This window comes from Shinella sp. (assembly GCF_035998705.1).
Lineage (GTDB): Bacteria > Pseudomonadota > Alphaproteobacteria > Rhizobiales > Rhizobiaceae > Shinella.
In genome coordinates this window covers 387,171-615,258 of record NZ_DASYHH010000022.1, presented here as the reverse complement: position 1 = coordinate 615,258, position 228,088 = coordinate 387,171, and the positions used below count along the sequence as shown (strand labels likewise).

Genomic DNA, 228,088 nt, shown 5'->3' with positions numbered 1-228,088 from the left:
CGCAACGGCGATGCGCTGGTCGACGAGGAGCAGTTCGGCCCGGCGCTACCGATCGTCTGCTATTCCGATGTGGAGGAGGCGATCCGGCTTGCCAATGACAGCCCGAACGGGCTCGGCGGCTCGGTCTGGTCCTCCGATATCGCGGCCGCCAAGAAGGTCGCGAGCCGGCTCGCCTGCGGCTCCGTCTGGATCAACAAACACGGCGCCATCCAGCCGAATGCGCCCTTCGGCGGCGTGAAGGCCTCCGGCATCGGCGTCGAGTTCGCCGAAGAGGGACTTGCCGAATACACCGATATCCAGGTGGTCTTCGCCTGACAGAACCAAGCAAGAAGAGGGAACGATCATGAGACTTTTCAAACACCTGGCCTCGTCGGCGCTGGCGCTCGGCCTTGCCGCCGGTGCGGCTGCGGCCCATCCGCTCGACGGGTTGACGGCCGAGGAATACCAGAAGATCAACCAGATCCTGCGCGAGCAGAAGGTCGCGGACGACAACACACTCTATCCGCTGATCGAGCTGAAGGAGCCCGCGAAGGCCGACGTGCTGGCGTGGAAGGAAGGCGACAGCCTCGACCGCAAGGCGACGGTCTATTTCACCAGCGCCGAGGGCTTTAGCGAGGCGGTCGTCAACATCACCAAGGGCACGGTCGAGAGCAATGCCAAGACCGCCGGCCAGCCGATGGTGCTCTTCACCGAGTTCATGAACGCGCTGGAAGGCGCGCTCGGCCATCCGGACATGGTGGCGGGGCTTGCCAAGCGCGGCCTGAAGCCGGAACAGGCCTTCTGCCTGCCGCTGACCGGCGGCAATTTCTTCACGGAGGAATACCAGAATTCCCGACTGATGAAGGTACCGTGTTACCAGGTGCCGGAAGGCTCCAACTTCTATGCCAAACCGGTCGAAGGCCTCTTCGCCGTCTACGATATCGGCAAGAAGGAAGTGCTCCGCGTCATCGATACCGGCGTCGTCGAAGGGCCGAAGGATGGCTGGGGTTACACGGAGGAGGAGGTCGCCAAGCGCCTGCCGCTGCGTGCCGAAACGAACCCCGTCAAGCTCGTGCAGGAAGGCGGCCCGAACTACAAGATCGATGGCAGCCATATCGAATGGGATATGTGGCGCTTCAACTTCCGCGTCGACAAGCGCCCTGGCCTCGTCGTCTCCAATCTCGATGTCAACGATGCCGGCACCTGGCGCTCGGTCATCTACCAGGCGCATCTCTCCGAAGTCTTCGTGCCCTATATGGACCCGACGGAAGGCTGGTACTGGCGCACCTACATGGACAGCGGGGAATATGGTTTCGGCCTGTTCCTGAGCCCCTTGCGCGCCGGCATCGACTGCCCGTCGCATGCGACCTTCCTGCCGGCGACGATTGCCGACGACAAGGGCGCGCCGCTCGTCATTCCCGATGCGATCTGCGTCTTCGAGCGCAATATCGGCGATCCCGCCTGGCGCCATTTCGAAGTCTTCGCGCAGACGCCGGAAAACCCGGTGCCGGCGGAAGGGCGGCCGGCAACGGAACTCGTGGTGCGCACGGCCTCGGAAGTCGGCAACTATGACTATCTGATCGACTACCGCCTGCAGCAGAACGGCCAGGTCAACATCTATGTCGGCGCCACCGGCCTCGATGCGGTGAAGGGCGTCGCCTCCACCTCGATGAAGGACGCGACGGCGAAGGCGGACACGGCCTATGGCACGCTGATCGCGCCGAACCTGGTCGCCGCCAACCACGACCACTACTTCAACTTCCGCATCGACTTCGATATCGACCAGCCGGTCAACCATTTTTCCACGATGGACATCGTGCCGGCGAAGCTCGATGCGTCGAGCCCGCGCAAGTCGATGTGGACGGTCGAGCACAAGATGCCGATGACGGAGATGGAGGCGCGCTACAAGCTCTCGTCCTCGCAGCCGCGCTACTTCCACATCTCCGACCCGTCGCGTGAGGGTTATCTCGGCCACGAGCCGGGTTACATGATCCACCATGGCGACGTGTCCTACGGCCCCTTCGATTTCGAGAACGACCCGCCGATGAAGCGCAATGCCTATATCGAATATTCGGTGTGGAACACGGTCTATGATCCGGAACAGCGCTATGCCGGCGGCAAGTTCGCCATGCAGAGCGATGGCTCGGATACGCTCGCCGAATGGGTGAAGAAGGACCAGAGCCTGATGGGCAAGGACATCGTCACCTGGTTTTCCGCCGGCTTCCACCACATTCCGCGCATGGAAGACTGGCCGGTGATGTCGACGGAGTGGAAGACCGTGCACATCATGCCGCACAACTTCTTCGCCCATAACCCGGCGCTGACGATCAGGAAGTAGTGAGTGGTTCGCAAAGCCGGGCGGCAGCTTACCCTCCCCTTGAGGGGGAGGGTCGGACCGGAGGTCCGGGGTGGGGTGACGCGACCTCTCCAAACGTGATGCCGGCGCGGATGCGGATCACCCCCACCCGCCGCTTCGCGGCGACCTCCCCCCTCAAGGGGGAGGTAGGTGCCAGACGGCCCGGGAGCGATCCCGGGCCTTGCTCATTCCACAGGCTGCATGTCCCCGAACACCGTCGGGATCAGTTCCGTCACCGTAGGGTGGATATGCACCGCGTGGGTGATGGTCGTGTAGGGCTTGCCCGCATACATTACGTCCAAAATGCTCTGCACCGCCTCGTCGCAGCCGGTGCCGAGGAGGGAGGCGCCGAGGATTTCCTTGGTCTCGGCATCGGCGATCACCTTCATGAAACCGAGCGTTTCGCCCTTTTCCTTGGCGCGGCCGACCCGCGTCATCGGGCGGGTGCCGATGAGCAGCTTGCGGCCGGTCTTGCGGGCTTCCGTCTCGCTCATGCCGGCGCGGCCGAGGGGCGGGTCGATGTAGAGCGCGTAGGTCTGGATACGGTCCGAGACCTTGCGCGGCTCGTTGTCGATGAGGTTGGCGGCGACGATTTCGAAGTCGTTATAGGCGGTGTGGGTGAAGGCGCCGCGGCCGTTGCAGTCGCCCATCGCGTAGATGCCGGGCACGTTGGTTTCCAGTCGCTCGTCGACGGTGATATAGCCGCGCTTGTCCACCGCGACGCCGGCCTTGTCGAGGCCGAGGTCATCGGTGTTCGGCCGCCTTCCGGTGGCGAGCAGGATGTGCGAGCCGACGATCTCCGGCGGGCCGGCCGTGCAATCGACGCCCACCCCGACGTGGGCCTCCTGTCCGAAGAAGCGGATGCATTCCGCCCCGGTGCGGATATGGATGCCCTCGCGCTCCAGGATGTCGCGCACGGCGGCGCTGACGTCCTCGTCCTCGCGGGCGATCAGCCGCGGGCCTTTCTCGACGACCGTCACCTGCGAGCCGAAACGGCGGAACATCTGGGCGAATTCCAGCCCGATGTAACTGCCGCCGATGACGACCAGATGTTCTGGCACCTCGGTCAGCTCCATCATCGAGACATTGTCGAGATAGGGCACATCGCCGACGCCCGGGAAATCCGGCACGACGGCGCGGCCGCCGACATTGAGGAAGATCTGGTCGGCTGATAGCAGTTCGTCGCCGACGCGGATTTCGGTCGGGCTTTCGAAACGCGCATGGCCACGGATGAAGGTGAGGCCCTGCATGCCCGTCAGCCAGTCCTCGTTGCCCTTGCGGGCGTCGAAGCGCACTTTGTCCTTGCGCGCCATGACCTTGGCGAAGTCGATCGAGATATCCCCCGTCACCACGCCATACTCGCCGCCGCGGCGGGCGAGGTGGGCGGCATAGGCGCTGGCGACCATGGCCTTGGTCGGCATGCAGCCTGTGTTGACGCAGGTGCCGCCGACGAGTTTACGCTCGATGAGGGCGACCGTCTTGCCGGCGGCCGTCAGCCGGCCGGCAAGCGACGGGCCGGCCTGCCCCGCGCCGATGATGATGGCGTCGAACGTGCGCATCAGACGACCGACGAGACGACGAAGAGACCGAGCAGCACGGCGACGGCGTCTTCCAGGAGCGCGATGGGCAGGTCCCTGCCGCCGGTGGCCGCGACGAGGCGCTGGCGGGCTTCCGCGCCGCCGAGCGTGCCGATGACCGCGCCGACCACGCCGGCAACGAGGCCGCCGATCAGCGCGCCGCCGGCCGTGCCGATAACCGCGCCGCAGAAGGCGCCGCTGACGAGGCGTGCGCCGAACTGCTGCGGCACCTTGCGGCTCGGCGTGCTCGGCAACTGGTCCGTGACGAATTCGACCAGCGCCAGGAGGCCGAAGATGTAGGGGGTGAAGCGGTAGCCCATGAAGGCCGCCCAGGTGCCGGAAACCGACAGCCAGCCAAGGGCGGCGCCGATGCTGACGGCGGCCGGTGCCGTCATCGCCCGAAGCCCTGCCACCACGCCGATCAGCAATGCAAGAATATAGATGCTCATGTGTCCCCTCATGAAATCTGCGCCGGACATCGGCCCCGGGATGTTTCCCCGGCAAGGTGATGAAATGCGGTATCGGAAATGGGAGCGGGCCTTCGCCGAGAGTGTCGAATGCGACCGGCAATTGCAACGCGTTTCTGTTGCCAAACCGCTTCTCTTCGCACAATCTTGAAAGCGCTTTGAACGCGGCAACAAACGTCGTGTGGAGTCTTGGCGACGCGGTCTATTTTTTGCGATTCACTGCCATATATGAAATGCCTTGCCCGGACGGGCGTTCCCAAACGTGGTCTGAATGCCACTTCGGGTTCCCGCACAGAACGAAAGGTTTTCCCATGCGCCCAGTCGTCAAATTCATCGGAGCAGCTCTGGCCCTCGGCCTTGCAGCCGGCGCCGCCCAGGCTCAGGTCGTCGTCTCGTCGAAGATCGACACCGAAGGCGGCGTGCTCGGCAACATCATCCTCGCCGTGCTGAATGCCAACGGCATAGAGACGACCGACCGCGTGCAGCTTGGCGCGACCCCGGTCGTGCGCCAGGCGATCATCGCGGGCGAGATCGACATCTATCCGGAATATACCGGCAATGCCGCCTTCTTCTTCGAGAAGGCCGACGATCCGGCCTGGAAGGATGCGGCCAAGGCCTACGAACTCGCCAAGACGCTCGATTTCGATGCCAACAAGATCGTCTGGCTGACGCCGTCGCCTGCCAACAACACCTGGGCGATCGCGCTGCGCAAGGATGTCGCCGAGCCGAACAAGCTGGTGACTCTGACCGATTTCGGCAAATATGTTGCCGGCGGTGGACAGGTGGTGCTCGCGGCTTCGTCCGAATTCGTGAATTCGGCTGCGGCCCTGCCGGCCTTCCAGACGACCTATGCCTTCACGTTGAAGCCGGAACAGCTGATCACGCTTTCGGGCGGCGACACGGCTGCGACGATCGCGGCCGCCGCCAACCAGACCAACAATGCCAATGCCGCGATGGTCTACGGCACGGATGGCGGCATCGCACCGTCGGGTCTCGTCGTTCTCGAAGACGACAAGGGCGTGCAGCCGGTCTACCAGCCGTCGCCGGTCATCCGTGAGGAGGTGCTGAAGGCCAATCCGCAGATCGAGGAAATTTTGAAGCCGGTCTTCGAAAAGCTCGATCTCGTGACGCTGCAGGATCTCAACGGCCGCGTCCAGGTCGGCGGCGAGCCGGCGAAGGCCGTCGCCGAGGACTTCCTGAAGAAGAACGGCTTCATCAAGTAAGCTCGCTAGTTGTTTTACCGCATTATCCGACGCCAAAGCGTAGTCGCTTCGGCTGGAAATGCTCCAGTCCTCCGCCCGACCGGGCGGGGGACGTCTCTTCCGGAAAGGTGCGCATGCGGTTCAGGATCGACAAGCTCGGCGTGGTGATCGCCGCATTGCTGGCCTACGGCGCGTTCCTGGCGCCGTTTGCCAATTTTCGGGCAAACCGTATCGTGCCCGGCGAGGCGCGGTCGATCATCGAGGCGCTTCCCGCGGGGCTGGGCGCCGCGTTCCTCGCCTTTGCCGTCGTCGCCATCGTCCTCATCGCGGCGAAGACGCCGACCCTCTTCCGGCTGGTGCTCGGCCTTGTCGCGCTGCTTGCGCTCGCCATCCTCATCGGCCTTGCCGCCGGCCACCTGACGCCGCCGGAAAATACCTATGCCCGCGTTTCGCCGGCCTCGGGCTTCTGGCTCACGAGCTTCGCCTTCGCACTGGTGACCACCGATGCGCTGGCGCGGCTGAAATTGTCGCCGCTTGCCCGGGTCGCGCTGCTCGCCGTCGTTGCTGCCGCTGCTGCGGCGCTGCTGATGTCCGGCGTCTGGGATGGCCTGTCGATCCTCAAGGAATATGGCAGCCGCGCCGAAACCTTCTGGCTGGAGGCGAGCCGGCATGTCATGCTGGCGCTCGGTTCGCTGGCGGCGGCCGTGCTCGTCGGCCTGCCGCTCGGCATTCTCTGCCATCGCGTCGAGGCGCTGCGCGCCGGCGTGCTCAACGTGCTGAACATCATCCAGACGATCCCGTCGATCGCGCTGTTCGGCCTGTTGATCGCGCCGCTCGGCTGGATCGCGCTCAATGTGCCCGGGGCCGCGGCAATCGGCATCCGGGGCATCGGCGCCGCACCCGCCTTCGTGGCGCTCTTCCTCTATTCGCTGCTGCCGGTCGTCGCCAATACGGTGGTCGGCCTTGCCGGCGTGCCGCGGGACGCGAACGATGCGGCGCGCGGCATCGGCATGACGGATCGCCAGCGGCTTTTCGGCGTCGAACTGCCGCTGGCCTTCCCGGTCATCCTCACCGGTATCCGCATCGTGCTGGTGCAGAATATCGGGCTTGCGACGATCGCGGCGCTGATCGGCGGCGGGGGGTTCGGCGTTTTCGTCTTCCAAGGCATCGGCCAGACGGCCATGGATCTCGTGCTGCTCGGCGCGGTGCCGACCGTGGCGCTCGCCTTCGCCGCTGCCATCGTGCTCGATGCGGCAACCGAACTTTCCAGCAACAAACCCGGCAGGGCCGCATGATCGAGATCGACACCATCACCAAGCGCTACGGCGACACGACGGTCGTCGACACCGTCTCGATGACGATTGCGCCGCGCACGATTACCGTCATCGTCGGCACGTCCGGCTCCGGCAAGACGACGCTGATGCGCATGATCAACCGCCTCGTCGAACCGACATCGGGAAAAATCCTGATCGACGGCGAGCCGAACAGCGCGATCCCTGGCTACGAGCTGCGCCGCCGCATCGGCTATGCCATCCAGGGCCATGGGCTCTTCCCGCATCGCACCGTTGCGGAAAACATCGCCACGGTGCCGACGCTGCTCGGCTGGGACAAACCCCGCATCGACGCCAAGGTCAAGGAATTGCTGACGCTCTTCCAGCTCGACCCCACCGCCTTCGGCCCGCGTTATCCGCATGAGCTTTCCGGCGGCCAGCAGCAGCGTGTCGGGGTGGCCCGCGCGCTTGCGGCCGAGCCGAACATCCTGCTGATGGACGAACCTTTTGGCGCGCTCGACCCGGTTATCCGTGCCAAGGCGCAGGAGGATCTGCTGGCGATCCAGAAACATTTCGGCACCACCATCGTGCTCGTCACGCATGACATGGAGGAGGCCTTCCATCTCGCCGACAAGATCGCCGTCATGGACAAGGGCAAGATCGTGCAATACGCGGCGCCGCAGGACATGCTGGTGAACCCGGCGACTGATTTCGTCGAGACGCTGATCGGCGCGGGCGAGCGCCCGTTCCGACTGCTGTCGATCGGCACCGTGGCCGATGCCGCGGAGGCCGGCGAGGCGGAGGGCGAGCCGATCGCGGCGGCGCTCAGCCAGCGGGATGCGCTCTCCGCGCTGCTCTGGTCCGGGCGCGAGGCGCTGCCGGTCGTCACTGCTGATGGTGCGCCGCTCGGTCGCGTCACGCTTGCCGCGCTCACCCGCCGCGCAGCGAGGCCGCAATGAAGCGGTTTCTGCCCAATCTCCTGCGGCTGGCGGCGCTGGTGATCCTGATCGCCTTCCTCGTCCAGCCCATGCTGTTCGAGCCATTGTTGAAGCCGCTCGTGCAGGCCAATGCACCGGCGATCTACAATCAGGGCAGCCTGCTTGCGCTGACGCTGTCGCACCTTGCGACGGTCTTTACCGCGACGCTCGCCGCGACCATCGTCGCCGTCAGCCTTGCCATCCTCGTCACAAGGCCGATTGGCGCGGAATTCCTGCCGCTGTCACGAAGCCTCGTCAATATCGGCCAGACCTTTCCACCCGTCGCGGTGCTGGCGCTTGCCGTTCCCGCCGTCGGCTTCGGCGAGAAACCGACGCTGATCGCGCTGTTCCTCTATGGCCTGCTGCCGATCTTCGAAAATGCCATGACGGGCCTCTCCACCCTGCCGCCGGCCATCGTCGAGGCAGCGCGCGGCACGGGCATGACGGCGTGGCAGCGGCTCACCAAGGTGGAGCTGCCGCTGGCGCTGCCGGTCGTTCTTGCCGGCATCCGGCTTTCGGTGACGATCAGCCTCGCCACCGCCACCATCGGTTCGACGGTTGCGGCCAAGACACTCGGCGAGGTCATCATCGCCGGCCTGCAATCCAACAACCTCGCCTTCGTGCTGCAAGGCGGCCTTGTGGTCGCCGTTCTGGCGGTGCTGATCTACGATGCCTTTTCCGCTCTCGAGCGGGTGTTGTCGCGCCGGGCGGGCCGGGTCTAGAGCATTTCCGCGTTTCTTCGAATCGCGAAAACGCTCTATCTCTGTGTTTTTACGCAATTCCGGACGCAAAACCGCTGCGCACTTTTGCTGGAATTGCTTTAGTCGTCGGTTTCGAGGTCGTAGACAAGGATGCCCGCGATGCCGCCTTCGGCAGCGGCGACAAGCCGGCCGCCGGTCTGCTTGTGCTCCGGGTCTTCCAGATAGGCATCGCGCGCAAAGCTGTCGGCGAAGTCGACGATGAAGCCGTCGGCAAAACCCTTGTCCATGCCCTCTTCCGGGCTTACATTCGTGCCGATATGCACGGCGAGCATGCCTGGAATCCGGGCCTTCAAGGCGTCGATCTCGTTGAAGAGTTCTGCCTTGTAGTGGGCGGAAATGGTCGGCTTGAAGTGGATGAAGACGCAGTGGCGGATCATGGTGTCTCCTATCTGATATTGGCGCGGGCACGGGGCCGCGCGTCGTTGCGTTCATGTTGGAAGACCTGGGCCGGCAGTGCCGGCAGGCCGCGGATGATGTCGGCGCCCTTCTCGCCCACCATGATGGTTGGCGCATTGGTGTTGGCGGAGGGAACGCGCGGCATGACGGAACTGTCGCAGACGCGCAGGCCTTCAAGCCCGTGCACCTTCAGATCGAGACCGACCACGGCGTCCGCGCCGGTGCCCATCTTGCAGGTGCCGACCGGGTGATGGTCGGTCTTGGCATTGGCGCAGCCGTACTCGAACAGGTCCTCGTCGGTGACGACCTTCGGCCCCGGCAGACGCTCGGCCAGCACATAGGATTTCAGCGCGGCCTGCTGCATGATCTCGCGGGCAATCTTCAGCCCCTCGATCGACATTTTCCGGTCATGCGGGTCTTCCCAGTAGTTCGGGTCGATCAGCGGTGCGGCGGAGGGATCCGTGGACGACAGCCGGACCGTGCCGCGCGAGCGCGGATGCAGGTAGGCGGAGTTCAGCGTCACGCCGGCATTTTTCAGTCTTTCGACGCCCGCCTCGATGCCGGAGCCGAGGCCGAGGTGGAACTGGATATCCGGCGAGCGCGCATCCGGATCGGCATACCAGAAGCCGCCGGTCTCGAAGAGCGATGAGGCGACCGGGCCGGAGCGGAACAGCACATATTGCAGGCCGGCCCAGAGCGTGCGGTGTGGTTTGGCGACGCCGTCATAGGTGTGGTCGCCGGTGCATTCGGCAATCACGAACAGGTCGAGGTGGTCCTGCAGGTTGGAGCCGACGCCGGGCAGGTCGTGTTTCACCGCGACGCCGACGGATCTGAGATGGTCGGGCGGGCCGATGCCGGATTGCTGGAGCAGTTTCGGCGAGCCGATGGCGCCGGAGGAGACGAGCACCTCGCGTTCCGCCCGGATCGTCTCCATGCCCTTCGTAGTGACAACCTCGACGCCGACCGCGCGAAAACCTTCGAGCACGATGCGGGCGACGCGGGCGCCGGTGCGGATGGTCAGGTTCTTTCGGTCCTTGATCGGCGAGAGGTAGGCGAGCGAGGCGGAGGAGCGGCGGCGGTTGCGCTGGGTCAACTGGTAGAAGCCGACGCCCGCCTGCTGGCGGCCGTTGAAATCGTGGTTGTAGGGAATGCCGAGTTCCTGGCCGGCGCGGATATAGGCATCGCAGATCGGGAGCGCCGAGACCGGCATGGAAACGCCGAGTGGCCCGCCATAGGAATGGTAATCGTCGGCAAAACGCTGGTTGTCCTCGGCGCGCTTGAAATAGGGCAGGATTTCCCGGTAGCTCCAGCCCTCGCAGCCGTCTTCGCTGGCCCAAAGGTCGTAGTCGGCCGCATTGCCGCGGGCGTAGAGCTGCGCGTTGATCGAGGAGCCGCCGCCGAGAACCTTCGCCTGCGTATAGCGCAGCACGCGACCTTTCATGTGCTTCTGCGGCACGGTTTCCCAGCCCCAGCTCGCGACACCCTTGGTCATCTTGGCGAAACCGGCCGGCATGTGGAACAGCGGGTTCCAGTCCCCGCCGCCGGCTTCGAGCAGCAGCACGCGCACGGTGGGGTCTTCCGAGAGGCGGTTCGCCAAAACGCAACCGGCAGGCCCGGCGCCGGTGATGATGTAGTCGTAGGTCATTCCCGTTTCCTCAAGTGGTTCTCTACCCTCCCCTTGAGGGGGAGGGGTATCGCATATGGCGGGAAACCGTTGCCGTTTTCCCCTTCTCCCCCGGGGGGAGAAGGTGCCGGCAGGCGGATGAGGGGGATGCCGAGGACAAAAAAGCTAAAAATTCCATCCGCGTCACCCCCTCATCCGACCCTTCGGGCCACCTTCTCCCCGCGGGGGGAGAAGGGGAAAACGGCAAAGTCGAATTCCATATGCGATAGCCCTACCCTCAAAGGGGGGAGGTAGGTTGTCAAAGCCGGCCGATCGAGAGCCCGCCGTCGAGATTGATCACCGAACCGGTGGCGAAGGCGAACTGGCCGGTGGCCAAAGCTGCGGCGGCAGAGCCGATGTCGTCCGGTTCGCCCCAGCGTTTCATCGGAACGAGACCGTCTTCGATCAGCGTGTCGTATTTCGTCGAAACGCCAGCCGTCATGTCGGAGCGGATGATGCCGGGGCGGATCTCGAAGACGGAAATGCCGGTGTCCGCGAGCCGCAGCGCCAGCCCCTGGCTGAAGGCGGCGAGCCCGGCCTTCGTCATGCAGTAGTCCAGCCGTTCGGGCGAGGCGAGCGAGGCGGAGACGGAGGTGATGTTGATGACCGAGCGCGGGCCGGCGGCCTGTTTGGAATGCAGCATCGCCTTCAGCACGGCTTGCGTGAAGAACACCGTGCCGCGCAGGTTGGTCGCGACGATCGTGTCGAAGTTCTCCGGCGCCAGATCGAGGAAATCGCCGCGCACTACGGAGGCGATGCCGGCATTGTTGACGAGGCAGCCGATGGCGCCGAGCCGGTCTTCGATCGCCTTGACGGTTGCGGCATGGCCGGAGAGATCGGCGAGGTCGGCCTTGAGGTAGATCGCGCGGCTGTCGAACTCTGCGAGCATGGCGTCGGTCGCGGCATCGCTGTCGCCGATACCGGTGATGGCGATGTCGAAGCCCTGCGCCGCGAGGGCTTTTGCGATGCCGAGGCCGATGCCGCGGCGGCCGCCGGTGACGATGGCGACGGGGCGTGCTGGCGTCGTCATGCGGCGAGATCCCTCGATTTGATGCGGTCCGCCACGCGCAGCGCCTGCGCCGCGACCGACAGCGCCGGGTTCACCGCAGCCGAGGTCGGCAGATACGAGGCGTCGACCACGAAGAGGTTCGGATGGTCATGGGCGCGGCTCCAGATATCGAGCGGCGCCGTTGTCGGATCGTTGCCGATGCGGACCGTGCCGCACTGGTGCGAGGGCGTGCGCTTGTCGAAGGCGCGCGCGAGCACGATGGGGAAGCCGGCCTTCTTCAGCGCGGCTTTCAGCTTGGTCACGAGGTCGAGATGGGCCTGCCAGTTGGTGCGGGTCCACTTCATGACGATGCGGTCGCGATCGACCATGATGCGGCTTTCGGAATGCGGCAGGTCCTCGCTCATGGCGTAGAAGTCGATGGCACGGGAGGCGACGTGTTCCAGCAGCCATTCCGGCACGGAGGGCATGTTGGCCTTCAGGATTTTTCCGGAGACGCGGCCGAGAAGCTGCACATTGCCGAGCGGTGCACCGCCGTTGCCGTCCGAGAGGTAGTAGTCGTTGAAGCCGAAGCTCTTCTGGTAGATGGAGGTGTTTTTATAGAAGGGCGAGAGGCCGATCACGGCGCTCGAATTGTGGTTCATGAAATTGCGGCCGACCTGGTCGGAGCTGTTGGCGAGCCCCTTCGGAAAAGCTTCCGAGGCCGAGCGCAGCAGGAGCACGGCGGATTGCACCGCGCCGGCCGATAGGATCACCAGCTTCGGCGAAAGGCTCTCCGCCTGATCGCCACGCATGTAATGCACGGTGGAGATGGTGCGGCCATGCGGGGCCGTGGCGAGACGGGTCACCCGGCAATTGGTCCGCAGCTCGACATTCGGGTGCCTGAGCGCTTCCGCGAGTGCGGTGCTTTCGGCATCCATCTTGCCGTCGTTGGCGTTCGGATGCGCATCCCAAGGTGTCTTCGCCTTGGCGAGCCAGCGGTCGATATCCACGCCGAGCGGCAGCGAATAGGGATGCAGCCCGTTCGCCTTCATCCTTGCGCGCACCTTGGCGATGGCGGGCTCATCTGGCACGGGCGGGAAGGGGTAGGGCGCGGAATGGTGCGGCTCGGTCGGATCCTCGCCCAGCGTGCCGCGCACATTGTAGAGCTTTTCGGCGGCGGAATACCACGGTTCCAGCTCTTCATAGGGGAAGGGCCAAGCGGGGGAGACGCCGTCGCGGTGCTTCATCTCCTCGAAGTCTTCCTTGCGGTAGCGCACGAGCACTGCGCCGTAGAATTTCGAGTTGCCGCCGACATTGTAATAGTTGCCGGGGTTGAAGGCGGTGCCGTCGGCCTCGTACCACATCTCCTTCGGGCGAAAGTGGCCGCGCTGGAAGATGGCGCGCTGGTCGCGGTTTTCCGGGCGATCTGGCAGGTGGTCGCCCGCCTCCAGAATAACGATCCTGGCGCCCGTCGGGGCAAGGGCGGCGGCCATGGTGGAGCCGCCTATTCCCGATCCTATGATGACGATGTCCGGCTGCGTTGTCATAGCGGTCTCAGGCGATGCGAAGCTGGCTTGCGGGGTCGAAGAACACCGCCTTGTCGAGGTTGAAGGCGAGGCGTGCGGTCTGGCCGGGAGTAATGCCCACATCGGCGCGGAGGCGCGCGACGATCTGCTTGCCACCGAGATGGGTGACGGCGAAGGTGTCGGCGCCGGCGGGCTCCACGACCTCGATCAGGCAATCGCCCTCGGCAAGGGTGCGGGCATTGCGGTCCGCGCCGTCGGGGTCGGTCAGCGCCTCGGGGCGGATGCCGAAGATGACGTCCTTGCCCTTGTAGGCGGAAAGGCTGCCTGGCGCGTTCGGCACGGAGAGCACCAGCGGTTCGGCCTGGGGACGGGCAAGCGAGACGGCCATGCCGGCGCCGTTCTGCTCGATTTTTGCCGAGAGCAGGTTCATCGCGGGCGAGCCCATGAAGTCTGCGACGAAGATGTTGGACGGGTTGTTGTAGATTTCCGACGGCGAACCGAACTGTTGCAGCACCCCGTCCTTCAGCACGGCGATCTTGGTGGCGAGCGTCATCGCCTCGATCTGGTCATGCGTTACGTAGACGATGGTGGTGTTCATGCGCTGGTGCAGGCGCTTGATTTCCGTGCGCATGTCGACGCGCAGCTTGGCGTCGAGGTTCGACAGCGGCTCGTCGAAGAGGAAGAGTTTCGGGTCGCGCACCAGCGCGCGGCCCATGGCGACGCGCTGGCGCTGGCCGCCGGAGAGCTGGCCGGGCTTGCGATCGAGCAGATGGCCGATCTGCAGCATGTCGGCGACCTGCTTGATCGCCTTGTCGCGCTCGTCCTTCGGCACGCCGCGGATTTCCATGCCGAAGGCGATGTTTCCGCCGACGGTCATGTTCGGATAGAGCGCATAGGACTGGAACACCATGGCGATGTCGCGCTTGGAGGGATGCAGGCCCGCGACCGAGCGGCCGTCGATGGCGATGTCGCCGGACGTGATCGGCTCCAGCCCGGCGATCGTGTTAAGCAGCGTGGACTTGCCGCAGCCGGAGGGGCCGACCAGCACGAGGAAGCCGCCCTCTTCGATCTCGAGGTTGATGTCCTTGAGGATTTCGAGCGAGCCGTAGGATTTGCGCAGATTGCTGATTTTCAGGAACGGCATGAGGGTTATCCTTTCACGGCGCCGGACATCAGGCCGCGCACGAAGTACCGTCCGGAGACGATGTAGACGATGAGGGTGGGCAGTGCGGCGAGGATCGCGCCTGCGAAGTGAACGTTGTATTCCTTCACGCCGGTCGAGGACGAGACGAGATTGTTGAGCGCCACCGTCATCGGTGTGGTGTTCGCGCCGGAGAACGAGGCGCCGAACAGGAAGTCGTTCCAGATATTGGTGAACTGCCAGATGACCGAGACGACGATGATCGGCCCCGAGGACGGCAGCAGGATGCGGTAGAAGATCTGGAAGAAGCTCGCGCCGTCGATCTGGGCGGCACGCACCAGCTCGGTCGGGAAGTTTTCGTAATAGTTGCGGAAATAGAGCGTGGTGAAGCCGAGGCCGTAGACGACATGCACCAGGATCAGGCCCCAGAGCGAGCCGGCCAGTCCCAGCATGCCGAGGATGCGGGCCATCGGGATCAGCACGATCTGGAACGGGATGAAGCAGGAGAGCAGCAGCAGGCCGAAGAAGACGTTCGAGCCCCTGAACTGCCACTTGGTCAGAACATAACCGTTCAGCGCGCCGATGATGGTGGAGATGGCGACTGCCGGCACGACCATCAGGATCGAGTTGATGAAGAAGGGGCGAAGGCCCGTCGGCTGCACGCCGATCTGTGCCGTCGACCAGGCTTGCAGCCAAGGCTCGATCGTCCAGACCTGTGGCAGGTTCAGCATGCCGCCCTGGCGAATTTCGTCGAGCGGCTTCAGCGAGTTCACCAGCATGACGTAGAGCGGCAGCATGTAATAGACAGCGAACAGGATGAGCGCGGTATAGATCAGAGCGCGCGTCAGCTTGTTGTGCGAGATGACGTTGTCGGGATTTTGCGCGCTCATCGGCCTTTGCCTCCGCGGATTTCGGAATAGAGGTAGGGGATGATGATCGAGAAGATCATGACCAGCATGATGATGGCCGACGAGGCGCCGATGCCCATCTGGTTGCGGGTGAACGTGTAGGAATACATGAAGGTCGCCGGCAATTCGGTCGCCTGGCCGGGGCCACCGCCGGTCAAGGCGACGACCAGGTCATAGGCCTTGATGGCGAGGTGGGCGAGCACGACGAAGGCCGACAGGAAGACCGGGCGCATCAGCGGAATGATGATGCGGCGATAGATCGTCGAGGTCGAGGCGCCGTCGATCTGGGCGGCCTTGATGATCTCGTTGTCGACGCCGCGAAGGCCGGCGAGGAACATGGCCATGACGAAGCCGGAGGACTGCCAGACGGCGGCGATCACCACGCAGTAGATGGCGTAGTTGCGGTCCTTGATCCAGTTGAAGGAAAAGCTTTCCCAGCCCCAGAGGTGCATGGTGTTCTCGAGACCGATGCCCGGATCGAGGAACCACTTCCAGGCGGTGCCCGTCACGATGAAGGAGAGCGCCATCGGGTAAAGATAGATCGGCCGCAGGATGCCTTCCGCGCGGATCTTCTGGTCGAGCAGGATGGCGAGCGCCAGGCCCAGCACCGAGCAGATGACGATGTAGAGCGAGGCGAAGATCGCCAGATTCGAGATCGCCCGCCACCAGTGCGGCAGCGCCCAGAGCTTGGAATAGTTGCTCAGCCCCACGAAGTTGTAAGAGGGCAGCATCTTGCTGTCCGTCAGCGACAGGAAGCCCGTATAGGCGATGAAGCCGTAGACGAAGACGAGCACGATGAGGAAACTGGGTGCCAGCACGAGCTTCGGCAAAAGCTCCTGCAGCCGGCTGCGGCTATCCATGGTCGATACCACCGTTGAAATTAGGTTTCGAGCGGCGGGGCCTTGCCCCTCATCCGCCTACCGGCACCTTCTCCCCGCGAGCGGGGAGAAGGAACTCTGCCGTGCCCTCTCTGTCCCCTCTCCCCGCGTGCGGGGAGAGGGTTAGGGTGAGGGGCAGCGCCCTCTGTTTACTTCGCAGCCTCGACGGCGGCCTTGAGTTCCGTCACGGCTTCCTCGGAGGAAAGCTCGCCGTTGAACTGGCGGGTCACGACGTCATAGATCGCGTTCTTGACGGAGGCCGGGTTGGCGTGGCCGTGTGCCATGGAGCCGAACAGCGAGCCGTTGGCGTTGGCTTCCGCAAGGTCCTTGATGGCCTTCTTGCCGCAATCGTCGAAGGCCTCGTCCGAGACGTCCGTGCGGGCAGGCGCCGAGCCCTTGACCACGTTGAAGGCCGACTGGAAGGCCGGGCTTTCGATCGCGGTCGCCATTTCGAGCTGCGACGGGATTTTTGCGTCGGCAACCTTGAACATCGCGAACTGGTCGGAGTTGAAGGTGACCGAGCCCTGCGTGCCCGGGAAGCGCATGCAGACGAAGTCCGTGCCCGGCTTCTTGCCGGCCTTGATGAACTCGCCCTTCGCCCAGTCGCCCATGAACTGTACGCCGGCCTTGCCTTCGATGACCATGGCGGATGCGAGGTTCCAGTCGCGGCCCGAGAAGTTGTCGTCCACATAGGAGCGCAGCTTCGTCATGCGGTCGAAGGCTTCCTTCATCTGGGGGCTGCCCAGCGTTTCCGGATCGAGGTCGATGAAGGCCTTCTTGTAGAAGTCGTTGCCGAAGGACAGCACGACCGCGTCGAAGATCGTCGCATCCTGCCATGGCTGGCCGCCGTGTGCGACCGGCGTGATGCCCTGTTCCTTGAACTTGTCGAGCAGGGCGACGAGTTCATCCCAGTTCGCCGGCTCCTTGCCGCCGGCCGCATCGAGGGCCGCCTTGTTGACCCAGACCCAGTTCGTGGAATGCACGTTGACGGGTGCTGCGATCCAGTGGCCGTCATATTTCGAGAACTGCTGGAGCGCGGTCGGAATGACCTTGTCCCAGCCTTCTTTCGCAGCGATCTCGTCGAGATTGCCGAGTGCGCCTTCCTTGGCCCAGTCGAGAATGTCGAAGCCGAGCATCTGCACCGCGGTCGGCGCATTGCCGGCCGTGACGCGGGCGCGCAGAACCGTCATGGCTTCCGTGCCGCCACCGCCGGCAACCGGCATGTCTGTCCAGGAAATGCCCTTGGCTTCCAGGTCCTTCTTCAGGACGTCGAGGGCTGCTGCCTCACCGCCGGAGGTCCACCAGTGCAGAACCTCCACACCTTCGGCTGCCTTGGTAGCGGACATGCCGCCCATGGTCATCATCACCGCGGCGATCGCAGTGGTTGTCAGAAACTTGCGCATCGTATTCCTCCCGTTTGCAAGTTCGAGGGCGAGAGCCTCCTCCCGCCGATTTCCCCGACGCCGTTGAAGGCATCGGAATTCCGTTTGCGGCTCAAAGTGCCACGCCAATTTAAAACGTTGTAAATTTGTGGAGTCAAGTCGCTCCGGTAGAAGGCGCCCTGTGCTTTCGCAAGTGCGGTAAATTCAGGCAGTGTGGGCGATTGCCGCAAATCCGGGCGCTTTTTGCAGTGCACGGAAAACGTTTTAAATTCTGTGCAGCGCAAGATTGCTAGAGGCGGGGTGCGCCGGTATGGTGCCGCCGATCGACGTCCGCCATGCAAAGAAACGCACCCGTGTCCCGCATCGAAAAGCCCGCCGACAGTGAACCCGCCCGCAGCCCGCCCCGAGCCGGCAAGCCGACGCTGAAGACCATTGCCGAACTGACGGGCCTTGCGATCACCACGGTCTCCCGCGCGCTCGGCAATGCGCCGCAGATTTCGGAAAATACCCGCCGGCGCGTGCACGAGGTCGCTGCCGAGATCGGCTACCTGCCGGACCGCGCCGCCCAGCGCCTCAAGACCGGTCGCACCAATGTCATTTCCGTGCTGCTCGATCCGCATGAGGAAATCCTCGGCTTCGGCACGTCCATCATGCATGGCCTGGCGCGCGCGCTCCAGGCGACGCCCTACCATCTCATCGTCACGCCGAATTTTCTCGACGGCAGCAATGTCGATGCGGTCAATTACATCATCCGCAACGGCATGGCCGACGGCCTGATTTTTTCGCGCACCGAGCCGTTCGACCCACGCGTGCGGCTGCTGCTGGAAAACGGCTTTCCCTTCGTCACGCACGGCCGCACGGAATTCTCCACCCCGCACGCCTTCGTCGACTACGACAATTACGCCTTTGCCTACGAGGCCGCCAAGCGGCTGATCGTCAAGGGCCGGCGCAAGGTCACGATCATCCTGCCCCCCAAGCGCCTCACCTTCTACCAGCACATGCGTCACGGCTTCATGACCGCGGTGCGCGAGGCTGGCATCGCCTACGAAATCCCCGAGACGCTCGATCTCGACAGCCCCGCCGACCTGATCCGCGACTATGTGCGCCGCCGCAGCGCCGAGCCCGATCCGCCGGATGGCTTCGCCTGTCCCGGCGAAGTCTCGGCGCTCGCCACCATCACCGGCATGAGCGACCAGGGTTTCACCCTCGGCACGGAATACGACATCGTCGCGAAGCAGACCTCGCTGTTGCTCAGCCAGATCCAGCCCAAGGTCGAGACGATCTACGAGGACCTGAAGGCCGCCGGTGAGGCCATGGGCCAGTTGCTTTTGCAGCGTATCGGCGGCGAGCCGGTCGAGGACCTCACCATCCTGCAGGACCCGCAATTCGGCTTCCCGACGCCCTGAGCGGGCGGCGGAGCCGGTCCCTGCCTTGGTTGTCGGGAAGGGTTTGCTCATCGCGGCATCCACCAGCTGGTGCGTGCACCCATATGCATGTTGAGCGTCTTCGTCTCGGTATAGTCCTCCACGGCATGGCGGCCGAGTTCGCGGCCGAGGCCGGACTGGCGGTAGCCGCCGAAGGGCAGTTCGGAGGCGCCATCCATGAAGGTGTTCATCCAGACCGTGCCGGCGCGCACCTTGCGGCCGATCGTGAGACACGTGTCGAAATCGCGGCTCCACACACCGGCCGACAGGCCATAGTCGATGGCGTTGGCGATGCGGATCGCCTCTTCCGTCGTCTCGAAGGTCAGTACCGAGAGAACCGGCCCAAAAACTTCTTCGCGGGCGACCGTCATTTCGGGCAACACGCCGGAGAGGATCGTCGGGGCCATGAACTGGCCGAGGCCGAGATCGAGTGCTCCGCCGCCAAGCGCCACCGACGCACCGGCCTTCGTCGCGCCGTCCACATAGGAGCCGATCTTTTCGAGATGCTGCGGCGTGATGATCGCGCCGACCTGGGTCGTCGGATCGAGTGGGTCGCCGACCTTCACCTTTTTCGCGAGTTCCGCGATGCGCGCGGTGACGTCCGCGGCGATCGACTTGTGCAGGATCAGCCGCGAGCCGGCATTGCAGCATTCCCCGGCGTTGAAATAGGCGCCGAAGACGGCGGCGTCGATGAACTCGTCGAGGTTCGCGTCGGGGAAGACGATCTGCGGGTTCTTGCCGCCGAGTTCGAGCGAGACCTTCTTCAAGGTCTGTGCGGCATTGGCCATCGTCAGGCGGCCGACGCCGGTCGAGCCGGTGAAGGAGACCATGTCGACATCCGGATGCGTCGTCATCGGCGCGCCGACCTCGGGGCCGGTGCCGGTGACGATGTTGACGACGCCTGCCGGCACGCCGGCTTCGATCAGGATTTCGCCGAGCACCAGCGTCGAGCCGGAGGTCAGCTCCGAGGGTTTGACCACCGTCGTGCAGCCGGCCGCAAGCGCGAAGGGCAGCTTCTGGCTGACGATCAGGAACGGGAAGTTCCAGGGCGTGATGATCGAGACGACGCCGATCGCCTCGCGCAGCACGACGCCGAGCGTGCCTTCGCCAAGCGTGTTGTAGCTTTCGCCGTGCAGGTCGCGGGCGAGTGCTGCGGCATAGCGCCAGATATCGGCCGCACCACCGAGTTCGCCCTTCGCCTGGCTGATCGGCTTGCCGCTCTCGATGCAGTCGAGGAAGGCCAGTTCGTCGGCACGCGCGGCGATGAGGTCGGCGGCTTTGAGCAGGATGTTCGAGCGCTCGGCGCCCGTCATGGTCGGCCATGGGCCCTCGTCGAAGGCCTTGCGGGCGGCCGCGATGGCGCGCTCGGCATCGGCCTTGGTGCCCGCCGGATAACGGCTGACCACGATGCCGTGACCCGGTGCCACGCGTTCGAGCGCGGGGCCGGCGCCTTCCGTCCAGACGCCGTCGATCAGCATGCGGAAATCGCGTGCCTTGAAGTTTTCCAGCGCCTTGGGTTTCACATGCGCGGTCATTACCATTCTCCCTTGAACTCTGCGGGGCGTTTGCCCGTGAAGGCGGCAACGCCTTCCTTCAGGTCCCCGGTCTTGGCGACGAGGATAGAGCCCAGGGCCTCCACCGCCGCACCATTGTCTTCATTGTTCGCCACCGCGATCATCAGCTTCGACACTTCCGTCGCCGCCGGCCCGCGCGCCGCGATGCGCGCCGCATAGGCCTTCGCGGCTTCCACGGCTGTTCCGGTGTCCACCACCTGATCGACAATGCCGAGCGCTGCGGCTTCCGCTGCCGTCAGCACTTCGCCGCCAAGCAGCATGCGCCGCACGGCCTGTGCGCCAAAACGCTTGACGAGGCGCTGCGTGCCGGACCAGCCGGGCACCATGCCAAGACCTGCTTCCGGCAGGCCGATTTTCACTTGGGTTTCCGCGATGCGGATATCGGCGGCCGCCGCCAGTTCCAGCCCGCCGCCGAGTGCGTGGCCATTGACGGCGGCGATCAGCGGCATGCGCAGCGTCGCCAGCCGTTCGAAGACGCGGTGGCCGAAGCGCACCCAGGCGTGGCCGAAGGTATTGGCTTCCATGCCGGCCCAGGCGCGGATATCGCCACCGGCGGAAAAGGCCTTGCCCTCGCCGGTGAGGATCGCGACACGCACGGCGGCGTTGGCCTCGACGTCGTCGCAGGCGGCGGATAATTCCTTCAGCATGTCGATGTCGAAGGCATTCGCCTTTTCCGGCCGCGCGACGGTGATCGTCGCGACGTCACCTTCAACAGTGATTCGGATGCGCGGCTCAGCCATGCTGCGCTCCTGCCAGCCGGCGCGGCGCCTTTTGCGGCAGCGTCAGGCCGATCGGCGCATCGGTGAAGAGTGCGGCATCCATGACCTTCAGGTCCGGCGAAACGATCAGCGCAAACTCCGACTGGTCGAGGATATGCGCCTGGAGATCGACACCCGGCGCGATCTCGCTGAGCACGACCCCCTCGGGCGTCAGCTTCAGCACGCAGCGCTCGGTGACATAGGTGATGTCCTGCCCCTGCGCCACGCCGCGCGGGCCGGAGAAGGTGATGTGCTCGACGGCATTGACCAGCTTCTTCAGCTTGCCTTCCTTTTCGATCACCAGCTTGCCGCCCTCGACGGCGAGCTTGGCGCCGGCATTGAACATGCCGGAGAAGACGATCTTCTTCGCCCGCGCCGTGATGTCGACGAATCCGCCGGCCCCTGCCGTCACATGCGGTCGGAAGGAAAGTTTCGAGACGTTGACCGAACCGTCCCTGCCGATTTCCAGGAAGGAGAGCAGCGATGCATCGAAGCCTGCGCCCTGGAAATAGGTGAACTGGTAGGGCGAGGGCATGAAGGCATCGGCATTGGAGGCGCAGCCGAAGGCGAAATCGAGCAACGGCACGCCGCCGACCGCACCCTGTTCGATCACCCAGGTGACAGCGCCATGCAGGCCTTCTTCGAGCAGGATGCGCGGCACGTTGGCGGAAATGCCGAAGCCGAGATTGACGGCGCTGCCGGCTTCCAGCTCCTGTGCCACGCGGCGGGCGATGACTTTCTGGATGTTGAATTCCGGCACGCGGAATGTGTCGAGCGGCCTGAAAATCTCGCCGGAAATGGCGGGGTCGTAGAGCGTCTGCGTCGTCTGCTTCTGGTCCGGATCGACGATAACATAATCGACCAGCACGCCGGGCACGCGCACGTCATGCGGCTTCAGGGAGCCGTCCTTGACGACGCGCTTGACCTGCGCAATGACGATGCCGCCATTGTTGCGGGCGGCGAGCGCCTGGTCGAGGCCGCCGAGATAGGCGCCCTCGTGTTCGTAGGTCAGGTTGCCGCGTTCGTCGGCGGTGGTGGCGCGGATGATCGCCACCTGCGGTGCGATCGCCTTGAAATAGAGCCATTCCTCGCCGGCGAAGGTGATCTTTTCCACTACCGGTTCGCGCGCCGCCGAAGCGTTCATCGCGCAGCCTTCGCGGCGCGGGTCGACGAAGGTTTCAAGGCCGATCTTGGTGATGACGCCGGGGCGTTTTGCGGCGGCCTCGCGGTGCATGTCGAAGAGGATGCCGGAGGGGACGTTATAGGCGGCGACCTCGTCGCTGCCGATCATCTGCCAGATCAGCGGCGGTTCGGAGGAGGAGGGGCCCGAGGGATAGGAGCCGCCGATGATCTTCTTCAAAAGCCCCTTTTTCGCGATGTAATCCACGCCCTTGATGCCGCTCATGTCGCCGGCGGCGATCGGGTGCAGCGTCGTCAGGTTCTTCGGACTGCCGGTTTCGTCGAAACGTTCGCCGATCGCCTTCAGCATCAGGTCCGGGCAGCCGAGGCCGGAGGAGGACGAGACCGAGACGACGGCACCGTCCGGGATCAGGTCTGCGGCCTGGCGCGGTGTGATATGCTTGTTCATGCGTCTCAGAACCCCGGTTCGATACCGACCGTGCGGCCCGTGCGGGCGGCCTCGGCAACAGCAAGCCCGGTCGCCAGCGACCAGACGCCATCCTCGCCGGTGGCGTTCGGCTTGCCCTTGCCCGCGACGGCGGCGTGGAAGGCGGTAAGCGCCGTTTCGTAGAGATTGCTGTGGTCGAGCGGCAGTTCCTGTTCGCCGCTGGCATCGCGCAGCGTTACGGTGCCGATGGCGCGCTGCGTCATGACATTGCGGCCGATCAGCGAGCCCTCGGTGCCGTGCACTTCAAAGCCGGTTTCGGCAAATTTGGTGGTGAACCCGTCATGGAACTGCGCGATCAGGCCGGATTTGAAACGAAGCACGCCCATCACGGCATCCTCCAGCCCCGCCTTGCCCATGCCGCCGGCCTGCGAGAAGGCGATCGCCTCCACCGGATCCTCGCCCAGCACGAAGCGCAGCGTGTCGGCGTCGTGCACGGTAATGTCGAGGATCACGCCGCCGCCGGCTTCCGGACGGTCGAGGCGCCAGCCCTGCAGGTGCGGCGGCAGGTAGACGGCGTGGAAGACGCGGGCCGAGAGCGGCTTGCCGATGCGCCCGGCCGCAATGGCCTCCTGCATCGCGCGGTGCGTTGCCGCATTGCGCAGGTGGTGGTTGGTCGCCATCACGACGCCAGCGTCCTTCGCAGCCTGCACCATGGCGCGCGCATCGTCGAGCGACATCGCGAGCGGCTTCTCGCAGAGGATGTGCTTGCCCGCCTTGGCGGCGGCCAGGGCCTGCTCGCGGTGCAACTCGTTGGTCGTGGAGATATAGACGGCGTCGACCTCGGGATCGTTTACGATCTCGTCGAGCGTCGTCACCGATTTGGCAATACCGTGCTCGGCCGCATAGGCCTTGCCGCGCTCGGCGTTCGTGCTCATCACGGAGGCGATCTCGCCGCCCGTTGCGCGGATCGCGCCGATGACCCATTCCTTGGCGATCGTGCTCGCCCCGATCAATCCCCACCGTGTCATGCCGAAATCCTCCTCGTCCTGTCCTTCAGTCCGGCGCCGCAGCTCTGGCGCACCACGAGGCGCACGGAACTGACGATCGCCTCGGGCTCTACGCGCCCGGCATTCACTTGTTTCAGAAGCATCTGTGCCGCCCGCCGGCCCATGCCCTGCGGATCGACGGAAACCGTCGTCAGCGCCGGCACGGCGGTCTCGGCCTCGATCACGTCGTCGAAGCCGACCACGCCGAAATCGCGGCCTGGCTCCTTGCCGGCCGTGCGCAAGCCGTCGCAGACACCGAAGGCGGCGGCGTCGTTGAAGCAGAGGGCGGCCGTCGGCGGCTCGGGCAGCGAGAGGGCGCGCTCGATGGCGGCGACGCCGCCGGCACGCGATGCCGTCGAGCCGACGACGCAATTGTCGGGCGCATCGAGACCGGCTTCCGCCAGCGCATCGCGCCAGCCCTGCACACGCTCGGTGAAGACCGTGGTGTTCGCGATGCCGCCCAGGAAGGCGATGCGGCTATGGCCGAGGTCGATCAGGTGGCGGACGGCATCCTTCGCGCCGGCATAATTGTCGGAAAACAGCGTCGAGACCTTGGCGCCGACCACGTTGCGCACCACCGCGACGACCGGAATGCCGCTTGCGGCGAGCGGCTTCAGGTCGGACGCTTCCGTGCCGCGGGCGGGGGAGATGATCAGCCCGGCGATGCCGTGTTCGCGCATCGAGGCGATGACCTCGCGCTGGCGGTCGACGCTTTCGGCGGAATTCGACAGGAACTGCACATAGCCCGCCGACTGCATGACCATGTCCATGCCCACCGCAAGCTCGGCGAAGAAGGAGTTGGTGAGGTCGTTGACGATGATGCCGATGATGCGCGAGGAGGCGGACTGCCGCAGGTTCGCCGCGCCGCGATTGTAGACATAACCGAGTTCACGGATGGTGGCGTTGACCTTGGCGCGGGTCGTCTCGTTGACGAGCGGGCTGGACTGGAGGACGAGCGACACGGTCGATTTCGACACGCCGGCGGCGCGCGCAATATCGACCACGGTCACCCGGCTCTTGTTCACGACCATTCCTCCCAACGCACGGCGTCTTTCGCCTGCTTGTTGATGTCAAATAATTGGATCGTTCCAAATTTGTCAAGAGGTTTTTGTGATGATTAGCGGTAGAAGCCTTTGCGGCCTCTCGACCATGCCTGTGCCCTCTCCACCCGTCATGGTCGGGCTTGACCCGGCCATTCATGCTGCATGCGCAACGCCCGGGCTTGTGGATCCTCGGCTCAAGGCCGAGGATGACGACGGAGGGTTGGGGCGGTGGCTTCCCGCATAACTTCGGTTGCTGCGCACATGCCGGTCGGGGTAGCGTGTTTTCAAAAATCACCTTGAAATTTGGAACGATCTAAATTATTCCCCTGAAAAACCCTTGGGAGGATTCCATGTCGATCAGCTTTACCCTGCCGCAGACGGATGGTGGCCTTGCCCGTTACGACCTCGTCGGCACGCCGCTTGCCCGGCCGTCCGCGGTGCCGCGCTTCAACCGCATCGCCTATGCGGCGGCGCATGTCGTCTCCGATCCGCGCCGCGATACGCGGCCCTGGGAGGCGCCCGCCATCGACTGGGAGCGGACCATGGCTTTCCGGCACCATCTCTGGTCGCTCGGCTTCCGCATCGCCGAGGCGATGGATACGGCGCAGCGCGGCATGGGGCTCGATTGGGCGGGCGCGCAGGAGCTGATCAGCCGCTCGCTTGCCGAGGCGCGCACGGTGCCCGGCGCCGATCTTGCCTGCGGCGCCGGCACGGACCATCTGAACCCGGCCGATGCGCGGTCGCTGGATGATGTCATCAGGGCCTATGAGGAGCAGGTCGGCTTCGTCGAAAAGCACGGCGGCCGGGCGATCATGATGGCGAGCCGGGCGCTCGCCCGTATCGCCAAGTCGCCGGACGATTACCGCAAGGTCTACGGCCATATCCTCGGCCAGGCGAAGGACAAGGTCGTGCTGCACTGGCTCGGCGACATGTTCGATCCGCAGCTTGCCGGCTATTGGGGCTCGGACAGTTTCGAACCGGCGCTCGATGCCGTGCTGTCGATCATCGAGGAGAACCGCGACAAGGTCGAGGGTATCAAGATTTCACTGCTGGAAAACGCCAAGGAAGTGGCGCTGCGCGATCGCCTGCCGGAGGGCGTGTTGTGCTTTACCGGCGATGATTTCAACTATGCCGAACTGATCGAGGGTGATGGCCGAAAGTACAGCCATGCGCTGCTCGGCATCTTCGATGCGGTGGCGCCGCAGGCTTCCAAGGCGCTCTCCTCGCTTGCCGCCGGCCATGTCGAGACGTTCCGCGCCGTCATCGAGCCGACCGTGCCGCTGTCGCGCAAGATTTTCGAGGCGCCGACGCAATATTACAAGGCCGGCGTCGTGTTCCTCGCCTGGCTGAATGGCCATCAGGACCATTTCACCATGCCGGCCGGCATGCAGTCCGCTCGCGGTGTCACGCACTATGCCGACGTCTTCCGCCTCGCCGACCAGGCGAATGTGCTCGACAAGCCGGACCTGGCGGCCGCCCGCATGAAAAGCCTGATGACGGTGCTGGGCGTCACGCAAGATTAGCTGTGGATGACCGGCCCTTTGGCCGGTTCTCCCGGCCATCCGGCGTTAAACTCCGCTTCCTTTCGCACGTGCTGGACAGGAGCGGACGATGACGGATGTGAAGATCGGCGAGAGCTGGAAAGCGCCGCTCGCGGCGGAATTTTCCAACCCCTATATGGCCGAGCTGAAAGCCTTCCTGCTGGAACAGAAGCAGGGGGGAAAACGCATCTTCCCGAAGGGGGCCGAATATTTTCGCGCGCTCGACCTGACGCCGCTCGACGAGGTCCGCGTCGTCATCCTCGGGCAGGATCCTTATCACGGCGAGGGGCAGGCGCATGGCCTGTGCTTTTCCGTGCAGCCGGGCGTGCGCATTCCCCCGTCGCTGGTCAATATCTACAAGGAGATGCAGACGGACCTCGGCATCGCGCCGGTGCGCCATGGCTTTCTGGAGCATTGGGCCAAGCAGGGCGTGCTGCTGCTCAACAGCGTCCTGACCGTGGAGATGGGCCGCGCCGCCTCACATCAGGGTCGCGGCTGGGAGCGGTTTACCGACGCCGTCATCCGCGCCGTCAACGAGCAGGAAAAGCCCGTCGTGTTCATTCTCTGGGGCTCCTATGCCCAGAAGAAGGCGGCCTTCGTCGATCGCAGCCGCCATCTCGTGCTGCGCTCCGCCCACCCATCGCCGCTCTCGGCGCATAATGGGTTCCTGGGTTCCAGGCCGTTTTCCCAGGCGAATGCCTTTCTCGAAGAACACGGCCGCGAGCCGATCGACTGGCAGTTGCCGGCGACGCCGGAATAGAAATCGCCATGCGGGGCTGCTAGACTTCGCCCCATGGCTCCCTCCGGCTCGGTCATCGACTGGCTTCTCGCTTCGGATCGCGCGGTCCGCTGGCAGGTGTTGCGCGACCTCCTCGATGCGCCGAAAGCGGTGTGGCAGGCCGAGCGCGCAAAGGTGGAAACCGAAGGCTGGGGTGCGGAACTTCTCTCCCATCAGGATGCGGACGGGCAATGGGCCGGCGGCGCCTTCATGCCGGCGGATTATACGGAAGAGAGGTGGCGCGAGCTCGGCCAGGCCTGGACCGCCACCTGCTTTTCCCTCCAGCAGCTTTACGACTTCGGCCTCGATCCCGCATCGGAACGCGCGCGGCGCACGGTGGATCTCATCGGCCGGAATTGCCGCTGGGACCATGACGGCCAGCCTTACTGGGACGGCGAGGTGGAGGAATGCATCAACGGGCGCACGGTGATCGCCGGGGCCTATTTCGGCGTCGATGTCTCGCCGATCGTCACGCGCCTGCTCGGCGAACGGCAGGCGGACGGCGGCTGGAACTGCGAGCGCTTCAACGGCTCGCACCGCTCGTCCTTCCATTCCACGATCAATGTGCTGGAAGGCCTTCTCGCCTATGAGCAGGCGGTGGGCGCCACGGCGGAGACGCGCACCGCGCGGGCGACGGGTGAGGAATATCTGCTGGAACGCGGCCTCTTTCGTCGTCTGAGCACCGGCGCCCCGGCCGATGAGCGCTACCTGAAATTCCTGCACCCGAACCGCTGGCGCTACGACGTTTTGCGCGGGCTCGACTATTTCCGTGCCGCGTCTCTTGCGACCGGCGCGGTGCCCGATCACCGCCTCGGTGGGGCCATCGACCACCTGCGCGCCCGCCAATCGGAGAACGGCACCTGGCCGCTCGACTGGCAGCTCAAGGGGCCGGTGTGGTTCGAGATGGAGACAGTGGGAGAGCCTTCGCGCTGGATCACGCTTCGGGCCTTGCGCGTCCTGCGCTGGTGGGATGAACACGCCGGCCTGTGACGGGCACCGGCCGGCGGGCTTAGCAAACGAGCGTCTCGTCGAGCAGCGCCATTACCTTTTCCGCATCGATGCCGATGCAGGCGTGCTGGCTGGGCAAATCGTCCCAGTTGCCGGGCGGGAATTTTCGCGCATCGGGTTTCTGGATCGTCTGGCCATCGGCGATGCCGCCGGCGACGACGCGGATCGCGCCCGAGCGGGTGGTGAAGAGCTCGGGTGCTACGAGATAGACACAGGCGCAACTGTCATGCACCACCATGCCCTCGTCCTTCACATGCTGGCCGTAGAAATCGATGTAGAATTGCGAGATGTCGGAGAGCAGTTTCAGGCGCTTGCCGTTCTGCGCGGTCAGTTCGGCGAGGCGTTTGCGCGTCATCACGGTCTTCATCGTCACGTCGAGGCCGACGACGACCACTTTCCACGGCGCCATCATCACCGCATCGGCGGCTTCCGGGTCGCCATGGATATTCGCTTCGGCGGCAGGCGTGATGTTGCCGGGCACATCGAAGGCGCCGCCCATGATGATGACTTCTTTCACCAGGCCGGCAATCGCCGGGTCTTCCTTCAGCGCATAGGCGAGGTTCGACATGCGGCCGACGGCGATCAGCGTCACCTCGCCGGGGTTTGCCCGCACCGTCTCGATGATGAAGCGGGACGCGGAACGCGGGTCGAGCGGCAGGTCGATCGTTTCCGGCACGTCGATATTGCCGAGCCCGTCATGGCCGTGGATCATCACCGGCCAGTCGATCGGGTTGCGCATCGGGTTGTAGGTCTTGCCGTCGCCCTTTGCGACGGGCGCCGCGATACCCCATTCGCGCTTCAGGAACAGCGCGTTGCGCGTCGTCGTCTCGATGGATGCATTGCCGAAGACCGTGGTGATGCCGATCAGGTCGATCTCCGGATGATTGTGCAGGAACAGCAACGCCATCGCGTCGTCGACACCGGGATCCGTATCGAAAATAACCTTATGCATGGTCGGTCTCTTCATTCTTGTTGTTATGGAGATCGCGCGCTTACTGGAAACGGGCGATAGAGAAGGGGGCAAGCGCCGTGTCGCCTTCGCCGGCGAGCAGGCGCGCGACATGGCGGCCGGTCGTTGCCGACAGCGTCAGGCCGAGATGGCCGTGGCCGAAGGCAAAGGCGATGCGCGGGTCGCTCGGATGCAGGCTGATGACGGGCAGCGTGTCCGGCGTCGAGGGACGGCGGCCCATCCATTCCGTGCCGCCCTCTTCCTGGAGATCCGGCACGTAGCGGCGCATTTTTTTGCGCATGGCGGCCGCACGCTTGTAGTTTGCGGGGGCTTCCGGCGAGGCGAGCTCCACCGCGCCGCCGATGCGCAGCGCATTCTCGAAGGGGGTGGCGACGAAGCCATGCTCGGAGAAGAAGACCGGCATTTCCAGCGTGGTCGAAGGATTCATGAAGGTCGTGTTGTAGCCGCGCTCGGTTTCGAGCAGCACCGTCAGGCCGAGATCGGCGACGAAGCGGCGCGACCAGACGCCAGCGGTGATGGCGAGGCGATCGAAGATGAATTCCCGGCCGCCTTCCGTGCGCACGATGACGCCGTTTTCTGCGCGCGCGACCGAAGAAACCGTGGCGTCGAGCAGCGTTGCCCGTTCGCGCAGCACCGCCTGGAGCCGGCGCAGGAAGGTCAGCGGATAGTCGAAGGTCTTGTAGCCGTCGCTGAAAATTCCGCCCGCGAAGCCGCCCTGCAAGGCGGGCACGCGGCGGCGCGCTTCCTCGGCCGTCAGCGTCTCGACATTGCAGCCGATCAGCCGGGCATTTTCCGCCTCGTGCGCAAAAGCCTTGTCACGGGCAGCCGTGCTGTCGAAGACGGTGAGTGCGCCGGTGTCGCGCAGATGGCCGCTGATGCCGGCCATGGCGCCGAGGCGCACATGATCGGCCTCGGCGGTCTTCATGAGGGAGAGCATGGCGGCGCGGCTGGCGGCGACCTTGTCCGCGCTTGCCGAGAGCAGGAAACGGATGAGCCAGGGGGCGAGCGCCGGCAGGTCCTGCCAGCGCACCGTGAGCGGCCCCTGCGGGTCGAGCAGCCATTTCGGCACGGACAGCAGCATGCCGGGCCGGGCGAGCGGATCGATCTCCGGCACGGCCAGAATGCCCGCATTGCCGACCGAAGCCGGCAGGCCGCCGGCATCCCGCTCGAGGATGGTGACGCTGTGGCCCTGTTCCAGCAGATTGAGCGCTGTGGCACAGCCCATGAGGCCGCTGCCGACGATACCGATATGCGCCATGCCGTCCCGTTGCTTGTTCTGTCTTTCGTTGCGACCGGCCGCGAAGCACCGCCTGTCGATCGCGCGGGACGATAGACGCAAACTGGACGTCTGTCGACAGACCCTCGGCCCGCGCCGGATCAGGCCTCCTGCGCGGGCTTGCGGCTTTGCAGCACGTTCCACAGGAAGGCGAAGACGAAGAGGACGGTCATCAAAAGCACGATGGTGGGGGCCGGCGCACTGTCGATGATGAAGCTCAGCCAGATGCCGAAGAAGGTGGCACTGACCGCGACGCTGACCGCGACCATCAGCATGCTCGGGAAGCGCCGCGTGACGAGGGCGGCGATGGCGCCCGGCGCCACCAGCATGGCGATCGCCAGGATGATGCCGACCGCCTTCAGCGCGCCGACGACGACGAGTGACAGCACCGCGAGCAGGCCGTAATGCAGCAGCTTGACGGGCAGGCCGATGGCGGACGCGTGCTGCCGGTCGAAGGCATGCACCAGCAGGTCCTTGCGGAACAGCAGGATGAAGGCCGTGGATGCGGTGGCGATCGCTGCCGTCTCCACAAGATCGGACACGGCGATGCCGAGCATGTCGCCGAACAGGATATGGTCGAGATGGATATCCGGCTGGATCTTCACATAGAGCACCAGGCCGAGCGCGAACATGCCGGAGAAGACGATACCGAGGATCGTATCCTCCTTCACCCGGCTGTTGTCCTTGAGGTAGCCGGCGGCGAGCGCGCAGAACAGGCCGGCGACGAAGGCGCCGGCCGCAAAGGGCAGGCCGACGACATAGGCGATGACGACGCCCGGCAGCACCGCATGGGAGACCGCGTCGCCCATCAGCGACCAGCCCTTCAGCACGAGGAAGCAGGAGAGCAGCGCCATCGGCACCGCGATCATCAGCGTCACCAGGAAGGCGTTCTGCATGAAGGCGAGCTGGAAGGGCATGATCGCGAGTTCGAGCGTCTCGTTCATGGCTGGGCGCCTTCTGCGGGTTCAAGCGCCAGCCGGCCCTTGCGGCGCGCGGCGAGCAGGCCGTGTTTCGGGGCGAAGAGGAAGGCGGAGAGGAAGATCACAGTCTGTAATACGACGATGATGCCGCCGGTCGCGCCATCGAGGAAGTAGGAAATATAGGCGCCGACGAAGCTGGTGCCGGCACCAAGGGCTGCTGCGATGACGATCAGGCGCTGGAAGCGGTCGGTCAGCAGATAGGCGGTGGCGCCGGGCGTCACCACCATGGCGATGACGAGGAAGGCGCCGACCGTCTGCATGGCAGCGACGGTGGAGGCGCTGAGCAGGGTGAAGAACAGGATCTTCAGGCCCGTCGGGTTGAGGCCGATGGAACGGGCGTGGCTCTCGTCGAAGAAGGTGACCATCAGGTCCTTCCACTTCAAAAGCAGGATGAGCAGCGTGACGGCGCCGATGATGGCGAGCTGGACCGTATCCTCGGGGCTGACGGCAAGGATATTGCCGAGCACGATGGTCTGGATGTTCACCGGCGTCGGCGAGAGCGAGACCATGAAGAGGCCGAGGCCGAAGAAGGAGGAGAAGATCATGCCGATGATCGCATCCTCCTTCAGCTTGGTCTTGCGGTTGAGGAAGAGCATGGCGGCGGCGGCGAGCCCGCCGGACAGGAAGGCGCCGGCCGCGAAGGGCAGGCCCAGCATATAGGCGCCGGCAACGCCGGGCACGATGGAGTGCGAAAGCGCATCGCCGATCAGCGACCAGCCCTTCAGCATCAGATAGGCGGAGAGGAAGCCGCAGATGCAGCCGACCAGCGCGCTGACCCACATGGCATTGACCATGTAGCCGTAGCCGAAGGGTTCGAGCAGGGTATCGATCACGGCGTCTTCTCCGTGTCGCGCTCGCCGTAGATGACGAAGGGGCGCTCGTCGTCGGTGATGACCTTGACCGTGCGCTTGTCCTCGTCGTCGTGTAGGTCGTGCCCGCCGAGGATGAAGTGGCGCAGCACGCCGCCGAAGGCGCGCTCCAGGTTGGCTTCGGTGAAGGTTTCCTTCGTCGGGCCGGAGGCGATGACCGTGCCTTTGACGAAGACGGTGCGGTCGCAGAAATCCGGCACGCTGCCGAGATTGTGGGTGGAGACCAGCATGACGCGGCCTTCGTCGCGCAGCTTGCCGAGCAGTTCGACGATCTGTTCTTCCGTGTTGACGTCGACGCCGGTGAAGGGTTCGTCGAGCAGGATCACCTGCCCCTCCTGCGCCAAGGCCCGGGCGAGGAAGACGCGTTTGCGCTGGCCGCCGGAGAGTTCGCCGATCTGGCGCTTGCGGAAGGCGGCCATGTTGACGCGTGTCAGCGCCTCGTCGACCAGGTCGTGATCGTGTTTGGTGGGGATGCGCAGCCAGTTCATGTGGCCGTAGCGGCCCATCATCACCACGTCCTCGACGAGCACCGGGAAGGTCCAGTCGACTTCTTCCGCCTGCGGCACATAGGCGACGAGGTTCTTCTTCAGCGCTTCCTTCACGGAAAGGCCGAGGATCGTCACCTTGCCGGCGGCGACGGGCACGAAGCCCATGATCGCCTTGAAGAGCGTGGACTTGCCCGCACCGTTGACGCCGACGAGGGCGGTGATCGTGCCCTTCGGCACGGAGAAGCTCGCATGGCGCAGCGCCGTCATGCCGTTGCGATAGGTGACGGTCACGTCTTCCGCGACGATGCCGTCCACCCTCTTCGGCTTGCTGCCCATCATCATTGCGAAAGGCCTTTCACGATGGTCTCGGAGGTGACCCGCAGCAGGTCGAGATAGGTCGGCACCGGGCCGTCCGCCTCGCTCAGCGAGTCGACATAGAGGATGCCGCCATAGGTGGCGCCCGTTTCGGCCGCGACCTGTTTTGCCGGGTCGGCGGACACGGTGCTTTCAGAGAAGACGACGTGAATATTGTGCTCGCGCACCGCGTCGATCACCGCCTTCACCTGTTTCGGCGTGCCCTGCTGGTCGGCATTGATCGGCCAGAGGAAGAGCTCCTTCAGGCCGAAATCACGCGTGAGGTAGCTGAAGGCACCTTCGCTGGTGACGAGCCAGCGCTTGTCTTCCGGCAGAGCATCGATCTTCGCCTTCATCTCCGCGCCCAGCGCCGTGATCTTCTCGCTATAGGCCTTGGCATTGGCGTCGTAGGTCGCGGCATTGGCGGGGTCGAGCGCCACCAGCGCCTTGCGGATATTCTCGACATAGATCAGCGCATTGTTCGGCGACATCCAGGCATGCGGGTTCGGCTTGCCCTCATAGGGGCCTTCCACGATGCTCATCGGCTCGATGCCCTCGCTGACGGTGACGTTCGGCACGTCGCCGAGATTGGCGAGGAATTTCTGGAACCAGAGTTCGAGGTTGAGGCCGTTCCACAGCACCAGCTTGGCGTCCTGCGCCTTCAGGATATCGCGCGGCGTCGGCTGGTAGTTGTGAATCTCCGCGCCCGGCTTGGTGATCGATTCCACCACGGCGGCATCACCCGCCACGTTTGCGGCGATGTCGGCGATGATGGTGAAGGTCGTCACGACCTTCGGCTTTTCCTGGGCTATGGCGGGTGCGGCTGAGAGAAGCGGCAGGCTGAGAAGAAGGGCATGAAACGAACGGCGGAGCATGGGCTTTCCTGATCTGCTTTTGCGAATGAGTTGCATTAAACTATAGGGCGCTTTTGTCGCCTGTCAACGCAATTGCAAATCATTCGCAAAAACGTGCCGAAATCGCACGCATCGCGTTTAAACTTCCGAAACGCCCCATGGGTAGAGTGCACGGAGTTCGCGCGCTCTCGGCGCGTTCGTGTTCTGCGTTCAAAGAGAAGTTTGTCGCCCGTGAAGCTCCTTCCGACCTCGTTCCGCTTGTCGCGGAAGCTTCTGATCATCGTCGCCGGTGTCGTCGTGCTGACGGGCGCGTCGGGCGCTGCCGCGATCTTCGTCGGGCGCGAAACGCTGCTTGGCCCTTCGACGGAACAGGTTTCCGGCGCCGCCTGCACGACGGTCACCACCGTGCGGCTCGACCGCAACGGGCAGCACTGGCTGCGCAAATATGTGCGCTCCGATGCCAAGGACGGGGCTGTGCGCATCAAGACGGCGCTGCGCGTCGCCGGCGCCGTGTCCAATCACGAGGACGCCGATCTCTACCAGATCATCCTGCTCGATGCGAGCGGCCCCGTGAACCGCGCCGACATGCGCGGCCGCGCCATCGGCGCCGAGGTGCTTTTCGCCCGCGACCCGTCTTCAATCCCCGGCATGACGGCGCCGTTCGTCGCGCGCTACACGGACGGCACACCCGCCGGCAACGGCGAATTCTATGGCGAACGCAAGGAACTATCGCTGGACGAGATCAAGACCATCGTCACGGCGATGGACGAGCGGGCCGACTGCGTCGATCCGAATGCGGTGGCGGAAGAAGCCGGCGGCCATGGCGAGGCGAAAGCCGAAGGCGGCCACGAAGCGCCGGCCGAAGGCCATGCTGCGGAAGGCGAGGGCGGTGGCGAGCATGCCGCCGCTGAAGAAGGCTCGCATGAGGTCGCCGCGAGCGAACACTGACGCCCGGGTTCTCGGAGCCCGTAGCGACACCCCCCTCTGCCCTGCCGGGCATCTCCCCCTCAAGGGGGGAGATCGGCAAGAAGCAAGAATTTCACTTATTTCGCAGCGTCAGAGATGGGCAATAGGCTGCTCCATCCAATCTCCCCCCTTGAGGGGGAGATGCCCGGCAGGGCAGAGGGGGGTGCCTCGCCCTCAGGGAATGGCTTCAGTCCGCCTTCGCGCGCCGCGCCGGGAAGAGGATGACGTCGCGGATCGACGGGGCGTTGGTGAGCAGCATGATCAGGCGGTCGACGCCGACGCCGAGGCCGCCGGCAGGGGGCATGCCCTGGTCGATGGCATCCAGGAATTCGTCGTCGAGCTGCTTGGCCTTCTCACCGCGGGCATGCGCCTGCTCGAGCTGCTCGACCATGCGGGCGCGCTGCTCTTCCGGGTCGTTGAGCTCGGAAAAGGCGTTGCCGAGTTCCCAGGTGTTGCAATAGGTCTCGAAACGCTCGACGAGGCGCGGTTCGCCCGGCACTTCCTTGGCGAAAGGAGAAATGTCCTTCGGGAAATGCGTGACATGGCTCGGCTGGATCAGCGTGCCCTCGACCTTTTCCTCGAAGATGAAGGCAAGGCATTCGCCCCAGGTCCAGTCCTTCTCGACTTCGAAGCCGGCCGCCTTGGCGGCGGCGCGGGCTTCCTCGTCGGTCTTGATGGCGAGGAAGTCGATGCCGGTCGCTTCCTTGACGGCATCCGGCATCGGCACGCGCTTGAACGGGCCCTTGAAGGAGATTTCCTTGTCGCCATAGGCGAATTCCGTCGAGCCGTGGATTTTCACCGCCAGCTCGGCGAACATGCGCTCCACGAGGTCCATGATGTCCTCGTAGTCGGCATAGGCCCAGTAGCACTCCATCATGGTGAATTCGGGATTGTGCCGGGTGGACACGCCCTCGTTGCGGAAGTTGCGGTTGATCTCGAACACCTTGTCGGTCAGGCCGGAGACCAGCGTGCGCTTCAGGAACAGTTCGGGCGCGATGCGCAGGAACATGTCGAGCTTCAGTGTGTTGTGGTGCGTCTTGAAGGGCTCGGCCGTCGCGCCGCCATAGACGGAGTGCAGCATCGGCGTCTCGACTTCCATGAAGCCGTCGTTTTCCATGAAGCGGCGGATGCCCGAGACGATCTTCGAACGCTGCTGGAAGCGCAGCTTCGATTCCTCGTTGGTCATGATGTCCAGGTGGCGCTTGCGGTAGCGGATTTCCACGTCGGCCACGCCATGCCACTTTTCCGGCATCGGCAGCAGGGTCTTCGTCAGCATGACGATCTCCTGCGCATTGATCGTCAGCTCGCCGCGCTTGGTGCGGCGCACGACGCCGGTGACGCCGATGATGTCGCCGAGGTCGATCATCGGCAGTAGCGCGCGGGCTTCTTCGGGCGTCGTGTCCTTGTGCGAAAAGATCTGGATCTTTCCCGAGGCGTCATGGATATCCATGAACATGCCGGAATTGCGCGAGGAATAGACGCGGCCGGCAACCGTCACGACGTCGCCGCTCTCGGTGTCGAGTTCCAGCGTCTCGTATTTCTCCGCGAGCTCGGCATTGGTCATCGTGCGATGGAAATGCGCCGGATAGACGTCGCCGATGGTCTGGCGCAGCTGGTCGAGCTTCTGGCGGCGGACTTCCGTCGGGTCGGAGGAAAGGCCGGTTTCTGTCTTCGTGTCGGTCATCGTCTCTAGTCCTTACTTTCCGCTTCCAACCATCGAGGCCACCACCTGCGCCGCCACTTTCAGGCGCTGGCGCACGACGGAGCGGCCGAGGATGGCCATGCTGTCGAACAGCGGCAGCGAGCGCGACGAGCCGGAGACGGCAACGAAGAGCGGGGCCACCACGACCTTCAGCTTCTTGCCCAGCCGGTCGGCGCTCAAGCGCAGTTCCGCCTCGATGCTCTCGACGGTCCATTCCGGCATCTTTTCGAGATCGGGCTGGACCTGGTTCAGCACTTCCAGAATTTCCTCCGGCGTGGACTTCACCTTGGCGAAGGCTTCGGGCGTCAGGCCGAGATCGGACTTCAGCAGGAAGCCGGTGAGGTCGGGCAGTTCGCCGAGCTTGGAGATGCGCGACTGCGAGAGCTTGAGGCCCTGGCGGATGCGGTCGTTTTCCATCGCCCAGGTCAGCACGCGCGCCGTGAATTCCTCTTCCGTCAGCTGCTCGCGCAGCCAGCGGCCGTTCAGCCAGTCGAGCTTCTGGATGTCGAAGATCGCGCCGGCCTTGGAGAGGTTTTCCGGATCGAACTTTTCGGCCAGCTGATCCATGGTCAGCAGCTCTTCACCCTCGGCGATCTGGATGAAGAACAGGCCCAAAAAGTTCATCAGCGCTTCCGGCAGGTAGCCGAGCGCGGAATAATAGGAGATCGAGGTCGGGTTCTTGCGCTTGGACAGCTTCGACTTGTCGTGATTGCGCATCAGCGACAGGTGCATGAAGACCGGCGGTTCGAGGCCGAGATATTGGTAGATGAGGATGTGCTTCGGCACGGAGGCGAGCCACTCCTCGCCGCGCGCCACATGAGTGATCTTCATCAGGTGGTCGTCGACCACATTCGCCATGTGATAGGTTGGCATGCCGTCGGCCTTGAGCAGGACCTGCATGTCGACGGCATCCCACGGGATTTCGACCGGGCCGTAAACGCCGTCGACGAACTTGCAGGAGCCCTCGGTCGGGATCTTCATGCGCACGACATGCGGCTCGCCGGCGTCGACGCGCTTGGTCACTTCTTCCGCGGAGAGGTGCAGGCAGAGGCCGTCATATTTCGGCGGCTTGCCGCTCGCGCGCTGGGCTTCGCGCATCTCGGTCAGCCGTTCGGGCGTGCAGAAACAGTTGAAGCCGTGGCCGTTGGCGACGATCTTGTCGACATAGGGACGGTACATGTCCTTGCGGTCGGACTGGCGGTAGGGGCCGTAGGGGCCGCCGATATCCGGGCCTTCCGACCATTCGAGGCCGCACCATTTCAGCGCGTCCAGCACCTTCTGCTCGAATTCCGGCGTCGAGCGCGTGGCGTCCGTATCCTCGATGCGCAGGATGAAGGTGCCGTTGTGCTTCTTCGCGAAGAGATAGTTGAACAGCGCGATATAGGCAGTGCCGACATGCGGCTCGCCGGTCGGGGAAGGTGCGATGCGTACGCGAACGCCGGAGGCGGTTCCGGAAGTGCTCATGATATGGCCCGTCTTGACTTATGGGAGGGAGAGCCCGGTTTTGTGCCGTTTCACACGGCGGAAAGAGGCTTTCCGTTGGGCTGGGTTGAGACCATATTCAGCCCGGCGCGTCAAGAAAAACTCCGACGGCCCTATTTGAGCGGCCAGACGGCGAGCAGCGTCGGCACGCTGACGATGACGATGAGGACCGAAAGCGGCAGGCCGACGCGCGGATAATCGGCGAACTTGTAGCCGCCCGGCCCCATGACCAGCGTGTTGCACTGGTGACCGACCGGGGTGAGGAAGTCGCAGCCAGCGCCGATAGCGACCGCCATCAGGAAGGCCTCGGGCCGATAGCCGAGCGCTCCGGCGAAACTGGCGGCGATCGGCGCCATGACCAGCACGGTCGCGGCATTGTTGAGGAAGGGCGTCACCGCCATGGCCGTGAGCAGGATCAGCGCCAGGGCGCCGAAGGGCGGCAGGTGTACGGCGACATTGCCGAGCCAGCCGGCGATGAGTTCGCTGGCGCCGGTCGTGCGCAGGCTGTCGGAGACGGGGATGAGGGCGGCGAGCATGACGAGGATCGGCCCGTCGAGCGCGGTATAGGCCTCGCGCAACGGCACGGCCTTGAACAGCACCATGGCGACGGCGGCGGCGAAGAAGCCGGTCGCGACCGGCACGACGCCGAGCGCGGTCGAAGCCATGGCGGCGATCAGGATCAGTACGGGGATGATCGCCCGGCGGGGTGCGCCGAGCAGGATCTCGCGCTGGGCGAGCGGAAGCAGGCCGAGTTCCGGCAGCAACGTCGGCAGCGTGCGGTTGTTGCCCTGGACCACGATCATGTCGCCGGGGCGAAGCCGCACCTCGGAGAGTTTTTCGCGCAGGCGCTGGCCTTGCCGGCTGACCGCGAGCAGGTTGATGCCGTAGGAATGGAACAGCGCGATGCTGCGCGCCGAAATGTCGATGAGGCGGCTGTCATTGCCGACGACGGCCTCGATGGCGCTGATCTCGCCCTCTTCGCCCCGTCCGGCGCGGATCGGCTTGCCGGAAAGCGTCAGGCCCGTGGCCGAGACCACCTTGTCGAGCGCGTCGGCCGTGCCCTCCATCAGGATCGTGTCGTTGACGGCGAGGCGCACATCCGGCAGCGGTGCCAGGTGCACATGGCCGCGGATGATGGCGGTGGCGATGACCTCGCCGTCGCCGTTCTTCAAGATCTCGTTCAGGGACTTGCCGACCGAGGGCGAGCCTTCCTCCGCCGTGGCGTCGGAGGAATAGGCCGCCGCCTCCAGCGATTCCTCGATGCTGGCGCTGCTGTTTTCGCGCTCCGGCACGATGCGGTTGAAGAACAGCATGAAGAGCACACCGCAGACCGTCAACGTCGCGCCGACGGGGGTGAAATCGAACATGGTGAAGCTCTCGCCGGTGATCTCCTGGCGAAGGCGCGAAACGACGATGTTGGGCGAGGTGCCGATCTGGGTCATCAGGCCGCCGAGCAGGGCGGCAAAGGCCATCGGCATCAGGAATTTCGACGCCGGCGTGCGGGATTTCCTGGCGAACTGGAAGGCGAGCGGCATCATGATGGCGAGCGCGCCGATATTCTTGATGAAGGCCGACAGCACCGCGACGGAGACGAGCAGCAGCGCAAGCTGGGCCCGCCGTTCGGTGAGGTTCGGGAAGAAGCGCTTGACCGCGAGATTGACGATGCCGGAGCGCGCCACCGCAGCACTCACCATCAGCGCGCTGCCGACGATGATGACGATATCGTCGCTGAAGCCGGAAAAGGCCTTGTCGAAGGGCACGATGCCCAGCGCCAGCGCAAGGAGCAGCGAACAGCAGGCGACAAGATCGTAGCGAAACCGTCCCCAGATGAACGCCGCCATCATTGCAGCGATGACGACGAAGGCGAAGGTCTGCTCGATTGTCATACTGTTTGTGGCCCATGCGGCAAGACTATGCTCTGCATGAATTCCGTCAGAGCCTTTTCGGTTCCACCGTTAAACGACGAAAACCATTCATCAATTTTAGCGGAACAATCCCGCCGACCAAACGCTTCTCCAGGAGAAGGCGGGTCGTGTCAACCGGACGCGGCGGGGATGGAGAACACGGGAATTTTTCCGGTTTCTTCCCGTGGCCAACGAAACGGCAGGCGAGCTTCCAACCCGTCCGCCTCGTCTTCGGCACCCTTCAAGAAAGAACCGGCGGGATGATGTCCCGCCGGTTTTGTCATTAGTGGGTGGTGGTTCCCTGTTTCTTCTGGCGCGCGCGCCGCGAGATCATGTTCAGGATCTCGACAAGGGCCGAGAAGGTCATGGCGGCGTAGACGTAGCCCTTCGGCACGTGGAAGCCCATGCCTTCGGCAATCAGCGTCGTGCCGATCATCAGGAGGAAGGCGAGCGCCAGCATGACGATCGTCGGGTTCTTCTCGATGAAGTTGGCGAGCGGGTTGGCGGCCAGCAGCATGACCGCGACGGCGACGACGACGGCAACCACCATGATCGGCAGGTGCGGCGTCATGCCGACGGCGGTGATGATGCTGTCGACCGAGAAGACGAGGTCGAGCAGCAGGATCTGGCCGATCGCTGCCGAAAACGACGAGGTCACCGCGCCGCCCACCATGTCTTCCTTGTGGTCGACGGGATCGACATTGTGGTGGATCTCCTTCGTCGCCTTCCAGACGAGGAAGAGACCACCGGCGATCAGGATCATGTCCTTCCACGAGAATCCGTGGCCGAAGGCCTCGAAGACCGGCGTGGTGAGCTGGACGATCCAGGCGATGGTGCCGAGCAGACCGAGGCGCATGATCAGTGCGAGCCCGATGCCGATGCGCCGCGCCTGCACGCGATGTTCGGGTGGCAGCTTGTTCGTCAGGATCGAGATGAAGATAAGGTTGTCGATGCCGAGAACGACTTCCATCACGATCAGCGTGATGAGCGCAATCCAGGCGGCCGGGTCTTGCAGGAGCGCAAGAATACTGTCCATCCGGTCTTCCTCTCCATGAATACGGTTTTTTGAGAATGGCCTCCCGTATTTATGCAGATTTCAACCGCTGGCAAGAAGGCCGGCCGCGCTCGGTGCGGATTTCACGTATTCTTCATCGGATCGGCGAGCGGAAGCCAGATTTCCACCCGTCCGAGCCCGGTTTCCGGGTCGAAATCCTCGCCATAGAATTCGAGCACGTCCGGGAAGGAGCCGACTTTTCGGCCGGAGGCGGGCAGCCACGTGCGGAAAGCGGCGTCGACCGTCGCCGGAATGCCGTTGACATGGCCCTGGTGCAGGAAGATCGCCCAGGTCTGTGCCGGTAGCGTGACCGTCTCGAATTCCGTGGGCAGGTCGTCGTCCGTCGAGACGCGGGCGCCGGCGAGGTAGCGGAAGCCGGCCTTGCCGTCGGAAAGCATGGTGCAGAGGCCATAGGCTGTCTTGTCGATCTGGCCCGGTATATGGCCGAAATAGCCGTTGAACTTCTGCCAGAGTGCCGGAATGCCGGCGGCCTTGCCGGGCTCGAAATCGGCGGCGAGGCCGGTAATGATGAAGGCGTCGAGTTTTTCGATGCGCGGGGCGGGCAGGTCGGTTTTCTCGATGGTGGACATGCGGATGGGCTCCTGAAGCGTGAGGCCGGTGAGATCGCCCCTCGCGCGCAGGGCTTCGGGCGTCAGGCCGAATTCCTCGCGGAAGGCGCGGGTGAATGCCTCATGGGAGCCGTAGCCGGCATCGAGCGCCACCGCCAAAATATCCTCGGCACCCGCGGCAAGCTGCCGGGCCGCCTCGGAAAGGCGGCGGGCGCGCAGATAGCGGTTGAGGTTCTGGCCGGTCATCTCGCCGAAGCGCCGCGACAGGTGGTGGCGCGACATGCCGGCCATCGCGGCGATTTCGGAGAGCGCGATGGCGCGGCCGAAATGGCTTTCGATGAACCAGATGGCTTTGGCAACGGGATGCATGGCTGTGTCGCTCCTCATGGACAGCCATCTTATGGCGTCCCCCGGGGCTCGTCACTTGATCGCGGTTGCGCGTTTAGGCCTTCGCGCCATAGGCGGCCAGGAAGACCCGGATCGCGGAGACGACATTCTTCTCGATCATGGCCCGCGGCGGCACTTCCTCCATGGATCCGAAGATGCGTGGCTTGAAGAGACCGACCGTGGTGAGTTCGATGAACTGCTTGGCGGCATGCGCGGTATCGTCGCAGATGACGATGCCGGCTGTGACCTGGCGGTCGAGATAATCCTGCAGCACCGAGACCGGATTGATCGCCGAGGCCGAGAAGAAGCGGCTGCAGAGTTTCGGCAGACGATGGTTTGCGGCGATCACCATGCGCATGGCGCGGATCGTCTGGTCCGCCGTCATATGGGTGGCGAAGAGCATGCCGAAATCGTGCAGCGCCTTGTCGAGCGGCTGGTCGTTATCGAGCGCATGGCGCACGGTTTCGGTCAGTTTCCGGCGCTCGCGCTCGATCATGTCGCCGAACAGGTCTTCCTTGTTCTCGAAATAGACGTAGATCGTGCCCTTCGAGACGCCGGCCGCGCGCGTGATGTCGTTCATGCTGGCGGCCTCGAAGCCCTGTTCCATGAACACGCGTTTCGCCCCGTCGAGGATCTGCTCGCGCTTGGCGGGATCCTCGCCGGCGACGCGGCGGCCCGTCGGCGGGGCGGCCAGTTTTTCTTCCGTCGTCTGCATCTCCGTTTTCCGTGCTCGCAACCTGGTATAAACTATTTCGAACCGGTCGGTTCGATTTCCTCTTGATATGCGCGAGAAAGAGGTCTATGTCAAATCGAACCGAACGGTTCAGTTCGGAATTTTTATCCCAGAGATGGTGGCACGTCCATGTCGACTACCCATGGCGCCGGCACGGCGAAGGTTCGTCCGGTCAATGATGATTTTCAGGCCGAAACCGCAGAGGCGCGGCCGGTGACGACGGCCGAAGCGGCCCCTGCCGCCGCCGTCGCCGAGCCCGAGAAGAAAAAGGGCAGCCGCCGTTTCGTGCTGCCGGTCCTCGGTCTCGCGCTTCTTGCCGCTGCCGGCTGGTACGGCCACCAGTGGTGGACGAACGGCCGCTTCATGATCTCGACGGACGACGCCTATATCGAGGGCGACATCGCCTCGATTTCTCCGAAGGTTTCCGGTTATGTCGAGGTGGTGAACGTCGTCGCCAACCAGGTCGTCAAGGCCGGCGATCCGCTCGTGACGCTGGACAACGGCGACTACCGCCTTGCCAAGGAGCAGGCCGAAGCCCAGATCGCGACGCAGAAGCTGGCGCTCGACCGTATCGACGCGCAGATCGACGGCGCCAAGGCGAGCCTCGCCCAGGCGGAAGCCCAGAAGACCGCCTATCAGGCGGCGCTCAGCGGCGCCGAAGTCGCGGAAAAGCGCGCCAAAGAGCTGAACGCCAAGGCGGTCGGCACCACCGCCTCGCTCGACAACGCCACCGTCGCGCTCGACCAGGCCAAGGCCAATCTCGTCGGTGCGGATGCCAATATCGTCGCCGCCAAGGCGAGCATCGCCGTGCTGCAAGCGCAGCGCAACGAATCCGAAAGCGAGGTCCGTTCGCTGGAACTCGCCCGCGACAAGGCGCAGCGCGACCTCGTCTTCACCGTGCTCAAGGCGCCCTATGACGGCGTCGTCGGCAATATTGCCGTGCAGGTCGGCGATCTCGTCTCGCCCGGCCAGCGGCTTGCGGCCCTCGTTCCGGTGAAGGACCTCTATATCGAGGCGAACTTCAAGGAAACGCAGATCGCCCATCTCGTGCCGGGCTCCAAGGTGCACCTGCATGTCGACGCCTATGAGGACGACGACATTCTCGGTACGGTGGATTCGATTGCGCCCGCCTCCGGTTCGGTCTTCTCGCTGCTGCCGGCGGAAAACGCCACGGGCAACTTCACCAAGGTCACGCAGCGCGTGCCCGTCCGCATCGCCATCCCCAGGGAGGCGCTGGACACGGGCAAGCTCAGGGCGGGCCTGAGCGTGGTCGTCGACGTCGACAGCCGCACGGCGCCGACTTCGACGGCGGTCGCCGCGAAGGCCGAATAGGCTTCATCCAGCAAAGGAGCGCGGGCCATGGCCGCGACCGCTCAACCGACTGCCGGCGCGATTGCGGCGGCGCCCGCCCAATCCGACAAGGTTCCCGTCCGCCGCGTCATCGCGTTCTTCGCGATGGTCTTCGGCATGTTCATGTCGATCCTCGACATCCAGATCGTTTCCGCCTCGCTTGCCGAGATCCAGGCCGGCCTGAGCGCGGGCTCGGACGAGATCGGCTGGGTGCAGACCTCCTACCTGATCGCGGAGGTCATCATGATCCCGCTGTCGGGAACGCTCGCCCGCATCGTCTCGACCCGCGTGCTGTTTGCCGTGTCTGCCGCAGGCTTCACCGCCGCAAGCGCGCTCGCCGCCACCGCGACGAATATCGACCAGATGATCGTCTACCGCGCCATCCAGGGTTTCATCGGCGGCGGCATGATCCCCTCGGTCTTCGCGGCCGCCTTCACCATCTTCCCGCCCTCCAAGCGCTCCGTCGTCTCGCCGATGATCGGTCTCGTCGCGACGCTGGCGCCGACGATCGGCCCGACGGTCGGCGGTTATCTCAGCCATGCCTTTTCCTGGCACTGGCTGTTCCTCGTCAACATCGTTCCCGGCATCATCGTGACGATCGTGACCTGGAATTTCATCGATTTCGACAAACCCCAGCTCTCGCTGATGAAGAAGTTCGACTGGCTCGGCCTTGCCGCCATGGCCGTCTTCCTCGGCGCGCTGGAATATGTGCTCGAAGAGGGCAATGCCAACGACTGGTTCAACGACGAGCACATCGTGCTCGGCGCGGTCGCCTCGGCCCTTGGCGGGTTGGTCTTCTTCTACCGGGTCTTCTCGGTCGAGTTCCCGGTGGTGGATCTGCGCGCCTTTTCCAACCGGAATTTCGCCTTCGGCTCGCTGTTTTCCTTCGTCATGGGCATCGGCCTTTACGGCCTCACCTATATCTATCCGCTCTATCTCGGCCGCATCCGCGGCTACGATTCGCTGATGATCGGCGAGACCATGTTCGTCAGCGGCCTCACCATGTTCTTCACGGCGCCCATTGCCGGGGCGCTATCGAGCCGCATGGACCCGCGGTTCATGATGATGATCGGTTTCGCGAGCTTCTCCTACGGCACGTGGATCATGAGCAGCCTCACCGTAGACTGGGATTTTTACGAGCTGCTCGTGCCGCAGATCCTGCGCGGTTTCGGCCTGATGATCTGCATGGTGCCGATCAACAACGTCGCCCTCGGCACGCTGACGCCGGACAAGGTTCGCGGCGCCTCCGGCGTGTTCAACCTGACGCGCAACCTCGGCGGTGCCGTGGGTCTCGCCATCATCAACACGATCCTCACCCAGCGCCAGCAGGAGCATTATGCCCGGCTCTCCGAGCATGTGCAGTGGGGCAATCCGGAAGCCATGGACCAGATGCGCAACATGGCGGCGACCTATACGTCTCACGGCCTCGATGGTGCGACCATCGCCATCCAGAAGATGGCCGGCCTCGTGCAGCGGCAGGCGACGATCCTGTCCTTCGCGGACGTCTTCGTGCTGCTGACGGTGCTGTTCGGTTCCCTCGTGCTCTGCGCCTTCGTCATCAAGAAACCCCAGGCCGCCGGCGGCGGTGGCGGCGGGCACTGAGTCTGGAGTATGTCTGGTTCAGACTGAACCAGACATACTCCAGTTTCTTCTGTTTTCGTTTGTCTTTTCGGGAAAACCGGTTCCCACTTTTCCCTGACAAACTCTAAACGCTCAGCGTCCCGCTCATCACCGGCACGCAGGCACCGCCGATGCGGACGGTGTCCCGGTCGACGACCGCGACGGACAGAAGGCTCGGTCGCTGCATGTCGATGCCCTGCGCCACCTGGAAATGCCGCGGCATGCCGCCCGTGAGGCTGGCGATCAGCGCGCAGGCCGCGGCCGTGGCGCTTCCCGTCGCGGGGTCCTCCGGCAGGCCGTCGAAGGGCGCGAACATGCGGGCGGTGAAATCGACCGTGCCGTCGTCTTCCCGCAGCTCACGGCAGTAGAGATAGATCGCATCGGCGCCATCCGCCGGCAGGATGGCGGAAAAGGCCGAGAGGTCCGGCTTGGCGCGCTGCAAGGCCTCGCGCGTGGCGATTTCGGCGATGATGAACGGCAGGCCGACCGAGGCGATGCTGGGCTGGTGCAGGCCGAGCGCGATATCCGCCTCTGACAACGACAGGCAGGCGGCAACGCTTTCGGGCGCGATGCTGCGCCCGACCGAAAGCGGCTGCGGCGCCGTCAGTTGAACCTGATCGACTTCACCCTCCTCGCGCAGGATCTGCGCCCGCACGAGCCCCGCGGCTTCCTCGAAAACGAATTCCTCCACTGGTCCGGCCTCTTCCATCGCCGCCAGTACATAGGCCGTGCCGACATTGGGATGTCCGGCGAAGGGCACCTCGACGGTGGGTGTGAAGATGCGCACATGCGCCGTGTGCCGGTCATCTTTCGGGCGCAGCACGAAGCTCGTCTCGGAATAGTTGAATTCCCGAGCGACCATCTGCATCTCTTCGCTGGTCAGGCCGTCCGCATCGAGCACCACGGCGAGCGGATTGCCGCCGAACCGGGTCCGGGTGAACACATCGACCGTGTGAAAACGCAGCTTCATCATCCGCCTCCCTGAAAACATTGTGGTAACAAGTGTGAAGGCATGGCTCAAGGTCGCGCCGTGCGGGCTCTGTACGATGGCGTGGTTCTGCCGCAAAATGCGAGGGATCAGTTTGCGCCGGAGACCTGCATGCCCTTCCAGCCCACCCGCCGCCATCTCCTGACCGGGGCCGCCGGCCTCGGTCTGTCCTTCGCCTTGCCCCGCATGCCTCTTCTGGCGCAGACCGCGCGGCCGGCGACGGATGCGACCTTCCTGTTCTCCTGCGACGTGCATGCCTGCCTCGTCTCGGCCGACAGCCTCAGCCCCAATTGTGCGGATGAGGGCAAGACGGATGCGGCGCTGCTCCGGCATGTCTCCGCAGTGAACGCCGTCGGCGGCCTCGTCTGGCCGGCGGAGATCGACGGCAAACCGTCCGGTCTTGCGAGCGCCGGCACGCGCATCGCCGCGCCGCTCGGTCTCGTGCTCGGCGGCGACATGACGGATGATGGCGGCGGGCAGGTGAAGGTGCCGGGCGAGGGGCGGCAACTCCAGCAATTCGCCAGCCGCTACCAGCAGGGCACCGGTCCGGACCGCGTGCACTATCCGGTCTATAACGGCCTCGGCAATCACGATCTCGACCAGGACGGCGTGCCGCCGCATCCCGACTGGTATCGCCGCGAACTGCGCGACTATGTCGAGCTGAACCACCGCTCGACCGTGTTCTACAAGGCGCCCGTGCCGGTGACGAACTACGACATCGATTCCGACAACTATTCCTGGGATTGGGGCGGGCTGCATCTTGTGCAGCTCCAGCGTTTCGGCGGGGACGACACGAAGGGCGCGATCAGCGGCCTGCCCTGGCTCCAGCAGGATCTCGCCACCTACGCCGCGGATGGCCGGCCGGTCGTGCTCTTCCAACATTACGGCTGGGACCAGTTTTCCACGGAGCACTGGGACCCGGCGGCAAAGACCTTCGATCCGCATGGCGCGGGGCCGGCGCATTGGTGGACGGACGAGGAGCGCGCCGGCCTCATCGCCACGCTGAAAAACCACAATGTCGTCGGCATCTTCCACGGCCACGAACATCCGACGCCGATGATCTACAACCGCGAGGGCTATGACATCTTCAAGCCGATCGCGACCTTCCTCGGCGGCTTCGCGCTGGTGCGCATCACCGACACGATCATGGATGTGGCACTCGCCCACGCCGGGCAAAACCCGGGCGACGTCGTCTTCACCCACGCGTTCAGCAAGCGCCTCTAAAGCGAAAAATGCGCTCGAATCCTCCGCGTGAAAATTTCTGATTTACGTACATCAAAAATTCCTCTAAGGGTCTCGGCACGGAGGAGAGATGAGACCCACGGTTCACGATATTGCCGATACGGCGGGCGTCAGCCTTGCGACGGTCGACCGCGTTTTGAACGACCGGCCGGGTGTGCGCGGCGTGACGAAGGCCAAGGTCGAGGCGGCGATTGCATCCCTCGGCTATGTGCGCGACGTGGCGGCGGCGAACCTGGCGAAGAGCCGCGTCTATCCGCTCGTCTTCATCCTGCCTGCGGGCGACAATCCCTTCATGCGCGGGCTGGAGGCGGAGGTTCGGCGCGCCGGCTTTCATTCGGCGGCCGAGCGCACGCGGCTTTCCGTGGTTCCGGTTTCGGCCTTCGATGCAACGGCCCTGGTCGCCGCGATCGATGCCGCCATCGCCGAGCAGGTCTCCGGCATTGCGGCCGTCGCGGTCGATGCGCCGGAGGTTGCGGCGGCGATCGGCCGGGCGCACGCGGCCGGCATTCCCTTCGTCACGCTCGTCTCGGATCTCGCAAATTCCGGCCGCGATCATTTCGTCGGCGTCGATAACGTCGCCGCCGGCCGCACTGCGGGTAGCCTGATGGGCCGTTTTCTCGGCAATCGGCCAGGCCCCGTCGCGGTGCTCGCCGGCTCGATGCGCGTACGCGACCATCGCGAACGCCTCGACGGCTTCCTCGCCACGATTGCGGACATGCCGGTCGGCCGCGCTGTGTTGCCGGTGCTGGAAGGGCAGGACGATCCGGGACTGTCGCTGTCGCTGGTTGCCGGCTGCCTGGAATCGACCCCGGATCTCGCCGGCATCTACAGCCTCGGCGCCGGCAACCAGGGCCTCGTCGCGGCGCTCGCCGACAGGACGGATCTCTGCGTCATCGCCCACGAGCTGACGGCCCAGACCCGCGCAGCCCTCGAAACCGGCATCATCGACGCCGTGCTCAACCAGGATGCCGGCCACGAGGTGCGCAGCGCCATCCGCGTGCTGCGCGCCAAGGCGGACGGCCTGCCGGTCATTGCCGCGCAGGAGCGCATCCGCCTCGACATCTTCATCAAGGACAACCTCCCGGCCGGCCCGGACGAGGACGATAACAACTAGGGAGCAAGACCATGTATCTCGGGATCGACCTCGGCACGTCCGGCGTCAAGGCCATGCTGATCGCCGCCGACCAGGCCGTGATCGGCTCCGCCTCCAGCAAGGAGGTCGCGACCACCCGCCCGCATGCCGGCTGGTCGGAACAGGACCCGGCCGACTGGATTCGCGCGACGGAGGAGGCGATCGCCGGCCTGCGCGCCGCCTATCCCACGGAACTGGCGGCGGTGCGCGGCATCGGCCTTTCCGGCCACATGCACGGCGCGACCCTGCTCGATGGCGAGGACAAGGTGCTGCGCCCCTGCATCATGTGGAACGACACGCGCAGCCACCGCGAGGCAGCGGCGCTCGATGCGGACCCGCGCTTTCGCAAGATCACCGGCAACATCGTTTTCCCCGGTTTCACCGCACCCAAACTCGCCTGGGTGAAGGAGAACGAGCCGGATCTCTTCGCCAAGATCCGCTGGGTCCTGCTGCCGAAGGATTTTTTGCGCGTCTGGCTTACCGGCGAACACATGTCGGAAATGTCGGATTCCGCCGGCACCGCCTGGCTCGATACGGGTGCCCGCAAATGGTCCGGTGACTTGCTCGCCGCGACCGGGCTCGAAGAGCGCCAGATGCCGACGCTTGTCGAAGGCACGGACGCCGCCGGCATCCTGCGGCCGGAGCTGGCTGCGAAATGGGGGCTTGGCGAGGGCATCGTCGTTGCCGGCGGGGCAGGGGACAATGCAGCCTCGGCCTGCGGTATGGGCACGGTGCGCGAGGGCGCCGCCTTCGTCTCGCTCGGCACCTCCGGTGTGCTCTTCGCCGCCAATGCGACATACCTGCCGAACCCTGAAAGCGCCGTGCACGCTTTCTGCCACGCGCTGCCGAACACCTGGCACCAGATGGGCGTCATCCTCTCGGCGACCGACGCGCTGAACTGGCATTCGCGCGTCACCGGCGCCTCCGCCGCCGATCTCACCGGGGAACTCGGCGAGGAACTCAAGGCACCGTCCGGCGTCACCTTCCTGCCCTACCTCTCCGGCGAACGCACGCCGCACAACGACGCGGCGATCCGCGCCGCCTTCCTTGGCCTCGGCCATGAGAGCGGCCGCGCGGTGCTGACGCAGGCGGTGCTGGAAGGCGTGTCCTTCGCCATCCGCGACAGCCTGGAAGCGCTGAAATCCGCCGGCACGCAGCTTTCCCGCGTCACCGCCATCGGCGGCGGCTCGCGTTCGCGCTACTGGCTGAAATCCATCGCCACCGCGCTGGATCTGCCCGTCGACCTGCCGGCAGACGGCGATTTCGGTGCCGCTTTCGGCGCCGCCCGCCTCGGCCTCATCGCCGCGACGGGGGCCGACCCGGTCGCGGTGTGCAGCGCGCCTGCGACGGCCGAGACCATCGAACCCGAGACGGCGCTGACTGCCGCCTACGAGGACGCCTACCAGCGCTACCGCCGCCTCTACCCGGCGATCCGCGCCGCTTATTGATCAACAAACACACCAGAGGAGACCACCCATGGCCACCGGCTTCTTCGGCGATACGCCCAAGATCAAATATGAAGGCCCGGAGAGCACCAATCCGCTCGCCTTCCGTCACTACAATCCCGACGAGATCGTCGCGGGCAAGCGCATGGAAGACCATCTGCGCTTCGCCGTCGCCTATTGGCACACCTTCGTCTGGCCGGGCGGCGATCCCTTCGGCGGGCAGACGTTCCAGCGTCCGTGGTTCGAGGATTCGATCCAGGCGGCGAAACTGAAGGCGGACGTCGCCTTCGAATTCTTCCAACTGCTCGGCGTGCCCTTCTACTGCTTCCACGATGCCGACGTGCGGCCAGAAGGCAAGGATTTCGTCGAGAACACCAGGAACCTCAACGAGATCGTCGATTATTTCGAGAGGAAGCAGGCCGAGACCGGCGTCAAGCTGCTCTGGGGCACCGCCAACCTCTTCTCCAACCGCCGCTACATGGGCGGTGCGGCGACGAATCCCGATCCGGACGTCTTCGCTTTTGGAGCCGCGACGGTGAAGACCTGCCTCGATGCCACGCATCGGCTCGGCGGCGAAAACTATGTGCTGTGGGGTGGTCGCGAAGGCTACGAGACCCTGCTCAACACCAATATCGGCCAGGAGCTCGACCAGCTCGGCCGCTTCGTCAACATGGTCGTCGAATACAAGCACAAGATCGGTTTCAACGGCGCGATCCTCATCGAGCCGAAGCCGCAGGAGCCGACCAAGCACCAGTACGACTACGACGTCGCGACGGTCTACGGCTTCCTCAAGAAGTACGGCCTTGAGAACGAGGTGAAGCTCAACATCGAGCAGGGCCACGCCATCCTCGCCGGCCATTCCTTCGAGCATGAGCTGGCGCTTGCCAACGCGCTCGGCGTTTTCGGTTCCATCGACATGAACCGCAACGACTACCAGTCCGGCTGGGATACCGACCAGTTCCCCAACAATGTACCGGAAATGGCGCTGGCCTACTACCAGGTCCTCGCCGGCGGCGGCTTCACGTCGGGTGGCACCAACTTCGACGCCAAACTACGCCGCCAGTCGATCGACCCGGCGGATCTGTTGATCGGCCATATCGGCGGCATGGATTGCTGCGCGCGCGGCCTGCGGGCGGCGGCGAAGATGATCGAGGACAAGGCGCTCTCCGCGCCGCTCGCCGATCGTTATGCCGGCTGGCAGAAGCCCGAGGCGCAAAAGATCCTGTCCGGCGGCTCCTCGCTGGAAGCGCTGGAAGCCTACGTGCTCAAGGACGGCATCAATCCCGAGCCGCGTTCCGGCAAGCAGGAGCTTCTGGAAAACGTGGTCAACCGCTACGTCTGAGCCACCGGCAATGCTGGACGATAACAAGAGGGCGCCCTTGTGGCGCCCTTCTACCGTTTCTGGAACCGTCGCGAAGGCGCTGAAACCGAGTTGCGCACGATCAAATCCGGTCGCAGCAGGATTTCCGTTTCCTGCGGTTCGCTGCCGGACAGCAGCTCCAGCAGCAGCGCCATGGCGCTTTTGCCGATGGCGGTGCGCGGCTGGCGGATCGTGGTGAGCGAAGGGGTCATGAAGGTCGCCTGCGGCACGTCGTCGAAGCCGGTGACGGAAAAGTCACCGGGAATGTCGTAGCCGCGGGCGCCCAGGCCGATCATCACGCCGATCGCCGTCTGGTCGTTGACGCACATGAAGGCGGTGGGCAGCGTGTCGCGCATGAAGAGTTGCTCGAGCGCGAGGCGCCCGCTTTCGATCGTGCCGTCACCCTCGATGATCATGCGGTCGCCGGCCGGGACGCCGGCGGCGTCGAGCCCCGCATCGTAGCCTTCGCGGCGGCGGCTGTAGGCGAGGCGCGTGCGCGAATCGCCGATGAAGGCGATCTTGCGGTGTCCCTCGGCGACCAGCAGATCGACCGCCTTGCGCGCGCCCTCGATATCGTCGACGCCGACATAGGGAATGCCGCCCTTGTAGACGGGCTCGAAGACGCCGACGCTCGGCGGCAGGCGGGCCGTCATGCTCTGGTGGCCGAAGGGGAGGATGCCGGTGAACAGGATCAGCCCGGCCGCCTGGTTGGAATTGAGGAATTTCAGGTATTCGAGCCCACGCTGCGGGTCGTTGTGGGTATGGCCGATCAGGATGCCGTAGCCGTGCGACCGCGCCTCGTTTTCCAGGCCCACTAGGATGTTGGAGAAATTCGGATCGCCGATATCGGGCGCCACGACGAGGATCATGTTCGAGCGGCCGAGGCGCAGGCTGCGCGCCATCGCGTTTGTCGTATAGCCGGTGATGGCGATCGCCTGGTTGACCTTCAGCCGCGTCGAGTTCGCCACCTTTTCCGGCATGTGGATCGCCCGGGAAACGGTCGCGATCGAGACCTGCGCGATCCGCGCAACATCTTCGATCGTGGCGGGGCTGGACGTCGACACTCTGGTTCTCACTCGGCGATGGCAATTCCAGAAAAGTGCGACGCGGTTTTGAGTCGGGAATTGCCTGAATAAAGGAATTGCGGGGACACTACACAGACTTGTCCGGGGGTCAAACGGCGGCTGGTAAAAAATGCTGATATCCCATGATGTAAACCTTTACATAGGTCATGTAAAGGTTTACATCATGGCGCAAGCGGTCGAGGAGCCGCAGGGAGGAAATCATGAATCCGGAGGCTGCCGACGGGGTTCCCGTCGTTCTCGCCGCGCGTCGCGTCAGCAAGTCGTTCAGCGGCGTGCAGGTGCTTTTCAGCGTCAATTTCGAGCTTCGCGCCGGTGAAATCCATGCTCTCATGGGAGAGAATGGTGCCGGAAAGTCGACGCTTGTGAAGATCCTCTCCGGCTTCGAGCAGCCGACATCCGGCGAAATCCTTTTCGACGGCCAGCCGGTAAAGCTGCCGCCGAACGGGCAGGCCGAGCATCTCGGCATCGTCATCATCCACCAGGAATTCAACCTCGCCGAGCACCTGACCGTGACCGAGAGCCTGTTCCTCGGGCGCGAAGTGACGCGCTACGGCATGCTCGACCGCAAGTTCATGCGCGGCGAGACGCGCCGCGTGCTCGACCAGCTCGGCTCGCATGTCGACGAGAATGCGATGATCAGTTCGCTGTCGATCGCCGACAAGCAGATGGTCGAGATCGCCAAGGCGATCAGCCGCGATGCGCGCATCATCTTCATGGACGAGCCGACCGCCGTTCTCTCCCGCGAAGAAACCAATTACCTGTTCCGCCAGGTGCGTAAGCTGCGCGAGAAGGGCACGTCCTTCGTTTTCGTGTCGCACAAGCTCCACGAGGTGATGGAACTCACCGACCGCGTCACGGTGCTGCGCGACGGACAATGGATCAAGACGGCGCCGACCAGCATTCTCGACGGCGAATCGATCGCGCAGCTGATGGTCGGCCGCGAGCTTTCGAGCCTCTATCCGTCCAAGCAGGAGCCGAGCGTCGACGAAGAGGTGACGCTTTCCGTGGCCGGGCTCACGACGCATTACGTCAAGGATGCGAGCTTCGAGGTTCGCAAGGGCGAGATCCTCGGCTTTTCCGGCCTGATCGGCTCCGGCCGTACCGAGCTGATGGAGGCGGTGGCGGGGCTTCGCTCGCGTCTTTCCGGCGAGGTTTTGGTGCGCGGTGAGAGTGTGGCCGGCGGCGATGTGCATGCCGCCAACCGCGTCGGCATCGCCTACATGACCAAGGACCGCAAACACAAGGGCCTGCTGCTCAACTCCCGCATGACGGCGAACCTGACGCTGCAATCGCTCGATCGGCATGGCCGCTATGGCTATCTCAGCCCGAAGAGCGAGGCGGAGGCGCTGGAGCGGGCGCGCCGGCGCTTCGATATCCGCGTGCGCGACGGCCGCGTCGTCGCCGGGCGCATGTCGGGCGGCAACCAGCAGAAGCTGCTGCTCGCCAAGGTCATGGAGACCGAGCCGGAGATCATCATAATCGACGAGCCGACGCGCGGCATCGATGTCGGCACCAAGCAGCAGATCTACCACTTCATTTCCGCGCTCGCCCGCGACGGCAAGTCGATCATCGTCGTCTCTTCGGAGATGCCGGAGATCATCGGGCTGTGCACGCGCGTCGCCGTGATGCGGGAAGGGCGGATCGTCGGCATTCTCGAAGGCGAGGAAATCTCCGAACAGGAGATCATGCGCTATTCGGCAGGGTTGAAGAAGAAGGCCGCCGCCTGAGCCATCGGCCGGGCGGCATCAAAACAACAAATTCACGTCGGGGACGAACATGACGGCAGGCGAAGACGCGGTCGAAACGAAGAACAGGGGCCGCAGCTGGCGGGACATCGATCTGAGGGCCGTCGCGCCCTTTGCGGCGCTGGCGCTGCTGCTGATCGTCGGGGCGCTGGTAAACCCCAACTTCATCGGCATCAACAACCTGGCGAATGTCGCGACGCGCAGCGCCTTCATCGCGATCATCGCGGTGGGTGCCACTTTCGTCATCTCGTCGGGTGACCTCGATCTTTCCGTCGGCGCCATGGTCGCCTTCGTCGCCAGCCTCATGATCCTCTTCATGAATTCCGGCGTGATCGCGGATCCTTCCCTCATGCTGACCGTCGCGATCGTGCTCACGCTCGTCATCGGCGCAGGTTGCGGCCTTCTCAACGGCGCCATCACCACCGTGGGCAAGATCGAGCCGTTCATTGCCACGCTCGGCACGATGGGCATCTATCGCGGCCTGACGACCTGGCTGTCGCAAGGCGGCGCGATCACGCTGCGCGAGCCGGAATTGCAGGCGCTCTATCGCCCGGCCTATTTCGGCTACATCCTCGGCGTGCCCGTGCCGATCGTCGTCATCCTCGCCGTTACGGCGATCGCCGCCTTCATTCTCTACCGCACGCGCTACGGCCGCCATGTCGTGGCGGTCGGCTCGAACAGCGACGTCGCGCGCTATTCCGGCATTCCGGTCAACCGCGTGCGCACCATCGCCTTCGTCATCCAGGGGCTCTGTGTCGCGATCGCCGTGCTGCTTTACGTGCCGCGCCTCGGCTCCACCTCCGCCACCACCGGCATCCTGTGGGAATTGCAGGCGATCACCGCGGTCGTCGTCGGCGGCACGGCGCTGAAGGGCGGGGCGGGGCGCGTCTGGGGCACGATCTGCGGCGCCTTCATTCTCGAACTGGTCGGCAACATCATGCTGCTCTCCAACTTCATCAGCGAATATCTGATCGGGGCCATCCAGGGCGCGATCATCATCATTGCGATGCTCGTCCAGCGCTCGCTGGCTCGGAAGTCGTAAACCTCTAGCCGGGTCTCCAGGTCGCCCGGCCACGAAGTGAAGACCTGCTTTTGGGAGGAAAATCATGCGCAAGAAACTATTGGGCCTGACGGTTGCCGCGATGGCGCTGCTGGCCGGCGTCGTCCACGCACAGGAAGAAAAGAAAGTGACGATCGGCGTTTCGATCCCGGCCGCCGACCATGGCTGGACGTCCGGCGTCGTCTTCCATGCCGAGCGCGTCGCCAAGCTTCTCATGGCACGCAATCCCGGCCTCAACGTCATCGTTAAGACCTCGCCGGATCCGGCAAGCCAGGCCAATGCCGTGCAGGACCTCGAGACGCAGGGCATCGACGCGCTGGTCATCCTGCCGACCGATCCGGATCCGCTGGTCAATGCCATCAAGGAAGTCAAGGGCAAGGGCACGTTCGTCGCCCTCGTCGACCGCGCGCCGAGCACCAACGACAACACCGTGCGTGACCTCTATGTTGCCGGCAACAACTTCGCGCTTGGCCAGACGGCTGGCGACTACATCAAGACCACCACGCCGGAAGCTGAAGTCGTCATCATCCGCGGCATGCCGATCCCGATCGACCAGGAACGCCAGGACGGCTTCGACAAGGGCGTCGAAGGCTCCGGCGTCAAGATTCTCGATCGCCAGTACGGCAACTGGAACCGCGACGATGCCTTCAAGGTCATGCAGGACTACCTGACCAAGTACCAGAAGATCGACGTCGTATGGTGCCAGGACGACGACATGGCTGTCGGCGTTCTCCAGGCCATCGAGCAGGCCGGCCGCAAGGACATCCAGTATGTCATCGCCGGTGCCGGCTCTAAGGAAATGATCAAGAAGGTCATGGACGGCGACAAGATGATCCCGGTCGACGTGCTCTATCCGCCGGCAATGGTGGGCACGGCGCTCGAGATGACCGTCGCCAACTTCTACGGCCAGGTTCCGGTTCGCGGCGTCTACACGATCGATGCGACGCTGGTGACCAAGGACAATGCGGCGGAGTTCTACTTCCCCGATTCTCCGTTCTGATCTCGAGCCGATCGAGCCGCCCGGGAGATGACGACCCGGGCGGTTTTTCTTGCTGGTTTGCAAGCCTACGCTCCATCCTCGACGTCATCCTCGGGCTTGACCCAAGGATCCATTCTCCCGCAGAGCCCTATGGATCCTCGGGTCAAGCCCGAGGATGACGGAGGAGAGGTGGTGTGTTTCAGCCCAATGTCACAAGCGCTTTTTGCCGCGCGACGGTGATTTCAGCATTGCCCGACCCGTCAAAGGCCGATAGCTTTCCACGCGTTGCGGTACGTACCGCAAAACCTGTCCGATACCGAAAAGCAGACTGGCCGCCCGGCGCGGTCAGGTCCATGGGAGGAAGTCACCGATGAAGACGATCAAGGGCCCGGCCCTGTTTCTCGCGCAGTTCGCCGGCGATGCCGCGCCGTTCAATTCCTGGGACTCGATCACCAAATGGGCCGCCGATATCGGCTACAAGGGCGTGCAGGTCCCGACCTGGGATGCGCGCCTCATCGATCTGAAGAAGGCCGCGGAATCCAAGGCCTATTGCGACGAGTTCGCCGGCAAGGCGCGCGAAAACGGCGTCGAGGTCACCGAACTTTCCACCCATCTCCAGGGTCAGCTCGTCGCCGTGCATCCCGCCTATGACGAGGCCTTCGACGGCTTTGCGGCGCCGGAAGTGCGTGGCAATCCGAAGGCACGCCAGGCCTGGGCGGTGGAACAGGTGAAGATGGCGCTGACCGCCTCGAAGCATCTTGGCCTCGATGCCATGGCAAGTTTTTCGGGCGCGCTCGCCTGGCCCTTCGTCTATCCCTGGCCGCAGCGGCCGGCCGGTCTCGTCGAGACCGCCTTCGACGAGCTCGCGAAGCGCTGGAAGCCGATCCTCGACCGTGCGGAGGACAACGGCGTCGACGTGTGCTACGAGATCCATCCGGGCGAGGACCTGCACGACGGCATTACCTATGAGATGTTCCTGGAGCGCACCGGCAACCATGCCCGTGCCTGCATGCTCTACGACCCGTCGCACTATGTGCTGCAGTGCCTCGACTATCTCGACAATATCGACATCTACAAAGACCGCATCCGCATGTTCCATGTGAAGGATGCCGAGTTCAACCCGACCGGCCGGCAGGGCGTCTATGGCGGCTACCAGGGCTGGGTCAACCGCGCCGGCCGCTTCCGCTCGCTCGGAGATGGTCAGGTGGATTTCGGCGCCGTCTTCTCCAAGATGGCCGCCAACGACTTTGCCGGCTGGGCCGTGGTCGAATGGGAATGCGCGTTGAAACATCCGGAAGACGGTGCGCGCGAGGGTGCGGAATTCGTCAAGGCGCATATCATCCGCGTGACGGAAAAGGCCTTTGACGACTTCGCCGACGCCGGCACCGATGAGGCGGCCAACCGCCGCATGCTCGGACTTTAAGGAGGAATACCCCATGGCAATCGAAGGAAGCGCAAGCGAAGCGCGGGAGAGCCGCATTCGGCTCGGCATGGTCGGCGGCGGCTCCGGCGCCTTCATCGGCGCGGTGCACCGCTTTGCCGCCCGGCTCGACGATCACTATGAACTCGTCGCCGGTGCGCTGTCGTCCTCGGCGGAAAAGGCCGTGCAGTCGGCGCGCGAACTCGGGCTCGATCCGTCGCGCAGCTATGGCAGCTTCAAGGAAATGGCGATCCGCGAGGCGAAGCTGAAGAACGGCATCGAGGCGGTGGCGATCGTCACGCCGAACCACGTGCATTACGAGGCGGCGAAGGAGTTTCTGAAGCGCGGCATCCACGTCATCTGCGACAAGCCGCTGACCTCGACGCTGTCGGACGCCCGCAAGCTGAAGAAGCTGGCGGAAGAGAGCGGCGCGCTCTTCGTGCTCACCCACAATTACACCGGCTATCCGATGGTTCGCCAGGCGCGCGAGATGATCGCCAATGGCGAACTCGGCACGATCCGCCTCGTGCAGATGGAATATCCGCAGGACTGGCTGACGGAAGACATCGAGAGTAGCGGCCAGAAACAGGCCGCCTGGCGCACGGACCCGGCGAAATCGGGCGCGGGCGGTTCCACCGGCGATATCGGCACCCATGCCTACAATCTCGGCTGCTTCGTCTCCGGCCTCGACCTCGCCGAGCTTTCCGCCGATCTCGACAGTTTCGTGCCGGGCCGCCGGCTCGATGACAATGCTCATGTCATGATGCGCTTCAAGGAAAAGGACGGTGTCGCCGCCAAGGGCATGCTCTGGTGCAGCCAGGTGGCGCCCGGCCATGAGAACGGCCTGAAGGTGCGCGTCTACGGCACCAAGGGCGGCATCGAATGGGTGCAGGCCGATCCGAACTACCTGTGGTACACGCCGTTCGGCGAGCCGAAGCGCCTGATCACCCGCAACGGTGCCGGCTCCGGTGCCGCTGCCGCGCGCATGAGCCGCGTGCCCTCCGGCCATCCGGAAGGCTATCTCGAAGGCTTCGCCAACATTTATTCGGAAGCCGCGCGCGCCATCCATGCCAAGCGCAAGGGTGCCGCGGTCGATCCCGCGGTCGTCTATCCGACGGTGGATGATGGGCTCAAGGGCATGGTCTTCGTCGATGCCTGCGTGCAGTCCTCGAAGAAGAATGGCGCCTGGGTGAAGGTCTGAGACAAGCCGCCGGCTGCCGCGTCATCGCGGCGGCCGGTCTTCCCGTCAGGGAAAAATGCTGCCGAGGCGCAGCACCAGTTTCTTGTCGAACAGGTGGCCGCGGTCGTACATCCAGTTCAGCGCGTCGCGCGTCGTCCATGGCCGCTTGTAGGGGCGCGTGCTGGTCAGCGCCTCGAAGACGTCGCAGACGGTGGCGAGGCGTATTTCCGGGCTGAGCTGTTCGGCCTTGAGGCCGAGCGGGTAGCCGCTGCCGTCGAGCATCTCGTGGTGATAGCGGCAAATGTCGAGCACCGTTTCGGAGACGTTGCCTTGTTTCGTCAGCAATCGGTAGCCGATCTCCGGATGGCCGCGCACCAGGCGTCTTTCGTCCGTGTCGAGCCCGCCCTTCTTGTTGAGGATGGCGTTCGGCACCATCAGCTTGCCGACATCGTGCAGCAGGCCGGCGACGCCCAGCTCCCGCACCGCGCCGTCCTCGTAATGCATCAGGCGGGCGAGCCGCATCATCAGTGCGCTGACCGCCAGCGAATGCACATAGGTGCCTTCGTCCTTGGTCTTCAGCCGCGTGACCTTCAGAAAGATGTCCGGCGCTGCGTCGATGCGGTCGGAAATATCGTCGGCGACCGGCCCGAGCGCTTCGATTTCGAGCCGGCCGGCTTGGGCGGCGGCAAAACTCTCGCGCAGCGACCGGGCGGACTGCGCCACCGTCTCGGTGGTGAGCTTGCGCTCCTCGGCCTGCTTTTGCGCGGGCGAGAGGGCGGTGGCCGTGTCGATGTCGACGGTGCTCTTCTGCGGATTGACCAGCGCATAGGCGGCGGAGGTGGCGAGGATGGCGCGCACGGTCTCATCGGACTGCACGAGGAACCGCCGGTCCGAAAACTCGGCGTTTGGGCATTCCACCGATTCCACGAACATGCCCTTGCGGACAAGATGCTTTGGAATTCGCCGTACCACGTAAGTGTCTCCGTCCCAAGCCTTGGGCACTTTAAACAGCAGGGTCCTAACCTTCGTTTAAGGAATGGTTGATTTATACGCGCCCGGGTGAGGTGGATTGACGGCGGGCAATCCAGTTGCGCAGGGCATGAAGACCATTGATTTTTGCTTACAACGGCAATACTGCAACGTTGCAGTAGGCTTGCGGGCACTCTTCCCGCCATATTTCAGAGACGATGACGATGGATCCCAAAACCCTTGCCGGACGTTTTCCCGGTGATTTCGTGTTCGGCGTGGCGACGGCCGCCTTCCAGATCGAGGGGGCGACGAAGACCGATGGCCGCAAGCCGTCGATCTGGGATGCCTTTTCCAACATGCCGGGCCGGGTCTTCGGACGGCACAATGGTGATGTCGCCTGCGACCACTACAACAGGCTGGAGGAAGACCTCGACCTCATCCAGTCGCTTGGTGTCGAGGCCTATCGTTTCTCCACCGCCTGGCCGCGCATCATTCCGGAAGGCACCGGGCCGATAAACGAGAAGGGGCTGGATTTCTACGACCGCCTCGTCGACGGTCTGAAGGCGCGCGGCATCAAGGCTTTTGCGACGCTCTACCACTGGGACCTGCCGCTGATGCTGGCCGGCGACGGCGGCTGGACGGCGCGACAGACGGCCTATGCCTTCCAGCGTTACGCAAAGAACGTCATCGCCCGGCTCGGCGACCGGCTGGATGCGGTGGCGACCTTCAACGAGCCCTGGTGCTCCGTCTGGCTCAGCCATCTCTACGGCATCCACGCGCCCGGCGAGCGCAATATGGATGCGGCGCTGCACGCACTCCACTTTACCAACCTGGCGCACGGCCTCGGCGTCGCGGCCATCCGCTCCGAGCGGCCGTCGCTTCCCGTCGGCCTCGTGCTGAATGCCCATTCCATCCATGCCGGCAGCGACGATGCGGCGGATCAGGCCGCCGCCGCCCGCGCCTTCGATTTCCACAACGGCGTCTTCTTCGGCCCGGTCTTCAAGGGCGAATATCCGGCATCCTTCCTCTCCGCGCTCGGCCACCGCATGCCGGCACTCGAGCCGGGCGACATGGAAACGATCAGCCAGAAGCTCGATTGGTGGGGCCTCAATTATTATACGCCGATGCGCGTTTCAAACGATCCGGCCGAGGGCGCGGAGTTCCCGGCGACGGTGCCGGCCCCGCCGGTGGCCGACGTGAAGACCGATATCGGCTGGGAGGTTTTTGCTCCCGCACTCGGCGATCTCATCCGCGAGCTCAATGCGGATTACACGCTGCCGGACTGCTACATCACGGAAAACGGTGCCTGCTACAATATGGGCATCGAGGACGGCGTGATCGACGACCAGCCGCGCCTCGACTACATCGCCGAGCATCTCGCCATCACGGCGGACCTGATCGGCGAGGGCTACCCGATGCGCGGTTATTTCGCCTGGAGCCTGATGGACAATTTCGAGTGGGCGGAAGGCTATCGCATGCGCTTCGGCATCGTGCATGTGGACTACGAGACGCAGCTTCGCACGATAAAGAAGAGCGGCCACTGGTATGCAGCACTTGCCGGCCAGTTCCCGAAGGGCAACCACCGCACGACCTGAGGCTGTTATCCCTCGCATTGTCGCCTGTAGCGTAAAGGATTCATAACGGTTCTGCCGCATCATCGCAGCTTGGTCGGAGAAGACGATGCTGCGACTTGCGCGCCACCTTTCTGGCATGATCGGCGCCCGACGACTTGCGGTCGTCCTGGGCGTGCTCGCGTCGTTTGCCGTCGTCGTCAGCCTTGCCACCATCCTCGTCATGATGGCGCTCGGTTTCCTCGCGACCCGGGCGAACGAACTCGACCAGGAACGCACGCGCCAGACGGTGTTCGGCGCTCTCTCCTCCATGCGCAGTTCCATGGTCACCACCGTGCGCGACTATTCGGTGTGGGACGATGCGGTAACGGCCGTCTACGGTGACGTGGACATGCCCTGGCTCACCACCAATATGGGGCTCGCGACAGAAGGCGGCCCGCTTTTCGATACGATTTTTATCGTCGATGAGAAGGGCGGCACCATGCTCGCCTACCGCGACGGCGCACCCTTCGAGGCGGATGCGCGCACCTATGGCGGCGCGGCCTTCGTGGAGATGCACCGCAAGATCCTCCATGCGGGGCTGGAGCCGGGCGAGGAACTGGGCGCCTTCCTGCAAACGCCGGACGGGCCGGCGGTCGCCGCCGTCTCCGCCATCCGCTCGGTATCCGATGCGGTGAAGGCGCCGGCGGATGCGCTGCGCACGCTCTTCATCATCCGCCACCTGACGCCGGCGCGTATCGCGCGCATCGCCGAAAACTTTTTGATCTCCGGCCTGATGCTGAAAGAGGGGGCTGCCGAGGCGCACAATGGCGTGGTCCTGATCGATCCTGACGGCAAGACGCTCGGCTTCCTCTCCTGGACGCCGGATGCGCCCGGCGACAAGAGTTACGCGCAGGTGCGCCCGCTCGTCCTGCTGGCGCTTGCCGGCGTGGTCTTCTTCTTCGCGCTGCTCGTGCTGACAGGCGCCGCCTTCGCGATCCGCCTCAAGGCCGATGAGAACACGGCGCGCAACCAGGCGCTGACCGATCGGCTGAGCGGGCTCAGGAACCGCACCGGCCTCTATCTCGGCCTTGACGAGCTGAACGCCCGCGCGATCGTCGAGACGCAAGACGTGGTGATGCTCTATCTCGACCTCGACGGCTTCAAGGACGTCAACGATTTTTATGGCCATGCGGTCGGCGACCGGCTGATCCGCGGGGTTTCGGCCGGGCTGTCCCGCCTCGTGCCGGCAAAGGCGATGCTCGCCCGCATCGGCGGCGACGAGTTCGCCATCGTCTTCCTCGACAGTGCCGACGGCGGAGAGGCCGAGCGCCTCACCCGCTCCATCCTCGATTTCTTCTCCGAGCCCTTCGCGATCGGCGAGCGCATCGCCGTCGTCGGCGCCAGCATCGGGCTTGCCGTCTCGCGCAAGGGTGCGGTCCTGGGCGAGGAATTGCTGCGCCGCGCCGACGTTGCCATGTACCGGGCGAAACATGCCGGGCGCGGGCGCGCCATGCGCTACGAAACGCTGATGGACGACGATCGCGACGAGCGGCGCGAGATGGAGGATGCGCTGCGCGCGGCCGTGGTGCGCGGCGAGATCGACGTGGTGTTCCAGCCGATCGTCAGGGCGCGGGGGCGCGAGATCTGCGGCGTCGAGGCGCTCGCCCGCTGGTATCGCGGGGGAACGGTGTCGGTGCCGCCGGATGTCTTCATTCCGCTGGCGGAAGCGACCGGCGTGATCGACGCGCTCGGGCCGCTTGTGCTGCGCCGCGCCTGCGAGGCGGCGCGCAACTGGCCGGAGATCGGCATTTCGATCAATGTCTCGCCGGCGCAGTTCCGCAATCCCTATTTCCCGGAGCAGGCGCTCGGCCTCATCGAGGCCACGGGCATAGAGCCGTCGCGGGTGACGCTGGAGATCACCGAGGGCTATTTCATCCAGAATCCCGGCCGCGCCAAGCTCGTCATGGACCGGCTGAAGGCCGGCGGCGTGCGCATCGCGCTCGACGATTTCGGCGCCGGCTTCTCCAGCATCGGCTATCTCATCCGCTTCGGCTTCGATCGCTTGAAGATCGACCGGTCGCTGACCATCGCCGGCGAACAATCGGCCAAGGGTGCTGCAATGCTGCAGGCGACGGTGGCGCTCGCCACTTCCTTCGACATGCCCGTCACGGCGGAAGGTGTGGAGACCGCAGAGCAGGCCGCCTTCCTGCATCTGTGCGGCTGCGACCAGCTCCAGGGCTATTTTTTCGCCCGGCCGATGAGCGAGAAGGCGATCGGTGAATTGTTGGCTCTGCCGACCGACATTCAGGCCGTGGCCGGCTGATCCTATTTGCCGAGGTGACGTTCGCCGCGCTTCTTGGCGAGGTCCATCTGCTTTTGCCGTTGGCGGAAGCGCAGGCGGTCCTCTTCGCTGCGGGTGGCATAACAATGCGGACAGGAGACGCCGGCCTCGTAGAGCGGCGAGGCGATTACCTCGGCGGTCAGCGGATGACGGCAGGCGCGGCAGAGCTTGTGATCGCCTTCTTCCAGCCCGTGCAGCACGGAGACGCGCTCGTCGAAGACGAAGCAGGCGCCTTCCCAGAGGCTTTCCTCCTCCGGCACCTCTTCGAGATATTTCAGGATGCCGCCCTTGAGGTGGAAAACCTCGTCGAAACCCTGCTCCTTCATGAAGGCCGTCGCCTTCTCGCAGCGGATGCCGCCGGTGCAGTACATGGCGATCTTCGGCTTGTTGTGCAGGCCGGTATTGTTGCGCACCCAGTCGGGAAACTCGCGGAACGTCTTGGTGTTCGGGTCGACCGCGCCCTTGAACATGCCGATCGCCGTCTCGTAGTCGTTGCGCGTGTCGATGACGATGGTGTCCGGATCGGAGATCAGCGCGTTCCAGTCCGCGGGCGCCACATAGGTGCCGACGGAGCGCGTGGGGTCGATGTCCTCGACGCCCATGGTGACGATTTCCTTCTTGAGCCGTACCTTCATGCGCAGGAACGGCATGTCGGCGGCAAAGCTCTCCTTGTGCTCCAGCCCGGAGAATTCCGGCTGGCCGCGCAGGAAGGCGAGCACCGTGCGGATGCCGGCATGCGGACCGGCGATCGTGCCGTTGATGCCTTCATGAGCGAGAAGCAGCGTGCCGCGCACGCCGTTTTCCTCGCAGAGCGCCTGCAAGGGCTCGCGCAGTTCCGCGAAACGCGGCACGGAGACGAAATGATAGAGCGCGGCAACCAGGTAGCCGCTGTCCTCGGGTGAGAAAATCTCGTTTGTCATGAGCCGCCACATACAGCTTTGGCGCATTTCAGGCAATGCGGCGCTTGCAGCTCAGGCGAGCTGGTGCAGGCTCGCGCCGTTGCTGGCGCCGAGCGCCATGGATTGATTGGAATATCGGTTTTCGCCGGTCACCTCGCGGCCCACCCAGTTCGGCAGGTCCGGCTCGTCGTGGATCGAGGCCAGCTCGACCTCTGCGATCACCAGGCCGCGATGAGCGCCGCCATAGACGTCGACCTCCCAGACATGGCCCTCGTGCGGCACCCTGTAGCGCACCTTCTCGATGACATTGCCGATCGCGTGGCGCAGCATGTCCTCGGCCTCGTCGCGGTCGATATCATATTCGTATTCGTCGCGAACGAGCACGGCATGGCCGATTTTGAGGGTTATGCGCGCCTTTCCGTTGCCGAAGATGCGGACGCGAAGCGACCTGTCATCCTGGGCGACGATATAGGCCTGCCGCATGGCGATGCCTTCATCTGCGAAGGTGCGCCACCGCTGGCCGGACACCAGGAACTTCCGCTCGATCTCTTTTGCCATAGGCACGCTTTCGCTGTTTGAGACTGGCTTAAGGCGACGGGCAGACTACACGATAAGTGTGTCATGACAAGTCCATGAATCTTGCTTTAAGCTCGACAGGACGTCGCAGACGCGCTATTCGGATTTCAATTTCAATCGTTTTAAAAGGTCATGCCATGAGCGAGAAGAACGCCAAGCTCCTTTCCGTCCTGAAGCTGCAGCCGGTGGTGCCGGTGCTGGTCATCGATGACGTCAAGACGGCCGTTCCGCTGGCGCGCGCACTGGTCGCCGGCGGGTTGAAGGCGATCGAGATCACCCTGCGCACGCCGGCCGCCCTGGAGGCGATCCGCGCCGTCGCCAACGAGGTCGAGGGTGCCGTCGCCGGTGCCGGCACCATCCTCAATGCCGCGCAGTTCGAGGCGGCCGTGGAAGCCGGCTCGCAGTTCATCGTCAGCCCAGGCACGACGCAGGAACTGATCGACGCGGCTCACGATTCCGACATTCCGCTGCTGCCGGGCGCGGCGACCGCCAGCGAGGTCATGGGCCTTCGCGAGGAGGGCTACCAGGTGCTGAAGTTCTTCCCGGCCGAACAGGCGGGCGGGGCCGCCTACCTCAAGTCGCTGTCCTCGCCGCTGGCCGGCACGCTGTTCTGCCCGACGGGCGGCATCTCGCTGTCGAATGCCCGCGACTATCTCTCGCTGCCGAACGTCGTCTGCGTCGGCGGTTCCTGGGTCGCGCCGAAGGACCTCGTCGCCAAGGGCGACTGGGCCGGCATCACCAAGCTTGCCGCGGAAGCCGCAGCGCTCAAGGGCTGAGGCCCAAGTTCAATGGATTTGCAAGCGGGCGGCCTTTGGTCGCCCGTTATGCGTTTGTAATTGAGGGCGTGCATTCCTATCTTGCCTTCCAGTCGGCCCTGACAAGAGAACAAGCGAAACGGAGACGCCCTATGTTTGACGCCAAGAAGTTGCTTGACCAATTCCTCGGTTCCCAGGTGCCCGGCGCCGGCGGATCCGTGCGCGACCGCGCCGGCCAGGTCACCCAGCTCGCCAAGGACAATCCGCTCGCCTCGATCGCCATTGCCGGCGTTCTGCTCGGCACGGGCACCGGCCGCCAGGTGGCGGGCTCCGCGCTGAAGCTTGGCAGCCTCGCCGCCATCGCCGGCCTCGGCTACCAAGCCTACAAGAACTACCAGGCCGGCCAGAACCCCGTCGAGACGACGCAGGGCACCACGCCGGAACTGCTGCCGCCGCCGAGCGATTCCGGCTTTCACCCCGAAGCCGTCAGCACCGATTTCGCCCTCATCCTCGTGCGCGCCATGATCGCCGCCTCGCGTGCCGATGGCCATATTGACGAGGCCGAGCGCGCCCGCATCATGGACAAGCTGAAGGTTTCGGGCCTCGGCGCCGATGCCGCGCAGTTCCTGGAAGAGGAGCTTGCCAATCCGGTCGATCTCGATGCGATCATATCCGCCGCCACGAGCGAAGAGCAGCGCGTCGAGCTCTACACCGCCTCGCGCCTTGCCATCGAGCCGAAGTCGCGCGCCGAGCGCGGCTATCTCGACCTGCTCGCCGGCCGCCTCAACCTGCCGGATGCGCTGGTCGACCATATCGAAGCGACGGTTTCCGCCGCCACCGTCTAGGTTTGTGAGGGGAGCGGCCGAACGCCGCTCCCCGCTTTCGACATTGCGTGCGCCCGCCGGCTGCTCTATCCCTTCGGCAAAGATCGAAGGAGGATTTTCATGCGCGACCTCAAGGATTGGAAAGGCTGCCCGCCGCCGGCGCCCGTTGCCCTCGAAGGCCGCACGGTGCGCCTCGAGCCCTATGATCGTGCAAAACACCTCCAGGCAATGTGGGATGCGTTCGGCGGCATGCAGATCAATCCGCTGTTGAAATATTTCGCGCAGGACGATTTCACCGGCATCGAGGGCTTCGACGCCTGGTCCGAGGGCGTCATCAAGTCCGGTTGGGTGCGCGAGGTCATCATCGACAAGGCGAACGACAAGGTCGTCGGCATGGCGCATTACATGCGGCCCGATCCGGCAAACGGCGTCGTCGAGATCGGCGGCATCGCGCATGGCGGCGCCATGTCCCGCTCGCCGCTCTCCACCGAGGCGCAGTATCTGCTCGCCAAGCACGTCTTCGAGGATCTCGGCTATCGCCGCTACGAATGGAAATGCGACAATCGCAACGAGCCGAGCAAGCGCACCGCCACCCGCCTCGGCTTCACCTTCGAGGGCGTCTTCCGGCAGCACATGCTGTCGAAGCGCGAGAACCGCGACACCGCCTGGTTCTCGATCATCGACGGCGAATGGCCTGTTGTCGCCAGGGCCTTCGACGCCTGGTTGTCGCCGGATAATTTTGATGCGGACGGCCAGCAGAAGCGCAAGCTCGAAGATATACGCGCCGGGTTGTCGGCATGAGCGGGGAGCGCAAGGCCAAGTCGCCGGCGCTGGCGGCGCTCTTCATCCTGCTGGGAACGGCGGTGGCCTTCTATTTCCTGCCGCGCATCATGGTCGCGCTCGGCGACGTCTCGCCGTGGCTCGCGGGCATATTCGGCACGCTGCTCGTGCTCGGCTTCTTCCTGCTGTTCTGGCTCCGGGCGCGCTACCAGCGCAACCACGAGAACTAGGCCTGTAGGCGATCGTCCGCGAACTGCTATAGTGCCGCGTTTAATCACTAACGTGGAGGTCGAAATGAAGGGCACCGTAACGACGGTAGAATTGCCGCCGCGCTCTTTGGTCCTCGCTCAGCTTGCTGCTTTGGCGGAAGGCACTCTCTCGCCTGATGATGCAAGTAAGTGGGCAGAGACTTGGTTGCTTGCCGATCAGGTCACTGGAGCAGACTTACGAATAGAAGATTGGCCCGTGTGGAAAGCCATCAAGCTACTCGCGGGGGCGGACTTGCAAACCGAACCCGGCTCCTATCTCCATGGAACCGATGATTTCCGAGGCTGGCTTGAAAATTTGAGCGCTGCGCCGCTTCCACACGATAGATCCGCTCCTCACTGCTGAGTTTACGAATTAGGCCTGAAGCGAAGCTCCGAGCAGCAGCAGTCCCAGAACCATGACCAGAGCCGCGCCGCCGATCTCGATGGCGGTGCCGACGCGCAAGGCGGCGGAACCGTTGCCGGCGAAACGCACGGCCGCACCCTTGGCGGTGACGGCGAGTGTGGCGAGCGTCGAGACGGTGATGGCGGTGCCGATCGACATGGCGAAGACGGCGAGCAGTCCGCCGAGATAGAGGCCGTTCAGCAGCGCGAAGCTCAGCACGATGAGCGCGCCGGAGCAGGGGCGCAGCCCTACGGCGACGATCGCCGACCAGGCCTCGCGCAACGCAAAACGCTCGCCCTTCAGCAGTGACGGATCGGGCGCATGGGCATGGCCGCAGGTCGAGCAGATCTCGCCGGCATGATGGTCGTGGCCGTGATGATGGTCATGAACCTCGACGGCCTGTGCGCCGAGCGCGGAGGCGCGGCGCTGAGCCGGCCGCAGCTTCTTGAAGAGCAGCCAGGCGCCGAAGAGGGCGATCAGCGCATAGCTGCCGGTTTCGAGCGCGCGGGTGGCGTCGGTCATCGAAACGGTCGTGCCGCGCAGGAAGAGAAAGGCCGCGCCGACGAGCAGGATGGCGACCACGCCTTGCAGGATCGAGGAGAGGAACGAGAGCAGCACGCCGCGCTTCAGTTCCACCTCGTTTGCCAGCATGTAGGAGGAGATGACCGCCTTGCCATGGCCGGGGCCGGCGGCATGGAAGACACCGTAAGCGAAAGATAGCCCGACTAGCGTGGAGGCCGCCCACGGGTTGTCGCGCATATCCTTCAGCGCGCCGGTCATCAGCCGGTAGAAACCCTGCTGCTGCGCATTGATCCAGCCGAACAGGCTGCCGAAGGTGCCGGTCGTGTTGAAGCCCGGCTCGGCCGAGCCGATGCCGAGCGGGGATGCGGCGTGGGCGAGTGTTGCGGTCAGCGTGAAGGCAATCGCGAGAAAAGCGAGGTGGCGTGCGGGAAACACCCCCCTCTGGCCTGCCGGCCATCTCCCCCTCGAGGGGGGAGGTTGGATGGAGCGGCGTTCCCGCCCTTCTGGACGATGCAGTTTGAGCGAGGGTTTCGCGTCTTGCCGATCTCCCCCCTTGAGGGGGAGATGGCCGGCAGGCCAGAGGAGGGTAGCAGCAATGCGTCCGCGGGTCAGCATGTCATCTCCAGACGGGTGGCGAAGAGTTTCGACATGTCGGTGCCGGCGGGGTCGTTGAAGAAGGCTTCCGTCAGGCTGTCCTGGTTCTGGGCGAGCACTTCGTCGGCATCGGGCCGAACGACGGCGCGCTTGCAGGCGGAAAACTTGTCGCCCACGGCCACAAGATCGTCGTCCGAGGCGAAATCCATCGCGGCATACATGGTGGGGTCGTAGACGCCGAAGGTGAGCTTGCCCTTGAGCGGCATCGTCTCGACCGGCTTGACCGTGAAGAACATCAGGAGCTGGCCGTCCTTATAGTCCACATTGATCGCGTCAGGCTTGCCGACCTTGATGGTTTTTCCGTCCTCGGTGATCGTCGTGTAGTAGCTGAACTCTTCCAGCGATTCGAGAACCGTCCTGCCGACCTCGGCAAGCTCTTCCGGGTCGAGCGTCGCATTGCTGTTCTTGTCGAAGTCCAGCACGACGCTCGCCGAGAACATCTCGTCGAAACGCCAGACATGGCGCAGTTCGCTGACCGTGCCGTCCTCGCCCGCCACCACTTCCAGCCTTGCTTCCGCGAAGATATGCGGATGGGCGAGCGCCGCCGCCGGGGCGGCAAGCGCTGCTCCGGCAACGAGGAGGGGGAGGAATCGCATGGGTGTCAGTCCTCTCGCGGGCGTTCAGAATCGTCCGGTTGAATGTAACGCAATTGGGTCGGAATTGGGACTTATCAGGCCTCAATGCCGGGATTGCGACGGAACCAGGCGTGCAGGAAATCGACGAAGGTGCGCACCTTCGCGGGCAGGTAGCGGCGGTGTGGATAGATCGCGTAGATGCCGCGGTCGGTCGGCAGGTAATCTTCCAGGATCGAAACGATCTTGCCGGTTTCGAGGCAATGCCGGGCGATGAAGGCCGGCACCTGCGCGACGCCGAGCCCGCTTGCCGCCGCGCGCACGGCCGCCGTCGGACTGTTCACCTCGATATGGCCGCTGACCGGCACGGAAAAGCCGGCACCCTTCTCGTCGATGAAGCGCCAGTTGCTGTGCGACTTGCCGTTGGTGTCGATGATGCAGGGCAGGCGGGCGAGGTCGCTCGGATGGTCGATCGGGCCGGCCTGGGCGAGAAATTCCTCGCTGACGCAGATCTTCAGGAAGAAATCGCCGAGTTTTCGCGCGATGAGGGCGGAATCCTCCAGCCGCGTGATGCGGATCGCCACGTCGAACCCTTCTTCGACGAGATCGACGAATCGGTCGTCGGACACGATCTCGAGCGACAGTTCCGGATGTTCCTTGCCGAAATCGATGATCGACTGGCCGATATCGGCGTCGACGAAGGTGCGGGGCGCGGAAACCTTCAGCTTGCCGCGCAGGTCCGTGTTCTTCTCGCGCACGAGATCGGCGAGGTTGTCGATCTCTTTCAGGATATCGGAGGCGGTGCGGTAATAGGTGTGGCCGGCCTCGGTCATCGAGAACTGGCGGGTGGTGCGATTGAGCAGGAGCGTGCCGAGTTCGTCCTCCAGTTCGCGCACATATTTGGATAATAGCGCCTTGGATCGGCCGGTCCTGCGCGAGGCGGCGGAAAAGCCTTCGGCGTCGATGACGTCGATGAAGGCCCGTATTCGGGTCAGAGTATCCATGTGTCCCCACGCGGCTGCGGCCGAAACGGTGGCCGGTGCGTAATCACCATTCTGTGAAAACCAGTCCGGCGAATGTCGTGGCTGTCAAAATATTTTCAATAGCGATTTTCAAAAAACCTCTTGATTACGACAGCGATTCTTCTTATCTCCCCCTTGCCCAAAGTCGCACGTGCCTGTGGGTGTCCGCCGACCCTCGATTTGGTGAGGAACTCGGTAAGGTACCTGGAATTAACCCCTCCAGTCGTTTCTCCGGCCAACCGGAAGAGCGAGGACATCTTGAAGCAACGACGGTGCGGGCCTTTCTGGTGTCTGCCGGCTTTCCAACAGCCGGGGTTACTGAAGAGGCACACCTTCATTGCCGGACGTGCGGTCGGGTTTTCCCGCCAATCCAAGGCAGACAAAGCGAATTGAAGCCTAGGCGGGCTTCGGTTCATCGTTCGCGCATGGTGCGCATGCTTGGTTCCGGGGTCTCCACCGGCTGGTTCCAGTGCATGCACGCATCTGCCCTTTGTCCTCTGGGATTTTTCCCGGAGCAACCTGGATATGGGGAATACCGAGATGGCTTCTGCACGTATTATCGACTTCCTGAACACCCGACGTCCCGACGGCCCGTGCCTCGTGGTCGACCTCGATGTCGTGCGGGACAATTTCAAGGCCTTCCGCCACGCGCTGCCCGATAGCGCCATCTACTATGCAGTCAAGGCAAACCCGGCGCCGGAAGTCCTGCGCCTGCTCGCCTCCATGGGCTCCAACTTCGATTGCGCGTCCGTCGCCGAAATCGAAATGGCGCTCGACGCCGGTGCCACCCCGAGCCGCATCTCCTTCGGCAACACGATCAAGAAGGAACGCGACGTCGCCAAGGCGCATGCACTCGGCGTTTCGCTCTTCGCCGTCGACAGCCATGAGGAAGTCGAGAAGATTTCCCGTGCCGCTCCCGGTGCGCGCGTGTTCTGCCGCGTCCTGACGGATGGCGAAGGTGCCGAATGGCCGCTGTCGCGCAAGTTCGGCTGCGTGCCGCAGATGGCCGTCGACGTGCTCGTCTACGCCCACCAGAACGGTCTCGTCTCCTATGGCGTGTCGTTCCATGTCGGCTCGCAGATGACGAAGGTCGATGCCTGGGATTCGGCCCTTGCGGATGCCAAGCGCGTCTTCGTGCAGCTTGCCAAGCAGGGCATCGAGCTGAAGATGGTCAACATGGGCGGCGGCTTCCCGACGAAGTACCTGCGCGACGTTCCGTCGGCCGAAGCCTATGGCAAGGCGATCTTCGGTGCGCTGAAGAAGCACTTCGGCAACCAGATCCCGGAAACCATCATCGAGCCGGGCCGCGGCATGGTCGGCAATGCGGGTGTCATCAAGGCGGAAGTCGTTCTCGTCTCGAAGAAGTCCGACAACGACAACCACCGCTGGGTCTTCCTCGACATCGGCAAGTTCGGCGGTCTCGCCGAAACCATGGACGAGGCGATCCGCTACCCGATCCGCACCGCGCGCGATCAGGACGAGATGGAGCCCTGCGTGCTCGCCGGCCCGACCTGCGATTCGGCCGACGTGATGTACGAGAAGAACATGTATCCGCTGCCGATCACCCTTTCGATCGGCGACGAGGTTCTGATCGAGGGCACCGGCGCCTATACGACGACCTATTCGGCCGTCGCCTTCAACGGCTTCGAGCCGCTGAAGGCCTACGTGATCTAAATCTACCGGCGCTCCCGTTTCGAGCGGGAGCGCCAAATTCACAATTCCTTCCAGATACCGTTTGAATCGGTTTTGAGTTCGGGAGGCCCAACGATGGCCACTGTTCTTGATTCTGTCCGCGCGTTTTTCGCGCATGCCGCCTTCACCATCGACCGGGAAAATGCCGGCGACGTCGTCGCGCGCGAGCGCCTGCTCGACCGCGTCATGGGCGAAGGGCGTTTTCGCAAATCGTCGGAAAAGATCCGCCGCGGCCGCGTGGCTGCGGAAGGCCTGGCACTCGTCGCCCGCGATGCGGATGGCCATGTCATCGGCACCGTTCGCCTGTGGAATGTCGAGGCGGGCGTCGATTCCGACGGTAATGCCGTGCCGGCGCTGCTGCTCGGCCCGCTCGCCGTCGATTGCGCGCATGAGGGCAAGGGCATCGGCGGCGCGCTGATGCGGGCTGCCATCACCGAGGCGCTCGGCCGTGGCCACGGCGCGGTTCTGCTCGTCGGCGATCCGGAATATTACGAGCGTTTCGGCTTCTTCGCGGACAAGGCGCAGCATCTCGTCATGCCCGGCCCGTTCGAGCGCCGCCGTTTCCTGGCGCTGGAACTGAAGGACGGCTGGCTTGACGGCGTTGCCGGCATGCTCGTCGCCAGCGGCCGCCGCCTGGCGGGTGCAGAGATGCGCAAGGCGGCATGAGGCCTGGCCGGCAATTTTCGTCGAACGCACATCAGTGGCCGATGTTCACCGCGCTTCAACACTGCGTGAAGCCCGGCCATCGGCCATGAAATTGCGCCGCCCGTCGCCTATCTGCCTTCCCATGAGGAAGCAGCTTTTCATCATCGGCCTTGCCCTGGCGTTGCCGCTTGCCGGCGCCCGCGCGCAGGAACCTCTTGTCGCCCAGCCGGCGCAGACGATCGCCGAGACGCTGTCTGCGGCCACCTCGCTGTCGCAACTGAAGGCGGTCGTCGTCGCGCGTGACGGCAAGATCGTCGCCGAGCGCGGTTATGGCGGCCATACGCCGGCCGAAAGCGCGAACATTAAGTCGGCGTCGAAATCGATCATCTCGGCTCTCGTCGGCATCGCCATCGAAAAGGGGCTGCTCGAAGGCGTCGACCAGCCGATCGCGCCGATCCTTGCAAAGGATCTGCCGGCGGAACGCGATCCGCGACTCGACCGCATCACCATCGGCAACCTGCTCTCCATGCAGGCGGGGCTGGAGCGCACCTCCGGCGGCAATTACGGGCGCTGGGTCGCGAGCCGCAACTGGGTGCGTGCCGCACTCGCCATGCCTTTCGCCGACGAGCCGGGCGGGGCGATGCTCTATTCCACCGGCTCGACGCATCTTCTCTCGGCGATCCTCACGAAGGTCGGCGGCAAGTCGACGCTGGCGCTTGCCCGCGACTGGCTTGGCCCGCTCGAGGGCTTCCGCATCGGTGCCTGGGATCGCGATCCGCAGGGCATCTATCTCGGCGGCAACCAGATGGCGATGAGCGCGCGGTCGCTGCTGGCCTTCGGCGAGCTCTACCGCAATGGCGGGCGTACCGCGGACGGCACGCAGCTCGTGCCGGAGGATTGGATCCGCCAATCCTGGCAGTCGCGCACCAATTCGCGTTTTTCCAACGACGGTTATGGCTACGGCTGGTTCGAGCGGGTGATCGGCGGCAAGACGGTGCATTATGCCTGGGGCTTTGGCGGCCAGATGCTCTATATCGTGCCGGATCTCGGCCTGACGGTCGCCATGACCTCCGACGAGGGCGACCCGTCCGCCCGCTCCGGCTACCGCGACGACCTGCATGATCTGCTGGCGAAGATCATCGGCACGGCCGAGAGCTGATCAGTTCGCGGCGCGGCGATAGAAGGCGAGCGAGCCCGCAAGCGCCAGCAGCGCGCCGCCGCAGATGCGGTCGAGCCAGGCGGCACCCGATGTCTTGAGCAGGCGCACGGCCTGCGAGCCGAGTGCCGCATAACCGAACATCACCACGAAATCGATGGCCGCGAACACCAGCGCGAGCAGAGCATATTGCTGTGTCTGCCGGGCCGACGGGTCGATGAATTGCGGCAGGAAGGCTGAGAAGAACAGGTATCCCTTGGGATTGGTGACGGCGACCAGCAGGCTTTTCGAGAAGATCGCCCGCGCTGTCGCGCGGCCGGCGGCCTGCGCGTCGTCGAGGGCGCGGCCGAGCGTGCCGGTGGAGCGCAGCATCTGGATGCCGAGGAAGGCGAGATAGGCCGCACCCAGCCATTTGACGACGGTGAACCAGAATTCGGACGCCGCGAGAAGCGCGCCGAGGCCAAGCGCGACGGCGCCGATCAGCACGAAATCCGACAGCACGGCGCCGACCATGCCGGGCAGCGCACGGCTGATGCCGTAGCGCGAACCGTTGGTGAGGGCGAGCAGGACGGTGGGGCCGGGTGTGGCGATGCCGATGAAGGCGACGGCGGCGAAGGCAAGCAGGGTGACGAGGGTCATGGTGGTTCCTCCCGCTGCGATTGCTCCCATGCCTGCGTCGGCGATGCAAGAGGCGCGATTTGACAGGCGGCGCACGAAGCCTTATGTGCGGGGCAGGGTGAGAGCCCCTGCCGTCCGCGAGCGTTAGCTTTGGTGAAGTCTCTCTGAATGACGATCGGTCTTCCAGCATCATGCATGCGAACCGGTGGCAATGCGGGCTCCCTCCGAAATGACGCATGCAGACACTGGAGATTCGACATGCGTCCATTAACGACGCCCCTGCCATCCCTCGATGCCCTGAAAGATCAGGCGAAGCGGCTGCGTGCGCGTTTCGCCGAAGACGATCAGGCGATTTCCCATTCCCGGGCGCTGGAACTCATCGCCGCGCAATACGGCTTTCGCGACTGGAACACGCTGCATGCCGTCATCGGCAACCGGCCGCCGTTCAATCCGTGGATGCTCGGCGCGCGCGTGCGCGGGCACTATCTCGGCCAGCCTTTCGATGCGGAAATCCTCGGCGTGCAGGCCCTGACCAGCCAGCCCGGCCGCTATCGCATGACGCTGCATTTCGACGAGCCGGTGGACGTGGTGACCTTCGACAGCTTCTCCGCCTTCCGCCAGCGGGTGAACTGCACCGTCGACGAAACGGGGCGGACCACCGAGAAAACCTCGAACGGCCGGCCCCAGGTCGAGCTGGAGTGGTGAACGGTCAAAACGAGCCTGAAAACCGTGCCGCAAGGCCGTCGACCTCGAAGTCGGCGGCCTTGTCGTTTTCGCGGCGCACCAGGTGGCTGTATTCCAGTGAGGCGGTGGCGCTCTTGGAAAATGCATAGCTCAGCGTCGCCGAGACCGATTTCGTGCGCGTGCGATAGTCGTAGTAGAGCCAGTCGCTATAGGCCTGCTCATAGGCAAGCGCGAGCTTCAGCTTCTCCGTCAGCGCTTTTTCCAGCGAGAGGCCGACCGTGCGCACATCTTCGCCCAGCGCATCGTCGATATCGGCAAGCTGGATGTCCCGTGTGAGCTTCGCCTTCAGCACGGCCTCATGCGGGAGCTGCCAAGTCAGCTCGCCTTTCAGGAATGGCCGCGCGCGTTCCACCGTCTTGCCAAGATGCGGGCTTTGCACGCCCACCACGCCGGCTTCCGCCATCAAAGTCAGGCTCTTGCCGAAGACGCGGCCATAGGCGAGCGAACCCCGCAGCGTTTCGGCCGGGAAACGCTCGAAGGCACGGCGTTCGGAGCTGGCGATCTGGCTCGCGCGATATTGCAGCGTGGCACCCACCTCGCCGCCGAGGAGCGGGCGGATATGGCCGCCGGTTACATCGAACAGGGTATAGCCCGCTTCGAGCTGGGTCGGCCTTAGGCCGCGCAGCGTGAAATGCGCCTTGCCGCGGTCGAGCTTGGAGACGGTCGCGGTCAGGTGGTTGCGGCCGCCCCAGCGGTCGACCGTGATGCCGGCACTGGCGGTGGCGACGACGTCCACCTTGCGGTAGCCGATCAGCGCGCCGGGCAGGTCGAGAAAGATGTCGCCGGTGCGGCGATGTTCGACGCCGCCCTTCAATGTCAGCTTCACCGTCTTGCTGAGGTCATGGCTGTAGCCGAGCTCCAGGCCCAGGACGCGCTGGTCGGCGAAACGATATTTTGGCACACGGCGCACAGCGGCGCTCAAGGCATAGGCGAGATGGGAGTCCTCCAGCGCCAGGCTGCCGCGCAAACCGAGCTTCGCCTCGCTGAAAGCGGCCGAAATGTTGCTCGGGTCCTGGAAAATATTCGAGGTCCAGCCGCCTCCCACCTTATAATCGACGGTTGAGTCCGCACAGGCCGGGTTGTATCCGGCAAGCGCCAGAGCCGTGCAAATGAAGCCGCGAAGGAAGCGCATCGGATCCTGTTCCCGTCTGTTAATGGAACAGAATCCTAGAGTTGCATGGTTAAGAATTCTCTCAATAGTTGAATTACACGCTAATTTTTCGTTTTAGTCCATTATTAGTTGTGTTCGGTATGGGATCGTTAAACTTGTCTATGTTATGGTTAACTATTTGCTATGACTAGGGAATCCGGTTGAGTAAATCGGCGCTTATATTACCTTCAGTTGCGTACCACCGAGGTACACAACCGAAGGAGAGAGAACATGAGCAAGACCCGCACCACCATCCTCATCGCAACCATCTTCGCATTTGCCGGCGCCAGCCAGGCATCCGCCGGCGGCCTTCTCGGCGGCCTCGGCATTCTGAACGGCAACAAGACCGGCGGCATCGTCATCGCCCCGAGCGTCGGGCTCGGCATCGGCGATATCCTGACCGACAACGACAACAACAAGATCCTGAACGGTGTGCTCAACGGAACCCTGTCGGGCATCCTCAACGGCAACGCGCTCGGCATTCTCGGCGGCAGCGATTGTGGCTGCAAGAAGCGTAAACACTGACCGCACCATCCCCACCCTTGCGGTCTGTGGGCCCGGGAGAGCGCTGCTCTCTCGGGTTTATGCCGTTATCCCGCAATATCGATGACGCCGCAATCGCCGGCCTCGCTGGCGAAGGCGATGAGCTTGCCGCTCTTGCTCCAGGCCACCGAGGTAATGGCGCCCTTGCCCGGGCGGCGCAGCAGCACTTCGCGGCTGTCGGCGAACCGGGCGGCGAGCACCATGCCATCCGAATAGCCGATGGCGACGACCTCTTCGGCCGGGTGGCAGGCGACGGCCGTGACCATCGCATCGCTGCGGGTGCCGAGTTCCAGCGGCGGCTTGCCCATCGGGCCGTCTTTCGCGGAGAAAGGCCAGACGATCGCAGCCGGCGCGCCCGAAGAGGCGAGCCATTTGCCCTTGGCCGACCAGGAGAGCGACTTCACCTTTGCCGGATAGCCGGTCATGCGCATGTGGCGGGCTTCGGCGCCGGGCTTGCTGTCGAGCTTCCAGCCGTGCAGCGCGTTTTCCTGCATGCTGGTAACGACGAAGCGGCCATCGGGCGAGAAGGTGATGCCGGTATGGGCGCCCTTCCATTCGAGATCGACCGGCTGGGCGGCCATCGCCACCCAATGCAGCGACGCACCGTTATAACGCGCCAGGCCGATGCGCAGGCCCTTCGGCGCGAAGGCGACGCCCTCGACGGTGCGTGCCTCCACGAACTCCTTGATCGTGCCATCCGCAAGCCGGACGCGGGCCGTGCGGCCCTCCGCGAAGCCGACCGCGCCCTGCGGCCCGGCGGCGACGATGGAGATCCACTTGCGCGGCACTTCGGCGACGAGGCTCAAGCTGCCATCGGCGGCAATGCGCATCACCTTGCCGTCTTCACCGCCGGTGATCAGCGTGTCGTTCGCCTCGTCGCGCACGCAGGCGAGCAAGCCGTCATGCGCCTCGGTGACCTTGTGGCCATGGTCGAGGCGGTTGATGGCGCCGGAGGCGGAGGCGAAGAACGGCACATCGCCGAGAAAGGCGGCCGCGACGACGTGGCCGTCGAGATCAAGAGGAGCGACTGTCGGCATCAGTGAGTCTTTTCCGCATGCATGACGTTGTCCGAAAACCGCTTCACACTTTTCGGCGTCATGCCTGTGCCTCGCAGGCCTTGAAGGTGCGTTCGATCTTCTCGCGGTCGAGATCGCGGCCGATGAAGACGAGGCGGCTTTCGCGCTTCTCGCCATCCTTCCAGGCGCGCTGGTGGTCGCCCTCGACGATCATGTGCACGCCCTGCACGACATAACGCTCGTCATCGCCGGCAAAGGCGATGATACCCTTGAGGCGCAGGATGTTCGGGCCATCGGTCTGGGTGATCTTCTGGATCCAGGGGAAGAAGCGGTCCGGGTTCATCTCGCCGCCGCGCAGCGAGATCGACTGCACCGTCACGTCATGGATCGGCGAGACGCCGTGGTCGTGGTGATGGTGGTCATGATCGTGGTGGTGATGGTCGTGATCGTGGTGATCGTGGTCGTGACCATGGTGATGATGGTCGTGGCCGCAATCCGGGCCGCAGACATGGTCCGGGGCATCGTGGTCGAGGAAGTGCGGGTCGTTTTCGAGCGCACGCTCCAGGTTGAACGCGCCCTGGTCGAGAACCTTGGTGAGGTCGATGTCCGAGCGGGTCGTGCGGTGGATGCGGGCGGACGGGTTGATGACGCGAACGGTCGCCTCGATGCGCGCCAGCTCTTCGGGGCTCACGAGGTCGGTCTTGTTGATCAGCACGACATCGGCAAAGGCGATCTGGTCTTCCGCTTCGCGGCTGTCCTTCAGGCGCAGCGGCAGGTGTTTTGCATCGACCAGTGCCACGACGGCGTCGAGCTCGGTCTTCTGGCGCACGTCGTCGTCCATGAAGAAGGTCTGGGCGACCGGCACCGGATCGGCAAGGCCCGTGGTCTCGACGATGATGGCGTCGAAGCGGCCGGGGCGGCGCATCAGGCCTTCCACCACGCGGATCAGGTCGCCGCGCACGGTGCAGCAGATGCAGCCGTTGTTCATCTCGTAGATTTCCTCGTCGGATTCGACGATGAGGTCGTTGTCGATGCCGATCTCGCCGAATTCGTTGACGATGACGGCGTATTTCTTGCCGTGGTTGTCGGTGAGGATGCGGTTGAGCAGCGTCGTCTTGCCGGCACCGAGATAGCCGGTGAGCACGGTGACGGGAATGGGTTTCGGGAGGGCTGTTTCGGTCATGGGAACCTCGAGCGATTGCAGGGACGGCTGAGACGTCCGGTTGGCGTCTGATATAGGAGATCGAACGGGCCAGCGCAAATGCGATCCGGTGTCAGGAAAGCGTCTCCACATCGAAGGCGGCGACGTCCTCGAGGAGGGCGACGAGGCCGCGCACGGCATGCATGAGCAGCCGCTCGCCCTTTTCTGCCGTTGCCGCGCTGGCATCGCCGGCAACGCCCTTCGGGTTGAGGTCGGACATCTTCCAGCCGAAGGCATGCGGCCCGTAGGCGCGCAGATGGGCGAAGCGGGCGGCGAATTCCGCCTGGCGTGAGCCGAAGCGCTCCGCCTTCTCCATATGGACCACGTCCGGATGAAGTGCCAGCATGACGGAGGTCTCGATATCGCCGCCATGAATGTCGATTGCCTTGTCTTCCGGCGTGATCCATCCGTCCGGCTGGCCGAAGCGGGTCCAGGCGGTCGCGACGACGAGCATGTCGAAGCGGATGCGCGCCTCGGTCGCGACGATGGTCATCAGGGGCGAGTTGCCGCCATGGGCGTTGAGCAGCACCAGCTTGCGGATGCCGAAGGGGCGCAGGTCCCCGGCTATCGCAAGCCAGCGCTCGATGGCCTCGGCATAATCGAGCGAGCGTGTGCCCGGCACATCGAGATGTTCGGGCGAATAGCCGACCGGTTCGACGGGAAGGAAGGTGACGGGCAGGTGCGCCGGCAGCACGGCCATCAGCCGGGCGGCGACGCCCTCGGCGATCAGCGTGTCGGTTTCGAGCGGCAGATGCGGGCCATGGCCCTCATGGGCGCCGAGCGGCAGGACGGCAATCCAGTCCGCGCGCTCTTCCGACGGCAGGTCCAGGTCGTTTTCGGTCCAGCGCATCTTGGGATGGGCCATTCCTTCCTCTCCGATCCTGACTTGCCGCGTGCCTGTAACCTGAGTCATATGAAGGTGAGGCCCGCGATGCAAGGGCGGCGAAGCATTCGGGAGAGGCGATCGATGGGCAAGAAGCACAAGGACGGCAAGGACGCGAAGAAGAGCAAGAAGAAGAAGTCGCACGATGACGTCTCGGGTGCCGGCCTTGCTAGCGCGGTCGTCAATGCCGCCCGCTCCATGCGCACGGTGCTGTCGCGCAATCTTCTCGCGACAGGCCTCTATGCCGGGCAGGACGGCGTGATCCTCGCGCTTTCGGAGAAGGGGGGGCTGACCGCCGGCGCGCTCGCCACCCGCCTCGGCGTCAAGGCGCCGACCATGACGCGCACGATCGGCCGGCTGGAGGCGCAGGGTTTTGTCGAGCGCCGGCCGGACGAGGCCGACGGGAGGCTCACCGTCGTGCACCTCACCGAGTCCGGCCGCGCCACCGTCGAGACGATCACCGAAGCCGGGCGGTTGAGCGAAGAGCAGGCCGCCGAGGGCTTGAGCGAGAAGGACGTGCGCCAGCTCTTGAAACTTCTGCGGACGATGGACGAGAACCTCCATGCCAACCTGCCGGATGGTCCACGCAACGGCGAAAAGCCTGTTGCCGAGGACATTTAAACTGTTTAAATAAACGGTTTTAAACGCATCGTCTGGGGAGGGGTCGTGGCCCAGAAAATCAAGCTTTCCACCATCGCGGAGACGCTCGGCGTTTCCACGGCGACGGTCTCGCTTGCGCTGAGGGACAGTCCGCTCGTCGCGGCCTCGACCCGGGATCGCATCAAGGAACAGGCCCGCGCGCTCGGCTATATCTACAACCGCCGCGCGGCGAGCCTGCGAACCTCCCGCTCGGGCATCATCGGCGTCGTCGTGCACGACATCATGAACCCGTTCTATGGCGAAATCCTGAAGGCGATCGAAAGCGAACTCGACCGCGACCGGCAGACCTTCATCCTGTCCAACCATTACGATTCAGTCGACAAGCAGCGCAATTTCATCGAGACGCTGCTGCAGCTCGGCGGTGATGGTGTCATCATGTCGCCGGCCATCGGCACGCCGCCGGAGGATATCCAGCTTGCCGAGGACAACGGCATGCCGGCGATCCTCATCGCGCGCTCCATCGAGGGGCTGGATGTGCCGATCTTCCGTGGCGACGACAGCTACGGCATTTCGCTCGCCACCAATCACCTGATCGGGCTCGGCCATCGCACCATCGCCATGGTGGGCGGCACCGACCAGACCTCGACCGGCCGCGACCGCTACCAGGGTTATGTCAACGCGCTGCGCAAGGCGACTATCGAAGTCGATCCGAGTCTCCGCATTCCCGGCCCCCGCACCAAGCAGGGCGGCTTCGAGGCGGCGGTGCATTTCCTCTCGCTGCCGCAGAAGCCGACGGCGGCCGTCTGCTGGAACGACCTCGTGGCGATCGGCCTGATGAACGGCATTGCGCGCGCCGGCCTCGTGCCCGGCCGCGACGTTTCCGTCACGGGTTATGACGACCTCGAAGAGGCGGCGATCGCCACGCCCGCGCTGACCACCGTCTGGAACGGGCAGTCCGAGGTCGGGCGCAACGCGGCGCGTGCGCTGCTCGACAAGCTCTCGGGCAGCCACGAGCCGGACGGCATTCACCTCATCAAGCCGGAAATGCGCATCCGGCAATCCACTGGACCGCTCAAAGTCCACACGGAAGGCTGAGGCATTTCAGACAGCAGGGAGGTTTTGCCATGGCGGCCAAGACACGCATTCTCGTGCCGGGCACGATCCGCGAGCGGGTGCTCGACCGCATCACGGAGGCGTTCGATGTCGTGCGCATCGAGCGGCCGGATCCGACGCTGCTGGCTCGCTCGGAAGCCGCGAGCATTTCGGGCATTGCCGTCTCCGGCGGCTGTGGTGCGGCGCTGATCGAACACCTGCCGGGGCTGGAGATCATCGCGAGCTTCGGCGTCGGTTATGACGGGATCGACGTGACGGCGGCCGCCGCGCGCGGAATCGTCGTCACCAACACGCCGGATGTGCTGAACGACGAGGTCGCGGACACGGCGATCGGCCTGCTGCTCAACACCGTGCGCCGGTTCCCGCAGGCGGAAAGCTGGTTGCGCGAAGGCCGCTGGGTGCGGGACGGCGCCTTTCCGCTGACGCCGCTCAGCCTGCGCGGCCGCAAGGCCGGTATCTACGGCCTCGGGCGTATCGGTTTGGCGATCGCCGAACGGCTGAAGGGTTTCGGCATCGACATCGCCTACCACACGCGCCGTCCGCGCGCGGACGTGCCCTATGCCTATTATCCGTCGCTTGCGGAATTGGCGGAGGCGGTCGATATCCTCATCGCCATCGTGCCGAAGACGCCGGAGACGCACCGCGCGATCGATGCGGAGATCCTGCAGGCGCTCGGCCCCAATGGCGTGCTGATCAATGTCGGCCGCGGCTGGACGGTCGACGAGGCGGCGCTTGCGGCGGCGCTGAAGGACGGCGTCATCGCGGCGGCCGGGCTCGATGTGTTCTATGACGAACCGCATGTGCCGCAGGCGCTGCTCGACCTGCCGAACGTCTCGTTGCTGCCGCATGTCGCCTCGGCGTCGGTGGCGACGCGCGATGCGATGGCCGATCTCGTGGCAGGCAATCTTTTCGCCTGGTTCGATCTCGGCACGGCGGTGACGCCGGTGCCGGAAACGCCCTTTACGCGAAAAGCCGGGTAGGGTCTGGAAAGCCTTCATTAACCTTTCGGCAAGTTTGCGGGCGCATGCTCTGTGCGTCGGAACGAGCCGAAAGGAGACCCCATGAAGACGCTGATGATTGCCGCCGCGGCCGGCATTTTGTCGCTGGGTCTCTGGAGCGTCGTTGGCCATGAGACAGCGGCGGTCGATCCGATGATCTCGAATTCCATTCCGGTGCGGGCAGCGGGCCACAGCTACACGATCTCCAACGTGGTGGCGAACACCGCCTGCCTTGCCGAGCGCGGCAGCCGGATTTCCAGCCGCAGCGAACGCTTTACCGCAAGTGACGATTGCGATGCCGTCTGGCCGGGCCTCTCGGCGGCGCGGACGTGGATCAGCAATGGCGATGGAACGGTGGTCGTCGCCGACGCGCGGGGCGAGGCGATCCTCACCGTCGTCGACGGCGACGGGCTCGCCTACGAGGCGGTCGAACCCGCCGATGCGATGGTCACGATGATTTCGGCCGACTAGATCAGGCGGACTTGACGGAGCCGAAGGCCAGCACGTCCGCCTCGGCGGGGGGGGCGAGACCCTGCTTGGCGGCCGCATAGTCGCGCACCGCTTCGCCGAAAGCGGCAAACAGGCTGTTCGACGGCTGGTCGGAGCCGACCCAATATTCCGGATGCCACTGCACGCCGACGGCAAAGGCCTTGGCGCCGATGACGGAAACGGCTTCGATCGTGCCGTCGTCGGCGACGGCCTCCACGGCAAGGCGCGGCGCGATCTCGGAGATCGCCTGGCGGTGCAGCGAGTTCACCTGCACGTCGCCGGCGCCAAGCACCGCGGCAAGGCAGCTTCCTTCCTTGACGGTGACCGTCTGGCGGATGCCGTAGGCGACGTCGAGCACGGGCGTATCCGGCTTGCGGTGGTCCCACATGCCGGGCTGCTCCTGGATCTCGTTGGCGAGCGTGCCGCCGAGCACGACGTTCAGTTCCTGAATGCCGCGGCAGATGGCGAGCAGCGGAATGCCGCGTTCCAGCGCCCGGCGGATGAGCGGCAGGCTCGTCGCGTCGCGGGCGGGATCATAGGGGCCTTCCGCGTCGGTCGCTTCCCTTCCGTAGAGCGAAGGGTGCACATTGGTGCGCGAACCGCTGACCAGAAGCCCGTCGACCCGGTCCAGGATGCCGTCGAAATCATTGTCGGTTTCGAGTGCCGGCACGAGGAAGACGGTGACATTGGCGCCCTTGACGGCGGCGCGCACATATTGGTTCGGGGTGGCCTGCCAGACGTTGCCTTCGATTTCCCTGATATCGGCGGGAATGGCGACGACGGGTTTCGACATGATGGGCTCCGGAAAAAGAAATACCAAATGAGGATTTGCTATCAAATCCCGCCTCAGTCAATTCCCCCTTTCAGGCGAAATGACGACGAAAGCGCTGTTTCAGGCGGTAGGGGGCCTTGAGGGTCTGTTAACACCTGCTGATATTTGATAGTCTCACAGCGAGAAGTCGTTAACCAAAGGCTTGCAAACAGCGATTGTACAAAAGGTTTTTTTCGCTCGGCTTGCACGCAATACTGTGTCGCAATGGAGTCAGGATGTTGCGCAACTCACCCATGTCAGGTTGAACTACCCTGCCCAGAACCGGCAATATTGCAATATTGGGTTGAATACCACTTCTACCGGTTGAACTTGCGTGCAATAATGCCCGGGTATACCCTCGTTATTGGGTAATTTCCCGAAATCATTCATTAAATTTTGGTCGGTAACCCTCTCTCGTCAAGGGAGTGCCTAGTCCATGAAGGATAAGGGTCAAAACACACTGCCGGCCGATGTCTACCTGTCGTTCGTCAGCTCGCTGTACGGGAACCGCCAGACCCTCTTCGTGGGCATGATTTCGCATGTCATCACGTTCTCTTTCGTATACGCAAAAACCGCCGACCCGTTTTTCCTCGCCTGGAGCGGGCTCGTCGTGCTCATCTGGTCGCTGCGCGCCGTCGGCATGCGCCACTTCGACCGGGTGGACAAGGATGCCCTCGACATGGACGGTATCCGCTACTGGGAGAACTGGTACAATCTCGGCGCCGTCGGCACGACGATGGCGCTCGGCACCGCCTGCGGCTACAGCCTGCTCTTCAGCCGCGACAGTTTTGCCGAACTCGCCACGATCGCGGTAACGCTCGCCACCATGGTCTCCGTCGTCGGGCGCAATTGCGGCTCGAAGCGGGCGGTCGACTACATGACCTTCTCCGCCTGCTTTCCGATGGTGGTGGGGTTCCTCGGCCTGGGGGACTTCTATCACGCGGTGCTGGCGGTCCTCATCCTGCCCTTCGTGATGACGACGCGCATGATGGCGAATGGCGTGCGCGAATTCCTCTACAAGAACGTGCTGGCCGCCCGCGAGATCGCGACGATCGCCGACCGTTTCGACACGGCGCTGAACAACATGCCGCACGGCCTCTTCATGCTGGACGCGGACCATCGCATCCTCGTCGCCAACCGGCGCGCCTGCGAGCTGCTGCATCTCGGCAACCAGGAACGGCTGAAGGATTGCCATCTCGACGTGGTCCTCAGGTTTGGCGTGCGCAACACCTTCTTCAACGCGGAACAGAGCAAGACGATCCTGCGCCAGCTCGACGAACTCCTCAAGGGCCAGCGCTCGCGCGCGCTCGTGCAGGTGACGGACGGGCTCTACCTGGAATTCACCGCATCGCCGCGCGAAAACGGCGGCGCCGTGCTGATCTTCGAAGACGTGACGGCGCGCGTGCGGGCGGAAAAGAAGATCCTCCACATGGTGCGCTACGACAGCCTCACCGGCCTGCCGAACCGCACCTATTTCTCCGATCTCGTGCAGGAGGCGCTTGCCGATCGCAAGAAGCCCGGCATGGTCGGCTTCATGGTGCTCGACGTCGACGACTTCAAACATGTCAACGACATGAAGGGCCACGTCACCGGCGACCGCCTGCTCTGCGCCATCGCCGCGCGCCTGCGCCGGCTTGCCGGCGACAAGGTGATCGCCGGCCACCTGATGGGTGACGAGTTCATCCTGTTCTTCCCGAACGAGGCCAACCGCCGCGACCTCGAAACGCGCATGCACCGCTTCCACGAACAGTTGCGCGGCAACTACGAGTTCGACGGCATGACGTTCCTCGTCTCCTTCAGTGCGGGCTGCGTGATGGTGCCGAGCGGCGATTTCCGGCTGGAGGAAATGCAGATCCGCGCCGATCTCGCGCTGTTCGAGACCAAGTCGCGCGCCAAGGGCAGCGTCACCGTCTTCGAGCAGGAGATGGATGCGCGCTACATCGACCGCCAGAAACTCAAGGACGACCTGCGCGAGGCGCTTGCCACCAACACGCTTTCCGTCGCCTACCAGCCGATGTTCGTTCCGGATGGGTCGCGCATCGAATGCTGCGAGGCGCTGTCGCGCTGGACGCATCCGGAACGGGGACCGGTGCCGCCGAACGTCTTCATCCAGATCGCCGAGGAGATGGGCATCGTCTCCGAGATCACCCGCTTCATGATCATGCGGGCCTGCGCCGATTGCGCGACCTGGCCGGCGCATATGGGCGTTTCGGTCAATCTTTCCGTGCAGGACCTGCGCGGCACCGGCATCATCGACCTCGTCGCCGAGGCGTTGGCGGCAGGCGGGCTTGCGGCGCACCGGCTGCATCTCGAGGTCACCGAAAGCTGCCTCATGGAGGAGCCGGTCAAGGTGCAGGCGATCCTGCAGGAGCTTCGCGCCCGCGGCATCACCATCGCCATCGACGATTTCGGCACCGGCTATTCCAGCCTCAGCTATCTCGACCAGCTGCCGCTCGACGTCATCAAGATCGACCGGTCCTTCGTGCGCAATATCGGCGAGGACCCGCGCCGCTTCCAGCTGCTTCGCGGCACGGTCAATCTCTCGCGCGAACTGGGGCTGCGCATCGTGGTGGAGGGGGTGGAGACGCGCGAGCAGCTTGCCCTTATCAACAAGTACCAGTGCGCCGATCTCGTCCAGGGCTATGTCTTTGCCGCCCCCATGTCGCCCGATGCGCTACGCGATCTCTACGAGACGCTGGCCCGCAAACCCGGCGAACCCCGTCGTCGCGGCCGCCGCGTCGCCTGATCCTCGATCCCGACTTTTCCCGTAGCGTGTAAATTCGATACGCTATATCAGCTTCGTCAAAATTAGCGTTAACCATATATTAAGGTTAATGAATGGTATTTTACACAAATTGTCTTATATCGGCGATTGTAGGTATGGCAGCGCGGTGGCTGCTGGTGTTTTTCAATCGGGGATACGGGGACAATGGCCAGCGTAGAGACGGCGACCAATCGCTTTTCGGATAAGCTTCTGGGTCTGCTCGACAAGATCGAGTACCGCCGCGTCGAGACGGGCGAGGACATGGAAGACGTCGCCCGCATCCGCTACAAGGCCTACAAGGCCGGCGCCGTGATGCATCTGGGCGAACAGTCGGTTCTCATCGACGATTCCGATTTCGACAGCCATGCCTATGTGTTCGGCATCTATTACGAGGAGCGTCTGATCTCGACGGTGCGCCTGCATCATGTGACGCCGGACCATCGCGTCACCTCGTCCGGCAAGGTTTTCCCGGATGAAATCAACGCTTTCCTCGATGCGGGCATGTCGCTGATCGACCCGGTGCGCCTTGCGGCCGATCCGGAAATCTGGAGCGAGATGCCGGCCATCCCCTATCTGACGCTGCGTATCGCCACGATGGCGACGGATTATTTCCAGACGGACCGCTGCGTGCAGATGGTCAAGCCCGCTCATTCGGCCTTCTACAAGCGCGTCTTCGACGCCGATTTCGTTGCCTCGCCGAAGAGCAACCAGGGCAAGTTCATCATCGACCTGATGCTGCTGGCGACCAACGTCAAAGAGACGCTGCCCTCGCTCTACCAGCGCTTCCCCTTCTTCAAGTCGGAGCCCTATGAACGCCGCATGATGTTCGCCCGCGGCGACGACCTGCCGTTCAGCCCCCTGACCGTGCGCCCGACCGCCCGCCGCGCGCATTTCGGCGGCGAGCGGATCCAGCTTTCCGGCAATGCCTACGCCGGGTGAACTTGCGTTTTGATGTCGCATGCCGGGCCGGTTTCGCAAGAAACCGGCCCGTTCTGTTTCGGAAACGTTACAGGTCGAACGCTCTCTTCTTCCATGCCGTTGCGCTTTGCCGATCCTTTGTGTAAGGCCTGAAAGACGCGCGCACGTCGCGCCTGAGGAAATCGCCGGACCTTCGGGTTCCGGCCTGTATTAAGCGCTCATCGGGTGGAGTTTTCCGTCTCGCGGGTGTGGTTGCTTAGGAGAAGGTGACTATGGCTGAACATCATTCCGGACCGGTCGAAATGGGCGCTCCGATGGATTATCCCGAGCACGAGAAGACCTATAATTTCTTCATCGGTGCAGCCAAGTACGGCACGCTGTTCTGCGTCGCCCTGCTGATCGCCATGGCGGCCGGCTTCTTCACCAGCGCCGGTTTCTTCAGCGCGGTGCTTCTGTTCATCATTCTCAACGTCGCCGGATTCTTCCTGCTGCGTTGATCTGAAAAGCCGCATTTGCGGTTTGTCCCGGCGCCATCCGGCGTCGTGATTCCACACGGCCAGTCTCGGGGGGAGGACCACGGTTTGAGTCAGTGTATTTTTGTGGCACGGGAAAGCGATCCGGCGGAAGGCCGCGTCGCGGGTTCCGTGGATACCGTCAAGAAAATGAAGGGCCTGGGACTGGAGGTGCTGGTGGAAGCCGGTGCAGGTCTCAAGTCTCGCGTCCTGGACGCGGATTACGAGGCGGCGGGTGCCCGCATCGTCGGGCCGGAAGAGGCCAAGGCCGCGGACGTCGTCCTGAAGGTGCGCCGGCCGACAGCGGCCGAGATCGCCACCTACAAGTCCGGCGCCATCGTCATCGCCATCATGGATCCCTACGGCAACGAGGCGGCTATCGCCGAAATGGCCAATGCCGGGCTCTCCGCCTTTGCCATGGAACTGATGCCGCGCATCACGCGCGCCCAGTCGATGGACATTCTTTCCTCGCAGGCGAACCTTGCCGGCTACCAGGCCGTCATCGACGCTGCCCATGAATTCGACCGCGCCATGCCGATGATGATGACCGCTGCCGGCACCGTGCCTGCCGCAAAGGTTTTTGTCATGGGTGCCGGTGTCGCCGGCCTCCAGGCCATCGCCACCGCGCGGCGCCTCGGTGCCGCCGTTTCCGCGACGGACGTTCGTCCGGCCGCCAAGGAGCAGGTCGCCTCGCTCGGCGCAAAATTCATCGCCGTCGAGGACGAGGAATTCAAGGCGGCCGAAACCGCCGGCGGTTATGCCAAGGAAATGTCCAAGGAATACCAGGCGAAGCAGGCGGCGCTCGTTGCCGACCACATCGCCAAGCAGGACATCGTCATCACCACCGCGCTCATTCCCGGCCGCCCGGCGCCGCGTCTCGTGACGCGCCAGATGCTGTCGGCCATGCGCAACGGTTCCATCGCCGTCGACCTCGCGGTCGAACGCGGCGGCAATATCGAAGGCTCCGAGGCCGGAAGCGTTGCCGAAGTCGAGGGCGTCAAGGTCATCGGCTATCTCAACGTGCCGGGCCGCATCGCCGCCTCCGCCTCAGCGCTTTATGCCAAGAACCTGCTGACCTTCCTCGAAACGATGGTCGACAAGGAAAACAAGTCGGTTTCGGTCAATGTCGAGGACGAACTCGTCAAGGCGACGATGCTGACGAACGGCGGTGCCGTGGTGCATCCGAACTTCGGCGGTGCGGTGCAGCAAGGGGAGGGCAAGTGATGGCAAACGAACTTCTGGACAAGGCGATCATCGAGCTCGATCGCGCCGTGGAAGCCGTTCGCACGGCCTCCGAATATGTGCCGGATGCGGCCGCTGTCGCGGCGCACGGCGTTTCCGGCGGAGCGATCGATCCCTTCGTCTTCCGCCTCGCAATCTTCGTGCTGTCGATCTTCGTCGGTTATTATGTCGTCTGGTCGGTGACGCCGGCTTTGCACACGCCGCTGATGGCCGTCACCAACGCCATTTCCTCGGTCATCGTCGTCGGCGCACTGCTCGCCGTCGGCATCTCGCTCTCGGGTGTGGCGACGGGCTTCGGCTTCGTCGCGCTGATCCTCGCCTCCGTCAACATCTTTGGCGGCTTCCTCGTCACCCAGCGCATGCTGGCGATGTACAAGAAAAAAGAGAAGTGAGGCGCGCCGATGTCTGAGAATTTCGCAGCCTTCCTTTATCTCGTCTCCGGCGTCCTGTTCATCATGGCGCTGCGCGGCCTGTCGCATCCCACCACCAGCCGCCGTGGCAACACGCTCGGCATGATCGGCATGGGCATCGCCATAGGCACGACGCTGCTCTTGGCAACGCCGTCCTTCGGCGGCCTGGTGCTCATCGTGCTCGGCCTTGCCATCGGCGGCGGTGCGGGCGCCTATATCGCCCGCTCCATCCCGATGACATCGATGCCGCAGCTCGTTGCCGGCTTCCACTCGCTGGTCGGTCTTGCCGCCGTGCTGGTGGCGGCCGCAGCGCTCTATTCGCCGGTCTCCTTCGGCCTCGGCCAGGTCGGCGAGATCCATGGCCAGGCGCTCGTCGAAATGGCGCTGGGTGCGGCGATCGGCGCGATCACCTTCACCGGCTCGATCATCGCCTTTCTGAAGCTCGACGGCCGCATGTCCGGCAAGCCGATCATGCTGCCCTACAGGCACGTCATCAACGCGGTGCTGCTTGCCGCCGTCATCTTCTTCATCGTCGGCCTGACGCTGTCGGAAAGCCATTTCGATTTCTGGCTGATCGTCATCCTGGCGCTGGCGCTCGGCGTGCTGCTGATCGTGCCGATCGGCGGCGCGGACATGCCGGTCGTCGTGTCGATGCTCAACTCCTATTCGGGTTGGGCTGCGGCCGGCATCGGCTTCACGCTCGGCAACCTCGCGCTGATCATTACCGGCGCGCTGGTCGGCTCCTCGGGTGCGATCCTGTCCTACATCATGTGCAAGGGCATGAACCGCTCGTTCATCTCGGTCATCCTCGGCGGCTTCGGTGGCGATAGCGGTGCTGCTGCCAGCGATGACGGCGTGCAGCGCACGGTCAAGCAGGGCTCGGCCGACGATGCGGCCTTCCTGATGGCGAACGCCTCAAAGGTCATTATCGTGCCGGGTTACGGCATGGCGGTGGCGCAGGCGCAGCACGCGGTGCGTGAACTCGCCGACGCGCTGAAGAAGAACGGCGTCGAGGTGAAGTACGCGATCCATCCGGTCGCGGGCCGCATGCCCGGCCACATGAACGTGCTGCTCGCCGAAGCGAACGTGCCTTACGACGAGGTCTTCGAGTTGGAAGACATCAACTCGGAGTTCGCCCAGGCCGACGTCGCCTATGTCATCGGCGCCAACGACGTGACGAACCCGGCGGCACGCGACGATAAATCGTCGCCGATCTACGGCATGCCGATCCTCGATGTCGACAAGGCCAAGACCTGCCTCTTCGTCAAGCGCTCGCTCGGCTCCGGTTACGCCGGCATCGACAACACGCTGTTCTACAAGGACGGCACGATGATGCTGCTCGGCGACGCCAAGAAGATGACCGACGACATCGTCAAGGCGATCAACCACTGATCGGCAGAAGCCCGAAACGAAAAAGCCCGGCTACCTCTCCTTCGTCATGCTCGGGCTTGACCCGAGCATCCATTCACCGGCACGCCGCGGATGTGGATCCTCGGCTCAAGGCCGAGGATGACGGCAGAGGGTGAGGCGAGGCCCATCAACAAAAAGCCCGCGAGATGATCGCGGGCTTTTTGTTTGTCGATGATTTTTTCGGATCAGGCCGGCTGCTTGGCGGCGGTGTTGACGGCGCCGCGGGTGCGGGCGAGGCCGTCCTTTGCCGGCGCATAGTTCGGGTCGAGCTTCAGCGCGTGCGAATAGGATTTGGCGGCGCGCGCCATCTCGCCACGGCGCTCGTAGATCAGCGCCTGGTTCGCCCAGGATTCGGCGAGCTTGCCGTCGAGGTTGATCGCCGTGTTGAAATCCGAGAACGCGTTGTCGTCGTCGCCCTGCGCGGCATAGGAAATGCCGCGGCCGTTATAGGGTTCGGCCGAGTTCGGCGAAAGCGAGATGGCCTTGGAGAAATCCCCGATCGCCGGATCGTGCTGGCGGCGCGCCTGATAGATCAGGCCGCGATTGTGATAGGCGCGCGGATCGGTCGTATCGAGCTGGATGGCGCGGTTGAAGTCGTTGAACGCGTCGTCGAGACGGCCGGCCTGGCGATAAAGATTGCCGCGGCCGATATAGGCGACGTCGTAATTCGGGTTGAGCTGCAGCGCCATGTTGTAGTCGGCGGCGGCCTGCGCCTGTTCGCCGAGGTTGCGCTGGACGAGCGCGCGGTTGGCATAGGCCTGGTAGAAACGCGGATTGAGCTCGATGGCGCGGTTGAAGTCTTCAAGCGCCCGGCGGTGCTGGCCGGCGCGGCCATAGGCCGAACCGCGCACGTTGTAGGCTTCCGGATCCCGCGGATTGGCGGCGATGACGGCCGACAGCGACGAGATATTCTCTTCCGAGCCCTGCGCGCGCTCGACCTTCAGCACGTCGGTGGAGGACGTGGTCGATTGGCATCCGGACAAAAGGAGGGCAAACGAGGTGGCGGCGACGGCAGCCATCAGGGAGCGGCGAATGTGGACGGCGCAGGGTGCCGAAAGAGAAGTGCGGTCAGTCCGGAACCCGGTCGATGCAGCCATGTCCAAGTGCGAATCCTCAAAGTGGGCTTCTTCGACGCCTCATGCGCCAAGAAATACGCTACGTCTTGAAAGCAGTTCCGGCGAAGGAGCGTAGCGATAGCGCCCGGAATTGCACGGGAAGTCTTTCACAATGGTGAAAAAACATCCGCTCACGTCAAAAAAGGCGGCGGCGAAATGTTCGCCCCCGCCCGGTCTTGCATCCGAAAACGTCGAAATGACGGCCGATTAACGGGCGGCGCTCGGACGAGCGCTTACGATGCCGGCTTCGCGCTGGGCGCGCTTACGGGCCAGCTTGCGAACGCGACGAACGGCTTCAGCCTTCTCACGCGCACGCTTCTGCGACGGCTTTTCATAAAAGTCGCGCATCTTCATTTCACGGAAAATACCTTCGCGCTGCATCTTCTTCTTGAGAGCGCGGAGAGCCTGATCAACGTTGTTGTCGCGGACAAGTACCTGCACGAGAATCCCGTTCCTTCGTTCGTTGTTAGCCTCGGCGAGCACAGGTCGCCAGGCAAATGGAGTACGTTCGCGCAGCCCAACAGGCTGGCAATTGGCGCGTCGGATAGCAGATCGTCGCGGGGAAGTCCAGCCTCCCGCGCCGGGATGTTAAGGATATTTGCGGTGTCGCTTGCGAAACCTTGGAAAATGCTTCGGCGGGGATCATGTCGCATGTGGTACAAGGTGCGCCCGAATGCGTCGCAAAGGATACGGCGCGCGCGCCCAAGATTTGCTTTCTATCGGGGCAGGAAACAGCCGGTCGAGGCCGGCGAGACGTTGAGGACTTGGGATGCGCAAATATTCGGTTTTCGCCGTCGCCCGCGAGGCGATGCGCGGCCACAAGGGTTGGGAGGCGCAATGGACCTCGCCCGAGCCGCGCAAGGACTATGATGTGATCATCATCGGCGGCGGCGGCCACGGCCTCGGTGCTGCCTACTATCTCGCCAAGGAGCACGGCATCACCAATGTCGCGGTGATCGAGAAGGGCTGGCTCGGCGGCGGCAATACCGGCCGTAACACGACCATCATCCGCTCGAACTATCTCTATGACGAGAGCATGGACATCTACGAGCACTCGCTGAAGCTCTGGGAAGGGCTGAGCCAGGATCTCAACTACAATGTCATGTATTCGCCGCGCGGCGTGATGATGCTGTCGCACAATGTGCACGACAAGCAGTCCTTCAGCCGTCACATCCATGCCAACCGCCTGCACGGCATCGACAATGAATGGCTGACGCCGCAGCAGGCGAAGGATTTTTGCCCGCCGCTCGATATCTCGGCCAGCGCCCGCTACCCGATCAACGGTGCGGCCCTCCAGCGCCGCGGCGGCACCGCCCGCCACGACGCTGTCGCCTGGGGTTATGCCCGTGCGGCATCCGATCGCGGCGTGCATGTCATCCAGAACTGCGAGGTCAAGGGCATTCGCCGCGGGCCGGACGGCGCGGTGACGGGCGTCGAGACCTCGAAGGGGTTCATCGGCGCAAGGAAGGTCGCCGTGTCGGCTTCCGGCCACAACTCGGTCATCCTGTCGATGGCAGACGTCAAGCTGCCGCTGCATTCCGTGCCGCTCCAGGCGCTGGTGTCCGAGCCGATGAAGCCGATCTTCCCCTGCGTCGTCATGTCCAACACGGTGCATGCCTATATCTCGCAGTCGGACAAGGGCGAACTGGTCATCGGCGCGGGCACGGACCAGTACAATTCGTATTCCCAGACCGGTGGCCTCCAGATCATCACGCATACGCTCGACGCGATCTGCGAGCTCTTCCCGATGTTCCGGCGCGTCAAGATGATGCGCCAGTGGGGCGGCATCACCGACAACACGCCGGACCGCTCGGCGATCCAGGGCGTGACGCCGGTCAAGAACCTCTTCGTCAACTGCGGCTGGGGCACCGGCGGCTTCAAGGCGACGCCGGGTTCGGCGCATCTCTTCGCACATCTGATTGCAAAGGGTGAGCCGCACAAGCTCGCGTCCGGCCTGACGCTTGATCGCTTCCGCACCGGACGCCTGATCGACGAGGCGGCGGCGGCGGCGGTCGCCCATTGATGAACGGCGCGCTGCTCGCCGGATTTCTGGTGACGGCCGGTGTCTTGCCGGTCGGCGATGTCATTCCCGAGGCTGGGGATTTCCGCTTTCAGAAAGTCCGGCAGGCGGCGGGCGAGAAGGAATGGCCCTTCGTTGCAGAGAGCGGGATGCTGGGGTGTGCGAAAGTGCTTGGCGGGCGGGCGGTCTACTTCGTGCCCGATGAAGCCGACCTCAGCCGCGCTTTCAACCTCGACGTCAACCTCTTTGCGATGAGCATGGTCAACTTCGGAATGACAGACATTCTGGCTCCTTACGAAAACCCAGAGCAACTCCTGAAGCGGATTGCTCCTTTTGTGACCATGGGCCAGCGACTTTGCGATCAGGAACCGGGCGCGTTTGTCACGGAACCGGAGCTTTAAACAGGTAGGAAACAATGCTGCTGATCTACTGCCCCTACTGCGAGGAAGAGCGCTCGGAGCTCGAATTCCGCCATGGTGGCGACGCGCACATCGCCCGGCCGACCAACATGGCCGACATCACCGACGAGGAGTTCCAGGAGTTTTTCTTCCTGCGCGACAACCCGAAGGGGCTGATCTTCGAACGCTGGCGCCATATCCATGGCTGCGGCCGCTTCTTCAATGCGGCACGCGACACGGTGAGCGACAAGTTCCTCATGAGCTACAAGGCCGGCGAGCCGAAACCCGATCTGCCGGGCGTCGCCCCCGCCACCGAGAAAACCGTTGAAACCTATGAAGCCACGGAAGGAACCGCGACATGAGCGGTGCTAATCGCATTGCCGGTCAGGGCCGCCTGACGCCCGCCAGGACCGCGCGTTTCACGTTCGACGGAAAGACCTACCAGGCGCTGGAAGGCGACACGGTTGCTTCGGCTCTACTCGCCAACGGCGTGCACCTCGTCGGCCGCTCGTTCAAGTATCATCGCCCGCGCGGCATTCTTTCGGCTGGTCCGGAAGAGCCGAACGCGCTGATCGACGTCTCCCGCGATGCCGCCCGCCGCCAGCCGAACGTGCGCGCGCCGGTGCAGGAAGTCTTCGACGGCATGAAGGTGGAATCGCAGAACCGCTGGCCGTCGCTGTCCTTCGATATCGGCGGCATCAACAACCTGCTGTCGCCCTTCTTCGCCGCCGGCTTCTACTACAAGACCTTCATGTGGCCGAAGGCCGCCTGGGAGAAGGTCTACGAGCCCTTTATCCGCAAGGCCGCCGGCCTCGGCGTCGCGCCGACGGAAGAGGACCCGGACCACTATGCCAGCCGCTACGCCTATTGCGACGTGCTGGTCGCCGGTGGCGGCGTTGCCGGCCTTTCGGCAGCGCTTGCGGCCGCGGAAACCGGCGCCCGCGTCATCCTCTGCGACGAGCAGCCGGACGTCGGCGGTGCGCTGCACTACGACACGTCCGTCACCATCGACGGCCAGAACGGCTATGCCTGCGCGCAGGCGACGGCCGCTAAACTCAAGGCGATGGAAAACGTCACCGTTCTCACCCGGACGACGGCCTTCGGCTATTACAACCACAATTTCGTCGCCCTCGTCGAACGCGTCACCGATCACCTCGCGCGTCCCGACAAGAAGCTGCCGCGCGAGCGCATGTGGCAGGTCCGCGCCAAGCGGGTGATCCTCGCCACCGGCTCGATCGAGCGCCACATGGTGTTCGCCAACAACGACCGGCCGGGCATCATGCTGGCGTCGGCGGCGCGCACCTATCTCAACCATTTCGGCGTCGCCGTCGGCCGCAAGGTCGGCGTCTATACGGCGAGCGATTCGGCCTACGAGGCCGCGTTCGACCTGAAGCGTGCCGGCGTCACCATCGCCGCCATCGTCGACAACCGCGACAAGCCGGGCGAGGCCGTTCTCGCCGAGGCCCGCAAGCTCGGCATCGAAGTGCTCGTCGGCCATTCGGTCGTCGATACCAAGGGCAAGTTGCGCGTCTCCTCCATCTCGGTCGCCCGCAACGGCGGCGGCTCGGCGCGGGCCATCCCGGTCGATGCGCTGCTGATGTCCGCCGGCTGGACGCCCTCCGTGCACCTGTTCTCGCAGTCGCGCGGCAAGGTCGCCTATGACGCCCCCTCCGGCCGCTTCCTGCCGGGCACCTATGCGCAGGATTGCCTTTCCGTGGGCTCGTGCAACGGCACGGACGGCCTTCAGGCGACCATCGAGGAATCGCTGGCAGCCGGCGAGCTGATGGCGCGCGCCACCGGCAACGAGGGCGGCGCAAAGGTCGAGCTTCGCGGCGAAAACGCCTTCGAATGGACCGGCGGCATGGCCGGTAGTGCCGAGGGCGCTGGCGTCGATACGACGGTAAAAGCCTTCGTCGACTTCCAGAACGACGTTTGCGCCAAGGACATCCGCCTTGCCGTGCGCGAGGGCATGCACTCGATCGAACACATCAAGCGCTTCACCACCAACGGCATGGCGACCGACCAGGGGAAGCTCTCCAACATCCATGGCCTCGCCATCGCGTCGGAAGTGCTGAACCGCGAGATCCCGAAGATCGGCCTCACCACCTTCCGCGCGCCCTACACGCCGGTGACCTTCGGAACGCTGATCAGCCATTCGCGCGGCGACCTGTTCGATCCGGCGCGCAAGACGCCGCTGCATGCCTGGGAGGAGGCGCAGGGCGCCGTCTTCGAGGATGTCGGCAACTGGAAACGTGCCTGGTATTATCCACGTTCCGGTGAGACGATGCACGACGCGGTCAACCGCGAGTGCCGCACGGTGCGCAACGCCGCCGGCGTCTTCGATGCCTCGACGCTGGGCAAGATCGAGGTCGTCGGCCCGGATGCGGCCGAGTTCCTCAACCTCATGTATACCAACGCCTGGGATACGCTGAAGCCCGGCCGCTGCCGCTACGGCATCATGCTGCGCGAGGATGGCTTCGTCTATGACGACGGCGTCGTCGGCCGGCTTGCCGAGGATCGCTTCCACGTGACCACCACGACGGGCGGTGCGCCGCGCGTCATGAACCACATGGAAGACTATCTCCAGACGGAATTCCCGCACCTGAAGGTCTGGCTCACCTCGACCACCGAACAGTGGGCGGTCATCGCCGTGCAGGGGCCGAAGGCGCGCGAGATCATCGAGCCGCTCGTCGAGGGCATCGACATGTCCAACGAGGCCTTTCCGCATATGAGCGTGCGCGAAGGCAAGATCTGCGGCGTGCCGACCCGGCTGTTCCGCATGTCGTTCACCGGCGAAGCCGGCTACGAAGTCAACGTGCCGGCCGATTACGGCCAATCCGTTCTGGAGGCCATCTGGGCGCGTGCCGAACCGCTCGGCGCCTGCGCTTACGGCACCGAGACCATGCACGTTCTGCGCGCCGAAAAGGGCTACATCATCGTCGGCCAGGATACGGACGGCACGGTCACGCCGCATGATGCAAGCCTCAGCTGGGCCGTCTCCAAGAAGAAGACGGATTTCGTCGGCATCCGCGGCCTGAAGCGGCCGGACCTCGTGAAGGAGGGCCGCAAGCAGCTTGTCGGCCTTTTGACCAAGGATCCGAACGTGGTGCTGGAGGAGGGCGCGCAGATCGTCGCCGATCCGAACGAGCCGAAGCCGATGAAAATGCTCGGCCACGTGACCTCGTCCTACTGGTCGGAAAACTGCGGCCGGTCGATCGCCATGGCGCTCGTCGCCGGCGGTCAGGCTCGCCTGGGCCAGACGCTTTACGTGCCTATGCCCGACCGCACCATCGCGGTCGAGGTCAGCGACATGGTGTTCATCGACAAGGAAGGAGCACGCCTCAATGGCTGATCAAGCACTTCGCAAGGCGCCGCTGGCCGGCCGCCATGGTGGCTCCGCCGGCGCGCGCGTCACGCCCGCCGCCCCCGCAACCCGCCTGTCGCTGCGTGCAGGCACGGACGCGCTCGGCGCTCTCTCGGCCGCCTTCGGCCTGACGCTGCCGACGCGCCCGAAAACCTCGGCCTCGGCAAACGGCCGCCACGCGCTCTGGCTCGGCCCGGACGAGTGGCTGCTGATCGACGAAAACGGCGCGGACCTGATGGCGGCGGCCGCAAGCTCCGGCGTGCTGCATTCGGCCACGGATGTCTCCCACCGCAACACGGCCGTGCTCGTCTCCGGTCCGCAAGCGGCCGGGGCGATCGCCAGCGCCTGCCCGCTCGATCTCGGCAACACGATCTTCCCGGTCGGTGCGGCTGCCCGCACGGTGCTCGGCAAGATCGAGATCGTGCTGTTGCGCACGGGCGAAGAGGATTATCGTGTCGAATGCTGGCGCTCGTTCTCGCCCTATGCCTTCGGCCTGCTGGCGGAAGGCGCGGAGGATGCCGGCCTCTGACAAAAATCCTGCCTTCGAGGCGGGATTTTCAATTCACACATGCTCGGGCCGGTCCTTCGGGTCGAACTGGATGATGGTGATCCAGTCCGCGGTGAGCGCGGGCTTGCGCTCGTCCTCGATCTCGACGGTCACGTCATAGCGGATCGTCACCATACCGGCGCCGCGGAAGCGGGCTTCCGCCAGCATGAAGCGGCCGCGCACCCGCGCGCCGCTTTTCACCGGCGTCATGAAGCGCACTTTCTCGAAACCGTAATTGATGCCCATCGTCTGCTCGATGATGCGCGGCACGCAATCGTAGTTCATCGCGGATAGCAGCGAGAGCGTCAGGAACCCGTGTGCGATCGTGCCGCCGAAGGGCGTTTCCGCCGCCGCGCGCACGGGATCGGTGTGGATGAATTGATGGTCTTCCGTCGCCTCGGCGAACCGGTCGATCATCGTCTGGTCGACGGTGAACCAGCGCGACAGGCCGATCTCCGTGCCGACGAGGGCATCGATGTCCTTCAGGTGGATATGTGCTGGCATTTGGCTTTCCCGCCGCTTGATTCGCGCCTTTTCTAAAGACACGTTTTGTCCGGGCAATGAAGATCAGTGCTTTTCGACAAAAATCTCGACGGTGCGTGAATGAAGCATGCCGGTCGCGGGATGGTTGGCGGAAAGCAGGCTCGTCCAGTCGCGCCCCTCCGGTGGCGGCAGGGCAAGCGCCTGCTCGCCGTGCGTCCGGTTGATGGCGATCGCGAGATGGACGATCCGCTGCTGTTGTAGGTCGGGTGTCTTGAGGATGGCAAGCAATGTTCCGGCAAACGGCGTCTCCCAGTCGCCCGCGGTCATCGGTGCGCCGGCGAGCGTTCGCCAGTCGACATCGCCGGCACCGCTCCAGAAGGCGGTTTCGCCAAGCGCCGGAAAACGCTTGCGGATGGCCGAGAGCATGGCGGTGTGCTCGATCAGGCCTTCGTCCAGCTGGTCCCAGTGCATCCAGGTGATGGCATTGTCCTGGCAATAGGCGTTGTTGTTGCCCTGCTGGCTGCGGCCACCCTCGTCGCCGGCCGTCAGCATCACGGTGCCGCGCGAGAGGAAGAAGCTGGAGAGCAGCGCCTTCACATCCGCACGGCGGGCGGAGAGCACGGCGCCGTCGTTCGTCGCGCCCTCGGCGCCGTTGTTCCAGGAATGGTTCTCGTTGTGGCCGTCGCGGTTGTCTTCGCCGTTCGCCTCGTTGTGTTTGACCGTGTGCGAGACGAGGTCCATCAGCGTGAAGCCGTCATGGGCGGCGAGGAAGTTGACGCTGCGCGTCGCCTCGCCGCCGTGTCGGGAGAAGATATCGGAGGAGCCGGCAAAGGCGGTGACGAAAGCGCCGAGCCGGTGGCTGTCGCCGCGCCAGAAGGTGCGCGTGTCGTCGCGGTAGCGGTCGTTCCATTCGAGGAAGGGTTTTGGAAAATTGCCGAGCTGGTAGCCGCCGGGGCCGATATCCCATGGTTCGGCGATCAGCACGCGGTCCTTCAGGAGCGGATCGGCGCAGATTTCGGAGAGCAAAGCGGCTTGGGCGGAAAAACCGTCCGCCTCGCGGCCGAGGATGGTGGCGAGGTCGAACCGGAAGCCATCGACGCCGGCATGGCGCACGAAATGGCGCAGGCTGTCCAGCACCAGCTGGCGTACGACCGGGTGCTCGCCGGCAATGGTGTTGCCGCAGCCGGTGTCGTTGATGAGGTCGCCGGGGCGGTCGTGAACGTGGCGATAATAGGTGAGGTTGTCGAGACCGCGCATGGAGAGCGTCGCACCGTGGCGGTCGCTTTCGCCGGAATGGTTGAAGACGAGGTCGAGGACGACGCCGATATTTTCCGCCCTGAGTGCCGCAACCGTGTCGGCGAGTTCCTGCATGCCGCCGGGCACGAGGCGCGGGTCGAGCGCCATCAGGGCGATCGGATTGTAGCCCCAGCTGTTGGACAGGCCGAGCGGCGGCAGGTGGCGCTCGTCGATCCAGGCGGTGATCGGCATCAGCTCGACGGCGTCGACGCCGAGGTGCTTGAGGTGCGCGAGAACGGCGGGGTGGGCGAGCGCGCCGACCGTGCCGCGCATCGCCTCCGGCACGTCCGGGTGCAGCATGGTGAAGCTGCGCACGGCGACCTCGTAGACGAAGCCGCCGGGACGGAAGATCGGGGGTTTAACGGTGACCGGCCGGTCGCGGGTGACGACCGCCTTGGGTACGATATCGGTCGTGTCCGTGCCGAAGGTAGTGAGCCGGCCGTCATGCACGAAGGGGCGGTCGAGCTCCTTGGCATAGGGATCGACCAGCAGTTTTGCCGGGTCGAACCACAGGCCGTGATCGGGCGAATAGACGCCTTCGGCGCGAAAGCCGTAGCGCGTGCCGGCGGTTGCCCCCTCGACGAAGACGCGGTGGAAGCCGTTTTCATCCCGCCCCATGGTGAGGCGGGCGAGTTCCGTGTCGCCGTCCGTGTCGAACAGGCAGAGCTCGACGCGGCCGGCGTCGTGCGAATAGACCGCGAACTCCACTCCGTCGCCGGAGAGCGTTGCGCCCGGTGCGAAGGAGGGGGCGGTGGTCATCTCAGGTGATCACGGTCGGCGCGTCGCGGCCCGTGCGGGCCTTGATGCCGGCGATCTCATCGGCGACGGTGATGAGGTCGGCGAGCGCCTCCTGCGTCTCGACGCCGTGGCGCGCGGCATCCGGCTCGAAGCGCTCGATATAGACGCGCAGTGTCGCGCCCGACGTGCCGGTGCCGGAGAGGCGGAAGACCACGCGCGAGCCGCCTTCGAAGAGGACGCGGATGCCCTGGTTCTTGCTCACCGACTGGTCAACCGGGTCGTTATAGGCGAAGTCGTCGGCCGTCGCGACGGTGAGGGTGCCAAAACTCTTGCCGGGCAGCGTCGCGAGCTGGTCGCGCAGGTTGGCCACCAGGCCGTTCGCGGCGTCCGTGTCGACTTCCTCGTAGTCGTGGCGGGAATAGTAGTTGCGGCCGTAGGTCGCCCAATGCTGCGTCACGATGTCGAGCACGCTTTCCTTGCGCACGGCGAGGATGTTGAGCCAGAGCAGCACGGCCCAGAGCCCGTCCTTCTCGCGCACATGGTTGGAGCCGGTGCCGGCACTTTCCTCGCCGCAGATCGTGGCGAGGCCCGCATCGAGCAGGTTGCCGAAGAATTTCCAGCCGGTCGGTGTCTCGTAGATGCCGATGCCGAGCTTTTCGGCGACGCGGTCGGCCGCACCCGATGTGGGCATGGAGCGGGCGATGCCGGCGAGGCCCGCGGCATAGCCGGGTGCCAGATGGGCATTGGCGGCGAGCACGGCGAGGCTGTCGGAGGGGGTGACGAAAATGCCCTTGCCGATGATCAGGTTGCGGTCGCCGTCGCCGTCGGAGGCGGCGCCGAAATCCGGCGCGTCGTCGGCCATCATCGTGTCGTAGAGCGCGCGGGCGTGCACGAGGTTCGGGTCCGGATGATGGCCGCCGAAATCGGGCAGCGGCATGAAGTTCAGCACCGAGCCCTTGGTGGCGCCGAGGCGGTTTTCGAGGATTTCCTTGGCGTAAGGGCCGGTGACGGCGCTCATGGCATCGAAGACGACGCGGAAGCCGCCGGCAAGCAGCGCGCGGATGGCGGCGAAGTCGAAGAGGCTCTCCATCAGTTCGGCATAGTCGGCAACCGGGTCGATGACGGTGACCGTCATGCCCTCGATATCCTGCGTGCCCTCGTGGTCGAGGTTCACATCCTCGGCCTCGGCGATCTTGTAGCTGTCGATCGACTTGGTGCGGGCGAAGATCGCGTCGGTGATCTTTTCCGGCGCCGGGCCGCCATTGCCGATATTGTACTTGATGCCGAAATCTTCCGTCGGGCCGCCGGGATTGTGGCTGGCGGACAGCACGATGCCGCCGAACGCCTTGTATTTGCGGATGATGTGGGACGCGGCAGGTGTCGAAAGAATGCCGCCGCGTCCGACGAGCACGTGGCCGAAACCATTGGCGGCCGCCATCTTCACGGCGATCTGGATAACCTCGCGATTGTAGTAGCGCCCGTCGCCGCCGATCACCAGCGTCTGGCCTTCGAAGCCTTCCAGCGAATCGAAGATCGACTGGATGAAATTCTCCGCATAGTTCGGCTGTTGGAAGACGGGGACCTTCTTGCGCAGGCCCGAGGTGCCCGGCTTCTGATCGGTGTAAGGCGTGGTCGTTACGGTCTTGACGGTCATCGGCTCATACTCTTCAGGAAAGGTTGGCTCTCGAAAGAAGGCTGGAATAGAGGTCAGCGTAGCGCGCGGCGCTGTTTTCCCAGGAAACGTCCGACTTCATACCTTGGTTCTGGATGCGTGCCCAGATTTTCGGTTCGTTATAGGCCTTGAAGACGCGGCGCAGCGCCTGGCGCAGGCCCTCGGCATTGATCGGCGTGAACTGGAAACCGGTGGCGACGCGGGCGGAAAGCGCGGCCTCGTTGGCGTCGATGACGGTATCGGCAAGGCCGCCGGTGCGCGCCACGATGGGAATGCAGCCATAGCGCAGGCCGTAGAGCTGGGTGAGGCCGCAGGGCTCGAAACGCGACGGGATGAGGATCGCGTCGGCGCCCGCCTGCATGAGATGGGACAACGGCTCGTTATAGCCGATGACGATGCCGATACGGCCGCGATGGCGCGAGGCTGCGGCCAGCAGCGCGCCCTCGAGACCCTGGTCGCCGGAACCGAGCACGACGAGCTTGCCGCCCTGCTCGACGATCCAGTCGGCGATCTCGGCGATGAGGTCGATACCCTTCTGCCAGGTGAGGCGGCTGATGACGCAGAAAATCGGGCCGTCGTCATCGCCGAGGCTGAAGCGCTCGGCAAGCGCATGCCGGTTGGCGGCGCGCTGTTTGGGCGCACCGGGCGCATAGGGGCGGGCGATATGGGTGTCGGTTTCCGGGTTCCAGACGGCGGTGTCGATGCCGTTGACGATGCCGACGAGGTCGCTGGCGCGGGCATTGATCAGGCCTTCGAGGCCCATGCCGTATTCCGGCGTCATGATCTCGTGGGCGTAGGTGGGACTGACGGTGGTGATCGACCAGGCGGTGCGCAGCCCGCCCTTCAAGAAGCCGACATCGCCGTAATATTCCAGCCCGTCGACGGTGAAGGCCTCCGGCGGCAGGCCGAGGTCGGGGAAGATATCGGCGCCGTATTGGCCCTGGAAGGCAAGGTTGTGCACGGTGAGCACGGTCGGAATGTGCTGCAGGCCCGTATAGCGCATGTAGACGGCGGTCATCGCCGCCTGCCAGTCGTGTGCCTGCACGATATCCGGCCGCCAGTCCGGCAAGAGGCCGCGGGCGATCTCGGCGCCCGCAAGCGAGAGGGCGGCGAAACGCTGCCAGTTGTCGACGAAATCCTTGCCGGTGGCGTCCGTATAGGGGCCGCCCGGGCGGTCGAAGAAGCCCGGGGCATCGAGCACGAGGATATCGAGACCCTCGTGCCTGGCAGCGAGAATGCGGGCTGGCTCGCCGAGCAGGTCCTCGAAGGTGGCGACCTCCTCGACTGCGACCAGCCGCTGCATGACCACGGGATAACCGGGCATCAGCGTGCGCATGTGCACGCCATGCCCGGCAAGCGCGATCGGCAAGGCGCCGGCGACGTCGGCGAGGCCTCCCGTCTTGATCAGCGGGAATACTTCGGATGCCACCGAAAGGATATTCATCAGGAAGACTACTGCTCCAGCTTGTCGATCATCGGTTGGGTGATCAGGCAGATGCCGCCGCTCGACCGGCGGAAGCGCCGGGCGTCGGCTTCCGGGTCCTCGCCGACGACGAGGCCCTCGGGAATGATGACGCCGCGGTCGATCACGACATTCTTGAGGTTCGCGTGCCGGCCGATCCTGACATCGGGCAGCACGACCGCGCCCTCGAGCCTGGAGAAGGAGTTGGCGCGCACGCCGGTGAAGAGCAGGCTGCGGTGCAGGGTCGAGCCGGAGATGATGCAGTCGCCCGAAACGAGCGAGGAGATCGCCGAGCCGCGCCGGTTTTCGTCGTCATGCACGAACTTTGCCGGCGGCTTGATCTCGGCGAAGGTCCAGATCGGCCAGGTGCTGTCGTAGATGTCGAGTTCCGGCGCGATGTCCGTGAGGTCGATGTTCGCCTGCCAGTAGGCATCGATCGTGCCGACGTCGCGCCAATAGGCCTCACGCTCGAAATCGGAACGCACGCAGGAGGAGGCGAAACGGTGGGCGACGGCTTTGCCGTGCTGGACGATGTAGGGGATGATGTCCTTGCCGAAATCGCGGCTCGACGTCGGGTCGGCGGCGTCGCGGCGCAACAGGTCCATCAGGAACTTAGTGTGGAAGACGTAGATGCCCATGGAGGCGAGCGCCAGGTCCGGCTGGCCGGGAATGCCCGGCGGATCGGCCGGCTTCTCGACGAAGGCGATGATCTGGTCCTTCTCGTCGACATGCATGACGCCGAAGCCGGTCGCCTCCATGCGCGGCACTTCCAGGCAGCCGATGGTGACCTGCGCGCCGGAATCGACGTGCTGCTGGAGCATCAGCTCGTAGTCCATCTTATAAATATGGTCGCCCGCCAAGATGACCATGTACTCGACACCGTGGTCCTCGATGATGTCGATGTTCTGGTAGACGGCGTCGGCGGTGCCCTCGTACCACTGCGTTTCGGAAACGCGCTGGCTCGCCGGCAGGATGTCGAAGCTTTCGTTACGCTCCGGGCGGAAGAAGTTCCAGCCGCGCTGCAGGTGCCGGATCAGCGAATGCGCCTTGTACTGCGTGGCCACACCGATGCGGCGGATACCGGAATTCAGCGCATTGGACAGCGCGAAGTCGATGATGCGCGCCTTGCCGCCGAAATAGACGGCGGGCTTGGCGCGCCGGTCGGTCAGTTCCTTGAGGCGGCTTCCCCGGCCGCCCGCAAGAACATAGGCCATCGCGTCACGGGCGAGGGGTTGAATCCGCTTTTGCTCCATAATGTCCTCCCGACTGATCGATTTTGTTATGCGTCCAGTTCCAGCATCAGTGTCGCCAGCGGCGGCAACGTGATGGCGGCTGAGATCGTTCCATTTGCCTGCTTCTTGGCCTGAACGGCCCCGCCGTTCCCCTTGCCACTGCCGCCGTAAATCTCGGCATCGGTGTTTAGGATTTCCCGCCACCGGCCCTCAACCGGCAGCGGCACCCCGTAGTTCTCGCGGTAGACGGGGGTGAAGTTGGTGACGACGGCGATCATCTTCTCGCCCGGCGCCTTGCGCAGCCAGGCAAAGACCGAGTTCTCGCGGTCGTCGGCGATCAGCCATTCGAAGCCGTCGCCCTCGCAGTCGCGGGCATGCAACGCGGCCTTGCGGCGGTAGGTGCCGTTGAGGTCGCGCACCAGCCGGCGCATGCCCTCGTGCAGCGGATATTCGAGCAGGTTCCAGTCGAGCGATTTTTCCTCGCTCCATTCCTGCCATTGCGCGAATTCCTGCCCCATGAAGAGCAGCTTCTTGCCGGGATAACCCCACATGAAGCCGTAATAGGCGCGCAGATTCGCGAATTTCTGCCAGTCGTCGCCCGCCATCTTGGCGATCAGCGAGCCCTTGCCGTGCACCACTTCGTCATGGCTCAGCGGCAGCACGAAATTCTCCGTGAAGGCATAGAGCAGGCCGAAGGTCATGTCGTTGTGGTGGAACTTGCGGTGCACCGGCTCACGCGACAGATATTGCAGCGTGTCGTGCATGAAACCCATGTTCCACTTGAAGCCGAAGCCGAGGCCGCCGTCATGCACGGGGGCGGAAACCTTCGGCCAGGAGGTGGATTCTTCCGCGATCGTCAGGATGCCGGGATGGGCGGCATAGACATGGGCGTTCATCGATTGCAGGAAGCGCACGGCCTCCAGGTTCTCGTTGCCGCCATATTCGTTCGGAATCCATTCGCCGTGTTTGCGCGAATAGTCGAGGTAGAGCATCGAGGCGACGGCATCGACGCGCAGCCCGTCGAGGTGGAATTTCTCCGACCAGTAGAGCGCGTTGTTGATGAGGTAGGCGAGCACTTCGGCGCGGCCGAAATTGTAGATCGCCGTGTTCCAGTCCGGATGGAAGCCCTTGCGCGGGTCCTCGTGTTCGTAGAGCGCGGTGCCATCGAACTGGCGAAGGCCATGCGCATCCGTCGGGAAATGCGCCGGAACCCAGTCGAGGATGACGCCGATGCCGACCTTGTGACAGCCGTTGACGAAACGGGCAAAGCCTTCCGGCTCGCCGAAGCGGGCGGTGGGTGAATAGAGGCCGGTCGTCTGGTAGCCCCAGGACGGGTCGAAGGGATATTCGGTGATCGGCAGGAACTCGATATGGGAAAAACCCATGTCGACGCAGTAGGGGATCAGCCGGTCGGCAAGCTCGTCCCAGGTCAGCATGGCGCCGTCGCCGTGGCGCTGCCAGGAAGCGGCGTGCACCTCGTAGATCGAGATCGGCTGGCGGCGCGCATCGGCGGTCGCCCAATGCTTGAGATGCGCCTCGTCCTCCCATTCCTGCGCGATCGGCCCGGTGGTCATCGAGGCATTGTTGGGGCGCAGTTCCGAGCGGCGGGCGAAGGGATCGGCCTTCAACGGCAGGACCTCGCCGTCGATGCCCACGATTTCGTATTTATAGGCGTGCCCAATGGTGATGCCGGGCAGGAAAATCTCCCAGATGCCGGTGTCGCGGCGCAGTCGCATCGGGTTCAGCCGACCGTCCCAGTCGTTGAAATTGCCAACGACGGAGACGCGCTTGGCATTCGGCGCCCAGACGGCGAAATGGAAGCCGTCGATGCCGTCGAGCGTCATCGGATGGGCGCCCAGCTTGTCGAAGAGCCTGAGATGCGAGCCCTCGCGGATATAATAGTCGTCCATCGGGCCGAGCACCGGTCCGAAACTATAGGGGTCGATCACCACCCATTCGCCGCCGTCGTTTCGGGCGCGGTAGCGGATCGGCTGGAGCTTCTTGAGGGAAACCTCGCCAGCGAAGATGCCGGCCGGATCGACTTGCGTGAGCGCGCCGATCTCCTTGCCCGCCAATGTCTCGGCAGTGACTTCGGCAGCACCCGGCAGAAAGCAGCGGACGATAAACTTGTCGCCCGCCGGATGAGGGCCGAGCACTGCGAACGGATCCCAGTGCCGGCTTTCCAAAATCGCATCGATGTCCGCCTTCGCCAGCAGCTCTGACGGTTGGTCCGTCGTGCCCTTTTTCGGCGGTGCAGTCATCAGGCTCTCCAAATTTCCTTGGCGTATTGGCGAATGGTTCGGTCGGACGAGAACCAGCCCATGCGGGCCGTGTTGCGCACGGTCTTGGAATACCAGGCCGCCTTGTCGGCCCAGATGGCGTCGACGTCACGCTGGGCCGTGGAATAGGCGTCGAAATCGGCCGCCACCATGAACCAGTCGTGATTGTAGATGCCGTCCACCAGGCCGGTGAAGCGGTTGCGGTCATCCGGCGAGAACACGCCCGAGGAAATCGCGGCGAGTGCCTGCGACAGTTCCTTCGACTGTTCGATGATGGCGCGCGGATTGTGCCCTTCGGCCCTGACCTTCGCCACTTCGTCTGCCGTCATGCCGAAGATCACGATGTTCTCCTCGCCGACATGGTCACGCATCTCGACATTGGCGCCGTCGAGCGTGCCGATGGTCAGCGCCCCGTTCAACGCGAACTTCATGTTGCCGGTTCCCGAGGCTTCCATGCCGGCGGTCGAAATCTGCTCCGACAGGTCGGCGGCCGGCACTATGATCTCGGCGAGCGAGACGTTGTAGTTCGGCACGAAGACGACCTTGAGCAGGCCGCGCACCGCGGGGTCGTTGTTGATCACGCGCGCCACGTCGTTGGCGAGCTTGATGATCAGCTTGGCATTGTGATAGCTCGGCGCCGCCTTGCCCGCGAAGAGTTTTACACGCGGAGCCCAGTCCAGTTCCGGATGCGAGCGGATCTGGTCGTAGAGCGCCACGGCCTCGATGATGTTGAGAAGCTGGCGCTTGTATTCGTGGATGCGCTTGATCTGGATGTCGAACATCGCGGCGGGATCGATGCGGACCCCCATGCGGCTGCCCACCAGATTGGCGAGCCGGTTCTTGTTCTCCCGCTTGATCGCCGCGAAACGCTCCTGGAAATCCTTGTTGTCGGCGAAGGCATCGAGGGCCTTCAGCGCCTCGGCGTCGTCCATGAAGGCTTCGCCGATCGATTCGCGGATCAGGTTCAACAGGCCCGGATTGCACTGCATCAGCCAGCGGCGCGGCGTGATGCCGTTCGTCTTGTTGTTGATGCGGTCGGGGTAGAGCTTGTGCAGGTCGGCGAAGACCGTTTCCTTCATCAGCTCGGTGTGCAGCGCCGACACGCCGTTGATCGAATGCGAGCCGACGAAGGCGAGGTTGCCCATCCGCACGCGGCGTTCGCCGGATTCCTCGATCAACGAGATGCTGCGGATGCGCTGGTCTTCGAAGCCCTTTTCCTTGCGGGCTTCCACCAGGATCTTGGCGTTGATCGCATAGACGATCTGCATATGCCGCGGCAGCAGCCGCTCGAGCAGCGGCACCGGCCAGCTTTCCAGCGCTTCCGGCAGCAGCGTATGATTGGTGTAGGAGAAGGTGCGGCGGCCGATGTCCCAGGCCACGTCGAAGTCCAGCCCGTGGACATCCATCAGCAGGCGCACGAGTTCGACGACGGAAATCGCCGGGTGCGTGTCGTTGAGCTGGATCGCGACGGCGTCCGGCAGGGACGTGAAGTCCGGATATTGCTGGAGATGGCGGCGCAGGATGTCCTGCAGCGAGGCGGAGCAGAAGAAGAATTCCTGGCGCAGGCGCAGTTCCTGGCCGGCGGGCGTCGCATCGGCCGGGTAGAGCACGCGCGTCAGGCTTTCTGCCCTGTTGCTTTCCTTGAGCGCGCCGATGTGGTCGCCGGCGTTGAAGGCGTCGAGCAGGATCGGGTCGATCGGGTTGGCGGCCCACAGGCGCAGCGTGTTGACGCGCTTGCCCCGCCAGCCGACGGCCGGCGTGTCGAAGGCGGTCGCGATGACGCGCTCGGCCGGCTTCCAGACGAAGCGCTGCTTGTCCTCGCCGATATTGATCGTCTCGACGGCGCCGCCGAAGCCGATTTCGTAGGAGCTTTCGCGGCGTTCGAATTCCCAGGCATTGCCGTGGGCGAGCCAGGTTTCCGGCAGCTCGACCTGCCAGCCATCCGCCATCTGCTGGCGGAAGAGGCCATGCACGTAACGGATGCCGTAGCCGTAGGCCGGCACGTCGACCGTCGCCATGCTCTCCATGAAACAGGCGGCGAGGCGGCCGAGGCCGCCATTGCCGAGGGCGGCATCCGGCTCCAGCTCGGCGATGATGTCGATATCGACGCCGAGCGAGGCGAGCGCGTGGCGCATCTCGTCCATGATGCCGATATTGGTCATCGCGTCGCGCATCAGGCGGCCGATGAGGAATTCGAGCGACAGGTAATAGACGCGCTTTGCGCCCGTCGCATAGGTGCGGCGGGTGGAGTCCATCCATTTGTCGGTGATGCGGTCGCGCGCCACCAGGATCGCGGCCGTCAGCCAGTCGTGCGGCTTGGCGACTTTCGGGTCTTTCCCGATACGGTATTTGAGGCGCTCCAGAAGTTCGGTGGCGAGTTGTTCTCGGTCCGAAGATCTAAGGGCCGGGGCGAGATCGTTGTTGGTAACCCGGTTCATCATGGTGAACTTTTGTCCCCTCGCATCTGGTGCGTCGTTCTCGCGAAAATCGCGTTTAAATCAATTTATGCATCTATCCGAAGCGCTTGCAATACGCCTTTTCAAGAAAGGCCACATGCATTTTCGACATGCCTGAAACACGCCGAACATGCTAAAAAACCCGCCGCGCAGCGCGCAGCGGGTTCGTTTTGGCGGTGGGTGTGCGGTTTACTTGGTCAGGCGGGCAACCGTCGCGGCCGTACGGCTGCCGATCTCCTTGAAGGCGCTGATCAATGCCGCCATGTTCGTCGCTTCAAAATAGTTCGACCCGGTCGTCGCGCAGGCTTTCAAGAGATCCTGGCCGCGCTGTGGCGCCATGAAAGCGACGGCATAGACCTCGATTTTGGCGTCGCGAGCCGCCTGGCAGCTCTTCTTCGTTTCCTCGTCCGATTTCGTGTTGTTGGCAGCACCGTTATAGTGGGTGTTTTCGCCGTCGGTCATGAACAAGATGAAGCGCGACGGGACCTGGCCGCTCTTGTTCTTGTGGATGGTTTCTTCGGCGGGGTCTTTCACCTTTTTCAGGCCCTGCGCAAAGGCACCGCTCGAATCCGTGCCGCCCTGCGGTACTTTCGCAATGGCGTTGACATAGGTGAGCGCGGTCGCCGTGCCCCAGGCGAGATCGACAGTCGCCAGCATCTTGTCATTATAGGATACGGCGCCGGTGCGGACGTATTTTTTCTCCGGATCGGCGGTATTCAGCTCGGTGACGAGGCTCGCCACCGCCGTCTTGAGCGCCGCAATCTTCGAGATATAGCACGGCGAGGTTTCCGGCAGATTGGCTGTGTACCAATTGCTCGACGTGTGATTCTGGCACTTCTTGTTCTTGTCCGGGTCCTTTTCATTGGTGATGAAGGACATCGAACCGGACTGGTCCAGCACAAGGAACATCGAAATCGAGTGCTTCTTTTCCGCCGTGCCGCTTTCCGCCGTGCTTCTCGCGTTCATCTTGGTCGATGTCTGGCCGAGAAGGCGGGTGAAGGGGTTGAACTCCAGCGTGTAGCTCGTCGCCACGTCCACCTGGAACGACTTGCTGTCGCCGGTAAGCACGGTCTCCTTGACGTCGATGACGGTGGCGGACGTATAGTCGTTCTTGTCCTTCTCGTCCTGGTCGCCTTCCGCATCCGCGCTGCCGCCGGTCGTCATCTGGCTCTTGAGGAAGCGCATGGCGATTTCCTTGGCCTGCGCGACGGTCTTGCCGTCATTGGCAAGCGAAGAGGCGGCGGCGAGGGCTGCCGCGTCGGTCGCGTCCTGCAACTCCGCCTTGATCATGACCATCTTCGTCAGGTCGATGGCGACGCCACCGGCGGCCAGCATGACCGGAAAGACCAGCGCCGTCATCATCCCGAAATTACCGCGGCGGTCCCGCAGCAAGCGGGAGAGCCAGGACCGTCTTTCCATCGTCTTCGTCATGAGCGTCCACCCAGCATCTTCATAATGTGGGGCGAAACTAGCAGCGAAGTGTTATCTAACGGTTCGGGCGCGTGGTATAGTTTTCGTAAAATTGCGCCGATCCCGCAATTCCGGCTTTTGCCGTTGTTTCCAAACGGGATTTCACGCGGTCTGGCGCACCGGGATGACGTCGACGGCCTGGGTCGTCTTGTGCTGGCCGTAACCTTTCAGCACACCGATGACGGGGGCGACGTCGGCATAGTCGCGGCCATAGGCGACGACGATATGGTCGGTGCCGGCGGGGATGTTATTGGTCGGGTCGAGTTCCATCCAGCCGTTCACCCTGCCGCACCAGAAGCGCACCCAGGCATGCATGGCGTCAGCCCCTTCCAGCCGTTCCTTGCCCGCAGGCGGGATGGTGCGGAGGAACCCGCTGACATAGCCGGCGGGAATGCCGAGGCTTCTGAGCGCCACGATCATCACATGGGTGAAATCCTGGCAGACGCCGCGCTTCAGCTTGAAGGCCTCGCGGGGCGTGGTGTCGACATTGGTCGCCTTCGGATCGTAGGTGAAATCCTTGTGGATGCGGGCGCAGACGGCGGTCGCGATGGCGCGGATCGTCATGTCGGGCTTGGCGATGGCGCGGGCGTATTCGGCGATCTCGGGGCAATCCTGCAGCCGCGGGCTTGCACCGGTATAGTGGTGGGGCGAACCGGCATCCAGCGACCAGTAGTTGGCGATATCCTCCGGCAGGTCGGCGACGCGCGGCGAGAAATCCGCCGCCTGCTCCGGCATGTCGACATGGACGCGGGCCTGCATGCGGATGTCCAGTCGCTCGTGCGCGTTGCGAAAGAGGATCGAGCTCATCGGGTTTTCGAAGAAATCGTTGTGGTCGACCCGCTCGCCGGGGCCGGGATTGACGCCGACCGTGCCGGCGACCAGCCGCTGGCGGCCGCCAATCGACAGCGGCAGCACGCGCACGATATGCCGTCCGCCCGAAACCGGCGTGTCGTAGAGATAGCTGATCTGGAGGTTGACGTCGTAGAGCATGGTCACAGCGTCTCCTCCCTGTTCAGCTCAGATAGGTCTGGGCGAGGATGTCGGAAAGCTTTTCGAGCTCGATCTCGAGACGCTTGTAGACCGCATCCGTCATGGTTTCCGGCGTCATCACCGCCAGCCCCGCATGGAGCCGCATGGCCTCGCGGTAGAACGGCGACATCTGGCCGTTGGCATAGGCGTTCGGCAGTTGCTCGACCTCGTTCTTGATCTCGTTCAGCTGGTAGAGGATCGAGCGCGGGTTTAGCGCGTCGAGGGCCAGCAGGTCGGTGACCGTCAGGCGCGCCGTCGCCACGTTGTAGCGGCGGCGATGGGTCATGACGCTGTCGCCGATCTCGAGCAGCATGTCGAGCGCGCCGTCGGGCGCGTCCTCGCCGGACATGTGGCCGAGCAGGCGCGTCATGTGCAGGCCGCGTTCGAGATACCGGCCGATCGACAGAAAGCGCCAGCCGGTGAAGCGGTACATGTTTTCATGCACGAGGCCGGCGAAGCCCGCGAGCTTGCGCAGGAGAACTGTCATGGCGCGCGTCGCGTCGTCGCCGGACTGCACGCTGACGTGGAAGCGATGGGCGGTCTTCGACAGGTCGTTCAGCGCCAGCCAGCCATCGGGCGAAAAACGGTCGCGGATGTTGCCGGCGGAGAAGACGGCGCTGTCGATGCTGCGGATCAGGCTCGTCGGCATGGCTTCCGCCGTGTCGATACCGAGCGCGTCGAGATAGTCGCTGACATCCTTCAGCAGCGGCTGTTCGGGATTGGCGTATTCGGCGTAACGGCCGTGCCAGGCGCGCAGCACGCGAAGCGCGCCTTCCGCCCGCTCGATATAGCGGCCGAGCCAGAAGAGGTTGTCGGCCGCGCGGCTCGGCAGGCTGCCGGGCATGTTGCGGGTGAACATCTCTTCGGCCGGCAGCAGCGAGGTGCGCTCGACCGGCTTGCGGCTGACGATCCAGACGTCCGCCGCCGAGCCGCCTTCCTGCATGGCGATCGCCGCGACATTGGCGCCGGCGCCTATGCGGGCAAAACCGCCCGGCATGATCTGCCAGCCGCTGCGGGTGCGGGCGGCGAAGACGCGTAGCGACATCGGCCGCGGCGCGAGCTCACCATCGACGAAGGCGGGCGTCGTGGACAGCGTCACCGCCTCCTGGCCGACCAGTTTCACGCCGTCCGTCGCCAGCCATTCGGCGATCGACTGTTTTGCCGTGTCGCGCAGCGAGGAGCCGAGCACGGACTGCTCGTTGTCGTCGAAGAAGGGGCGGGTCGAATAGGCCGGGCCTATGACCATGCGCTCGATATTGGCGGCAACGTGCTCGCGCTCGCTCTTCTGGCCGCACCACCAGGTGGCGACGGACGGCAGCATCTGGTCCTCGCCGAGAAGCTGGCGACAGATGTTGGGCAGGAAGGCGAGCATGGCGCGGGTCTCGACGACACCGGCGCCGAGCGCGTTGACGATGCTGACGGAGCCGGAGCGCAGCGCCTCGACGATGCCGGGCGTGCCGATATGGGAGTTCTGGTTCAACTCCAGCGGATCGGCAAAGGAGGCGTCGAGGCGGCGCCAGAGCACGCCGACCGGCTTGAGGCCGGCGACGGTGCGCACCATGACCTTGCCGCCGACGACCGTCAGGTCCTCGCCTTCCAGCAACATGAAGCCGAGATATCGCGCGATATAGGCGTGTTCGAAATAGGTTTCGTTGGCAAGGCCCGGCGTCAGAACCGCGATGCGGTCTTCCGCCGATTTGTTGCCCTGCAGCGTGCTGCGGAAGGCGCCGAAAAAGCCGGCGAGGCGGTGGGCGTGGGTTTCCGCATAGACGTCGGAAAAGGCGCGCGTCGTCGCCACGCGGTTTTCCAGCGCGAAACCGGCGCCGGAGGGCGCCTGTGTGCGGTCGGAAAGCACCCACCAGTTGCCATCCGGCCCGCGGCCGATCTCGAAGGAGACGAAGTGCAGGAAATGTTTGCCGGCGGGCTGCACGCCGACGAGCGGGCGCAGGAATTCGCTGTTGGAGGCGACGAGGGCCGGCGGCAGCAGGCCGTTGGCGACGAGTTCGTTCTTTCCGTAGATATCGGCGACGACCGCCTCCAGCAGTTCCGCCCGCTGGATGAGGCCGCGCGAGAGGGTTTCCCACTCGGCTTCGTCGATCAGCACGGGAATGTGGGAGAGCGGCCAGGCGCGCTCGGCGCCGGCTTCCTTGCCATAGGCGCGGTAGAAGACGCCGGCGTCGCGCAGGTAGCGGTCGGCGCGGGCGAAGCGGCCGGCAAGCTCGGTCTCGTCCATCTTGCCGAGTGCGGCGAGAAAGTGCCGCCAGACCGGGCGCACCTCGCCGTTCGTATCGACCATCTCGTCGGCGACGCCCGGGGGCGGGGCATAGGCGCGCGTCGGCTTTTGCGCCGTACCGGCCTTGATGCGCTCTGCCTCCGCACTCGTGGTCTTCAATTCCAACACTCCAATGGCAGCCTAGATGCCGGACGGACGGCGCAGATCCAGCGTCAGCGGGAAATCCGCCGACGGTGTTTCCGGCCACAGCGTATAGCCGCCCGCCCTGTGCCCCCAGGGCTCGAATCGCGCCAGCCGGCGCGCTTCGGCCTCGTTTCCGTTCACCGGGAAGGTGTCATAGTTGCGTCCGCCCGGATGGGCAACATGGTAGATGCAGCCTCCGATCGCCCGCCGCGACCATGTATCATAAATGTCAAATGTAAGCGGTGTGTTGACGGGCAGCACCGGATGCAGCCCGGAGGCGGGCTGCCAGGCCTTGTAACGCACGCCGGCGACGGAGACGCCCCTGGTGCCGGTCGAGCGCAGCGGAACGGGCCTGCCGTTGCAGGCGACGGTGTAGCGTTCCGGATTGGCGGTCTCCAGCTTCACCTGAAGGCGTTCGACGGACGAATCGACGTAACGCACCGTGCCGCCGACCGCGCCCTGCTCGCCCATGACATGCCAGGGTTCCAGCGCCTGGCGCACCTCCAGATTGGCGCCCTCGTATTCGACCTCGCCGCAGAAGGGGAAGCGGAATTCGAGCTGGGCAGCGAACCATTCGGGCTTGAGCTCGAAGCCGTTCGTCTTGAGGTCCGCCAGCACGTCGAGGAAATCCTGCCAGACATAGTGCGGCAGCATGAAGCGGTCATGCAGCGTGGTGCCCCAGCGCACGAAGCCGCCATCGGCGGGGTTCTGCCAGAACCGGGCGATGAGCGCGCGGATCAGCAATTGCTGGGCGAGGCTCATGCGGGCATTGGGCGGCATTTCGAAGCCGCGGAACTCGACGAGGCCGAGGCGGCCGGTCGGGCCGTCCGGCGAGAACAGCTTGTCGATGCAGATTTCCGAACGGTGGGTGTTGCCGGTGCCGTCGGTGAGCAGGTTGCGGAACAGGCGGTCGACGAGCCAGGGCAGGGGTGCCGCACCCTGGCCGGGCGGCGGAACCTGCGCGAAGGCGATTTCCATCTCGTAGAGCGTGTCGTGCCGCGCTTCGTCGATACGCGGCGCCTGGCTGGTCGGGCCGATGAACATGCCCGAGAAGAGATAGGAGAGCGACGGATGCCGCTGCCAGTGCAGGACGAGGCTCTTCAGGAGGTCCGGCCGGCGCAGGAAGGGGCTGTTGTTTGGATTGTCGCCGCCGACGACCACATGGTTGCCGCCGCCCGTGCCGGTGTGGCGGCCGTCGATCATGAATTTATCGGCGCCGAGCCGGGTGAGGCGGGCCTCCTCGTATGCCGCGGTGGTGATGTCCACGCAGTCCTGCCAGTTGGCGGCGGGATGGATATTGACCTCGATGACGCCCGGATCGGGGGCGACCCGCATGACGTTGATGCGTTCGTCCTGCGGCGGCGCATAACCTTCGATATGGACCGGCAGGCCGAGATCGGCCGCGGCCTTTTCCGCGGCGGCGATCAGGTCGAGATAGTCCTCGATACGCTCGACCGGCGGCATGAAGACGCACAGGCGGCCGTCGCGCGGCTCGACGCTGAGAGCGGTGCGCACCGCGCCTCGGATGTCGCCCGTCGAACCGGCGATGTTCTGCTCGTTGCGCTCCTGCTGGGGCTCGCTCGCCCGCAGCGATGCCTGCGCCAGGGTGCGCGCCGGAGCGCTGTAGTCGGGCAGCGGCTCACGCGGGATCGAGGGATCGGCCTGGTGGATGTAGGGATATTGCGACGGCGGCACATAGGGCAGGGTGCCGAGCGGCATGCGGAAGCCGATCGGCGAATCGCCGGGAATGAGGAAGATCTTGCCGCGGCGGGTGCGCCACCGCTCGCTCACCCAGCGCCGCCCGCCCGCCTTGGCATTCCAGGCCTGCACCGGCAGGATATAGCCGGTCGCGGTCGTCAGGCCGCGCTCGAAGACCTTGGCGATGCGCGCCCGCTCTTCCGGGCTTTCGAGCTTGGAGTTCGACGGGTCGACATTTTCCGGCAGGCTGCCTTCCTTGATGATCCATTCCGCCGGGTCCTCGAAGGCGGGAATGATCATGTCCGGCTCGATCTCAAGCTCTCTGGCGATGCCGGTCAGAAGCGCCTCGGCCTGTTTTTCGGTGACCTCGGTGTCGGCGCCCTCGGTGGCGATCAGGTCCGGGTTGTGCCAGATCGGCTTGCCGTCCTTGCGCCAGTAGAGCGAGAAGGTCCAGCGCGGCAGGCTTTCGCCCGGATACCACTTGCCCTGGCCGTAATGCAGGAAGCCGCCGGGCGCGAAGCGCTCGCGCAGGCGGCGGATCAGCTCGTCGGCCTTCTCGCGCTTGGTCGGGCCGACGGCGGCGGTGTTCCATTCCTCGGATTCGAAATCGTCGATGGAGACGAAGGTCGGCTCGCCGCCCATGGTGAGGCGCACGTCGTTGTCCGAAAGCACGGTGTCGACCTTGCGGCCCAGCGCATTCAGCGCCTCCCAGCTCTCGTCGGAGAAAGGCTTGGTGATGCGCGGGTGCTCGGCGACGCGCTGTACCGTCATCGCGAAATCGAATTCCGTGTTCGCCTCGCCGAAATAACCGCCGCTGATCGGTGCTGCATTGCGAAAGTGCGGGGTGGCGGCGAGCGGGATGTGGCTTTCGCCGGTGAGCAGCCCGGAGGTCGGGTCGAGGCCGATCCAGCCGGCGCCCGGGAGATAGACTTCGCACCAGGCATGCAGGTCGGTGAAGTCGACCTCCGTGCCAGAGGGACCGTCCAGCGCCTTGAGGTCCGGGCTGAGCTGGATGAGGTAACCGGAGACGAAGCGGGCGGCGAAGCCGAGATTGCGCAGGATCTGCACCAGCAGCCAGCTCGAATCGCGGCACGAACCGAGCGCCGTCGTCAGCGTCTCTTCCGGCGTCTGCACGCCGGGCTCCATGCGGATGACGTAGCCGACGGACTGCTGGACCTGTGCGTTGAGGGCGACGACCATGTCCAGCGTGCGCCGGCGCGAGCGGTCGATCGTCTTCATATAGGCTTCGAGCGCCGGGTCCATCGGCTCGGGCGCGCGGTAGATCTTCAGGTCCTCGCGCAGGTCCTCCGGATAATCGAAGGGCCAGTGTTCGGCCTCTTCCTCCACGAAGAAGTCGAAGGGATTGTAGACGGTCATGTCGGCGACGAGATCGACTTCGATCTTCAGCTCGGTCACCGGATCGGGGAAGACGTAGCGGGCGAGATAGTTGCCGTAGGGATCCTGCTGGAGGTTCACGAAATGGTTTGCCGGTGAAACCTTCAGCGAATGGCTGATGACCTTGGTCTTGGAATGGGCGGCGGGTTTCAGCCGGATGATCTGGGGTCCGAGGCGGACCGGGTTGTCGTACTTGTAATGGGTGAGGTGGTAGATACCGGCCTTGATCGACATGCGCTCTCTTTTTCCCCTCGGTGACGGTCTGTTGCCGCCATCGAGGGGAGTTTGTGCAATGCGAAGAGAGATTGCAAGCGGGATCGCTGCCTGCCCTCACCGTCGATCAGGCGATGGCGCGCAGGTGCGGCCTTGCCGCCGGTTGGCGCGCCGCCTCGCCGGGCGTCTCGAACTGGCCGACGAGGCGCGCAAGCGTGGCGGACTCGTCGGAAAGGCGGTGCGTGACGGCGCTGCTTTCCTCGACCATCGCGGCATTCTGCTGGGTCACCGCGTCGAGCTGGCGGATCGTCGTGTTGATCTCGTGGATGCCGACGGACTGGTCGCGCGCCGCACGTGCGATCTCCTTGATCTCCCTGTCGATCGCGCTGATCTTGCCGGCGATGTCGCGCAGCACGTTGCCGGTCTCGCGCACGAGGCCCGCCCCGCGCGCCACCTCGCCGGCGGATTTGGTGATCAGCGCCTTCACCTCGCGCGCCGCACTGGCCGTGCGCTGCGCCAGTTCCCGCACCTCCTGCGCCACGACGGCAAAGCCCTTGCCGGCTTCACCCGCCCGCGCCGCTTCCACGCCGGCGTTCAGCGCCAGAAGGTTGGTCTGGAAGCGATGTCGTCGATGACGCCGATGATGTTGCCGATCTCGTGCGAGGACGTCTCGATCTTGCCGATCGCGCTGACGACATTGTCGACGACCTGTTCGGAGGTGGCCGAGCTCTTCTTGGTGTCGGAGGCGAGGCGCTCGGCGACCGTCGTGCGCTCGGCTGCGGACTGCACGACCTGCGTCATTTCCGCCAGCGCCGCCGCGGCCTCGCCCAAAGAGGCGGCCTGCCGCTCGGTCCGGCTGGAGAGCTGGACGAGCGCCTCCTGCATCTCGCTGGAATCGTCGCGGATCCGGTGGGTGTTGACGCGAACCGTCGTCATCGCCTCGGCAAGCCGCTCGATGGAGGCGTTGTAGTCGGTGCGGATGCGATCGAGCGCTGGCATGAAGGGCGTCTCGATGCGCTGCGTGAGGTCGCCGCGGGCGAGGTGCTGCAGCGCGCCCGCGAGGCGCAGCACGGCCGCCTCGGTTTCGGCGTCTTCGGCCTGCTTGGCGCTCTCGCGGGCCGCCCGCTCGCTATCGGCCTCCTCGCGGATCGTTGCGGTTTCCCGTTGCAAGCGTTCCTTCTCGATTGCCGCGTCGCGGAAGACGAGCACGGAGCGCGCCATGTCGCCGATCTCGTCGCGCCGGTCCTCGCCATCGCAGGCAATCGTCGTGTCGCCGCCGGCAAGCCGGTTCATGTCGGAGACAAGAGCGGTGATCGGGCGTGACAGGCGGCTGGCGAAAAGGAAGCCGACGGCGGCCGTCACCACGAGCACGCAGAGCGAGACGAGCAGCGTCCACCTGATGAGGCGGGTGAGGCCGGCGAAGACTTCGCTCGATGCCATGACGGCGGCGACGGTCCAGGGGCGGCCGAGAAAATCGAAGCTGGCGGCGGCGAGCTTCACCTCCCGGCCGCGGTGATCGGGCAGGGTCGCCTTGGCGATCGCGCCATCGTCGGCGGCCAGAAGCTCCGGCGCGATACGCATCGTGAGCACGTCGGCATCCGTGCCGTGCGAGGGGCGGGTGAGGAGGAAACCATCGGCGTTCAGCAGCATGGCTTCGCCGGTCTCGCCGAGGCCGACGGGGTTGTTCAGCTTCGCGGCGATACGTTCGGTCGGCAGCGCGACGACGAGCACGCCGATCTTGCCCGCGACGGAGGCGACGGGGGCGGCGAGGAAGGCCACGGCGCGACCGGCCGGCGCATAGGCCTGGTAATCGTCGAAGGCGACGATGGCGGTTTCCGTGCTGGGCGCCGCTTCGGCGAAGACCTTGGCAAGGCCGGTCCCGGCGAAGCGCGCATCGGTCGTGAGGTTGGCGCCGAAATCATCGTGTTTTTTGAGCGAATAGACGATGTCGCCGCTAAGATTGACGAGCAGCATGTCGTCGAAACCCTGCGCCTCCGCCTGCCGTAGGAAGAAGCCGTGGTAGCGGCCATGCATCTGGTCGAACGTGTCGATCTCGGCGGATTTCAGATCGGCCTTGCCGCCATAGCGGCGTTGCAATTCGGCAGCGCGGTCGCCTTCGATTGCGCCGAGTTCACCCGACAGATCGTCGAGCGCCTTGGCGACGACCTTCTGGCCGGCCAGGTCGCGGGTCTCCTTGACGATCGATTGCAGATACTGCGCGAGTTCGTTGCGCCGGCCGTCGGCCAGCGTTTCGAGCTTCGTCACGGCCGCCTCGGTCGACTGGCTGGCGCTGAGATAGAGGCTCGCGACGCTGGTTGCGGAAATGGCAATGACGGCCAGCAGCAGGGCCGCAAGCGAAAGCTTTATGGAAAGACGCATAGGGGATGATTTCTGAAAATACGCAGCTACAGATCATGCCGATAGCGGCTGCCAGAACGCGCATCCTGCGGCCGGGACGACGCCCGGTTCTGACCGTCCCCACTATGGCCTTTGGTCATGACGGGTCTGTGACGGCTTTGTGAAAGCTGCGTGGAGCGGCGGGGCCGTTCCACGCAGAACAGAGTTTTAGCGTGTCATGGAGACCAGCGAGAAATAGGCGCCCTGCGGGTCGAGGCAATTGAGAATCCAGGCGCCGCCGGGCACTTCCATCGGTCCCATCATAATGCTGCCGCCGCCATCCCTGACGCGGTCTCCCGCAGCGTCGAGGCCTTCGACAACGAAATAGTAGCCCCAGGCGGGCGGCATGGGCGAGCCGGGCGGATTGGTCATCATGCCGCCGATGGCATTGCCGCCGCCCGCGGCAAAGGTCTGGTAGGTGCCCATCCCGGCGTCCGACATGTCGACGGCCCGGTCCTTGGTCCAGCCGAAGGTCTTCGAGTAGAAGTCCCAGGCGGTGTCCAGGTCGCCCGCCATCAGCTCGTTCCAGCCGATATGGCCGGGCGTCATCATGTCCGGCCGGGCCGGGCCTTCATCCGCAGTGCTGAAAAGCGAGAAGACGGCGCCGTGCGGATCGGCGACGACGGCGAAGCGGCCGATGCCGGGAATGTCGGCCGGTTCGCGCATCACCGCCCCGCCGTTTTGGATGATCTCCCGAGCGGTCTCCTCGATCCGGTCGGTGAAGATGTAGCCTATCCAGGCCGGCGGCATGCCGCTTGCCTCCGCGGGCAGGTCCATCATGCCGGCAACCTGCGTCTCGCCGGCATAGGCGAGCAGGTATTTCATGCCCGGCATGCCGGAATCGCGGATCGACCATCCGACGACCGACGCATAAAAGCGTTCGGCGGCCGCGACGTCGTTCGTCATCAGTTCGTACCAGCAGAACCGGCCATCGTCCTTGTGCATGTCGTCGTTCCTTCGTTGTCTTCCGGGCTTCAGTCGCAGCAGGAATGCGCCTTCGGCGCATCGTCATATTCGTCCTTGCGCTTGACGAAGCTGAGCGTTCCCGTCTCGTTGCGGCCTTTTGGCGCGCGGTCGAGGATCATCAGGGTGCCCAGCGCCTCTTCGCCGCCGCGGGCATAGTCCGAATAGGTGTGGTAGACGATGCCGTCCTCGTCCTTGAAGAAGGCGCTCAAGCCCGGAAGCTCGTCATGTGCATCGGCGGCGTCGGTCTCGCGGAAATTATACATGACCTTGCCGCGGGCCAGCTCCTCCTTGGTGAAGGAAACATGGTAGTCGAAGTTGAAATCGCTGCCGAAGGACGAGACCCAGGGGAATTCCCAGCCCATGCGCTTCCTGTAGGCCTCAAGCTTTTCCAGCGACGCGCGGGCAACGGCGATCATCGTGACGTCGTGATTGTTGAGATGCGGCAGCATGCCGTCGATATGGTCGGCCATGAAGGAACAGCCGGGGCAGCCGGCTTCCCAGTCGGGACCGTACATGAAGTGGTAGACGATGAGCTGGCTGCGGCCGTCGAACAGTTCTGCGAGCGTCTTGCGCCCTTCGGGCGTCTCGAAGGTGTAGTTCTTCTCTACTTTTACCCAGGGCAGGGTGAGGCGTTCGGCGCGCACCTTGTCGCGCAGCTTCGTCTCTTCCTTCTCCAGGGTCAGCAGGGCCTTGCGGGCGGCGAGCCATTCTTCCCGGGATACGATTTCGTGGTTCGGTCTCATGCTCGGGACTCCTCTTTCGCGGGCTTTCGACAAATAAGTTGGTATCAACATTTATGGCAAATGTCAAAGACGGGCGCATGACACTGCGCCCGTCTTTTGAAAGGCCCGGGAGACGTAAAACAGGTGAGGCTTGTGACAAAGTCAGGCGCGACGGCGGCCGCGCCCTTTGATGTTTATTCCGGCAGGATGCGCACGGCGCCCTTGTCGGCGCTGGCGGCGAAGGCGGCATAGGCCTTCAGCGCCGTCGTGACGTTGCGCTTGCGCGGGGCCGCCGGCTTCCAGCCGAGCTTGTCCTGCTCGGCACGGCGCACGGCCAGCTCTTCCTCGGATACGGCGAGGTTGATGGTGCGGTTCGGGATGTCGATCTCGATGAGATCGCCTTGGCGCACGAGGCCGATCGTGCCGCCCTGGGCGGCTTCCGGCGAGGCATGGCCGATCGACAGGCCCGAGGTGCCGCCGGAGAAGCGACCGTCGGTGACGAGCGCGCAGGCCTTTCCGAGACCCTTCGACTTCAGGTAGCTCGTCGGATAGAGCATTTCCTGCATGCCGGGGCCGCCCTTCGGGCCTTCGTAGCGGATGACGACGACGTCGCCGGCCTTCACCTCGTTGCCGAGGATGCCCTTCACCGCTGCGTCCTGGCTTTCGAAGACGACCGCCGGGCCGGAGAATTTCAGGATCGATTCATCGACGCCCGCCGTCTTCACGATGCAGCCGTCGAGCGCGATGTTGCCCGACAGCACGGCGAGGCCGCCGTCCTTGGAGAACGGGTGTTCGACGGAGCGGATGACGCCCTTTTCGCCGTCGGTGTCCAGTTCGTCCCAGCGGGCTTCCTGGCTGAAAGCGACCTGGGTCGGGATGCCGCCCGGCGCCGCGCGGAAGAAGGTGCGCACCGTCTCGCTGGTCGTGCGGGTGATGTCCCAGCGGTCGATGGCGTGGCCGAGCGTTTCGGCATGCACGGTCGGCGTGTCACGGTGGATGAGGCCGCCGCGGTCGAGTTCGCCGAGGATGCGCATGATGCCGCCGGCGCGGTGCACGTCTTCCATATGCACGTCCTGCTTGGCAGGCGCGACCTTGGAAAGGCAGGGAACGCGACGCGACAGCTGGTCGATATCGTCCAGGTTGAAATCGATGCCGCCTTCATAGGCGGCGGCGAGGATGTGCAGCACGGTGTTGGTCGAGCCGCCCATGGCGACGTCGAGCGACATGGCGTTCTCGAAGGCGCGCTTGTTGGCGACATTGCGGGGCAGGATGCTGTCGTCTTCCTGCTCGTAGTAGCGGCGGGCGAGATCGACGATCAGGTGGCCGGCCTCGACGAAGAGGCGCTTGCGGTCGGCATGAGTGGCGAGCGTCGAGCCGTTGCCGGGCAGCGACAGGCCGAGGGCTTCGGTCAGGCAGTTCATCGAATTGGCCGTGAACATGCCGGAGCAGGAGCCGCAGGTCGGACAGGCCGATCGTTCGATGACCTTGACGTCCTCGTCGGAGATCTTGTCGTCGGCGGCGGCGACCATGGCGTCGACGAGGTCGAGTGCGTGGGTCTTGCCGTGCAGCACGACCTTGCCGGCCTCCATCGGGCCGCCGGAAACGAAGACGGACGGGATGTTGAGGCGCATGGCGGCGTTCAGCATGCCGGGCGTGATCTTGTCGCAGTTCGAGATGCAGACCATGGCGTCGGCGCAATGCGCATTGACCATGTACTCGACCGAATCCGCGATGATCTCGCGCGACGGCAGCGAATAGAGCATGCCGTCATGGCCCATGGCGATGCCGTCGTCGACGGCGATCGTGTTGAATTCCTTGGCGACGCCGCCGGCAGCCTCGATCTCGCGCGCGACGAGCTGGCCGAGATCCTTCAGGTGCACGTGGCCGGGGACGAACTGGGTGAAGGAGTTCACCACCGCGATAATCGGCTTGCCGAAATCCGAATCCTTCATGCCGGTCGCGCGCCAGAGGCCGCGGGCACCGGCCATGTTGCGGCCGTGGGTGGTGGTTCGGGAGCGATATGCGGGCATGGTTCCATTCCTTGACATCGGACGTGGCTCGCATATGGCCCTTCTAGGGCCGGATTGCGAGCCTTGAGAGGGTTTCCCTAGCGCAAAACGCCCCGCGCGTCACGAAAGGAATGACGATTTTTTGACGGTGCGGCGCAATTTCCTTGCCGCTCGCCACCGCCGGACATGACCGTTGTCGGCATAAGGCATTCATGCCATGGTCCGCGCCATGAACGGCACGGGTCAGGTTTTGGCAGAGACGGGCGCGGAGAGCGCCGAAGCGGCGCTCGACAAGAGCCCGCTCTATCTGCGCATTCGCGACGTCTTGGCGGATGCCATTTCCGCGGGTCGCCTGCCGCGGGGCGCGCTGCTGCTCGAAGGGCCGGTCGCCGGCGTTTTTGCCTCCACGCGCACGCCGGTCCGCCAGGCCTTCGCGTTGCTGGAGACCGCGGGCCTGATCCGGCGTTTCGATGGGCGCGGTTTCCTGGTGGGGCAGGGGCGCGGCGGGCCGAAGCGCGTGGCGCTGACCGCCGAAATGCTCGGTCTCGACGAGGAGGCGCCGGGCCTGCGCAAGGCGCCCGGCTGGGAGGCGATCTATGAGAGCCTGGAGCGTGAGATGGTGCATATCTCCGTCTTCGGCCGCCACCGGATCAACGAGGTGGAGCTGGCGCGCGCCCGCGGTGTCGGCCGGCAGGTGGCGCGCGATGCGCTGACGCGGCTCGAAGCGCTCGGCATCGTGGAAAAGGACGAGCGCATGCGCTGGACGCTGGTGCCGCTCGACGAGAGCCGCATGCGCGACCTGCACGATATTCGCGTGGCGCTGGAGCCTCTGGCGCTGACCCGGGCGGCCCCCTTCATTCCGCCGGCCGAGCGCCGCGCGATGACGCACCGGCTGGAAGAGGCGCTGGCGGTCTATCCGAACCTCTCCGTTCCGGCGATGGACGATCTCGAAACCGACCTGCACATCACCTGCCTCGGCTATTGCCCCAACCGGGAGCTGCTGATTGCGCTGCGCCGCGCGCGGTTCATGCTGAATGTCAGCAAGCACATCATCGGCGTCTCGCACCGCATGCCCGAAAGCGAGCCCTTCATCGCCGAGCATCTCGCGGTGTTCCGGGCGCTCGACGTGGACGACAGCGCGCGGGCGGCCGAGACGCTCAGCCACCACATCACCGTTTCGCTGCCCAAGGTCATCCAGCGCGTCGCGGAGCTGCGCGCGGCGCACCTGCCGGACATGCCGGTCTACGCGGTACCCGTTCAGCGTTGAGGAGGTCGTCATGAAGGTCAAGCGCATCGTCGCGAATATCGAAACGCCGGAGCCTTCGGCGGTCGCGCGTTTCTACAAGGACATTCTCGGGCTGGACCTGCTGATGGACCACGGCTGGATCGTCACGTATGGCACCGGCGGCACCATGCCCCTGCAGGTGAGCTTCGCCTCCGAAGGCGGTTCCGGCACGCCGGTGCCGGGCCTTTCGGTCGAAGTGGACGATGTGGAGGCGGTCTATCAGGCCGTGCTTGCGGCTGGTCATGCGATCGAATACGGCCCGGCGGACGAGCCCTGGGGCGTGCGGCGTTTCTTCGTGCGCGACCCCGCCGGCACGCTCGTCAACATCCTCATGCACGCCTGATGCTCAGGTGATCGCGCCGACCTGCCAGGGCACGAATTCGTTGTCGCCGTAGTCATAGGCTTCGCTTGCCGTCTTGCGGCCGGAGGCGGTGTCGATGACGAAGTCGAAGATGCGGCGGCCGGCCTGTTCGATCGTCTCCGCGCCGTCGACGATGGTGCCGCAATTGATGTCCATGTCTTCCTTGATGTGCTCATACATCGGCGTGTTGGTGGCGATCTTGATGCAGGGCGCGGGCTTGTAGCCGGAGACCGAGCCGCGGCCGGTGGTGAAGGCGACGAGGTTGCAGCCGCCGGCGATCTGGCCGGTGACGGCGGCCGGGTCGTAGCCGGGCGTGTCCATGAAGACGAAGCCCGTTTCCGTCACCTCCTCGGCATATTCATAGACGGCGTTGAGCGGCATCGAGCCGCCCTTGGCGACGGCGCCGAGCGACTTTTCCAGAATGGTCGTGAGACCGCCCGCCTTGTTGCCGAAGGAAGGGTTGTTGTTGAGTTCGGCGTCGTTCCTGGCGGTGTAGTCCCGCCACCAGTCGATGCGGGACAGCAGCTTTTCCGCGACCTCCGGCCGGGCGGCGCGGCGCGTCAGAAGATGTTCGGCGCCGTAGATTTCCGGCGTTTCGGAGAGCACGGTCGTGGCGCCCTCCTTCACCAGGAGGTCGGAGGCGACGCCCAGCGCCGGGTTGGCGGAGATGCCGGAATAACCGTCCGAACCACCGCATTCGAGCGCCAGCCGGATGCCGGAAAGCGGCTGCGGCGTGCGGCGGATGCGGCCGACATCTGGCAGCATGTCGTCGATCATCGCGCAGGCCGCCTCGATGGTCTTTCGCGTGCCGCCCTGTTCCTGGATCATCATCTTGCGGAAGGTCTTTCCCTCCTCCAGCCCGGCCTCTTCGACGAGCGGGCCATATTGAAAGGTCTCGCAGCCGAGCCCGATCATCAGGATGCCGCCGAAATTCGGGTTGCGGGCATAGCCCTTGAAGGTGCGCGTCAGGATGCGCCCGCCCTCGGATTTCAGGTTCAGCGCGCAGCCGCCGCCATAGGTCAGCGCCACCACGCCGTCGATATTGTCATGGCCGGTCTCGCGGAACCTGCGGGCATAATGCTCCGCCACATACCGCGAGACCGTGGCGGAACAGTTCACCGTGGAAAGGATGCCGATATAGTTGCGCGTGCCGATGCGGCCGTTGCCGCGGTCATAGCCCTCGAAGGTGCGGCGCTCGGCCTCCGGCACCATGATGGGCGGTGCATTGTCGACGCAGAATTCGTGTTTCAGCGCGACGTCGAGAATAGCGAGGTTCTGCAGGTGCACATGTTCGCCGGGGTGGATCGCCTTCGTCGCATAGCCGATGATCTGGCCATATTTCAGGATCGGCGCGCCTTCGGCGATCGGCGCCAGCGCCACCTTGTGGCCGCGCGGAATGCGCTCAGCGGCGGCGACGGCGTTGACGAGCATCCGGCCGGCGTCGACATTGGCGGGAACGACGCCGACATTGTCTTTCGGGTTGAGGACGAGCACGGCGGGGCGTTCGGCGAGCATGGCGGCTCCTGCGGTTGGATCTTGCGCATTAATGCACTCTGTCAGCAAAAGTCAATATCAGTAATTTTGCCCGCCGGTGAGGCCGGGTATCTTGGCTCTTGCCATCAATTTGTCGTATAATTAGCGATTAATTGTATGATGATTTAGCGTGGCTTTCGGGAGGTACTTTGACGGATAAGGCAACGAGGCGGTCGCTGCGGTCGCCATTGCGCCGCCCGCGCGTGCGCCACAATGTGACGGCGGCGATCGGCGCGGATATCTGCGGCGGGCGGTTTCCGCCGGGCACGGTTCTGCCACGCGAAAGCGACCTTTGCGAGACCTACGGCGTCAGCCGCACGGTCATCCGCGAATCCCTGAAGGTGCTGGAGACGAAAGGCCTCGTGCGCGGTCGCCCACGCGTCGGCACCATCGTCTGCGACCGGGCGGAATGGAACGTGCTCGACGCGCAGATCCTTGAATGGATGGGGCCGGACGTGCTGTCGGCGGAACTGCTCGGCTCGATCCTCGAAGCGCGCCGCACCGTCGAGCCCGCCGCCGCCTTCCTCGCGGCTTCACGCGCGACGGCGCAGGAGATCGCGGACCTCGAACGGGCCTGCGACGACATGGGCGATGCGGAGGGCGACCTTGAAGCCTTCACCGCGGCCGATGCCCGCTTTCACGAGACCCTGCTGAAGGCGAGCCACAACAAGGTTTTCCACCAGCTCTCCTCGATCATTCACGCCGCACTCTCCTATGCGCTGCACGCCTCCAACCGCGCGGCGGTCAAGCGCGACGAGGCGCTCGACGTGCACCGGGAACTGGTTGACGCGCTGCGCCTGCGCGACGGCGCGCGGGCAGAAACCTGCTCGCGCCAGATTCTCGATCTCGCTGCGCGCGACCTCTCCCGCCTGATGGGCGATGCCGGCGGTTTGAAGACAAATTTATGAGGGCCAAGGAAGGCCATGGCTGGTGCAAACCCCGCCTGGCGCCATGAGGATGGCCGCGTGGCCGCTTGGTGATGTTACGCTCAGGACGAATTGGAGAAGCCCGGCCTCTTTCATGTCCGCGCCTCGGTAGACGGAAGCGTTCTGCATCCCTATGTCATATGGGTAAACGCAAAGGAGAGGCACATGCGCCCCATATCTGGTTTCGTCGTCGCGGCACTCGCGGTTCTGGCGCTCGCAGGCTGCAGCACGACCGCAGCCAACAACACGACTTATGCCCGGCCGGCGGATTCGGGCGGCTTTCAGATCCCGCTGAACTGACAAGTGCCATGCAGTCCCGGCCGGATTACGTCCGGGACTGCACCCTCAGGCCATCGGAGCGGCAGCTTGATGGAAGCGCTGTTCCCACTTTTCCCTGACAAACTCTAGTGGCTGTCGGCCAGCCGGGCCGCTTCCACGGCGTCGGCCTGTTCGAAGCGGACGCCGTTGAAGAAGGCGTTCAGCAGCACGGCGACGATGGAGGCGAGCACGATGCCCGATTCGATGATCGGGTGGATCGCATGCGGCATCCACATCAGGTAGTTCGGCGCAAGCAGCGGGATCAGGCCGAAGCCGACGGAGACCGCGACCACGAAGAGGTTGTTGCGCGACGTCTTGAAGTCGACATTCGAGAGGATGCGCACACCCGTCGCCGCCACCATGCCGAACATCACGAGGCCGGCGCCGCCGAGAACGAAGGTCGGCACGGCTTCCACCAGCGCGCCCATCTTCGGGATGACGCCGAGAATGATCATGATGATGCCGGCCGCGACGCAGACGTAGCGGCTCTTGACGCCGGTGACGCCGACGAGACCGACATTCTGCGAGAAGCTCGTATAGGGGAAGGTGTTGAACAGGCCGCCGATCATCGTGCCGATGCCATCGACGCGCAGGCCCGCGGTCAGCTGCCGCTGCGACACCGGCCTGTCGGTGATTTCGCCAAGCGCCAGGAACATGCCGGTCGATTCGATCATGACGACGATCATCACGAGCGTCATGGTGGCGATCAGCACCGGATCGAAGATCGGCACGCCGAAGCGCAGCGGCGTGACCACGGCAAACCAGCCGGCATCCGCGACGCGGTCGAAGTGCATCATGCCGAGGATCGACGCGGCGATGCAGCCGATGATGACGCCGGCCAGCACCGCGATGTTGCTGATGAGGCCGCGGCCGTAGCGGGCGATGACCAGGATGGAAAGCAGCACCAGGGCCGAAAGCGCGATGTGGCTCGGCTCGGCATAGACCGGGTTGGAAACGGTCGGCGCGATGGCGAAGCCGTCGGGAACCGCCGGGCCACCGGTTTCGGCGAGCGTCTTCATCTGGGTGAGCCACTCGGCATGGGTGGGGTTGATCAGCTTGGGCGCGGTCGGGCCGAAGGGGTTGCCGAAGGTCCAGTTGATGCCGACGCGCATTAGCGACACGCCGATGACGAGGATGATGGTGCCCGTCACGACCGGCGGGAAGAAGCGCAGCAGCCGGCCCATGATGGGCGCGATCAGGAGGGCGACGAAACCGGCTCCGATGATGGCGCCGAAGATCATGCGCGCCCCTTCCGCTCCGGGCACCATGGTCGCCATGGAGACCATCGGGCCGACGGAAGCGAAGGTGACGCCCATCATGACGGGCAGGCGGATGCCGACATGGCGGCCGATGCCGAGCGACTGGATGATGGTGACAATGCCGCAGACGAAGAGGTCGGCGGAAATCAGGAAGGCCACGTCCTGTGGGCTCAGCTGCAAAGCGCGCCCGACGATCAGGGGCACCGCGACGGCGCCGCCATACATGACGAGCACATGCTGGATGCCGAGCGTCGCGAGCCGGCTCGCAGGCAGCTTCTCGTCCACCGGGTGTATGCTGGAAATGTCGCTCATGGATACTTCTCCCATCACGTCGACCACAGCCCGTCCTCCAACGGGTGCGCCATCTTTCGCGCTGCGGTGGAGAGCTCAAGCATGGCCCGGCAATAAACACTTTACGCATTCATGGGGTAATCGCACGGCGGGGAGCCTTCGCCGCGTGCCGGCATCTTCCGGAATTCTAGTGCTATTTCATAGTGTTGGCACTGTTTTCCGGCGAGAGTAACCACTTGTACCGAGGATCATTTGAACGCAAAATACCTGTCGCCGTCAACTGTTTCCTGAATGGCATATGTGTATTTCCGCGCAACTGCCTGTTGCGGTGCAAAAACAGCCCAAAGGAGTGGCGAATGCCTGGAAAACAGCCGGAAAATCGGAGGGAGCCGAAGCCCTCGCCCTCGCGCAAAAGGGAATCGGAGGCCGGTGTCGACGGAAACCACGCCGAAGCGGCGAAACACTGGGCGCGGGGCGGGCGCACCGGTCAAAGAAAAAGGCCTCGCGGTTAACGTTCACGCCCGCGCCGACAATACTACGCCGCTAGAAACCAGTCGCTGCTGACGTCACCGAACGCAATCCCGTCGAGGAGGATCGATCCGCCACCGGAGAGCTCAAGCACTGCGAAGCCGGCGGCGTTTTCCGTGAGCGTATAGGTCTGCCCACCCAGGTCGACTATGTCGCGTCCACCCTCGAAATCGCGGATGACGTCATTGCCCTCGGCCTTGCCGAAGATGAACGTATCGATGCCGAAGCCGCCGGACAGTACGTCGTCGCCCAGGCCGCCGTTGAGAACGTCTTTTCCTGCACCGCCGGACAGCGTGTCGCTGCCCATGTTGCCGAACAGTTCATCGTTTCCGTCGCCACCCAGAAGGTTGTCGTGTCCCGCACCGCCATAGAGGTCGTCGTTGCCACTGCCGCCGCCCAGCACGTCGTTGCCGTTGGCGCCCTTCAGGAGGTCGTTGCCAGCGCCGCCCCAAGCGACATCGTTGCCATCGCCGCCGAAGAGTGAATCGTGACCGGCGCCCCCGAACAGCGCGTCATCACCGACGCCACCGTAAGCGGCGTCATCACCCTCGCCAGCATAAATCGTATCGTCGCCCTGCTCGCCATAGAGGGCATCGGCATGCTTGCCGCCGCCAATGACGTCATCGCCGATGCCACCCTTGACGGTGTCGTTGTCGTTACCGGCGAAGATGCTGTCGTTGCCGGCCTCGCCCTTGATGATGTCGCTGCCGCCGGTGCCTGAAAGCAGATCGTTGCCGCTGGTTCCGGATAGCAAAACGGGGTCAGGCTTCGAGTCCACTTTAGCAAAGGTCACCTTGATGCGTAGATAGGTGTCTTGGTCGAAGGAAAGGCCCTGCCAATTGATCGCAATCTCGTTAGCGTTCCAGGTGACGCCGGTCAGAGTATCAAAACCAGACATGTTGGTCTCGACAACCACGCCAGTGAAGCGTGCAACATTGTTGAGGGTATCAGAGATTATAAAGCCGCTGAATGCGGCAGGGTTCCAACTGTTTGAAACATCAAAATCAGCCAATATTTCAGAATCGGAAACATCCACCGAGAATACCGAGCGAGCAAATCCCGGCGCCTCGACTCCACTCCCAACTGTGAAAAACCTCTCGTCATAAGGTGCCGAGATCGTGGGGTATCTATAGTATAGGTTAAGGTTTTTTCCGAGAAAACTCACTACACGCCCCTCAATTTCTTCCTAGGGTTGTGTATCACGCTGGCCTTTCGGCGTCTATTGGATAGTTAGACATAATTAATGCAGAGGATGCCACTCTTAATTTGTCCAGCGCCGCCCCTTCCTATCTAACTTCGACGCCGCGGGGCGGGTAGCGGTCCCTCACTCCAAATCCGGATACTCATCGGGCGGGCATACTCTCCGATCGACGGATCTGCATCATGACTCCAGGCCGTCACGCCGGCATGGACCGTCGCCAGCATCTTCGCCTCGCGCACCGCGCGCGCTTCCTTGTCCACTTGGCGCGGATCGAAGGCCGGCACCAAATCCCCATCATCCGTCTTGTTGAATGCTGCGAGCACGACCAGCTTGCCAGTCGCCATTTCAACCTCCGAAAATGGTAACAGGTTCGGTGAACCTACCGGGCATTATGTAGCGCGTTTACCCGGCTTGAACATGTTTGATTCCTTGCCGTCGTATTCCGCAAAAGGGTGGGGGAGCCCCGGCGGATTTCATAAGGAAATCAATGGCCGAAGCAGGCCCTTAGGTGAGGGGTCTCGCATAGCCCAAAAATGCAAAAAGCCCTGTGAAAACAGGGCTCTGCAAGGGTTCGGATGGTGGGCGTGACAGGGATTGAACCTGTGACCCCTACGATGTCAACGTAGTGCTCTCCCGCTGAGCTACACGCCCATCCGATGCGGCGGATAGACCACAAAACCTTGGGCGCCGTCAATAGCTTTTTGAAGCTTTTTTTACGGGCCGATTTTGCGGTGTTTTCCGGGTCTTAGGCGGCCAGCATCTTGTTGACCTCGTCGACGAGATCGCGCAAATGGAAGGGTTTCGAGAGGACCTTGGCGTCCTTCGGGGCCTTGGAATCCGGGTTCAGCGCCACGGCGGCAAAGCCGGTGATGAACATCACTTTCAGGTCCGGATCGAGTTCGGTCGCGCGGCGCGCCAGCTCGATGCCGTCCATTTCCGGCATCACGATGTCGGTGAGGAGCAGCGAGAAGGGTTCTTCGCGAAGCCGGTCATAGGCGCTGGCGCCGTTGTCGTAGGACAACACCTGGTAGCCCGCCTTTTCGAGCGCCTTCACGAGGAACCGGCGCATATCGTTGTCGTCTTCTGCGAGGAGAATCTTGGGTGTCATGGAATTCGGGAACCGTTGCTAAGGTTGTCGGCCCGCGGACGGGCGGTTCTGTTACAAGAGCGTATTCCGGTAAATATCCGGTGAATGGGGCAGGGCAAGCCCCTAATCCCTCGTTTCTCAGTATGGACACGGGCGGAGGCCGCTGGCAACATGGGCGACGGTATGACTTTCAGGCATGGTAAAGGACGGCAATGGCGGAGGCCCTGAGCGAAAACAGCCACTTCGAAGTGCTGGAGCCGGTTTCGCAGAGCGTGCCCCTCGTCTTCAATTCCCCCCATAGCGGCCGGCGTTATCCACAGAGCTTCCTCGCGCAGTCGCGCCTCGACGCGCTCGGCATCCGCCGTTCGGAAGACCATTATGTCGACGAACTCTTCTCGGTCGCGCCCGCGCTCGGCGCGCCGATGCTGGTGGCGCATTTCCCGCGCGCCTGGCTCGACGTCAACCGCGAACCTTACGAGCTCGATCCGCGCATGTTCGAGGGCTCGCTGCCATCCTATGCCAATATCAGCTCCATCCGCGTTGCCGGCGGGCTCGGCACCGTGCCGCGGGTCGTGGCGGAGAACATGGAGATCTATCGCAACCGCTTTCCGGTGGAAGACGCGCTGGAGCGGGTGGAGACGGTCTACAAGCCCTATCACGCGTGCCTGCGGCGCCTCGTCGTGCGCACCCATGTGACCTTCGGCTTCTCGGTGCTCATCGATTGCCATTCCATGCCGGGCAATATCCGGGTTTCGGGCACCAGCGTGCGGCCGGATTTCATCATCGGCGACCGCTACGGCACCAGCGCCTCCGGGGAGCTTTCGCGCACCGCCATGCGGCTGCTGGAGGACATGGGTTTTTCCGTCGTGCGCAACAAGCCCTATGCGGGCGGCTTCATCACGGAGCACTACGGTAGGCCGGCCAAGGGGCTGCATGCGTTGCAGATCGAGGTGAACCGCGGCCTTTACGTCGACGAGACGACGCTCGCCAAGAAGCCGGATTTCGCGGTGCTTCAGACGGCGATTTCCGCCTTCCTCCAGGATTTTTCCGACCATGTGGAGGAATATGCCGTGGACCGCGCGCTGGCGGCCGAATAGGCCTCGCTTCCTCTCAAAAAAAACCGCGCTTGTGGCGCGGTTAAGTCTAGGGAGGAAACACCCAAGGAGGGTATTTACAGTCACGAATGACTGCAAGAAAACGATAATGTTGCGCTGCACAAATGTCAAGCGCAACTGCGGGACAAATTTCCGGCCCGTTCAGCAATTTTCCTGCGTGCGGTGAGGGCGGTGTCCGCGTCTATCCGGTTCCGTTTTTGCGCGCGATAGCGTAAGGGAAAGCGGTCCGCAGTCCCCTCCGAGAGATCCCCATGTTGCCTGACCGCGCCTTTTTCGATCGCCTTGCCGATGCCGCCGCCAAGGAGACCCTGCCGCGCTTTCGCGTCGGTGCCGATGTCGTGAACAAGGAGGCGGCCGGCTTCGACCCGGTGACGGAGGGCGACCGCGCTGCCGAAACCGCCATCCGTGCGCTGATCGAAGAGCGTTTCCCCGAGCATGGCATTCTCGGCGAGGAGCATGGCTCGGTCGGCCTCGATCGGGAATATGTCTGGGTGATCGACCCGATCGACGGCACGCGGGCCTTCATTTCCGGTGTGCCCGTCTGGGGAACGCTGATCGGGCTTTATCGCAATGGCGAGGCGATCATGGGCCTCATCGACCAGCCCTTCACCGGCGAACGCTATTTCGCCGACGGCAAGGTTTCGCACTATGCCGGCCCGGATGGCAGCAAGGTGCTCTCGACGCGGCCCTGCGAAAAGCTGTCCGATGCGATCCTGTTCACCACCTCGCCGCATCTCTTCACCGAAACCCGCAAGCCGCGGTTCGAGTCGGTGCAGGACAAGGTGCGGCTCTTCCGGTATGGCGTCGATTGTTACGCCTATGCGCTGCTGGCGGCCGGCCATGTCGATCTTGTCGTTGAATGCGGGCTGAAGCCATATGACGTCGGCGGGCTCATCTCGGTCATCGAGCAGGCGGGCGGCATCATCACGGCGTGGGACGGCGGGCCGGCGGAAATGGGCGGCGAGATCATCGCGGCCGGCAGCCGCAAGGTCTATGACGAGGCGATGGCGCTTCTGAAGGCTTAAACTTCAGGCGCCCAGGCTGGTGTCTTCGGCGTCGCTGCCTGGAATGAAGGCCTCGATCGCGGCGAGCGCCTGCGCGCGAAAACGGTCGGCCTCCTGGAACAATTCGTGTTTGGCGCCGTCGATCTCGATGAGGCGGGCGGCGCGGAAGATGCGCGCGAGGTCGCCGATCGCCCGGCGCGGCACCAGCGCATCGGCGGTCGGGCAGAGCAGCAGGGTGGGAATGCGGATGCGCGTCAGGTGATCCTGATGCGTCACGCGCGCCATGGTGCGCAGCGTCTCGTTCAGCCAGCGGGCGCTCGGCCAGCTGATGGAAAGCTCCGGATGTTCGGTGAAGATGGCGGCGTTGCGGATGAAGCGGCGCTCGTCCGAGGTCACCACGTTGCGCGGGAAATCGAGTGCCGGGTCGCCCTTGCGGAACGTATGCTTGCCCAGCCCGAAAAGCGAGGCGAGCCGGGCGATGACGGTGATCTTGCTCTGGCTCATCGACTGGCCGGCGAGCGCGATGAAGGGGGCGGCCAGCACCATGCGCTCGATACGGTTTTCCAGATAGGGCGCCTGCGAAAGCGCGACCAGCGCCCCGGTCGAATGTGCCACGATGAAGAAGGGCAGGCGGGCGTCCGGCAGCACGATCTTTTCGAGGAAAAGCGAGAGGTCGGCCTCGTAATCGGCGAAGCGGCCGATATGGCCGGCGCGGTTGCCTTGGATCAGCCGGTCGGAACCCGCCTGGCCGCGCCAGTCGAAGGTGGCGACCCACAGGCCGCGGGCGGTGAGGTCGTTGATCGTCTCGAAATATTTCTCGATGCACTCGCTGCGGCCCTGCAGCAGCACGACCGTGCCTTTGGCCTCGCGCTCCTTCGAGCGGAACACCGCATAGCGGATCTTCACGCCGCCGCGGCCTTCCAGGAACCCCGCAAAATGGTTCTCCGGAACGGGATTGTCGGCGGTGGCGTGCAGGATGGAATCCATGGCGCGGGGCGGGTCTCGGCGGGAATTGCTTCCTGGATGGATAGGCGCTGGCCTTCGTGCCGTCAAAGAAAAAAGCCGGACGCATGGGGCAACGGGGGTGGCCTTCATGCAGTCCGGCGCAATTTGACCAGGGAGGAAGGGACGTTGCACCCCGGTCTCAGAAGTTTTCGCTTCCGATGCTGCGGTTCTAACAAGGTGAAGCTGAACGGTTTCCGAAGCGGACGTTCATCCGCCGTTCATCTCGAAAATTTCGTGACCGGGCAATTTTTGGCCGCCCGACACCCCTTGAACCGCCGGAAATGCGTTCCCATCTCATCGTCACGGGCGCCGAAAGGGTCCGTCGAGGTCTCCGTCGCCAGAACGGGTCGGAGGCCGGATGAACCGGGCTGCACCTTCGGAAGTCGGGTGCCGCCTTTTATCGATCGCAACCGTTGCTCTGAAGGAGGACACCATGCGTCACGTCGATTTCTCCCCCCTCTATCGTTCCACCGTCGGCTTCGACCGTCTCTTCACCATGCTCGATAGCCTCGGCCAGCCTGAGCAGGCCCAGACCTATCCGCCCTACAACATCGAACGCACCGGCGAAAACACCTACCGCATCACCATGGCGGTTGCCGGTTTCGACGAAAGCGAACTGTCGATCGAAGCGCGCGAACATGCGCTGACGGTCAAGGGCGAGAAGAAGGACGAAGCGGCTGAGGAAAGCCAGTATCTCTATCGCGGCATTGCCAAGCGCGCCTTCGAGCGCCGCTTCCAGCTCGCCGATCATGTGGAAGTGCGCGCCGCTTCGCTGAAGAACGGCCTTCTCCACATCGATCTCCTGCGCGACATTCCGGAAGCCGCCAAGCCGCGCCGTATCGAGATTACGGCCGTCAGCCGCGAAGCCAAGCAGATCGAAGCGCAGACCAACTGATCTTTCGCTTTGGTGGGAATGAAGAAAGGCGGTGCCGCGAGGCACCGCCTTTTTTCGTCGGCCTTCTTGGTGTGCGAGGCGATCCCACCACCCGCCACGTCATCCTCGGGCTCGACCCGAGGATCCACCGGCGTGCTCCGAGAGTGGATGGTCGGGTCAAGCCCGACCATGACGGAGGAGAGGGCGCGGACTTCGTGGTTTCTGGGGCTCTGCTGGATGCTCTTCCCCTCTCACAGCGCCGAGAGGAAGGCGTCGACATCCGATTCGGTCGTGGCGAAGCTCGTGACCAAGCGGATCAATGTTTCGTCTTCGCGCATCGTCGCCTTCAGCTCCGGGCCGGCCGGCCAGTCGTAGAAGACGGCGCCCTTGTCCTTCAGCGCTTTCATCGCATCGTTGCGGATGATGGCGAAGAGTTCGTTCGAGCCCGTCGGCCAGGCGAGGCGGGCCTTTTCGGAAGTGCTGAAACCAGCCGCGAGGCGGGCTGCCATGCCGTTCGAATGGCGGGCGAGGTCCAGCCACAGGCCGTCGCGGAAATAGGCGTCGAACTGCGCGGCGATGAAGCGGGATTTCGAGAAGAGCTGGGCGGAGCGCTTGCGCAGGAAATGCATCTGCTGCGCCTTGGCCGGATCGAACAGCACCAGCGCCTCGGCGCACCAGCAGCCGTTCTTCGTGCCGCCGAAGGAGAGCAGGTCGACGCCGCGCTTCCACGTCATTTCCGCCGGCGTCGTGCCGAGATGGGCAAGCGCATTGGCAAAACGGGCGCCATCCATGTGCAGCGGCAGGCCGGCCTGTTTGGTGACCTCCGAAAGCGCGGCGATCTCGTCGAGCGTATAGGCGGTGCCGGCTTCGGTCGCCTGGGTGATGGTGACGGCCATCGGCTGGCCGCCATGCACGAAATCGGGCGGGAAACGGGAGATCGCCGCAGCAAGCGAATCGGCCTGCAATTTGCCGGCGGGGCCGTCGATCGCCACGAGCTTGGCGCCGGTGGCAAAGAACTCCGGCGCATTGCATTCATCGACATTCACATGCGCTTCGCGGTGACAGAAGACCTGGCCGCCCGGGCGGTTGAAGCTTGCCAGCGCCAGCGAATTCGCCGCCGTGCCGGTGCCGACGAAGAAGACGGCGACGTCGCGCTCGAAGATTTCGGAAAAGGTCTTTTCCACACGCTTGTCGAGATCGCTGGTGCCATAGGCGGAGGCAAAGCCGCCGGCGGCGTCGACGAGGCTTTTTGCGATGTCGGGATGGGCGCCCGCCCAGTTGTCGGATGCGAAGAACATGCGGTTTCCAATGCGGTTGAGGGCTTCGGTGGGACCATAGTGGAGAAATGATGGCGATCAATCGCCGCCATGCCGGGCTGCCGTCGTTCCTGTGTAAAATGAAAGGAACGGAAACAATGTGCTACGATGCCGTAATTTAATTTCAAGCCCGTGGCGGTGCAGGCAATTTTTCTTCATGAGGTGTTGATTATTTGGCATGATGGCCTTGCAGCGAAGGGTCGTTTCTGGCATAGAGCTTATGAAATAGGACAGTGTTGCTGTCCTATTTCGGTCAAGAGACCGATGAAGCGTCCCCCGCGACCGCGACGGGATGCCGAAGATGGCGCCGGGCATTGGAGACCCTCTCCTGATGCTGCCTGGATGTCCCGACGGTCCTGGATGATCATGCCTGGTCGACCGTCGTCTTTTTGCGGTCGGGTCAGGGTTATATATAAAGACGCTCGCGTGGCTGGATTGCTGAAAGGCAAACGGTCGCTACGCGGGCGGAAACGAATGCCCGCAGGGTGCCGGGCGCGACAGGAGGGAAGACGATGATGGAGAAGACTCAAGCACATGGTTTTGGGCAGACCCGCGCGCAGGCGACTGCAACGGGCGCCAAGACGCGCTCTTCCACGCCGGGCCTGCCGAAAAAACAGGGACTCTATGATCCGCGCAACGAACACGATGCCTGCGGCGTCGGCTTCGTCGCGCATCTGAAGGGCCAGAAGTCGCACCAGATCGTGCAGGACGGGCTTTTCATGCTCGAAAACCTGACGCACCGCGGCGCCGTCGGTGCCGACCCGCTGATGGGGGATGGCGCGGGCATCCTCGTGCAGATTCCAGACCGTTTCTTCCGCGAGGAGATGGCCAAGCAGGGCGTGACCCTGCCCAAGGCAGGCGAATACGCCGCCGGCCACATCTTCATGCCGCAGGACGAAACGCTCGTCGAACATTTCAAGAAGGTCATCGCCGATGTCATCGCCGAAGAGGGACAGGTCCTCATCGGCTTCCGTGACGTGCCGGTCGACAATTCCTCGCTCTCCAAGGCACCGGAAATCGCCGCCACCGAGCCGCGGCACGTTCAGGTGTTCATCGGCGCGGGCCGCGAGGCCGCGACGAAGGACGAGTTCGAGCGCCGCCTCTTCACCCTTCGCAAGGTGATCTCCAACCGCATCTATGACGAATACGAAGGCGAAGAGAGCAACTTCTATCCGGTTTCGCTCTCCTCGACGACGATCGTCTACAAGGGCATGTTCCTCGCCTATCAGGTCGGCGCCTATTATAAGGACTTGGCCGATCCGCGCTTCGAATCGGCCGTCGCCCTCGTGCACCAGCGCTTTTCCACCAACACCTTCCCCTCGTGGAAGCTCGCGCACCCCTACCGCATGGTCGCCCATAACGGCGAAATCAACACGCTGCGCGGCAACGTCAACTGGATGGCGGCCCGCCAGGCCTCCGTCTCCTCGCCGCTGTTCGGCGACGACATCACGAAGCTCTGGCCGATCTCCTATGAAGGTCAGTCGGACACGGCCTGTTTCGACAACGCGCTCGAATTCCTGCTGCGCGGCGGCTATTCCATGGCCCATGCCGTGATGATGCTGATCCCGGAAGCCTGGGCCGGCAACCAGCTGATGGGTGCCGAGCGCAAGGCGTTCTACGAATATCATGCCGCCCTGATGGAGCCGTGGGACGGCCCCGCCGCCGTCGCCTTCACGGACGGCCGCCAGATCGGCGCGACGCTCGACCGCAACGGCCTGCGTCCGGCGCGTTACCTCGTGACGGATGACGACCGCGTCATCCTCGCCTCCGAAGCCGGCACGCTGCCGGTCAAGGAAGAGAGCATCGTCAAGAAGTGGCGTCTCCAGCCCGGCAGGATGCTGCTGATCGACATGGAAGAGGGGCGCATCATCTCCGACGAGGAGGTGAAGTCCACGCTGGCCGCCAAGCACCCTTACCGCGAGTGGCTGGACAACACCCAGATCATCCTCGAGGACCTTGGCCCGGTCGAGCCGCGGGCGCTGCGCCGCGACGTGTCGCTGCGCGATCGCCAGCAGGCCTTCGGCTATACCCAGGAAGACACCCGGCTGCTGATGTCGCCGATGGCGACGACGGGGCAGGAGGCGATCGGCTCCATGGGCACCGACACGCCGATCTCGGCCATGTCCAGCAAGCGCAAGCTGCTCTACACCTATTTCAAGCAGAACTTCGCGCAGGTGACGAACCCGCCCATCGACCCGATCCGCGAGGAACTGGTCATGAGCCTCGTCTCCTTCATCGGCCCGCGTCCGAACCTGCTCGATCACGGCGGTGCGGCGAAGGCCAAGCGCATGGAAGTGCGCCAGCCGATCCTCACCAATGGCGATCTCGAAAAGATCCGCTCGATCGGCCATGTCGAGGACCGTTTCGACACCAAGACGCTGGACTTCACCTATGACGTCTCGCGCGGCGCCGAAGGCCTGCCGGAAATTCTCGACCGGCTCTGCGAGCGCGCCGAACAGGCCGTTACCAGCGGCTATAACATCATCGTGCTGTCGGACCGCCAGATCGGGCCGGACCGCGTGGCGATCCCGGCGCTGCTGGCGACGGCCGCCGTGCACCACCACCTGATCCGCAAAGGATTGCGCACCTCGGTCGGCCTCGTCGTCGAATCCGGCGAGCCGCGGGAAGTGCATCACTTCTGTCTTCTCGCCGGTTACGGCGCGGAAGCGATCAACCCGTATCTCGCCTTCGACACGCTCACCGACATGCACAAGCGCGGCGAGTTTCCGAAGGAAGTGGACGCCGAGGAAGTCGTCTACCGCTACATCAAGGCGATCGGGAAGGGCATCCTGAAGGTCATGTCCAAGATGGGCATTTCGACCTACCAGTCCTATTGCGGCGCGCAGATCTTCGACGCGATCGGCCTGTCGTCCGCGTTGGTCGACCAGTATTTCTTCGGCACGGCGACGACGATCGAGGGCATCGGCCTCGACCAGATCGCGCAGGAGACCTTCGCACGCCACAAGTCGGCCTTCGGCCGCGATCCGCTGCTGGCCAACACGCTCGATATCGGCGGCGAATATGCCTATCGCATGCGCGGCGAGGAACACGCCTGGACGCCGGATGTCATCGCCTCGCTGCAACATGCGGTGCGTGGCAACGCGGCCGATCGCTACAAGGAATTCGCCGAACTGGTGAACGCCTCGTCGCTGCGCATGAACACGATCCGCGGCCTCTTCGCCATCAAGGGCGCGGAAGCTGCCGGCCGCACGCCGATCTCCATCGACGAGGTCGAGCCCGCGGTCGATATTGTCAAGCGCTTCTCCACCGGCGCCATGTCCTTCGGCTCGATTTCCCGCGAGGCGCACACCACGCTTGCCGTCGCCATGAACCGGATCGGCGGCAAGTCGAACACCGGCGAGGGCGGCGAGGAGGCAGACCGCTACCTGCCGCTGCCGGACGGCTCGTCCAACCCCGAGCGTTCGGCGATCAAGCAGATCGCCTCCGGCCGCTTCGGCGTGACGACCGAATATCTCGTCAATGCGGACATGCTGCAGATCAAGGTTGCGCAGGGCGCCAAGCCCGGCGAAGGCGGCCAGCTGCCCGGCCACAAGGTGGATGCGACGGTCGCGAAAACCCGTCACTCCACGCCGGGCGTCGGCCTTATCTCGCCGCCGCCGCACCACGATATCTACTCGATCGAGGACCTGGCGCAGCTCATCTACGACCTGAAGAACGTCAACCCGGAAGCCGATATCTCGGTCAAGCTCGTCTCGGAAGTCGGCGTCGGCACGGTTGCCGCCGGGGTCGCCAAGGCGCGCGCGGACCATATCACCATCGCCGGCTTCGACGGCGGCACCGGCGCTTCGCCGCTCACCTCGCTGAAGCACGCCGGTTCCCCCTGGGAAATCGGCCTTGCCGAAACGCATCAGACGCTCGTGCTCAACAAGCTGCGCTCGCGCGTCGCGCTCCAGGTCGATGGCGGCCTGAAGACCGGCCGCGACGTCGTCATCGGCGCGCTTTTGGGCGCCGACGAGTTCGGCTTTGCCACCGCACCGCTGATCGCGGCCGGTTGCATCATGATGCGCAAGTGCCACCTCAACACCTGCCCCGTGGGTGTCGCGACGCAGGATCCGGTTCTTCGCAAGCGCTTCAAGGGCACGCCGGAACACGTCATCAACTACTTCTTCTTCGTCGCCGAAGAGGTGCGCGAAATCCTGGCCTCGCTCGGCGTTCGCTCGCTGAACGAGATCATCGGCGCCTCGGAACTGCTCGAAAAAGAAAAGATGATCTCGCACTGGAAGGCCAACGGTCTCGACTTCTCCCGCATCTTCCACAAGGTCGATGCGCCGAAGGAGGCGACCTACTGGACCGAACGGCAGGATCACCCGATCCACGACATCCTCGACCGCAAGCTGATCGAGCAGGCAAAACCAGCGCTCGAGAAGAAGACGCCGGTCGCCTTCGAGGTCGATATCAAGAACGTCGACCGTTCGGCGGGCGCGATGCTGTCGGGGGCGGTGGCCAAGCGCTACGGCTTCAAGGGCCTGAAGGATGACACGATCTCCGTGACGCTCAAGGGCACGGCCGGCCAGTCCTTCGCGGCATTTTTGGCGCGCGGCATCACATTCGACCTCATTGGCGCGGGCAACGACTATGTCGGCAAGGGCCTGTCCGGCGGCCGTATCGTCGTGCGTCCCCCGACCGGCAGCAAGGCGATCCCGCACGAATCGATCATCGTCGGCAACACGGTGCTCTACGGCGCGGTTGCCGGCGAGTGCTACTTCAACGGCGTGGCCGGCGAGCGTTTCGCCGTGCGCAACTCCGGTGCCATCGCCGTCGTCGAGGGCGTGGGCGACCACGGCTGCGAATATATGACGGGCGGCGTGGTCGTCGTCATCGGCCAGACGGGGCGCAACTTCGCAGCCGGCATGTCTGGCGGCGTCGCCTATGTGTTGGATGAGGAGGGCGATTTCGCCCGCCGCTGCAACATGGCGATGGTCGAGCTCCAGCCGGTGCCGGAAGAGGATGACATGCTGGAGAAGCTGCACCATCACGGCGGCGACCTCATGCACAAGGGCATGGTGGACGTTTCCGGCGACATGACGCGCCACGACGAGGAGCGGCTCTATCAGCTCATCTCCAACCACCTGCACTATACCGGCTCGCCGCGCGCCAAGGAGATCCTCGACCAGTGGGCCGAGTTCCGTCCGAAGTTCCGCAAGGTCATGCCGGTCGAGTATCGCCGTGCGCTGGAAGACATGGAACGCATGAAAATGGCGGAAGCGGCCGAGTAACCCGGCCGCCGAGACTGCGACCATCCGGCAGTGCCGGATGGTTTTTCACGCGCCCGCAAGGCGCTCGCTGAACACGCTTGAGGACAATACGATGGGCAAGGTTACAGGTTTCATGGAGATCGACCGGCAGGTTGCAAAGTACCAGCCGGCCTCCGACCGCATCCGCCATTTCCGCGAATTCACCATTCCGATGTCGGACCCCGAGGTCCAGAAGCAGGCCGCGCGCTGCATGGACTGCGGCATTCCCTATTGCCACGGGCCGACCGGATGTCCGGTGCACAACCAGATCCCGGACTGGAACGACCTCGTCTATAACGGCAATTGGGACGAGGCGATCCGCAACCTGCATTCGACCAACAACTTCCCGGAATTCACCGGCCGCGTCTGCCCCGCACCCTGCGAGGAAGCCTGCACGCTGAACCTGGAAGACGCGCCGGTCTCCATCAAGACCGTCGAGCAGGCGATCGCCGACAAGGCCTATGAGATGGGCTATATCGTGCCGCAGCCGGCGACGGTGAAGACCGGCAAGAAGGTCGCCGTCATCGGTTCCGGCCCCTCCGGCATGGCGGCTGCCCAGCAGCTCGCCCGCGCCGGCCATGAGGTCCATCTCTACGAGCGCGAATCCAAGGCCGGCGGCCTGCTGCGCTACGGCATTCCGGACTTCAAGATGGAGAAGAACTTCATCGACCGCCGCGTCGACCAGATGCGGGGCGAGGGCGTGACCTTCCACTACGGCGTCAATGTCGGCGTCGACAAGACGATGGACGAAATGCTCGCCGAGCATGATGCCGTGCTCTACTGCGGCGGCTCCGAAACGCCGCGCGATGCCGGCATTCCGGGCGTCGAGTTCGCCGGCGTGCATGATGCCATGCCCTATCTCGTGCAGCAGAACCGCCGCGTCGGCCGTGAGAACATCGACAGCGTCGGCTGGCCGTCCGATCCGATTCTGGCCGGCGGCAAGCATATCGTCGTCGTCGGCGGTGGCGATACCGCGTCCGACTGCGTCGGCACGGCCTTCCGCCAGGGCGCCGTGAAGGTCACCCAGCTCGACATCCGCCCGCAGCCGCCGGAAAAGGAAGACAAGCTCGCCGTCTGGCCGTTCTGGGCGACGAAGATGCGCACCTCCTCCTCGCAGGCCGAGGGTGCCGTGCGCGAATTCCAGGTCGGCACGCTCGAATTCGTCGGCGACGAAGACGGCGTCCTGACCGGCGTGAAGTGCTGCCAGGTGGATGATCGCCGCAAGCCGATCGCCGGCACGGAGTTCATCATCAAGGCCGACCTCGCCTTCATCGCCATCGGCTTCCGCGGTCCCTTCACGGACAGCGTCCTCAAGGATCTCGGCGACAAGCTTGCGATCAACACCGACAAGCGCGGCTCGTCGAACGTCATCGCCAACGAGCGCGACTACAAGACCTCGGTCGACAAGCTGTGGACCGCCGGCGACGTGCGCCGCGGCCAGTCGCTCGTCGTCTGGGCCATCCGCGAAGGCCGCCAGGCTGCGCGTGCGATCGACGAATCGCTGATGGGCTCGACCACGCTGCCGCGCTGAGGATTTTGAAACGAAGAAAGGGCGCCCCGGGAAACCGGCGCGCCCTTTCTTTTTGATGAAGTGCCCCTCATCCGCCTGCCGGCACCTTCTCCGCGCAAGCGGGGAGAAGGAGGATGTTGCCCGGTTTCGCCATGCCTGATTTAGGCACGGCCTTGCCACAAGCCCCTTCTCCCCGTTTACGGGGAGAAGGTCGCGGCAGCGGGATGAGGGGCGATACCCGCCTCAGACGAAGAGGAAGTCCGACGCCGAGAGGTCGGCGAGCTTGGTGTCTTCGAGGCGCAATTCGCTCCGGCCGAAATCGAACACCACGTCCTTGCCGCCGTCGGCGGTGCGGGCGATGTCGGTGAGGTCGGCGAAGCTCGATACGCCCAGGCTCCTGGCGATCTCGATCGTGTCGAAATCGGCCCGGAAGTCCTCGATTTCCGTCTTGCCCGTCGTGAAGACGAAAGTGTCGCGACCGGCGCCGCCTTCCAGTTCGTTGTTGCCGGAGCCGCCGTTCAGGCGATCGTTGCCGGAACCGCCTTCGAGGTCGTCATTACCCGAACCGCCCGACAGAATGTCGTTGCCGGAACCGCCCTCCAGGTCGTCATGGCCGGCGCCACCATAGAGCCTGTCGTTGCCGGCATCGCCCGAAAGCTTGTCGTTGCCGCCGAAGCCGGAAATCTTGTCATTGCCGTCACCGCCGGAAATGGTGTTGGCCTTGCTGTTGCCGTTCAGCACGTCATCGCCGGAACGCGGGTCCGTCGGCTCGTCGGTATTAACGGACCTGAAGGAGAAGTCGCTCGACTTCAGGCTCGAAAGCTTGGTGTCGTCGAGCGTCAGCGTGTTGCCGTTACCGAAGTCGAAGCGCACGTCCTCGCCGCCATCGACGGACTTGGCGAGTGCCTTCAGCTCGGTGAAGTTCTTCACGCCGAGCGCGCTGTCGATGATGATCGTATCGTCACGGCTGGAAAAATCGTCGATCTCGTCGCGGCCGCTGGAAAAGACGAAGGTGTCGCGGCCGGAACCGCCGGTCAGTTCGTCATTGCCGGTGCCGCCCTGCAGCCAGTCGTTGCCGGCGCCGCCTTCGAGATCGTCATTGCCGCCGAAGCCGAAGAGCTTGTCGTTGCCGGCATAGCCGTAGATGTCGTCAGACGTCGACTGGCCCTTGAGCGTGTTGGCCTTGGAAGTGCCGGTGATCTTTACCATGGGAAATGTCCTTTTTTGATCGGGTCTTCAGGGGATAGGTTGGGGGAGGATCAGTCTTCGCGTTCCAGGCGCAGGATCTCGCCGGTGTAACCGTCGATCTTGGCTTCGCTGACGACGCTCTTCGCATCGACGATCTTTGCCTCGAAGTGGCCGTCATCCATCTCGATCTCGCGGATCGTGTAGCCCTTGGCGGAAAGATCGGTGACGACCTGTTCCAGCGTCTTGCGGGTCGGCGCCTTGGTGGTTTCGGCCTGGGCGGGCAGGGCGAAGGCGAAGAGGCCCGCGGCGAGAAGGCCGGTCGTCATGGTGCGCATTGCGAAGTCCTTTCCTGTCGTTGTTGAAAAGAGGATTCGCACAGGCCGGCTGTTGCGTCCCTGACAGGCGCTGTCAGCGATTTGTCAGTTTGGCTCGCGTATAGGTAGGCGCATGATCAAGAAACTCCTGACCCCTTTTCCGCTGGCGCTGGCTCTGCTCGTCGCCCTCTCCATTGCGCCGCCCATGGGCGCGCAGGCGGATGACGACGACGATGCGATAGAGCATGAGGAAGCCCGCCGGGCGCTCGAACAGGGGCTCGTGCGGCCGCTTGAGGAGATCATCGTGGAAGCGCGCAAGCATGTTCAGGGCGACCTGATCGAAGTCGAGCTTGAGCGCGAGAACGGGCGCTATATATATGAGCTGGAATTCATCCAGCCGTCCGGCCAGATCGTCGAGCTTCAGCTCGATGCCAAGACGATGGCGATCGTAGAGGACGATGCCGACTGATGCGCCTGCTTCTCGTCGAGGACGATGCCCGCATTGCGGCCGATGTCTCCGCCGTCCTCAGCGGCGCGGGCTATTCCGTCGAAACCGCGTGCGACGGCAAGGACGCGTGGTTCCTCGGCGATACCGAGGATTATGACCTCATCATCCTTGATCTGGGCCTGCCGAGCCTCGACGGCATGTCGCTGCTCAAGCGCTGGCGGGCGAACGGCCGGCACATGCCGGTGCTGGTGCTGACGGCGCGCGGAAGCTGGGCGGAGCGGGTCGAGGGCATCGATGCCGGCGCCGACGACTATCTGCCGAAACCCTTCCAGTTCGAGGAGCTGTTGGCCCGCGCCCGCGCGCTCATTCGCCGTTCCGTCGGCCATGGCGCGGCGACCATTGCCATCGGCCCGGTCACCATCGACACGCGGGCGATGCGGGTCAGCGTCAATGGCGTGCCGCAATCGCTGACGCCGCTGGAATACCGCCTCGTCAGCTATCTCGGCCATCACCGCGACCGCATCGTGCCGCCGACCGAGTTGCAGGAGCACCTCTATGGCGACGACTATTCGCGCGATGCCAATGCGCTGGAGGCGCTGGTCGCGCGGCTGCGCAAGAAGCTCGGCGCCGTCGCGATCGGCACGCGGCGCGGCTTCGGCTATTTTATGGGCGAGAGCGCGCCGTGACGCGCCGGTCGCTGCGCCTTCGCCTCGCGCTTGCGGGCGCTGCCTCCATCATCGCCGCCCTCGTGGCGGCGTTCTTCGTTCTTTCCACCCTGTTCGAGCGGCATGTCGAGCGCCGCATCGCGTCCGAGCTGGTGCTGCATCTCAACCAGATCATCGCCGGCCTTGCCGAACAGCCGGGCACGGCGCTCGACCTCGTCAAACCGCCGGTCGATCCCCGCTTCGAGCGCCCGCTGTCCGGCCTCTACTGGCAGATCGAGGGGGAGGGCAAGCGCCTGCGCTCCCGCTCGCTCTGGGACGATATTCTCACGCTCCCGGATATCCCGGCCGGCGGCGTGCACACGGCGACCATTCCGGGGCCGGGCGCGGTGCCGCTGCTCCTCGTCGAGCGCGAGGTGGTGACGCCCGAGCGTGCCGGCGCGCGGCCGCTGCGGGTGGCGGTGGCGATCGACCGGACCGATATTTCCCGCGCGACGGACGAGTTCGAGGGCGATCTCCTGCCCTATCTCCAGGCCCTTGCCGCCCTTCTGCTGGCGGCGAGTTTCGTGCAGATCTTCGTGGGTCTCAGGCCGCTCGCGACGTTGACCGAGCGCCTCTCCGCCATCCGGGCGGGAAAGGCCGAACGGCTCGGCAACGATTTTCCCGACGAGGTCCTGCCTCTGACCGGCGAGGTGGACGCCCTGCTGCAATCGCGCGAAAACCAGCTTCGCAAGGCGCGCGAGCGGGCCGCGGACCTGGCGCATGGCTTCAAGACGCCGCTGCAAATCCTTTCCGGCGACGTGCTGCGGCTGCGCGAGCGCGGCGAGGAGAGTGTCGCTCAGGACATCGAGGCGATCATCCTGCGCATGCGCCGCCATGTCGACCATGAGATGGCGCGTGCGCGCCAGGCGGAACGCGGGCATGCCGGGCGCAGCGATCTCGGCCGCGTCGCCTCGCAGGTCGTCAGCGTTGTCTCACGCACGCCGGCGGGGCGCGATCTCGACTGGCAGCAGGAGATCGAGCCGGGGCTGATCCTGCGCATCGATCCGGAGGATCTGGCGGAAATCCTCGGCAGCCTTGCGGAAAATGCCGCGCGTTATGCCAGGACCACCGTCGGCATTTTCGCCCGCATGGAAGGGCATTCGGCAATCATCGAGGTCACCGACGACGGTCCGGGCATTCCTGAAGGCGAGATCGATTTTGTGCTGAAGCGCGGCAGCCGTCTCGACACGACGAGCGAAGGTGCGGGCCTTGGCCTGGCGATCGTCGAGAGTTTCGTCGAGGAGGCGAACGGCAGCTTCGCGCTGGAAAACCGCCAGCCGGGACTTTGCGCCCGCATCACCCTGCCACGCATCGTCGCTTAGGGTGTGGCGACCTTGTTCAAGCGAAAATCATCGACGCGGCCGAGCGGCGCATCGGCGATCTCGCCCTTTTCGACCAGCTTTTCGCGCAGGCTCTTGCCGTTGCCCTTGATGACCGCGCCGCCGAGCAGCGCCGTCCCGCCGTCGAGCGCCGGGTCGGCGAGGCTGATCGGCTGGGTCTTGGTGATTTCCGTGTCCTCGGCCGGCGCCGTCACCACGAGGTCCTTCAGGTCGCCTTGCAGGCCGGGGCCATCGGCGGCGGCGTCACCCAGCACGCGGCGGATTTCCTTCTCCACGTAGAAGGCGAGCTTGCGCTTGCCCGCCTTGGTGAAGTTGATGCCATCAGAACCACGCAGGCGCACCTGCTGGCCGTTGATGTCGGAGCCGGAAATCACGAACTTGCCGTTCTCGTCGACGAAACCGTCCCAGATATCGACGAATTCGCCACCCGCCTTCTCGACACCCGCACGATAGATATTGTTGAGCGTCGTCATGTCGGCAGTCATGGCGGAGGACTGGAAGGCCGGCATGCCGATCCACATCATCGGCTTGCCGCCATTGCGGGCAAGGGTGGCGAGGCGCGCGACGCGGGCTTCATATTCCTTCGTCCAGGCCTCGGAGCGGAACTTTTCCTTTTCCCCTCCGACCGTCATCTGCTGGCGATCGTTGGCGCCCATGCTGACGACGATCAAGGCGGGCTTGGTTTCCGTGATCAATGTGGGCAGCGAGGTCGGCCAGTTGTAATAATCCTCGCGCACGATGCCGGAGGAGCCGTTGGTGCGGCGTTCGACCACGATGCCGGGCGTCGCCTCGAAGGCGGCGATCAGCCCTTCGCCCAGGCTGCCGGCGATGAAGTCGCCGACGACGAGCACCACCTTGGCATCCGGCAGTTTTTCGATCGCCGCCGGTTCCGGCTTGGTGGCGACCGTCGTCGTCTGCTTCTTCTTGCGGTTGGCGGTACGCGGCTTCCTGATTTCCGGCTCGCGGACGACCTCCTTGCGCTTCGGCGTGCCGAACAGCAGTTCGAGGATCGTCTTGCGCTCGCGACGCTCCTGCGCGCCGGCGGGTATGGCGGTCACGACGACGCTCGCCGCAACGGCAACAGCGAGGCTGAGCCGCACAATCCGGAACGTCGTCGTCATGCTCATCGCGATGGGCTCCCCGTCTCTTCCGCGATCCTGCGGGATATCGGTGGCGGCATGATGGCAAATGAAGCGCGCAAGCGGAAGCGTCCGGCAACAAAAAGGGGCGCCGAAGCGCCCCTCGATTCGGTGTGGACCGTCGTCAGCGGCGGAGCGCCTTCAAGAGCTGCTGGCTCGGCTCGCCATCCGCGGAAAGGCCCATGCGGTTCTGGAAAGCCTGGATCGCGGCCTTGGAACCGGAACCGAAATTGCCGTCGACCTCGCCCTCATAATAGCCGAGTTCCTTGAGGCGGGTCTGCAACTCGAACTTTTCCGTGATGTCGAGGGTGCCCTCCGGGCGCGGCCAGCGCTGTTTGACGCCGCTATAGCCGGCGAGCTGGTCGGCCAGCATGCCGACGCCCATCGCGTAGGAGTCGGACGCGTTGTAGCGCTTGATGACGAAGAAGTTCTTGGTCATCAGGAAGCCCGGCCCGCCGTTTGCCGGCAGCTTCAGCTCGGCGCGGTCCGCGCCGTTCTTGAAGCCCGAGCCGTTCGGGCGCGTGAAGCCGAGCTTCGACCATTGGGCGAGCGTCTTGGTCTGGCCGGAATATTTGCTGCCGCCGGTCGGCACGACGATCTCGTAACCCCAGGTCTTGCCGGCCTGCCAGCCGTTCTTGGCAAGCAGGTTCGCGGCGGTCGCTAAGGCGTCCGGCACCGAGTTCCAGATGTCGCGGTGGCCGTTGCCGTCGGCATCGACGGCATAGATCAGGTAGCTCGTCGGGATGAACTGGGTGTGGCCCATGGCGCCGGCCCAGGAGCCGGTCATGTCGGAGGCGGCGATGTCGCCGCGCTGGATGATCTTCAGCGCCGCAATCAGCTGCGTGCGGGCAAATTTCGCGCGCTTCTTGTCGGCATAGGCGAGCGTCGCGAGTGCGCGCGGCACATAGTGCAGCCGGTCATCCTTCTCGAGCACCGCGCCATAGTTCGATTCCATCGACCAGATGGCCAGCAGGATGTTGCGGTCGACGCCGAAATGGCGCTCGAGGGCGGCGAGTGTGCGGCCGTGTTTTGCCGCCATCTCCCGGCCGATGCGCACCGTATACGGATTGACGCGCGAATCGAGGTAATCCCAGATCTTGTGCTTGAATTCCGGCTGGTAAGCGGCCTTTTCAAGGACGGCCGCGTCGGGTGTCTTGACGCCGGAAAACGCCTTCTGGTAGGTCGATTTGCTGATGCCGGCTTCGGATGCCGTAGCGTAGAAGTCGGCGATCCACTTCTGGAAGCGGGCATCCGCGTGGGCGGCGGTGGTCTGGGCGAAAAGCCCGGCCGTCAGCAGGAGGGTGAGCGCGGATCGGCGCAGAACGGTCTTCAGATTCTGTGTCATCGGCTATCATGTCCGTTTTCAAATTTCGGTTCGATGGCATGGAACCATCGGCTGTTCGCAAAACTTATAAAAACGAAGTCAACAAATTCTTTACCATCAAATTTTTACCCCGTCTTCCTTCACGAAAAGATGGCTTCCTTCGTAAAAAAGTCGTGCTTTGCAAAAAAATAGCAATTTGACTCTATTCCGGCACAGATATGTCCTGGCCATGAGGGCAGGGGCTCAACGAGGTGATTAATGTCCCAGACGCGTAAGGTTCGCAAAGCAGTGTTTCCAGTGGCGGGCCTCGGCACCCGCTTCCTTCCGGCAACGAAAGCCGTGCCGAAGGAAATGCTGACCGTCGTTGACAAGCCGGTGATCCAGTACGTGGTCGACGAGGCGATTGATGCCGGCATCGAGCACCTGATCTTCGTGACCGGCCGCTCCAAGGCGGTCATCGAGGACTATTTCGACATCCAGGTGGAGCTGGAGCAGACGCTGCGCCAGCGCAACAAGACCGCCGAGCTGACGCTGCTCGAAAGCATCCTGCCGGTCGCGGGCTCCACGAGCTTCACCCGTCAGCAGGAGCCGCTCGGCCTCGGGCACGCCGTCTGGTGCGCCCGCGAACTCGTCGGCAACGAGCCTTTCGCGCTGCTCCTGCCCGACATGATCATGAAGGGCGAGAAGGGCTGCCTGAAGGGCATGGTCGAGCTCTTCGAGCATAGCGGCGCCAACATCATCGCCGTCGAGGAATGCGCGCCGGACCAGGCCCATAAATACGGCATCGTCGGCGTCGGAGAGACGATCGGCGACGGTTTCGCCATCACCAAGATGGTCGAGAAGCCGCCGCAGGGCACCGCGCCCTCCAACTTCTTCATCAACGGCCGCTACATCCTCCAGCCGGAAATCTTCCCGATCCTCTCCACGCAGGAGCGCGGTGCGGGCAACGAGATCCAGCTCACCGACGCCATGGTGAAGCTCGCCGGCAGCCAGAAGTTCGCCGCCTACCATTTTCGCGGGGAAACCTACGACTGCGGCGCGAAGGACGGTTTCATCCTGGCCAACATCGCTTTCGCGCTCGCGCGTGCGGATATCCGCCCGTCGGTCGAGGGGCCGCTGCGGGAACTCGTCGCCAAGCTGAAATAAGGTTTTAGCGCCTGAGCACGAGACCGATGCCGGCGCGCGTGATGCCGGTATCGGGGCCCGACTGGGTCGTCAGCTCGTAGGAGACGTCTCCGGTGAGCGCCAGCCAGCGGTTGAGGTCCCAAGTGAGGCCGGTGCCGACGAGGTAGACGTTCTGGTCGGCGCTGCCGGAGGAGGGGAAGTTGCGCCAGGTATAGGCGCCGCTCAGCCGCGCCACGAGGTTTTCGCGCAGTTCGTGCGTCAGTTCCGCCGTCGTTTCATACGCGACGTAGCCGCTCTGGCCGGCGCTGGTCGAGGGTTCGATTTCCGTGCTGAGGCCGAGCCTGAGATCCGTGCCGCGCTGCGGCGACCAGAAGATCGAGCCGTCGATCGCCACCGCCTCGATCGCCTTCAGGCGGCTGTCGTCGAAGCCGGAGCGCTGGTAGCCGACGCCAAGATCGCCGCGCAGCTTTTCGCCGAGATCGACCTCCACGCCCACGCGTCCGCCAAGCGTCGAGGCGGAGCGCTCGTAGCCTAGAGAATCGCGCTTGTGGTCGTAGACCGAGCGGCCGATCGAGGCTTCGAGATAGGGGATCAGGGCGGGAGAGACCTCGAAGCCGACGCGTCCCGTCAGCGTGCCTTCCGTGAAATTTCGGTCGGAAAGGCTGAGCTTGTCGCCGTTTGCGAGCTTGGCCGAACCGTAGATTTCGCGTTCGATATCGGCGGCGATGGTGCCGCGGATCACGCCGAAATCGCGGGTCACGCGCGCACCGGCGGTGAAATTGTGCACGCCGGACTGCGCGCTGGCGCCGTCGATGGCGTTCGGATCGCTGGAATTTTCGCGCTCGAAGCTGTAGCCGGCGGTCAGGTTGGCGATCGTGTCGTTGCTGAGGTCGAGCCGCAAGTCGCTGTTGATGTTGAATTCCGGTTCGGTCTCGCCGCTGCCGCTGAGATTGCGCTGGTAGACGCCGTCCGCGACGATCGAAAGCTGGTGGCGCGACCAGTCGGAGACGAGCGAGCCGCGGAAGCCGGTCGCGGAAAAGCTGCGGCTTTGCGAGGAAGAACCCGTCTTGGTCTTCTCGTAGCCGATGCCCTGCGACAGCGAGGGTTTCAGCACGAAGGCGCCGAGACGGATGCCGGTCGGTTCATAGGGATCGCCGAAGTCGCTCGTCACGTTGTCGATATTGCCTTCGCGCGCGTTCAGGCGTTCACCCTCGCGGGCGGTGCGCCGGATCGCGCCCGTCTCGTCGGCGGCCTCGGCGAGCGCGCCGGCCTGGTCGTCGGTCAGGGCGGGCTGGGGCGTCGTCGTGGTGGCTGTCGTCGCCGCATCGGCCGGGTCGGCATCGGGATCGGCATCAGGATCGTCGACGAGGGGATTGAGCGGCTGCTGGAACGTCGTCGTTTCGGCAGGCAGTTGCTGCTGGGCGAGGGCGGGAATGGCGGCAAACATGGTGCCGGCGAGCAAGAGCCCGGCCAGACGCCGTGACAGGCGGGGCGAAAGTGCCCCGCGATCCATTCCGTTTGCCTCTGGCATGATTGGGCCTGCGATTCTTTCCAATTTCCTAAGCGAACGTAAACCGTCGTGGTTAACGCTTGGTTGCTTTCGGGCGGAATCACTCGCCGTAACACTCTGCCGTCATTCGTGCATGGACAGTTTCCTGCAAAAGCGGTAACGAGGCGCATGATCAAAAGACAGGCAAATGTTGACAGCGACGGCGCTATCGCCTCCGCACTTCGCACCGTTGAAACGGAAAAAGCTGGTCTCACCGCGCTCGCTGCGGCGCTGGAAGGACGGCTCTACGACGCATTCTGTGAGGCCGTGCGCCTCATAGGCGACATCAGCGGCCGCGTCATCGTGACGGGCGTCGGCAAGTCGGGCCATATCGGCGTGAAGATCGCCGCGACGCTCGCTTCGACCGGCACACCCTCCTTCTTCGTGCATCCCGTCGAGGCCACGCATGGCGACCTCGGCATGATCGCCCGCGACGACGTCATCCTCGCCATGTCCTGGAGCGGCGAAACCGCCGAATTGCAGGGCATCGTCTCCTATTCCCGCCGCTTTTCCATTCCGCTGATCGCCATCACCTCCGGCGAACGCTCCGCACTTGCCCGCGAGGCGGATACGGTGCTGCTGCTGCCGAAGGAGCAGGAAGCCTGCCCGCATGGCCTGGCGCCCACCACGTCCACGCTGATGCAGCTGGCACTCGGCGATGCGCTTGCCGTGGCGCTGCTCGAAGCGCGCGGCTTCACCGCGACGGACTTCAAGACCTTCCATCCCGGCGGCAAGCTTGGTGCCAGCCTCTCGCATGTCGGTGATATCATGCATAGCGGCGAGAACATGCCGCTCGTGGCACTCGGCACCTCGATGCCGGATGCCGTGCTGCTGCTCTCGCAGAAGCGTTACGGCTGCGTCGGCGTCATCAATGACGAGGGCATCCTCGTCGGCATCGTCACGGACGGCGATATCGCGCGCAATCTTTCGCGCAACCTCGCCGAACTCAGCGTCAACGAGATCATGACGCGCGCGCCGAAGACCGTGAAGCCGACGACGCTCGCGACCGCAGCGCTCGGCCTGCTCAACCAGTACAATATTTCCGCGCTGATCGTCACCGACGAAACCTTCCGCCCGGTCGGCGTCGTGCATTTCCACGACCTGCTGCGCATCGGCGTCGCCTGATCCGTACCTCCACAGGTGCAAACAAAACCCCGTATTTCTTGAAAATACGGGGTTTTTGTTTGGCTAGATGGCTTCGACCGTAAGATCGCGGCCATTGCTGGCCGTGACGCGGACCCGCGCGCCGACCGGCAGGTCCGGCCCCTGGACGCTCCACATCGTATCGTCGAGGCGAATGCGGCCGCGGCCTTCCGCGATCGGCTGCTCCAGCGTTGCCGTGCGGCCGACGAGGCTCTGGCCGCGCTGGTTGAGATGCGGCTGGTCGGAGGTCTGGCCCCTTGTGCTGACAATCCGGCGGCCCACCAGCGCCGCGATCAGCGACAGCACCGCGAAGACCAGCCATTGCGCCTGCCATGTCCATAACGCGGTTTCCCACAGCAGCAGCGAGAGGGCGCCGGTGATGATCGCCGCAATGCCGATCCAGACGAGGAAGACGCCCGGCATCAGCACTTCGAGGATGAGAAGAACGATGCCCAGCACCCACCAGGCCCAGGGTCCGAGTTCCGCGACGATGCGCTCGATCATGCTCAGCTTCCCTGCGACGTCGGATCGAACGGGTTGCGGAAGGCGGGCGTCGAGGCCGTGGTGGTCGTGGCCGGGGTCGTCGTCGTTGTTTGGCGCGTGCGCGGTGTCACCGTCCCCTGCGCCGGGCCGCCGTCGCCAAAGACTTCGCGGGCGATGGCGCCGATGCCGCCGAGTGAGCCGACGAGCGCGGAGGCTTCCATCGGCATCAGCACGATCTTGGAGTTCGGCGCCTTGCCGATCGCGGCCATGGCTTCGGTATATTTCTGCGCGACGAAGTAGTTGATCGCCTGCACGCTGCCGGCGGCGATGGCTTCCGACACGACCTTCGTCGCCTTGGCTTCGGCTTCCGCCAGACGTTCGCGGGCCTCGGCGTCGCGGAATGCGGCTTCGCGCTGGCCCTCGGCCTCGAGGATGGCGGATTGCTTGGCACCTTCGGCACGCAGGATCTGAGCGTTGCGGGCGCCTTCGGCTTCCAGCACCTGCGCGCGCTTTTCGCGCTCGGCCTTCATCTGCCGGCCCATCGAATCGACGAGGTCTTTCGGCGGCGCGATGTCCTTGATCTCGACGCGGGTGATCTTGATGCCCCAGGGATTGGCCGCCTCGTCGACGACGCGCAGCAGCTTGTCGTTGATCACGTCGCGGTTGGAGAGCAGCTCGTCCAGGTCCATCGAGCCCATGACCGAACGAATATTCGTCATGGTGAGGTTGAGGATGGCGTTTTCCAGGTTGGCGACCTGGTAGGCGGCCTGGGCGGGATTGAGGATCTGGTAGAAGGCGACGCCGTCGGCCGAAACGCTGGCATTGTCACGGGTGATGACTTCCTGCGTCGGAATGTCGAGCACCTGTTCCATTACGTTCATCTTCGCGCCGATGCGGTCGATGAAGGGGATGATGAGGTTGAGGCCGGGCTCCAGCGTGCGCGTGTAACGGCCGAAGCGTTCCACCGTGTACTGGTAGCCCTGCGGGATCGTCTTGATCCCGGCAAAGAGGATCAGGATGACCAGGACCACGAGGGCGATGACGACGATATCCAAACCGGCCAGGTTCATATTCTGCTTCTCCCCGAGAAATGGTGCGGCGCGGCGCCACTTTAAGGAATACGCGCCGCGGCGCCAGTCTATTTGGACGGGCAGAAGATTTATCGGTGCTCAGATCCAGCCGGAGAGTTCGCGCCGCACGACTTTTTCCAGCACGGTCATGCCTTCCGGCGTGTCGTTGAGACACGGAATGTGGGTGAATTTCTCGCCGCCATTGTGGTGGAAACTTTCGGCCGCCTGCTCGGCGATTTCCTCCAGTGTTTCCAGGCAATCGGAGACGAAGCCGGGATTGATGACGGCGATGCGCCTGACGCCCTCCTGCGCCAGCTTCTCGACGGTCTTGTCGGTGTAGGGCTGCAGCCATTCCTCCGGCCCGAAGCGTGACTGGAAGGTGATCATCAGCTTTTCTTCCGACCAGCCGAGACGCTCGCGCAGCAGGCGTGCGGTCTTCTGGCACTGGCAATAGTAGGGGTCGCCCTTTTCGAAATAGCTTTTCGGAATGCCGTGGAAGGAGGTCAGCACCTTCTCCGGCTCCCAGTCGAGCGTCGCCAGATGTTTTTCGATCGATATGGCCAACGCATCGATATAGGCCGGGTCGTCGTGGTAGGGCGGCACGGTGCGCAGGGCCGGCTGCCAGCGCAGCTTGAGCAGCGTCTCGAAGGCCTTGTCGTTGACGGTCGCGGTCGTTGCCGCCGCATATTGCGGATAGAGCGGGAAGACGAGGATGCGGTCGCAGCCCTGTTTCTGGAGATGATCCATGCGCGACGCGATGGAGGGCTGGCCGTAGCGCATGGCCCAGTCGATGACGACGTCGGGATGGTCGGCGAAGGATTTTGCCATCAGTTCGGCCTGGCTGCGCGTATAGGTGCGCAGGTAGCTTTCGTTCTTCTCCTTGTTCCAGATCGTCTCATAGGCCTTGCCGACCTTGCCGGGGCGGGTGTTGAGCACGATGCCGAAAAGGATCGGATACCAGGCGAGGCGCGACCATTCGATCACCCGCCTGTCCATCAGGAACTCCTTCAGGTAGCGGCGCATGGAGGTGTAGTCCGTGCCGTCAGGTGTGCCCAGATTGACGAGCAGCACGCCGACCTTGCCGTTTTTGACGGGCGGATGGTTGGCGGGCTTTGGGCCATGGTCCTGCATGATGCGATCCTGTGCGTGCGGTTTTTCGGTCATCGCCCGTTTACGCGGGCGGAGCCGGGTTGGTTCAGAATCGTTCTAAAAAGAAAAACCGGCCCGGGAAAGCCCGGGCCGGCAGAAAAAGTGGAGACAAATTGTCCTTATTTGGCCGGGATCGACAGTTCCGTGCCGACATGCAGGGCGCGCGGCCGCGGATTGCCGTTGGCTTCCGCGATCCGGCGCCACAGCGTGCCGTCGCCATAGGCGGCCTTGGCGAGGTCCCACAGCGTGTCGCCGCGAGTGATGACGTGTTTACCGCCGGCCGTAGTGGTCGCCGTGGTCGTGGTTGCAGCCTCGCCCGTCGTGGCCGTACCCTCGACCGACTTGGCGGCGGTATCCGTGGAGGTCGCCGTTTCGCCCGTTGCCGGCGCGGTCTCGGTGCTGGTGGCGGTCTCGGCGGTCGTCGGGCTTTCGACGACGGTGGCGGCTGCTACCTCGGTGATGCGGCCATCCGTGTAGGGCTGGTAGGGGCGGTGTGCCGAAAGATAGTCGGCGACCACCAGTTCGAGGTTCGGGCCGAAGTCGTAGGCGTTCATGCCGGCCTTGGCGAAGACGGAATAGCCGTCACCACCGGCGCGCATGTAGTTGTTGGAGACCACGTTGTAGGTCTTGGCCGGATCGAGCGGCACGAAGGTCTCGCCCTCGTTGACCTCGACGGAGACGACGCGGCTACCGGCCGGCTTCGACTTGTCGAAGGAATATTTCATGCCGGAGACCTGCGGGAAGCGGCCGGCCCCTTCCTCGATCTGGCCAAGGCCGTTTTCGAGAGCGGCGACGAGGTCCGAGCCCTTGAGCTGGAAGGTCGCGACGGTGTTCTGGAACGGCAGCACCGACAGCACTTCGCCCATGGAGACCGGGCCGCCGTCGATGGAGGCGCGAAGCCCCCCGCCATTGGTGATGGCGATCGTCGTGCCCTGGCCCTTGGTGCGGTCGAGGATGGCGTCCGTCACGAGGTTGCCCATGGCGCATTCGGCGGCGCGGCAGGTTTCGCGCGAGCCATCGATGGGGGCGGCACTTTCGGCGACGATCTTGTTCTTCAATTCCTCGATCGGGCCGCCGAGCTCCTTGATACGGGCGAGAACGGCCTCGTCCGGCTTGATCGAAGAGTCGATCAGGATCGGCTCGCCGGAGCTTGCCTTCACCACGCCCGCGTCGTCGAACACGACCTTCAGGTTGCCGAGATATTTCGAATAGGCGCCGGCCTGCACGACGGGCACCTTGTAGCCGCCGGGATTGTCGACCAGCGTCGGATAGGGGCCTTCCGCCTTGTCCGATGTGTTCGACAGGAAGGTGTTGGTATGGCCCCCGACCACGACGTCGACATCCGGGATCTTGGCGATCGCCGCGAGGTCGCGCGGATAGCCGACATGGGTGAGGGCGATGATCTTGTTGACACCCTGCTTCTTCAATTCGCCGATCGCCGCCGTGATATCGGCGACGTCATCGCCGATCAGCACGTTCGGGCCGGGCGAGGAGAGTTCCGCCGTGTCGTTGGCGACCGCGCCGACGATGCCGATCTTCTGGCCGCCCTGTTCGAGCACGATGAAGGGCTTGATGCGGTCGCCGATCTTCGAGCTGGCGCTGGCGGCGACGTTGGCGGTCACGACCGGGAACTGCACCTTGTCGAGGAAGGTCGCGAGCCCGTCCTCGCTGTCGTCGAATTCATGATTGCCGACGGTCATGGCGTCGAACTTCATCAGGTTCAGGAATTCCGCTTCCACCGCGCCCTTGTAGGTCGTGTAGAACAGCGAACCCTGGAAATTGTCGCCGGCATTCAGCAGCAGCAGGTTCTTGCCGGTCTGGGCCTGGCGCTGGGCATCGATCGCAGCCTTCAGGCGCGCGACGCCGCCGAAGCATTCGCCCTTGCCTTCTTCCTCGGCCGAGCAGGTCGAATCGAACTTGTTGATCGCCTCGATGCGCGAATGCAGGTCGTTGATGTGCAGGATGTTCAGCTCGTAATCCGCAAGCGCCGAGCCGCTGGAGAGCGCGATAAGGGAGGCGGCCAGAAGGCCGGATCGGAAAATCGTCATGGTCCTGTTCTCCTTGTTTGCCCGCGGCGAGGCGCGGGAGAGGCTGTCCGCTGCACGATAGGCCGGAAACATGACAGCCGGCCGGCGGATGTTTTCACCGCTTGTCGGCAACTTCAAGAGAAAAGACACGACGCCGAAACGATCGATGTTTATGCGCTGAAACGAAAAAAGGGCCTTGCGGCCCTCTTTTGCAGATGTGCCTTTCGCTCAGGCGCGGCGGGCGAGCGAGAACTGCGCGCCTTCGGCCGTGGTGCAGTTGAGCTGTGCCTGGCTGACCAGCGCGCAATTGACCTTGGACTGCGTGTTGCGCACCAGCGAGGTCATGTTGATCTCGACCAGCGTCGGCGAGGTCTTGATGTAGGTGCCGGATGCCAGGAGCTGGTTCGTGTCGGTCGTGCGCGTCGAGAATGTGCCGGCCGCAAAGGTGGAGACGATGCCGTTCGGATCGACCCAGGCGCCCTCGACGCCGGTCTGCTGCTGCTGGCGGATGGGGGGCAAATCCCGGGGGGCGCGGTCGCTCTGGCAGGAGGCGAGCGCGACAGAGGCGGCCAGCAGGCTGAGGGCGGTGATCGGCTTCATCTACAGTCTCCCAGGGTCACGGTGGCGCGAACCACCCGTCCAATTCGCCAGACCATGCCGCGAAGAGACGTCGAAAGCAAGACGGGCCGCCCGGCGAATGGGCATTATCCCATTGAAAGCCCCGCCGAAAGCCTCCTTGAGACGAAGACGCCCGCGGCTTGGCCGCGGGCGTCCGGCATTCGATTTGTCAGGCCGCGTTAGCGAACCAGGATGTTCTTGAACTGCCACGGATCCTTCGTGTCGAGGTCTTCCGGGAAGAGGCCCGGGCGGCCGTCGAGCGGGGTCCAGTCTGTGTAGTGGCCTTCGACCGGGCCGAGATACGGCGTCTGCACTTCCAGGCAGCGCTTGTAATCGACCTCGTCGGCTTCCACGATGCCGGCCTTCGGGTTTTCCAGCGCCCAGACCATGCCGGCGAGCACGGCGGAGGTCACCTGCAGGCCGGTCGCGTTCTGGTAGGGGGCGATGCGGCGGGTTTCGTCCAGCGACAGGCGCGAACCGTACCAATAGGCGTTCTTGTCGTGGCCGTAGAGCAGCACGCCGAGTTCATCGATGCCGTCGACCAGCTCGTTTTCGTCCAGCACGTGCAGCACTGGCTGCTGGTGGCCGCCATTGCCGAACATCTCGTGCAGCGAGAGCACGGCGTCGTTGGCCGGATGGTAGGCGTAGTGGCAGGTCGGGCGGTAGGAGACGTCGCCGTCCTTGTCGCGCACCGTGTAGTAGTCGGCGATCGAGATCGACTCGTTGTGGGTGACGAGGAAGCCGTATTGCGGGCCGGGCGTCGGGCACCAGGAGCGCACGCGCGTGTTGGCGCCCGGCTGTTCCAGGTAGATCGCGGCCTTGCAGCCCTTCTTGTGCTTCTTGGCGTTCTTCGGCATCCATTCTTCATGGGTGCCCCAGCCGAGTTCGGCCGGCTGCAGGCCTTCCGAGATGAAGCCTTCGACCGACCAGGTGTTCCAGAAGGTGTTGAACGGCTTCGGGTTCTTGGTGCGCTGGGTGTCACGCTCGGCGATGTGCACGCCCTTGACGCCGACCTTCTTCATCAGCTTGGCCCAGCCTTCGCGGTCGTCCTGTGCGGGCTCTTCGAACTTCAGTTCCAGATCCTTGGCGAGGTTGACCAGCGCCTGCTTGACGAACCAGGAAACCATGCCCGGATTTGCGCCGCAGGTGGAAACGGCCGTCGTGCCGCCCGGGTTCTTGTTCTTCTCGTGGCGCAGCGTTTCGCGCAGCGCATAGTTCGTGCGGTCGGCATTCTTCATGTTCTTGTCGAAGTAGAAGCCGAGCCAGGGCTCGATGACCGTATCGATATAGAGTGCGTCGAGCTTGCGGCAGAGCTTGATGAGATCGAGCGAGCCGGTGTCGACCGAGAGGTTGACGCAGAACGCCTGGCCGCCGCCTTCCTTGAGGAGCGGCTTCAGCAGGTCCTTGTAGTTTTCCTTGGTGATATGCGCCTTGATGTGACGCACGCCATGGCGGGCGTAGATCTCGGCGTCGGCGGCGTCTTCGCGCGGCTCGATGACGATCAGCCGGTTCCGGTCGTATTTGAAATGGCGCTCGATGAGCGGCAGCGTGCCGCGCCCGATGGAGCCGAAGCCGATCATCACGATCGGACCGGTGATTTCGCCATAAACCGGATAGGTGCTGTCTGCCATTTGGTTCTCCTGCGGACGGCCGCTTTTCGCAAAAACAGGGCCTCTGAGGGCCCCATAGCATAGTATCGCAGCGCTAGAGCACAGATTTCTGTCACAATAAAGAGTGGGCTACAGATTTCTCCGGCGATATTCTTAACCGGCCGCAACCGCCCGCAATTGCGCCGCAAGCGTCGCCCGTTTCGCGACAAGTCCCTTGTATTCCGCCTGCGGCAGGCTCAGCGCCTCGAGCTGGTCGGCGAAGATGGCCGCGACCTTGGCGGCATCGGGCAGCGTACGCACCGCGGCGAGCGGATCGTTGTAGATGCGGATGGTGAAAAGGATATCGCCCGAGACCGGCAGCTTGCGCAGCGTCTGGCGCTCGACGCGGGCGAAGGTGGTTTCGAGCGACAGCGCATGCCCGTCCGGCAGGGCGCCGTGCGCCTTGGAGGCCGGATAGTGCAGGTCGGCATCCGGGTTGATCGACCAGTTGAAGCGGAAGACCGGCTGCTCGACCTTGAGATTGTCGAACATGCGGTTGATCAGCGTGGCATTGCGCGTGCCGTCGCCGAAATCCGGCACGGGCGCGTGGATATCCTCCATGCGTTTGCCGAATTTTTCCGGCAGCGACCAGGAGGAGGGGAAGGCGACATAACCGGCCACGAGCCGCCAGCCGGTTTCGTCGCGACGCATGAGGACGAGATCCTCCTGCACCAGCGCGCCGGCTGTTACGAGCGGTGCCTCGTCCGCATCGAGGGCGATGGTGCGTTCGCCGATGCGGATCGTCGATCCTTCGCGGCGGTAGAGGGCGGGGTGCTGCTGGGTGACGTGGCTTGCGAGAAGGTCGAGAACCTCCTGCTGCGCTACGCGCGTCTCCGCTTCCTCGACGAAGACGGTGTCGCGGTGATCGGCGATGAGCCCGTCCTTTTCGCGGAGATAACGGTCGAGATCGCCGTCCGGCTCGATCCAGCGGGCCGGGTCGAGCGGGCCGAGGCCGATGGTAAAGAGACGGGCGGAGCCATCGTAAGGCGTGTAGGTCGGTTGTTTCATGCGAGGCTGCCCCGGATGAGCCCGCGCAGCGAATTGCCGACGTAGATGGTGCCGCGTGCGAGAGCCTCGGGTCGAAGGACGTGCTCCACGGCCTTGCCGGTTTCGAGCAGTTCTTGCCGGAGTACGCCGGCCAGCAACCCGGACGCGAGCGGCGGCGTCTTGAGGATGCCGGTGCCGTCGTCGAGGAAGAGCGAGGTGATGGTGCCCTCGCAAAGTTCGCCGCGCTCGTTGAGGAGGATCACCTCGTCGACCTTTATTGCCGGGAATTCGGCACGGGCTGCGGTGTAGGCGGCGCGGCGGGAGGTCTTGTGGCGGAGCAGCGGGTCGGTGGAGGCGAGGCGGGTGGTGGCGATCTTCAGGCGCCAGATTGTGTCGGGCGCGAGCGCTGTAAAGGCGGCCGTCTGCACATCGATGCGGCCGTCGGCGAAGAGTTCGAAGCGGATGCGGAGGGGTTGCGTGTGCGACTCACCCCCCTCTGCCCTGCCGGGCATCTCCCCCTCAAAGGGGGAGATCGGTAAGGAGCTTGATCGTCGCTCCCATGCAGCGTTGACAATGGGCGAAACGTCTCCCCATCCAATCTCCCCCCTTGAGGGGGAGATGCCCGGCAGGGCAGAGGGGGGTAGCGCAGCAGCAAGCGCCGACCTCGCGCCGTCCTCCCCCGGCAGTCCCAACGCCGCCGCCGACCGCGCCAGCCGCGCCAGATGCCGCTCCAGCCGCACGAAGCCCGCGCCGGGCTCCCACCGCAAGGTCTCGATCAGCGAGATATCCATTGATCCCCCACCGCAAAGCGCGCCTTGAGCAGCGCTTCCTCATATTCCGATTCCGCGGTGGAATCGAAGACGATGCCGCCGCCGACGTTGAAGACCGCTTCGCCATCCTCAAAGACCGAGATGGTGCGGATGGCGACGTTGAAACGCATGGTGCCATCCGGGGCGATCATGCCGATGGCGCCGCAATAGGCGTCGCGCGGGCCGTCCTCCAGGTCGTGCAGGATTTCCATGGCGCGCATCTTCGGCGCGCCGGTGATCGAGCCGCAGGGGAAGAGGGCGGCGAAGATGTCGCGGATCGAGGCGCCGGGCGTCAGCTTCGCCCGCACATGGCTCACCATCTGGTGCACGGTCGGATAGGTCTCGACGGCGAAGAGTTTTGGCACATGAAGCGTGCCGACCTCGGTGATGCGCGAGATGTCGTTGCGTAGCAGGTCGACGATCATGCGGTTTTCCGCCTGCGATTTCGGATCGGCCTGCATCTCCGCGATGATCCTCGCATCCTCCGCCGCATTGGCGCCGCGCGGTGCCGTGCCCTTCATCGGATGCGTCTCGATCCAGCCCTCTTTATCGATCTCGAAGAAGAGTTCGGGCGAGCGGGAAAGCAGCTGCGGCCCGTCGAGCGAAACGAAGGCGCCGTAGCGTACCGGCTGGCGCTCGATCAGCGACCAGAAGGCGGCGAGGGGATCGCCGGTCCAGCGGGCGCGGATCGGCATGGTGAGGTTCGCCTGGTAACAGTCGCCCTGGCGCAGATGCTGGTGCAGCCGGTCGAAGCGGCTGCGGTAGGTCTCGAAATCCCAGTCGGCTTTCGGCTCGGTGAGGAAAGGTTCGTTCTCGGTGCGTTGGCGTGGCCTGGCGAGCGGGTGGTCGTCCGCAGGCTTCTCGAAAATGCCGAAGCTCATCAGCGGCGTCGGCCGGTTTTCCACGGCGAGCGGCGCCAGCTTCCGCTCGAAGAGATGGCCGGCCTCGTAGCTCATGAAGCCGGCGATCCAGTGACCCTTTTCATGCGCCGCCTGCAAGGCCGCAAAGGCCGGCTCGAAGCCGGCGCGCTCGCGCACGGTGACGGTTGCGACCGGATCGGCGAAAACCACCGTCCGGTCCTCGCGGTCGTCCCTGAGGAGCACATAGCGTTCGCGGTCGGTCATGCGAGCATCCGGCTTCTTTTACGATGAGGCCTTATCAAGCGCTTCCAGTTCGTCGATCAGCCCCTCGATCATCGACAGTCCCTTGCTCCAGAACGACGGATCGCTCGCATCGAGGCCGAACGGCTTCAGCAGTTCGGAATGATGCTTGGTGCCGCCGGCCTTGAGCAGGTCGAAATACTTCGCCTGGAAGCCGGTATCCGCCTGCTGGTAGACGGCATAGAGCGAGTTCACCAGGCAATCGCCGAAGGCATAGGCATAGACGTAGAAGGGCGAGTGAATGAAGTGGGGGATGTAGGCCCAATAGGTCTCGTAGCCCTCGGAAATCTTGATGGCCGGGCCGAGGCTTTCCTCCTGCACCGACAGCCAGAGTTCGCCGATCTGGTCGCTGGTGAGTTCGCCTTCCTTGCGGGCGGTGTGCAGCTTGCGCTCGAATTCGTAGAAGGCGATCTGGCGCACGACCGTGTTGATCATGTCCTCCACCTTCTGGGCGAGCATCGCCTTGCGCTCGCGCTGGTCCTTCGTCTTGTCGAGCAGGCTGCGGAAGGTCAGCATCTCGCCGAAGACGGAAGCGGTTTCGGCGAGCGTGAGCGGCGTCGACGCCATCAGCGCGCCCTGGCCGCCGGCCAGCACCTGGTGCACGCCGTGGCCGAGTTCATGGGCGAGCGTCATCACGTCGCGCGGCTTGCCCATATAGTTGACGAGCACATAGGGATGCGCGGAAGGCACGGTCGGATGCGCGAAGGCGCCCGGCGCCTTGCCGGGGCGCACCGGGGCGTCGATCCAGCCATGGTCGAAGAAGCGTTTGGCGATATCGGCCATTTCGGGGGCGAAGGCGTTGTAGGCGGAAAGCACGGTGTCGCGCGCCTCGTCCCAGGAGATCGTCGCGTCCGATGTCTCGGGCAGCGGCGCGTTGCGATCCCAGAACTGCATCTGCTCCATTCCGAGCCACTTCGCCTTCATCGCATAGTAGCGGTGGGAGAGGCGCGGATACGCTTCGCGCACGGCCGCGGCCAGCGCTGCGACCACCTCCGGCTCGACGCGGTTGGCCAGGTGCCGGCTGTCGGCGATGTCGGAAAAGCCGCGCCAGCGGTCGGAGATTTCCTTGTCCTTCGCCAGCGTGTTGGTGATCAGCGTGAAGGTGCGGATGTTTGCCTTGAAGGTCGCCGCGAGGGCCTGCGCCGCCTTGCGGCGGGCCTCGCCGTCAGGCGACTGGAGCTGGTTGAGGGCGATCTCCAGCGGCACTTCCTCGCCGTCGATATCGTAGCGCAGCGACGCCATGGTCTCGTCGAACAGGCGGTTCCAGGCGGCGGCACCCGTCATCGATTTTTCGAGGAAAAGCTGCTCCGTCTTGTCGTCGAGCTGGTAGGGCTTGTCCTTGCGTAGGTCCTCGATCCACGGGCGATAGTGCGCGGCAAGCGCATCACTTTCGAGCGCCGCATCGATGCGCTCGTCGGCTATCCTGTTGAGTTCAAGCGAGAAAAACAGGAGATGCGCGCCGAGATCGGTCAGCTTCGACTGGACGTCGCCGTAGAACTTGCCGTTGGCCGGATCGGTCGTGTTGGTGAAATAGGTGAGGCCGGCAAAGGAGACGATGCGGCCGAGCAGGTCTTCCAGCGTCTCGAATTCGCGCACGGCGGCACCGATGCCCTCGTCGCCCGTCTTCTCGGTCGCGGCGTCCAGCTTGCCCTTCCATCGAGCCTCGAAGGCAAGCGAATCCGCCTCGGCCTTCTTCATGTCGGCCAGGAATTCCGGCGCGTTCGGCGCGGGGTAGAGATCGGTCAGATTCCAGCCGGGAAGGTCGCCCAGCTCGGCGGCAGCGGCGGCTTCCGCCGGCGCGAAGACGATGCGGGCTTCGGGGACATTACGGGTCATCTTCACTCTCTTTTCCAGGTGGTCGGATCGGTTGTCTTGCTTGCGTCGGCGTTGGTTAAAATGCAAGCCTTTCTCAAAACGGCATGTTCAACCCTTTCTGCCAAGGTCCGCTGGTGTTCAGTTCCCTTGGGCGTGCATGAGGCGCGCCTGAAGGCAAGGAGGTTCCAGTGACGGCCCATATTCTTGTCATCGACGATGATCCTGTCCAGCGCAGGTTGTTGAAGAACATGATCGAGCGCTCCGGCCATGTCGCCCATATGGCGGAAAATGGTCGCGCCGGGCTCGATCTGCTCGATCGCAAGGGCGGTCTGATCAATGTGATCCTGCTCGACCTGATGATGCCGGAAATGAACGGCTCGGCCTTTCTCGAGGCGCTCGGCGAGCGCGAGAACACCATTCCGGTGATCGTGCAGACGGGGCAGGGCGGCATCGAGACGGTGGTCATGGCGATGCGCGCCGGCGCCTTCGATTTCGTGGTGAAGCCGGTCTCGCCGGAGCGCCTGAACGTGGCGGTCGGCAATGCGTTGAAGATGGACCAGCGCGAAGGCCGCGGCCGCGGCGGGCGCCGCAACCGCAGCGAGACCGTGCATTTCGACGACATCGTTTCGGCAAGCCCGGAAATGCTGCGCGTCATCGAGCTCGGCCGCCGCGCCGCGCAGTCGAATATTCCGGTGGTGCTGGAAGGCGAATCGGGCGTCGGCAAGGAAATGGTGGCGCGCGCCATCCAGGCGGCGAGCGAGCGGGCGCACAAGCCCTTCGTCACCGTCAATTGCGGGGCGATCCCGCACAATCTCGTCGAAAGCATCCTGTTCGGCCACGAGAAGGGTGCTTTCACCGGCGCGACGGAGCGCCACACGGGAAAATTCATGGAGGCCGACGGCGGCACGCTGTTCCTCGACGAGATCGGCGACCTGCCGCTCGAAGTGCAGGTGAAGCTGTTGCGCGCGGTGCAGCAGGGCGAGATCGAGACGATCGGCGCCCGCTTTCCGCAGAAGGTCAATGTCCGGCTCATCTCGGCGACCAACCGCGACCTCATCAACGAGGTGCGCGAGGGCCGTTTCCGCGAGGACCTCTATTACCGCCTCAACGTCTTCCCGATCACCATTCCGGCGCTGCGCCGGCGCAAGGAGGACATTCCGGTTCTCGTGCGCGCCTTCGTGCAGCGTTTTGCCGGCGAGCAGAAGCTTGCCCGCCCGCTCGGCGTTTCCGCCGGCGCGATGGCGCTGCTGACGGCCTATGACTGGCCGGGCAACATCCGCCAGCTCGAAAACGCCATTTTCCGCGCGGTCGTGCTGTCGGAAGGGGCAGAGCTCAACGCGGCCGACTTCCCGCAGATCGCGGCACAGGTCCCGGGCTATGGGCTTGCCGAAGACGGTGCCGTGACCTGGGAGGTGGCAAACCTTCGCACGCCGGAACCCGCCTCGGAATCCCGCCTGCCGAGCGTCTATCCGGACTTCCGGCCGAACGAATCAGTGAGCGCCGATGCCGGCGCCGACACCGCCATTTCCAGCGTCGACAAGGGCGGCCATGTGCGCAAACTGGCCGAGGTGGAAGAGGAACTGATCCGTTTTGCCCTGAAGTTTTATCATGGCCAGATGAGCCAGGTTGCCCGAAAATTAGGCATTGGCCGCTCGACTCTCTATCGCAAACTGAAGGATTATGGCATCGACCCAGACAATCCGTTGAAAGAAGCTGCGTAAAAACCCTTGGAATCCCGGCCACTTGAGATTTCTCGATTGCCGTTTATTCCCTGTTAGTGGATTGTTCACTATAAGGGGTGCGCGGTGATGAGTGTGGCCGATTTGCCATGCTCTCACCGCAATTGGCAGTCATCTGGGATAACGGACGTTCGTTGTCCCTCGGACGGGGAAAGAGTTGGCAAATTTGTTCGCATCGATGAAGCGCACAGGGACATCCCTGCGCAGCCTCTGCAAAGCAGTGTTGCACAAGCTGCCCAAGGCATTGACCACGGCTGTGCTCTCGGCTGCCCTCATCCTGCCTACCGCTATTCCCGCGACGGTCCAGGCCGAGAGCGGCAATCGCACGCTCAAGCTCTATTTCATCCACACCAAGGAAAAGGCCGAGATCACCTTCAAGCGCAACGGGCGTTATGATGCGCGCGGCCTGAAGCAGCTCAGCCAGTTCCTGCGCGACTGGCGCCGCAACGAACCGACGAAGATGGACCCGCGTCTGTTCGATCTCGTGTGGGAAGTCTACCAGAAGGTCGGCGCCTCCGGTTACATCAACGTCGTCTCCGCCTATCGCTCGCCGGCTACGAACGGCATGCTGCGCTCGCGCTCCAAGGGCGTTGCCAAGAAGAGCCAGCATATGCTCGGCAAGGCGATGGACTTCTACATTCCGGGCGTCAAGCTCGCGACGCTGCGCGCCACCGCGATGAAATTCCAGGTCGGCGGCGTCGGCTACTATCCGACCTCCGGTTCGCCCTTCGTGCATCTCGACGTCGGCAGCGTGCGCGCCTGGCCGCGCATGAGCCGCCAGGAACTCGTGCGCATCTTCCCGGACGGCAAGACCATGCACGTTCCGACCGATGGCAAGCCGCTGCCCGGCTACCAGCAGGCGGTTGCCGACTACAAGCGCCGCGTCGGCGCGAAGGACATCCAGGTGGCCGGCGGCGGCTCGACGCCGACTGCATCCAAGCGCAAGGGCGGCTTCCTTGCTGCCCTCTTCGGCGGTGGCGGCGACGAGGATGAAGAACCCGAAGCAATTGCCAGCGGCGAAGCGCTCGAAGAAGGCGGCGCATCCGCCCGTACGACGGCGAAGGCTGTCGAGGAGAAGAAGCCGGTCGTTACCGAAGCCGAGACGGAAGTAGCCTTCACCGCCCCCGTCCCCGGCAGCCGCCCCGCCTTCAGGACGGCCGAGACGACGAGCGAGCTTGCTCTCGTCGCGCCGACGACGAGCGGCGCCGTTGCTGCCCTCGAGGCCGCCACACCGACCGCGCTCGAAAAAGAACAGAAGCCTGAATTCGAGGACCTTGCCGCCTACAAGATCCCGCTTCCCGTCATGCTCGGTGCACGTACTGAGGCTGGCGATGCGGAACCGGGCACGGTCCTGACCGCTGAAGCGGCTACGGAAGCCACGGTCGAAGACGCCGAGGAACTGGCCATGGTGCCGGTGCCGGGCCTGCGTCCGGTCGCCGAGCTCGACCAGTCGCAGACGGCGCTGATGGCTGCGGCCGAAGCCGACGTGGCGCTGCCGGTGACGGCGGATCGTTCCGGCCTTGCAGCACTTGCCGATCCGACGGCCGATCAATTCTCCGGCAATCCGGTCGAAATGGCAGCACTCGTCTCCACCAATGGCAGCGGCACGCGTTCGATTGCCAGCCTCGACGCGTTCGACGGCAAGCCGGCGGAAGAAACGCTGACCAAGGGCGGCCGTCCGAAGAAGAAGGATGCCGATGCGGCGAGCCGTGGTGCGATCCGCACCGAGCCGAAGCTGACGCAGAAGATCATCTCGCAATGGGCTCTGAGCCAGAGCCGCGTCGAAACGCTCTCCAAGCCCGTCAAGGCACCGCGTTTCGTCAGCCGCAAGCTGCGCGCCGCACCGACGACCGTCTACATGGCCGGCTTTCAGCCGGAGGGCAAGTCGATCGATGCAGGCCGCTTCAGCGGCACGGCGGTGAACTTCATGGAAGTCCGCAAGTTCGAAGGCAGCCAGAACTAGAGTATGTCAGGTTCAGACTGAACCAGACATACTCTAGTTTCTTTTGTTTTCGTTTGTCTTTTCGGGAAAACCGGTTCCCACTTTTCCCTGACAAACTCTAGCCGGCGAAACCATCCCATCAAAAAAGCCCGCCGGAGCGATCCGGCGGGCTTTTTCTTTGGAATTCTGAAAGGCCTTATTCGGCGTCTGCCGGGGCGGCGATCATGCCGAGGGCCTGGAGGTAGGTGTCGAGGATTGCTTCCTGCTCCATGCGCTCGTCCTTGTCCTGCTTGCGGATCTGGATGACCTTGCGCAGGATCTTTGTGTCGAAGCCGGTGCCCTTGGCTTCGCCATAGACGTCCTTGATGTCGTCTGCGATGGTTTTCTTTTCTTCCTCGAGGCGCTCGATCCGCTCGATGAACGCGCGAAGCTGGTCGCGGGCGACGCCGTGGGCATCCGACATGATGTTCTCCTTGGGTAGACTTTTGAAATTCGAAGGTGCCGTGACTTGCCGCGAACTTCCGGCAAGATCAAGGCCTATCGCGCGGTCCCCACCCATTTTCGTCGGGCCTGTTGCCTCATTCCTTCGGGCGGTTGACCTCGAAGGCCGCCTTCTGCGTGTCGCTCGCCTCGCGCTGGTTTTGCGCGCGCCATTCCTCGTAGGGCATGCCGTAGACGATTTCGCGCGAGGCTTCCTTGTCGAGGGCCACACCCGCCTCGTTCGCCGCCTCGCGATACCAGTTCGACAGGCAGTTGCGGCAGAAGCCGGCGAGGTTCATCAGGTCGATGTTCTGCACGTCGCTGCGCTCATTGAGGTGCTGGAGCAGGCGCCGGAAGGCGGCGGCCTCGAATTCGGTCTGCTGGTCCTTGCTCAGGTCGGTCATCGTCTTGGCCTCAATAGGGTCCGGTGCGGGAGGGGAATATCTCATATGTGTGCAGCGGCGGGTCCGCGTTCAACCGGGCGAGGATGGGCGCGAGGCGTTCCACCCAGCGGGCGATGCCGGTCTCATTGCCGATTTCGTCCTGGCGGATTTCGATGAGCGCATGCGCAATGCCGGGCTTCATGCAATGGCGGAACATGGTGTCGCCGCGCAGCGCTCCGTCATAGGGTTCGTTGTCGCCCACCACAACGTCGCCCGGCGCCTCCAGTCCGGCGAGCAGCGGGCGCACGGCGCGATGGTCGGTGTCCCACAGCACGGTCACCTGCCAGGGGCGGGCAACGCCCTTCCAGGCCGGCGTGAAGGAATGCATGGAGATGACGAGCGGTGCCTTGCCGGTGCGCGCCGCCACCGCGCCGATCGTGCGGGACACGGCATCGTGATAGGGGCGGTGGAAGGTCTCCAGCCGGTATTGCCATTCTTCGGGCGTGATCGGGTGGTTGCCTGGAACGATCGCGCCGTCGGAAATGCGCATGACCAGCGTCGGGTCGTCCTCGCCGCGGTTGGGATCGATCAGCAGGCGCGAGAAGCGGCTCATGACCACCGGTGCGTTCAGCCGGGCGTTGAGGCCGCGCACGACGCCTTCGACGCCGATGTCATAGGCGATGTGACGCTCGAAGGCGCTGTCCGGCAGGCCGAGGCGGCCGTAGCGTTCGGGAAGGAGGTTCGTGGCGTGGTCCGCCAGAATGACCAGGCCAAGGCCGGTATCGCCGTCAATGATCTCGAAGGGAGGATGATCCTGCATGTCTTCAGCCGAATGTGCGCCGCCGATGCCGACTGATCGCACGGGGCGATCCGCCCCGCAAGGCTGGAAACCCCGGCCGCCCGAATGATTACCCTTGTTGTCGTGAAAGTGTAATCGACCGCCGCATAGCTTTCCCTGTCTAAAACGATGCAGGAAGCCATGCGGCGGATTGAAATTTCCACGGCGTCCTCCGGGCGTCACGGAATGACGTGCGGCGCAGTAGTGTTGCGTTGACATTCATGCCCCGCCGTCGCAAGAAAGCGCTATTCAAATCAACGGAGTTGCATCGGAAGCCGTGAGAGCCAAGAGCCACCGCCCGTTTTTCCCGAAAGCCCGCTGCCTTCTCCAGGCCGGCCTTTTCGTTTTCACGGGGTTCGCCGCCCTTTCCGCGCCGGATGAGGCGAAGGCCGATTTCCGCGTTTGCAACGGCACGCAGAACCTTGTCGGCGTCGCCATCGGTTACCGGGCCAAGGAGGGCTGGATGACCGAAGGCTGGTGGCAGGTGCCTGCCACGACCTGCGCCACGCTGATCGAGGGCGAGCTGCAATCGCGCTACTATTACCTCTATGCCGAAGACGCTGCCCGCGGCGGCCGCTGGACCGGCGACGTCAACATGTGTGTCGCCGAAAACGAGTTCAAGATCACCGGCGTGCAGGACTGCTTCGCACGCGGTTTCCAGCGCATGGGCTTCAAGGAATACGACACGGGCCGACAGGGGAGCTGGATGGTGCAGCTCTCAGACACGCCAGGGACCCAGGAAAGCCAGAACTGATGAGACGGAACCGAAAAGTCAAAATCCTCGCTACGCTCGGACCTGCTTCGTCCGACGAGCAGATGATCCAGAAGCTGCATGAGGCGGGAGCCGACCTGTTCCGCATCAACATGAGCCATGCCAGCCATGACGTGATGCGCACGCTGATCAGCCGCATCCGCGCCGTCGAAGCGCGCTGTGGCCGGCCGATCGGCATTCTCGCCGACTTGCAGGGTCCCAAGCTGCGCGTCGGAAAATTCGCCAACGGCTCGGAAGAGCTGAAGCCCGGCCAGACCTTCACGCTCGACAACAAGGACGTGCCCGGCGACAACACGCGCGTCTTCCTGCCGCATCCGGAAATCCTCGAATCGGTCAAGGCCGGCGACCGCCTCCTGATCGACGACGGCAAGCTGCATCTGCGCGCCGAATCCGCCGACGGCAAGGCGATCGTCTGCACCGTCGTTGCCGGCACGAAAATCTCCGACCGCAAGGGCGTCAGCCTGCCCGACACGCTGCTCGCCGTCGGCGTGCTGACCGAGAAGGACCGTGTCGACCTCGATGCAGTGCTGGCAACCGGCAGCGTCGACTGGGTGGCACTCTCCTTCGTGCAGCGTCCCGAGGACCTGGCCGAAGTGCGCAAGATCGCGCGCGGCCGCGTCGGCATCATGTCGAAGATCGAGAAGCCGCAGGCGATCGAACGCATCGAGGAGATCATCGAGCTTTCCGACGCCCTCATGGTGGCGCGTGGCGACCTCGGCGTGGAAATGCCGCTGGAAGCCGTTCCGGGCATCCAGAAGCAGCTCATCCGCGCCTGCCGCCGCCAGGGCAAGCCGGTCGTCGTTGCGACGCAGATGCTGGAATCGATGATTTCCGCGCCGGTGCCGACACGCGCCGAAGTGTCCGACGTCGCGACCGCCGTCTTCGAAGGTGCCGACGCCATCATGCTGTCGGCCGAATCCGCCTCCGGCGCCTATCCGGTCGAGGCCGTCTCCACCATGGCGTCCATTGCCAGCACGGTCGAACGCGACCCGCACTATCCGGGCATCATCTATGCCCAGCGCTCGACGCCGGAAGCGACCGGTGCCGATGCCATCTCGCTTGCCGCCCGCCAGATCGCCGAGACGCTGAAACTGTCGGCCATCGTCTGTTACACCTCGTCGGGCACGACGGGCCTGCGGGCCGCGCGCGAGCGGCCGGAAGTGCCGGTGCTGGCGCTGTCGCCGGTCATCGAGACGGCGCGCCGCCTCTCGGTCGTCTGGGGCCTGCACTGCGTCGTCACGGGTGACGCGGAAGACCTCGACGACATGGTCAACCGCGCCTGCCGCATCGTCGTCACCGAAGAGTTCGGCAAGCCGGGCGACCGCATCATCATTTCCGCCGGCGTGCCGCTGCGCACGCCCGGTGCGACCAACATGCTGCGCATCGCCTATATCGGCGCTGACGGCGTCAGCGGCGTCTGATCCGGGCTCTTCTGTCTACGCAATTCCGGACGGAAAACCGCTCCACACTTTTCCTGGAATTGCTTTATTCCTGATGATCCTTTGCAAGGCGGGCTTCGGCCCGCCTTGCTGATTCTTGCAGGTCGCGATCCCTGCCGGCGATCTTTTCCAGCGCCTCGATGGCGAGATCGGTCACCACATAATCCGGCTTGTGACCGAGGTTGCGGATCCAGACGAGTTCCGATCCCGCGATGTCGCGCGCCAGCCCGCGCGAATGGATTTCCTCATAGACGACGCCATCCGTATCGCCGGTGACGATGACTGTCGGCGTGCGGATTTCCGCGTAGCGCGGCTGAACGCGACGGACATAGGCCAGGAGATTGGCGACGTCGGTGGCGTTGTTGCGGAAGGCGGCGGGGCGCAGCACGAGGGCGGGGGCCGTCGCCTCCACGTAATCGTCCGGGCGGGCATTCGGGGCGAAGACGAAGCGCGTGCCGCTGTCGATGCGCGACAGGCCGGCCGGCAGCGCGACGAGGCGGGTGAAGAACCAGCCGACGACAGGCATCTTTGCAAGGTCATAATACCAGTCGACGCCGCCGGGCCAAGGATGGGTTGCGGGCGCGAGGAAGAGCAGGCCGGCGGTCTTCTCCGGATGTTCCAGCGCGAAACTTGCGGCAATGGCGCCGCCGAAGGAATGGCCGACGATGATCGCCCTGGCGATGCCGCGTTTTTCCATCAGCCGGGCGATGGCGTGCGCCTGGCCGTCCGGCCAGGCATTTTCCGGCCCGCCGCGCTCCGAATAGCCGTGGCCCGGCCGATCGAGGAAAAGCAGGTCGGCACGGCCCTCCAGCTTCGATCGGAAGGCATGCATCTGGTCGCGCAGGTTGCCGCTGGCGCCATGGATGAAGACGATCGGCGGCAGGTCGGCGTTCTCGCCGGCGGCCATGAACACGCTGTTCAGCCGCAGGCCGCCGACATCGATCAACTCACCGACATTGGGGAACTGCCGCTCGATCGCTCGCGCCTTCCATGCCGTGAAGACATAGAGGGCGAACGCGAGGACGACGGGAGCGGTGAGGATGGCAAGCAGCATGAGGCGGAAAGGGGAGGGCAAGGAAGGGTCCGGTTTTCCTGTCAGATAGCCGATCTACGCAATCCGCGCCACGCCGGTTCACTTGCCAAATTTATGTGCGCTGGCCGGTCAGCTTTTCCGCGAGATCGCCCATTTCCTTCTGCGCCTGCCGCTCGGTCGGGTAGACCTCCAGGAACCGTTCCCACGCCTTCATCGCCATCTCGTCGCGGCCGGTCTGTGCCATGATCGCCGCCATGCCGGCGAGCGCGCCGAAATGCCGGGGCTCGATGGCGAGCACGCGGTTTATGTCCGACATCGACTTGCGATAGTTGCCGAGCTTGAAATGCAGCGTCGCGCGGCGGTTCCAGCCCTCGACATAATCCGGCTTCAGGCGGATCGTTTCGTCGAGGAAATCGAATGCGGCGGCGTTCTTTTGCTCGGACACGGCCTTGTCGGCCCATTGGATGAGGAGGTTGATGCTGGCGCTGCCGGAATCCTGCCATTCCCGGCGTATCTGGTCGGCGATGCCGCGCGCGGCATCGGGATTTCTCTCGCGTTTCAACTCGTCGAAGAGTTTTTCGAGCCGCTGGGCGTGCGTCGTGAAGGCGCCGGAGGTGGCGCCGAGCGAAGCCTTGTCCGCCGTCTGCGCGAGCGCAACGGCCGGGAGCGAGCCGGCAAGGGCGAGGGAAAGGCAGACCGTGGCAAGCATGAAAAAGCGCATGGCGGTCATGTTAGACCGCCATCGCCGAACTTCAAATCAATATTTCTCGATCATCACACCCAAAGGGCGGCGACCGGCGCTTGATCAGCCCTGACGAGCCTTGAAGCGCGGGTTCTGCTTGTTGATGATGTAGATGCGGCCCTTACGGCGAACAAGGCGGTTTTCGCGGTGGCGAGCCTTGAGCGACTTGAGCGAATTCTTGATCTTCATTTTTCTGATCCGCGTATTGCAGGGCGACACGAGTTCGCCGGATTTCTTCAATCAAAAACGCGCCGTTTCGGGCGCGCTTTCGGGTTGGCAGGCATGTACCCCGTCACATTTCCGCTGTCAACCATCGCAGCCCGGTTTTCCAACCGCTGCGATGGCCTTTCAGTCGAGAATCTGCGTGACATGCCCCATCTTGCGGCCGGGACGCGCCTGCGTCTTGCCATAGAGATGCACGAGAACGCCGGGTCGCGCGAGCCAGGCGGGAACATCGTTGATGTCGTCGCCGATCAGGTTCTGCATCACGCAATCCGAATGGCGACGGGGATCGCCCAGCACATGGCCGGCGACGGCGCGGATGTGCTGCTCGAACTGCGAGACGATGCAGGCGGCCTCCGTCCAGTGGCCGGAATTGTGCACGCGCGGCGCGATCTCGTTGGCGACGAGCCCGCCATCGGCCAGCACGAAGAACTCGACGCCGATGACGCCGACATAGCCGAGCTGGTCGAGAATTGCGCGCGCAGCCTTGCGGGCCTGGTCGGCCGTCGCCTCGTTGACGGCGGCGGGCAGGGTGGAGGTGTGCAGGATGCCGTTCCGGTGGACGTTTTCCGCCGGATCGTAGCAGGCGATGGTGCCGTCGCGGTCGCGTGCGGCGATGATCGAGATTTCCCGCTCGAAGGGCACGAGGCTTTCGAGGATCAGCGGCACGCCGCCGAGCGCCTCGAACGTGCCCTCGCGGCTTTCGGCCGGCGAGCGGAACATGCGCTGCCCCTTGCCGTCATAACCGAGCCGGCGCGTCTTCAGGACGCCGACGCCGCCGAAGCGGTCGAGGGCGGCTTCCAGGTCTGCCTGGCTGTCGACGGCGGCGAAATCGGCGGTAACGATGCCGCAATCGCGGATGAAGCTCTTTTCGACGAGGCGGTCCTGCGAGACTTCCAGCGCTCGCGGCGGCGGATAGACCGGGACGGTCTTCGCCAGCGCCTCGGCGGCGGAGACGGGCACGTTTTCGAATTCGTAGGTCACGACATCCGAGAGGCGGGCGAGTTCGGCGAGCGCGTCCGGGTCGTCATAGGCTGCGACGATCTGGGCGTTCGCCACCTGTGCGGCCGGACAATCGGCCTGCGGCTCGAGGATGACGGTGCGCAGGTTGAGGCGCGCGGCGGCCATGGCGAGCATGCGGCCGAGCTGGCCGCCGCCGATGATGCCGATTGTGCGAACGCTCATAGCGGGCCGTCCACGGGATATTCGGCAACCGCGTTCGACTGGTTCTCGCGCCATTCGTCGAGCCGGTGGGCGAGTTCGGGATCGCTCAGCGCCAGCACGGCGGCGGCGAGCAATGCGGCGTTGACGGCGCCCGCCTTGCCGATCGCCAGCGTTCCGACCGGAATGCCGGCCGGCATCTGCACGATGGAGAGCAGGCTATCCTGGCCGGAGAGCGCCTTGGATTGAACCGGCACGCCGAACACCGGCAGCGGCGTCATCGCGGCCGCCATGCCGGGCAGGTGCGCCGCACCACCGGCGCCGGCCACGATGATCTTGAAGCCTTCCGCCTTGGCGCCCCGCGCAAAACTGTAGAGCCGGTCGGGCGTGCGGTGCGCCGAAATGATGCGTGCCTCGTAATCGACACCCAGGGCATCGAGCGTATCGGCGGCATTCTTCATCGTCTCCCAGTCGGACTGGCTTCCCATGATGATGGCGACGGGGGGCGTTTCTGTGGTGTCCAAGGCTTCTCGTCCGGTTTTTTTCAGGCGATGATGTCGGGGATGATCAGGTCTTCAATCTTGGAAATCTTGTCCTTGATGACCAGTTTCTTCTTCTTCATGCGCTGGATTCTGAGGGCTTCGCAGCCGATCTGGATCATGGCGTTGATCGCGACATCGTAGTCTTCGTGTTCTTGCCTCAGCCGTGCAACGGCAAGCCGCAATTCAGCCTGGTCCTGGTCTGGCATGCTATTCGTTCCCCGTCGTCGGAGGCGCGGCTGACCCGCGTCCCCCATCATCACATGAAGGCTGCTCGTACCACGAAACCCGTGGTAACGGGAAGTTATCCCTTGCCACGTTTTCGCCTTCGACAAATGAAAAATGACATGGCACACTGAAACTGTTGCAACCTGGACCACCCGGCGTGCGAATGACCGGGTGCAAGCAAAAGGAAGGAACTGTCACATGACGATTGAGGCTCATCTGGCCACGCTCGAAAAGAAGCACTTCGCTCTGGAAGAGGAGTTGCATGTAGCGATGAACCAACCTTCTTCCGAAGACCGTACGATCGCCGACATCAAGCGTCGCAAGCTGCGCATCAAGGATGAGATCGAGCGTCTTCGCTCTCCAGCTCACTGAAAGACAGGGATTTTTCCAAAATTACAGAAGGAGTGACGGTCGCGAAACAGTTGGTCTGAATGGGAGGACCAGGGTAGGAGCCCAATTCGCGAAACTGCCTCCGGTAAACGTAATCATTGAGAGCAGCCGCCCTGGCCGTCGAGCGACGCGCCAGGGCGTTCTGTTTTGGGACGGTTGTTTACGACCAGAACTGGTCGAGCCAGAGATTGAGCCCGTCGAAGCCCTTGGCATTGATCGCGTAGATACGCCTGGTGCCTTCGGATTTGACGCTGACGAGATTGCAGTCGAGCAGAGCCTTCAGGTGCTGGGAGACCGCCGGGCGGCTGATCGGCAGGCCCTCGGAGAGCTCGTTGACCGTGCGGGGCGCGCGGCGCAGTTCCTCCAGCAGGAACCTGCGGTTGGGATCGGCAATCGCAGAAAAGGGGTCCGGGTGCGCCATGGCCGAAAGCTATGGCAAAGCAGCATATGCGGCAAGCCTTTTGTGCGGTGCGAAGAAGCGGATTGTCGGGCGTCAGAGAAGGGCGACGGCGCCGTCGTAGCAGAGCTTCAGGCCGGCGATGAAGGCCATGGCATACATGAACGGATAGAAGACCTCCGGCTTCATGCGCTTGATGGCAAAACCGCCGAGCGCCGTCGTCGCGATCGCCAGGGGCACGAGCGTGGCCGAAATCGTCAGGTTGGTCGTATCGAGCTGGCCGAGCGCGAAATAAGGGCCGAGCTTGATGAAGTTGATGATCGCGAAAAAGCGCACGGCCGCACCGGTATAGTCGCGCGGCGGCAGTTTCAGGGGCAGGCCGTAGACCTGGAAGGGCGCGCCGCCCGAATGGGCGACGAAGCTGCCATAGCCGGCGAGCGTGCCGAAGAAGGCCGCGGGCACGACGCGATGCGGTTTCGGCTGTATGACGTAGCCGTGGCGCGCGCGGTAGCTGTTATAGAAGTAGCGGATCGCGAAGAGCACGGTGATAAGGCCGATGATCAGGCGCAGCGCATCGCGCGGCACATAGGCCGACGTCGCCCAGCCGATCGCCACGCCGACCAGCGCGCCGGGCAGGAGCATCTTCAGCAGCGTGCGGTCGTTGTGGTCGCGCCAGATCCAGAGCGACACGACGTCCATGACGACGAGGATCGGCAGCAGGATGGCGGCGGCCTGGACCGGCGGAACGGCCATGGCGAGGATCGGCACGCCCATCAGCGCCAACGCCTCGCCCATGCCGCCTTTCGTCAAGCCGACGAGGATGACGGCGGGTATGGCGGCGTAGTAGATTGAGGGGTCGATGGACATGGAGGGCGATTGATCCTGTTGGTTCTTCCGTCTATCCGCTTTGATCTGTTATGACGAGCCCGAAGGCCGAGAACGGCCGCTGAAATCCAAGGCCGAATTCCAAGGGAAGTGCAACATCCATGACTGACGTCGAAACCCGCTGCCGCCTGGTGCTGATCCTTCCCGAGGGCGAGGACCTGTCCGCGCGTGCCGCGATGCTGGAGGGCGCGCTGAAGGGCGGCGACGTCGCCTCGGTGATCCTGCCGCAATACGGGCTCGACGACGGCCAGTTCCAGAAACATGCCGAAACGCTGGTGGCGATCGTTCAGAATGCCGGTGCCGCAGCGCTCGTCGCCGGCGATACGCGCGTGGCCGGCCGGGTGAAGGCCGATGGCATCCATGTGGCGGGCGGCGCGCAGGAGCTTGGCGAGGTCATCGAGAAGTTCACGCCGCAATTCATCGTCGGCGGCGGCAATGCGACCGACCGGCACAAGGCGCTGGAGATCGGCGAGGTGCAGCCGGACTATATCTTCTTCGGCAAGATCGGCGGCGACATCAAGCCGGAGGCGCATCCCAAGAACGTGGCGCTTGCCGAATGGTGGGCGTCGATGATCGAAATTCCCTGCATCGTGCTCGCAGGCTCCGATCCGCAGTCGGCGCTGGTCGTCGCCGAGTCCGGGGCGGAGTTCGTGGCGCTCGACAAGGCGGTTTTTGCCGACCCCGCGCAGGCGCCGCATGTGGTGGCTGCGGTCAACGCACTGCTTGACGAAAAAGCGCCACGGTTTGAGCAATAGTAGCGCTCATGATCAGGGTCCTCTTCTTGTTTGCTTGCCGTATCGCGCCGGTGGCGCTTCTCGCCACGGGCGTTTTCGTGGCCGCGCCCGTTTGGGCGCAGACGGCCAAGAAAGGCCCGTCCGTCACGGCCGGCGATAACGGAACGATACCGAAAAAGGATACGGCGGCGGAGACTGCCCCCGCCTCGACCGGGGGAGAAACCCCCGTCAAGGCCGACGAGGCGAAAAAGGACGAGGACAAGCCCGCCGACGGCCCGTCGACCGGGCTCTCGGTGCTCGATCGCATGGGCGCGGACCTGCCGGCGCTGCCGGCGGAAAAGCCCTTCACCGGCAAGGTCGACGAGGCGTTCGGCGCCTTCCAGCGCGGCCGTTACCTGACGGCGATGGAGCTTGCCCTGCCGCGCGCCCAGCTCGGCGATCCGGCGGCGCAGACGCTGGTGGCGGAAATCCTCGACCGGGGCCTCGGCGTCCGGCGCAACCGCGAGCAGGCGATGTTCTGGTACGGGCAGTCGGCCAATGGCGGCGACCCGACCGGCATGTTCAAATATGCCATCCTGCTGATGGAGCGTTCACGCTCCAAGGAAGACCGCGCCAAGGCCGACGAGCTGATGAAGAAATCGGCCGATCTCGGCAATGCCTCGGCGCAGTTCAACTATGGGCAGGTGCTGGTGGCCGATTCCCCGGGCGAGAAGGGCCTTGCGGCCGCGTTGCCCTATTACGAGAAATCCGCGGAACAGGGTATTGCGGACGCGCAATATGCCGTTTCGCAGATCTACCTCAACCTGAAGGGCCTGCCGGAGGAAAAGACGAAGCGCGCGCGCGAATGGCTGCTGCGCGCCGCCCGCGCCGGCTACGACACCGCCCAGCTCGATCTCGGCATCTGGCTGGTGAACGGCACGGGCGGCGAGCGCGACTACGATGCTGGCTTCAAATGGCTGAAGCGCGCGGCCGACGGCGGCAATCCCGTCGCCCAGAGCAAGCTTGCCCAGCTCTATATCCACGCGCTTGGAACGAAGCCGGATCCGATCCAGGCGGCCAAGTGGTTCGTGCTGGCGCGCCGCGCCGGGCTCAACGACCCGCTGCTCGAGGATTTCTACCTCGGCCTCAACGAAGACCAGCAGAAGGCGGCGGTGGACGCGGCGAACAAGTATCGTTCCGGCTCCTGAGGCTCCCATATTTACCCTGTTGCGCGATTGGATACCCTGCATTGCAGCGGATGCAGGGGCTCTAGGCTTGAAACTTCGGGGGATTTGTGGTCTTGAGGCCCCATATTCCGGTCCTGGCGCGTTTTCGCGCCGCGGCTTGCCGTTCCGAAGCGCCGGAGATTCCCGAAGGATTTTTGTTACATGGCTCGTTCAGCACTTCTCAACGTCATGGTTCAGGCCGCCTTCAAGGCCGGCAAGTCGCTCGCCCGCGATTTCGGCGAAGTGCAGAACCTGCAGGTTTCGCTTAAAGGTCCCGGCGACTACGCCTCGCAGGCCGACCGCAAGGCGGAAAAGCTGCTGCGCGAGGAACTGATGAAGGTGCGGCCGACCTATGGCTTCCTCGGCGAGGAAGCCGAAGAGATCATCGGCACGGACGGCGCGCATCGCTGGATCGTCGACCCGCTCGACGGCATGACCAACTTCCTGCACGGCATTCCGGCCTTCGCCGTCTCGATCGCGCTGGAGCGCAATGGCGAGATCGTCGCGGCCGTCGTGCTGAACCCGGCGACCGACGAACTCTTCACCGCCGAGCGCGGCGGCGGCGCCTTCGTCAACGACCGCCGCCTGCGCGTCGCGGCCCGCAAGAACCTGTCGGATGCCGTCATCGGCTGCGGCGTGCCGCATCTCGGCCGCGGCAACCACGGCAAGTTCCTCATCGAGCTGCGCCACGTCATGGGCGAAGTCGCCGGCATGCGCCGCCTCGGCTCCGTCTCGCTCGACCTCGCCTATGTCGCGGCCGGCCGTTTCGACGGTTTCTGGGAGCGCGACCTCATGCCCTGGGATCTCGCAGCCGGCCTTCTCCTGATTCGCGAAGCCGGCGGTTATGCAACCGATCTCGACGGCGGCAATGCCATGTTTGATACCGGCACGGTTGTCGCCGGCAACGAATATATCCACAAGGCGCTGCGCGACGTGGTGCATCGCCCGGTGCCGACGCGCTAAGAGCGTGTGATAGCGGCGCTTTCCTGCGCCGCTGTGGCCCCCAAGCCCTTCAATTCGGCATAATCTTCCTCTAGTCTCCGGCCCGACCGAGGAAGTGGAGATGCGACTACATGGCTAAGCTGGCGCTGTCGGGCTGGGGAGGGTCGTCCGAGTCCGGGGATGATTATCCCCTCAAACTCTCGAGCCCCATGGCGTTCTTCTGGACGATGGTGATCTTCCTCATCATCGTCGGGTTCGTCGCCGCCATTCTCTTCCGCCAGACGCAATCGGCCTTCCTCAGCAATCCGGGCCTCAACGGTCTCATCATCGGCGTGCTGCTGATCGGCATCCTCCTGGTGTTCAACCATGTGCTGGCGCTTCGGCCGGAAGTGCGCTGGTTCAATTCGTTCCGTGCCGCCGGCAGCGCGGAAAAAGTCGGGCGCGACCCGGTGCTGCTCGCGCCGATGCGCGCGCTGATCGGCCGGCGCCATTCGATGGCGCTGTCGACAGCGGCGCTGCGCTCCATCCTCGATTCCATCGCCACCCGCCTCGACGAATCGCGTGATACGTCGCGCTACCTCATCGGCCTCCTCGTCTTCCTCGGCCTGCTCGGCACCTTCTGGGGCCTGCTCGGCACCATCGGCTCGATCAGCACGGTCATCCAGTCGCTCGATGCCGGCGGCGGCACGGCGAACGACATCCTCACCGCCCTCAAGGAAGGTCTGTCCGCGCCGCTCGAAGGCATGGGCACGGCCTTCTCCACCTCGCTCTTCGGCCTTTCCTCGTCGCTGATCCTCGGCTTCCTCGACCTCCAGGCCGGCCGCGCGCAGAGCCGCTTCTATACGGAGCTGGAAAACTGGCTCTCCTCCGTGACCGATGTCGGTTCGGAGCTCCAGCCGGTTGCCGACATGGCGGCGTCCTCCGCCACCGACGTGCAGGCGCTGGCCCAGCAGATCCTCAAACTCGCGCAGGAAGGCGGCCCCGGCCGCTCGACGGCTGCGATGGCGAGCCTTGCGGAAGGCATCCAGGGTCTGGTGAAGAACATGCGCAGCGAACAGCAGATGCTGCGCGACTGGATCGAGGCGCAGCAGGAGGAATCGAAGGCGCTGCGCCGCACGCTCGACAGGATTGCCGCGCGCAGCGGTGAAAAGGCCGTCGAGAAACTGCCGGAACGCGTCACGGAAAAGCACAAGGCCGGGGGCGAATAAATGGCGCTTGCCCGCAATCGCCGCAGCCAGCGCACGGTCGATTACTGGCCGGGCTTCGTCGATGCGCTGTCGACGCTGCTGCTCGCCATCATGTTCCTGCTCACCGTCTTCGTGCTGGCGCAGTTCTTCCTGAGCCGCGAAATCTCCGGCAAGGACGACGTGCTTAACCGGCTGACCAGCCAGATCAACGAGCTGACGCAGCTTCTGGCGCTGGAAAAGAGCGGCAAGCAGGATCTGGAGGATTCGCTCGCCAATCTGCAGGCCTCGCTTGCCCAGTCGGAAAGCGACCGCACCCGCCTGCAGCAATTGCTCGACAGCGGCGCCGGCGTCTCCGACGCTGCCACGGCCCGCGCGACGACGCTGGAAGGCGAGCTCGATGCGGAAAAGCAGGTGACCGCGCGCGCCATGAGCCAGATCGAGCTGCTCAACCAGCAGATCGCGGCACTGCGCAGCCAGATCGCCGCCGTCGAAGAGGCGCTCCAGGCCTCCGAGGCGAAGGACCAGTCCTCGCAGGCGAAGATTTCCGATCTCGGCCGCCGCCTCAACGTGGCGCTGGCGCAGCGCGTGCAGGAGCTCAACCGCTACCGCTCCGACTTCTTCGGCCGCCTGCGCGAAATCCTTTCCGACCGGGAAAACATCCGCATCGTTGGCGACCGCTTCGTCTTCCAGTCGGAAGTGCTGTTCCCTTCGGGCGGCAACGAGCTGAACCCGGAAGGGCAGGCGGAGATGGGCAAGCTTGCAGCCGCGCTGCTCGACCTCTCGCGCGAAATCCCCGCCGAGATCAACTGGGTGCTGCGCGTCGACGGTCATACCGACAATGTGCCGCTCTCCGGCACGGGGCGCTACCGCGACAACTGGGAGCTCTCGTCCGCCCGCGCGACGTCGGTCGTGAAATTCCTCATTGCCAACGGCGTGCCGGCCAACCGCCTCGTCGCAGCAGGCTTCGGCGAGTTCCAGCCGATCGCCGAAGGCCAGGACGACGCGGCGCGCGCCACCAACCGCCGCATCGAGCTGAAACTCACCGAGAGGTGACGGTTTTCGTCAATCCATCTGGATCTTGGCGCCTTCGACGACCGGCTTCCACTTGGCAAGCTCGGCGGTCACATGCTTGCCGAGCTCTTCCGGCGTCGAGCCGACGATCGTCGCGCTGAACTCCTTCATGCGCTCGATGACGGCGGGATCCTTCAGCGCGTTGTTCGCCGCTTCGTTGAGCTTGGCGACGACCTCCGTCGGCGTGCCGGCCGGCGCGAAAAGCGCGTTCCACGTATAGGTCTCGTAGCCGGGAATGCCGGATTCGGCGATCGTCGGCACATCCGGGAAGGAGGCGGCGCGTTCCTTCGTCGTGACGGCGAGCGCGCGTAGCGTGCCTGCCTTGATATGGGCGGAGGAGGAGGGCAGGTTGTCGAACATGATCGGGATCTGGTTGCCGATCACGTCGTTCAGCGCCGGGCCGGAGCCCTTGTAGGGCACATGCTGCATGCTGACGCCGGCCATGCTCTTGAAAAGTTCGCCGGAGAGGTGCAGCGGCGTGCCGTTACCGGACGAGGCATAGCTGTAGCCCTGCGGATCGGCCTTCAGCAGCGCCAGCAGTTCCTCGACGTTCTTCGCCGGCAGTTCCGGGTTCACCACCAGCACGTTCGGCACGACGACGAGCAGCGAGACGGGCGCAAAGTCCTTTTCCGCATCATAGGGTTTGGTCTTGAGGATGAGCGGGTTCAGCGCATGGGTCGCGACGGTTCCCATCAGGATCGTGTAGCCGTCCGGGTCCGCACGTGCCACACGGTCCGCACCGAGGCTGCCGCCGGCACCGCCGACATTTTCCACGATGACCTGCTGGCCAAGCCCTTCCGACATTTTCTGCGCGATGATGCGCGCGACCACGTCCGTCGAGCCGCCGGCCGCGAAGGGCACGACGAGCGTGATGGTCCTGTCGGGAAATTGCTGGGCGCTGGCGGGCAGGCCGAGCGCCAGCGATGCCAGCACGGTGGTGCCGAGGGCCATGAGGGTACGGCGGGTAATCGTCGAAAATGCCACGGGGTTCTCCTCCCAATAGTGACGCGGGCCAATAGTGACGCGGGCCAAGAGTGACGCGGGCCAAGAGTGACGCAGGTCGCCCCTTCACAATAGGGCGGCAGGCCGGGGAGGCAAGGGCAGGTAACGGTTAACTCGCCGCGCGATCTTCCCCCAGGAAGGCCTGGCCGCCATGATCGAACTGCAACCGGGCAAGGCGGGCATAGAGCCCGTCCTGGCGGATGAGCGACTGGTGCGTGCCCTCTTCTACGACGCGACCCGCCTCCATGACGAGGATACGGTCGGCTTTCAGCACGGTCGCAAGGCGGTGCGCGATGACGATCGTCGTGCGCTTGCCTATCTGGCCGTCGAGCGCCTTCTGCACCAGCGTCTCGCTTTCGGCATCGAGCGCGGAGGTCGCCTCGTCGAGCAGCAGCAGGGGGGCATCCTTCAGGATGGCGCGGGCAATCGCGATGCGCTGGCGCTGGCCGCCGGACAGGGTGACGCCCCTCTCGCCGACCATCGTGTCGTAACCCTTGTCGAGGCGGGCGATGAATTCCTCTGCCTGTGCTGCGCGGGCGGCGGCCTGCACCGCCTCGTCGCTGACATTGCCGAGGCCGAAGGCGATGTTGTCGCGGATCGTGGTGGCGAAGATGGTGACGTCCTGCGGCACCAGCGCGATGCGGCGGCGCAGTTCCTCCGGGTCGGCGGCGCGCAGGTCGACGCCATCGAGCGTGATCGTGCCGGCATCCGGATCGTAGAAGCGCAGGACGAGCGACAGGATCGTGCTCTTGCCGGCGCCGGAGGGGCCGACGATGGCGACGGTCTCGCCGGCTTTGACGGCAAAGCTCAGGCCGTTGACGCTGCGATAGCCGGGGCGGGCGGGGTAGGAAAAGTGCACGTCCTGGAAGGCGAGTTCACCGCGGGCGGGGAGGGGCAGGGCGAGCGGATTTGCGGGGGCGGTGATCGCCGGCTCTTCGGCAAGCAGTTCCGTCAGGCGCTCGGCAGCGCCGGCGGCCTGCGAAAGCTCGCCCCACACCTCGGAGAGCGCGCCAAGGCTGCCGGCGGCGAAGACGGCGTAGAGCAGGAACTGGCCGAGCGTGCCGGGGGAAAGATTGCCGGAGAGCACGTCGCGCGCGCCGAACCACAGGACGGCGACGACGGAGCCGAAGATCATGGCGATCGCAAAACCCGTGAGCAGCGAGCGGGCGCGGATGGCGGCGCGGGCGGCCCCATAGGCGCTTTCGACATTGCCGAAGAAGCGGGCGCGGGCGGCCTCCTCCGCATTGAAGGCCTGGAGCGTGCGCGTCGCGCCGATCGCCTCGCCGGCATAGGCGGAGGCTGCGGCCAGCGTATCCTGCGCCTCGCGCGAGCGGCGGCGCACCGAGCGGCCGAAGGCGACGAGCGGGAAGACGATGACCGGAATGGCGGCGATGACGAGGCTGGAGAGTTTCGGGCTGGTATAGACCATCATCGCGATGGCACCCAGACAGAGGATAAGATTGCGCAGTGCGACCGAAGCCGTGGCGCCGACGGCGGACTTGATCTGCGTCGTATCGGCGGTGAGCCGCGAGACGATCTCGCCGGACTGGTTCACATCGAAGAAGGCGGGCGACAGCTTCGTCACATGGGCGAAGACGTCGCGGCGCAGGTCCGCGACGATGCGCTCGCCGAGCGTGATGACGAAGTAGTAGCGCATGCCGCTGGCGACCGCGAGCAGCCCGGCCAGCACGAAGAGCATCATGAAATAGGTGTTGATGAAGCCCGCATCGGCACCGGAGAAACCATGGTCGATCATGCGGCGCACGGCGAGCGGCAGGATGAGCGTCGTGATGGCGGCCATGACGAGGGCGACGAGCGCACCGGCGACGAACCCACGATAGCGGCCGATATAGGGAAGGAGCCTGCCCAGCGGACGGACGGTCCGGCGCTCGGTTTTCGCCGGCGCGGTTGCTTCTCTGTCTGCGGACACCATACCCCCGTTTCCAGTGCCTGGCGGCACGAATTGTCTTTCGGCTCTTGTTATCCAGACGGCCTTCATGTATAGGCTCGCCATCGAATTGGGAAGCCGTAGGTCTAGCCGACCGCGGCTTCATTTACGTCTTTGGCCCCGCTGTCGCAATGCGTTGCGACAAATGGCCCCCGGAACAAGCAGGAAGATTGTCATGAAGGCTGATATCCATCCCGACTACCACGTCATCAAGGTCGTCATGACCGACGGCACCGAGTACGAAACCCGCTCGACCTGGGGTTCGGAAGGCGCAACGATGAACCTCGAAATCGACCCGACCTCGCACCCGGCCTGGACCGGCGGCAACCAGCAGATGCTGGACCGCGGCGGCCGCGTTTCCAAGTTCAAGAAGCGTTTCTCGGGCCTCGGCCTCTAATCTGCTTCTCCTTGACGATTTTCAAGAACCCGGCTTCGGCCGGGTTTTTTGTTGCCTGTTTTTGCCCGTACCATAAAAACAAAAAACCCGGCCGAAGCCGGGTCCTGTCATTTCGTCTACGGCTATCCGCTCAGTTGTTGCCGAAAGCGGTCTGCAGCAGGTTGAGCTGGGCCTGGACGCTGTTCTGGTTGTCCGGCGCGAAGGTCTGGACGTCCTGCGGGCGGTAGATTTCGCGGTCGAGCAGGGCGATGCGGTTCTGCAGGCGCAGCGAGCGTTCGATCAGGTCGCGGAAGGCTTCCGGCAGGTCGTTCCAGCCGGGCGCGGTCTTGTCGACGTTGAAGCTGTCGAGGCGAACCTTGTTCTTTTCAGACAGAACCTGGTCGCGGCTCATCTCGCCATTGTTGACGGCGCGCTGGAGCAGCAGCCAGGAGGCCATCTGCATCAGGCGGGTGGTGAGGCGCATCGATTCCGCTGCGTAGAGGACAGAGGCCATGCGGGGCAGGACCTTCGAGGCCTGGCGGCCGACGCCGTCCAGATAGCTTGCCGTTTCCTCGACGAGACCCATGCCTTCGGCGTACAGGGATTTGAATTGCGCCGACGACGCAACATGGCCAGCGAAGCTGACGGTATTCAATCCACGATCGGACATGGTGTCATCCCTGTTGAACGCATCACAATGCAGGTAACGGAAGGTGAGGGCTCTGTGTTCCGAGCCGCCCTTTAATGTCTCAAGGATGATCCCATAACCTAATTCGCGCAAGCGCATTCTTAATAAAGGGTTAATCTCCACAATTGTTTCGGCACAGGTGCCGGAAGGCGGCTCGCGCAAACAAAAAAAGAGCCGCGGAAAGCGGCTCTCAAGGTAAAACAGGGAGAAAAATCAGACCGAAACCCCGAAGGGAGAAAATGTCTGAACCCGGAAGACCGGATGTCCCAAGTAATAACGTATAAGGCTTAATGGCCGGTTAACTCTATTGTCGGTTTGCCCTTCTCTGTGCCTTTTCGGCAAGGGTGCGGCAATCTGGCACGTGGTTAACGAAATAGATTTTCGGCTGCCGATCGGCTTGCACCCTTCTTCGTCTTCTCCGATTCGAGCCGTTCGATTTCTGCGCGCAGAAGCGCGATTCGCGCTGCAAGCTCGTCCACCGAAAGGAGTGAAAGGTCGCTGCCGATCTCGTGGGCGATCTTCTTTTGCGGGCGGTCGTCGTCGAAGAGGCTCATGCCGTTTTCTCCTCCGATAGATCGTCGCTCGCCTGCTGTTGGGGCAGGGCGCGCGGCGAGAGCTGTAGGCTTTCCGGCGTGGTCATCGTGCCGGGGTTGATGGTGGTGTAGGAATCGCGCATCTCGGCGGGCTTGGCGGCGCGGCGGCGGCTGCGGAAGATCGCGTAGGCGGTGATCAGGATATGCGCCCAGCAGGTGACCATGAAGAGCGCATAGGGACCGACGGCCGACATGATGGGACCGCCGATCGTCGGGCCGATGATCGTGCCGATGCCGTAGAGCAGCAGCAGACCGCCGGAGACCTTCACGAAGTCCTCGGGGCTGGCGAAGTCGTTGGCGTGGGAGACGGCGATCGGATAGAGCGCGTTCGCCGTCGCGCCGTACAGCGCCGTCAGCACCAGCAGCACGGGGACGGAGGCCGGCTGGACGACAAACAACGACAGGCCCGCCCCTGCGGCGACGGCCGACAGGATGGCGAGCACGATGCGCCGGTCGATCCGGTCGGACATGCGGCCGGCCGGCAGCTGCATGACGGCGCCGGCGAAGATCGCCACGCTCATCATGATGGCGATCGTGCTGGAGGTGAGGCCGGCATTGGCGCCGAAGACGGCGCCCAGCGTGCCGAAGGCGCCATTGGCGATGCCGATCAGCACGATGCCGACGCAGGCGACGGGAGAGGTGCGGTAGAGGGCGGGAATGTCCAGCCGCACCTGTTTCAGCGGCTGCGGCGAGGCCGCGGTCGACAGCGTCGTCGGCAGCATGGCGAAGCAGTAGAGAATACCGGCGAACATGAAGAGGATCGGCGTCGTCACGTCGCCGAGCGCCACCGTCAACTGGCCGCCGACCGTGCCGATCAGCGTGATGGCGATATAGAGCGAGAAGATCAGGCCGCGGCTTTCATTGGTGGCGCGCTCGTTCAGCCAGCTTTCGATGATCATCGAGGTGCCGGCGATCGAGAAGCCGGTGACGACGCGCAGCACGATCCACCAGACCGGATCGACCAGCATGCCGGTCAGAAGCGCGATGATGGCGATCAGCGAGGCGAAGCCGGAAAAGGCGCGCACATGGCCGATGCGCTTGACGATGGTCGGTGCCATGAGGCAGCCGAGCACGAAGCCGGAGGCCCAGGACGTGCCGAGCAGGCCGAGCATCGTCGTCTCATAGCCCTCGAACGCGCCGCGCATGGGCAGCAGCAGGCCGTGCAGGCCGTTTCCAAGGAAAAGGAACAGCGTGCCCATGAGAAGCGCGAAGACGGAGATGAGGTTGTTACGCATGAGATTTTCGTGAGTTTCGCCAATGGGAAAGGAATAGCGCACCTGCTGCCGATTGCCAGATGCAAAGGCGACATGCGAACGATTTTCAGACCCTGCGCTGATCGCTTGGAAAAGTGTCTCGGGTGTGACAGGAAGGGCGGAGAAAGGCCACCATGTCGAAAATCCTTCCCGCTTTGCTGCTCGCCGTCATGCTGCTGCATCTCATCCGGCCCATCGGCCTGCCGGGGCTGAAGCGGCGCGCGGATTTCTGGAAGATCGCGGTCGTCGCCATCGTGCTGATGATGCTGACGGTTCTGATCCGGCCTTGAACAGCTTCCCCAAGGGAGGCTCTCCGTAATCCCAAATTGCCGCTACCTTTCCGTCGTCATGGTCGGGCTTGACCCGACCATCCATCCGCGGTGGGCGGGCGGTGGATCCTCGGGTCGAGCCCGAGGATGACGTTGGAGGGGTGGGGAGCCTAAAGCCACCAAAGAGCCGAAACGCAAAAGGGCCACCCGAAGGTGGCCCCCATGAGGTTTGGTCCGGCGTGGACCCGGGCCTTTGGGCCCGAAGGAAGGCGTGTCAGAACGAGGGCTGCCTCGTTTCGTTCACCACAATTCCCATGCCCGAAGCCAAGACCGAAATCTCATTAGACATTGGATCACCTTCCTTTCCGTTGTTGATACTGACTGGAAATGTAGGCGATCCACGGCTGAGCGCAAGCCCCTTCGCGTTATTTCTGCTGGTGCAGGATTTCGACGCCCGGCAGAGGCTTGCCTTCCATCCATTCCAGGAAGGCGCCGCCGGCGGTCGAGACATAGGTGAAATCGTCTGCAACACCGGCATGGTTGAGGGCCGCGACGGTGTCGCCGCCACCGGCGACGGAGACCAGTTTGCCCTCCCTGGTGCGGGCGGCGGCGTGTTTTGCAGCCGAGACCGTCGCCGTGTCGAAGGGGGCGATTTCGAAGGCGCCGAGCGGGCCGTTCCAGACGAGGGTCGCGGCGCGCGAGATCCAGGAATTGACGGCCTCGATCGTCTTCGGGCCGACGTCGAGCATCATGGCGTCTGCCGGAATGGCGTTGACGTCGACCACCTCGTTTTCGGCATTGGCCTTGAACTCGCGGGCGACGACGCCGTCTTCCGGCAGCACGATGGCGCAGGTGGCGGTCGCCGCCTCGATCATGATCTGCTTGGCGGTTTCGGCAAGGTCATGCTCGCAGAGCGATTTGCCGACATTGGTACCGCGGGCGGCGAGGAAGGTGTTCGCCATGCCGCCGCCGATGACCAGCGCGTCGACCCGCTTCACGAGGTTCATCAAGAGGTCGATCTTGGTGGAAACCTTGGCGCCGCCGACGATGGCGACGACCGGGCGGGACGGATTGCCGAGGCCCTTTTCCAGCGCTTCGAGTTCGGCCTGCATGGTGCGGCCGGCATAGGCGGGCAAGAGGTGGGCGAGGCCTTCGGTCGAGGCGTGCGCGCGATGCGCGGCGGAGAAGGCGTCGTTGACGTAGAGATCGCCGTTGGCGGCGAGCGCTGCGGTAAAGTCCGGGTTGTTCTTCTCTTCGCCCTTGTGGAAGCGGGTGTTTTCGAGAAGCAGGATGTCGCCGTCCTTCAGGGAGGCGATGGCCGCGGCGGCGGCTTCGCCGATGCAATCGGAGGCGAAATGCACCTTCGTGCCGAGCACGTCGTTCACGGCGGGAAGGATCTGTTCCAGCGACATGTCGGCGACGACGGCACCCTGCGGGCGACCGAAATGGGCGAGCAGGATGACCTTGGCGCCCTTCTTCGACAGTTCCAGGATGGTCGGCGCGACGCGCTCGATGCGGGTTGCATCGGTGACCTTGCCGTCCTTGACCGGTACGTTGAGATCGACGCGGACGAGCACGCGCTTGCCGGCGATGTCGGTGAGGTTGTCGAGGGTCTTGAAGGTCATGGGGCCGCTCCGAAAGTCTGGTGTCTGGTCGTGAAAAAACACCCGGACATTTCTGCCCGGGTGTTTTGGGTCGTCGCTTAGATCAGCTTGCCGAGGGCAACGGCCGTGTCGGACATGCGGTTCGAGAAGCCCCACTCGTTGTCGTACCAGGACAGGATGCGAACGAGGTTGCCGTCCAGCACCTTGGTCTGGTCGGCGGCGAAGTTCGAGGAGTTGCTGTCATGGTTGAAGTCGATGGAGACGAGCGGGCCGGTGACGTAGTCGAGGATGCCCTTCAGTTCGCCTTCGGCGGCGGCCTTGATGGCGGCGTTGACTTCCTCAGCCGTGACGTTGCGCTTCGGCACGAACTTCAGGTCGACGACCGAGACGTTCGGGGTGGGAACGCGGATCGACGAGCCGTCGAGCTTGCCCTTGAGGTGCGGCAGCACGAGGCCGACGGCCTTGGCGGCACCCGTCGAGGTCGGGATCATGGACAGGGCTGCGGCGCGGGCGCGGTACAGGTCTTTGTGCATGGTGTCGAGCGTCGGCTGGTCACCCGTATAGGAGTGGATCGTCGTCATGTAGCCCTTCTCGATGCCGAAGGCCTTGTCGAGAATGTAGGCGACGGGCGCCAGGCAGTTCGTCGTGCAGGACGCGTTCGAGATGACGAGGTCGTCCTTCGTCAGCGTGTTGTGGTTGACGCCGTAGACGATGGTCTTGTCGGCATTGTCGCACGGGGCCGAAACGATGACGCGCTTGGAGCCGTTTGCGAGATGCGCGCCGGCCTTTTCCTTCGTCGTGAACAGGCCGGTGCATTCCAGCGCGATGTCGACGTCGCCCCAGGGCAGTTCCTTCGGGTCACGGATGGCGGTGACGCGGATCGGGCCGCGGCCGACGTCGATCGTGTCGCCGGAAACGGTGACGGTGCCGGGGAATTTGCCGTGGACGGAATCGTAGCGAACGAGATGCGCGTTGGTCTCGACCGGGCCGAGATCGTTGACGGCGACGACTTCGATGTCGGTGCGGCCGGATTCGATGATGGCGCGAAGCACGTTGCGGCCGATGCGGCCGAAGCCGTTGATGGCAACTTTCACAGTCATTTGGGGTCTCTCCCTATCAAAAATCAAATGGCAGTCCGAGCGGGCGCGGCGGTTGGCCGCGCCCCCAGAGCACTCAGGCGAGCTTGGCTTCCGCAGCGGCGACGACAGCCTCCGGCGTGATGCCGAAGTGCTTGTAGAGCTCCTTGTAGGGACCCGAGGCGCCGAAGGAGGACATGCCGATGAAGATGCCGTCCGAGCCGATGAAGTGATCCCAGCCCTGGCGGATGCCGGCTTCGACGGCGATCTTGACCGGCGAATTGCCGATGACCGCCTGCTGGTAGGCTTCCGGCTGCTCGGCGAAAAGCTCGACGCAGGGCACGGAAACGACGCGGGTCGAGATGCCCTTGGCCGACAGCGTCTGCTGGGCCTTCACCGCGATCTCGATTTCCGAGCCGGAGGCGAAGATCGTGACCTGTGCGTCGCTTGCCGAGACGAGATCGTAGGCGCCGCGGGCGGAGAGGTTTTCCTCTTCGTATTCCAGGCGCACCGGCATCAGGTTCTGGCGGGTCAGCGCAATCGCCGACGGGCGGTTGTGGCTTTCGAGCGCCAGCTGCCAGACTTCTGCCGTTTCCGTGGCATCGGCCGGGCGGAAGACGAGCAGGTTCGGGATGGCGCGCAGCGCCGCCATGTGCTCGACCGGCTGGTGCGTCGGGCCGTCTTCGCCGAGACCGATGGAATCATGGGTCAGCACGTGGATGACGCGGATGCCCATCAGCGCGGCAAGGCGGATCGACGGACGGCAATAGTCCGAGAAGATCAGGAAGCCGCCGGAATACGGGATCAGGCCGCCGTGCAGCGCGATACCGTTCATGGCGGCCGCCATGCCGTGCTCGCGCACGCCGTAGTGGAGGTAGCGGCCGGAGAAGTCGGTGGGCGTGATCGACTTGGTCTGGCTGGTCTTGGTGTTGTTCGAGCCGGTCAGGTCGGCCGAGCCGCCGATCGTTTCGGCAAGCACGCCGTTGATGACTTCCAGCGCGTCCTCGGAGGCCTTGCGGGTCGCCGGGTTCGGCTTGGTTTCGGCAAGCTTCTTCTTGTAGGCGGCAATCGCCGAATCGAGACCGCTTTCGAGTTCGCCGGCAAAGCGGCGCACGAACTGGGCCTTCTTCTCGCCTTCGGTCTTTTCGAGGCGGGTGTCCCATTCCTTGTGGGTCTTGGCGGAGCGAAGACCAGCGAGGCGCCAGGCGTCGAGCACGTCGGAGGGAACGACGAAGGCTTCCGATTCCCAGTTCAGCGCCTTGCGGGTGGCGGCAATTTCTTCCGCACCGAGCGGCGAACCATGCACCTTGTGCGTGCCGGCCTTGTTCGGCGCGCCGAAGCCGATGGTCGTCTTGCAGGCGATCAGGGTCGGCTTGTCGGACTTCTGGGCTTCCTCGATCGCGGCTGCGATCGCCTCCGGATCGTGGCCGTCGACGGCGATCGTATGCCAGTGCGAGGCGCGGAAGCGGGCGTGCTGGTCGGTCGAGTCGGCAATCGAGATCGGGCCGTCGATCGAGATGTTGTTGTCGTCCCAGAACACGATCAGCTTGTTGAGCTTCAGGTGGCCGGCGAGCGAGAGTGCTTCCTGGCTGATACCCTCCATGAGGCAGCCGTCACCCACGATGGCGTAGGTGTAGTGCTCGATGAGGTCGGCGCCAAACTCGTCGCGCAGCTTGCGCTCGGCGATGGCCATGCCGACGGCATTGGCAATGCCCTGGCCGAGCGGACCGGTGGTCGTCTCGATGCCGGCGGCGTGGCCGTATTCCGGGTGACCGGCGGTGCGCGCACCGAGCTGGCGGAAATTCTTGATCTCGTCGATCGTGATGTCCTCGTAGCCGGTCAGATAGAGCAGCGAATAGAGGAGCATCGAGCCGTGGCCGGCCGACAGCACGAAGCGGTCGCGGTTCGGCCAGGACGGGGTCTTCGGATCGAAGGAGAGGAAGCGGGTGAAAAGAACCGTTGCGATGTCTGCTGCGCCCATGGGCAGGCCGGGGTGACCCGAGTTCGCCTTTTCCACGGCATCCATGGAAAGGAAGCGAATTGCGTTCGCCATCCGGTCGTGTTTTTCGCGAGAGATCATGACTGTTCCGTATTCTTCGGGGTGTCAGGGCCGATGCCGTTTGGGGTATCGGTTAGGAAGCGGGAGACACATAGCAGGTGCGCCGTCGGAGTCAACGAATTGGGCTGCTTTTGCGGCGTTTGCGAGGCGATTCCGGCCGCTTTTTTAGCATTTTTGAAAGGCTGCGGGACCGGCTTCGCGCAACCCGCGAGAACGCTGATCCACAGCGGGTTTCGTGCCGCAATCGCCGCGCTGTTGACGCTCATGCCCGCAGTTGAATACTGTCAAGCGGAGAGAACCGGCGTTGGCGGCGGCGATTCGCGTTTTTTGAGAGTGCCGGTGAAGGCTTTATGACGAACGGGGAAACAGTCAGGGCAGCGATCGAGGAGTTGCGCAGGGCGATTTCCGCCCTCGACAATGCGCTCGACCTGCGCTTCGACCGCGAACGAGACCGCGGCGAAGTCGAGGGCGAGGTGCGCCGCGTCAATACCGATCGCTCGCGGCTTGCCCAGGAATTGGACCAGTCCGAATTCCGCGCCAACCGCCTGGAAGAGGTGAACCGCGAGGTTTCCCGCCGGCTCGTCACCGCCATGGAAACGATCCGGGCCGTGCTCGACCGCTAGCCGCCCGACTTCCCAGCAATCAGGACAATTCCGCATGGCACAGGTAACCGTACAGATCGATGGCAAGGCCTATCGCATGGCCTGCGAAGAGGGCCAGGAGGGGCATCTCGAAGAGCTTGCCGCCGGCTTCGATCGGTATGTCGGACACCTCAAGGAACAGTTCGGCGAGATCGGCGACCTGCGGCTCACCGTCATGGCGGGCATCATGGTGATGGACGAACTGAACGAGATCACGCGGCGCCTGACCAAGCTCGAAAAGGAAGCCGAGGAGCTGCGCAAGGGCCGCGAAGGCGTGATGAGCGAGGTCTCCAAGAGCGAGGACGCGATCGCCCAGGCGCTCGGCGACCTGACCAGCCAGATCCAGGGCATGGCAGCAAAACTCTCGGGCAAGCCGCCGGTCAACTGAGGCTTACGATTGCCACTGGCGAAGAGGCCGCTTTGCGCCTATATATCGGATGCGGTCTGCGCTTCCCGACAGGAACCACAATCCCTGGGGCCATACTCGATCCAAAGGGAGCTGTCCCTGACCCGGCCCGTGGGCTTGGTCACATGGCGCCCACCTACGTTTGTAGGCACCCAGGATCGTAAACATCCATCGGTCGTCGTGGATCGCACTTTTTAGATTTTCAGCCGTTCGATCCGCTTGAAAAGGCCCTGGATCGTGCGGCTTCTCCCCTGGATCGGCTCGATCCTCATCCTCATGAGAAGCTCGTCATCCCCATTGTGGCGGAGCCGGATGTTGAAAGTCTTGCCGGCATAGGTCTTTCGTGTTCCGCGTTTCCAGAAGCCTGCGCCATTCGCCGTTTCATGCCCCCCGGTTTCCGCGATCGCCGTCCAGTCGTTGTTGGCGACGATTTCAAGCGACGTTCCGGTTTGGCGAATGGTGATGCGGCAGGTCGGGCATTCACCTGCATTCGAGGCAATTTGCTGCCATTCCCCGTGGAATGCCTCTTCCGCAACTGCCGGAACGGCGATCGCCGCCGTGCAGAGCAGAACGATTGCTGCCAGAAAATGCTTCATAGGGGCTCCTTCCGTCGTGTCGCCTCGTCGTAATCTAGGCGTGTGTCGAAAGCTTCGCGAGCCCCACCAGAGCGTTTGCCGATTTATGGTTAAGCAGCAAAAAGGCCGCCTCTGGGCGGCCTTCGTGTTTCCTGCAGGCTCTTCGCTTTCTTTCGTCATCCTCGGGCTTGACCCGAGGATCCACGCGGCACTTCGCGGTATGGATGGTCGGGTCAAGCCCGACCATGACGGAGGAGGGTGCGGTGAGGAGGGGCGCCTTTACGCCGCCGCCTTCAGTTCCTTGTCGATCATCGCGCGCAGGCTGCCGAGGTCCTTGGCGAAGGCGCGGATGCCTTCGGAGAGCTTTTCGGTGGCCATGGCGTCTTCGTTCAGCATCCAGCGGAAGGTCTTTTCGTCGATCTTGATCGGCGAGACCTTGGCGGCCTTTTCCGGCGAGAGCTTGCGCTCCAGCGTGCCTTCGGCAGCGTCGAGCTCTTCGAGAAGCGCCGGGCTGATCGTCAGGCGGTCGCAGCCGGCAAGGGCTTCGATTTCGCCGGTGTTGCGGAAGGAGGCGCCCATGACGATCGTGTTGATGCCGTTGGACTTGTAGTAGTCGTAGATCGCGCGGACCGAGACGACGCCCGGATCTTCTTCGGCCGAAAACGTCTTGCCCGACGCCTTGACGTGCCAGTCAAGGATGCGGCCGACGAAGGGCGAGATGAGGAAGGCGCCGGCATCGGCGCAGGCTATCGCCTGGGCCTTGTTGAAGAGCAGCGTCAGGTTGCAGTCGATGCCGTCCTTCTGGAGCACTTCCGCGGCGCGGATGCCTTCCCAGGTGGATGCGAGCTTGATGAGGATGCGGTCGCGGGTGATGCCGCGCGCCTCATAGGCCTTGATGATCTCGCGGCCCTTGGCGATGGAGGCTTCCGTGTCGAAGGAGAGGTCGGCGTCGACTTCCGTCGAGACGCGGCCGGGCACGATTTCGGAAAGTGCTGCGCCGACGGAGATGGCCAGGCGATCGGCAACGGCCGAGACGACGCCTTCGCGGTTGCCGCCCTGGGACTGGCCCCAGCGGATGGCTTCGGAGACGGTGTCGGCAAACATCGGCGTGCCGAGTGCCTTGAGCACGATCGTCGGGTTGGTGGTGCAATCGACCGGCTTCAGGCGGCGCACGGCTTCGATGTCGCCGGTGTCTGCCACGACGGTCGTCATCGCGCGGAGTTGTTCAAGCTTGGACGTCATGTCGATATCCCGAAATGGTTGTTGCTGGGCCGCGTTTCCAACGGAAACGCCGGACCCTCCTCCATGTTCCCTGTGATGACGCGCGCGACGACCGTGCTTCCTGTTTCAGCCGTCGGGCGAGCCGGCACAACCCATCCGCCGACGGAAGGCCGCCAGCCGATATGCGACGGACTATCGGCGTTTCCGTGGATAAAAGTCAAGCACTTTTGATCAATCCTCTGAACATATGTCGCATTTTTCGTTTCCTGTGCTAAGCTGCGCCGGAACGATTGCAGACAGATGGAGGCACCGTGGCAAGGCTCCGGCGCGACACACACACGGCCTATTCGGAATCGGCGGCGCTGAGGCTCCGGGCGGCCTGGCTCTATTACAACCAGGGCCTCACCCAGAAGGACGTGGCGGAAAAGATCGGCGTCAGCCGCACGACCGTCATCCGCATGCTGGACGAAGCGCTGAAGCGTTCCGAGGTGCAGATCTGGATCGACGAGGGCGTGGCCGATTGCGTCGAACTCGCCGTGCGGCTGGAGAAGGCCTATGGACTGGACGAGGCCGTGGTGGTGCCGGCGGCCGAAAGTGCGGAGGCGAATGCCAGGGGCGTCGGCCTGGCGCTCGGCCAGTTCCTGACCGAGGCGATCCCCGACGATTGCACGATCGGAGTCGGCTGGGGCCGCACGCTGACCGCCTCGCTTGCGAGTTTCCGCCCGGCGCGGCGCGAGCGGGTGAAGGTCGTCTCGCTGCTCGGCGGCGTGGTGGAGGCGCACCACATCAACCCGATCGAATATACCTGGCGGCTGGCGAGCCAGCTTGGTGCCGAATGTTACCTGTTCCTCGCGCCGCTGCTGGTCGATTCGCGGGAGACCAAGCGCAGCCTGATCGAAAAGTGCGGTTTGAAAACCCTGTTCGAGCTGGCGGAGAACATGGATATCGCGGTGGTGAGCTGCGGCGATATCGGCCCGCGCTCCTCCTCGCTGTCACGCGATTTCATCGCCCGGCACGAGCTGGACGAGCTGATCGCGGCCGGCTGCGTCTGCGATACGATGTGCAATTTTCTGGATGCGGACGGCCACACGATCGACCATCCGATCCGCCACCGCGTCATGTCGATCGATCTCGATACGGTAAAGAAGGCGCGCCACATCGTGCTGGTCTCCGGCGGTGAGCACCGGGCGCTCGCGATCCGCGCCACGATCCGCCGCGTCGGCTGCAACACGCTGATCACCGACGAGGGGGCAGCACTCGCCATGCTGCGACTGGCGGAGACGTCTGCGGCAGCCTAGATCAGGTTGAGGCGGGTGGCGCGGACGATCGCGGCGGTGATATTGCGCGTGCCGAGCTTGTCTATCGCGCTGCGCGTGGCCTCAGTCACGCGCGGCATCGCAATGTCGGTCTCGAGCACGATATCGGCCGGCGTCCTGCCGTTCGCGGCAAGTTGAAGACACCGTTTTTCGATTTCGGTTAGCTCGGGAAGGCGGGAAGGATCATTTTCCGAGGACGTCATGCGGCCCCGCTTAAAGACTGGATGCGGCTTCGCAAGCACAAGCTGCTCCAATGCTTAACGGAAGCGCGCCGTTTTTTGCCTCCATGTCCCGTTGCGGCACGTATTCCCGCGACTTCGCCCTGTCGCAAAAAGATGGGGATTTGCCTTCCGGCGCTGCTAGCTGGTAAGCCACGCGCAAAAGGCTGGAGAGATCCGTGACATCCCCCGTGACATCCAAGGAACTGAAGGCAGCGATCCGCAACGAGCGGCTGGCATTCCGCGATGCGATGACGCCGGAAGCGCGCATCGAAGGGAGCCTTGCCATGGTCGAGCATGCGGGCGACCGCATCGACTTCGAGCCGGGCATGGTGATTTCCGGTTTCTGGCCGATCCGCTCGGAGGCGGATATCCGGCCGCTGCTCGCCCATTTGCGCACGCGCGGCGCACGGCTCTGCCTGCCCGTCGTGCTCGATCGCGAGACGATCGTCTTTCGTGAACTGGTGATGGGCGCCGAGGTGGTGAAGACCGGCTTCGGCACGACGGGGCCTGGACCGGAGGCAGCCGTGCTCGATCCGGATATCCTGCTGGTGCCGCTCTCCGCCTTTGACAGAGCGGGCCACCGCATCGGCTACGGCGCCGGCCATTACGACCGGGCGATCGACCGTCTGAAGGCAAAGGGCCATGCGCCAAAACTGATCGGCATTGCGTTCGACTGCCAGGAAGTGGCATCAGTACCCGCGGAACCGCATGATGTCGCGCTGGACGCGATCCTCACCGAAAGCGGCTTCCGTTTGTTCCAACAGGTTTCGTAAGGCAGTTTCGATGCGTTTTCTCTTTCTGGGCGATATGGTGGGCAAGACAGGGCGGACCGCCGTCTGGCAGCGCCTGCCGGGGCTGATCAGCGATTTCAAGCTGGATTTCGTCGTCGTCAACGGGGAGAACGCGGCCGGCGGCTTCGGCATCACGGAAGAAATCTTCCTGGAGACCATCAATGCCGGCGCCGACGTCGTGACGACCGGCAACCATGTCTGGGACCAAAAGGAGGCCGTGACCTTCGCCGGCCGCCACGACCAGTTCCTGCGTCCCGCCAACTATCCCGCCGGCACGCCCGGCCGCGGCGCCAATCTCTTCATCGCAAAGAATGGCGCACGGGTGCTCGTCGCCAACATCATGGGCCGCGTCTTCATGCATCCCGAGCTCGACGATCCCTTCAAGGCGGGCGAGGCAATCTTGGCCTCCTGCCCCTTGGGCGAGCAGGCGGATGCCGTAATCTTCGACTTCCACGCCGAGGCGACGAGCGAAAAGCAGTGCTTCGGCCATTTCGTCGATGGCCGCGCCAGCGTCGTCGTCGGCACGCACACCCATGTGCCGACGGCCGATTGCCAGATCCTCAACGGCGGCACGGCCTATATGTCGGATGCCGGCATGTGCGGCGATTACGATTCGTCGCTCGGCATGGAGAAGGAAGAGCCACTCAACCGCTTCATCTCGAAAATGCCGAAAAGCCGCTTCGAGGCGGCGTCCGGACCGGCGACGATCTGCGGCCTTGCAGTGGAAATTTCCGACCGCACGGGGCTTGCCGAAAAGGTCGCACCGCTACGGCTCGGCCCGCGGCTGGCCGAAGCGGTGCCGGAGTTCTGGCGCTAGAGCATTTCCAGTCGAAGCGGGATCGCGTCGACGTCGGACAATGCGGCAAACAAAACCAGAGCCTCAGACCATGTGGCGCAGGTGATCGGCTGAGCCGCCGTTGAAGGTCAGGTGCGCCTTCACGCCGACATCGGGCTCCTCGTCCGGGTTGAAGTTGGCCTTGGCGATCTCCCAGCCGAATTTCAGCTTGCTGCCGGTCGAGGCCCAGACTTCCGCATCCTCGATTTCCAGCGCCAGCATGGTAAGTCTCGGGTCGTCCTTGCCATGGTCGAACCAGGCCTCGACGATCGAGCTCCAGTATTCGTCGATCTTGGCCGGGTCCTTGCGCACGGACAGGCGGCCGGCGAGGCAGGCATGGTAATCGTGGTCCTTGCCGACGACGCAGAAATGCGCGCGCGAACCCGGCGAGATGGCGTCGACGATCTCCGCATCCGTCCTGGTGAAAAACCAGATCGTCGCCGTCTGGCGGTCGAGCTGCGGCGCCATCGGCTGCATGTGCATGTGGCTGCCCTCGACGCCGAGCATGCCGGCATGAATCTTGTCGATTTCGTCGAAAAGCTGTTCCTTGGGGTTTTCGCGGGCACGGGTGAGATTGGACATGGATATTCCTCTCGTCTGTTGGCGTTGATGGCAAGGGAACGTGAGCGGGCGGCCAAGGTTCCGGTCGATGGCCAGTCAACGGATTGTGATCGCCGCGCCGGCCGGCAAATCTCGACCGGCGATGCTTGCGGGCGCATAGTCCCGCCGACCCAATGAACGGAGCCGCTGATGCCGCATCTCCTGCTCATTCCGTTGATCGTTGCAGCCTTCGCCGTGCTCGCGGCGCCCCGGCTGGCATCGGCACAGGCGGAAACGCCTGTCAGCCAGTGCCAGATGATCGCGCGCTCGCTTCCCTCGGTCACCTTCGCCAGCTTTTCCACTGAGCCCGCCCTCAAGGTGCAGGCGAAGGCGAACGAGGAGGTGAAGATCACCTATATCGGCCACTCGACCTTCTTCATCGAAACGCCGGCGGGCGTGAAGATCGCCACCGACTATAACGGCTGGTACAAGCCGCCGGCGCTGCCGACCGTGGTGACGATGAACAAGGCCCATTCCAGCCACTACACGATGAGCCCGGAGCCGGGCATCGAATATGTCCTGCATGGCTGGCAGGATGGCTCGCCAAAGGGGGCGGACCACGATGTCGTGGTGGGCGATACCTATATCCGCAACGTGCCGACCGATATCCGCAACTGGGGCGGATCGATGGAGCCGAACGGCAATTCCATCTTCATCTTCGAGGTTGCGGGCCTCTGCATCGGCCATCTCGGCCATCTGCATCATGAGCTGACCGAAAAACAATATGCCGAGATCGGCCGGCTCGACGTGCTGATGGTGCCGGTCGATGGCGGTTTGACGATGGGGGCGGAGAGCATGAGCCGTGTCGTACAGCGCCTGCGTTCCTCGCTGATCCTGCCCATGCACCGCCGCGGGCCGCCGATCAGTCAGTTCCTGTCTATGTTCGGCACGGGCTTCGACGCGGTGACCGACGACGATGCGACGATGACCGTTTCCATCCGCAGCTTGCCCAAGCGGCCGACGATCCATATTCTCTCCGGCGTCTGATGCCGGAGTTTTTGATGCGTTTTCTCGTTGCCGTGCCCGCCTTTCTGCTTTCCTCCGCGCTTGCTTTCGCGAGCGGCGCGCCGACGCCCGAAGGCCCCGGCGGCGAATCCGGCCAGCCGCGCGGGCTTGCCACCCAGCCGGTGGAAAAGCTCCCGACGCGCGCGCTCGGCGTGGCGGAGGATTTTATCCTGCCGTCCGGCAATATCGGCTGCGTCTACATTCCCGAGGGCGGCACGGCGGTCTACCAGCCTGCCGATGGCGGACCGGAACTGTCCTGCGACCGCGTCGAGCCGAAATATCTGCGCGCGACGCTGGGGCGTAGCGGCAAGGCCTCCGTTCAAAGCAATGTCGGTGATCAGGGCTGTTGCGGCAGCGAGCACACCCTCGGCTATGGCGAGACCTGGTCCGGCGGTCCGTTCACCTGCTATTCGGAGCGCACGGGGCTGACCTGCGAGCGCAATGACGGCCACTCCTTCCTGCTGAGCCGCGCCCGCGTCCGGGCCGATTGAAGCAGTTACCGCTTTGTTTGCGCGACTGCTGGACGTCCGGCGGCAATGAAATTATAAGGCGGCATTTCGAAAATCGGGGCAGCAGGCTGGCGCGTCACCGCGGCAGGGGCTCCGGCACAGTGACCGGCGACCGGAAATGGGGCGCCAAAAAGCGAGACAGGGGTGCCATGGCTGGCCATTCACAGTTCAAGAATATCATGCACCGCAAGGGCAAACAGGATTCCGTGCGGTCGAAAATGTTCTCCAAGCTTGCCCGTGAAATCACGGTTGCGGCGAAGACCGGTCTGCCCGACCCGTCGATGAATGCCCGCTTGCGCCTGGCGATCCAGAACGCCAAGGCGCAGTCCATGCCGAAGGACAATATCGAGCGCGCCGTCAAGAAGGCCTCCGGCGTCGACGGCGAGAACTACGAGGAAGTCCGCTATGAGGGTTACGGCCCCGGCGGCGTCGCCGTCATCGTCGAAGCGCTGACCGACAACCGCAACCGCACGGCCTCCTCCGTGCGCTCGACCTTCTCCAAGGCTGGCGGCGCGCTCGGCGAAACCGGATCGGTCTCGTTCTCCTTCGACCGCGTCGGCGAAATCACCTACAAGCTTGGCGTCGGCAGTGCCGACGCCGTCATGGAAGCCGCAATCGACGCCGGTGCCGAAGACGTGACGACCGACGAGGAAGGCCACACGATCCTCTGCGGGTTCGAGGATATCGGCGAGGTCTCAAAGGCGCTGGAAGACAAGCTCGGCGAAGCCGAGACGATCAAGGCGATCTGGAAGGCACAGAACACCGTGCCGGTCGACGAGGAAAAGGCGCAGTCGCTGATGAAGCTCATCGACACGCTGGAAGACGACGACGACGTGCAGAACGTCTACTCGAACTTCGAGGTCTCCGACGAAGTCATGGCCAAGCTATCGGCCTGATCGGCCGGGTCTAGCCTACTCTCTCCGTCATCCTCGGGCTCGACCCGAGGATCCACGCGGCAGGCGCGGCATGGATGGTCGGGGCAAGCCCGACCATGACGATGGAGAAGTGGTCATTGAAAGGCCGGGTGCCCACGAGGCCCCGGCCTTCTTCGTTCAGGCGGCGAGCGCAAGCCCCCGCTGCGCCTCGGCGAAGAGCCGGACCGATTTCAGCCGGGCGTCCATGTCGTAGATCGGCATGGAGACGATCAGTTCGTCGGCCTTGGTGATCGACAGGAAATCGGCGATGCGGCGCTTGATCTTGTCCGGCCCGCCGACCACCGCATATTGCAGCGTGTGCTCGACATTGATGCGTTCTCCATCGCTCCAGTGCGGTTCCATGTCGGTGACCGGTGCCGGGAAGGCGCCGGGCGTGCCGCGGCGCAGGCGCACGAAGGATTGCTGCATCGAGGTGAAGAGATAGTCGGCTTCCGCATCCGTATCGGCGGCCGCCCCCATCACGCCGACCATGGCATGCGGCTTGTCGAGATATTGCGAGGGCTCGAAGCGCTCGCGGTAGATTTCGAGCGCCGTCAGCAGCATGTCCGGCGCGAAATGTGAGGCGAAGGCAAAGGGCAGGCCGAGCATGCCGGCGAGATGTGCCGAATAGTGGCTGGAACCGAGCAGCCAGACGGGCACGTTGGTGCCCGCACCGGGGATGGCGATGACTTGCTGCTGCGGGCTCGTCGGACCCATCAGCTGCATCAGCTCGACGACATCCTGCGGGAAATTGTTGGCGGCGCTGTCGAGGTTGCGGCGCATTGCCTGGGCCGTGCGCATATCGGTGCCGGGTGCGCGGCCGAGGCCGAGGTCGATGCGATCCGGGAAGAGGGCTGCCAGCGTGCCGAACTGTTCGGCGATGACCAGAGGCGAATGGTTCGGCAGCATGATGCCGCCGGAGCCGACGCGGATTTTCTGCGTGCCCGCCGCGACATGCTGGATGACGAGCGAGGTGGCGGCGCTGGCGATGCCGAGCATGCCGTGGTGTTCGGCGAGCCAGAAGCGCTTGTAGCCATGCGCCTCCGCTTCCTGCGCGAGACGGCGTGAATTTTCGAGCGACTGGGCGACTGTGCCGCCTTCGGTGACCGGGGAAAGGTCGAGGATGGAGAAGGGCACCATGGGAGCGGCCTCGCTGTGAGTAGATTTGATTGTGCTCCCATGTAGGTTCAGTTTTGTGAAATCCAAGCGATCCGCGCCAGCTTTTCGCGAGCGCTTCTGCAAACGGCCATTTGTTTTTGTTTTGTTCACATTTCGCTGGCAGGGTCGGGTCGACAGGATTAGGGTTTTCGCATGCAGGAAACGATTCGCATCATCGGCATCGATCCGGGGCTTCGCCGCACCGGTTGGGGCATCATCGAGACGCTGGGCAATTCGCTGCGCTTCGTCGCCTCCGGCACCGTGACGTCCGATGGCGACGCCGATCTCGCCTCTCGCCTCTGCCAGTTGCATGACGGCCTTGCCGAGATCATCCATAGCCACCAGCCGCACGAGGCCGCCGTCGAGCAGACCTTCGTCAACAAGGATGCGGTGGCGACGCTCAAGCTCGGCCAGGCGCGCGGCATTGCCATGCTCGTGCCGGCGCGCGCCGGCCTGCGGGTGGCGGAATATGCGCCGAATGCGGTGAAGAAAGCCGTCATCGGCGTCGGCCATGGCGAAAAACAGCAGATCCACATGATGCTGAAGGTGCTGATGCCCAAGGCGACCTTCACCGGCAACGACGCTGCCGATGCATTGGCCATCGCCATCTGCCACGCCCACAATCGCCAAGGCCTCTCAGGCCGCCTCGCCAAGCTCGTCGGCTGATTTGTTCTTGACTTGTTCCGGTGTGGGCAGTAAGTAATACCTCAGAGGTATTACCATGCGTGTGACGGAAAAAGGCCAGGTGACGATCCCGCGGAATGTGCGCAACAATCTCGGCATCGTGCCGGGATCGGAGGTCGAGTTCGTGCTTCAGGGCGATAGCGCCGTCTTGCGTCGCGTCGAGCCTTCGGCAGACGAACGCGAGCAGGAAGTGCAGGCATTGACAGAACATCTTCGCCGCCACAAGGGCTCGATGGCGCTTGGCGATCTCGACGGCGACGCCTTCTACAGACTGTTGCGCGACTGATGCCCACGCTTGTCGACACCAATGTCCTCATCGATCTCTTCCACACCGGCAGCGCCTTCGAGGATTGGTCGCTTCTTGCGATCGCCGAGGTGCGACGGCAAGGCGACGTGCTGATCAATCCGCTGATCTACGCGGAGATGGCTGCGGGCTTTGCGACGGTCGGCGCCCTCGACGCGGCCCTTTCGCCAACGTCTTTCCTTCGCGAGGATCTGCCCTGGGAGGCAGCACATGCTGCAGGTCTCGCTTTTTTGCAATACAAGCGTAGCGGCGGCGACAAGCGCTCACCCTTGCCGGATTTTTATATCGGCGCGCATGCCCTGGTGCGTGGGCATAGCCTGCTGACCCGCGACCCCGCCCGCTACAAGACCTACTTTCCGATGATCCGCTTGATCACTCCCGAAACCCACCCCTGACGGACCCCTTTCATGATCGGCAAACTCAAAGGCACAATCGATGAGATCGGCGACGACCACGTGGTCATCGACGTGCACGGGGTCGGCTATGTCGCCCATTGTTCGGCGCGCACGCTCGGCAGGCTCGGGTCCGCCGGCGAGGCGGCGGTGCTGTTCATCGAGACCTATGTGCGGGAGGATCAGTTCCGGCTGTTCGGCTTCCTGACGGCGCTGGAGCGGGAGTGGTTCCGGCTGTTGCAGAGCGTGCAGGGCGTCGGTTCCAAGGTGGCGCTCGGGGTGCTTTCCACGTTGACGCCGGGCGAGCTTGCGAATGCCATCGCGTTGCAGGACAAGACGGCTGTGTCGCGGGCGCCGGGCGTGGGGCCGAAGGTGGCGGTGCGCATCGTCACCGAACTGCGCAACAAGGCGCCGGCCTTTGCGGGCGAGGCGTCGGCCTCGATCGGGCTCAAGCAGGAGCTCGGCGAAGGGGTGGCTTCGGCGCCGGTTTCCGACGCGGTCTCGGCGCTGACCAATCTTGGTTATTCGCGCGACCAGGCGGCCAATGCCGTCGCCGCCGCGCTGAAGAACGGCGGGGAGGGGGGCGACAGCGCAAAGCTCATCCGCCTCGGCCTCAAGGAATTGTCGCGGTGATGCGGTTGCCTTCCTCTGCCGACAATGGGATTAGGGCTCAATGAGCGACGAGGACAGACTGCTGGCGCCGGAAAAGCGCGGCGAGGATATCGACACCGCCTTGCGGCCGCAGACGCTGGACGATTTCACCGGCCAGGCGGAGGCGCGCGCCAACCTCAAGATCTTCATCGAAGCGGCGAAGAACCGCGGCGAGGCGCTCGACCATGTGCTGTTCGTCGGCCCGCCCGGCCTCGGCAAGACGACGCTCGCGCAGATCATGGCGAAGGAGCTCGGCGTCAATTTTCGCTCGACCTCCGGCCCGGTCATCGCGAAAGCCGGCGATCTTGCGGCGCTGCTGACCAATCTCGAAGAGCGCGACGTGCTCTTCATCGACGAAATCCACCGCCTCAACCCGGCCGTCGAGGAAATCCTCTACCCGGCCATGGAGGATTTCCAGCTCGACCTGATCATCGGCGAAGGCCCGGCGGCGCGTTCGGTGAAGATCGACCTGTCGAAGTTCACCCTCGTTGCTGCGACCACGCGCCTCGGCCTGCTGACGACGCCGCTGCGCGACCGTTTCGGCATTCCGGTGCGGCTGAATTTCTACACCGTCGAGGAGCTGGAATCGATCGTGCGCCGCGGCGCGCGGTTGATGGGGCTCGGCATCACCGAGGACGGCGCGCACGAGATCGCGCGTCGGGCGCGCGGCACGCCGCGCATCGCCGGGCGTCTGCTGCGCCGGGTGCGCGATTTTGCCGAAGTGGCGCGGGCGGAGGCGGTAACCCGGGTCATCGCCGACGACGCGCTGACGCGGCTGCTCGTCGACAATATGGGGCTCGACCAGCTCGACCGGCGGTATCTGTCGATGATCGCACACAATTTCAGCGGCGGGCCGGTGGGGATCGAGACCATCGCGGCCGGCCTGTCCGAGCCGCGCGATGCGATCGAGGACATCATCGAGCCCTACATGATCCAGCAGGGTTTCATCCAGCGCACGCCGCGCGGCCGTGTTTTGACCGTAAATGCCTGGAAACATATGGGCCTCACGCCGCCCAAGGACCTTGAGGCGACGCAGTTCAGGCTGTTTTCCGAGGACGATTGATGTGCTGACGCGGCGCGGGATACTGAAGGCCTTCGGTGGACTGTTTGCCGCGGGCCTTTCGTCCTCCGCCTATGCCGTGGGTGTCGAATCACTGCTGCGTCTGCGTACCACCACGTATCGGATCGTGCCGCCCGGTTGGCCGGAGGGGCAGAAACTGCGGATCGTCGCGCTCGCCGATATCCATGCCTGCGAACCCTGGATGAGTGCCAGCCGCATCGGCGACATCTGCCGCCATGCCAACGATCTCGGCGGCGACATCATCGTGCTGCTCGGCGATTATCTCTCCAGCATGCGCGCCGTCTGGGGCAAGGTGCCGCCGGCGGCATGGGCTGCGTCGCTCTCGACGCTTCAGGCACCGCTCGGCGTTCATGCCGTGCTTGGAAACCATGACTGGTGGGACGATCCCGATGCGCAGGCGGTCGGCGGCGGCGAGACCTTCAGCCATCGGGCGCTGCGCGATGCCGGCATCGCCGTTTATTCGAACAGCGCCGCGCGGATCGAGACGACGACGGGCGCCTTCTGGCTTGCGGGGCTGGAGGACCAGATCGCGCTGCGTCCCGGCCGGCAATGGAACCGCTACGGCTATGTCGGGCTCGATGACCTGCCGGGCACGCTGGTGCAGGTGATGGACGAGGCTCCGATCATTCTCCTGGCGCATGAGCCGGATATCTTTCCGCAGGTGCCGGCGCGCGTCTCGCTCACCTTGTCCGGCCACACCCATGGCGGCCAGGTGCGGCTGTTCGGCTATTCACCCATGGTGCCCTCCGCCTTCGGCAACCGCTACGCCTATGGCCACGTCGTCGAAGAGGACCGTCATCTCTGCGTTTCCGGCGGGCTCGGCTGCTCGATTGCACCTGTGCGCTTCGGCTCGCCGCCGGAAATCATGGTCGTCGAACTCGGTTGAGCGCTGCAACCTTGCATTTCCGGGCGCTTTGGGGGAGAGAAGCGCCATGAGCGACTTGAACCATCACCTCTCAGGCGAACTGACCGAAGCGGGCCACCGGCTCGTGCAGCGGGTCTATTACGAGGACACGGATTTTTCCGGCGTCGTCTATCACGCCCGCTACCTGCATTTCCTGGAGCGCGGGCGGACGGATTATCTGCGGCTGCTCGGCGTCGAGCAGGGCAGCCTCGTCTTGGAAGAGGACCGCGAAGGGCTCGTCTTCGTCGTGCATCGCATGGAGATCGACTTCAAATCCCCGGCACGCATGGACGACATCCTGACCATCGTTACCTCGACCGAAAAGGCCGGAGGCGCGAAGATGATCCTGAACCAGGAGATCCGCCGTGGCGAGCAATTGCTGATCGCCGCGCGCGTCATCATCGCCGTCATCAATGCGGCCGGCCGGCCGCGCCGATTGCCGGAAGGCCTGGCGGTGCGTTTTCTGGCCAAGGCGCAGGAAGCGTCCGGCGCGCTTTAGCGGTAACACTCCCTTAACCATAATGATGTCTTACTCAGGTGGTGAGGATTTTGTGCACTGCACGTCATCCTTTAACCAAATTTGCCGTCAAGAAGGCAGGTTGTAAGCGTTTGACCGGCATGGCGGCCGGCGGCATCAACCGGACATTCTTGACGGACATGCGAAGCGGGTGCGGGTGAAAATCCTTGGCTGCGACGCGATGTTTGTGAATGCCGATAGCGGGTTCCACCTCCCAGGAAAACCGCGAAGGCGTGAATGTTACCCGGTCGTGGCCGCAAAGGCTCGTGCCGGGTGTTTGGATTCGGGGACATAGGTCTATGGAACAAGTGGGTTTGGAAGCGGCGCATAGTGTGACCCTTTGGGCGCTCTTCATGCAAGCCGGGTTCGTCGTCAAGCTGGTCATGCTCGGCCTCATCGCCGCGTCCGTGTGGACATGGGCGATCGTCGTCGACAAGACGTTGAGCTACGGCAAGGCCCGTCGCCAGCTCGACAGTTTCGAGCAGGTCTTCTGGTCCGGGCAGTCGCTGGAGGAGCTCTATCGCACGCTCTCCGACCGCCAGACCTCCGGCATGAGCGCCATCTTCGTGGCGGCGATGCGGGAATGGAAGAAGAGTTTCGAGCGCGGCGCACGATCACCGATCGGGTTGCAGATGCGTATCGACCGGGCGATGGACGTGACGCTGTCGCGCGAATCCGAAACGCTGGAAGCGCGCCTCGGGTCGCTGGCGACCATCGGCTCCTCGGCGCCCTTCGTCGGCCTGTTCGGCACGGTCGTCGGCATCATGACCTCGTTCCAGGCGATTGCCGGCTCCAAGCAGACGAGCCTTGCGGTCGTCGCGCCCGGTATCGCCGAAGCGCTTCTTGCGACCGCGATCGGCCTTCTTGCCGCAATTCCGGCGGTTATTGCCTACAACAAGTTCTCTGCGGATGCCGGCAAGCTGACGGCGCGCATGGAAGGGTTCGCGGACGAGTTCTCCGCCATCCTTTCGCGCCAGATCGACGAGAAGCTGCAGCCGCGCGCCGCGGCGCAGTAATCCTGTCCTGAGACGGAGACGACGCCATGGGCATGTCAGTCGGTACAAAAAATTCGGGCGGTGGCCGCCGTCGTCGCGGCGGGGGCAAGAAGGCTCCCATGAGCGAGATCAACGTGACGCCGTTCGTCGACGTCATGCTGGTTCTGCTCATCATCTTCATGGTGGCGGCACCCCTGATGACGGTCGGCGTGCCGATCGACCTGCCGAAGACGAAGGCGAGCGCGCTGAATGCCGATACGCAGCCGATCACCGTTTCGGTCAAGGCAGACGGCCAGGTGTTCCTGCAGGAAACTGCAATCCCGATCGACGAGGTTGCCGCCAAGCTCCAGGCCGTGGCGACGACGGGGTATACCGAGCGCGTCTTCGTGCGCGGCGACGGCAATGCGCCCTATGGCATCGTCGCCGACGTCATGTCGCGCATCCAGGCGGGCGGGTTCACCAATATCGGCCTCGTCACCGATCAGAAACCGGACAATTGATCGCGCGCCATGAAGGGCAGTATCGCCACATCCGCTGTCATCCACACCCTGGTTCTCACCTGGGCGCTGGTCTCGCTCGGCAGTCCTGAGAGCTTCGACGTCGCCAATGTCGAGGCGATGCCGGTCGATATCGTGTCGATCGAGGAACTGACGCAGATCCAGCAGGGCGACAAGAAAGCCGAAATGAAGGAAAAGGCGGCGCCTGTTCCGACCAAGAAACAGACGCCGGTCGAGAATGCGGAAAATGCCGGCGAAAACGACGTCGACCTGAAGAACCTGCCGACGCCGGAAGAAAAGCCGCGCGACATCGAGACCGCGGCAGCACCGGAAAAGGCCGAAAAGGTCGTCCAGACACCCGATACCAAGCCGGTCGAAGAGGTGAAGAAGGAAGAGCCTGCGAGCGAGCCCTCGACGGAGGTCGCGGCGGTTGCCGAGACCAAGCAGGAGGTGAAGCCGGATCCGAAGCCCGAGGCCACGCCCGCCGAGGAAAAGCCTGCCGAGGCCGAGGAAGCCGAAGCGCTGCCGGACAAGATTCCGCTTCCCGAGATGAAGCCGAAGATCGAGCCGAAGAAGACTGAAACCGCGCAAAAGCCCGAGGAAAAGAAGGTGGAAACGGCCAAGGCCGAGACCGCAAAGACGCCGGACCGCAAGAAGGACCAGAAGAAGAAGCAGGAAAAGGCGAGCTCGCTGAACGACAGCGACTTCAACTCGGACGAGATCGCAGCCCTTCTCAACAAGGAAAAGGCCGCCGGCGGCGGCGCGAAGCGTTCGCAGGAAACGGCAGCACTCGGCGGCAAGAAGACGACCAGCGGCACCAAGCTTTCCCTGAGCGAGATGGACGCGCTGCGCGGCCAGATCCAGAACAACTGGTCGATCATCCCCGGCCTTGCGGATGCCGCCGACGTGCGCATCCAGGTCAAGATGCAGCTCGACCAGAACGGCGACATTATCGGCGAGCCGGAAGTGGTGGCGACGGGCGGTTCGGATTCCGCGCGCCGCGCGCTTGCCGGCGGTGCCCGCCGCGCCATCATGAAATCGCGGCCCTTCAAGGGTCTGCCGCCTGAAAAATATGACGCCTGGAGCGAAGTCGTTGTGAACTTCGACCCCAGCCAGATGATGTAAGAACCTAGGAAGGCCTAGATAATGTTCAGACGCACTCTCCTCCGACTTCTGGTCGTGCTGACCGGCCTTGTGGCGTTCCTGCCGCAGGCCTGGGCGCTCGTGGAAATCAACATCAACAAGGGCAATGTCGAGCCGCTGCCGATCGCCGTCACCGACTTCATCGCAAGCGGTGACCTCGGCCAGCGCATCACCGACGTGATCGCGGCCGACCTCAAGCGGTCCGGCCTCTTCGCGCCCGTCAACAAGCAGGCCTTCATCGAGAAGATCTCCAATCCGGATCAGCCGCCGCGCTTCGAGGACTGGAAGGTCATCAATGCGCAGGCGCTGGTGACCGGCCGCGTGACGCAGGAAGGCGACGGTCGTCTTCGCGCCGAATTCCGCCTTTGGGACACCTTTGCGGGCAAGCAGATCACCGGCCAGCAATTCTATACGCAGCCGGAAAACTGGCGGCGCGTCGCCCATATCATCGCGGACGCGATCTATGAGGGCCTGACCGGCGAGAAGGGCTACTTCGACACCCGCGTCGTCTATGTCGCCGAAAGCGGCCCGAAGACGGACCGCAAGCGCCAGCTCGCCATCATGGACCAGGACGGTTTCAACGCCCGCGCGCTCACCAATGCGAATGAACTGGTGCTGACACCGCGCTTCTCGCCGAGCCGCCAGGAAATCACCTACATGTCCTTCGAGGGCAACCAGCCGCGCGTCTACCTGCTCCAGCTCGAGACGGGCCAGCGCGAGGTGGTCGGCAACTTCCCGGGCATGACCTTCTCGCCGCGCTTCTCGCCGGATGGCCAGAAGGTCATCATGAGCTTGCAGCAGGAGGGTAACTCCAACATCTACACGATGGACCTGCGCTCGCGCACCACGACGCGGCTGACCTCGACGGCGGCGATCGATACCTCGCCCTCCTATTCGCCGGATGGCACGCAGGTCGTATTCGAAAGCGACCGCGGCGGAAAGCCGCAGCTATACGTGATGGGCGCGGACGGCTCCAACCAGCGCCGCATTTCCTTCGGCGACGGTTCCTATTCCACGCCGGTCTGGTCGCCGCGCGGCGACCTCATCGCCTTCACCAAGCAGTCGGGCGGCAAGTTCTCGATCGGCGTGATGAAGACGGACGGTTCGGGCGAGCGCATCCTCACCTCCGGCTTCCACAACGAAGGCCCGACCTGGGCGCCGAACGGCCGCGTGCTGATGTTCTTCCGCCAGGCGGCCGGCGCCGGTGGCCCGCAGATCTACTCGATCGACCTTTCCGGCTATAACGAGCAGCCCGTGCAGACCAAGGGCTTCGCTTCCGACCCGGCCTGGTCGCCGCTTCTGGAGTAGCACCATATATGTGGCGGGCCTGCCGCGTTCTTGCCGCAAAGTCCTGTAAATCAGGGCGCAAGGCGAGACGGGCAGGCCCGTTTCCGTTTGTGCAAGGGGCCGGGGACGGTCTTACAAGCAATCGTTAACCATACTCGTTGAATGCGGATTAACCGCTTGCGGTTACAGTCTGGCAACCCTGATTGAAACCGCCGCTTCAATGAACTTGACGCAAAAACTGATGCAAGGAGACCGGCTCATGAGCCGCATTCATTCCCCGGCCGCTGGCCGCATGCAGACCATCGCCCGCAACCCGGTGATGATCGCCCTGTTCATGACGCTGGCCCTCGCAGGCTGCGCCTCCAAGAAGAACATGCCGAACAATGCCGGCGACCTCGGCCTGAACGGCGGCGCCGGTGCCGCGACGCCCGGTTCGCAGCAGGACTTCACGGTCAATGTCGGCGACCGCATCTTCTTCGATACCGACTCCTCGTCGGTTCGTGCCGATGCCGCAGCGACGCTCGATCGCCAGGCCCAGTGGCTTCAGCGCTACCCGAACTACGCGATCACGGTCGAAGGCCATGCCGACGAACGCGGCACGCGTGAATACAACCTTGCACTCGGCGCACGCCGCGCTGCCGCGACCCGCCAGTACCTCGCATCGCGCGGTATCCCGGCAAACCGCATGAAGACGATCTCCTACGGCAAGGAAAAGCCGGTCGCCGTCTGCGACGACATTTCCTGCTGGTCGCAGAACCGCCGCGCTGTCACCGTTCTCGGCGGCGCCGGCATGTAACTCCTTCTTCGGAAGGATCGTGCGAAAGGCGGCCGCGAGGCCGCCTTTCTTTTTTCAACACACTTTGGCCGAACTCCGTTGCTTTTTGGGAGCATATGGAAAACTCTTGCGCCGCGCGCTTCGGCGCATCATGGGACCAACAGGACGAAGATAGATGAAGAAACTTGTCGCGGCAGGCGTTCTCAGTCTCGCAGCGGTAGCAGGCATGGTCGGGCCGACCGGCGCGTCGCCGCTCTCGATGCTGACGAGCGGCTTCCTGCCGACCCACAGCGAACGGTCGGGTGAGGGCAACGTGATCCTGGCGCAGGCCATGGATCCACGCGTCGGCCAGCTCGAGGAGCAGATCCGCAGCCTCAACGGCCGCATCGAGGAAATGAGCTACCAGCTCCTCCAGATGCAGGAACAGCTCCGCAAGACCCAGGAAGACAACGAGTACCGCTTCCAGGAGATCGAAAAAAGCGGGGGCACCGGCAAGAGCGGTGCGCTCGACAAGCCGGTGAACGGCGGCACTGCCGACCAGCAGATCGCTTCGAACAGGGTGCCGGCGGATGATACCGCCGGGACCGACACGCTGGGTACCGAAAACCGCAACGGCGGCGCCGGGCCGCAGGAGCTCGGCTCGATCAAGTTCGACGAGAACGGCAACCCGATCGGTGCTGCGACCAATCCGGACCTCGACAACCAGAGCGCCTCGATCGGCAACGACAATTCGCTGCCGGGCGTCGATGGCGGCCTGCCTTCGGCCTCGCAGTCGTCGACCGCCTCGCTCGACAATCCGGACGACCTCTACCAGGTCGCCTACGGCCATGTGCTCTCCGGCGACTACCAGCTCGCCGAGCGCGAGTTCCGCGATTATCTCGACATCTTCCCGAGCGGCGAGAAGGCGGCGGACGCCAATTTCTGGCTCGGCGAGGCGCAATATTCGCAGGGCAATTTCAACGACGCCGCAAAGACCTTCCTGAATGCGCACCAGACGTTCAGCAAGTCGAAGAAGGCGCCAGAAATGCTGCTGAAGCTCGGCATGTCGCTTGCCGCCCTCGACAACCGCGAGACCGCCTGCGCGACGTTGCGCGAAGTGGGCAAGCGTTACCCCGACGCCTCCAAGGCCGTGAAGACCAAGGTGACGTCCGAACAAGGCCGCCTTTCCTGCTGATTGCCGACCGGGTAAACGCCGTGGCCCCCGCGGAAAATTCCGTCGTAGAGGCAGCCGGCCGTTTGCTGAACAGTTTCGAGGCCCCCGCCCGCCTGCTGATCGCCATTTCCGGCGGCAGCGATTCGACCGGGCTCCTCGTGGCGCTTGCCACGCTCTGCGCGACCGGGCGCTATCCCGGCATCACCCTTTCCGCCTGCACCATCGACCACGACCTTCGCGCCGGCTCAGCCGAGGAGGCGAGGTGGGTCGAAGCGCTTTGCGCGCGCCACGGCATCGCGCATGTCACCTGCCGCTGGCCGGGCGAAAAGCCGACCGCCGGCCTGCAAGCCGCCGCCCGTGCCAAACGCTACGACCTGCTCACTGAGACCGCCATCGAGATCGGTGCGGATGCGATCCTCGCCGCCCATACCAGCGACGACCAGAACGAGACCGTCGCGATGCGCGCCGAGCGTTCGCCGGAGGGCATTGGCCTTTCCGGCATGGCGGAGGCCGTTCTGCTGAACGGGTCCGTCTGGCTGCTGCGGCCCTTCCTTTCGGTGGAGCGGGCTGTGATCAGGGCATTCCTCGTCGCGCGGGGCGAAAGCTGGCTCGACGATCCGAGCAACAGCAATCCGCGTTTCGAACGGGTGCGCCTGCGCCAGCGGGGTACTGCGACGGAGCCGGTGTACGCAGGCGATGACAGGATTTCGCTTTCCGAGCACGCGGCCGGTTTTCTCACGAGGCATGTTCGCGCGGAGAACGGCCTCTTCGCGATGGACCGGGCCGCTGTCGCCCTCCTCGCCGATCCGGCGGCCTGGCGGGGCCTTCTGCTGCTGGCGGCCACGGCGGGCGGGCGGGTGCATGTCCTGGAGGCCGCCTCGGCCGAACGGCTGCGGGCCTTCCTCGCCAGCGGCACACTGTCGCGGCTGACCGCCGGCCGCGTCGTCTTCGACCGCCGCCGCGAGGGCCTTTTCCTCTATCGCGAATGCCGCGGCATCGGGCGCCTCGGACTCCCGGCAGGGGAGGTCGCCGTCTGGGACGGCAGATACCGCATCACCAACCGGAGCGACCGGACGATCGCGGTTTCGCCGGCCGGCGACACCGGCGGCGCCGACCTCCGCGGGCCGGTCTTGCGCGCCAGCCGCGCCATGCCGCGCCTGGATTTCGAGCATGGCGGGCCGGTGCCTGCGGCCGCGGCGACGATCGAGCCGCTGATCGCGCCCTATGCCCGTTTCCTGCCGCGTTTCGATCTGCCGCTTGCCAATGCGCTCGCAGCGATTGTCGGGCGCGCGCCGTTTTCGCCTCCGCCTAACGAATGAAGGCGCGCTCGAAAGCGTTGTGGTAATGTGTCTGTCAATGCCGAAGGTTCTGCGGCGTTGACGATATTACGAGAAAAGCCCCGGGGGCACGCGCTTTGCCTTGGCAAGGCCGCACGGCGACCCTATGTTAGGCATCAAAGAAGCGGCCGGGAAACCCCGGCCGGGAAAGTGCCCGGAAAGTTCGATGAATCCCAATTTCCGAAACTTCGCCCTGTGGGCGATCATCGCCCTCCTGCTGATCGCGCTGTTCAGCATGTTCCAGACGAGCCCGGCACAAACCGGCTCGCGGGAAATCCCCTATTCGCAGTTCCTCAAGGAGGTCGACTCGAGCCGGGTGAAGGAAGTCGTCATCACCGGCGAAAAGATCGTCGGCAGCTATGTCGAGACCGGCGCGACCTTCCAGACCTACGCACCGACCGGCGACAACTCGCTGGTCCAGCGCCTGGAGGCGAAGAACGTCGTCGTCAGCGCACGGCCGGAGACGGACGGCTCGTCCGGCTTCCTGAGCTATATCGGCACATTGCTGCCGATGCTCCTGATCCTCGGTGTCTGGCTGTTCTTCATGCGCCAGATGCAGGGTGGCTCGCGCGGCGCCATGGGTTTCGGCAAGTCGAAGGCGAAACTTTTGACCGAAGCGCATGGCCGCGTCACCTTCGCGGATGTCGCCGGCGTCGACGAAGCCAAACAGGACCTGGAAGAGATCGTCGAATTCCTGCGCGACCCGCAGAAGTTCCAGCGCCTCGGCGGACGAATCCCGCGCGGTGTGCTGCTCGTCGGCCCGCCCGGCACCGGTAAGACGCTGCTCGCACGCTCCGTCGCGGGCGAGGCGAATGTGCCGTTCTTCACCATTTCCGGTTCGGACTTCGTCGAAATGTTCGTCGGTGTCGGTGCATCCCGCGTGCGCGACATGTTCGAACAGGCGAAGAAGAACGCGCCCTGCATCATCTTCATCGACGAAATCGACGCCGTCGGCCGTCATCGCGGTGCCGGTCTCGGCGGCGGCAATGATGAGCGCGAGCAGACGCTGAACCAGCTCCTCGTCGAGATGGACGGCTTTGAAGCCAATGAAGGCATCATCCTGATCGCCGCGACCAACCGTCCGGACGTTCTCGACCCGGCGCTGCTGCGTCCCGGCCGTTTCGACCGCCAGGTCGTCGTGCCGAACCCGGACATTGTCGGCCGCGAGCGCATCCTCAAGGTTCACGTTCGCAACGTGCCGCTCGCGCCGAATGTTGACCTCAAGGTGCTCGCCCGCGGTACGCCCGGTTTCTCCGGTGCCGACCTGATGAACCTCGTCAACGAAGCCGCCCTGATGGCCGCGCGCCGCAACAAGCGTCTCGTCACCATGCAGGAATTCGAGGACGCCAAGGACAAGATCATGATGGGCGCCGAGCGCCGCTCCTCCGCCATGACCGAGGCGGAGAAGAAGCTGACCGCCTATCACGAGGCCGGCCACGCTATTGTCGCGCTCAAGGTGCCGCTCGCCGACCCGCTGCACAAGGCGACGATCATTCCGCGCGGCCGTGCGCTCGGCATGGTCATGCAGCTGCCGGAAGGCGACCGCTACTCAATGAGCTACAAGTGGATGGTCTCGCGCCTCGCTATCATGATGGGCGGCCGCGTCGCCGAGGAAATCACCTTCGGCAAGGACAACATCACCTCCGGCGCATCCTCGGACATCGAACAGGCGACCAAGCTCGCCCGTGCGATGGTGACGCAGTGGGGCTTCTCCGATCAGCTCGGCCAGGTCGCCTATGGTGAAAACCAGCAGGAAGTCTTCCTTGGTCATTCGGTGGCGCAGCAGAAGAACGTTTCGGAAGCGACCGCGCAGAAGATCGACAACGAGATCCGCCGCCTGATCGACGAGGCCTATTCCGAGGCCAAGCGCATCATCACCGAACAGAACCATGAATTCGTGGCGCTGGCCGAAGGCCTGCTTGAATATGAGACGCTGACGGGTGAAGAGATCAAGGCGCTGATCCGCGGCGAGAAGCCCGCGCGCGACCTCGGCGACGATACGCCGCCGCATCGCGGCTCGGCCGTGCCGAAGGCCGGCCACAAGAAGGGTGGCGAGGCGGAAGGCGGTCTCGAACCGCAGCCGCAATAAGCGATCCGTTCGAACGAATTGAAAACGGCCGGAAAATCCTTTCCGGCCGTTTTCGTTCGGTAACGGGCTGTAATGAATTCTGATATGCGGATGGATGCTCTTTGCCGACTTTTATGGCAAAGAAGTATGACAGCTCTACGCCGTTTTAAGGATTGGATCACGGGGCGGAATTATTGTATTTCCGCCTTCTGCCCTGAGATGGACGCGCGGGCGGCAGAGTGAACGCTTGAGAGCCGGGCGCAGCGCTGAATGCGCAGCCCAGGCCGGCGATTTTCAGGAGAGAACATGAAACGTCGTTATTTCGGCACGGACGGTATCCGGGGACAATCCAACATCTTCCCGATGACGCCGGACCTTGCCATGCGGGTCGGCATCGCCGTGGGCACGCTCTTCCGCCGCGGCGCGCACCGCCACCGCGTGGTGATCGGCAAGGACACGCGCCTCTCCGGCTACATGCTGGAAAACGCCATGGTGGCGGGCTTCACCGCGGCCGGCATCGATGCCTTCATCCTCGGCCCGATCCCCACACCCGCCGTCGCCATGCTGACGCGCTCGCTGCGCGCCGATATCGGCGTGATGATCTCCGCCTCGCACAACCCGTTCTACGACAACGGCATCAAGCTCTTCGGCCCGGACGGCTACAAGCTCTCCGACGAGATCGAGATGGAGATCGAGGACCTGCTCGACAAGGACATCACGGCGCAGCTCGCCAAGTCCGCCGAGATCGGTAGGGCAAAGCGCATCGACGGCGTGCATGACCGCTATATCGAACACGCCAAGCGCACCCTGCCGCGCGACGTGACGCTGAAGGGCCTGCGCGTTGCGATCGACTGCGCCAATGGCGCCGCCTACCGCGTGGCGCCTGCCGCACTCTGGGAGCTCGGCGCCGACGTCGTGACGATCGGCAACGAGCCGGACGGCCTCAACATCAACCTCGAATGCGGCTCGACGCATCCGGATGCCCTGCAGCGCAAGGTGCACGAGGTTCGCGCCGATATCGGTATCGCGCTCGATGGTGATGCCGACCGCGTGCAGATCATCGACGAGAACGGCAAGATCATCGACGGCGACCAGTTGATGGCCGTCATCGCCGAAAGCTGGGCGGCCGACGGCATGCTGCGCGGCGGCGGCATCGTCGCCACCGTCATGTCGAACCTCGGGCTTGAACGTTTCCTCACCGGCAAGGGCCTCGGGCTTGAGCGCACCAAGGTCGGCGACCGCTATGTCGTCGAGCATATGCGCCAGCACGATTACAATGTCGGCGGCGAGCAGTCCGGCCATATCGTGCTGTCGGATTTCGGCACGACGGGCGACGGCCTCGTAGCCGCCCTCCAGGTGCTCGCCTGCGTCAAGCGCAACGGCAAGACGGTGAGCGAGGTGTGCAACCGCTTCGAGCCGGTGCCGCAGGTGCTGAAGAACGTGCGCATCCAGGCCGGCCAGCCGCTGGAGGACGCCGCCGTGCGCCAGGCGATCGCCGATGCCGAAAGCGAGCTCGCCAAGAGCGGCCGCCTGCTCATCCGCCCCTCCGGCACCGAACCGCTGATCCGCGTCATGGCGGAGGGCGACGACCGGGCGAAGGTGGAGCGCATCGTCGACGACCTGGTCGCCGTGATCGGCTCCGTGCGCAACGCCGCCTGATCCTGTTCGATTCATCTATTCTTAAGGGCCGGTGCCAATGCGCCGGCCTTTTTCTTTTTGCCGATGAAGTTGTTTCGAAGATTACTCGAATTTCAGGTGTTGTTTACCGAACTCGTGAACGCTCGTTAACAAAGACGGTAAATGTTTGTAGTTAATCGGCCCTTAACCTTTCCTCGCCATTATCCACTCCTGATCGAGGGACTTGGAATCCGGTGTGCCGGGCTGCCAAGCAAAAGCCTATTGGAGCAAGGCCATGAGGAAAGTTTTGAGTGGCGTCGTCGCGGTCCTGCTGACGGGCACGACCGGCTACGCAGCCGATATCTACCAGCCGGAGGTCGTCGAGGCGCCGGTGCAGGAAACCATCATCGAGACGGGCGGGTGGTATCTGCGCGGCGACACGGGCTGGTCCTATAACAAGCTGCGCGGCGCGAAATACTTCCAGGGCTCCAACGACCGCGTGCGGGAATTCGACTCCACGAACCTGAAGAGCGGCTTCACGCTCGGCGGCGGTGTCGGTTACCAGATCAACGATCACTTCCGTACGGACGTGACGCTTGACTACATGTTCAAGTCGAAGTTCAAGGGCTCGACCTCGGGCGGCTGCGGCGTTTCGCCGAACTGCACGTCGCGGGACGTCTCGTCGCTCACCGCGCTCAGCCTGCTCGCTAACGCCTATGTGGACATCGGCACCTACGGCTCGATCACGCCCTATGTCGGCGCCGGTATCGGCGGCACCTACGTGAACTGGAAGGGCCTCGACAACACCTCGTGCGACGACGGCGATCCGACGAACTGCGACCCGACCTTCCACCACCGCGGCAAGAAGAGCTGGCGCTTCACCTATGCGCTGATGGCCGGCGCCTCCGTCGACCTGACCTGCAACCTGAAGGCCGACCTCGGTTACCGCTTCCGCCACGTCACCAAGGGCAACATGTTCGGCTACAATGTCGGCGGCGGCCCGGGCCGCGACAAGGGCTTCTACAGCCACGAGGCCCGCGCCGGCCTGCGTTATTCCTTCAGCGGCTGCGAACAGCAGGCCTATATCCCGCCGGTCGATATCCCGGTCGAGCAGCCGGTCTACAAGTAAGCGGCATCACGCTGAATCTCTTCTCAAGGCCGCCCCTCGGGGCGGCCTTTTGTTTTGCCGATCGCGCAGGAAAACCCGCCACTTAACCGTTTCTTCATTCCTTAAGATTTATGGTTAACCAACGGTGTAAGGCGGCCACGGATGCGTGGCCTCGCACCCTCCGCGCAACCGCCGGCCCGGCCGGCCTCAAGGGATCGAGAGCATGTTTCGTCGTATCGCACCGCTTGGTATCGCCGTCCTTGCGGGTCTCATCGGAACGAGCGCACTGGCGAGCGACCTCGACATCATCAACGCGCCGGAAATCGACGTTTCGGAAAGCACGGTCGCGGAAGGCTGGTACATCCGCGGCGACCTCGGTTATGCCGGCTGGGTCAACCATGACAAGCCGGATTACCGGATCGAGGCGTTCGGCTCCACCTTTGCCGAGGGCGATTTCGACGATGCGCGCTTCTCCAAGCCGGTCTCCTACGGCGTCGGCATGGGCTACCAGTTCAACAATTTCCTGCGCGCCGACCTGACGACGGATTTCTTCAGCGGTTCGCTGCGCGGCGGCTCCGACATCGATTCGCCCTGCATCACGGCGCCGGCCGGCACGACCTGCCGCCTCGGCCAGAAGGCGGACTACAATGCGGCTCACCTCCTCGCCAACGGCTATGTGGATCTCGGGACCTATGCCGGCATCACGCCCTATGTCGGCGCCGGCGCGGGCGTGACCTACATGAACTGGGACAGCTTCCGCACCACGGCAAACTGCGAAAACGGCACGGGTTCCTGCGGCGGGCAGACCTTCGACGAACTCCGGGTGAAGGGCGGCGACAGCTGGCGCTTCACCTATGCGCTTATGGCTGGCGCCTCGGTCGATCTCACCAACCGCGTCAAGCTCGACCTCGGCTACCGCTTCACCGACATGGCCGGCGGCAAGATGTTCGGCGGCAGCACCGAAGTGCCGGGCGTCGGCACGGTGAGCGCCCGCGGGCGGGACGACGGTTTCCAGAAGCACGAGATCCGTGCCGGTATCCGCGTCACCACCTGGTAGACATCATCCATTCTTTCACGGACGGCGCGTCGGGCAACCGGCGCGCCGTTTCCGTTTACGCCGGATTATTTTTCGTTCGCGACATAATCCGCTTGACTTCAAAAAGGCTCTTCCATATTCACGGCGGCGGGACACCCTTCCCCAACGAAGGGCTATCTATCTGGAAGGATAGCAATCATGACGAAGACCGTCGCCGCTCCGGACGTGCGTCCGAACAACACCCATTTTTCTTCTGGCCCTTGCTCGAAGCGTCCCAACTGGTCGCTCGAAGCGCTTTCCGATGCCGCGCTCGGTCGTTCGCACCGCGCCAAGGTCGGCAAGACCAAGCTCAAGCAGGCCATCGACCTCACCCGTGAAGTCCTGGAAGTGCCGGCGGATTACCGCATCGGCATCGTGCCGGCCTCCGATACCGGCGCCGTCGAGATGGCGCTGTGGTCGCTGCTCGGCCCGCGCGGCGTCGACATGGTCGCCTGGGAAAGTTTTGGCTCGGGCTGGGTTTCCGACGTGGTGAAGGAGCTGAAGCTTCCCGATACCCGCAAGATCACGGCCGATTACGGCCTGCTGCCCGACCTTTCCACGATCGATTTCGACCGTGACGTGGTCTTCACCTGGAACGGCACGACATCCGGCGTGCGCGTTGCCAATGCGGACTTCATTCCGGCAGACCGCAAGGGCCTGACCATCTGCGACGCAACTTCGGCCGCCTTCGCGCAGAACCTCGATTTCGCCAAGCTCGACGTGGTCACCTTCTCCTGGCAGAAGGTGCTGGGCGGCGAGGGCGCGCATGGCGTCATCATCCTGTCGCCGCGGGCCGTCGAGCGCCTGGAAAGCTACACGCCTTCCTGGCCGATGCCGAAGATCTTCCGCATGACCAAGGGCGGCAAGATCATCGAGGGCATCTTCCAGGGCGAAACGATCAACACGCCCTCCATGCTCTGCGTCGAAGACTATATCGATGCGCTTCTCTGGGCGAAGGAAGTCGGCGGCCTCAAGGGCCTGATGGCGCGCGCTGACGCGAACGCCCAGGTGATCTTCGATTTCGTCGAGGCCAACGGCTGGATCGCCAACCTGGCCAAGGCGCCGGAAACGCGCTCCAACACCTCCGTCTGCCTGACCATCGCCGACAAGGACGTGGCGGCACTCGACGCCGATGCACAGGCCGCCTTCGCCAAGGGTCTCGTCGCACTTCTTGAAAAACAGGGTGTCGCCTATGACATCGGCGCCTACCGCGATGCCCCCTCGGGCCTGCGCATCTGGGCCGGTGCGACCATCGATACAGCGGACCTCGAAGCGCTGATGCCGTGGCTGACCTGGGCTTTCGAGACCCAGAAGGCGACGCTTGCCAAGGCTGCGGCGTAAACCGTCTCAAGCATGATTTCGTCATCCTCGGCCTTGTGCCGAGGATCTGACCACTTCGATATGGCCGATCGGTCGCAGATGCTCGGGACAAGCCCGAGCATGACGACGGATAGGTTTCAGCCCAACCCCCTTTTATCAGGAGCCCATACCATGGCACCTCGCGTACTCGTATCCGATGAACTGTCGGAAACCGCCGTCCAGATCTTTCGTGATCGCGGCGTCGATGTCGATTTCCAGCCGCAGCTCGGCAAGGACAAGGACAAGCTTGCCGAAATCATCGGCAACTATGACGGCCTCGCCATCCGCTCCGCCACCAAGGCGACGGAAAAGCTGATCGCTGCTGCGACCAACCTCAAGGTCATCGGCCGCGCCGGCATCGGCGTCGACAATGTCGACATCCCGGCCGCCTCGCGCCGCGGCATCATCGTCATGAACACGCCCTTCGGCAACTCGATCACCACGGCGGAACACGCCATCGCCCTGATGTTCGCCGTCGCCCGCCAGCTTCCCGCCGCCGATACCTCCACGCAGGCCGGCAAGTGGGAGAAGTCGAAGTTCATGGGCGTCGAGATCACCGGCAAGACGCTCGGCGTCATCGGTGCCGGCAATATCGGTTCCATCGTCTGCTCGCGCGCCATCGGTCTCAAGATGCACGTCATCGCCTACGACCCGTTCCTCTCCAAGGAACGCGCCGAGGAAATGGGCGTGAAGAAGGTCGAGCTCGACGAACTGTTCGCCGAGGCCGATTTCATCACCATGCATGTGCCGCTGACGGACAAGACCCGCAACATCATCGACGCGGCGGCAATCGCCAAGATGAAGGACGGCGTGCGCATCGTGAACTGCGCCCGCGGCGGCCTCGTGGTCGAGGCGGATCTCGCCGAAGCGCTGAAATCCGGCAAGGTCGCCGGCGCCGGCTTCGACGTCTTCGAGGTCGAGCCCGCCAAGGAAAGCCCGCTCTTCGGCCTGCCGAACGTCGTCTGCACGCCGCATCTCGGCGCCTCGACCACGGAAGCGCAGGAGAACGTCGCTCTCCAGGTCGCCGA

207 protein-coding genes, 1 tRNA gene, 1 other RNA gene and 1 pseudogene (2 of these 210 only partly in view) are annotated in these 228,088 nt (G+C 64.2%); 104 read left to right on the top strand and 106 right to left on the bottom strand.

Features of this window, described 5'->3' with window-relative positions:
• Positions 1-315 carry the 3' end of an aldehyde dehydrogenase family protein gene (locus VGN93_RS19600; RefSeq protein ID WP_319320411.1) on the top strand. The gene continues 1,092 nt to the left of window position 1, outside the view, so only the last 315 of its 1,407 coding nucleotides appear in the window; the start codon falls outside the window, past its left edge; the stop codon is at positions 313-315.
• A 28-nt stretch (positions 316-343) separates the two neighbouring features.
• A complete protein-coding gene (locus VGN93_RS19595; RefSeq protein ID WP_319320414.1) occupies positions 344-2,317 on the top strand; it encodes a tyramine oxidase in 1,974 nt (657 codons plus the stop codon).
• Positions 2,318-2,520: 203 nt separating this feature from the next.
• Here the strand turns inward: VGN93_RS19595 and VGN93_RS19590 are convergent, their stop codons facing one another.
• Positions 2,521-3,897: an FAD-containing oxidoreductase gene (locus VGN93_RS19590; protein ID WP_319320796.1), complete on the bottom strand. Its 1,377-nt coding sequence runs from the start codon at positions 3,895-3,897 to the stop codon at positions 2,521-2,523.
• Positions 3,894-4,361 (bottom strand): DUF4126 domain-containing protein, encoded by a 468-nt coding sequence (locus VGN93_RS19585; RefSeq protein WP_327508917.1) that lies wholly within the window; start codon positions 4,359-4,361, stop codon positions 3,894-3,896. Before VGN93_RS19585 ends, VGN93_RS19590 begins: the two co-directional genes overlap by 4 nt.
• A 329-nt stretch (positions 4,362-4,690) precedes the next feature.
• On the opposite strand from VGN93_RS19585, the gene osmF reads away from it, so the two are divergent.
• From osmF to VGN93_RS19565, 4 genes are all read left to right on the top strand, one after another.
• Positions 4,691-5,602 (top strand): glycine betaine ABC transporter substrate-binding protein OsmF, encoded by a 912-nt coding sequence (gene osmF, locus VGN93_RS19580; RefSeq protein ID WP_327508745.1) that lies wholly within the window; start codon positions 4,691-4,693, stop codon positions 5,600-5,602.
• 113 nt (positions 5,603-5,715) lie between these two features.
• The gene (locus VGN93_RS19575; RefSeq protein WP_327508744.1) at positions 5,716-6,876 is read left to right on the top strand and encodes an ABC transporter permease; all 1,161 of its coding nucleotides are present in this window, start codon (positions 5,716-5,718) and stop codon (positions 6,874-6,876) included.
• The gene (locus VGN93_RS19570; RefSeq protein ID WP_327508743.1) at positions 6,873-7,811 is read left to right on the top strand and encodes an ABC transporter ATP-binding protein; all 939 of its coding nucleotides are present in this window, start codon (positions 6,873-6,875) and stop codon (positions 7,809-7,811) included. The genes VGN93_RS19575 and VGN93_RS19570 overlap by 4 nt, the downstream gene beginning before the upstream one ends.
• Positions 7,808-8,551: an ABC transporter permease gene (locus tag VGN93_RS19565; RefSeq protein ID WP_327508742.1), complete on the top strand. Its 744-nt coding sequence runs from the start codon at positions 7,808-7,810 to the stop codon at positions 8,549-8,551. Before VGN93_RS19570 ends, VGN93_RS19565 begins: the two co-directional genes overlap by 4 nt.
• A gap of 98 nt (positions 8,552-8,649) precedes the next feature.
• Here the strand turns inward: VGN93_RS19565 and VGN93_RS19560 are convergent, their stop codons facing one another.
• The 8 genes from VGN93_RS19560 to VGN93_RS19525 form a co-directional block, all read right to left on the bottom strand.
• A complete protein-coding gene (locus VGN93_RS19560) occupies positions 8,650-8,967 on the bottom strand; it encodes a Dabb family protein (protein WP_327508741.1) in 318 nt (105 codons plus the stop codon).
• Between the two features lie 8 nt (positions 8,968-8,975).
• Positions 8,976-10,631 carry a GMC family oxidoreductase gene (locus VGN93_RS19555; protein ID WP_327508740.1) on the bottom strand — a complete coding sequence of 552 codons (1,656 nt, stop codon included), beginning with the start codon at positions 10,629-10,631 and terminating at the stop codon, positions 8,976-8,978.
• A 277-nt stretch (positions 10,632-10,908) separates the two neighbouring features.
• Positions 10,909-11,679, bottom strand: coding sequence for a 3-ketoacyl-ACP reductase (locus VGN93_RS19550; protein WP_327508739.1), 771 nt, complete (start codon positions 11,677-11,679; stop codon positions 10,909-10,911).
• The gene (locus tag VGN93_RS19545; RefSeq protein ID WP_327508738.1) at positions 11,676-13,184 is read right to left on the bottom strand and encodes a GMC family oxidoreductase; all 1,509 of its coding nucleotides are present in this window, start codon (positions 13,182-13,184) and stop codon (positions 11,676-11,678) included. The genes VGN93_RS19550 and VGN93_RS19545 overlap by 4 nt, the downstream gene beginning before the upstream one ends.
• Positions 13,185-13,191: 7 nt before the next feature.
• Positions 13,192-14,307, bottom strand: coding sequence for an ABC transporter ATP-binding protein (locus tag VGN93_RS19540; protein WP_327508737.1), 1,116 nt, complete (start codon positions 14,305-14,307; stop codon positions 13,192-13,194).
• A gap of 5 nt (positions 14,308-14,312) precedes the next feature.
• Positions 14,313-15,194: a carbohydrate ABC transporter permease gene (locus tag VGN93_RS19535; RefSeq protein WP_327508736.1), complete on the bottom strand. Its 882-nt coding sequence runs from the start codon at positions 15,192-15,194 to the stop codon at positions 14,313-14,315.
• Positions 15,191-16,072 carry a sugar ABC transporter permease gene (locus VGN93_RS19530; protein WP_327508735.1) on the bottom strand — a complete coding sequence of 294 codons (882 nt, stop codon included), beginning with the start codon at positions 16,070-16,072 and terminating at the stop codon, positions 15,191-15,193. Before VGN93_RS19530 ends, VGN93_RS19535 begins: the two co-directional genes overlap by 4 nt.
• 167 nt (positions 16,073-16,239) lie before the next feature.
• A complete protein-coding gene (locus VGN93_RS19525) occupies positions 16,240-17,454 on the bottom strand; it encodes an ABC transporter substrate-binding protein (protein WP_319320802.1) in 1,215 nt (404 codons plus the stop codon).
• 380 nt (positions 17,455-17,834) lie between these two features.
• Between VGN93_RS19525 and VGN93_RS19520 the strand changes: the two genes are divergently transcribed.
• Positions 17,835-18,878: a LacI family transcriptional regulator gene (locus tag VGN93_RS19520; RefSeq protein WP_414714131.1), complete on the top strand. Its 1,044-nt coding sequence runs from the start codon at positions 17,835-17,837 to the stop codon at positions 18,876-18,878.
• 47 nt (positions 18,879-18,925) lie between these two features.
• Here the strand turns inward: VGN93_RS19520 and VGN93_RS19515 are convergent, their stop codons facing one another.
• The 5 genes from VGN93_RS19515 to VGN93_RS19495 are packed head-to-tail and all read right to left on the bottom strand — an operon-like array spanning position 18,926 to position 24,866.
• The gene (locus tag VGN93_RS19515) at positions 18,926-20,431 is read right to left on the bottom strand and encodes an aldehyde dehydrogenase family protein (RefSeq protein WP_327508733.1); all 1,506 of its coding nucleotides are present in this window, start codon (positions 20,429-20,431) and stop codon (positions 18,926-18,928) included.
• The gene (locus tag VGN93_RS19510) at positions 20,431-21,210 is read right to left on the bottom strand and encodes an enoyl-CoA hydratase/isomerase family protein (protein ID WP_327508732.1); all 780 of its coding nucleotides are present in this window, start codon (positions 21,208-21,210) and stop codon (positions 20,431-20,433) included. Before VGN93_RS19510 ends, VGN93_RS19515 begins: the two co-directional genes overlap by 1 nt.
• Positions 21,203-22,825, bottom strand: a complete 1,623-nt coding sequence (locus VGN93_RS19505; RefSeq protein ID WP_327508916.1) for an acyl CoA:acetate/3-ketoacid CoA transferase — start codon at positions 22,823-22,825, stop codon at positions 21,203-21,205. The genes VGN93_RS19510 and VGN93_RS19505 overlap by 8 nt, the downstream gene beginning before the upstream one ends.
• On the bottom strand, positions 22,822-23,823 hold the full coding sequence (locus tag VGN93_RS19500) for a Gfo/Idh/MocA family oxidoreductase (protein ID WP_327508731.1): 1,002 nt from the start codon (positions 23,821-23,823) through the stop codon (positions 22,822-22,824). The genes VGN93_RS19505 and VGN93_RS19500 overlap by 4 nt, the downstream gene beginning before the upstream one ends.
• Positions 23,820-24,866 carry a LacI family DNA-binding transcriptional regulator gene (locus VGN93_RS19495; RefSeq protein ID WP_327508730.1) on the bottom strand — a complete coding sequence of 349 codons (1,047 nt, stop codon included), beginning with the start codon at positions 24,864-24,866 and terminating at the stop codon, positions 23,820-23,822. Before VGN93_RS19495 ends, VGN93_RS19500 begins: the two co-directional genes overlap by 4 nt.
• A 368-nt stretch (positions 24,867-25,234) precedes the next feature.
• Between VGN93_RS19495 and VGN93_RS19490 the strand changes: the two genes are divergently transcribed.
• The 3 genes from VGN93_RS19490 (at position 25,235) to VGN93_RS19480 (ending at position 28,193) form a co-directional block, all read left to right on the top strand.
• On the top strand, positions 25,235-26,407 hold the full coding sequence (locus VGN93_RS19490; protein WP_319320464.1) for a dihydrodipicolinate synthase family protein: 1,173 nt from the start codon (positions 25,235-25,237) through the stop codon (positions 26,405-26,407).
• A gap of 88 nt (positions 26,408-26,495) precedes the next feature.
• Positions 26,496-27,185, top strand: a complete 690-nt coding sequence (gene ung, locus VGN93_RS19485; protein WP_319320468.1) for a uracil-DNA glycosylase — start codon at positions 26,496-26,498, stop codon at positions 27,183-27,185.
• Between the two features lie 33 nt (positions 27,186-27,218).
• On the top strand, positions 27,219-28,193 hold the full coding sequence (locus VGN93_RS19480) for a squalene cyclase (protein ID WP_319320472.1): 975 nt from the start codon (positions 27,219-27,221) through the stop codon (positions 28,191-28,193).
• Between the two features lie 19 nt (positions 28,194-28,212).
• Here the strand turns inward: VGN93_RS19480 and VGN93_RS19475 are convergent, their stop codons facing one another.
• From VGN93_RS19475 to VGN93_RS19450, 6 genes are all read right to left on the bottom strand, one after another.
• Positions 28,213-29,163: a nucleoside hydrolase gene (locus tag VGN93_RS19475; RefSeq protein WP_319320475.1), complete on the bottom strand. Its 951-nt coding sequence runs from the start codon at positions 29,161-29,163 to the stop codon at positions 28,213-28,215.
• 40 nt (positions 29,164-29,203) lie between these two features.
• A complete protein-coding gene (locus VGN93_RS19470) occupies positions 29,204-30,439 on the bottom strand; it encodes an FAD-binding oxidoreductase (RefSeq protein ID WP_319320478.1) in 1,236 nt (411 codons plus the stop codon).
• Between the two features lie 119 nt (positions 30,440-30,558).
• A complete protein-coding gene (locus VGN93_RS19465; protein ID WP_327508729.1) occupies positions 30,559-31,401 on the bottom strand; it encodes a metal ABC transporter permease in 843 nt (280 codons plus the stop codon).
• Entirely contained in the window at positions 31,398-32,270 is an 873-nt protein-coding gene (locus VGN93_RS19460) for a metal ABC transporter permease (protein ID WP_327508728.1), read from the bottom strand. Before VGN93_RS19460 ends, VGN93_RS19465 begins: the two co-directional genes overlap by 4 nt.
• Complete coding sequence (locus VGN93_RS19455; RefSeq protein ID WP_327508727.1) at positions 32,267-33,136, bottom strand: manganese/iron ABC transporter ATP-binding protein; 870 nt, start codon at positions 33,134-33,136, stop codon at positions 32,267-32,269. The genes VGN93_RS19460 and VGN93_RS19455 overlap by 4 nt, the downstream gene beginning before the upstream one ends.
• Entirely contained in the window at positions 33,133-34,023 is an 891-nt protein-coding gene (locus VGN93_RS19450) for a metal ABC transporter substrate-binding protein (protein WP_327508726.1), read from the bottom strand. Before VGN93_RS19450 ends, VGN93_RS19455 begins: the two co-directional genes overlap by 4 nt.
• Positions 34,024-34,233: 210 nt before the next feature.
• On the opposite strand from VGN93_RS19450, the gene VGN93_RS19445 reads away from it, so the two are divergent.
• Complete coding sequence (locus VGN93_RS19445) at positions 34,234-34,950, top strand: hypothetical protein (RefSeq protein WP_327508725.1); 717 nt, start codon at positions 34,234-34,236, stop codon at positions 34,948-34,950.
• A 205-nt stretch (positions 34,951-35,155) separates the two neighbouring features.
• Here VGN93_RS19445 and lysS read toward each other — a convergent pair whose 3' ends face one another.
• From lysS to VGN93_RS19415, 6 genes are all read right to left on the bottom strand, one after another.
• Positions 35,156-36,652, bottom strand: a complete 1,497-nt coding sequence (gene lysS, locus VGN93_RS19440) for a lysine--tRNA ligase (RefSeq protein ID WP_327508724.1) — start codon at positions 36,650-36,652, stop codon at positions 35,156-35,158.
• A gap of 12 nt (positions 36,653-36,664) precedes the next feature.
• Positions 36,665-38,134, bottom strand: coding sequence for a glutamate--tRNA ligase (gene gltX, locus VGN93_RS19435; protein ID WP_327508723.1), 1,470 nt, complete (start codon positions 38,132-38,134; stop codon positions 36,665-36,667).
• A gap of 131 nt (positions 38,135-38,265) precedes the next feature.
• The gene (locus tag VGN93_RS19430; RefSeq protein WP_327508722.1) at positions 38,266-40,038 is read right to left on the bottom strand and encodes an SLC13 family permease; all 1,773 of its coding nucleotides are present in this window, start codon (positions 40,036-40,038) and stop codon (positions 38,266-38,268) included.
• Positions 40,039-40,339: 301 nt separating this feature from the next.
• A complete protein-coding gene (locus VGN93_RS19425; protein ID WP_327508721.1) occupies positions 40,340-41,092 on the bottom strand; it encodes a TerC family protein in 753 nt (250 codons plus the stop codon).
• Between the two features lie 101 nt (positions 41,093-41,193).
• On the bottom strand, positions 41,194-42,048 hold the full coding sequence (locus VGN93_RS19420; protein WP_327508915.1) for an AraC family transcriptional regulator: 855 nt from the start codon (positions 42,046-42,048) through the stop codon (positions 41,194-41,196).
• Positions 42,049-42,121: 73 nt separating this feature from the next.
• The gene (locus VGN93_RS19415) at positions 42,122-42,781 is read right to left on the bottom strand and encodes a TetR/AcrR family transcriptional regulator (RefSeq protein WP_327508720.1); all 660 of its coding nucleotides are present in this window, start codon (positions 42,779-42,781) and stop codon (positions 42,122-42,124) included.
• Positions 42,782-42,928: 147 nt separating this feature from the next.
• Between VGN93_RS19415 and VGN93_RS19410 the strand changes: the two genes are divergently transcribed.
• Together VGN93_RS19410 and VGN93_RS19405 are read left to right on the top strand one after the other, a co-directional pair.
• Complete coding sequence (locus VGN93_RS19410) at positions 42,929-44,131, top strand: HlyD family secretion protein (protein WP_327508719.1); 1,203 nt, start codon at positions 42,929-42,931, stop codon at positions 44,129-44,131.
• Positions 44,132-44,158: 27 nt separating this feature from the next.
• Positions 44,159-45,751 (top strand): DHA2 family efflux MFS transporter permease subunit, encoded by a 1,593-nt coding sequence (locus VGN93_RS19405; RefSeq protein WP_327508718.1) that lies wholly within the window; start codon positions 44,159-44,161, stop codon positions 45,749-45,751.
• A gap of 103 nt (positions 45,752-45,854) precedes the next feature.
• Here VGN93_RS19405 and VGN93_RS19400 read toward each other — a convergent pair whose 3' ends face one another.
• Positions 45,855-46,739 (bottom strand): PhzF family phenazine biosynthesis protein, encoded by an 885-nt coding sequence (locus VGN93_RS19400; RefSeq protein ID WP_327508717.1) that lies wholly within the window; start codon positions 46,737-46,739, stop codon positions 45,855-45,857.
• Between the two features lie 129 nt (positions 46,740-46,868).
• Between VGN93_RS19400 and VGN93_RS19395 the strand changes: the two genes are divergently transcribed.
• From VGN93_RS19395 to xylA, 4 genes are all read left to right on the top strand, one after another.
• Positions 46,869-47,981, top strand: a complete 1,113-nt coding sequence (locus tag VGN93_RS19395) for a metallophosphoesterase (protein WP_414714111.1) — start codon at positions 46,869-46,871, stop codon at positions 47,979-47,981.
• An 88-nt stretch (positions 47,982-48,069) separates the two neighbouring features.
• Positions 48,070-49,113, top strand: coding sequence for a LacI family DNA-binding transcriptional regulator (locus tag VGN93_RS19390; protein WP_327508716.1), 1,044 nt, complete (start codon positions 48,070-48,072; stop codon positions 49,111-49,113).
• An 11-nt stretch (positions 49,114-49,124) separates the two neighbouring features.
• On the top strand, positions 49,125-50,579 hold the full coding sequence (gene xylB, locus VGN93_RS19385) for a xylulokinase (RefSeq protein WP_327508715.1): 1,455 nt from the start codon (positions 49,125-49,127) through the stop codon (positions 50,577-50,579).
• A gap of 28 nt (positions 50,580-50,607) precedes the next feature.
• Positions 50,608-51,918, top strand: coding sequence for a xylose isomerase (gene xylA, locus VGN93_RS19380; protein ID WP_327508714.1), 1,311 nt, complete (start codon positions 50,608-50,610; stop codon positions 51,916-51,918).
• Positions 51,919-51,968: 50 nt separating this feature from the next.
• Here the strand turns inward: xylA and VGN93_RS19375 are convergent, their stop codons facing one another.
• Positions 51,969-53,000: a LacI family DNA-binding transcriptional regulator gene (locus VGN93_RS19375; protein ID WP_319320530.1), complete on the bottom strand. Its 1,032-nt coding sequence runs from the start codon at positions 52,998-53,000 to the stop codon at positions 51,969-51,971.
• A 221-nt stretch (positions 53,001-53,221) separates the two neighbouring features.
• Here VGN93_RS19375 and VGN93_RS19370 point away from each other — a divergent pair, with 221 nt between their 5' ends.
• The 3 genes from VGN93_RS19370 to VGN93_RS19360 all read left to right on the top strand — a co-directional run bounded on the left by VGN93_RS19370 (position 53,222) and on the right by VGN93_RS19360 (position 56,826).
• Positions 53,222-54,748, top strand: a complete 1,527-nt coding sequence (locus VGN93_RS19370; protein WP_327508713.1) for a sugar ABC transporter ATP-binding protein — start codon at positions 53,222-53,224, stop codon at positions 54,746-54,748.
• A gap of 49 nt (positions 54,749-54,797) precedes the next feature.
• The gene (locus VGN93_RS19365; RefSeq protein ID WP_319320536.1) at positions 54,798-55,808 is read left to right on the top strand and encodes an ABC transporter permease; all 1,011 of its coding nucleotides are present in this window, start codon (positions 54,798-54,800) and stop codon (positions 55,806-55,808) included.
• 64 nt (positions 55,809-55,872) lie between these two features.
• Entirely contained in the window at positions 55,873-56,826 is a 954-nt protein-coding gene (locus VGN93_RS19360; RefSeq protein ID WP_319320539.1) for a substrate-binding domain-containing protein, read from the top strand.
• Between the two features lie 178 nt (positions 56,827-57,004).
• Here VGN93_RS19360 and VGN93_RS19355 read toward each other — a convergent pair whose 3' ends face one another.
• Entirely contained in the window at positions 57,005-57,160 is a 156-nt protein-coding gene (locus tag VGN93_RS19355; RefSeq protein ID WP_327508712.1) for a hypothetical protein, read from the bottom strand.
• 15 nt (positions 57,161-57,175) lie between these two features.
• Between VGN93_RS19355 and VGN93_RS19350 the strand changes: the two genes are divergently transcribed.
• Together VGN93_RS19350 and VGN93_RS19345 are read left to right on the top strand one after the other, a co-directional pair.
• Positions 57,176-58,228 (top strand): sugar phosphate isomerase/epimerase, encoded by a 1,053-nt coding sequence (locus VGN93_RS19350; protein WP_327508711.1) that lies wholly within the window; start codon positions 57,176-57,178, stop codon positions 58,226-58,228.
• A 13-nt stretch (positions 58,229-58,241) separates the two neighbouring features.
• A complete protein-coding gene (locus tag VGN93_RS19345; protein ID WP_327508710.1) occupies positions 58,242-59,426 on the top strand; it encodes a Gfo/Idh/MocA family oxidoreductase in 1,185 nt (394 codons plus the stop codon).
• Positions 59,427-59,471: 45 nt separating this feature from the next.
• Here the strand turns inward: VGN93_RS19345 and VGN93_RS19340 are convergent, their stop codons facing one another.
• On the bottom strand, positions 59,472-60,377 hold the full coding sequence (locus VGN93_RS19340) for an HD domain-containing phosphohydrolase (RefSeq protein ID WP_327508709.1): 906 nt from the start codon (positions 60,375-60,377) through the stop codon (positions 59,472-59,474).
• 221 nt (positions 60,378-60,598) lie between these two features.
• Here VGN93_RS19340 and VGN93_RS19335 point away from each other — a divergent pair, with 221 nt between their 5' ends.
• Entirely contained in the window at positions 60,599-61,969 is a 1,371-nt protein-coding gene (locus tag VGN93_RS19335; protein ID WP_414714110.1) for a GH1 family beta-glucosidase, read from the top strand.
• Between the two features lie 85 nt (positions 61,970-62,054).
• Complete coding sequence (locus VGN93_RS19330; protein ID WP_327508707.1) at positions 62,055-64,250, top strand: bifunctional diguanylate cyclase/phosphodiesterase; 2,196 nt, start codon at positions 62,055-62,057, stop codon at positions 64,248-64,250.
• A 2-nt stretch (positions 64,251-64,252) separates the two neighbouring features.
• Here VGN93_RS19330 and VGN93_RS19325 read toward each other — a convergent pair whose 3' ends face one another.
• Positions 64,253-65,188 carry a rhodanese-related sulfurtransferase gene (locus VGN93_RS19325; RefSeq protein ID WP_327508706.1) on the bottom strand — a complete coding sequence of 312 codons (936 nt, stop codon included), beginning with the start codon at positions 65,186-65,188 and terminating at the stop codon, positions 64,253-64,255.
• Positions 65,189-65,239: 51 nt separating this feature from the next.
• Positions 65,240-65,725, bottom strand: a complete 486-nt coding sequence (locus tag VGN93_RS19320) for a CYTH domain-containing protein (RefSeq protein ID WP_327508705.1) — start codon at positions 65,723-65,725, stop codon at positions 65,240-65,242.
• 155 nt (positions 65,726-65,880) lie between these two features.
• Between VGN93_RS19320 and VGN93_RS19315 the strand changes: the two genes are divergently transcribed.
• From VGN93_RS19315 to VGN93_RS19295, 5 genes are all read left to right on the top strand, one after another.
• Entirely contained in the window at positions 65,881-66,519 is a 639-nt protein-coding gene (locus VGN93_RS19315) for a 2-dehydro-3-deoxy-phosphogluconate aldolase (RefSeq protein ID WP_327508704.1), read from the top strand.
• A 131-nt stretch (positions 66,520-66,650) separates the two neighbouring features.
• Positions 66,651-67,343 (top strand): tellurite resistance TerB family protein, encoded by a 693-nt coding sequence (locus VGN93_RS19310; RefSeq protein ID WP_327508703.1) that lies wholly within the window; start codon positions 66,651-66,653, stop codon positions 67,341-67,343.
• Between the two features lie 99 nt (positions 67,344-67,442).
• The gene (locus tag VGN93_RS19305) at positions 67,443-68,123 is read left to right on the top strand and encodes a GNAT family protein (protein WP_327508702.1); all 681 of its coding nucleotides are present in this window, start codon (positions 67,443-67,445) and stop codon (positions 68,121-68,123) included.
• Complete coding sequence (locus VGN93_RS19300; protein ID WP_319320570.1) at positions 68,120-68,332, top strand: hypothetical protein; 213 nt, start codon at positions 68,120-68,122, stop codon at positions 68,330-68,332. Before VGN93_RS19305 ends, VGN93_RS19300 begins: the two co-directional genes overlap by 4 nt.
• Positions 68,333-68,396: 64 nt before the next feature.
• Positions 68,397-68,714 (top strand): hypothetical protein, encoded by a 318-nt coding sequence (locus VGN93_RS19295; protein WP_327508701.1) that lies wholly within the window; start codon positions 68,397-68,399, stop codon positions 68,712-68,714.
• A gap of 9 nt (positions 68,715-68,723) precedes the next feature.
• Here the strand turns inward: VGN93_RS19295 and VGN93_RS19290 are convergent, their stop codons facing one another.
• From VGN93_RS19290 to VGN93_RS19280, 3 genes are all read right to left on the bottom strand, one after another.
• The gene (locus tag VGN93_RS19290) at positions 68,724-69,710 is read right to left on the bottom strand and encodes a nickel/cobalt transporter (protein ID WP_327508700.1); all 987 of its coding nucleotides are present in this window, start codon (positions 69,708-69,710) and stop codon (positions 68,724-68,726) included.
• Positions 69,711-69,883: 173 nt separating this feature from the next.
• Positions 69,884-70,525 carry a DUF1007 family protein gene (locus tag VGN93_RS19285; RefSeq protein WP_327508699.1) on the bottom strand — a complete coding sequence of 214 codons (642 nt, stop codon included), beginning with the start codon at positions 70,523-70,525 and terminating at the stop codon, positions 69,884-69,886.
• 74 nt (positions 70,526-70,599) lie between these two features.
• Positions 70,600-71,505, bottom strand: coding sequence for a LysR family transcriptional regulator (locus tag VGN93_RS19280; RefSeq protein ID WP_319320576.1), 906 nt, complete (start codon positions 71,503-71,505; stop codon positions 70,600-70,602).
• Between the two features lie 558 nt (positions 71,506-72,063).
• Here VGN93_RS19280 and odc2 point away from each other — a divergent pair.
• From odc2 to VGN93_RS19265, 3 genes are all read left to right on the top strand, one after another.
• On the top strand, positions 72,064-73,197 hold the full coding sequence (gene odc2 / locus VGN93_RS19275) for an ornithine/lysine decarboxylase (protein ID WP_327508698.1): 1,134 nt from the start codon (positions 72,064-72,066) through the stop codon (positions 73,195-73,197).
• A gap of 93 nt (positions 73,198-73,290) precedes the next feature.
• Positions 73,291-73,881 carry an N-acetyltransferase gene (locus VGN93_RS19270; RefSeq protein WP_327508697.1) on the top strand — a complete coding sequence of 197 codons (591 nt, stop codon included), beginning with the start codon at positions 73,291-73,293 and terminating at the stop codon, positions 73,879-73,881.
• Positions 73,882-74,002: 121 nt separating this feature from the next.
• Positions 74,003-75,019, top strand: coding sequence for a serine hydrolase (locus VGN93_RS19265; protein ID WP_327508696.1), 1,017 nt, complete (start codon positions 74,003-74,005; stop codon positions 75,017-75,019).
• Here the strand turns inward: VGN93_RS19265 and VGN93_RS19260 are convergent, their stop codons facing one another.
• Positions 75,020-75,655, bottom strand: a complete 636-nt coding sequence (locus VGN93_RS19260) for a LysE family translocator (RefSeq protein ID WP_327508695.1) — start codon at positions 75,653-75,655, stop codon at positions 75,020-75,022. It lies immediately after the preceding gene.
• A 237-nt stretch (positions 75,656-75,892) separates the two neighbouring features.
• On the opposite strand from VGN93_RS19260, the gene VGN93_RS19255 reads away from it, so the two are divergent.
• The gene (locus VGN93_RS19255; protein WP_327508694.1) at positions 75,893-76,339 is read left to right on the top strand and encodes a glyoxalase superfamily protein; all 447 of its coding nucleotides are present in this window, start codon (positions 75,893-75,895) and stop codon (positions 76,337-76,339) included.
• A 4-nt stretch (positions 76,340-76,343) separates the two neighbouring features.
• Here the strand turns inward: VGN93_RS19255 and VGN93_RS19250 are convergent, their stop codons facing one another.
• Positions 76,344-77,510: an outer membrane beta-barrel protein gene (locus tag VGN93_RS19250; protein ID WP_327508693.1), complete on the bottom strand. Its 1,167-nt coding sequence runs from the start codon at positions 77,508-77,510 to the stop codon at positions 76,344-76,346.
• A gap of 249 nt (positions 77,511-77,759) precedes the next feature.
• Between VGN93_RS19250 and VGN93_RS19245 the strand changes: the two genes are divergently transcribed.
• Entirely contained in the window at positions 77,760-78,053 is a 294-nt protein-coding gene (locus VGN93_RS19245) for a hypothetical protein (RefSeq protein WP_319320599.1), read from the top strand.
• Positions 78,054-78,118: 65 nt separating this feature from the next.
• Here the strand turns inward: VGN93_RS19245 and VGN93_RS19240 are convergent, their stop codons facing one another.
• The 3 genes from VGN93_RS19240 to VGN93_RS19230 all read right to left on the bottom strand — a co-directional run bounded on the left by VGN93_RS19240 (position 78,119) and on the right by VGN93_RS19230 (position 81,153).
• Complete coding sequence (locus VGN93_RS19240) at positions 78,119-79,108, bottom strand: WD40 repeat domain-containing protein (protein WP_327508692.1); 990 nt, start codon at positions 79,106-79,108, stop codon at positions 78,119-78,121.
• Positions 79,109-79,166: 58 nt separating this feature from the next.
• Positions 79,167-80,270, bottom strand: coding sequence for a GTP-binding protein (locus tag VGN93_RS19235; RefSeq protein ID WP_327508691.1), 1,104 nt, complete (start codon positions 80,268-80,270; stop codon positions 79,167-79,169).
• Positions 80,271-80,361: 91 nt separating this feature from the next.
• On the bottom strand, positions 80,362-81,153 hold the full coding sequence (locus VGN93_RS19230; protein WP_327508690.1) for a creatininase family protein: 792 nt from the start codon (positions 81,151-81,153) through the stop codon (positions 80,362-80,364).
• Positions 81,154-81,255: 102 nt separating this feature from the next.
• Between VGN93_RS19230 and VGN93_RS19225 the strand changes: the two genes are divergently transcribed.
• From VGN93_RS19225 to VGN93_RS19210, 4 genes are all read left to right on the top strand, one after another.
• Positions 81,256-81,792, top strand: a complete 537-nt coding sequence (locus VGN93_RS19225) for a MarR family transcriptional regulator (protein WP_327508689.1) — start codon at positions 81,256-81,258, stop codon at positions 81,790-81,792.
• 45 nt (positions 81,793-81,837) lie between these two features.
• Positions 81,838-82,866, top strand: coding sequence for a LacI family DNA-binding transcriptional regulator (locus tag VGN93_RS19220; RefSeq protein ID WP_327508688.1), 1,029 nt, complete (start codon positions 81,838-81,840; stop codon positions 82,864-82,866).
• 29 nt (positions 82,867-82,895) lie between these two features.
• Entirely contained in the window at positions 82,896-83,864 is a 969-nt protein-coding gene (locus VGN93_RS19215; RefSeq protein WP_327508687.1) for a 2-hydroxyacid dehydrogenase, read from the top strand.
• An 81-nt stretch (positions 83,865-83,945) separates the two neighbouring features.
• Positions 83,946-84,353 carry a hypothetical protein gene (locus VGN93_RS19210; RefSeq protein WP_327508686.1) on the top strand — a complete coding sequence of 136 codons (408 nt, stop codon included), beginning with the start codon at positions 83,946-83,948 and terminating at the stop codon, positions 84,351-84,353.
• Between the two features lies 1 nt (position 84,354).
• Here the strand turns inward: VGN93_RS19210 and VGN93_RS19205 are convergent, their stop codons facing one another.
• On the bottom strand, positions 84,355-85,164 hold the full coding sequence (locus VGN93_RS19205) for a gamma-glutamyl-gamma-aminobutyrate hydrolase family protein (RefSeq protein ID WP_327508685.1): 810 nt from the start codon (positions 85,162-85,164) through the stop codon (positions 84,355-84,357).
• Positions 85,165-85,618: 454 nt separating this feature from the next.
• Between VGN93_RS19205 and VGN93_RS19200 the strand changes: the two genes are divergently transcribed.
• The 6 genes from VGN93_RS19200 to VGN93_RS19175 all read left to right on the top strand — a co-directional run bounded on the left by VGN93_RS19200 (position 85,619) and on the right by VGN93_RS19175 (position 92,420).
• Positions 85,619-87,928, top strand: coding sequence for a putative bifunctional diguanylate cyclase/phosphodiesterase (locus VGN93_RS19200; RefSeq protein WP_327508684.1), 2,310 nt, complete (start codon positions 85,619-85,621; stop codon positions 87,926-87,928).
• A gap of 183 nt (positions 87,929-88,111) precedes the next feature.
• The gene (locus tag VGN93_RS19195) at positions 88,112-88,885 is read left to right on the top strand and encodes an N-acyl amino acid synthase FeeM domain-containing protein (protein ID WP_319320636.1); all 774 of its coding nucleotides are present in this window, start codon (positions 88,112-88,114) and stop codon (positions 88,883-88,885) included.
• A gap of 251 nt (positions 88,886-89,136) precedes the next feature.
• On the top strand, positions 89,137-89,361 hold the full coding sequence (locus VGN93_RS19190; protein WP_256119793.1) for an aa3-type cytochrome c oxidase subunit IV: 225 nt from the start codon (positions 89,137-89,139) through the stop codon (positions 89,359-89,361).
• An 84-nt stretch (positions 89,362-89,445) separates the two neighbouring features.
• On the top strand, positions 89,446-90,600 hold the full coding sequence (locus VGN93_RS19185) for a Re/Si-specific NAD(P)(+) transhydrogenase subunit alpha (protein ID WP_319320641.1): 1,155 nt from the start codon (positions 89,446-89,448) through the stop codon (positions 90,598-90,600).
• Positions 90,600-91,010 (top strand): NAD(P) transhydrogenase subunit alpha, encoded by a 411-nt coding sequence (locus tag VGN93_RS19180; protein WP_327508683.1) that lies wholly within the window; start codon positions 90,600-90,602, stop codon positions 91,008-91,010. Before VGN93_RS19185 ends, VGN93_RS19180 begins: the two co-directional genes overlap by 1 nt.
• A 9-nt stretch (positions 91,011-91,019) precedes the next feature.
• Positions 91,020-92,420, top strand: coding sequence for an NAD(P)(+) transhydrogenase (Re/Si-specific) subunit beta (locus VGN93_RS19175; protein WP_327508682.1), 1,401 nt, complete (start codon positions 91,020-91,022; stop codon positions 92,418-92,420).
• Between the two features lie 203 nt (positions 92,421-92,623).
• Here the strand turns inward: VGN93_RS19175 and VGN93_RS19170 are convergent, their stop codons facing one another.
• Both VGN93_RS19170 and rpsU read right to left on the bottom strand, forming a co-directional pair.
• On the bottom strand, positions 92,624-93,457 hold the full coding sequence (locus VGN93_RS19170; RefSeq protein ID WP_319320815.1) for a tetratricopeptide repeat protein: 834 nt from the start codon (positions 93,455-93,457) through the stop codon (positions 92,624-92,626).
• A gap of 303 nt (positions 93,458-93,760) precedes the next feature.
• On the bottom strand, positions 93,761-93,994 hold the full coding sequence (rpsU, locus tag VGN93_RS19165) for a 30S ribosomal protein S21 (RefSeq protein ID WP_319320650.1): 234 nt from the start codon (positions 93,992-93,994) through the stop codon (positions 93,761-93,763).
• Between the two features lie 328 nt (positions 93,995-94,322).
• On the opposite strand from rpsU, the gene VGN93_RS19160 reads away from it, so the two are divergent.
• Genes VGN93_RS19160 through VGN93_RS19140 form a run of 5 tightly spaced genes read left to right on the top strand, consistent with a single transcriptional unit; the run spans position 94,323 to position 99,864 of the window.
• Complete coding sequence (locus tag VGN93_RS19160) at positions 94,323-95,576, top strand: sarcosine oxidase subunit beta family protein (RefSeq protein ID WP_327508681.1); 1,254 nt, start codon at positions 94,323-94,325, stop codon at positions 95,574-95,576.
• On the top strand, positions 95,576-95,974 hold the full coding sequence (locus tag VGN93_RS19155) for a hypothetical protein (protein ID WP_327508680.1): 399 nt from the start codon (positions 95,576-95,578) through the stop codon (positions 95,972-95,974). The genes VGN93_RS19160 and VGN93_RS19155 overlap by 1 nt, the downstream gene beginning before the upstream one ends.
• A 14-nt stretch (positions 95,975-95,988) precedes the next feature.
• The gene (locus VGN93_RS19150; protein WP_319320660.1) at positions 95,989-96,333 is read left to right on the top strand and encodes a sarcosine oxidase subunit delta; all 345 of its coding nucleotides are present in this window, start codon (positions 95,989-95,991) and stop codon (positions 96,331-96,333) included.
• Positions 96,330-99,323: a sarcosine oxidase subunit alpha gene (locus VGN93_RS19145; RefSeq protein WP_327508679.1), complete on the top strand. Its 2,994-nt coding sequence runs from the start codon at positions 96,330-96,332 to the stop codon at positions 99,321-99,323. The genes VGN93_RS19150 and VGN93_RS19145 overlap by 4 nt, the downstream gene beginning before the upstream one ends.
• Positions 99,316-99,864: a sarcosine oxidase subunit gamma gene (locus VGN93_RS19140; RefSeq protein ID WP_327508678.1), complete on the top strand. Its 549-nt coding sequence runs from the start codon at positions 99,316-99,318 to the stop codon at positions 99,862-99,864. The genes VGN93_RS19145 and VGN93_RS19140 overlap by 8 nt, the downstream gene beginning before the upstream one ends.
• Before the next feature lie 33 nt (positions 99,865-99,897).
• Here VGN93_RS19140 and VGN93_RS19135 read toward each other — a convergent pair whose 3' ends face one another.
• The 15 genes and pseudogenes from VGN93_RS19135 to ilvD all read right to left on the bottom strand — a co-directional run bounded on the left by VGN93_RS19135 (position 99,898) and on the right by ilvD (position 125,836).
• Entirely contained in the window at positions 99,898-100,386 is a 489-nt protein-coding gene (locus VGN93_RS19135) for a MaoC family dehydratase (RefSeq protein WP_319320669.1), read from the bottom strand.
• 63 nt (positions 100,387-100,449) lie between these two features.
• A complete protein-coding gene (glgX, locus tag VGN93_RS19130; RefSeq protein WP_327508677.1) occupies positions 100,450-102,420 on the bottom strand; it encodes a glycogen debranching protein GlgX in 1,971 nt (656 codons plus the stop codon).
• Position 102,421: 1 nt separating this feature from the next.
• The gene (locus VGN93_RS19125) at positions 102,422-104,053 is read right to left on the bottom strand and encodes an alpha-D-glucose phosphate-specific phosphoglucomutase (protein ID WP_327508676.1); all 1,632 of its coding nucleotides are present in this window, start codon (positions 104,051-104,053) and stop codon (positions 102,422-102,424) included.
• Between the two features lie 13 nt (positions 104,054-104,066).
• Positions 104,067-105,515, bottom strand: a complete 1,449-nt coding sequence (gene glgA, locus VGN93_RS19120; RefSeq protein ID WP_327508675.1) for a glycogen synthase GlgA — start codon at positions 105,513-105,515, stop codon at positions 104,067-104,069.
• 8 nt (positions 105,516-105,523) lie between these two features.
• Positions 105,524-106,786 carry a glucose-1-phosphate adenylyltransferase gene (glgC, locus tag VGN93_RS19115; RefSeq protein ID WP_256119777.1) on the bottom strand — a complete coding sequence of 421 codons (1,263 nt, stop codon included), beginning with the start codon at positions 106,784-106,786 and terminating at the stop codon, positions 105,524-105,526.
• Between the two features lie 26 nt (positions 106,787-106,812).
• Entirely contained in the window at positions 106,813-109,026 is a 2,214-nt protein-coding gene (glgB, locus tag VGN93_RS19110) for a 1,4-alpha-glucan branching protein GlgB (protein ID WP_327508674.1), read from the bottom strand.
• Positions 109,026-111,485 (bottom strand): glycogen/starch/alpha-glucan phosphorylase, encoded by a 2,460-nt coding sequence (locus tag VGN93_RS19105; protein WP_414714108.1) that lies wholly within the window; start codon positions 111,483-111,485, stop codon positions 109,026-109,028. The genes glgB and VGN93_RS19105 overlap by 1 nt, the downstream gene beginning before the upstream one ends.
• A 204-nt stretch (positions 111,486-111,689) precedes the next feature.
• A complete protein-coding gene (locus tag VGN93_RS19100) occupies positions 111,690-112,931 on the bottom strand; it encodes a TadE/TadG family type IV pilus assembly protein (RefSeq protein WP_327508673.1) in 1,242 nt (413 codons plus the stop codon).
• A 141-nt stretch (positions 112,932-113,072) separates the two neighbouring features.
• Positions 113,073-113,960: a transglutaminase family protein gene (locus VGN93_RS19095; RefSeq protein ID WP_319320820.1), complete on the bottom strand. Its 888-nt coding sequence runs from the start codon at positions 113,958-113,960 to the stop codon at positions 113,073-113,075.
• A gap of 22 nt (positions 113,961-113,982) precedes the next feature.
• Entirely contained in the window at positions 113,983-116,361 is a 2,379-nt protein-coding gene (locus tag VGN93_RS19090) for a circularly permuted type 2 ATP-grasp protein (RefSeq protein WP_414714129.1), read from the bottom strand.
• A 51-nt stretch (positions 116,362-116,412) separates the two neighbouring features.
• The gene (locus tag VGN93_RS19085) at positions 116,413-119,742 is read right to left on the bottom strand and encodes a transglutaminase family protein (protein WP_327508672.1); all 3,330 of its coding nucleotides are present in this window, start codon (positions 119,740-119,742) and stop codon (positions 116,413-116,415) included.
• 106 nt (positions 119,743-119,848) lie between these two features.
• Positions 119,849-122,100: pseudogene (locus VGN93_RS19075) on the bottom strand (methyl-accepting chemotaxis protein).
• A gap of 186 nt (positions 122,101-122,286) precedes the next feature.
• Positions 122,287-123,063 carry a VOC family protein gene (locus VGN93_RS19070; RefSeq protein ID WP_327508669.1) on the bottom strand — a complete coding sequence of 259 codons (777 nt, stop codon included), beginning with the start codon at positions 123,061-123,063 and terminating at the stop codon, positions 122,287-122,289.
• Positions 123,064-123,092: 29 nt separating this feature from the next.
• Positions 123,093-123,827, bottom strand: coding sequence for a thioredoxin family protein (locus VGN93_RS19065; protein ID WP_327508668.1), 735 nt, complete (start codon positions 123,825-123,827; stop codon positions 123,093-123,095).
• A gap of 173 nt (positions 123,828-124,000) precedes the next feature.
• On the bottom strand, positions 124,001-125,836 hold the full coding sequence (gene ilvD / locus VGN93_RS19060; protein ID WP_327508667.1) for a dihydroxy-acid dehydratase: 1,836 nt from the start codon (positions 125,834-125,836) through the stop codon (positions 124,001-124,003).
• Between the two features lie 208 nt (positions 125,837-126,044).
• Between ilvD and VGN93_RS19055 the strand changes: the two genes are divergently transcribed.
• Together VGN93_RS19055 and VGN93_RS19050 are read left to right on the top strand one after the other, a co-directional pair.
• Complete coding sequence (locus VGN93_RS19055) at positions 126,045-127,082, top strand: GntR family transcriptional regulator (protein ID WP_327508666.1); 1,038 nt, start codon at positions 126,045-126,047, stop codon at positions 127,080-127,082.
• Between the two features lie 10 nt (positions 127,083-127,092).
• Complete coding sequence (locus tag VGN93_RS19050; RefSeq protein WP_319320699.1) at positions 127,093-127,443, top strand: VOC family protein; 351 nt, start codon at positions 127,093-127,095, stop codon at positions 127,441-127,443.
• Between the two features lie 3 nt (positions 127,444-127,446).
• Here VGN93_RS19050 and VGN93_RS19045 read toward each other — a convergent pair whose 3' ends face one another.
• Positions 127,447-128,976, bottom strand: coding sequence for an altronate dehydratase family protein (locus tag VGN93_RS19045; RefSeq protein WP_327508665.1), 1,530 nt, complete (start codon positions 128,974-128,976; stop codon positions 127,447-127,449).
• A 167-nt stretch (positions 128,977-129,143) separates the two neighbouring features.
• Here VGN93_RS19045 and VGN93_RS19040 point away from each other — a divergent pair, with 167 nt between their 5' ends.
• Together VGN93_RS19040 and VGN93_RS19035 are read left to right on the top strand one after the other, a co-directional pair.
• The gene (locus tag VGN93_RS19040) at positions 129,144-129,902 is read left to right on the top strand and encodes a FadR/GntR family transcriptional regulator (RefSeq protein WP_327508664.1); all 759 of its coding nucleotides are present in this window, start codon (positions 129,144-129,146) and stop codon (positions 129,900-129,902) included.
• Between the two features lie 183 nt (positions 129,903-130,085).
• A complete protein-coding gene (locus VGN93_RS19035; RefSeq protein WP_256120919.1) occupies positions 130,086-130,220 on the top strand; it encodes a hypothetical protein in 135 nt (44 codons plus the stop codon).
• A gap of 104 nt (positions 130,221-130,324) precedes the next feature.
• Here VGN93_RS19035 and VGN93_RS19030 read toward each other — a convergent pair whose 3' ends face one another.
• The 5 genes from VGN93_RS19030 to cpdR1 all read right to left on the bottom strand — a co-directional run bounded on the left by VGN93_RS19030 (position 130,325) and on the right by cpdR1 (position 134,625).
• Positions 130,325-131,809, bottom strand: coding sequence for a nucleobase:cation symporter-2 family protein (locus tag VGN93_RS19030; protein WP_327508663.1), 1,485 nt, complete (start codon positions 131,807-131,809; stop codon positions 130,325-130,327).
• 514 nt (positions 131,810-132,323) lie between these two features.
• On the bottom strand, positions 132,324-133,352 hold the full coding sequence (locus VGN93_RS19025; RefSeq protein WP_327508662.1) for a calcium-binding protein: 1,029 nt from the start codon (positions 133,350-133,352) through the stop codon (positions 132,324-132,326).
• 254 nt (positions 133,353-133,606) lie between these two features.
• Complete coding sequence (locus tag VGN93_RS19020) at positions 133,607-133,861, bottom strand: hypothetical protein (RefSeq protein WP_327508661.1); 255 nt, start codon at positions 133,859-133,861, stop codon at positions 133,607-133,609.
• Between the two features lie 232 nt (positions 133,862-134,093).
• Positions 134,094-134,168: transfer RNA gene (locus tag VGN93_RS19015), tRNA-Val, on the bottom strand.
• 94 nt (positions 134,169-134,262) lie between these two features.
• Positions 134,263-134,625: a response regulator CpdR1 gene (gene cpdR1, locus VGN93_RS19010; protein ID WP_069061148.1), complete on the bottom strand. Its 363-nt coding sequence runs from the start codon at positions 134,623-134,625 to the stop codon at positions 134,263-134,265.
• A 191-nt stretch (positions 134,626-134,816) separates the two neighbouring features.
• On the opposite strand from cpdR1, the gene VGN93_RS19005 reads away from it, so the two are divergent.
• Together VGN93_RS19005 and hisN are read left to right on the top strand one after the other, a co-directional pair.
• Positions 134,817-135,701: an N-formylglutamate amidohydrolase gene (locus tag VGN93_RS19005; protein ID WP_319320785.1), complete on the top strand. Its 885-nt coding sequence runs from the start codon at positions 134,817-134,819 to the stop codon at positions 135,699-135,701.
• Between the two features lie 269 nt (positions 135,702-135,970).
• Positions 135,971-136,744: a histidinol-phosphatase gene (gene hisN / locus VGN93_RS19000; RefSeq protein WP_327508660.1), complete on the top strand. Its 774-nt coding sequence runs from the start codon at positions 135,971-135,973 to the stop codon at positions 136,742-136,744.
• A 3-nt stretch (positions 136,745-136,747) separates the two neighbouring features.
• Here hisN and VGN93_RS18995 read toward each other — a convergent pair whose 3' ends face one another.
• Entirely contained in the window at positions 136,748-137,710 is a 963-nt protein-coding gene (locus VGN93_RS18995; RefSeq protein WP_319320790.1) for an alpha/beta hydrolase, read from the bottom strand.
• A gap of 451 nt (positions 137,711-138,161) precedes the next feature.
• Here VGN93_RS18995 and VGN93_RS18990 point away from each other — a divergent pair, with 451 nt between their 5' ends.
• Positions 138,162-138,623: an Hsp20 family protein gene (locus tag VGN93_RS18990; protein ID WP_319320793.1), complete on the top strand. Its 462-nt coding sequence runs from the start codon at positions 138,162-138,164 to the stop codon at positions 138,621-138,623.
• Between the two features lie 230 nt (positions 138,624-138,853).
• On the opposite strand, the gene VGN93_RS18985 is transcribed toward VGN93_RS18990, so the two are convergent.
• Entirely contained in the window at positions 138,854-139,900 is a 1,047-nt protein-coding gene (locus tag VGN93_RS18985; protein WP_327508659.1) for a low specificity L-threonine aldolase, read from the bottom strand.
• A 530-nt stretch (positions 139,901-140,430) separates the two neighbouring features.
• On the opposite strand from VGN93_RS18985, the gene gltB reads away from it, so the two are divergent.
• Together gltB and VGN93_RS18975 are read left to right on the top strand one after the other, a co-directional pair.
• Positions 140,431-145,155, top strand: a complete 4,725-nt coding sequence (gene gltB / locus VGN93_RS18980) for a glutamate synthase large subunit (RefSeq protein ID WP_327508658.1) — start codon at positions 140,431-140,433, stop codon at positions 145,153-145,155.
• A 91-nt stretch (positions 145,156-145,246) separates the two neighbouring features.
• The gene (locus VGN93_RS18975; RefSeq protein ID WP_327508657.1) at positions 145,247-146,704 is read left to right on the top strand and encodes a glutamate synthase subunit beta; all 1,458 of its coding nucleotides are present in this window, start codon (positions 145,247-145,249) and stop codon (positions 146,702-146,704) included.
• A gap of 222 nt (positions 146,705-146,926) precedes the next feature.
• Here the strand turns inward: VGN93_RS18975 and VGN93_RS18970 are convergent, their stop codons facing one another.
• Together VGN93_RS18970 and VGN93_RS18965 are read right to left on the bottom strand one after the other, a co-directional pair.
• Positions 146,927-147,892 carry a calcium-binding protein gene (locus VGN93_RS18970; RefSeq protein WP_327508656.1) on the bottom strand — a complete coding sequence of 322 codons (966 nt, stop codon included), beginning with the start codon at positions 147,890-147,892 and terminating at the stop codon, positions 146,927-146,929.
• Positions 147,893-147,942: 50 nt separating this feature from the next.
• The gene (locus VGN93_RS18965) at positions 147,943-148,206 is read right to left on the bottom strand and encodes a PepSY domain-containing protein (RefSeq protein WP_327508655.1); all 264 of its coding nucleotides are present in this window, start codon (positions 148,204-148,206) and stop codon (positions 147,943-147,945) included.
• A 112-nt stretch (positions 148,207-148,318) separates the two neighbouring features.
• On the opposite strand from VGN93_RS18965, the gene VGN93_RS18960 reads away from it, so the two are divergent.
• From VGN93_RS18960 to VGN93_RS18950, 3 genes are read left to right on the top strand one after another with little or no spacing between them, the layout of a single operon-like run.
• A complete protein-coding gene (locus VGN93_RS18960; RefSeq protein ID WP_319320847.1) occupies positions 148,319-148,654 on the top strand; it encodes a PepSY domain-containing protein in 336 nt (111 codons plus the stop codon).
• Positions 148,654-149,319, top strand: coding sequence for a response regulator transcription factor (locus tag VGN93_RS18955; RefSeq protein WP_327508654.1), 666 nt, complete (start codon positions 148,654-148,656; stop codon positions 149,317-149,319). Before VGN93_RS18960 ends, VGN93_RS18955 begins: the two co-directional genes overlap by 1 nt.
• Complete coding sequence (locus VGN93_RS18950) at positions 149,316-150,659, top strand: HAMP domain-containing sensor histidine kinase (protein WP_327508653.1); 1,344 nt, start codon at positions 149,316-149,318, stop codon at positions 150,657-150,659. The genes VGN93_RS18955 and VGN93_RS18950 overlap by 4 nt, the downstream gene beginning before the upstream one ends.
• On the opposite strand, the gene VGN93_RS18945 is transcribed toward VGN93_RS18950, so the two are convergent.
• Together VGN93_RS18945 and VGN93_RS18940 are read right to left on the bottom strand one after the other, a co-directional pair.
• Entirely contained in the window at positions 150,656-151,804 is a 1,149-nt protein-coding gene (locus tag VGN93_RS18945) for a DUF459 domain-containing protein (RefSeq protein ID WP_327508652.1), read from the bottom strand. The two genes, VGN93_RS18950 and VGN93_RS18945, sit on opposite strands and share 4 nt — an antisense overlap.
• 136 nt (positions 151,805-151,940) lie before the next feature.
• Positions 151,941-153,161 (bottom strand): lytic murein transglycosylase, encoded by a 1,221-nt coding sequence (locus VGN93_RS18940; protein WP_327508651.1) that lies wholly within the window; start codon positions 153,159-153,161, stop codon positions 151,941-151,943.
• 237 nt (positions 153,162-153,398) lie between these two features.
• Here VGN93_RS18940 and galU point away from each other — a divergent pair, with 237 nt between their 5' ends.
• On the top strand, positions 153,399-154,286 hold the full coding sequence (galU, locus tag VGN93_RS18935) for a UTP--glucose-1-phosphate uridylyltransferase GalU (protein ID WP_327508650.1): 888 nt from the start codon (positions 153,399-153,401) through the stop codon (positions 154,284-154,286).
• A 4-nt stretch (positions 154,287-154,290) separates the two neighbouring features.
• On the opposite strand, the gene VGN93_RS18930 is transcribed toward galU, so the two are convergent.
• Positions 154,291-155,778 carry an outer membrane beta-barrel protein gene (locus VGN93_RS18930; protein WP_327508649.1) on the bottom strand — a complete coding sequence of 496 codons (1,488 nt, stop codon included), beginning with the start codon at positions 155,776-155,778 and terminating at the stop codon, positions 154,291-154,293.
• A 165-nt stretch (positions 155,779-155,943) separates the two neighbouring features.
• On the opposite strand from VGN93_RS18930, the gene VGN93_RS18925 reads away from it, so the two are divergent.
• The gene (locus VGN93_RS18925) at positions 155,944-156,939 is read left to right on the top strand and encodes a KpsF/GutQ family sugar-phosphate isomerase (RefSeq protein ID WP_319320867.1); all 996 of its coding nucleotides are present in this window, start codon (positions 155,944-155,946) and stop codon (positions 156,937-156,939) included.
• A 63-nt stretch (positions 156,940-157,002) separates the two neighbouring features.
• Here the strand turns inward: VGN93_RS18925 and VGN93_RS18920 are convergent, their stop codons facing one another.
• From VGN93_RS18920 to VGN93_RS18875, 10 genes are all read right to left on the bottom strand, one after another.
• Positions 157,003-157,461, bottom strand: a complete 459-nt coding sequence (locus VGN93_RS18920) for an NfeD family protein (RefSeq protein ID WP_327508648.1) — start codon at positions 157,459-157,461, stop codon at positions 157,003-157,005.
• A gap of 2 nt (positions 157,462-157,463) precedes the next feature.
• Complete coding sequence (locus VGN93_RS18915) at positions 157,464-158,510, bottom strand: SPFH domain-containing protein (RefSeq protein WP_327508647.1); 1,047 nt, start codon at positions 158,508-158,510, stop codon at positions 157,464-157,466.
• A 99-nt stretch (positions 158,511-158,609) separates the two neighbouring features.
• A complete protein-coding gene (hemH, locus tag VGN93_RS18910; RefSeq protein WP_327508646.1) occupies positions 158,610-159,641 on the bottom strand; it encodes a ferrochelatase in 1,032 nt (343 codons plus the stop codon).
• Between the two features lie 137 nt (positions 159,642-159,778).
• Positions 159,779-161,707, bottom strand: coding sequence for a 5'-nucleotidase C-terminal domain-containing protein (locus VGN93_RS18905; RefSeq protein WP_327508645.1), 1,929 nt, complete (start codon positions 161,705-161,707; stop codon positions 159,779-159,781).
• 207 nt (positions 161,708-161,914) lie between these two features.
• Positions 161,915-162,286, bottom strand: coding sequence for an outer membrane lipoprotein Omp10 (gene omp10, locus VGN93_RS18900; RefSeq protein WP_327508644.1), 372 nt, complete (start codon positions 162,284-162,286; stop codon positions 161,915-161,917).
• 197 nt (positions 162,287-162,483) lie between these two features.
• Positions 162,484-163,935, bottom strand: coding sequence for a homospermidine synthase (locus tag VGN93_RS18895; RefSeq protein ID WP_327508643.1), 1,452 nt, complete (start codon positions 163,933-163,935; stop codon positions 162,484-162,486).
• A gap of 132 nt (positions 163,936-164,067) precedes the next feature.
• Complete coding sequence (locus VGN93_RS18890) at positions 164,068-164,961, bottom strand: DUF3445 domain-containing protein (RefSeq protein WP_327508642.1); 894 nt, start codon at positions 164,959-164,961, stop codon at positions 164,068-164,070.
• Entirely contained in the window at positions 164,958-165,731 is a 774-nt protein-coding gene (locus tag VGN93_RS18885; RefSeq protein WP_327508641.1) for an aminotransferase class IV family protein, read from the bottom strand. The genes VGN93_RS18890 and VGN93_RS18885 overlap by 4 nt, the downstream gene beginning before the upstream one ends.
• Positions 165,716-166,873, bottom strand: coding sequence for an aminodeoxychorismate synthase component I (locus VGN93_RS18880; protein WP_327508640.1), 1,158 nt, complete (start codon positions 166,871-166,873; stop codon positions 165,716-165,718). Before VGN93_RS18880 ends, VGN93_RS18885 begins: the two co-directional genes overlap by 16 nt.
• Positions 166,874-166,891: 18 nt before the next feature.
• Positions 166,892-168,745: a M3 family oligoendopeptidase gene (locus VGN93_RS18875; protein ID WP_327508639.1), complete on the bottom strand. Its 1,854-nt coding sequence runs from the start codon at positions 168,743-168,745 to the stop codon at positions 166,892-166,894.
• A 167-nt stretch (positions 168,746-168,912) separates the two neighbouring features.
• On the opposite strand from VGN93_RS18875, the gene VGN93_RS18870 reads away from it, so the two are divergent.
• Together VGN93_RS18870 and VGN93_RS18865 are read left to right on the top strand one after the other, a co-directional pair.
• Complete coding sequence (locus VGN93_RS18870) at positions 168,913-170,445, top strand: sigma-54 dependent transcriptional regulator (RefSeq protein ID WP_327508638.1); 1,533 nt, start codon at positions 168,913-168,915, stop codon at positions 170,443-170,445.
• Between the two features lie 175 nt (positions 170,446-170,620).
• Positions 170,621-172,426: a DUF882 domain-containing protein gene (locus VGN93_RS18865; protein WP_414714106.1), complete on the top strand. Its 1,806-nt coding sequence runs from the start codon at positions 170,621-170,623 to the stop codon at positions 172,424-172,426.
• A 175-nt stretch (positions 172,427-172,601) separates the two neighbouring features.
• On the opposite strand, the gene VGN93_RS18860 is transcribed toward VGN93_RS18865, so the two are convergent.
• From VGN93_RS18860 to VGN93_RS18850, 3 genes are all read right to left on the bottom strand, one after another.
• Positions 172,602-172,868 carry a DUF2312 domain-containing protein gene (locus tag VGN93_RS18860; RefSeq protein WP_256120950.1) on the bottom strand — a complete coding sequence of 89 codons (267 nt, stop codon included), beginning with the start codon at positions 172,866-172,868 and terminating at the stop codon, positions 172,602-172,604.
• A gap of 115 nt (positions 172,869-172,983) precedes the next feature.
• Complete coding sequence (locus tag VGN93_RS18855) at positions 172,984-173,289, bottom strand: DUF1244 domain-containing protein (RefSeq protein WP_327508637.1); 306 nt, start codon at positions 173,287-173,289, stop codon at positions 172,984-172,986.
• A 10-nt stretch (positions 173,290-173,299) separates the two neighbouring features.
• Positions 173,300-174,088, bottom strand: coding sequence for an N-formylglutamate amidohydrolase (locus tag VGN93_RS18850; RefSeq protein WP_327508636.1), 789 nt, complete (start codon positions 174,086-174,088; stop codon positions 173,300-173,302).
• A 295-nt stretch (positions 174,089-174,383) separates the two neighbouring features.
• Here VGN93_RS18850 and VGN93_RS18845 point away from each other — a divergent pair, with 295 nt between their 5' ends.
• Both VGN93_RS18845 and pyk read left to right on the top strand, forming a co-directional pair.
• On the top strand, positions 174,384-174,860 hold the full coding sequence (locus tag VGN93_RS18845; protein ID WP_413818683.1) for a DUF1036 domain-containing protein: 477 nt from the start codon (positions 174,384-174,386) through the stop codon (positions 174,858-174,860).
• Complete coding sequence (gene pyk / locus VGN93_RS18840) at positions 174,860-176,299, top strand: pyruvate kinase (protein WP_319320908.1); 1,440 nt, start codon at positions 174,860-174,862, stop codon at positions 176,297-176,299. The genes VGN93_RS18845 and pyk overlap by 1 nt, the downstream gene beginning before the upstream one ends.
• Before the next feature lie 64 nt (positions 176,300-176,363).
• Here the strand turns inward: pyk and VGN93_RS18835 are convergent, their stop codons facing one another.
• The 6 genes from VGN93_RS18835 to VGN93_RS18810 form a co-directional block, all read right to left on the bottom strand.
• The gene (locus VGN93_RS18835; RefSeq protein ID WP_327508911.1) at positions 176,364-177,371 is read right to left on the bottom strand and encodes an alpha/beta hydrolase; all 1,008 of its coding nucleotides are present in this window, start codon (positions 177,369-177,371) and stop codon (positions 176,364-176,366) included.
• 91 nt (positions 177,372-177,462) lie between these two features.
• Entirely contained in the window at positions 177,463-178,080 is a 618-nt protein-coding gene (locus VGN93_RS18830) for a hypothetical protein (RefSeq protein WP_319320911.1), read from the bottom strand.
• 75 nt (positions 178,081-178,155) lie between these two features.
• Positions 178,156-178,281, bottom strand: a complete 126-nt coding sequence (gene ykgO / locus VGN93_RS18825; RefSeq protein ID WP_024271182.1) for a type B 50S ribosomal protein L36 — start codon at positions 178,279-178,281, stop codon at positions 178,156-178,158.
• A 159-nt stretch (positions 178,282-178,440) separates the two neighbouring features.
• On the bottom strand, positions 178,441-179,499 hold the full coding sequence (locus VGN93_RS18820) for a 5-(carboxyamino)imidazole ribonucleotide synthase (protein ID WP_327508635.1): 1,059 nt from the start codon (positions 179,497-179,499) through the stop codon (positions 178,441-178,443).
• Positions 179,496-179,963, bottom strand: coding sequence for a 5-(carboxyamino)imidazole ribonucleotide mutase (purE, locus tag VGN93_RS18815; RefSeq protein ID WP_319321354.1), 468 nt, complete (start codon positions 179,961-179,963; stop codon positions 179,496-179,498). Before purE ends, VGN93_RS18820 begins: the two co-directional genes overlap by 4 nt.
• Before the next feature lie 56 nt (positions 179,964-180,019).
• Positions 180,020-180,223, bottom strand: coding sequence for a YdcH family protein (locus tag VGN93_RS18810; protein WP_319320938.1), 204 nt, complete (start codon positions 180,221-180,223; stop codon positions 180,020-180,022).
• A 217-nt stretch (positions 180,224-180,440) separates the two neighbouring features.
• On the opposite strand from VGN93_RS18810, the gene VGN93_RS18805 reads away from it, so the two are divergent.
• On the top strand, positions 180,441-180,614 hold the full coding sequence (locus VGN93_RS18805; protein ID WP_319320941.1) for a YdcH family protein: 174 nt from the start codon (positions 180,441-180,443) through the stop codon (positions 180,612-180,614).
• Positions 180,615-180,792: 178 nt separating this feature from the next.
• Here the strand turns inward: VGN93_RS18805 and VGN93_RS18800 are convergent, their stop codons facing one another.
• Entirely contained in the window at positions 180,793-181,053 is a 261-nt protein-coding gene (locus VGN93_RS18800) for a metalloregulator ArsR/SmtB family transcription factor (protein WP_319320945.1), read from the bottom strand.
• 72 nt (positions 181,054-181,125) lie between these two features.
• The gene (locus VGN93_RS18795; protein ID WP_319320948.1) at positions 181,126-181,896 is read right to left on the bottom strand and encodes a sulfite exporter TauE/SafE family protein; all 771 of its coding nucleotides are present in this window, start codon (positions 181,894-181,896) and stop codon (positions 181,126-181,128) included.
• A gap of 119 nt (positions 181,897-182,015) precedes the next feature.
• Here VGN93_RS18795 and VGN93_RS18790 point away from each other — a divergent pair, with 119 nt between their 5' ends.
• The 5 genes from VGN93_RS18790 (at position 182,016) to VGN93_RS18770 (ending at position 187,035) form a co-directional block, all read left to right on the top strand.
• Positions 182,016-182,669 carry a thiamine phosphate synthase gene (locus tag VGN93_RS18790; protein ID WP_327508634.1) on the top strand — a complete coding sequence of 218 codons (654 nt, stop codon included), beginning with the start codon at positions 182,016-182,018 and terminating at the stop codon, positions 182,667-182,669.
• 8 nt (positions 182,670-182,677) lie between these two features.
• Positions 182,678-183,835 (top strand): tetratricopeptide repeat protein, encoded by a 1,158-nt coding sequence (locus tag VGN93_RS18785; protein WP_414714105.1) that lies wholly within the window; start codon positions 182,678-182,680, stop codon positions 183,833-183,835.
• 180 nt (positions 183,836-184,015) lie between these two features.
• A complete protein-coding gene (locus tag VGN93_RS18780) occupies positions 184,016-184,816 on the top strand; it encodes an inositol monophosphatase family protein (protein ID WP_327508632.1) in 801 nt (266 codons plus the stop codon).
• A 110-nt stretch (positions 184,817-184,926) separates the two neighbouring features.
• Positions 184,927-186,003, top strand: coding sequence for a flagellar motor protein MotA (locus VGN93_RS18775; protein WP_327508631.1), 1,077 nt, complete (start codon positions 184,927-184,929; stop codon positions 186,001-186,003).
• Positions 186,004-187,035 carry a peptidoglycan -binding protein gene (locus tag VGN93_RS18770; RefSeq protein WP_319320963.1) on the top strand — a complete coding sequence of 344 codons (1,032 nt, stop codon included), beginning with the start codon at positions 186,004-186,006 and terminating at the stop codon, positions 187,033-187,035.
• 9 nt (positions 187,036-187,044) lie between these two features.
• Here VGN93_RS18770 and VGN93_RS18765 read toward each other — a convergent pair whose 3' ends face one another.
• A complete protein-coding gene (locus VGN93_RS18765; protein WP_414714127.1) occupies positions 187,045-188,004 on the bottom strand; it encodes a Bug family tripartite tricarboxylate transporter substrate binding protein in 960 nt (319 codons plus the stop codon).
• A gap of 160 nt (positions 188,005-188,164) precedes the next feature.
• Positions 188,165-189,988 carry an ABC transporter transmembrane domain-containing protein gene (locus tag VGN93_RS18760; protein WP_327508629.1) on the bottom strand — a complete coding sequence of 608 codons (1,824 nt, stop codon included), beginning with the start codon at positions 189,986-189,988 and terminating at the stop codon, positions 188,165-188,167.
• A gap of 190 nt (positions 189,989-190,178) precedes the next feature.
• Between VGN93_RS18760 and rpmE the strand changes: the two genes are divergently transcribed.
• Complete coding sequence (gene rpmE / locus VGN93_RS18755; RefSeq protein WP_256120968.1) at positions 190,179-190,400, top strand: 50S ribosomal protein L31; 222 nt, start codon at positions 190,179-190,181, stop codon at positions 190,398-190,400.
• Between the two features lie 130 nt (positions 190,401-190,530).
• On the opposite strand, the gene VGN93_RS18750 is transcribed toward rpmE, so the two are convergent.
• From VGN93_RS18750 to VGN93_RS18740, 3 genes are all read right to left on the bottom strand, one after another.
• Positions 190,531-191,049 carry a DUF1465 family protein gene (locus VGN93_RS18750; RefSeq protein ID WP_319321356.1) on the bottom strand — a complete coding sequence of 173 codons (519 nt, stop codon included), beginning with the start codon at positions 191,047-191,049 and terminating at the stop codon, positions 190,531-190,533.
• A 383-nt stretch (positions 191,050-191,432) separates the two neighbouring features.
• The gene (locus VGN93_RS18745) at positions 191,433-191,621 is read right to left on the bottom strand and encodes a DUF1192 domain-containing protein (protein ID WP_256120970.1); all 189 of its coding nucleotides are present in this window, start codon (positions 191,619-191,621) and stop codon (positions 191,433-191,435) included.
• On the bottom strand, positions 191,618-192,895 hold the full coding sequence (locus VGN93_RS18740; protein WP_327508628.1) for an MFS transporter: 1,278 nt from the start codon (positions 192,893-192,895) through the stop codon (positions 191,618-191,620). Before VGN93_RS18740 ends, VGN93_RS18745 begins: the two co-directional genes overlap by 4 nt.
• A 152-nt stretch (positions 192,896-193,047) precedes the next feature.
• Here VGN93_RS18740 and VGN93_RS18735 point away from each other — a divergent pair, with 152 nt between their 5' ends.
• Positions 193,048-193,203, top strand: a complete 156-nt coding sequence (locus tag VGN93_RS18735) for a hypothetical protein (protein WP_256120972.1) — start codon at positions 193,048-193,050, stop codon at positions 193,201-193,203.
• A 404-nt stretch (positions 193,204-193,607) separates the two neighbouring features.
• Here the strand turns inward: VGN93_RS18735 and VGN93_RS18730 are convergent, their stop codons facing one another.
• The 3 genes from VGN93_RS18730 to tkt form a co-directional block, all read right to left on the bottom strand.
• The gene (locus VGN93_RS18730; protein ID WP_327508627.1) at positions 193,608-194,807 is read right to left on the bottom strand and encodes a phosphoglycerate kinase; all 1,200 of its coding nucleotides are present in this window, start codon (positions 194,805-194,807) and stop codon (positions 193,608-193,610) included.
• Positions 194,808-194,884: 77 nt separating this feature from the next.
• A complete protein-coding gene (gap, locus tag VGN93_RS18725) occupies positions 194,885-195,886 on the bottom strand; it encodes a type I glyceraldehyde-3-phosphate dehydrogenase (protein WP_319320984.1) in 1,002 nt (333 codons plus the stop codon).
• 73 nt (positions 195,887-195,959) lie between these two features.
• Positions 195,960-197,942, bottom strand: a complete 1,983-nt coding sequence (gene tkt, locus VGN93_RS18720) for a transketolase (protein WP_319320987.1) — start codon at positions 197,940-197,942, stop codon at positions 195,960-195,962.
• A gap of 329 nt (positions 197,943-198,271) precedes the next feature.
• Between tkt and VGN93_RS18715 the strand changes: the two genes are divergently transcribed.
• The 3 genes from VGN93_RS18715 (at position 198,272) to ssrS (ending at position 199,159) form a co-directional block, all read left to right on the top strand.
• The gene (locus tag VGN93_RS18715; RefSeq protein WP_319320990.1) at positions 198,272-198,544 is read left to right on the top strand and encodes a DUF4164 domain-containing protein; all 273 of its coding nucleotides are present in this window, start codon (positions 198,272-198,274) and stop codon (positions 198,542-198,544) included.
• A gap of 34 nt (positions 198,545-198,578) precedes the next feature.
• Complete coding sequence (locus VGN93_RS18710; protein WP_319320994.1) at positions 198,579-198,950, top strand: cell division protein ZapA; 372 nt, start codon at positions 198,579-198,581, stop codon at positions 198,948-198,950.
• A gap of 50 nt (positions 198,951-199,000) precedes the next feature.
• Positions 199,001-199,159, top strand: a non-coding RNA gene (gene ssrS, locus VGN93_RS18705) — 6S RNA.
• 3 nt (positions 199,160-199,162) lie between these two features.
• On the opposite strand, the gene VGN93_RS18700 is transcribed toward ssrS, so the two are convergent.
• Positions 199,163-199,723: a hypothetical protein gene (locus tag VGN93_RS18700; RefSeq protein ID WP_327508626.1), complete on the bottom strand. Its 561-nt coding sequence runs from the start codon at positions 199,721-199,723 to the stop codon at positions 199,163-199,165.
• A gap of 99 nt (positions 199,724-199,822) precedes the next feature.
• The gene (gene tal, locus VGN93_RS18695; protein WP_327508625.1) at positions 199,823-200,785 is read right to left on the bottom strand and encodes a transaldolase; all 963 of its coding nucleotides are present in this window, start codon (positions 200,783-200,785) and stop codon (positions 199,823-199,825) included.
• Between the two features lie 290 nt (positions 200,786-201,075).
• Between tal and VGN93_RS18690 the strand changes: the two genes are divergently transcribed.
• Positions 201,076-202,062, top strand: a complete 987-nt coding sequence (locus VGN93_RS18690; RefSeq protein ID WP_327508624.1) for a sugar-binding transcriptional regulator — start codon at positions 201,076-201,078, stop codon at positions 202,060-202,062.
• Here the strand turns inward: VGN93_RS18690 and VGN93_RS18685 are convergent.
• Positions 202,059-202,322: a transcriptional regulator gene (locus tag VGN93_RS18685; RefSeq protein WP_327508623.1), complete on the bottom strand. Its 264-nt coding sequence runs from the start codon at positions 202,320-202,322 to the stop codon at positions 202,059-202,061. The two genes, VGN93_RS18690 and VGN93_RS18685, sit on opposite strands and share 4 nt — an antisense overlap.
• Before the next feature lie 167 nt (positions 202,323-202,489).
• On the opposite strand from VGN93_RS18685, the gene VGN93_RS18680 reads away from it, so the two are divergent.
• On the top strand, positions 202,490-203,074 hold the full coding sequence (locus VGN93_RS18680) for a 5-formyltetrahydrofolate cyclo-ligase (protein ID WP_327508910.1): 585 nt from the start codon (positions 202,490-202,492) through the stop codon (positions 203,072-203,074).
• A 10-nt stretch (positions 203,075-203,084) separates the two neighbouring features.
• Positions 203,085-203,909, top strand: coding sequence for a YmdB family metallophosphoesterase (locus VGN93_RS18675; protein ID WP_327508622.1), 825 nt, complete (start codon positions 203,085-203,087; stop codon positions 203,907-203,909).
• 63 nt (positions 203,910-203,972) lie between these two features.
• Here VGN93_RS18675 and VGN93_RS18670 read toward each other — a convergent pair whose 3' ends face one another.
• Positions 203,973-204,509 (bottom strand): pyridoxamine 5'-phosphate oxidase family protein, encoded by a 537-nt coding sequence (locus VGN93_RS18670; RefSeq protein ID WP_319321016.1) that lies wholly within the window; start codon positions 204,507-204,509, stop codon positions 203,973-203,975.
• Between the two features lie 165 nt (positions 204,510-204,674).
• Between VGN93_RS18670 and VGN93_RS18665 the strand changes: the two genes are divergently transcribed.
• The 3 genes from VGN93_RS18665 (at position 204,675) to VGN93_RS18655 (ending at position 206,937) form a co-directional block, all read left to right on the top strand.
• On the top strand, positions 204,675-205,514 hold the full coding sequence (locus VGN93_RS18665; protein WP_414714126.1) for an MBL fold metallo-hydrolase: 840 nt from the start codon (positions 204,675-204,677) through the stop codon (positions 205,512-205,514).
• Positions 205,515-205,528: 14 nt separating this feature from the next.
• Positions 205,529-206,023, top strand: coding sequence for a hypothetical protein (locus VGN93_RS18660; RefSeq protein WP_327508620.1), 495 nt, complete (start codon positions 205,529-205,531; stop codon positions 206,021-206,023).
• A 167-nt stretch (positions 206,024-206,190) separates the two neighbouring features.
• On the top strand, positions 206,191-206,937 hold the full coding sequence (locus VGN93_RS18655; RefSeq protein ID WP_327508619.1) for a YebC/PmpR family DNA-binding transcriptional regulator: 747 nt from the start codon (positions 206,191-206,193) through the stop codon (positions 206,935-206,937).
• A 156-nt stretch (positions 206,938-207,093) separates the two neighbouring features.
• Here VGN93_RS18655 and VGN93_RS18650 read toward each other — a convergent pair whose 3' ends face one another.
• Entirely contained in the window at positions 207,094-208,095 is a 1,002-nt protein-coding gene (locus tag VGN93_RS18650) for an LLM class flavin-dependent oxidoreductase (RefSeq protein WP_327508618.1), read from the bottom strand.
• A gap of 171 nt (positions 208,096-208,266) precedes the next feature.
• Here VGN93_RS18650 and ruvC point away from each other — a divergent pair, with 171 nt between their 5' ends.
• The 20 genes from ruvC to serA form a co-directional block, all read left to right on the top strand.
• Positions 208,267-208,779 carry a crossover junction endodeoxyribonuclease RuvC gene (gene ruvC, locus VGN93_RS18645; RefSeq protein ID WP_327508617.1) on the top strand — a complete coding sequence of 171 codons (513 nt, stop codon included), beginning with the start codon at positions 208,267-208,269 and terminating at the stop codon, positions 208,777-208,779.
• 55 nt (positions 208,780-208,834) lie between these two features.
• Positions 208,835-209,083, top strand: coding sequence for an AbrB/MazE/SpoVT family DNA-binding domain-containing protein (locus tag VGN93_RS18640; protein WP_319321034.1), 249 nt, complete (start codon positions 208,835-208,837; stop codon positions 209,081-209,083).
• A complete protein-coding gene (locus tag VGN93_RS18635) occupies positions 209,083-209,496 on the top strand; it encodes a type II toxin-antitoxin system VapC family toxin (RefSeq protein WP_327508616.1) in 414 nt (137 codons plus the stop codon). The genes VGN93_RS18640 and VGN93_RS18635 overlap by 1 nt, the downstream gene beginning before the upstream one ends.
• Before the next feature lie 12 nt (positions 209,497-209,508).
• Positions 209,509-210,126, top strand: coding sequence for a Holliday junction branch migration protein RuvA (gene ruvA, locus VGN93_RS18630; RefSeq protein ID WP_319321039.1), 618 nt, complete (start codon positions 209,509-209,511; stop codon positions 210,124-210,126).
• A gap of 40 nt (positions 210,127-210,166) precedes the next feature.
• Positions 210,167-211,207 carry a Holliday junction branch migration DNA helicase RuvB gene (gene ruvB, locus VGN93_RS18625; protein ID WP_256120992.1) on the top strand — a complete coding sequence of 347 codons (1,041 nt, stop codon included), beginning with the start codon at positions 210,167-210,169 and terminating at the stop codon, positions 211,205-211,207.
• Between the two features lies 1 nt (position 211,208).
• Positions 211,209-212,111 (top strand): metallophosphoesterase, encoded by a 903-nt coding sequence (locus VGN93_RS18620; protein WP_327508615.1) that lies wholly within the window; start codon positions 211,209-211,211, stop codon positions 212,109-212,111.
• Positions 212,112-212,157: 46 nt separating this feature from the next.
• Positions 212,158-212,628, top strand: coding sequence for a tol-pal system-associated acyl-CoA thioesterase (ybgC, locus tag VGN93_RS18615; RefSeq protein WP_327508613.1), 471 nt, complete (start codon positions 212,158-212,160; stop codon positions 212,626-212,628).
• A 317-nt stretch (positions 212,629-212,945) separates the two neighbouring features.
• Positions 212,946-213,662 (top strand): protein TolQ, encoded by a 717-nt coding sequence (gene tolQ, locus VGN93_RS18610; RefSeq protein WP_319321049.1) that lies wholly within the window; start codon positions 212,946-212,948, stop codon positions 213,660-213,662.
• 26 nt (positions 213,663-213,688) lie between these two features.
• Positions 213,689-214,141: a protein TolR gene (gene tolR / locus VGN93_RS18605; protein WP_319321052.1), complete on the top strand. Its 453-nt coding sequence runs from the start codon at positions 213,689-213,691 to the stop codon at positions 214,139-214,141.
• A gap of 9 nt (positions 214,142-214,150) precedes the next feature.
• On the top strand, positions 214,151-215,263 hold the full coding sequence (locus VGN93_RS18600) for a hypothetical protein (RefSeq protein ID WP_319321055.1): 1,113 nt from the start codon (positions 214,151-214,153) through the stop codon (positions 215,261-215,263).
• A 21-nt stretch (positions 215,264-215,284) separates the two neighbouring features.
• A complete protein-coding gene (gene tolB / locus VGN93_RS18595; RefSeq protein ID WP_319321059.1) occupies positions 215,285-216,589 on the top strand; it encodes a Tol-Pal system beta propeller repeat protein TolB in 1,305 nt (434 codons plus the stop codon).
• Between the two features lie 238 nt (positions 216,590-216,827).
• Positions 216,828-217,364, top strand: a complete 537-nt coding sequence (gene pal / locus VGN93_RS18590) for a peptidoglycan-associated lipoprotein Pal (RefSeq protein ID WP_256120998.1) — start codon at positions 216,828-216,830, stop codon at positions 217,362-217,364.
• A 154-nt stretch (positions 217,365-217,518) separates the two neighbouring features.
• Complete coding sequence (ybgF, locus tag VGN93_RS18585) at positions 217,519-218,517, top strand: tol-pal system protein YbgF (RefSeq protein ID WP_327508612.1); 999 nt, start codon at positions 217,519-217,521, stop codon at positions 218,515-218,517.
• Positions 218,518-218,537: 20 nt separating this feature from the next.
• Positions 218,538-219,815 carry a tRNA lysidine(34) synthetase TilS gene (gene tilS / locus VGN93_RS18580; RefSeq protein ID WP_327508610.1) on the top strand — a complete coding sequence of 426 codons (1,278 nt, stop codon included), beginning with the start codon at positions 218,538-218,540 and terminating at the stop codon, positions 219,813-219,815.
• 184 nt (positions 219,816-219,999) lie between these two features.
• Positions 220,000-221,922: an ATP-dependent zinc metalloprotease FtsH gene (gene ftsH / locus VGN93_RS18575; protein ID WP_319321069.1), complete on the top strand. Its 1,923-nt coding sequence runs from the start codon at positions 220,000-220,002 to the stop codon at positions 221,920-221,922.
• Between the two features lie 285 nt (positions 221,923-222,207).
• Positions 222,208-223,560 carry a phosphoglucosamine mutase gene (gene glmM / locus VGN93_RS18570; protein ID WP_319321071.1) on the top strand — a complete coding sequence of 451 codons (1,353 nt, stop codon included), beginning with the start codon at positions 222,208-222,210 and terminating at the stop codon, positions 223,558-223,560.
• A 253-nt stretch (positions 223,561-223,813) separates the two neighbouring features.
• Positions 223,814-224,647, top strand: coding sequence for an outer membrane protein (locus VGN93_RS18565; RefSeq protein WP_319321074.1), 834 nt, complete (start codon positions 223,814-223,816; stop codon positions 224,645-224,647).
• A gap of 202 nt (positions 224,648-224,849) precedes the next feature.
• Positions 224,850-225,683 carry an outer membrane protein gene (locus VGN93_RS18560; RefSeq protein ID WP_327508609.1) on the top strand — a complete coding sequence of 278 codons (834 nt, stop codon included), beginning with the start codon at positions 224,850-224,852 and terminating at the stop codon, positions 225,681-225,683.
• Between the two features lie 177 nt (positions 225,684-225,860).
• Positions 225,861-227,042 (top strand): phosphoserine transaminase, encoded by a 1,182-nt coding sequence (locus VGN93_RS18555; RefSeq protein WP_327508608.1) that lies wholly within the window; start codon positions 225,861-225,863, stop codon positions 227,040-227,042.
• Between the two features lie 150 nt (positions 227,043-227,192).
• A protein-coding gene (serA, locus tag VGN93_RS18550) for a phosphoglycerate dehydrogenase (protein WP_319321085.1) crosses the window boundary here: on the top strand, positions 227,193-228,088 show its 5' portion. 700 nt of this gene lie beyond the right edge of the window; only the first 896 of its 1,596 coding nucleotides appear in the window; it begins with the start codon at positions 227,193-227,195; the stop codon falls past the right edge of the window.

Coding starts and splice junctions, on each gene's coding strand:
- VGN93_RS18835 (WP_327508911.1), bottom strand. CDS start 177,371: ATGCTGCTTGCCATCCTCACCGCTCCCGTCGTCCTCGCGTTCGCCCTC.
- VGN93_RS18850 (WP_327508636.1), bottom strand. CDS start 174,088: ATGCAGGATCATCCTCCCTTCGAGATCATTGACGGCGATACCGGCCTT.
- VGN93_RS19320 (WP_327508705.1), bottom strand. CDS start 65,725: ATGGCAAAAGAGATCGAGCGGAAGTTCCTGGTGTCCGGCCAGCGGTGG.
- VGN93_RS19360 (WP_319320539.1), top strand. CDS start 55,873: ATGCGCAAGAAACTATTGGGCCTGACGGTTGCCGCGATGGCGCTGCTG.
- VGN93_RS19070 (WP_327508669.1), bottom strand. CDS start 123,063: ATGCACAAGGACGATGGCCGGTTCTGCTGGTACGAACTGATGACGAAC.
- VGN93_RS18905 (WP_327508645.1), bottom strand. CDS start 161,707: ATGACGATTTTCCGATCCGGCCTTCTGGCCGCCTCCCTTATCGCGCTC.
- VGN93_RS19240 (WP_327508692.1), bottom strand. CDS start 79,108: ATGCCGACAGTCGCTCCTCTTGATCTCGACGGCCACGTCGTCGCGGCC.
- VGN93_RS19065 (WP_327508668.1), bottom strand. CDS start 123,827: ATGAGACCGAACCACGAAATCGTATCCCGGGAAGAATGGCTCGCCGCC.
- VGN93_RS18915 (WP_327508647.1), bottom strand. CDS start 158,510: ATGAACCTGGCCGGTTTGGATATCGTCGTCATCGCCCTCGTGGTCCTG.
- VGN93_RS18650 (WP_327508618.1), bottom strand. CDS start 208,095: ATGGTGCCCTTCTCCATCCTCGACCTTTCCCCGGTCACCGAAGGCGGC.
- VGN93_RS19325 (WP_327508706.1), bottom strand. CDS start 65,188: ATGACAAACGAGATTTTCTCACCCGAGGACAGCGGCTACCTGGTTGCC.
- VGN93_RS18675 (WP_327508622.1), top strand. CDS start 203,085: ATGCGTTTTCTCTTTCTGGGCGATATGGTGGGCAAGACAGGGCGGACC.
- VGN93_RS18800 (WP_319320945.1), bottom strand. CDS start 181,053: ATGGCGCACCCGGACCCCTTTTCTGCGATTGCCGATCCCAACCGCAGG.
- VGN93_RS19260 (WP_327508695.1), bottom strand. CDS start 75,655: ATGACCCTCGTCACCCTGCTTGCCTTCGCCGCCGTCGCCTTCATCGGC.
- VGN93_RS19345 (WP_327508710.1), top strand. CDS start 58,242: ATGGCAATCGAAGGAAGCGCAAGCGAAGCGCGGGAGAGCCGCATTCGG.
- VGN93_RS18890 (WP_327508642.1), bottom strand. CDS start 164,961: ATGAAACAACCGACCTACACGCCTTACGATGGCTCCGCCCGTCTCTTT.
- VGN93_RS19550 (WP_327508739.1), bottom strand. CDS start 11,679: ATGACGACGCCAGCACGCCCCGTCGCCATCGTCACCGGCGGCCGCCGC.
- VGN93_RS18640 (WP_319321034.1), top strand. CDS start 208,835: ATGCGTGTGACGGAAAAAGGCCAGGTGACGATCCCGCGGAATGTGCGC.
- VGN93_RS19370 (WP_327508713.1), top strand. CDS start 53,222: ATGAATCCGGAGGCTGCCGACGGGGTTCCCGTCGTTCTCGCCGCGCGT.
- VGN93_RS18995 (WP_319320790.1), bottom strand. CDS start 137,710: ATGGATTCCATCCTGCACGCCACCGCCGACAATCCCGTTCCGGAGAAC.
- VGN93_RS19415 (WP_327508720.1), bottom strand. CDS start 42,781: ATGCAGACGACGGAAGAAAAACTGGCCGCCCCGCCGACGGGCCGCCGC.
- gltB (WP_327508658.1), top strand. CDS start 140,431: ATGATGGAGAAGACTCAAGCACATGGTTTTGGGCAGACCCGCGCGCAG.
- tkt (WP_319320987.1), bottom strand. CDS start 197,942: ATGATCTCTCGCGAAAAACACGACCGGATGGCGAACGCAATTCGCTTC.
- VGN93_RS18965 (WP_327508655.1), bottom strand. CDS start 148,206: ATGCGCACCATGACGACCGGCCTTCTCGCCGCGGGCCTCTTCGCCTTC.
- gap (WP_319320984.1), bottom strand. CDS start 195,886: ATGACTGTGAAAGTTGCCATCAACGGCTTCGGCCGCATCGGCCGCAAC.
- VGN93_RS18855 (WP_327508637.1), bottom strand. CDS start 173,289: ATGACCGACCTGAGCAAGGACCAGCAGACCGAATTCGAGGCCGCCGCC.
- purE (WP_319321354.1), bottom strand. CDS start 179,963: ATGGGAAGCCAGTCCGACTGGGAGACGATGAAGAATGCCGCCGATACG.
- VGN93_RS19105 (WP_414714108.1), bottom strand. CDS start 111,485: ATGATGAACCGGGTTACCAACAACGATCTCGCCCCGGCCCTTAGATCT.
- VGN93_RS19005 (WP_319320785.1), top strand. CDS start 134,817: ATGGCGGAGGCCCTGAGCGAAAACAGCCACTTCGAAGTGCTGGAGCCG.
- ybgF (WP_327508612.1), top strand. CDS start 217,519: ATGAAGAAACTTGTCGCGGCAGGCGTTCTCAGTCTCGCAGCGGTAGCA.
- VGN93_RS18805 (WP_319320941.1), top strand. CDS start 180,441: ATGACGATTGAGGCTCATCTGGCCACGCTCGAAAAGAAGCACTTCGCT.
- ybgC (WP_327508613.1), top strand. CDS start 212,158: ATGAGCGACTTGAACCATCACCTCTCAGGCGAACTGACCGAAGCGGGC.
- VGN93_RS19510 (WP_327508732.1), bottom strand. CDS start 21,210: ATGGCTGAGCCGCGCATCCGAATCACTGTTGAAGGTGACGTCGCGACG.
- VGN93_RS19170 (WP_319320815.1), bottom strand. CDS start 93,457: ATGGCTGCCGTCGCCGCCACCTCGTTTGCCCTCCTTTTGTCCGGATGC.
- VGN93_RS18710 (WP_319320994.1), top strand. CDS start 198,579: ATGGCACAGGTAACCGTACAGATCGATGGCAAGGCCTATCGCATGGCC.
- VGN93_RS19280 (WP_319320576.1), bottom strand. CDS start 71,505: ATGGATACTCTGACCCGAATACGGGCCTTCATCGACGTCATCGACGCC.
- VGN93_RS19145 (WP_327508679.1), top strand. CDS start 96,330: ATGAGCGGTGCTAATCGCATTGCCGGTCAGGGCCGCCTGACGCCCGCC.
- VGN93_RS19135 (WP_319320669.1), bottom strand. CDS start 100,386: ATGCCAGCACATATCCACCTGAAGGACATCGATGCCCTCGTCGGCACG.
- VGN93_RS18790 (WP_327508634.1), top strand. CDS start 182,016: ATGACTGACGTCGAAACCCGCTGCCGCCTGGTGCTGATCCTTCCCGAG.
- VGN93_RS18765 (WP_414714127.1), bottom strand. CDS start 188,004: ATGGCCCTCGGCACCACCGTGCTGGCATCGCTGGCGCTCGGCCTGCCC.
- VGN93_RS19200 (WP_327508684.1), top strand. CDS start 85,619: ATGAAGGATAAGGGTCAAAACACACTGCCGGCCGATGTCTACCTGTCG.
- osmF (WP_327508745.1), top strand. CDS start 4,691: ATGCGCCCAGTCGTCAAATTCATCGGAGCAGCTCTGGCCCTCGGCCTT.
- VGN93_RS18820 (WP_327508635.1), bottom strand. CDS start 179,499: ATGAGCGTTCGCACAATCGGCATCATCGGCGGCGGCCAGCTCGGCCGC.
- VGN93_RS19480 (WP_319320472.1), top strand. CDS start 27,219: ATGGCTCCCTCCGGCTCGGTCATCGACTGGCTTCTCGCTTCGGATCGC.
- hisN (WP_327508660.1), top strand. CDS start 135,971: ATGTTGCCTGACCGCGCCTTTTTCGATCGCCTTGCCGATGCCGCCGCC.
- VGN93_RS19235 (WP_327508691.1), bottom strand. CDS start 80,270: ATGACCGAAACAGCCCTCCCGAAACCCATTCCCGTCACCGTGCTCACC.
- hemH (WP_327508646.1), bottom strand. CDS start 159,641: ATGCAGGACCATGGCCCAAAGCCCGCCAACCATCCGCCCGTCAAAAAC.
- lysS (WP_327508724.1), bottom strand. CDS start 36,652: ATGACCGACACGAAGACAGAAACCGGCCTTTCCTCCGACCCGACGGAA.
- VGN93_RS18730 (WP_327508627.1), bottom strand. CDS start 194,807: ATGACCTTCAAGACCCTCGACAACCTCACCGACATCGCCGGCAAGCGC.
- VGN93_RS19475 (WP_319320475.1), bottom strand. CDS start 29,163: ATGCATAAGGTTATTTTCGATACGGATCCCGGTGTCGACGACGCGATG.
- VGN93_RS18565 (WP_319321074.1), top strand. CDS start 223,814: ATGAGGAAAGTTTTGAGTGGCGTCGTCGCGGTCCTGCTGACGGGCACG.
- VGN93_RS19400 (WP_327508717.1), bottom strand. CDS start 46,739: ATGAAGCTGCGTTTTCACACGGTCGATGTGTTCACCCGGACCCGGTTC.
- VGN93_RS18600 (WP_319321055.1), top strand. CDS start 214,151: ATGAAGGGCAGTATCGCCACATCCGCTGTCATCCACACCCTGGTTCTC.
- VGN93_RS18760 (WP_327508629.1), bottom strand. CDS start 189,988: ATGGTGTCCGCAGACAGAGAAGCAACCGCGCCGGCGAAAACCGAGCGC.
- odc2 (WP_327508698.1), top strand. CDS start 72,064: ATGGCTTCTGCACGTATTATCGACTTCCTGAACACCCGACGTCCCGAC.
- VGN93_RS19160 (WP_327508681.1), top strand. CDS start 94,323: ATGCGCAAATATTCGGTTTTCGCCGTCGCCCGCGAGGCGATGCGCGGC.
- VGN93_RS19395 (WP_414714111.1), top strand. CDS start 46,869: ATGCCCTTCCAGCCCACCCGCCGCCATCTCCTGACCGGGGCCGCCGGC.
- VGN93_RS19535 (WP_327508736.1), bottom strand. CDS start 15,194: ATGAGCGCGCAAAATCCCGACAACGTCATCTCGCACAACAAGCTGACG.
- VGN93_RS19315 (WP_327508704.1), top strand. CDS start 65,881: ATGAGCGAGAAGAACGCCAAGCTCCTTTCCGTCCTGAAGCTGCAGCCG.
- ilvD (WP_327508667.1), bottom strand. CDS start 125,836: ATGCCCGCATATCGCTCCCGAACCACCACCCACGGCCGCAACATGGCC.
- VGN93_RS19425 (WP_327508721.1), bottom strand. CDS start 41,092: ATGGACAGTATTCTTGCGCTCCTGCAAGACCCGGCCGCCTGGATTGCG.
- VGN93_RS19085 (WP_327508672.1), bottom strand. CDS start 119,742: ATGTCGATCAAGGCCGGTATCTACCACCTCACCCATTACAAGTACGAC.
- ftsH (WP_319321069.1), top strand. CDS start 220,000: ATGAATCCCAATTTCCGAAACTTCGCCCTGTGGGCGATCATCGCCCTC.
- glgX (WP_327508677.1), bottom strand. CDS start 102,420: ATGACCACCGCCCCCTCCTTCGCACCGGGCGCAACGCTCTCCGGCGAC.
- tolB (WP_319321059.1), top strand. CDS start 215,285: ATGTTCAGACGCACTCTCCTCCGACTTCTGGTCGTGCTGACCGGCCTT.
- pyk (WP_319320908.1), top strand. CDS start 174,860: ATGAGACGGAACCGAAAAGTCAAAATCCTCGCTACGCTCGGACCTGCT.
- VGN93_RS18635 (WP_327508616.1), top strand. CDS start 209,083: ATGCCCACGCTTGTCGACACCAATGTCCTCATCGATCTCTTCCACACC.
- VGN93_RS19455 (WP_327508727.1), bottom strand. CDS start 33,136: ATGATGATGGGCAGCAAGCCGAAGAGGGTGGACGGCATCGTCGCGGAA.
- VGN93_RS18780 (WP_327508632.1), top strand. CDS start 184,016: ATGGCTCGTTCAGCACTTCTCAACGTCATGGTTCAGGCCGCCTTCAAG.
- VGN93_RS18555 (WP_327508608.1), top strand. CDS start 225,861: ATGACGAAGACCGTCGCCGCTCCGGACGTGCGTCCGAACAACACCCAT.
- tolQ (WP_319321049.1), top strand. CDS start 212,946: ATGGAACAAGTGGGTTTGGAAGCGGCGCATAGTGTGACCCTTTGGGCG.
- VGN93_RS19525 (WP_319320802.1), bottom strand. CDS start 17,454: ATGATGACCATGGGCGGCATGTCCGCTACCAAGGCAGCCGAAGGTGTG.
- gltX (WP_327508723.1), bottom strand. CDS start 38,134: ATGAGCACTTCCGGAACCGCCTCCGGCGTTCGCGTACGCATCGCACCT.
- VGN93_RS19215 (WP_327508687.1), top strand. CDS start 82,896: ATGGCGGCCAAGACACGCATTCTCGTGCCGGGCACGATCCGCGAGCGG.
- VGN93_RS19575 (WP_327508744.1), top strand. CDS start 5,716: ATGCGGTTCAGGATCGACAAGCTCGGCGTGGTGATCGCCGCATTGCTG.
- VGN93_RS19570 (WP_327508743.1), top strand. CDS start 6,873: ATGATCGAGATCGACACCATCACCAAGCGCTACGGCGACACGACGGTC.
- VGN93_RS18960 (WP_319320847.1), top strand. CDS start 148,319: ATGATCAAGAAACTCCTGACCCCTTTTCCGCTGGCGCTGGCTCTGCTC.
- VGN93_RS19545 (WP_327508738.1), bottom strand. CDS start 13,184: ATGACAACGCAGCCGGACATCGTCATCATAGGATCGGGAATAGGCGGC.
- VGN93_RS19350 (WP_327508711.1), top strand. CDS start 57,176: ATGAAGACGATCAAGGGCCCGGCCCTGTTTCTCGCGCAGTTCGCCGGC.
- VGN93_RS19450 (WP_327508726.1), bottom strand. CDS start 34,023: ATGCTCCGCCGTTCGTTTCATGCCCTTCTTCTCAGCCTGCCGCTTCTC.
- VGN93_RS18745 (WP_256120970.1), bottom strand. CDS start 191,621: ATGAGCCTCTTCGACGACGACCGCCCGCAAAAGAAGATCGCCCACGAG.
- VGN93_RS19300 (WP_319320570.1), top strand. CDS start 68,120: ATGAGCGGGGAGCGCAAGGCCAAGTCGCCGGCGCTGGCGGCGCTCTTC.
- glgC (WP_256119777.1), bottom strand. CDS start 106,786: ATGGAGCAAAAGCGGATTCAACCCCTCGCCCGTGACGCGATGGCCTAT.
- VGN93_RS19305 (WP_327508702.1), top strand. CDS start 67,443: ATGCGCGACCTCAAGGATTGGAAAGGCTGCCCGCCGCCGGCGCCCGTT.
- glmM (WP_319321071.1), top strand. CDS start 222,208: ATGAAACGTCGTTATTTCGGCACGGACGGTATCCGGGGACAATCCAAC.
- VGN93_RS19245 (WP_319320599.1), top strand. CDS start 77,760: ATGAGCAAGACCCGCACCACCATCCTCATCGCAACCATCTTCGCATTT.
- VGN93_RS19255 (WP_327508694.1), top strand. CDS start 75,893: ATGCGTCCATTAACGACGCCCCTGCCATCCCTCGATGCCCTGAAAGAT.
- VGN93_RS18735 (WP_256120972.1), top strand. CDS start 193,048: ATGTCGAAAATCCTTCCCGCTTTGCTGCTCGCCGTCATGCTGCTGCAT.
- galU (WP_327508650.1), top strand. CDS start 153,399: ATGTCCCAGACGCGTAAGGTTCGCAAAGCAGTGTTTCCAGTGGCGGGC.
- VGN93_RS18560 (WP_327508609.1), top strand. CDS start 224,850: ATGTTTCGTCGTATCGCACCGCTTGGTATCGCCGTCCTTGCGGGTCTC.
- VGN93_RS18740 (WP_327508628.1), bottom strand. CDS start 192,895: ATGCGTAACAACCTCATCTCCGTCTTCGCGCTTCTCATGGGCACGCTG.
- VGN93_RS19565 (WP_327508742.1), top strand. CDS start 7,808: ATGAAGCGGTTTCTGCCCAATCTCCTGCGGCTGGCGGCGCTGGTGATC.
- VGN93_RS18795 (WP_319320948.1), bottom strand. CDS start 181,896: ATGTCCATCGACCCCTCAATCTACTACGCCGCCATACCCGCCGTCATC.
- VGN93_RS18955 (WP_327508654.1), top strand. CDS start 148,654: ATGCGCCTGCTTCTCGTCGAGGACGATGCCCGCATTGCGGCCGATGTC.
- xylB (WP_327508715.1), top strand. CDS start 49,125: ATGTATCTCGGGATCGACCTCGGCACGTCCGGCGTCAAGGCCATGCTG.
- VGN93_RS19125 (WP_327508676.1), bottom strand. CDS start 104,053: ATGACCGTCAAGACCGTAACGACCACGCCTTACACCGATCAGAAGCCG.
- VGN93_RS19530 (WP_327508735.1), bottom strand. CDS start 16,072: ATGGATAGCCGCAGCCGGCTGCAGGAGCTTTTGCCGAAGCTCGTGCTG.
- VGN93_RS19265 (WP_327508696.1), top strand. CDS start 74,003: ATGAGGAAGCAGCTTTTCATCATCGGCCTTGCCCTGGCGTTGCCGCTT.
- VGN93_RS18770 (WP_319320963.1), top strand. CDS start 186,004: ATGGCGCTTGCCCGCAATCGCCGCAGCCAGCGCACGGTCGATTACTGG.
- VGN93_RS18810 (WP_319320938.1), bottom strand. CDS start 180,223: ATGCCAGACCAGGACCAGGCTGAATTGCGGCTTGCCGTTGCACGGCTG.
- VGN93_RS18880 (WP_327508640.1), bottom strand. CDS start 166,873: ATGACCGACCGCGAACGCTATGTGCTCCTCAGGGACGACCGCGAGGAC.
- VGN93_RS19420 (WP_327508915.1), bottom strand. CDS start 42,048: ATGCATCCCGTTGCCAAAGCCATCTGGTTCATCGAAAGCCATTTCGGC.
- VGN93_RS18860 (WP_256120950.1), bottom strand. CDS start 172,868: ATGTCGGATGCCCACGGCGTCGCCCGCGACCAGCTTCGCGCGTTCATC.
- VGN93_RS18895 (WP_327508643.1), bottom strand. CDS start 163,935: ATGGCAGACAGCACCTATCCGGTTTATGGCGAAATCACCGGTCCGATC.
- VGN93_RS18875 (WP_327508639.1), bottom strand. CDS start 168,745: ATGACCCGTAATGTCCCCGAAGCCCGCATCGTCTTCGCGCCGGCGGAA.
- VGN93_RS18885 (WP_327508641.1), bottom strand. CDS start 165,731: ATGGATATCTCGCTGATCGAGACCTTGCGGTGGGAGCCCGGCGCGGGC.
- ykgO (WP_024271182.1), bottom strand. CDS start 178,281: ATGAAGATCAAGAATTCGCTCAAGTCGCTCAAGGCTCGCCACCGCGAA.
- VGN93_RS19050 (WP_319320699.1), top strand. CDS start 127,093: ATGAAGGTCAAGCGCATCGTCGCGAATATCGAAACGCCGGAGCCTTCG.
- VGN93_RS19230 (WP_327508690.1), bottom strand. CDS start 81,153: ATGGCCCATCCCAAGATGCGCTGGACCGAAAACGACCTGGACCTGCCG.
- VGN93_RS18750 (WP_319321356.1), bottom strand. CDS start 191,049: ATGTCCGATCGTGGATTGAATACCGTCAGCTTCGCTGGCCATGTTGCG.
- VGN93_RS19190 (WP_256119793.1), top strand. CDS start 89,137: ATGGCTGAACATCATTCCGGACCGGTCGAAATGGGCGCTCCGATGGAT.
- VGN93_RS18830 (WP_319320911.1), bottom strand. CDS start 178,080: ATGACCGCCATGCGCTTTTTCATGCTTGCCACGGTCTGCCTTTCCCTC.
- VGN93_RS19555 (WP_327508740.1), bottom strand. CDS start 10,631: ATGACCTACGACTACATCATCACCGGCGCCGGGCCTGCCGGTTGCGTT.
- VGN93_RS18940 (WP_327508651.1), bottom strand. CDS start 153,161: ATGACACAGAATCTGAAGACCGTTCTGCGCCGATCCGCGCTCACCCTC.
- pal (WP_256120998.1), top strand. CDS start 216,828: ATGAGCCGCATTCATTCCCCGGCCGCTGGCCGCATGCAGACCATCGCC.
- omp10 (WP_327508644.1), bottom strand. CDS start 162,286: ATGAAGCCGATCACCGCCCTCAGCCTGCTGGCCGCCTCTGTCGCGCTC.
- ruvC (WP_327508617.1), top strand. CDS start 208,267: ATGCAGGAAACGATTCGCATCATCGGCATCGATCCGGGGCTTCGCCGC.
- VGN93_RS18975 (WP_327508657.1), top strand. CDS start 145,247: ATGGGCAAGGTTACAGGTTTCATGGAGATCGACCGGCAGGTTGCAAAG.
- VGN93_RS19390 (WP_327508716.1), top strand. CDS start 48,070: ATGAGACCCACGGTTCACGATATTGCCGATACGGCGGGCGTCAGCCTT.
- VGN93_RS18985 (WP_327508659.1), bottom strand. CDS start 139,900: ATGTTCTTCGCATCCGACAACTGGGCGGGCGCCCATCCCGACATCGCA.
- VGN93_RS19150 (WP_319320660.1), top strand. CDS start 95,989: ATGCTGCTGATCTACTGCCCCTACTGCGAGGAAGAGCGCTCGGAGCTC.
- VGN93_RS18785 (WP_414714105.1), top strand. CDS start 182,678: ATGATCAGGGTCCTCTTCTTGTTTGCTTGCCGTATCGCGCCGGTGGCG.
- VGN93_RS19355 (WP_327508712.1), bottom strand. CDS start 57,160: ATGGACCTGACCGCGCCGGGCGGCCAGTCTGCTTTTCGGTATCGGACA.
- VGN93_RS19095 (WP_319320820.1), bottom strand. CDS start 113,960: ATGCTCTACGACGTCAACCTCCAGATCAGCTATCTCTACGACACGCCG.
- rpmE (WP_256120968.1), top strand. CDS start 190,179: ATGAAGGCTGATATCCATCCCGACTACCACGTCATCAAGGTCGTCATG.
- ruvB (WP_256120992.1), top strand. CDS start 210,167: ATGAGCGACGAGGACAGACTGCTGGCGCCGGAAAAGCGCGGCGAGGAT.
- VGN93_RS19100 (WP_327508673.1), bottom strand. CDS start 112,931: ATGACGAAGACGATGGAAAGACGGTCCTGGCTCTCCCGCTTGCTGCGG.
- VGN93_RS18670 (WP_319321016.1), bottom strand. CDS start 204,509: ATGTCCAATCTCACCCGTGCCCGCGAAAACCCCAAGGAACAGCTTTTC.
- VGN93_RS19180 (WP_327508683.1), top strand. CDS start 90,600: ATGGCAAACGAACTTCTGGACAAGGCGATCATCGAGCTCGATCGCGCC.
- VGN93_RS19295 (WP_327508701.1), top strand. CDS start 68,397: ATGAAGGGCACCGTAACGACGGTAGAATTGCCGCCGCGCTCTTTGGTC.
- VGN93_RS19515 (WP_327508733.1), bottom strand. CDS start 20,431: ATGACCGCGCATGTGAAACCCAAGGCGCTGGAAAACTTCAAGGCACGC.
- VGN93_RS18925 (WP_319320867.1), top strand. CDS start 155,944: ATGATCAAAAGACAGGCAAATGTTGACAGCGACGGCGCTATCGCCTCC.
- ung (WP_319320468.1), top strand. CDS start 26,496: ATGACGGATGTGAAGATCGGCGAGAGCTGGAAAGCGCCGCTCGCGGCG.
- VGN93_RS18655 (WP_327508619.1), top strand. CDS start 206,191: ATGGCTGGCCATTCACAGTTCAAGAATATCATGCACCGCAAGGGCAAA.
- VGN93_RS19195 (WP_319320636.1), top strand. CDS start 88,112: ATGGCCAGCGTAGAGACGGCGACCAATCGCTTTTCGGATAAGCTTCTG.
- VGN93_RS18775 (WP_327508631.1), top strand. CDS start 184,927: ATGGCTAAGCTGGCGCTGTCGGGCTGGGGAGGGTCGTCCGAGTCCGGG.
- VGN93_RS19020 (WP_327508661.1), bottom strand. CDS start 133,861: ATGGCGACTGGCAAGCTGGTCGTGCTCGCAGCATTCAACAAGACGGAT.
- VGN93_RS18930 (WP_327508649.1), bottom strand. CDS start 155,778: ATGGATCGCGGGGCACTTTCGCCCCGCCTGTCACGGCGTCTGGCCGGG.
- VGN93_RS19500 (WP_327508731.1), bottom strand. CDS start 23,823: ATGACACGGTGGGGATTGATCGGGGCGAGCACGATCGCCAAGGAATGG.
- VGN93_RS19210 (WP_327508686.1), top strand. CDS start 83,946: ATGAAGACGCTGATGATTGCCGCCGCGGCCGGCATTTTGTCGCTGGGT.
- VGN93_RS19045 (WP_327508665.1), bottom strand. CDS start 128,976: ATGCTCGCCGAACGCCCCGCCGTGCTCGTCCTCAACCCGAAAGACAAT.
- xylA (WP_327508714.1), top strand. CDS start 50,608: ATGGCCACCGGCTTCTTCGGCGATACGCCCAAGATCAAATATGAAGGC.
- cpdR1 (WP_069061148.1), bottom strand. CDS start 134,625: ATGACACCCAAGATTCTCCTCGCAGAAGACGACAACGATATGCGCCGG.
- tolR (WP_319321052.1), top strand. CDS start 213,689: ATGGGCATGTCAGTCGGTACAAAAAATTCGGGCGGTGGCCGCCGTCGT.
- VGN93_RS19490 (WP_319320464.1), top strand. CDS start 25,235: ATGTCGATCAGCTTTACCCTGCCGCAGACGGATGGTGGCCTTGCCCGT.
- VGN93_RS19560 (WP_327508741.1), bottom strand. CDS start 8,967: ATGATCCGCCACTGCGTCTTCATCCACTTCAAGCCGACCATTTCCGCC.
- VGN93_RS18990 (WP_319320793.1), top strand. CDS start 138,162: ATGCGTCACGTCGATTTCTCCCCCCTCTATCGTTCCACCGTCGGCTTC.
- VGN93_RS19465 (WP_327508729.1), bottom strand. CDS start 31,401: ATGAACGAGACGCTCGAACTCGCGATCATGCCCTTCCAGCTCGCCTTC.
- VGN93_RS19140 (WP_327508678.1), top strand. CDS start 99,316: ATGGCTGATCAAGCACTTCGCAAGGCGCCGCTGGCCGGCCGCCATGGT.
- VGN93_RS19205 (WP_327508685.1), bottom strand. CDS start 85,164: ATGTCGAAACCCGTCGTCGCCATTCCCGCCGATATCAGGGAAATCGAA.
- VGN93_RS18945 (WP_327508652.1), bottom strand. CDS start 151,804: ATGAGCATGACGACGACGTTCCGGATTGTGCGGCTCAGCCTCGCTGTT.
- VGN93_RS18920 (WP_327508648.1), bottom strand. CDS start 157,461: ATGATCGAGCGCATCGTCGCGGAACTCGGACCCTGGGCCTGGTGGGTG.
- glgB (WP_327508674.1), bottom strand. CDS start 109,026: ATGACTGCACCGCCGAAAAAGGGCACGACGGACCAACCGTCAGAGCTG.
- VGN93_RS19330 (WP_327508707.1), top strand. CDS start 62,055: ATGCTGCGACTTGCGCGCCACCTTTCTGGCATGATCGGCGCCCGACGA.
- VGN93_RS19405 (WP_327508718.1), top strand. CDS start 44,159: ATGGCCGCGACCGCTCAACCGACTGCCGGCGCGATTGCGGCGGCGCCC.
- VGN93_RS19470 (WP_319320478.1), bottom strand. CDS start 30,439: ATGGCGCATATCGGTATCGTCGGCAGCGGCCTCATGGGCTGTGCCACA.
- tal (WP_327508625.1), bottom strand. CDS start 200,785: ATGACGTCCAAGCTTGAACAACTCCGCGCGATGACGACCGTCGTGGCA.
- VGN93_RS19595 (WP_319320414.1), top strand. CDS start 344: ATGAGACTTTTCAAACACCTGGCCTCGTCGGCGCTGGCGCTCGGCCTT.
- VGN93_RS19410 (WP_327508719.1), top strand. CDS start 42,929: ATGTCGACTACCCATGGCGCCGGCACGGCGAAGGTTCGTCCGGTCAAT.
- VGN93_RS19365 (WP_319320536.1), top strand. CDS start 54,798: ATGACGGCAGGCGAAGACGCGGTCGAAACGAAGAACAGGGGCCGCAGC.
- ruvA (WP_319321039.1), top strand. CDS start 209,509: ATGATCGGCAAACTCAAAGGCACAATCGATGAGATCGGCGACGACCAC.
- VGN93_RS18970 (WP_327508656.1), bottom strand. CDS start 147,892: ATGGTAAAGATCACCGGCACTTCCAAGGCCAACACGCTCAAGGGCCAG.
- VGN93_RS19540 (WP_327508737.1), bottom strand. CDS start 14,307: ATGCCGTTCCTGAAAATCAGCAATCTGCGCAAATCCTACGGCTCGCTC.
- VGN93_RS19035 (WP_256120919.1), top strand. CDS start 130,086: ATGCGCCCCATATCTGGTTTCGTCGTCGCGGCACTCGCGGTTCTGGCG.
- VGN93_RS19285 (WP_327508699.1), bottom strand. CDS start 70,525: ATGCGATTCCTCCCCCTCCTCGTTGCCGGAGCAGCGCTTGCCGCCCCG.
- VGN93_RS19310 (WP_327508703.1), top strand. CDS start 66,651: ATGTTTGACGCCAAGAAGTTGCTTGACCAATTCCTCGGTTCCCAGGTG.
- VGN93_RS19335 (WP_414714110.1), top strand. CDS start 60,599: ATGGATCCCAAAACCCTTGCCGGACGTTTTCCCGGTGATTTCGTGTTC.
- VGN93_RS19225 (WP_327508689.1), top strand. CDS start 81,256: ATGGGCAAGAAGCACAAGGACGGCAAGGACGCGAAGAAGAGCAAGAAG.
- VGN93_RS19030 (WP_327508663.1), bottom strand. CDS start 131,809: ATGAGCGACATTTCCAGCATACACCCGGTGGACGAGAAGCTGCCTGCG.
- glgA (WP_327508675.1), bottom strand. CDS start 105,515: ATGAATATCCTTTCGGTGGCATCCGAAGTATTCCCGCTGATCAAGACG.
- VGN93_RS18715 (WP_319320990.1), top strand. CDS start 198,272: ATGACGAACGGGGAAACAGTCAGGGCAGCGATCGAGGAGTTGCGCAGG.
- VGN93_RS19430 (WP_327508722.1), bottom strand. CDS start 40,038: ATGACAATCGAGCAGACCTTCGCCTTCGTCGTCATCGCTGCAATGATG.
- VGN93_RS19155 (WP_327508680.1), top strand. CDS start 95,576: ATGAACGGCGCGCTGCTCGCCGGATTTCTGGTGACGGCCGGTGTCTTG.
- VGN93_RS19175 (WP_327508682.1), top strand. CDS start 91,020: ATGTCTGAGAATTTCGCAGCCTTCCTTTATCTCGTCTCCGGCGTCCTG.
- VGN93_RS19250 (WP_327508693.1), bottom strand. CDS start 77,510: ATGCGCTTCCTTCGCGGCTTCATTTGCACGGCTCTGGCGCTTGCCGGA.
- VGN93_RS18700 (WP_327508626.1), bottom strand. CDS start 199,723: ATGACGAAAGAAAGCGAAGAGCCTGCAGGAAACACGAAGGCCGCCCAG.
- VGN93_RS19055 (WP_327508666.1), top strand. CDS start 126,045: ATGAACGGCACGGGTCAGGTTTTGGCAGAGACGGGCGCGGAGAGCGCC.
- VGN93_RS19270 (WP_327508697.1), top strand. CDS start 73,291: ATGGCCACTGTTCTTGATTCTGTCCGCGCGTTTTTCGCGCATGCCGCC.
- VGN93_RS19585 (WP_327508917.1), bottom strand. CDS start 4,361: ATGAGCATCTATATTCTTGCATTGCTGATCGGCGTGGTGGCAGGGCTT.
- VGN93_RS18660 (WP_327508620.1), top strand. CDS start 205,529: ATGCGTTTTCTCGTTGCCGTGCCCGCCTTTCTGCTTTCCTCCGCGCTT.